This is a genomic window from Sodalis ligni (assembly GCF_016865525.2).
GTDB classification, from domain to species: Bacteria; Pseudomonadota; Gammaproteobacteria; order Enterobacterales; family Enterobacteriaceae; genus Acerihabitans; species Acerihabitans ligni.
The window spans coordinates 1,960,111-2,190,796 of the sequence record NZ_CP075169.1; the positions used below are offsets into that span (position 1 = coordinate 1,960,111).

A 230,686-nucleotide genomic window follows, 5' to 3' on the forward strand; every position below is an offset into this window, starting at 1 on the left:
CCGTGGTGGCGGAAGATATCATCGGCATTGAAAACCCGCGGGTGGCGCTGCTGAATATCGGCGAGGAAGAAACCAAGGGTCTCGATAATATTCACCAGGCGGCTGTCATACTGCGAAGTATTCCGTCAATCAATTATATCGGGTATCTTGAAGCCAATGAATTGCTGACCGGAAAGACCGACGTTTTGATTTGTGACGGGTTTGTCGGCAATGTCACGTTAAAGACCATGGAAGGGGTGATAAGACTTTTTCTGTCTTTGCTTAAATCCTCAGGGGACGGCGGCAGGCAGAGTTGGTTTATGAAGTTCGCGAAACGTTGGGTGAAAAAACGTCTCGCCCGCCAATTCGGTCATCTCAATCCCGACCAATACAATGGCGCATGTCTGTTAGGTTTACGTGGTACGGTTATCAAAAGTCACGGCGCGGCGAATCAGCGCGCGTTCGCCGTCGCGATCGAACAGGCAATGCAAGCGGTGGAGCGGCAGATTCCCGAAAAGATCGCCGCGCGCCTGGATGCGGTATTACCCAAGAGTGATTAAGCGTACATGTATACAAAGATTCTCGGTACCGGGAGTTATCTGCCGGTGCAAATAAGGTCGAATGCGGACCTGGAAAAAATGGTGGATACCTCCGACGAATGGATTGTGACGCGTACCGGTATTCGTGAACGGCGCATCGCCGGAGTGCACGAAACGGTGTCCACCATGGGTTTTACCGCCGCGCAACAGGCTCTCGACATGGCCGGCATCCGGCCGGATCAGGTGGGGCTCATTCTTGTCGCCACCACGTCATCGAGCCATGCCTTTCCCAGTTCGGCATGCGAAATCCAGCTTAAATTGGGCATTCGCGATACCGTTTCTTTTGATATCGCGGCGGCTTGCGCGGGTTTCGCCTATGCGCTGAGCGTGGCGGATCAATATATCAAAAGCGGCGCGGTGGAGTATGCGCTGGTGGTGGGTTCGGATATGCTGAGCCGCACCCTGGATCCCACCGACCGCGGCACGCTGATTCTTTTCGGCGACGGGGCGGGCGCCGTAGTGCTGGGCCGCAGTGAACAGCCGGGCATTTTGTCCACCCATCTGCATGCGGACGGACGTTATGGCGAGCTGCTGACCTTGCCGTACCATAACCGTCTCGATCCCACGGCGCCGGCGTTCCTGACCATGTCGGGCAACGAAGTGTTTAAAGTGGCGGTCACCGAGCTGGCGCACATCGTGGATGAAACCCTGACCGCCAACCGGCTGGATCGGTCCGAGCTTGACTGGCTGGTGCCCCATCAGGCGAACCTGCGCATCATCGCCGCCACGGCGAAGAGGCTCAATATGAGCATGGATAAAGTGATAGTCACACTGGATCGTCAGGGCAACACCTCCGCCGCCTCCGTGCCGTTGGCGCTGGACGAAGCGGTGCGTGACGGCCGGATTCAACGGGGACAGCTGATTTTGCTTGAAGCTTTCGGCGGCGGCTTTACCTGGGGTTCGGCTCTGATTAGATTTTAATCTATACCCAAAAGCTTTCGAGTTGCAGCAAGGCGGCAAGCTCGTGCATCCCCAGGAGCTTAGCTAACTAAGTGACTGGGGTAAGCGGGCGCAGCCAACGCCGCTGCAGTTTGAAAGATGAAGGGTATAATGGGAATAAAAATATGACAGAACTGGCAATGGTTTTCCCGGGGCAGGGTTCTCAATCCGTGGGTATGCTGGCTGAACTGGCCGCGCTTTATCCGCTGGTTGAGACCACTTTTGGCGAAGCCTCCGCCGCACTGGGATATGATTTATGGGCATTAACGCAGCAAGGTCCGGTGGAAGAACTGAATAAAACCTGGCAGACCCAGCCGGCATTGCTGGCGGCTTCGGTGTCCATTTGGCGGGTTTGGCGGCAGCAGGGCGGGAAAATTCCCGCCTGGCTGGCGGGACATAGCCTGGGCGAATATTCCGCGCTGGTGTGCGCCGGCGTGCTGGAATTCACCGCGGCGGTTAAGCTGGTGGAACTGCGCGGCAAGCTGATGCAGGAAGCGGTTCCCGCCGGCGTCGGTGGAATGTCGGCCATTATCGGCCTGGATAATGCCGCCATCGCCAGAGCCTGCGAAGAATCGGCGCAGGGACAGGTGGTCGCGCCGGTGAACTTCAATTCGCCGGGCCAGGTGGTGATCGCCGGCCATAAAGAAGCGGTTGAGCGTGCCGGCGCGGCCTGTAAAGCGGCCGGCGCGAAACGCGCGCTTCCTTTGCCGGTGAGCGTGCCTTCCCACTGCGCGCTGATGGAGCCGGCGGCGGAAAAACTCGCGCTGGCCCTGCGGGACGTTCGTTTCTCCATTCCTGAGGTGCCGGTGGTGAATAACGTCGACGTAAAAGCGGAAACCGACCCCGACGCCATCCGCAGCGCGCTGGTGCGCCAGCTTTACAACCCGGTACGGTGGACGGAAACGGTTCAGTATCTTGCCGCCCAAGGCGCCGAGGTATTGATTGAGGCGGGTCCCGGCAAAGTCCTTACCGGTTTGACCAAACGCATCGTTGACACCCTGTCCGGCCAGGGGGGGAACGATCCCGCTTCGCTGGCTGCGGCGATTGAGCAAAAATAATGGGGAATTTAATGGGTTTTGAAGGTAAAATCGCCCTGGTCACGGGCGCCAGCCGAGGTATTGGCCGCGCTATCGCCGAGAAACTGGCGGCATGCGGTGCGACGGTTATCGGTACCGCCACCAGCGAACCGGGCGCCGACGCCATCAGCGCTTATCTCGCCGGCAAAGGCAAAGGGCTGCGTCTGGACGTCTCTGACAGCGCCTCCATTGAGTCGCTTTTGGAGAAAATACGTGCGGAATTTGGCGAAGTCGACATTTTAGTGAATAATGCCGGCATCACGCGTGATAATCTACTGATGCGCATGAAAGAAGAGGAATGGCAGTCTATCCTAGATACTAACCTGACCTCCGTGTTCCGCATGTCCAAGGCGGTAATGCGCGCGATGATGAAAAAGCGCTACGGCAGAATCATTACCATCGGTTCTGTCGTCGGCTCAATGGGTAATGCCGGGCAAGCGAATTATGCCGCGGCGAAAGCCGGCCTGGTGGGTTTTAGCAAATCCCTGGCGCGGGAAGTCGCTTCGCGGGGCATCACGGTAAACGTGGTGGCGCCCGGATTTATAGCTACAGATATGACCGAAGCGTTGACAGATGAACACCGAGCGGAAATTTTGACCAGAATTCCGGCCAACCGTCTCGGCGATCCACAGGAAATTGCCAGTGTTGTTGCTTTTTTCGCTTCTGACGAGGCGGCATACATTACCGGTGAAACGATACATGTCAATGGCGGCATGTATATGCTGTGAAAAGCACGAAAATCATTTGCGTTATTTGTGGTAAAAACCGCAAAATAGCATAAAATCGTGGTTTGACCAGCCGGGATTTAGTTGCATCTTTTTCAACATTTTATACACTACGAAAACCATCGCGAAAGCGAGTTTTGATAGGAAATTTAAGAGTATGAGCACTACCGAAGAAAAAGTTAAGGCAATCATCGCTGAGCAACTGGGTGTTAAGAAAGAAGAAGTCGTGAACAATGCTTCTTTCGTTGATGACCTCGGCGCAGATTCCCTTGACACTGTTGAGCTGGTAATGGCGCTGGAAGAAGAATTTGATACCGAAATTCCGGACGAGGAAGCTGAGAAAATCCCTACTGTTCAGGCAGCGATTGATTTCATTCAGGCAAGCCAGCAGTAAGCGAACATCCCTAGGCGGTCCTTCGACCGCCTAAGTTTTTTTTCGGCCCATAGTATCATATTTTCCCTCCCTGGAGGACAAGCGTGTCTAAGCGTCGAGGTGTTGTGACCGGTCTCGGCATGTTGTCTCCTGTCGGGCATACCGTAGAATCTACGTGGAGCGCGCTCCTTGCCGGACAGAGTGGCATCGGCCTGATCGACCATTTTGATACCTCAGCCTATGCAACGCGTTTTGCGGGCTTGGTGAAAAATTTTAATTGTGAAGATTATCTATCGCGTAAAGAAGCACGCAAGATGGATATTTTCATCCAATACGGCATTGCCGCCGGCATACAGGCAATGCAGGACTCGGGACTGATAGTTACCGAAGAAAACGCCACCCGCATCGGCGCGGCGATTGGTTCGGGTATCGGCGGTCTGGGTCTGATTGAAGACAACCATACCGCGCTTATTAACGGCGGGCCGCGTAAAATCAGCCCGTTTTTTGTGCCCTCCACCATCGTTAATATGATAGCCGGCCATCTGACCATCATGTGCGGACTGCGTGGCCCCAGCATTTGCATTGCTACCGCCTGTACTACCGGAGTGCATAATATCGGCCAGGCCGCGCGTATCATCGCTTATAACGATGCGGATGTGATGCTGGCCGGCGGCGCCGAAAAAGGCAGCACTCCTTTGGGCGTCGGTGGTTTTGGCGCCGCGCGCGCATTGTCCACGCGCAATGATGATCCCCAGGCGGCGAGCCGTCCCTGGGACCGCGATCGGGACGGATTCGTACTGGGGGATGGTGCCGGCGTCATGGTGCTGGAAGAGTACGAACACGCAAAAAAACGCGGCGCGAAAATATACGCCGAACTAGTGGGTTTCGGCATGAGCAGCGACGCCTACCATATGACGTCGCCGCCGGAAAATGGCGCCGGAGCGGCGCTGGCCATGGAAAACGCCTTGCGCGACGCGGACATTACCCCGTCTCAGGTGCTTTATATCAACGCTCACGGCACGTCAACGCCGGTGGGTGATAAAGCGGAAACCTATGCCGTGAAGTCAGTCTTCCGGGAAGATGCGCATAAGGTCATGATAAGCTCCACCAAATCCATGACCGGCCATCTGCTGGGGGCCGCCGGGGCGATTGAGGCAATATTCAGCGTGCTGGCGCTGCGCGATCAGGCGATACCGCCCACCATCAACCTGGATAATCCCGGCGAAGAATGCGATCTGGATTTTGTGCCCCATGAAGCCCGCCGGGTGACCGACATGCAATATACGCTGTGTAACTCTTTCGGTTTCGGCGGTACCAACGGCTCGCTGGTATTCCGCAGGATCTGACTCAGCGTTGTACTTTATGGCCCGTTAATCGGGCCATTTTTTTATCCCGTCCCATCACAGCCCCGGCACAGGTGAGATATGTATTGGATCAACGGAGAACCTCGGCAGCAGCTGCCTTTGACCGATCGTGCCATTCAGTTCGGCGACGGCTTTTTTACCACCGCCCGCATCCGAACGGGACGCATAGATCTCTTATCCTACCATTTGGAAAGATTGGCGCAGTCAGCCGCTCGCCTGCTGTTTGACCCCCTGGACCTGGCGGTGCTGGAACGGGAAATGCGACAGGCGGCTGAACAATGGCGGGACGGAGTGCTCAAAGTCATTATCAGCCGCGGCAGCGGCGGCAGGGGCTACAGCGCCGCCGGCTGCGGGATGCCGCTGCGGATTCTCAGCCATGGCGAGGCCCCGCCCCATTACCCGTTGTGGCGCCGCCAGGGTGTGAATTTGACTCTTAGTCCCGTCGCCCTGGCATGCAATCCCCTGTTGGCCGGGATAAAGCATCTCAACCGCCTGGAGCAGGTATTGATTCGCACCCGGCTGGAGCAGACCGCCGGCGCGCAGGAGGCCGTGGTGCTGGATACCCGGGGTTACGTCACCGAATGCTGCGCCGCGAATATTTTTTGGCGGCGCGGCAGCGAGGTTTACACGCCGACGCTGGAACAGTCGGGAGTAGCGGGTGTGATGCGGCGGCATATCATGACGCTGTCCACGGAATCGCCCTTTACCCTGCATCTGGTGGATGCCCTGCCGGCGGCATTGCTTGCGGCCGACGAAGTGATCATTTGCAATGCCTTGATGCCCGTTTTGCCGGTGAATCGTTTTGATGAACGCATCTATCAGGACAGAACATTGTTTGAATATCTTAGACCGAGCTGTTAACAGAGTTCTTGCATGAAGAAAAACATACTTATTTTCGCCGTCATCCTGGCGCTATTGGCCGGCGGGGCGGCTTATTGCCTGTTGCAAATCAGGCATTTTGCCGCATCGCCCCTTACCATCACGCAGGAGAAAATCTTCACCTTGCCGGCCGGTACAGGGCGTGAAGGGCTAAAGACCGCGCTGCGCCAGGAGCATATTATCAAGCATGCCCGCTGGCTGCCCTGGCTGTGGCAATGGGAACCGAGTTTGGCCGCATTCAAGGCCGGGACCTATCGGTTTACCCCTGGCATGACCGTTCGGGAAATGCTTGAATTATTGGCCAGCGGCAAAGAAGCCCAATTTTCTATTCGCTTTATCGAAGGCTCGACCCTGAAAGAATGGCTGGTTATCCTGGATAAAGCGCCTTATGTTAAACACACTGCGGCCAATCTGCCGCTGGATCAATTGGCCGAACGCCTGGGCGTGGATCCGACGCAGCCCCTGGAAGGGCATTTCTATCCGGATACCTATCTCTATACCGCCCAGACCACCGATATCGCGCTGTTGAAACGGGCCTGGCAGCGCATGGATAAAACTCTCGGTACCGTCTGGCAGGGCAGAGCGGACGGATTGCCTTACAAAAAGCCCGCGGACCTGCTGACCATGGCGTCCATCGTTGAAAAAGAAACCGGCCTGCCGGAAGAACGGGCCAAAGTGGCGTCGGTATTTATTAACCGCCTGCGGCTGGGCATGCGTTTGCAAACCGATCCCACGGTCATTTACGGCATGGGGGATGGGTATAAAGGCACCCTCAGCCGACAGGATCTCGGCGAAGCAACGCCGTATAATACCTATGTGATTACCGGGCTGCCGCCGGCGCCGATCGCCATGCCGGGCCACGCATCGCTCCTGGCCGCCGCACATCCGGAAAAGACCTCGTATCTCTATTTTGTCGCCGATGGCAAAGGCCGGCATGTGTTCAGCAATAACCTGGCGAGCCATAATAAAGCCGTGCAGCAATATCGTGAAAGCCTCAAGGAAATCCATGGACAGTAAATTCATCGTTATCGAGGGACTGGAAGGCGCCGGCAAAACCAGCGCGATTCAGGTTATCGTCGAGACGCTACGCCGCCACGGCATTGAAGATGTGGTCTTTACCCGAGAGCCGGGGGGAACGCCGCTGGCGGAAGCATTGCGTCGGTTGATCAAAGACGGCGCCGACAATGAGGCGGTCACTGATAAAGCCGAACTGCTGATGCTGTACGCGGCCCGGGCCCAATTGGTGGAGACGGTGATTAAACCGGCGCTGGCGCGCGGCGCATGGGTGGTGGGGGATCGTCACGATCTCTCGTCCCAGGCTTATCAGGGCGGGGGCCGCGGCGTGGATCCGCAACTGCTGGAGACGCTGCGCGACCTGGTGCTGGGGGACTTTCGTCCGGATTTAACCCTATACCTGGATTTGCCGCCGGTGTTGGGTTTGCAGCGGGCCCGGGCGCGGGGCGAACTCGATCGCATTGAACAGGAGTCGCTGGCCTTTTTTGAACGTACCCGGCAGCGCTACCTGGAACTGGCGGCGAAGGATCCTTCCATCGTTACCTTGGATGCTGGCCGTTCGCTGGAACAGGTGGCCGAGGACGTGCGCGCCTTGCTGGAAAACTGGTTTACCGCCCGGGAGCGGCGCCCATGAACTGGTATCCCTGGCTGAACGCGCCTTATCGGCAAATTATTGCCCGCTATCAGGACGGCCGGGGGCACCATGCCTTATTGATTCATGCCCTCAAGGGCTCCGGCGTTGACTCGCTGTGCTACGCCATCAGCCGCTGGCTGATGTGCCGCCAGCCGGAAGGAATGAAGAGCTGCGGCCATTGCCACAGTTGCCAACTGATGATGGCGGGTAATCATCCTGACTTTTACCGGCCGGAGCCGGAAAAGGGGCGAAGCAGCCTGGGCGTGGACAGCATACGGCAGGTGATAGATCCGCTGTATAACCATGCGCAGCAGGGGGGAGCGAAGGTGGTGTGGCTGTCGGATGCCGAAGCACTCACCGAACAGGCGGCGAATGCCCTGCTGAAAACACTGGAAGAACCGCCGGACCGGACCTATTTTCTGCTGGCCTGCCGCGAGCCGTCGCACCTGTTGCCCACCCTGCGCAGCCGCTGCCTTTACCGGCATCTGCCGGCGCCTGATGAACCCACCGGTTCCGGCTGGCTGTTGCAGCAGGGCATCCGCGACGCGGAACAGGCCCGCACGGCGCTACGGCTGTATAACGGCGCGCCTCTGGCGGCGCTGGACATACTGCAGCCCGCTAGATGGGCGGAACGGCAGGGGCTATGCGACGGTATTCGGCAGGCCCTCGCCCGGCGGGATCTGCTCTCGCTGCTGCCCTTTCTGAATAAAGACAAGGATGACGAACCGCTCTACTGGCTGCTCACGCTGCTTACCGATGCGTTGAAATGGCAGGCGGGGGCGGTCGCCTTTGCCGTTAATCAGGATCAGCGGTTGCTGGTGGAGCAGCTCGGCACCCGCTATCCGTCCGGTATCCTGCATCACCAGCTGCATCAATGGCTGGAATGCCGCCGGCAATGGCAGACTATCAGCGGCATCAATCGCGAGCTGTTGCTCACTAATCAGTTGCTTAACTGGGATGAGGCGGCGGATGTCGGCGCCCACCCCTGGAGCCTTTAGAGGATAAGAAGATGTTTTTGGTCGATTCTCACTGTCATCTTGACGGATTGAATTATGAAACCGTGCACCGTGACGTGAATGACGTCGTGGCGAAGGCCGGGGCAAGGGATGTGCGCCTGATGCTGGCAGTGGCCACGTCGCTGCCGGGTTTCCATAAAATGACCGAACTTATCGGTCGCCGCGACGAGGTGCTGCTCTCCTGCGGCATACATCCGCTGAATCTGGACGAACCCTATGATTTTGCCGAACTCAGGCGCCTTGCGGCCGGCGAAGCGGTGGTGGCGCTGGGTGAAACCGGCCTGGATTATTATTACCAGCAGGATAATAAACCGGAGCAGCAGACGTCGCTGCGGGAGCATATCCGTATCGGCCGTGAGCTTGATAAACCGGTGATTATTCATACCCGTTCCGCCCGCGAGGATACGCTGGCCATTCTGCGGGAGGAGCGGGCCGGGGAGTGCGGCGGCGTGCTGCACTGCTTTACCGAGGACACCGAGACGGCAAAAACGCTGTTGGATTTGGGGTTTTATATTTCCTTTTCCGGCATGATCACCTTCAAAAAAGCCGACGCCCTGCGTGAGGCGGCGCGATATGTGCCGCTGGACCGGCTGCTGGTGGAAACCGATTCCCCCTATCTTGCGCCGGTACCTTACCGCGGCAAGGAAAACCAGCCGGCTTACGTCCGGGATGTGGCGGAGTATATGGCGGCGCTGAAAGGGGTGACGGTGGAACAGCTGGCGGACGCCACCACCGACAATTTCGGCCGTCTGTTCCATGTGGATCCCCGCCGATTGGGTAAATGATTTATATTGCGGCGATAAATGTGATTTTTCGACTCGTATTCGGCCGCTTTTAGCGCTACTCTTCCGCCGCGCAAATGTCCGGAGATGTGCAACCTCCGCGGCGGCTTATTAAAGTGCATAAACAGGGGGCGGCGACAGGGACGAAATCGCTGAAATCCCGGAAACGTGATTGCTATCAAACACATTTTCGCGGATTTATTTTACCCTTCGTAATAAATAAAGGAACCCGGTTTCCATACGATCAAAAGTCCTATGAGGCTTTTGCGCCCGCTTGTGCGGGAAAAGATCAGCAGCATTGACTCAGGAGCATACAATTTATGTTTAACAACGCATTTGCAGACCTGCAAAAAGTAGGTAAATCGCTAATGCTGCCGGTATCGGTGTTGCCCATTGCCGGCATTTTGCTGGGCGTCGGGTCGGCCGAGTTCAGCTGGATTCCCGCGGTTATTTCCCACGTCATGGCGGAAGCGGGCGGTTCGGTCTTCGCCAATATGCCGCTGATTTTCGCCATCGGCGTGGCCCTGGGTTTCACCAATAACGACGGCGTCTCGGCGCTGGCGGCGGTGGTGGCCTACGGTATCATGGTCAAAACCATGGCGGTGGTTGCTCCTTTGGTACTGCATCTGCCCGCGGACGAGATCGCCGCCAAACATCTGGCGGACACCGGGGTGCTGGGAGGCATTATTTCCGGCGCCATTGCCGCTTATATGTTCAATCGTTTTTACCGCATCAGGCTGCCCGAATACCTGGGATTTTTTTCCGGGAAACGATTTGTACCCATTATTTCCGGTTTATTCGCCATTCTGCTGGGCGTGGTGCTGTCCTTTATCTGGCCGCCCATCGGGGCGGCGATTCAGATCTTTTCTAAGTGGGCGGCGTACCAGAATCCGGTGGTGGCTTTCGGTATCTACGGTGTCGTGGAGCGCGCGCTGGTGCCGTTCGGCCTGCACCACATCTGGAATGTGCCTTTCCAGATGCAGGTGGGTGATTATACCAACGCCGCCGGCCAGGTCTTCCATGGCGATATTCCCCGCTATATGGCGGGCGACCCGGAGGCGGGTAAATTGTCCGGCGGTTTCCTGTTCAAGATGTACGGTCTGCCGGCCGCCGCTATTGCCATCTGGCACTCCGCCAAACCGGAAAACCGCGCCAAGGTGGGGGGAATCATGCTGTCGGGGGCATTAACCGCCTTTCTGACCGGCATCACCGAACCCATTGAGTTTTCCTTTATCTTTGTCGCACCCATCCTATACGTGATCCATGCGATCCTGGCCGGCCTGGCGTTTCCCATTTGCATCCTGCTGGGCATGCGCGACGGCACCAGCTTTTCCCACGGCCTGATTGATTTCATCGTGCTCAGCGGCAACAGCAGCCGTATCTGGCTATTCCCGGTGGTGGGCATTATTTACGGGATAATCTATTACACCCTGTTCCGGGTGCTGATTGTAAAATTGGACCTGAAAACCCCGGGCCGCGAGGTCACCGGCACGCAGCAGCTGGCACAGGCCGGTACGGAAATGGCCGGCGCGCTGGTGAAAGCCTTCGGCGGCAGGGAAAATATTACCAACCTGGATGCCTGTATTACCCGTTTGCGCATCAGCGTGGCGGATATTACCAAGGTGGACCAGGCCGGGCTCAAACGCCTGGGCGCCGCCGGCGTCGTGGTGGCGGGCTCAGGGGTGCAGGCCATCTTCGGCACCCGTTCGGATAATCTGAAAACCGACATGGATGAATATATACGTCAATTTGCCTGATTCGGTATAAACCCGCTATACCCAAAATCATTCGAATTGCAGGAAGGCGGCAGCGCAGCGACAAATCTGTCAGGAACAGATTTGAACAGCGCTTGCGCTGACCCGAAGGGTGGGCCTCAGGGATGATGCTCATCCATCCCCAGGCGCTTACTCAGATAGGTGACCGGGGTGAGCGAGGGAAGCCAACGCGCCTGCAACTCGGGGATGGTAGCCGTTATCGCGCGGATCGAGCCTCCAATCAAGTTTCCCTTCAGGTTACGCGTAATAAATTGCGTTCAAGGTTGAAAAAAGAGGGGTAAGTCGCTCATACTCCTTGCACTATCCTTTTTGCTACAAGGAACGATGCCATGGCAGAAGAAACCATTTTCAGCAAGATTATCCGCCGGGAAATCCCTTCGGAAATCGTTTATCAGGATGAGCTGGTTACCGCTTTTCGCGATATCTCCCCCAAAGCCCCAAGCCACATCGTTATAGTGCCGAACGTGCTGATCCCCACGGTAAATGATGTCACCGCCGAACATGAAGCGGCGCTGGGACGCATGTTTACCGCCGCGGCGAAAATCGCCGAGCAGGAAGGGATCGCCGAGGACGGTTTCCGGTTGATAATCAACTGTAATCGCCACGGCGGCCAAGAGGTCTATCATCTGCATATGCATCTTTTGGGCGGTAAAGCCCTCGGACCGCTGGTGTCATACTGATCGGGGAAATATATGCGTTTTGCGCGTTTTGCTCCGTCATTGTTAGCGGGCCTGCTGCTGGCCGCGGGTTGCAGTAGCGGCGGCCATAAGACGCTGATGATTAACAATCAGCAATCCCTGGTGATGGATCCGTCGGTGATGATGGCGGGCATAAACGCCCAGCCGCCCTCCATCGGCGACGTTCAGGGACAAAAGCGGGCTGCGGCCGTGATACACAATGACCAGTCCCATCCGGTCACTGTTCATTACTGTTTCTATTGGTATGACCGGCAGGGTCTGGATATCCTGCCTTATGCCAGCGTGCAGACCCTGGTAATCCCGCCGGGCGCCACGGTGACGGTGGATGCCACCAGCGGTAATCTTGAGGCGCGACAAGTCCGCCTTTATCTTTATATCTGATTTTCGCCTGAGTGAGCAAAGATGAAAAAGTTTACCTTCGTCGTGCTGGCCGCCATGGTCCTGACCGGATGTCTGACACGTCCGCCAGAGCAGCAACAGCCGGCTCCCATAGAACCGGCGCAGCCTGTGCCTAGTCAACCCCCGGTGTCCGTGCCGCCGCCGGCGACGGTACCGGCGCCGCCGACCATCAGGACGCTTGACTGGCAGGGCAGCGTCGCACCGCTGGTGCAACAGATGCTCACCGTTAAGGATATCGCTCCGGGAAGCATGCTAGTGGTCAATACGGTCAAAAACAATACCAACGGCACTATACAGACCGCCAAGGCCACCGACGCCATCTACAATGCCCTGGCGTCCAATGGTAAGTTTACCGTCGTCGCCCAGCCGCAGATCACCGCGGCCAAGCAAACCCTCGGCCTATCGACGGATGACAGCCTGGAGTCGCGGAGCAAAGCGGTGGGACTGGCGCGTTACGTTAATGCGCAATACGTCCTGTACACCGATGCCGGCGGTGACGCCAAGGCGCCGGACCTGGAGATGCAGCTGATGCTGGTGCAGACCGGGGAGATTATCTGGTCGGGAAAAGGAAGTGTACAACCCTGATTTTGATCTCACCTTGTGGTTAAGACGGCTATTGCCCCCATCGGCATCAGCCGGCTGCCAGGTAGAGAAGGTGAGCGGGCTGAGCGGCGAAAGCCGGCGCGTGCGCGCCGGGGAACGGGACTGGCTGGCGCGGCAGGTCACGCCGCATAAACGCATGCTAGGGGCCGACAATGTGCGCGAATATCGCATTTTGCGGCAGCTTTCCGCCAGCGGATTAGCGCCTAGGCCCGTCGCGCTGATCCCCCGCGGGTTAGTGGTGGACTGGACCCCGGGTGAGAGCCTGTCCGCGGTACAGTGGCAGGAGTGCCTAAACAATGGCTCGCTCGCCCGGCGGATCGGGCAATTACACCGGCTGCCGCGCTACGGTTATCCGCTGGCGCTCCAAGGCCGCTATGAAACCTATTGGCAATTGACCGATCCCGCCCGGCGCTGTCCGGCCTGGCTGCGGCTGCATCAGCGGTTTATGGCGCAAAAACCCCCTACGCCCTTGAAAGTGGTACCGATGCATATGGATGTGCATGCCGACAATCTTATTCGTGACCGGCAGGGGGCTATCTCTCTTATTGATTGGGAATATGCCGCCGACGGTGACTTTGCCCTGGAGCTGGCGGCGCTGTTTCGCGGCAATGGCCTGAACATCCGGCAGCAGACCGCGTTTTTGGCCGCCTACCCGGCCTGTTCCGGCGGATTTACCCCGGCCGCCGTAACACGGCAGATTTCCGCCTGGCTACCCTGGGTGGATTACCTGATGCTGATGTGGTACGAAGTGCGCTGGCACCAAACCCGGCAGCGTCAATTTTTGCAGTTTGCCCGGCCGCCGCGGCTCCGTTTGGGGCTACCGGTCTGAAGGCCGCCGCGGCCACGGGCGGGATGACGTCCGATTAGGGATTATAAACAAGAATATATACCCTAAATAATTCGAATCGCAGGAAGGCCAATGCACCTGCAGTTTGAAGCATGCTGGGAATATCAAAATGTTGAGGTTGCTGTGGGTCCACTGATGTTAGATGTCGCCGGCTACGAGCTGGATAACGAAGAACGCGAAATATTACAGCACCCGCTGGTGGGCGGTGTGATTATCTTTACCCGGAATTATCACGATCCCGAACAGCTGGCGGCATTGATTAGACAAATACGTAAAGCCTCCCGCGAGCGCCTGGTGGTGGCGGTGGATCAGGAGGGCGGACGGGTACAGCGCTTTCGCGAGGGATTTACCCTGATACCGGCGGCTCAGTCCTATGCCGCGTTGCTGGATATGCCGGAAGCCTTGCGTATGGCCCGTGAAGCCGGCTGGTTAATGGCCTCTGAAATGATCAGCATGGATATCGATATCAGCTTTGCGCCGGTATTAGACATCGGCCACGGCAGCGCGGCAATCGGCGAGCGGGCTTTTCATGACCAGCCGGAAACGGCGGTTGAATTGGCGGCCAGCTTTATCGACGGCATGCATGAAGCCGGCATGAAGGCCACCGGCAAGCATTTTCCCGGCCATGGGGCGGTAATAGCGGATTCCCATAAGGAAACGCCGGTGGACTCCCGGACGCTTACGGAAATCCGCAGGCGGGACATGAGCGTTTTTGCCGCCCTGATCCAGCGCGGCGCGCTGGATGCCATCATGCCCGCCCATGTTATCTATCCTGACGCCGATCCCCTTCCCGCCAGCGGCTCTCCTTTCTGGTTAAAACAGGTGTTGCGGCAAGAACTGTCGTTCAACGGCATTATTTTCTCCGATGATTTATCCATGGAAGGCGCGGCGGTGATGGGAAGCTATACCGAGCGGGCGCAGGCCTCCATGGCGGCCGGCTGCGATATGATATTGGTTTGCAACAATCGCGCCGGCGCGGTATCGGTATTGGATAATCTGTCGGCGATCAATGTCGAGGCGCCGGCCGCGTTATACCATCGGGGAAGCTGCCCTCGAAAAACCCTAATGAGTTCCGCCAGATGGCGGCAAACCCATCGGCAGCTGACTCTGCTATCGAAGCAATGGGCGGATGAGAAACAGCGGCGGGAGGAGGACCCCCAACGCTGAGGCATCGGCAACCGACCCTATGCAAGAGGAGGGATAACGATGATCATCTATTTGCACGGTTTTGATTCCAATAGTCCCGGTAATCACGAAAAGGTGCTGCAACTGCAGTTTATTGATCCCGATGTCCGGCTGATAAGTTACAGCACGCTCCACCCGCGTCACGATATGCAGCATCTCCTTAAAGAAGTGGACAAGATGCAGCAGTTGACCGATGACGAGCGTCCGCTGATTTGCGGCGTGGGGCTGGGCGGCTTTTGGGCGGAACGGATCGGTTTCCTGTGCGACATGCGCCAGGTTATCGTCAATCCCAACCTTTTCCCCGCGGAGAATATGCCCGGCAAAATAGACAGGCCGGAAGAGTATGTGGATATCGCCACTAAATGCGTGGAAAACTTCCGCGATAAAAATCGCGACCGCTGTCTGGTTTTGCTGTCCCGACACGACGAAGCCCTCGACAACCAGCGTAGCGCCGATCTGCTTAAGCCCTACTACGAGATAATCTGGGACGAAAAGCAAAGCCACAAATTCAAAAACATTTCGCCCCATTTGTTGAGGATCCAAGCTTTCAAGGCGCTGGGTTAGGGCGTCCGTCTCAAAATGCCGTCCCCTGAAAATTGATTTATATCAATTTTGGTATGACCAAATGACCTGACATGATAATCTTACTTCAGTAAGAAATTATTTCAGCGTAACCACGTGTTATATAAGGATATTCATAAGCCTTTATTAACGGTTGGTTTACAATTGGAGGTCATTTTGCCATCAACCCTAAAGAAAATTGTCATCATCGGCGGCGGCGCCGGCGGGCTGGAGCTGGCCACCCGCCTGGGTAATACCCTTGGCCGCAAGCGTCGGGCACAGATTACCCTGGTGGATCGCAATCACAGCCATTTATGGAAACCCCTGTTGCATGAGGTGGCCACCGGTTCGCTGGATGAAGGCGTCGACGCCATCAGCTATCTAGCCCATGCCCATAACCATCATTTTCATTTTCAGATGGGCAGCCTGAGCGACATCGACCGCGGCGAAAGAAAGGTTCAGCTGGATGCTATCCGCGACAGCGCCGGCGAACTACTGGTGCCGGCGCGGCATCTCTCCTATGACATTCTGGTCATGGCGCTGGGCAGCGTATCCAATGATTTCGGCACCGAAGGCGTGAAGGAACATTGCATTTTCCTGGATAATCCGGTGGAGGCTCAGCGTTTCCATCACCGGATGCTGAATTTGTTTTTACGGCACTCAACCCGATCCAACGACGATGAACGGGTCAATATCGCTATTGTCGGCGGCGGCGCCACCGGCGTGGAACTGTCGGCGGAGTTGCACAATGCCGTACAGGAATTGCACAGCTACGGTTTTGAGGGCGTCGATAACCAGGCGCTGAATGTCACCCTTGTCGAAGCCGGGGAACGTATATTGCCGGCTCTGCCGGTACGTATCTCTTCATCCGCCCATCAGGAGCTGACGAAAATGGGCGTACGGGTGCTCACCGGCACGCTGGTGACCCGTGCCGCAGCGGACGGACTGACCACCAAAGAGGGCGAATTTATCCCGGCGGAGCTGATGGTATGGGCGGCCGGCATCAAGGCGCCGGATTTTATGAAGGATATCGCCGGACTGGAAACCAATCGCGCCAACCAGCTGGTGGTGCAGCCGACGCTGCAAACTACCCGGGATCCGATGATTTTCGCCATCGGCGATTGCGCCTCCTGTCCGCAGGATTCCGGCCGGCTTGTACCGCCGCGAGCCCAGGCGGCCCACCAGATGGCGACGCGGGCCTATGGCAATATTCTGGCGTTATTGAACGAAAAACCCCTAACGGCCTACGTTTACAAAGATCACGGCTCGCTGGTATCGCTTTCCCGGTTCAGCACCGTCGGCAGCCTGATGGGTAATTTAATGCGCGGCTCCATGATGATCGAAGGGCGCATCGCCCGGGCGGTCTATATCTCGCTTTACCGCATGCATCAGATTGCACTGCACGGCCTGCTTAAAACCGGCCTGATGATGCTGGTGGGGCGTATCAACCGGGTCATCCGGCCGCATTTGAAACTGCATTAATGTCCCGGCCCTGCCGCAGGCAGGGCCAACACCACCTCGCAACGTCCCGATACCTACGGCGATGGCTACCCGCTGTCCGTCAAGCAATCTATGACGCCTTTGTCTTATTCTTCAGTATAAAGTGTTAATAAATCGATCGGAAGTGTTAAGAATTCTCTCAAAATTGGATTTATGACGGAGAAATGCACCATTTTCAGCCATCTGTCTTATTGCCACTCTTGACTCGCTTGGGCAGACTTCGCACTAACCGGGGTAATAATCGCGCATGTCGTCTCGGTCGGGTTGGGGTTGCCGTCAAAACATTATCCTCTGGCGCAGGCGCCCCGCTGTGTGAAGCTGCTCTCTCGCAGTGATGCGCGAATGTTGATTTAAGGAGAATTTTCCATGAATAAATCGATGTTAGCCGGCGTCGGCATAGGCGTAATAGCGGCTTCCGGCATTGCAGCGGTGGCCGGGTTGGACGTATTCTCCTCCGGCCCAAAATATGCGCAGGTGGTTACGGCGACGCCTATCAATGAAACCGTCAGGACTCCTCGTCAGCAGTGCCGTACCGTTGCCGTTACCCACCGGCGCCCGGTGCAGGATGAAAATAAAATTGCCGGGTCGCTCATCGGCGCGGTAGCGGGCGGGGTGCTCGGGCATCAGTTCGGCGGCGGTCACGGCAGAAGCGTGACCACGGTTGCCGGCGCGCTGGCGGGCGGCTATGCCGGAAACCAGGTACAGGGCAGCCTGCAGAATAACGACACCTACACCACCAACCAGGAGCGGTGCCAGACGGTGTATGACAAATCGCAGAAACTGCTCGGTTACGATGTGACTTACAAAATTGGCGATCAAGAGGGCAAAATCCGCATGGATCGCGATCCCGGCACCAAGATACCCTTGGACAGACAAGGACGCCTGGATCTTAGCGGCAGCAACAGCGATAACAAGGCCTAAGCCGCCGGATCCATATGGCACGCCAGGCCCGCAATCACCGGAGGTGCAACGGCGTGTTAAAGGGAGACCGGGCCGATGGGGTCGAAACGGCTCAGGCCGGAAGCCGATGCTGATCCAAGCCTTCCAGCAGTTGATGCACATACTCCAGCCGGGCCGGACGACCCGGCAGCTCCTTAATAAACTTCAGCCGGGTCGGGCCGTCCAGCCGAAAGGTCTTCGGGTCGCGTTGCAATAAGCCAATCAAATATCCCGGATCGACGCAATTCTTCCCGCTGAACTCAATAAAGCCGCCCTTGTCATTGCCCTCGATACGCTTAATCCCGAGCTTGCGGGCACGCTGGCGCAGCACGGCAATATCCAGCAAATGACGGGCCGGATCGGGCAGCAGCCCGAACCTGTCTATAAGTTCAACCTTGAGCTCTTCAATCTCCTGCTTGTCCGGCGCGCTGGCGATGCGCTTATAAAAGGACAGCCGCGTATTCACGTCGGGAATATACTCCTCCGGCAACAGAGCCGGCATACGCAACTCCACGTCGGTCAATTCGCTGGTAAGATCCTCCAGCGACGGCTCCCGCCCGGCTTTCAGGGCCTCCACCGCGCTTTCCAGCAATTCCATATACAGCGAAAAGCCGATGGTTTCCAGTTGGCCGCTCTGATCTTCCCCCAACAGTTCCCCGGCGCCGCGGATCTCCAGATCATGGGTTGCCAAAGCGAATCCGGCGCCCAAATCTTCCAGTGAAGCGATGGCTTCCAGCCGTTTCAGCGCGTCCTGGCTCATGGCTTTCGGCGGCGGCGTAAGCAGGTAGGCATAAGCCTGATGATGGGAACGCCCGACCCGGCCGCGCAGCTGGTGAAGCTGCGCCAGGCCGAAATTGTCCGCCCGCTCGATAATAATGGTATTGGCATTGGCAATATCGATGCCGGTCTCAATGATGGTGGTACACACCAGCACATTAAAGCGCTGATGATGAAAATCGTTCATCACCCGCTCCAGATCGCGCTCCCGCATCTGCCCGTGGCCGATGGCTATCCGTGCTTCCGGCACCAGCTCCTGCAGGCGCCGGGTGGCTTTCTCGATATTTTCCACATCATTATAGAGATAGTACACCTGGCCGCCGCGCAGCACTTCGCGCAGGATGGCCTCACGCACCACCAGGCTGTCATACTCCCGGACAAACGTTTTTACCGCCAGGCGGCGCGCCGGCGGCGTGGCGATAATGGACAAATCGCGCATGCCGCTCATGGCCATATTCAGCGTGCGGGGAATGGGGGTGGCGGTCAGGGTCAAAATGTCCACATCGGCCCGCATCGCTTTGATGCGCTCCTTATGCCGCACCCCGAAGCGGTGCTCCTCATCCACAATCAGCAGGCCCAAATCCCGCCATTTGATATCGCTTTGCAGCAGCTTATGGGTGCCGATAAGAATATCCACCTTGCCGTCGGCGGTCAGCTCCAGCACCTGGGCCTGATCCTTGGCGCTGCGAAAGCGGGAGATCATCTCGATGCGTACCGGCCAGTTGGCGAAGCGATCGCGGAAATTATCGAAGTGTTGCTGCGCCAGCAGGGTAGTGGGCACCAGGACGGCTACCTGTTTGTGATTCTCGATGGCCAGGAAGGCGGCGCGCATGGCCACTTCGGTTTTGCCGAAGCCGACATCGCCGCACACCAGGCGATCCATGGCCAGCGGGCGGCACATGTCGCTAAGCACCGCATTAATGGCCTGCGCCTGGTCGGGGGTGGGTTCAAAGGGGAAACCTTCGCAGAACAGCTGGTAATTTTCACGGTTGTGGCGAAAGGCAAAGCCGGTTTTCGCCGCGCGCTGAGCGTAAATATCCAGCAGTTCGGCCGCCACGTCCCGTACTCGCTCCGCCGCTTTTTGCCGGGCGCGCGACCAGGCATCGCCTCCCAGTTTGTGCAATGGGGCGTTTTCTTCCGAACCGCCTGCGTAGCGGCTGATCAAATGCAGCGACGAAACCGGCACGTAGAGCTTGTCATGGCCGGCATAAGTCAGAATCAGGTATTCCGCCTTGATGCCGCCGGCTTCAAGGGTAGTCATACCGGCGTAGCGGCCGACGCCGTGTTCAAGATGAACCACCGGCTGGCCGGGGCGCAGTTCCGCCAGATTGCGTATCAGCGTATCGGCATTGATGGTGCGGCGATTGTCCTGGCGCCGCCGGCTGACCCGTTCCCCCAGCAGATCCCCTTCGCAAATCAGGGCGCGGCGATGGTAATTATCGATAAAACCGCGCTCGCTGGCGCCGATGATCAGGTAATTCCCCGGCGTCTCGGCATTATCCAGCCGCTGGATTAAGCGGGGATTGAGTTTGATGCGGGCCAGCAGTTCCTGCAGGGTTTCTCGCCGCCCTTCGCTTTCCACCGAAAAAATCACCCGGCCGTCGAACTGCTCGCAAAACCGGCGCAGTTTATCCAGCGGGGCTTTGTTCTGCGCCTCAACCGCCAGGTCGGGCAGGGGGTGATAATCCAGATTGATATTGGCGGATTTCTCCGGCAGCTTGTCGCTGATAAGCTGTATCCGCGGCCAGTTTTTCAGTTCGCTGAACAAACTGTCCACCCGCAGCCATAATAACTCCGGCGCCACCAGCGGACGCATGGGATCCACGCCGCGGTTTTCGTAGCGCAACTGCACATCCTGCCAGAAACGGTTCGCGCCGGTATCCAAATCGCCGGTGTTGATAAGCAGCGTATTGGCCGGCAAATAACTGAACAGCGGCGGCAGCGGCTCGCTGAAAAACAGAGGCTGCCAGTATTCGATACCGGTGGGCAGCATACCTTTGCTCACCTGCTGGTAAATATGTTCGGCGTCCCGCCGTACCTCGAATTGTTCACGCCACTGGCTGCGAAACAGCTCAATGGCGGTTTTGTCGGTGGGAAATTCATGGGCCGGCAGCAGATTGATACTCTCCACCTCATGCAGGGTCCGCTGGCTATCCACGTCGAAAATGCGCAGGCTGTCGATTTCATCATCGAAAAAGTCAATACGATAGGGCTCTTCGCTGCCCATGGGATAGAGGTCGAGCAGGGCGCCCCGGGTGGCGAACTCTCCGTGCTCCATCACCTGGTCCACTCCCCGGTAGCCGGCCTGCTCCAACTGGGCGCGCAGCCTGTCGCGGGACAGCCGCTGGCCCTTTTTCATCACCAGCGCATGCCCGTGCAGGAAGGAGTGCGGACATACCCGTTGCATCAGGGTATTGATCGGCAGGATAATAATTCCCCGCTCCATCGACGGCAGTTGGTATAATGTCGATAGCCGGTCGGAAATAATTTCCTGATGCGGTGAAAAATTGTCGTAAGGCAGCGTTTCCCAATCGGGCAGGGTAATCACCCTCTGGGCGGTAAACTGGCTGATTTCATCACGCAGCCGCAGGGCGTTTTGCACATCCGGCGCTATCAGCATGACCGGGCCGGGATAGCGATCGACAATGGCGGCGCATTCCACTGCGCAGGCCGCACCGGTGAGCTGACCCAATAAACGCTGTTCACCGGGGCGTACAGGTAAGGTATAACGATATTGTTCGGACATAAACAGTGGCTAAATCTCTTCTTTTACGTTTGGGGTGCGTTACGGGGCCTTTTCAGCACGGCCTGTGGCGAATCGGTTATGCAGTAAGCATGATGGCGTATGTTGAGTTGCCTAACAAGAATAAAAGCCGGTTATGGCGGCGGTTAATGGTTCCATAAAACGGTACGACCCTTTATTATCCTTGATCACTTTGCTTTGGCAACCGCATCCAAACGGAATTCAATGTATCAACCTGTCGCATTATATATCGGCCTGCGCTACATGCGCGGGCGGGCATCGGACCGATTCGGGCGCTTTGTCTCCTGGCTATCCACCATCGGCATCACCCTCGGCGTTATGGCGCTGGTCACCGTATTATCGGTGATGAACGGCTTTGAGCGCGAGCTCGAAGGCAATATTCTCGGCGTGATGCCCCATGCGCTTATTACCACGGCCGAAGGCTCGTTGGATCCTAAACGTATTCCGCCTTCAGCGCTAGAAAGACTTGCGGGTATAAGCCATATCGCTCCCCTCGTGACCGGCGACGTCGTGCTGCAAAGCGCGCGCAGCGTGGCGGTGGGGGTGATGCTGGGAGTCAATCCCGCGGACCCGGAACCTCTGGCCCGCTTTCTGGTGAACGTGCGGATGGATGCGCTTGCCCCCGGCGGTTACCAGGTGATCCTGGGAGAACAACTGGCCGGCCAGCTCGGGGTGAAACGCGGCGATCGGCTGCGGCTGATGGTGCCGGGCGCCAGCCAGTTCACGCCGATGGGCCGCATTCCCAGCCAGCGTCTATTCACCGTTGCCGGCACCTTTAACGCCAATAGCGAAGTGGACGGTTACCAGCTCTTGACCAATCAGCAGGACGCCTCGCGCCTGATGCGCTATCCGGCCGGCAATATCACCGGCTGGCGCCTGTGGCTGAACAAGCCGCTGGACGTGGACGCCGTCAGCCGCCAGGCGATGCCGCCGGGCACGGTCTGGAAGGATTGGCGCGAACGCAAGGGAGAACTGTTCCAGGCGGTGCGCATGGAAAAAAACATGATGGGTTTGCTGCTCAGCCTGATTGTGGCGGTGGCGGCGTTTAATATCATCACCTCCCTGGGCTTGCTGGTGATGGAGAAACAGGGCGAAGTGGCGATATTGCAAACCCTCGGCCTAACCCGTCGCCAGGTGATGCTGGTGTTTATGGTCCAGGGCGCCGGCGCCGGTATCATCGGTGCGCTGCTGGGGACCGGGCTCGGGCTGTTGCTGGCCAGCCAGCTTAACAATCTGATGCCGATGATCGGCACCTTCCTCGACGGCGCGCAGTTGCCGGTGGATATCGATTCCCTGCAGGTAGCCGTCATCGCCGTGCTGGCGATGGCGGTGGCGTTGCTGTCCACGCTTTATCCCTCCTGGCGCGCCGCCGCCGCTCATCCCGCCGAGGCTTTACGTTATGAATAGTGCTCCTTTGTTGCAGTGTAACAAGTTGAGTAAGCGTTATCAGGAAGGCAAGCTGTTTACCGATGTGCTGCGCGACGTGACCTTTTCCCTGCAGCCGGGAGAAATGATGGCCATCGTGGGCAGTTCCGGTTCCGGCAAAAGCACCTTGCTGCATATGCTGGGGGGATTGGACGAACCCACCTCCGGCGAGGTGATTTTCGAAGGGCGGCAGTTGAACAGCCTGTCGTCCCAGGCGCGGGCGGAGATCCGTAACCGCCGGCTGGGATTTATCTATCAGTTTCATCATTTGCTGCCGGATTTCACCGCTATGGAGAACATCGCCATGCCGCTGCTGATTGGCGGCACCTCTGCCCAAGAGGCGCGAGCAACGGCGCGTGAAATGCTGGCGTCGGTGGGGCTGGAGAAGCGAGGCCGGCACCGGCCGTCCGAGCTGTCCGGCGGCGAGCGCCAGCGGGTGGCCATTGCCCGCGCGCTGGTGAACCATCCGGCGCTGGTGCTGGCGGACGAGCCTACCGGGAATCTGGATCAGCGCACCGCCGACAGTATTTTTGAACTGCTGGGTGAACTGAATATGCGCCAGGGCACGGCGTTCCTGGTGGTTACCCATGACCTGCATCTGGCCCGGCGGTTGAATCGCCAGCTTGAAATGCGCGACGGGCAGCTGTGGCAGGACGGCGAATTGCTGGGAGTGCGGGAATGATAGGTATCCCGCTTTCATTGACGATTGCGCTGCGTTTTAGCCGGGGAAGGCGGCGCGGGGGCATGGTCTCGCTGATTTCCATCATCTCCACCCTGGGCATTGCGCTGGGCGTGGCGGTGCTGATTATCGGCCTGAGCGCCATGAATGGTTTCGAACGGGAGCTGAACAACCGCATTCTGGCGGTAGTGCCCCATGGTGAAATCGAGCCGGTAAATCCGCCCTTCACCGATTGGCCGGCGATATTGACCCGTATCGAAAAGGTGCCTGGCATCGCCGCCGCGGCGCCCTATGTGAACTTTACCGGCCTGATTGAACGGGAGGACAAGCTGAAAGCCGTTCAGGTCAGGGGCGTCGATACCGCGCAGGAGGCCCGGTTAAGCGCGCTGCCGCAGTATGTACAGGGCGATGCCTGGCGGAATTTCAGCGCCGGTAAACAGCAGATCATTATCGGACAGGGGGTGGCGCAGGCTCTTAACGTCAAGCAGGGCGACTGGCTGACCATCATGATCCCCAACAGCGATCCGCAAATGAAGCTGCTGGAGCCCAAGCGCATCCGCCTGCAGGTGGAAGGTATCCTGGCTCTGAGCGGCCAGCTGGATCACAGCTTCGCCATGGTGCCGCTGGCGGATGCCCAGCAGTATCTGGACATGGCGCAGGATGTCAGCGGCATCGCCATCAAGGTCAATAATCCCTTTATCGCCAATAAGCTGGTACGGGATGCCGGCGAAGTGACCCGCTCCTATGTCTACATCCGCAGCTGGATGGGTACTTACGGCTATATGTACCGGGATATCCAGATGATTCGCGCCATTATGTATCTGGCCATGGTGCTGGTTATCGGCGTAGCCTGTTTTAATATTGTCTCCACGCTGGTGATGGCGGTTAAGGATAAAAGCGAAGATATTGCCATATTGCGAACGCTGGGGGCCAAAGACAGGCTCACCCGTGCTATTTTTATCTGGTACGGTCTGTTGGCAGGACTGACGGGAAGCGTGAGCGGCGTGGTGGTAGGGGTATTGGTGGCGTTGAATCTGACGGGACTGGTCAAGGGCATTGAATCGCTGCTGGGCCATAATCTGCTTTCCGGCGATATTTATTATATCGATTTTTTGCCCACCGAGCTGCATTGGCTGGATGTGGCCAGCGTGCTGGGCACGGCATTGCTGCTCAGCCTGGTGGCAAGCTGGTATCCGGCCCGTCGCGCCAGCCGCATCGATCCGGCGCGGGTACTTAGCGGTCAGTAGTCATGCATTAAGGAACCACCAGCATGCGTATACATCGCCGGTTAATCCGGTTTCGTAAAAGTAAACGCCTCAGGCAGCAGCGATTGCGTTCGCGTATTTTCCATCGGGATACCATGGCGGTGACTAAAATGAAAAAACCTTTTGTGGTGGTTTTGACCGGGGCGGGAATCTCCGCGGAGTCCGGCATCCGGACGTTCCGCGCCGCCGACGGGTTATGGGAAGAGCACCACGTCGAGGATGTGGCTACCCCCGAAGGATTCCAGCGCAACCCCCAATTGGTGCAGGCGTTTTATAATGCCCGCCGCCGTCAGCTGCGGCAGCCTGATATCGCCCCCAATGCCGCGCACCGGGCGCTGGCGGAGCTGGAACAGATCCTGGGGGATAATTTTCTGCTGGTAACGCAAAATATCGATAATTTACATGAACGGGCCGGCAGCCGGCGTATTATCCATATGCATGGCGAACTGCTTAAGGTGCGCTGTGTGCAAAGCGGGCAGATTGTGGAGTGGACCGACGACATCACCGAACAGGATCGCTGCCACTGCTGCCAGTTTCCCGCGGTATTACGTCCCCACGTGGTCTGGTTCGGCGAGATGCCGCTGGGTATGGAAGATATTTACGACGCGCTGGGTCGGGCGGATTATTTCCTGGCCATCGGCACGTCCGGCCATGTTTATCCGGCGGCGGGTTTTGTCCATGAGGCCCGCCTGAACGGTGCCCGAACCGTAGAGCTCAATCTGGAACCGAGCCAGGTGGAAAGCCAGTTTGAAGAACATGTGTACGGTCCGGCCAGCCAGTGCGTTCCGGCCTTTGTCAGTAAATTCATCAGCGGCTTCGTTGAACAGCGGGGCTAACTTGCGTCCGTCCGCCCGGGACGGACCGGTCTGCTTTGCCAGCCATTTCCCATTCGCTCTCCAGCATTCCCCTTCGCGCAAACAGCGGTTATTTCACCAAAATGTCATTACATAGTCGGTATCTTGCTAAGAAAAACGCAGCTTTAGGTTAAGTGGAAATACGCTATGCTAAAGCTATGCGCTTTTTTGCGACCAAAACAGTGAAAAATGACCTGACACAATATTTGAAGAATCATCGCTACCCATAATGGGTGTCGTAGATGCGACAGGCGGATAAAATGGATAAATTACTCGATCGTTTTTTAAATTATGTTTCCTTTGATACCCAATCCAAGCCAGGGGTTAAGCAGGTACCCAGTACCGACGGACAGTGGAAGCTGGCGCATGCCCTTGAAGAGGAACTGAACGTCCTGGGTTTCTCCCATGTGTCGCTAAGCGAGCACGGCTGCGTGATGGCTACGCTGCCGTCTAATGTCGCCTGGACGGTGCCCGTCATCGGTTTTATTTCCCACATGGATACCTCACCGGATTTTACCGCCAAGCATGTCAATCCGCAGATCGTTGAAAACTATCGCGGCGGGGATATTGCCCTGGGGAACGGCGACGAAATTCTTTCGCCGGTGATGTTCCCGGTGCTGCACCATTTATTGGGGCACAGCCTGGTTACCACCGACGGAAAAACACTGCTGGGGGCCGATGACAAAGCCGGTATTGCTGAAATCATCACCGCCATGGTCCGCCTCAAAACCAAACAGATTCCCCACGGCGATATCCGTATTGCCTTTACGCCCGACGAGGAAGTGGGCAAAGGCGCGCAGTTTTTCGATGTTGAGCGGTTCGGCGCCGAATGGGCATACACCATGGATGGCGGGGGCATCGGCGAACTGGAGTACGAGAATTTCAATGCCGCGTCGGTAGTGGTTAAAATCGTCGGTAATAACGTCCACCCCGGAACCGCCAAAGGCGTTATGGTAAACGCCTTATCCCTGGCAACCCGTTTCCATCAAAAAATGCCGGTGAATGAAACCCCTGAAACCACCGAGGGCTACCAAGGTTTTTATCATCTTCACAGCCTGAAGGGCTCGGTGGATCGGGCGGAAATGCACTATATCCTGCGTGATTTCGACAGGCAGAGTTTTGCCGCTCGCAAGCAGTTTATGATCGATACCGCCGAGGAAGTGGGGAAGGGACTGCATCCGGACTGCTACATTGAGCTTACCATCGAAGACAGTTACTACAATATGCATGAGCAGGTGGCGAAATATCCGCATATTATCGAGCTGGCCCAGCAGGCGATACGCGACAGCGGACTCGAACCGGTAATGAAGCCGATTCGCGGCGGTACCGATGGCGCGCAGCTGTCGTTTCGCGGATTGCCCTGCCCGAATGTGTTTACCGGCGGTTACAACTACCACGGCAAACATGAATTCGCTTCCCAGGACGGCATGGAAAAAGCGGTGCAGGTGATCATGCGCATAGCGGAACTGAGCGCGCTGCGCTCCAAAAGCACCGGGCAAAAAAAGTAAGATCGAGTTGCAGCAAGCCGCGGCCTACACTGCCGCGGCTCGAAAGATGAAGGCATTGATAACCAATAGATTTCGAGTTGCAGCAAGCGCAGCCAACACAGCTGCGGCTCGGAAGATGAAGGTTAGTTTTTGAAATACCAGTAGCCGCTATTGATAAGCGCCGTAAGCAGCGCCAGGAAAGAAGGATCTTCCAGCGCGTCGCCCAATTGACTTGCCGCCACCTGATAATCGCGGGCCAGGGCGGCCACCGCCGCTTGATGCGTGGTGACAATCTGTTCGCCGTTAACAAAAAATTCCGTGCCGACTTTTAATAACCGCAGGCCTCCCAGCCGTTGCAGGCTGTCCCCCTGTTGCAGCAGATCGTAAATTTCCCCTGCCTGATAAGGGGGTTCGGGCGGCGCCAGATCCAGTTCATGGCGGGATTGGGAAATAAACTCGCCGAACCAGTGGTTGAATTGCTCAGGCTGCTGTACCAGATCCGTCATCATGGCCCGCAGCGCGTCGATCTCTTCCGGCAATACCGCCGCCGGGTCTTCGCGCAAAGAGATGCCGGGATCGCTATAACGCTCACTGCCTAATTCCTGGGCCAGGACGTAATCCGCAAAGCCGCTCACCAGCTCGCGCCCGCTCGGCGCGCGGAAACCCACCGAATAATTCAGCGCATTTTCCAGCGAATAACCCTCATGGGGAAATCCCGGCGGAATATACAGTACGTCTCCAGGCTCCATTTCTTCATCGATAATGGCGTCAAAAGGTTCAATCTGAAGCAGATCGGGGTGCGGGCAGTGCTGCTTGAAGACCCCTTTATCACCCACGCGCCAATGACGGCGACCGGTGCCCTGAATGATAAAAACATCGTATTGATCAAGATGGGGGCCCACGCCGCCGCCGGGAACGGCAAACGAGATCATCAGATCGTCGATACGCCAGTCGGGAAGCTGCCTGAAAGGGCGCAACAATGCGGCGGAAGGCTCATGCCAGTGGTCAACTGCCTGCACCAGCAGGGACCAGTTGGTCTCGCCAAGGTGATCGAAGCTTTCAAACGGACCATGGCTCACCTGCCAGCGGCCTTCATCATGGCTGACCAGGCGGCTATCGATCTCGGTTTCCATCGCCAGCCCGGCCAATTCATCCGGTGAAAGGGGATCGTGAAAATTTTTAAAGGCACGCTTAATAATGACGGGCCGTTTTTGCCAGTAGCGCTGTAAAAAGTCTTTCCAGTCAATATCGAGTTGATAATCCATAGCCTATTCCACCATAAGGGACCCTGAATGGATTATAACGGAAGCAGGCGGGATAAGGTTGGTAATTTATCTGATGGAGTGCATAAATCCGCTATAAAATAATCCGTTAGCTAATAAAAGCCTTAAAAGATTTTTATTTCGAATGCTCAATGGACGGGACTTTTCACAATAAAACCCCTTATCGGCGGGGAGAGGACTTAATCATCCTGATACCCCTGCTGGCGTTTGAATATCACTTCCACCAGGGCTCCGCCCAAGGCGCTTTCACCGACGATAATATCCCCCTCATACTGCTCCAGGATCTCCGCCGCCACGGATAATCCAAGGCCTTGCCCGGGCCGCAGGGTATCGGCGCGCTGGCCCCGCTGAAAAATCAGGGTACGTTTGGACGCGGGAATGCCGGGGCCATCGTCTTCGATGACCAGATGCAGCTGGTTTTCATTGGCGCGGGCGGTCACTTCGACGAATTCCAGACAATATTTGCAGGCATTGTCGAGGATATTGCCCATCACTTCCATGAAATCGTTTTTCTCGCCGATAAAGGTCAACTCGGGGGTAATATCCAGGGAAATCGAGACCCCTTTGCGCTGATAAACCTTGTTCAGCGCCGAACACAAGCTGTCAAGCAGAGCGGGAACCGAGTGCAGCTCGCGGCTCAGCACGTTGTGATCCGAATGCACGCTGGCACGATGCAGGTAATAGCCTATCTGTTGCGAAATCCGGCTGATTTGTTCGAGCATAATCGGCTCAACCAGCTCGATATTGGTCTCCCGTCCGGTGCGCAGCGATCGCAGGGTGGTTTGCAGCACTGCCAGCGGGGTCTTCAGGCTGTGGGTGAGATCGGAAAGGGTGGAGCGGTATTTCTGATAACGCTGACGCTCGTTATTCAATAGAATGTTCAGGTTGCGCACCAGGATGCCCAGCTCGCGGGGAGGGTTTTCATCCAGCCGATCCCGTTCTCCCGCCTCCAGCTCCCGCACCTGCTGCACCAGATCCTTGATGGGCCGTAAACTCCAGTGCGCGGCCAGCCACAGCAGCGGCACCACCAGCAGCAGGTTGGCCAGCAGCACATAGCTGAACCATTCCCACACCAGGTCGGTACGCTGCAGTTCATGGGGTATGGTATCCACAACCACGATGGTCAGCGGCGGCAGCCGTTCGGTAGCCGGATAGCGGTTGACCGCAACGGAGTGGGTCAGCGCATTGCTGTCGCTGCTGTCAAAGTCTTTCAGGCGATTCTGCGCGCTCGGATTATCTCCCAGAACGGCGCTGCTGGTGCGGGTATCGGTATCCAGCTCGAAATAGCCGGTTTTCTGCAGCCAATCGGGTTTCAGCCTGGATTCCAGCGCCGGCACGTAGCGTTGACGCCAGAGGATATGCCCCTTCTCATCGTAGATCAGTACCAGAGCGGCGAAATTAATATCGATATTCGGCGGCACGGCAATGGTGAGGCGACTGTCTTTCCACTGGGCCAGGCTGAAAAAGAGATTGCTTTCCCCGCGCAATAAACGAAAAGATGTTTTATCAAAGCTCACGCTATAGCCGATGACCGCCACCATGCCATAACAGAGCGAAAGCGCCAGCACCACGCACGCTGTGGCTAATAGAAATCGGACACGAAGCGAAAAAGGCTTTTTATGATAATACGGGAAATGGGTCATAAAACTTAGTTAACATCAAAACGATAGCCTTGCCCGCGAACCGTCGTAATAACCTCATAAGGATAATCGGCCTGCATTTTTTTCCGCAAACGCCCCATGAGTACATCGATGGTATGGCTCTCGCGCAGTTCGGCGTCGGGATATAGCTGCAGCATCAGCGAATCCTTGCTGACGACTTTACCGGCATTTCGAATCAACGTTTCTATAATGGTGTATTCGAAAGCCGTCAGCTTGATATGCTCGCTGTTAATCATCAGCTCGCGCCGGGAAAGATCAATCTGGAACGGCGGCAACGTAATGACCTGCGATGCCAGGCCGCTATTGCGGCGCATCAGGGCCTGCATTCTGGCGACCACTTCCTCCAGGTGAAATGGCTTCGTCACGTAGTCATCCGCGCCGGCTTCCAGCACCGTTACCTTATCCTGCCAGCCTTCCCGGGCGGTAAGAACCAGTATGGGGATTTTGACCTGATGCGAGCGCCAGCGGCGAATCAAGCTCAGACCGTCTTCATCGGGCAGGCCGAGATCGACAATGGCGATATCGGGCGGATGTTCATGTAAAAAATAGTCCGCCTCTCTGGCATCGGCGGCGGCATCGACCTGATGTCCCATTTCACGCATTTGTACCGTCAGGTGATGACGAAGAAGAGAATTGTCTTCTATACCAAGACCTCGCATCCCACCTCCAAAGTAAAGGCGCCAGAAACGGGACACTAAAGACCCGCCTCTGTAAACTTGTAAAAACAATCCCCTGAGCAATCCGGACGTCTTTAACGAGAGTATCCCAGAGCATGGCTAAACTGTCCTTAAACGGAGCTTTAACCGGAGTGGGTAAAAGGTGAAGTCCCAGCCGCATTTGGCTGATTATTTCAACTCGTCCACCAAGCCAACGGCGCGGCCGATATAATTGGCCGGGGTCAGGGCCTTGAGCCGGTTTTTTTCCTCTTCGGGCAAAGGCAGGCTGTCGATAAATACCTGGAAACCCGCGGCATCCACACGTTTACCCCGGGTCAGCTCCTTGAGTTTCTCATAGGGTTTTTCTATACCGTAACGGCGCATAACCGTTTGAATCGGCTCGGCCAGGACTTCCCAGTTTTGATCCAGCTCCGCCAGCAGGCGATCGCGGTTCACTTCCAGTTTGCTGACGCCCTTTAGAGTGGATTGGTAAGCGATAAGGGCATAGCCGATACCGACCCCTAAATTGCGCAGGACGGTGGAATCGGTGAGATCCCGCTGCCAGCGGGACACCGGCAGCTTCCCGGCCAGATGCCCCATAATGGCGTTGGCCATGCCCAGGTTGCCCTCCGAATTTTCAAAATCGATGGGATTGACCTTATGGGGCATGGTGGAGGAGCCGATTTCACCTGCGATGGTGCGCTGTTTGAAATGATTCAGGGCGATATAACCCCAGATATCGCGATCGAAATCGATAAGGATGGTATTGAAACGCGCCATGCAGTCGAACAGTTCGGCGATATAGTCATGAGGTTCGATTTGTGTGGTGTAGGGATTCCAATCTATGCCCAGCGAGTTGACGAAGGATTCGCTGAAACGGTGCCAATCCACCTCGGGATAGGCCACCATGTGGGCGTTATAGTTGCCTACGGCGCCGTTGATTTTCCCCAGGATCTCCACCTGCGACAGCTGCCTGTACTGGCGCTCCATGCGGTAGGCCACGTTGGCCATCTCTTTACCGACGGTGGAAGGCGTGGCCGGCTGGCCGTGGGTGCGTGACAACAGCGGGATATCGCGATACTGGGCCGCCAGCGTCTTGATGCCGTCGATAATCTTGCGCCAGTAAGGCAGGATGACATCCTGGCGCGCGCTTTGCAGCATCAGCGCATGGGACAGGTTATTGATGTCTTCCGACGTGCAGGCGAAATGAATGAACTCGGTAACGGCATGAAGGGCCGGCACCGATGCCACGCGCTCTTTCAGAAAATATTCCACCGCCTTGACGTCATGATTGGTGGTGCGCTCGATGGTTTTAATCCGCGCGGCGTCCTCTTCGCTGAAATTGGCCGCCAGAGCGTCAAGGAAAGCGTTTGCTTCCGGGTCAAACGGTGGAACCTCTTTGATTTCAGCGCAAGCGGCCAGTTTTTGCAACCAGCGCACTTCCACCCGCACGCGGAATTTCAGCAGGCCATATTCACTGAAAATCCCGCGCAAGGCGCTGACTTTATCGCCGTAGCGTCCGTCTATGGGGGAAACGGCGGTCAGTGAGGATAATTCCATCGTTTGCGACTCCTGGAGAAGGTTAACATTGTGCAAGAATTTGCCGGGCCTGTTTAAACAGCCGGTTACGGCCGAACATCAATTGTAAACGGCCGCCTCCCACCTGTTGCCAGAGCACGGCGGAACGTATACCGGCCAATAACGCGGCGCGTATCTTAGCCTGTATCTGAGTGTTTTGCAGCATGGCCGGCGTGCCGGTCACCTGGATTCTGGGGCCAAGCGGGCTGATGATATCCACGTAGATCGCCGCCATGGCGCTGATTAATGTCTCTGATAATAATTCAAAATGAGTTAGCTGACGATCTAACTGGGTGATGCGCTTCGCCAGTTCATCAAGGGATTTTTTATTACCGTTCAGCTTGCGTTCGAGGACCATCAGACTGAGGGTATAGCGCGTCAATTCCGCGCCGGGCCCGGTGCGCGACGCATTCAGCATACCCAGCATCGATTCCAGCCCGAGCTTGAGATTCGCCGGCTGGCTGCCGTAAACGGCCAGGGTCGAGGCCGGATTGAGATCCAGCGTACTGCGCAGCGATACCTCGAGCATCCCATCGTCGCACTGTCCTTTATGGGCCAACTGCTGCACCAGCATGGCGCTTTGGCAGATGCCCGCCAATGCCAGCGTAATGTCAAAAAAATTCTTAGCCAAAGTTGCTCCTATACACGTCCCTGAGTAGGCAGCGGCAGCCTGGATTCAATGACTCCGCCGCCAAGACAATGCTCGCCGAGATAAAAAACCGCGGACTGCCCGGGCGTCACCGCCGCCACCGGCCGATCGAAGGTGACCTTGACCCGGCCGTCGGTTTGGGATTGCACCAGGCAGGGTATATCCTGCTGGCGGTAACGGGTTTTCACCACGCAACGCAGCGTGCCGGTGAACGGGACCCTGTCGACCCAGTTCAGCTGGCCGGCCAGCAAACCCACCGACATCAGGCGGGGATGCTCATGGCCCTGGGCCACCACCAGGATATTATCGTCCATCAGCTTGTCCACCACGTACCAGGGCTCTTCATTGCCGTCTTTGGTGCCGCCGATGCCCAGTCCCTTGCGCTGTCCGAGGGTATGATACATCAAACCCTGGTGTTCGCCGACCGGTTGTCCGTCGGTGGTGATGATTTTACCCGGCTGCGCCGGCAAGTAGCGGGACAGAAACTCGCGAAATTTTCGTTCGCCGATAAAACAGATGCCGGTGGAATCCTTTTTCCCGGCGGTGACCAGCCCCAGTTCGCCGGCAATCCGCCGTACTTCGGGTTTTTCCAGCTCTCCCACCGGGAACAGGCATTGCGCCAGCTGTCCGTGGCTCAGGGTGTACAAGAAGTAGCTTTGATCTTTATTGTCATCCAGACCGCGCAGCAGGCGGCTTTTGCCGTCAACGTCCTGCCGGCGGACGTAATGGCCGGTGGCGATGAAATCCGCCCCCAGATCCTCGGCGGCGAATTCAAGAAACGCCTTGAATTTTATCTCCTTATTGCACAGCACATCGGGATTTGGCGTACGGCCCGCCTTGTATTCCGCCAAAAACAGCTCAAATACATTATCCCAATATTCCGCAGCGAAATTCACCGTGTGCAGCGGGATGCCCAATTTGTCGCAAACCGCCTGCGCATCCGCCAGGTCGCTGGCGGCGGTGCAATACTCCTCATTGTCGTCCTCCTCCCAATTTTTCATAAACAGCCCCTCCACCTGATAGCCCTGCTGTTGCAGCAGGTATGCGGATACAGATGAATCGACGCCGCCGGACATACCGACGATCACTTTGAGCTGGCTGTTTTCTGACATGGATTTCTCACGACCGGGAATCGCGCCGCCAAGGGCGCATTATTGCTGATAAACGCTGGATTTTATCACGACCGGGCATGGCCCCGCCACCTTAGTGTCGGTTGTTGCCGGTGGCGGAGCGGAGATTATAACGGTAGCGGCCATTGGAACGCGTTAAGAACATCCAGGGGGTAACGCACGCCCTGCTGATAGCAAAGGATACTTTCCGCCACCAGGGGGGAACGTAATAGGTGCGAGTTCAGGATTTCATCCGCTTCAAGCCACAAACAGCGGTCAATATCATCGTCCTGGGGAATGACGGTGAGCCGTTTTGGCAGCTCTATGGCGAACAGAAAGCGTATGAAGGGGGTTTTGTCGGGAGCCATCCATTGATGAATACGCAATAATGATTGCGGTGGGGCATGGATACCCGCCTCTTCCCATAACTCCCTGGCCGCCGCCTGTATTACGGTTTCATCCGCTTCAAGATGGCCTGCCGGCTGATTCCAGCGGGGATTGCCGTGTATGGTTTCTTCCACAATCAGAAAATGATTTTCCGCCTGTACCACGCAAGCGACGGTGACATGAGGTTTAAACACTCGCACTCCTTAACAACAGGGGACTGCCTTATATCAGGTTAACCTGATAGCGCGGTTCATGGGGACGAATCTATGGCGCTAAGGCTGAAACAGCCAAGGTAATGGTGTTATATCAGGCATGAATGTTAAAAACGAATCGCGTCATCAGTCTATGCAACCACCGTCCTGTTTATCATTATACTGCAAATCGGCCCAGGATGGGGGGAGGGATTTTACTCGCTATAATGGTAACGACCAATGCCCCGTAAGCGAAGTGATAGATAAAAGCGTCAACACCAGTGAACAATCGCTTTTGAATTTAGCGCCGCTGATAACGTCGATTCAGATAGCAAGCGAAAGATATTCCGTTTCAACGTAGTAAAATAACGATGTCTCCCTATGCTGCAAATATTTATATTCAAGGTTTATCATCCAAGTTATACTGGCTTTAGGACTTTAAAAAGAAATAGATTATGCTTAAGCAAAAATAATATTGACATACATTTATTTTAATGAAATTAATTTAATAATTTCGATTCCAGCAGGAAAAATGGACTGACGTGTTAAACTGAATCCAAAGGAAGGAAAAATGAAATTTATCCAATTAACAGACTTTCATCTTTTTCAAACCAAGAAAAGACAATGCATGGTTATTGCACCTATGAATGTTTAAAAATGTCATAGATGCAATTCTGCAGAATGTAAATCTAAAGGCAGATGCGGTTTTATCACGGGTGACATATCGGAAGACAGATCTATTGAGTCTTATGTGCTTGCCTTGAGTCAGGTACAAAGGTTAAACCTGCCGATCTATTTTTGGCGGGTAACCATGATAATAAAGAATGTATGGCATCGGTTTTCAATAAATCCAAACTTGTTTTGAAACCAATGAATTTTCTTATGAGGATTGGATTTTTATTAAGGTAGATACCGTTCAGCAGGGTAATGATAGCGGCTTTCTTTCCATTGAACAGAAAAATGCAATCGCGGACAGAATCGCGGCAGTGAAAAGCCAGAAAGTCGGATTATTTATGCACCATCATCCTATCCCGGTCGGCATACCCTTGGTAGATAGCAGTAAGTTATTGAATAGCGAGAGCCTCCTAGATCTCCTTGTTAGCAGGAGTGAAATCAAGAGTGTCATCTGTGGCCACGCGCATACTCTGTTCACTAGAAAATATAATAAATGTACAATTGATGTATGTCCGGCAACGTGCTTTCAATGGAAATCAGGCGCCCAAACTTTGCTAACTGACAATAAAAGGGGTTATAAAGTACTGGATTTTTCATACGATTATCATTCTGAGACCTTTTTTGTATAGCTAATTTAAGATGTTGATAGCAATACTAGAAATAAGGTTCGTATTAAGAGAAAATGATTTTTTAACGAAAATCTATTTCTCTTTCATTTTTTAATCAAATCAAAATGAAAGAGATATTTAACATCAGCGATACAACTTCTCCGAGGGGGCCATCGCGGCTTATGGACAAAGGAAGCACACATGGTCATCCAGCCTGTTAACTGCCCGGCGGGATGAGCTTGCCAGCGACAATATTATATTTTTTTAACGCCGCGGCAAGCGGCCCCATCCGTGCTACAATAAGGTCTATGCACCGAATAGGCTGAATACGATGTCATTCTTCTCTGATGTGCTTCAAAAAATTCAAAAGATGCCGACAAATATTGAATGTCCTATTTGCCATCAATCCTCCAAACAAGATTTCAATAAAATTTCGAAAGACAAGGTCATGATATGCCCGCATTGTCATTCCTATTTTCTTAAAAACCAAAAATCACCGCAAAAATCAGATGATTAAGCTTTATCCGCTGCGTTAATAAACGTGGCCGTGGGCCGCACAGCCAACTGGCGGCTGGACTGTGCCCCTGATTACGGCGCCCTGGCCCGCTTAGCGGATCTCGATTTTGTGAACGCCGTCTATGGACATGAGCTGGCTGTAGATATCCGCGGGTTTGTATTTGGCACGCAGCATGATTTCCATGGATAATTTACAGTCCTTGTTTTCGTTTTCATTGCGGGTCACGCTTGAACGCATGACCCGAATGCGAAGCTTACGCAGGGTTTGCATGGCCATATCCATGCTGGCGGGGGTTAACGACAGCATCAGCATATAGCGCTGCCCCATCAGGCGGGTGCTTAGCTGGCGAATGCCTTCCAGCACCAGCAGCGTCATAATGGTGCCGAATATGCCGATGACATAAAGGCCGCTGCCCACAATCAGTCCGATGGCCGCGGTGACCCACAGGCCCGCCGCCGTGGTCAGGCCCCGGACAAATTGCTTGTTCAGCATGATGGTGCCGGCGCCGAGAAAACCGATGCCGCTCACTACCTGGGCGGCAATCCGGCTGGGGTCGAGAGCTATGTTATGTTGCCCCAGGATATCGCCGAAACCGTATTTGGAGACGATCATAAACATCGTACTGCCGATACAGACCAATATATGGGTACGTAACCCCGCCTCTTTGGCCCGAAGCTGTCGCTCCACGCCGATCAACGCTCCCAATGCGCCGGCCAGGGCAATACGCAGCAGTAATTCAGTGTTCATTTCTCCATCCCCTCACGTTTGTTCATACCTCCGGGCCATATCCTGGCCGGTGGGGGTCAGTATCGATTGTTTTGACTCTATCTTCAATCATGGATGTTGATGAGAAAATGTTACAGCGAATGTTTTAATAATAGTTTAAATATGCAAAATAACTGTACGTTGGATAATCATTGTACGATTTATCGGCGGATCATCAGGCCGAAAAAATAATGTGTCATTTTAGTTTTTGGTATTATTAAAGGCTAAAGAATGTAAATAAAAAACCACTTTTTGCATATTCTCTTTCATCCTGTCATCCACCATGTCAGGAAAAAAAGGCATATGGATTTTATTGTTAAAAAAAAGGTAATTTTTTGCTAAAAATCACTCTATTTAAAATTAACAATGTCGATATTAATTTCCTTGGTTTGGTGCGGCTTGAGATCCGTTGCATGGATTGGGGAGAAAAGAAGACCTATCAGTTTTATTTATCTATTTCTCTTGAGAAAGCCGCTTACAAAGACGGGCTATTATACTACGTATTTTGAGCTAATTATTTACCCAACCGCTACGTTTTCTTCGCCCTGACGACACTGGCTTATTAAATTGGGGCCGTTGAGCAAGAACATAGCTATTATATGTAGTAGATAAGTTGGAGAATAATCATGAAATTGTTACCCTTCCTTTTCACAGCAATATTGGGCGGAATGTCTTTTGCCGCGCTGGCGTCCCAGCAAATAGACCAGGCAGAAGCTGCCGCGCATCAGCAGATAGGCAGCGTCTCCGTCTCAGGCGTGCGGGGTTCTACCGACGACGCCGTGAGGGCGTTGGCCCGTAAAGCCGATGAACAGAACGCGCCTTATTATCGGGTGATTGAGGTAGCGAACCCCGGCAATTCCAGTGCCTGGTTAGGCAATGCTGATATTTATCGGTAAATATTACCGATAAGAATACTCGTAAATACTTTTCATTACCGTCTGTAGAGTTAAAGATGAAATTCCTTGGCAATCGCCGGCGCTCTGCAAAAGCGCCGGCGATTGGTCAATAAGAGGGTGGTATAATAAGTTATATTAAAAAAGTGGTGCCAGATATATTTAAAAGCGGCAGCGGCCTTTAAGTGTATTGGTGATCTAATTTCATTATAAAAAACCGGTAATGCCATTATTCAGCTATGGATCGCGTACCGCAAAATCTTTACGTCATCCGTGTCCATTCCACTGGCTTGACCGGGGCACAGGTCCGGTATCTGCTTTCCCGTTATAGCTCCTGTCCGCTATGGAATGCCGCACCGGTATGCGTCCGTGTACCGGGCAGGGCTAAACTGTAGCAAAGTGTATGGAAGTATAATTAAATAGCATCACCTTATTTCAAAAAGTCATCTTTTCGGGTTATGTTTGCTTCACCTTTTACGGAAAATACTGGTAAAAATGCCTATCGCCTTGTTACTGCATGTGGACATTCCCATGTCTTTTCGCGCCGGTTTTGAGCAAGCCGGTTTTCTCCTGCGTCCGGCCCTGCGGGAAAACGATCGCAGCCCGATTTTACCTGACGGAGATGCCGATGAGATTCAGGGACTGCTGACCATCGGTTCCATTGGTCTGCAGGCCGAGGATATGGATGCGTTTCCCAATTTGCGGATAATCTGCTGCCAGGGCGCGGGATTCGAGAAAATCGATCTTGATGCCGCCCGCGCCAGAGGCATTATGGTGACCAATGGCACCGGCACCAACGATACCTCGGTGGCGGATCATGGGGTGGCGCTCATTGCCGCCGTGGCCAGGAATATCGTGAGTCTCGATAAGGCGGTGCGCCGCGGGGAATGGCAGCAACTAAGGCAGATCCGACCGCAGCTTACCGGCAAGCGCCTGGGCGTATTGGGCTTGGGAAATATCGGTTTGAAAATCGCTGAACGCTGCTCCGCGGGATTCGGCATGCAGGTGGCTTACCATAACCGGCGGCCACGGGCCGGCAGCGACCTGCGTTATTGCGGCTCGTTGGAGGAATTGGCGCAGTGGGCGGATTTCCTGGTGGTTGCCACCCCCGGCGGTGGACAGACGCGGCATCTCATTAACAAGCAGGTGCTGGCATCGCTGGGGCCGGAGGGCTTTTTGGTCAACATTTCCCGCGGCAGCGTGGTGGATACCGATGCGCTGATTGAGAGCCTCCAGCAGCGAGCCATCGCCGGCGCCGCGCTGGATGTGCTGGAGGATGAGCCGAAGGTGCCGCAGGCTCTGCTGCAGCTGGATAACGTTATTCTGACGCCCCATGTGGCGGGGCGTTCGCCGGAAGCCAGGGCGGCCGTGTTCCAGCGGGTATTGGAGAATCTGACCCGTTATTTTGCCGGGCAGCCGGTTCTGACTCCGGTACCGGGCATGGATAACGCTTGAGCCACGGGTGTCTGCCGATGAATGGCGGCAAAGATGTGCATCGATGCCGGGCAATGGGCTCGTTGCGTGCGGATGGCCGGTTCATACATCTGCGGTACCGTTAGCGCCCGGCTAGTCTGGGCAGCTCGCGGCGAAATCCCAGGCCGATGATGCGGCCGGCGATATGCGGCAGCCAGGACCGACGGCGCAGCCACCGCTCCATAATCGAGGGCGTTCGGGGCGGCTGCCGCGGTTTATCGGCGCCGGCGGTCATCATCAGCTGCAGCCTCTGCGTAAGCCGGGTGGGCAGAGACCGGCGCCGCTGCACCCGCTTGAGCTGCCGCAGGCTGACATTTCCTTTCAGGAGCGGCGCGGTGAGAATATTTGCCGCCGCCACCGCGTCCTGTATGGCCAGGTTGACGCCGACTCCGCCGATGGGCGACATGGCGTGGGCGGCGTCGCCGATGCATAATACCCCCGGCGCCGCCCAGCGCTCCAGCCGGTCGATACGGATTTCCAGCAGTTTTAATTGGGACCAATGCCCTGTCGCCTGCGACAGGCGATGAAGATCAAAAGGGGAAACCGCCGCGACCCGTTGCAGAAAAGGTTCCAGTCCTTCCTGTCGCAGGCTCTCGAAGCTGCCTTTGGCGATGCTGTAACCGCACTGCCAGTACTCCCCCCGGTCGAGCATGATAAAATTCTTTTTCGGCCCGCCGTGGCCGCTGTCCCACTCTGCATCGCCGGATTCCTTCGGCACCCGAATCCAGACCACGTCACGGGGGGAGCCGAATTCTCGACGCGGCAGGAGGGCGGCCTGCCGGACCATGGACTGCCGGCCATCGGTACCCACCACCAAGCCGGCGCGGATAGGCAGCGTTTCACCACCGGGACCTTGGGCCATGACGCCGCATATAAGCCCGTCCTCCCGCCACAATTCATCGGCGCAGGTGGATCGCAGCAGGGTAAATCCCGGCAGTTTTTCCGCCCGCTGCGCCAGAAAGTTCAGAAAATCCCACTGCGGCATAAACGCCATGAATTTGCAGCGGGTGGGCAGGCGGGAAAAGTCCGCCAGCGTGACGGACTCGCCGAGGAATTCACCCTTCAACTTCACCACCTGCTGATGGGGCAGTTGAAGAAACTCTTCCAGCAGACCGAGGTTATCCAGTATATCCAGGGTTGAAGGATGGATGGTGTCACCGCGGAAATCCCGCAGGAAATCGGCGTGTTTTTCCAACACCATAACGTTGACGCCGGCCCTGGCCAGTAAATAGCCCAGCATTAACCCGGCCGGACCGCCGCCGACGATACAGCAATCTGTGGTGAGCGGCGGGGTAACGTCCGATGGGTTCATCCGCGGTGTCCTTAATAAAATAGACTGGAAATGATAATACTTATCATTTCCAGTCTTGCAAGGTTATTTATTATTCCCCAGACTTTAACGCCTGACTTTCACCACGGTTGCCCATGACCGGATCATGAGTTCGGGTCGGGTTTTTCCCAGCCGACATTGTAAAGCTGCAGGGAACCGTCCGCCAAATCCACGGCGCCGACAAAGCGGGTAAGTTCAGGCCTAATATCCGCCGCCAGCTTGGCTCTCAACACATCCGCCCGTTCGTTTGACAGCTCATCATCTCTGCTTATATTGCACAGAGTGTATTTTTTTTTCTGCGCATCCACTAAATATAGAGTATCGCCGGTTTTGATGATGTTGCAGGCATGTCCGTCAACCCAATGGAATATCCTGCGCCAGAGAGATGGAGGACGTTTGATAGTCAGCACGATGTTAAGATCGCCGGAGACTGTCAAGTGGGACGCCAACTGCTCCACCGAGTCCAACCGCGTGATATTGACGGCGTTTTGCAATGTGGCAAATTCACTGGGGCGGCCGCCGCGCTGGGTAGGGAAGGCTTGATACATTTTTCCTTGCTTTAGGGTGTCCGCGACAGAAGCGGCGCATGACAGGCAATTGGATTGTCCGAAGCCGTGATAACCAAACCAGGAGGCGATGGCGGCCAGCGGCCGTAGCAACAGGGGCGCTTTGCCCTGCTGGTTGACTTTGGCTATCAGCGTCCGGGAGATATACTCGCCCAGTTTGTCAGCATAATCGCAAGCACCATAGCGGGGCGGGGCAAGGGTGTCGGCCAAGGCTATGAGCCCGGAGGGGCCGGCTGAGTTATTGTTATCTTCAGGAAAACGATCTGCCTGGTTTGAAACAATATCAAAATCAATTAATGTGAAATTTTCGTCATCTTCAGGGAAACGCGCTGTATCACCAGGAATATTGGACCTTTGGTCATTAATACCGAAGGGGTCTGCCGGGGAAATTTTTCGGACAAGACAGGCGTTACCGGTTATAGCCGAAAAGCGGGTGTGGGCATCGGCGCCCTTGGTCTTATTAAATGCCTGGTCATCATCAGAAGAGGTGGAATGACTGGCTGTGATGTGAGGGCAGGAATTACTTTGCGGCAAGCCAGCAGTATTCGTTGAATTATGCACCATCAGCAGCTTTTTAACAGGGTTATTTACCGGCCTAAAATTATCGTTATCCCGGTTTGAAGGTTTTTTAAAAGCGTAAAGTGTGGTTATATTATTTCCCATAACTCAATTCCCATTGTGCACAAGAATCAAGTCTTGCAGAGAGTTGTTATATTGGTAAATGATGAAATCGCTTATTATGACAAAATGAGCGAATTTTGCTGATTGCAGCGCGTTGACAGTGGGCGAATGTCCACAACCGGCTGGGCCCGCGGCGGTTGCGGGTTAGACGGCCTATTTGCCTTTTTTTATCATCCAGCCGACATTATAAGGCACCAGGCTGCGTTTCTCCGGGGAAACCGCGCCGATAAATTCTTGCAATACGGTTATCAAGTCCACGGATAAACGGTTGGCGGATGTCATGTTTACCAGCTTATAACGCCGTTTCTGCGCATCCACCAAATGCAGATCACTGCCCGTTCTAATGATATTACAGGCGTGACCGTCCACCGCGCTGAACAGGCGCCGCCAGAAAGATGAGGGCCGTTTGATGGTCAGCACGATATTAAGATTGACGGGGCTATTATTCAAGTAAGAGGCCAAATCTTCAATGGAGTCAATCAATTCTTCATGGGTTTTTAGCGGGTTTTGTAAGGTGCTGAACTTAGAGGGACTGATGTCGCTTAACGTCGAAAAGGCTTGATGCAAAACCCCTTCCTTAAGAGTATCCGCTACCGACGCGGCGCAGGACAGGCAATTGGTTTGACCGACGCCGTGATAACCAAGCCATGCCGCAACGGCGGCCAGCGGTCGCAGCCAAAAGGGGGCTTCACCATGCTGGTTGACCTTGGGTATGAGCGTGTTGAGAATGTAAAACTCCAAGCGCTTGGAATAATTTTTGTCGCGATGGTCCGGCACCGGCAGCCCTTCCGTGTCTATTTTAATCCCCGAGGGCCGGTAATTTTCATCTTTAATAAGCTGATTGGTTTCGGTATATTCTGTTGACTTGCCGGGTAAAACAAAATCGGATTTGATTCCTTTAATGCTGAATTTTTTATCGGCTATGCCTGGCACGGTGCCCCCCTCGCCGTATGAATAGCGTGCGTTCTGTTGCGGGATATAGTTATTGTCAGTTTTGTCGACTCTTTGCAGGTTTTTCGCTACCGGGCCCATTGTTGATTTTGCCTTCCACTGTGCTAATGACCCTTGGGAAGGTTTCCATGGATCACTGGGCCTGGATCTCTTCACTGATGGATTGATAGGCAAATTCACGACATTATAAAAGCTTTTATAAAAGCGAGACGATTTGCTGATAAGGTGATTCATTGTCGTTAAATAATTTTTTCTACATTAATAGATCCTTTATGATCATAAAATTATTCTGGATAATGATTTTCCCATGATTCATCCATTTTTAGCCATTTAAGTTAATTTTGAAAAGATATTCACCTACGTCAAATGTTTTCCTGGTAAAAGAAAATATAAGCGAAATTTGAAAATAACGGCGAATTTACAGGGGATAAAGAGAGTGGATTCCAGCCGGCGGCTGATAACCGCCGCTGATAATGCCGCGCCGGTTATCAGTAAAAATCATGGCCTATTTGCCGTTTTTATCGTCCAGCCGGGGCAGGCCGGAGTCGTCGGCGGCTGAAAGCAGGCCGGTGCTCATGTAGTTGATGAGTTTTTCCCGCGTATCGGCGATATCCAGATTACGCATGGTCAGCTGGCCGATGCGGTCTTCCGGCGAGAATACCGAATCCCCTTTTTCCATGGTCAGGCGTTGCGGCATGTAGGTCAAATTGTCCGATACGGTATTGAGAATGGAATAATCGTTGCCGCGGCGCAGCTCCAGCGTCACTTCACCGGTGATTTCACTGGCAATCCAGCGCTGCGAAGAGTCGCGCAGCATCAGGGCCTGGGGATCGAACCAGCGGCCTTGATATAACAGACGGCCCAGCTGGCGGCCGTTGGCGTGGTACTGCGCAATGGTATCTTCGTTGTGGATGCCGGTGACCAGGCGTTCATAAGCGATATGCAGCAATGCCATGCCCGGGGCTTCATAGATGCCACGGCTTTTGGCTTCGATAATGCGGTTTTCAATCTGATCGCTCATGCCCAGCCCGTGGCGTCCGCCGACCCGGTTCGCTTCCAGCATCAGTTCCACCTGGCTTGCGAAGCTGGCGCCGTTGATGGACACCGGCAGGCCGCGTTCGAAACGCAGCGTTACTTCCTCGGCGGGCACCCGTACCGCGTCATCCCAAAATTTCACGCCCATGATCGGGTTGACGATTTTAACGCTGGAGTTCAGGAACTCGAGCTCCTTCGCTTCGTGGGTAGCGCCCAGGATATTGGAATCGGTGGAGTAGGCTTTTTCCGCCGACATTTTATAATCAAAACCGGCCTGGGCCATGAATTCCGACATTTCCTGCCGTCCGCCCAGTTCATCGATAAAATCGGTGTCGAGCCAGGGTTTGTAGATTTTCAGCTCGGCATTGGTGAGCAGGCCGTAGCGGTAAAAACGCTCGATATCATTACCTTTATAGGTGCTGCCGTCGCCCCAGATGTTGACGCCGTCTTCCTTCATGGCGGCCACCAGCATGGTGCCGGTCACGGCGCGGCCCAGCGGCGTGGTATTGAAATAGGTCACCCCGGCGGTGGAGTTGTGGAAAGCGCCGCACTGCAGGGCGGCGATACCCTCCGCCACCAGCTGCGCGCGGCAATCGATAAGCCTGGCCTTTTCCGCGCCATACGCCAGCGCCTTGCGCGGTATGGCGTCGTAGTCATCTTCATCCGGTTGCCCTAGATTGGCGGTATAGGCATAAGGCACCGCCCCTTTTTTACGCATCCAGAGCAGCGCGGCGCTGGTATCGAGACCGCCGGAGAAGGCAATACCTACGCGTTGGTTGACGGGGAGGTGCCTGAGAATCGTTTCCATTAATGTGAGCCCTATAAGAAATTTTTACAGCAAAATGTTCAATCGTCCGGTATTGCGCAGCCACTGAAGCCACGCGAGCCAAACTTTTTTGCAGAAGGATGTTGCCGTTATCCGGCCGCCAGCTTCATCTTAAGGAAACTGGCGCGAGAACGCTACCCTGCCGAGTAAAGCATTTCCTGTAGGTGTGCGGCGTTGAGACCGGTAATGGAGGGGAGAACGGGGCGCCGCCGATATCCGGCTGTTCGGAACACGACAAAAAGGCCGCCCGAGGGCCGGCCTGTGTCCGAAAAAAATGTGAGCGGCCAACGGCTGTGGCGGTAATTACCCTGGGCTGCATTTGGGGAATTAATGAAACAGCCGCATCCTTTTCTTATTTCTCAGATCGGTGTATCTATTAGGCAATCTTGTTTTATTTTTATTTCTGTTATGCATTAATAATGAAAACACCATTAATGCAACCAGCAAAACTAATCCAATAACCGGTAAAATGATTTGCATTTTATCACCTAATTAAATAAAGAGCGGTTGTTACTATGCTGTATGTCGTTTTTGGGTGGTATCTTCAGTCCTATCCTGCCGGACCGGCATTGCCAAAATCCCGGTGGGGGATACAAGTACTTCAATGATGCGAAGCATACGCATTTCACTTAAGTCACGCATACCCTGTTCAAGGTATTCGTATTCTCATTTTTGCGGCTGCAGGCCCTTGTGCTGAAAAAGGCAGGGATAATATTACCTCGGTGCCCCGCGGACCGCCCTGGATCAACAGCCGGACTCCGAGCTTGTCGGCTCGCGTCTGCATGCCGTTAAGACCACGGGATCCCGGCCGCCGCTCGCCCGGTATGACGCCGTGGCCGTTGTCCGCCACGCGGATGACGACGGCGCCTTCGCGGGGCTGCACGGAAATGGTAATCAGGGTCGGCTGGGCATGCTGTAAGGCGTTATTTACCGCTTCTTGTACGATGCGCAGTACGGACAATGCGGATTCCGGCGTCAGGTAGGCGAGGGGCGGTATGGGTGAGACATCCCACGCCAGGCGAATGCCCAGCGCCTGCAGGCGCGGTTCCAGACGAAAGCGCAAGTTACCCAGCAGCGGCAGCAGGTCGTGTTCGGTCATATCCAGCGAGTCGATAATCAATCTCAGATCCTGCAGGGATTCTTCAATATGGCGGGCCAGTTCCTCGCGGTCGGTGTCTTCCCGCCGCGCCAGGCGCAGCGCGGTGATTAATTGCGCGCCCATGCCGTCGTGCATGTCCTGCAGGATGCGCATGCGCTCGGCGATAATCGCCGCTCGCTGCTCGCGGCGGCTCCCCTCGCGGCTGGCGATGAAGCGTTCGGCGAAATAAAAGATCATGACCAGACAGAACGGCAGCGCGCCGGCGATACTTAAACGGAAGCTGTCCCAGGGCAACCAATCCATGATGATAAAATAGGATTGCGCGACGGTGGCGTTCCAGAACAGCGCCGTCAGCCCCAGGGCGATGAACTTAAGCTCGCGGGTTTGCCAGCCGCGATAGATAAGCAGGCCGATGGGCACCAGGCGAATCAGCACATGAGGCCAGGTCACCAGCCAAATCCGGTCCGTTGCTTTGCCGAGCAGCAGAATGACCAGGATAACCGCCAGGGTGGCGACCGTCAGGCTATGCAGCAAAGGGAGAAAACCGCGCAGCCGGATGTCGGCCAGCCGGTAGCCCGCCACGCATAAAGCCCAATACATGAAGGTGGTGATTATCGTCCGCAGGGCTTGCTGCGCCCCTAGGGAGATCCTAACGTCCAGTATATAGCTCAGCAGGCTGGCCACTGACAGTATCAGGGCAAACTGGATGATGAAAATGCGCCGCTGCTGCCAGGTATAAGCCAGCAAAAAACAGAGGGAGCCGGCAACCAGGATGAGCAGCACATAGGGGGTAACCACCTGGAGCAGGTAGCGTTGGAAATAAATGCGATGCAGGTGCATGGCGGGGCCTATGGTGATGGCGGACAGCCCGCTGCGCACCGAGCTGTCCCCCAGCAGCCTGACGGCCAAAATGTTATCGCCGGGCCGGAATAAACCGGCGGGCAGTACGATAAAAACGGGCCGGTCGCTCATCGCCTCCACCTGTTTCCCTCCTGGGGCGCCAAAACGTACGCCGGGATTAAGCAGCGAACCGTTGAGCCAGATTTCCCCGGCGACGGAAAGATGCGGCAGATAGAGGCCCAAAGGCCATTTCGGCATCTCGGCCAGATTAAAAGGCAGACGATACCAGGCGATGCCGCTGAAGCGCGGGGCGCGCATGCGCCAGTTATCCGGCAACGAGACCAGGGCTCCCGGCTGCGCGGGCGGCTGCGGCATATCGCCGACGATAAATTCGGCCTGATCAAACCGGACGATTTCATGGGGCCGCAGCTGCACCGCGCCGAATGCCGGCGGCAATAGGAGGAACAGCATAAGCAGAATGCCGGTGATATAAAGGCGCGCCTGTTTTTCCGGTGCGGCGGCCCTCATTATATCAAGCCTTTGTTCCTGGCCTGGATGATGGCTTCTACCCGGTTGTGGACGGCTAATTTGCTGTAGATATTCTTGATATGGGTCGCCACGGTATGGCTGGACAGACTCAGCATGCGCGCTGATTCCGCCACGGTAAATCCCTGGGAAATATGCTTGAGAATATCCATTTCCCGCAGGGTAAGGCTATCCGGTCCCGCCTGGACGGCGGATTTTTCGGCGGGCTCGAAGCGTTTAAGCAGATGGCGGGCAATCTGCGGCGACAGGGGCGCGCCGCCGGCGTGCACCAATTCCACCGCACGGGCAAAATCCACGATGGACGTGTCCTTGAGGAGATAGCCCCGTGCGCCGGCCTCGATGGCCCGTATCACATGGGCCTCATCGCCGAAAACGGTGGCTACCAGCACCGCGGTGGGGAAGGTCTGCTGCTGCAGGGTTTTGATCAATTCGATACCGTCCCCGTCGTGCAGTCCGAGGTCAATAATAGCGACATCGGGGACGGTGTGGTGTAACAACACTTTGGCTTCGGCCAGTGTGGCCACACTGCCGGCCAAACTGAGCTTGGGATGGGTTGTCACCATCGACTCGAATTCCAAACGCATAGATTCATCGTCTTCAACCAGTAAAACCTGAATGCTGGATGTTTTCATGGTGGCGCCATTGAGAAAAGAATTTTGCAACTCATTCGCTAAGTCTTGCCATTAGCTCCACTCAAGGCTCGGCGCGATTGATCACAGGGTTTGCGCCGGTCTGTTTGGTTATGCTTGAGAGAAAAAAAAAGGAAAGCCGGCATAATTAGTTAGCATGATCAGTTACTAAAACCAGTTTTGCATGGAATGACGGCATTGGGAAGATGAGATATTGCCCGGTTCAGCCCGCTTCTTGTCGGCCTTGCCAAAACAGGGGGTTCCCGGGCTCAATTTTCAGACTATTATCACCTTTTTTTTGTAGGGCTTTATGCCGGCAGGGACTTGCCCATGACTTTCAGGGTCCCGGCCAGGGCGGCGAACATCACCAGCATGCACAGCGCAACGAACAGTTCACTGCCGATTTGCAGTCCCCAGGTATTCGCCGCAAAGCCCATGACGCCGACGGTTATGCCGGCGGTGATATAGCCGCCGAAAAAAAACGTGCCGGTGACCCCCGCCAGCTCGTCCGGCGGCGCGTACTGCTTGATAAGCGTAATACCGGCGAACTGCGACAGGCTTTGGGCGAAACCGGCGCTCAGGGCCGCGGCCAGCAGCAAGCCGATGGAGGCCTGATATTCGGCGCTCACCACCAGTGCCACCGCCAGCAGACCGAGCAGCTGGCTCACCAGCAGGGTAGTGAACAGGCGCCAGCGGCGCAGGGTGAGCTGAGCCATGGCGCCGGCGCCGAATACCACAAAGGCGCAGGCGCCCGCCAGCAGACGGCTGTCATTGTGCAACAGGCTCGCCAGCAGGCTCGGTCCGAGGGAGATAAACAGGGCCGACAGGGCAAAGGGCCCGGAGAATATCATGATTGCCAGCAGGATAATTCCCCGGTTGTGCTCGGGCAGCCGCGGTAGTTGAAACCAGGATTGTTTCCTGGTCCCGGCTACCGGCGCCGGCGGCGGGATGCGCAATACCGAAAACGACACCGCCGCCAGACAGGGGATAAGCAGCAGGAAAATCAGGCTGGTGGGCAGCGGGGCGAACTGGGCGAAAGCGCCGGACAGCAAGGGACCGACGCCGAAAGCCATGACCGTGGTAAAGCTGGCCACCAACGGGGCGAACCGGTAGCCGCGCCGAACCCCCGCTTCAATCACCGCCGCGGTGCCGGCGCTGGCGAAAGCCCCGCTGGCAAATCCGATCAATAACCGCCCGGCCGCCAGCCACAGCATATTCTGCGCAAAGGCGAAGCAGACGCAGGCGGCGATGGCCACGAACAGCGCCGGCACCAGCACCGCGCGCCGGCCATGGATATCCGACAGCCGGCCGGCAATCAGCAGCGATAACAGCACGCCAAGGTTATAGCAGATAAAAATGTAACTGATGCCGGAGGTGGGAAAACCCATTTGCCGTTGCCAGAGGATATAAAGCGGTACCGTCGCGTTGGCGGCGACAAAAACCAGTAACAGGCCCAGTGTTACCCCTACCAGCGGGGGATGCGGCCGGCGGGGGGCGACGTGATGGTCAGATATCATACATTATCCGTACGGCTTGTGACCCCTGGCGCAGGCGGCAGGGTCAACACCCGATCCTTTCCAATATTGAAGCGGCGGCAACCGCCTTGGCCATTGATGGCCGGACGAATCAGTACGCTATGACGTTTGGCCGGGGTTGTCCAGCCCGCGGGGAGGAATAGCCACAAACGGATGTCAGTACCTAAAGCGAAACTAAAAATTTCATTTGAAAATAAATTTCCATATATATCTTTCATAATAAAAGTTTACTCTTTCAAATTGTGATGTATATCTGATAAATAAAAGGTAACTTGGCTACCTTAAGCATCGCATTAACAACACAGCCACTGGCGACCCTGTTGTTTTCCGCTTAAGCGAACCAAGGAGAAAAAATGTTTGATGTCATAGCCCACGGAGCCGAGTGGTTTATCGGCCTGTTTCAAAAAGGAGGATCGGTGTTTGTCGGAATGGTCACCGGCATACTCCCGCTGCTGATAAGCCTGCTGGTCATCATGAATGCCCTGATCGTATTCGTCGGCCAGAGCAGAATAGAGCGCCTGGCCCAGCGTTGCGCCGGCAATCCCGTATCCCGCTACCTTTTTTTGCCCGTTATCGGCACCTTTGTGTTCTGTAATCCCATGACCCTCAGCCTGGGCCGCTTTATGCCCGAGAAATACAAACCCAGTTATTATGCCGCCGCCTCTTATAGCTGCCACTCCATGAACGGTCTCTTTCCCCATATCAATCCCGGCGAGCTCTTTGTCTACCTGGGTATCGCCAACGGCCTGACCACCCTTAATCTCCCCCTGGGTCCGCTGGCGGTGAGCTATCTGCTGGTGGGCATGTTCACCAACTTTTTCCGCGGCTGGATTACCGATCTGACCACGTCAATCTTTGAACGCAAAATGCATATCCAACTCGATCAGCACGTCCGGCTTTGAAGCAAGGAGAATGAGATGAACAGGTTTATTCGTATTGAAAAAGGCGAAAGCGGCTGGGGCGGTCCTTTGATTATCGAAGCGGTCCCGGGCAAAAAAGTGGTTTATATCACCGCCGGCACCCGGCCGGCGATCGTGGACAGGCTGAGCGAGCTCACCGGCTGGCCGGCCGTAGACGGTTTCAAAGAGGGCGAGCCGCCGGCGGACGAGATTGGCGTGGCGGTCATCGACTGCGGCGGCACCTTGCGCTGCGGTATTTACCCTAAGCGCCTTATCCCGACGGTGAATATCCATTCCACCGGACGCTCAGGTCCGCTGGCGCAATTTATCCATGAAGAAATCTATGTCTCGGGGGTGCGGGAGAACAATATCCAACTCTTGCCCGACGACCCGATGACGGATGCCGCTGTGCCATTGCCGGCTAAAGCGGACGTTATTCCCGCCGCGGCGGAGCTGCGTGCGGCGCCGGCCGACGGCCGTCACTTCGGCGACGGCAAGGAGTACGACACCCGTAAAAAAATCACCGAACAGAGCGACGGCCTGCTGGCGAAAATCGGTATGGGCATGGGATCGGTGGTGGCGGTATTTTTCCAGGCCGGCCGGGAGACCATCGACACGGTATTGAAAACCATCCTGCCGTTTATGGCCTTTGTGTCTGCGCTGATCGGCATCATTATCGCCTCGGGACTGGGGGATTTCATTGCCCACGGGCTGACGCCGCTGGCCAACAGCCCCATCGGGCTGGTAACGCTGGCATTGATTTGTTCCTTCCCGCTGCTGTCGCCGTTCCTTGGCCCGGGGGCGGTTATCGCCCAGGTTATCGGTGTGCTGGTGGGGGTGCAAATCGCCCAGGGACATATTCCCCCTCACCTGGCGCTGCCGGCTTTGTTTGCCATTAATGCCCAGGCGGCCTGCGACTTTATCCCGGTAGGACTGTCACTGGCCGAGGCCAAGCAGGATACGGTGCGGGTCGGCGTGCCGTCGGTGCTCGTCGGCCGTTTTCTCACCGGTGCGCCCACGGTATTGCTGGCCTGGGCGGTATCGGGTTTTATCTATCAGTGATTGAGTCGTTTAGGAGCCGTCATGAATATCATTTACCAAACCACCTTTACACGCATCGGCGATTACGCACGTGACTCTCTGGCGGAGAATATGGTGATTACCTTCCGCGAGGGAGCGCCGGAGGATATAGAGTCTTTTTGTTTTATCCACCGCCCCGGCGAGAGCAAGGGCGATTTACAGTCCGGCGCAACGCTGCAGCTTGCCGGAACCCGATTTCCCATTACCGCGGTAGGGTCGGTGGCGGCCCAAAATCTGCGGGAGCTGGGGCATATCACTATTCGTTTTGACGGCGCGGGGCAGGCGGAATACCCGGGAACGGTGCATGTATCCGGCGCTGCGCCGGCGGATATTCCCGTCGGCAGTACGTTGATGATTCTGGCTTAAATTAATTGTGCAGGAGAAGTTTATGAAGCAGGTTGCGGTAGTCATTGGTGGTGGTCAGACCCTGGGGGCGTTTTTATCCGCGGGTTTGGCGGAGGCCGGTTATCGGGTGGCGGTGGCCGATTTAAATGTGCAGCATGCCCGGCAGGTGGCGGCGGATATCAATACCCATTTCGGGTCAGGGACGGCGGAGGGTTTTGAAACCGACGCCACTAGCGAAAACAGCGTGCGCCAGCTGGCGCGGGAAGTGGATGACGCGTTCGGGCAGGTGAACCTGCTGGTCTATAGCGCCGGAGTGGCCAAAGCGGCGCCCATCACGGCGTTTAATCTGGATGATTTTGATTTGTCCCTGCAGGTGAATCTGGTGGGATACTTTCTCTGCGCACGGGAATTTACCAAATTAATGATCCGTGACGGCATCGCCGGCCGCATCATCCAGATAAACTCCAAATCCGGCAAGGTGGGCAGCAAGCATAATGCGGGCTACAGCGCCGCCAAGTTCGGCGGTGTGGGATTGACCCAGTCCCTGGCGCTGGATTTGGCGGAATACGGCATTACCGTGCATTCGCTGATGCTGGGTAATTTGCTGAAGTCGCCGATGTTCCAGTCCTTATTGCCGCAGTATGCCGAAAAACTCGGCATCCGCCCTGACCAGGTGGAGAAGTATTATATTGATAAGGTGCCGCTGAAGAGGGGCTGCGAATATCAGGATGTGCTGAATATGCTGCTGTTTTACGCCAGCGACAAAGCATCTTACTGCACCGGTCAATCCATTAATATCACCGGCGGGCAGGTGATGTTCTGAGTCGTGGGTTCCCGGCGCTCTGCGGCCGGGAATTTTCTGCAAAGACAAATGGAGAAGGGATCATGGCCAGCATGCTGATGACCCCGGACGGGAACCTTTTGCCAAGACAAACGGAGGGCCGACGATGAATATGACCACCACGCTGATTACCCTGGCCGCGCTGGCCTGGCTCTGCCAGATTGTCCTGGGGGGGTGGCAGATTCACCGCTTCAACCGGGCTTATGATGTCTTGTGCCGCCAGGGGGAGGCGGTGGGGGTGGGCCGCTGCGCCGGGCGTTTCAAGGCGCGGGTGGTGCTGGCGCTGGCGTTCGATGGGCAGGAACGGGTTTGCGCTGCCTTTGTGCTGCGGGGTCTGACGGTCTTTGCCCGCCCCCGGCCGGTGCCGGCGTTAATCGGTCTGCACAAATCCCAATTAAACCCGGATGTGATCTTCCCGAAAGATCGGGCATGTCAAACTGCACTTTTATTAGCGATTAAACCACAAACATGATATTTTCATTTTAAAAGATACTTCCTTTCATTTGAAATGTTCAAAACCGTTTTCACGGGCAGTGGGGGTATTCACTCATGTACGCGGGAAAATCGTTATGAAACCAAAGCAGCGCCATGCGGCGATTCTGGAACATTTGCAAAGCCACGGTAAAACCTCCGTTGATGAACTTGCCAGCCGCTTCGCCACCACCGGCACTACCATTCGCAAGGATTTAACCTTGCTGGAAGACGAGGGCTCGGTTATACGCACCTATGGGGGTAGTGTTAAGCAGGGAAGAGGGCGATCAGCCCATCGATCGCAAAACCCATATCAATACCGCTAAAAAGCAGCAAATCGCCCGCCGGGCCGCCGGCCTGATTAACGACGGCGATTCGCTGATTTTTGATGCCGGCAGTACCGTACTGCAAATGGTGCCCTATCTGGCGCAATTCAATAATATCACCGTGATGACCAATAGCCTGACCATTGTGAACGAGCTGGTGGAGCTGGATAACGATCAAACCATCCTGATGCCGGGGGGAACCTACCGCAAAAATTCTGCTTCTTTCCACGGCAGCCTGGCGGAAGCGGCGTTTTCCCATTTCAGTTTTGACAAGCTGTTTATCGGTGCCGACGGGGTCGACCTGAACGCCGGCGTCACCACTTTCAACGAAGTGCATACGGTGAGCCAGGCGATGTGCCGGGCGGCCAAGCAGCTGATCTTGCTGGTTGATTCGTCAAAATTCGGTCGTAAAAGCCCCAATGTGGTGTGCGAATTGAGCGCGGTGAATCTGCTGATAACCGATCGCGGTATCAATGAGGAATATTTATCGGCACTGCTTGAGAAGGGCATTAACGTTCTGCTGGTGGGAGAGAGTGATGAGTGAAGAAACAGGAATAGGCGGTCTGCTGCAGGGGGCGCGGGCGGCAGGAGCCGATGGCGATGACCGGCAGACCGGGGCGCAAGGGGCGGGCAGCGATGAAGAGTTGCTGTCCTATGCGCTGGAGACCCTGGATATCGAGCTGGCGGAAGCGCGGCGCATGCGGGATCGCCTGGACGGCAGTATCGTGCGCGCCTGCCGGCTGCTGCTGGATTGCCGGGGCAAGGTGGTGGTTTCCGGCATGGGTAAATCGGGGCATATCGGCAAGAAGATTGCCGCATCCCTCGCCAGTACCGGGACGCCGGCATTTTTTGTCCATCCGGCCGAAGCGCTGCACGGCGACTTGGGTATGATCGGCGCGCAGGATGCGGTGATCTTTATTTCCTACTCCGGCCGGGCACGGGAACTGGATCTGATTTTGCCGCTGCTGGCGGAAAGCGCGATTCCCCTTATTGCCATCACCGGCTCCGGCGATTCACCCCTGGCCCGGGCCGCCGCCTGCGTGCTGGATGTGGGCGTGGAACGGGAAGCCTGTCCCATGGGTCTGGCGCCGACGTCAAGCGCGGTAAATACGTTGATGATGGGGGATGCTCTGGCCATGTCGCTGATGCGCTTTCGCGGATTCAATGCTGAACAGTTTGCCCGCTCACATCCCGGCGGCAGCCTTGGGGCGCGTTTGCTCAACCGGGTGTACCATCTTATGCGCAGCGGCGAGCGCCTGCCGCTGATTGCCTGCCGGGGCTCGGTGATGGACGCCATGCTGGAGCTTAGCCGCACCGGTCTGGGGCTGGTGGCGGTTTGCGATGAACGGCAGCGGGTGGCCGGCGTATTTACCGACGGCGATTTGCGGCGCTGGCTGTTGAAAGGCCGCACGCTGGAAGATCCCATCATCGATGCCATGAGCCGGCCGGGGTATGTATTACCGGCGCAATGGCGCGCCGGCGCCGCGCTGGAAGCGCTGCATCAGCGGCATATTTCCGCCGCGCCGGTGGTGGACGAGGAGGGGCGCCTGGTGGGGGCGATAAATCTGCATGACCTACACCAGGCTGGCATTGGCTGAAGCCGGCTTTTTACGGGTCAGAGTGAGAGCACCAGCGCCAGCGAAGCCAGGGTGACCAACAGCACCGGTACCGTCATGATGACGCCGACCCGGAAATAATAGCCCCAGGTGACGGACAGATTTTTCTGCGCCAGGACATGCAGCCATAGCAGGGTGGCCAGGCTGCCGATGGGGGTGATTTTCGGCCCAAGATCGCAGCCCACCACATTGGCGTAAATCATCCCCTGCTTTATAACGCCGGCGGCGCTGCTGCCGTCAATGGATAATGCCCCCACCAGCACCGAGGGCAGATTATTCATCACCGACGATAAAAACGCCGTCAGCAAACCGGTGCCGAGAGTGGCGACCCATAATCCCTGTCCGGCGAGATCATTCAACCAGCCGGATAATAAATGCGTTAGCCCCTCGTTGCGCAGGCCGTAAACCACCAGATACATGCCCAGTGAGAAAAAGACGATCTGCCAGGGAGCCCCGCGCAATACCTTGCCGGTATTGATGGTCGACCCCTTGCGCGCCGCCAGGTAGAGCAGCAAGGCGCCGAGGGAGGATATCAGGCTGACCGGCACGCCCAGCGGTTCCAGGCCAAAAAAACCGCATAACAGCAGTGCCAATACCCACCAGCCGGTTTTAAAGGTACGCAGATCGCGAATGGCTTTTCTCGGCGCCGGCAGGCGCGATCTCTCATAGGACGCCGGGATATCCCGGCGGAAGAACAGGTGCAGGGTGATGAGGGTGGCTATCACCGAGATAATATCCACCGGCACCATCACCGATGCGTAGCGATTGAAGCCCAGTTTGAAAAAATCCGCCGAGACGATGTTCACCAGATTGGATACCACCAGCGGCAGGCTGGCGGTATCGGCGATAAAGCCCGCCGCCATGACAAAGGCCAGCGTGGCCCCGCGGCTAAAACCCAGCTCCAGCAAAATGGCCATGACAATCGGCGTCAGTATCAGCGCCGCGCCGTCATTGGCGAACAGCGCGGCGACAACGGCCCCCAGCAAAATGATATAACTGAACAGGCGCCGGCCGCGGCCCCGGCCCCAGCGGGCCACATGCAGCGCCGACCAGGTAAAAAAGCCGGATTCATCCAGGAACAGGCTGATGATGATCAGCGCGATAAAGGTTATCGTCGCGTTCCAGACAATCTGCCAGACCACCGGAATATCTGCAATATGCACCACGCCGGCCAGCAGGGCCAGCAGCGCCCCCAGGCAGGCGCTCCAGCCGATGCCCAGGCCGCGGGGCTGCCAGATAACCAGTACAATGGTCAGGATAAATATTGCCACCGCCAACGCCAACCCCATAACACCCTCGTTTTTTTATGATTTATCCTGCGCATGAGGATAATACTAGCAATAGTCAGGGGGTGTCGGTTATGAAAAGAGTCATCTTCGGTAATCATGGATATAAATGACAGGCGACCCGGTGTTGCCGGCTGATATAGCGTTCCGGCGGGGTTTGCTCATGGCATCGGGGCGTGGCATAAGCACAGCGGCCGCTGAAAACGCAGCCTCCCTGTCGCGGTTCGCCGCCGGTATCGCCGGCAACCGGCAGGGGCCCGGTTTTTTTCAGCCGGGGATGAGCGGGGGGAATCGACGCCATCAGGAAGCGGGTATAGGGATGCCGGGGATCGGAAAACAGCGTTTGTGTCGGCGCCTCCTCGACAATGCGTCCCCGGTACATAACGCCGATACGGTCGGCGATATGATGCACCACGCTCAGATCGTGGGCGATAAACAGATAGGAGAGCGCCTGCTCCCGCTGCAACGCCAGCAGCAGGTTGAGGATTTGCGACCGGATCGACACATCCAGCGCCGATACCGGCTCGTCGCACACGATCAGACGGGGATTGAGGATCAGGGCTTTGGCAATACCGATGCGCTGGCGCTGGCCGCCGGAAAATTCGTGCGGGTAGCGCCTCTCGTCCGCCGCGGTCAACCCGACCCGGACCAATGATTGCCGCACCCGCTCCCGCCGCTGGGGCCTGCTGCCCATACCGTGGATAATCAGCGGCTCTTCGATGCTGTAGCCGATGCTGCGTTTGGGATCGAGGGAGGACAGCGGATCCTGGAAAATCATCTGGATCTCTTTGCGCCATTCACGCAGCGCCCTGTTCCGCAGGCTGAAAATCTCTTTCCCGTCGAAACGGACGTGCCCGGCGTCGGCGTCCACCAGCCTTAATACCGCCCTGCCGGTAGTGCTTTTACCGCTGCCGGATTCCCCCACCAGAGCATAGGTTTCCCGCGTGTTGACATGAAAACTCACGTCATCCACCGCGGTGAGCCAACGGGAGCGAAACCCCTGCCGGACGGGGAATTGTTTGGTCAGATGCTCCACCACCAACAGCGGATGGGCGCCGTTGTCCGAAGCGCCGGGGCTTTCCGGCAAAGAGCGGGCGCCGTTGTCCAAAGCGCCCGGGCTTTCCGGCAAAAGGCCGGGGTTATTACCCGGCGGGTTTTGGCTCATACCGGCGCTCCGCTTGGCATGTCGGCGGTTCGCCAGCAGCGGACCCTGTGCGCGCTGATGGCGGATGCGCCGCCGGCGGCGTCATCAACCGATAACAGCGGCGGCCGCCGCTGCCGGCAAAGCGTGTCGACATAGGGACAGCGCGGGGCAAAACCGCAGCCGGCGACCGTCTCGGCGAGGGGCGGAACGCTGCCTTTGATTTCCGTCAGCGGGATTTTACGCGGCCCGTCCAGTGACGGCATCGAGGCCATCAAGCCGCGGGTATAGGGATGCAGAGGGCTGTCAAACAGCGTCATGACGTCCGCCTCCTCGACAATTTCACCAAGATACATCACCAGCACCCTCTGGCACATGAGCGCCACCACCGAGAGATCGTGGGTAATCAGGATGATACCCATGCCATGGTCCGCTTTAAGCTTATCCAGCAACGCCAGGATTTGCGCCTGGATCGTCACGTCCAGCGCGGTGGTCGGTTCGTCGGCGATAAGCAGGGCGGGATGGCAGGCAATGGCCATGGCAATCATCACCCGCTGGCGCATGCCGCCGGAAATTTCATGGGGATAGGCCGCGGCGCACGCCGCCGGATCGACAATGCCCACCTGGCGCAATAGGGTGATAACCCGTTCCCGCAGCGCTTTGCCCCGCAGCGGCCTGTGTACCCGCAGGCTTTCCCGGATTTGGCCGCTCACGGTCATCAACGGGTTGAGACTCGATAGCGGATCCTGAAAAATCATGGCCAGATCGGCGCCCCGTACGGCCTGTCGTCCCCTGGGCGTTAACGACAGCAAATCCTGTCCCCGGAATAGAACCTCGCCCTGAACATTGGATAACGCCGGCGTCAATAGCCCCATGATCGACTCAGCGGTCACACTTTTGCCGCAGCCCGATTCGCCGATGATGCCCAGGGTTTCGTGTTCCTCCACCCGAAACGTCACGCCGCGCACCGGCGCGACGATTCCCTCGCCGGTGGCGAAATTCACCGTCAGATTGTTCACCGCCAGCAGGGGCCGTTGGGTCATAACACACCTTTGGTTAGCGTTTTGCCCTGAGCCGCCGGAGCATACTCCGGGACAGGGGTTTGATATTCGGATCCAGCAAATCCCGCAAGCCGTCCCCCGCCAGATTCAGCGCCAGGATGAGTAAAATAATGGAGATACCCGGAAAAAAGGTCATCCACCAGGCGGTGAAGATCACTTTTTTGCCTTCCAGCAATAGGTTGCCCAGGCTGGGCATCGGCGCGGGAACGCCGGAACCCAGAAAGCTTAATGCCGCTTCGGTGAGTATCGCCACGGAAAAAATGAAGGTCATCTGTACGATAAAAGGCGGCAGGACATTAGGCATGATATGGAGCCAGATGATTCGCCGGTCGCTTGCTCCCTGCGCCCGCAGTCCTTCAATGTAGTTTTTCTCTTTTACCGACAGGGCCGCCGAGCGCACCACCCTGGCGACGGAGGGGATATACACCAGCGATAGCGCCAGCACGACGTTGGCGATATCCGGCCCAAGAATGCCCACGATGGCAATGGCCAGCAACAGCGACGGGAAAGCGAACAGGCCGTCGCAAATCCGCATGGCGATGAGGTCAACAACGCGGTAGCCGGCGGATAACAGGCCGATGACCATGCCCAGCACACCGGCTGAGACCGTCACCGAAAGCCCCACCGCCAGGGAAATCCGGATGGCGAAAGCCACCCGGATAAACAGATCCCGGCCGAAGTTATCCGTACCGAACCAGTGGTGGCTGTCAGGCGCTTTCAGGCGGCTTAACGGGTCGAGAGCGTAAAGATCGTACGGGCTCACCGCCAGGGTCGCCAGGGATACCGTCAGCATTGCCACCACTACCAGGCCGCCGGTGAAAAGCAGGGTATTGCCGCGTAATCTCGCCATCGGTTTGTTCCTTATGACCGGCTGACGTTGATGCGCGGGTCGATAAAACCAAAGGTCAAATCGACAATCAGATTAATCAGAACATAGCTGACGGTAATCAGTAATACCGATCCCTGAATCACGGTTAAGTCCCGGCGCTCAATGGAATCCACGATCAATAATCCTATTCCCGGGATGCCGAAGACGCTTTCAATGACGATTGCTCCGGTCACCAGCGAGCCAAAGGACTCGCCGCAGATATTCAGCACCGGGATCAGCGCGTTTTTGAAGCCGTGGCGCCATAATACCGACCACTCGGACAGCCCTTTGGCCCGGGCGGTTTTGATGTAGTGCTCGCTGAGGACCTCCAGCATTACCGTGCGCGTCATGCGCGCCAGCAGGGCTGCGATCCTGATGGCCAAGGCCAGGGCCGGTAAAAAAAGATAATAAAGATTCTGCCACAGGCCGATGCCGTCGGATTTGTAGCCCACCACCGGGAACCAGCGCAGATGCACGGCAAAAAAGAAAATCAGAAACAGCCCCAGCAGAAAACCCGGGATCGACAGGCCGAAGGTCGCCAGGGCCATGATGATTCGGTCGGCCCAGCGGCCGCGGCGGTAGGCGGCGAGGATGCCGCCGCCGATGCCCAGCGCCATGGCAATGCTTTGCGCCAGCACGGCCAGAGCGAGGGTAGGTTTGAGATGCTGCGCGAACAAAGACGCGACGCTGTCGCCCAAAAACAGCGAATGCCCCAGGTTGCCCCGCAGCACCTGGGCAAACCAGCGCCAGAACTGTTCCGGTAAAGGTTTATCCAGTCCCAATTGTTGATGCAGGGCCAGCACGTCCCCTGGGGAGGCGTTATCGCCCAGAATCACCAGCGCCGGATCTCCCGGCGTCAAATGCACCAGGCAGAACACCACCACCGCCACCACCAGTAATACCGGGATCAGCGCCAGAATGCGGTGCAGCGTGTACCAAATCATTGAGCATCCTCTAAAACCCGCCACCCTGAGGACCGGACCGGGGTTATTGCTTGTTGACCCTGACGTTCCACAAGATAGGACCAATCAGGTCGTCATACCCCTGCACGGTGTTTTTGACGGCGATAATGTCGGGCTGGGTATGTCCCAGCACAATCACCGGCAAATATTGCCAGGTCAGCACATGCAGCTTGTCAACCAGCGGCCTGGCGGCTTTCAGCGACGGGGCCTGTTTGATCTGATCCAACACCCCGTCGATATCCGGACTGTTGGACCAGCCCGGAAAATGCGCACGGGAATCAAGAAACGGGTATTGATGCAATACCTGGCGCATGGAGAACTCCAGGGCGCACAGATCGAAATTCTTCGGATCCTGGCGCCGCTGCAACACGGTGGGCCAATCGTAAACGTCCAGCCGGGAGTTGATGCCGATCTGCTTGAGCACCTGCTGGGCGACTATCGCCAGATTATAAAGCTCCGCATACTCCTTGGTGGCGATAATGACCACCTCCTGGCCGTGGTAGCCGGACTCCTTGACCAGTGCTCTGGCTTCATCCAGCTTATGCTGATTGTAAAAGGGTTTTCCCGCCTCGCTGTACCAATCCACCTGCTGCGGGAACCCCAAGGAGGAGTCGGCGCTGAAGAACTGCGGGTCGCTGTAGCCGGCCACCAGTACGCTGTTGACATCCAATGCCAGATTAAAGGCCCGGCGCAATTTGATATCGGCGAACGGACCGGTTTGCTTGTTGAACAGGTAGGTGATTAACGAGCCGCCGGACGCCGGGGCATACAGATGAATACCCGGCGCGTGTATCAACTGATCGATATTGTCTTTCGGCAGATTGAATACCAGATCGTATTCGCCGGTCAGCGCGCCGGCCAGCCGGGTGGATTCATCGGTGATGTAACGGAAATAAATATCTTTTACATAGGCGTTTTTCTTACCGGACAATCCGCTGGCCGGCTCTTGCCGCGGGATATAGCCGTCGAACCGGGTAAGATGGAGATATTCCCCCTGCTTAAACTCCGCCAGGCGGTAAGGGCCGGTACCGATAAGCTCCGTGACGGGCTGTTTGTCGCCCTGGGCCCGATCGATAATGCTTTTCGGCATGATGGCCGCTATATTTTTCACGTCCGCCAGGATATTCAGCGTAATCAGCGACGGCGTTTTCAAGGTCAGGCTAACGGTATAGGCATCAAGCTTATCGAACCGCGCCCCCGGTAAGTTGGCCTTGCCTTGGGTGGATACTGCCAGCCAGCGATTCATCGACGCCACCACATCATCGGCGGTAAGGGACTGGCCGTTATGGAAAACCAGGCCTTTGCGCAGGTTGAACGTGTAGGTAAGGTTATCCGGGCTGACGCGGTAACTCTCCACCAACTCCGGCACCGGCTGGAACTTGTCGTTGATCACGAACAGCTCTTCGAAAATATTCCGATCCACATCCGAAGTGGCATTATTGGTGGTGAGATAGGGATCAAGGGTTCCCGGCCGGTTGCCGTAGGCGATGTTCAGAACGGCGTCACGGTCGGTCTGCGCCGCCGCCCCGGCCGCGCCGCCGGCCAGCGGTAGCAACAGACCGAGCAGCAGGGCGGCGGCGAACGGCGCTTTATTCATTAAACGACTCCTGGGGAGTAAAGGAACGGACCGAATCCGTGTCCGTCCGCCCTCCGGCGAATTCCCGCCGGACCTGCTGCAGCAGCGCGGCGTCGGTTAATAATCTATAGCCGGCTTTCGCCAGTACCCGGGCGCCGGTGACCAGCGCCCGGTAACCCTGCTCGGAATCGGCGGCCTCGCGAAATTCAACCGTGTGGCCTATGAGGGAGTCCGGGCCGATTTTGATATAGGGATGTGCGGTGGGGACCGCGTGGCTGATATCGCCGGCATCGGTGGATCCTTTGCCCTCTTTGGGGGACAAATCCACCTGTTCCCCATGGGCGGTCAACAGATCCAGCAGCAGACCGTTCAGGGCGTGGTTGATATTGAAGTCCCGCGGACCCACCTGGTGTTCGATTTCCAGCCGGGCGCCGGTGGCCAGCGCGGCGCCTTCCGCGATAGCCCGGATCCGGGGTTCCAGGGCGATGACTTCGTCGCGGGTATTGGCGCGGATGTAATAATGTGCCGATGCGTATTCCGGAATCACATTCGGCGCCTGGCCGCCGTTGGTAATAATGCCGTGGACCCGGACCCCGTCGGGCAGCTGTTGGCGCAGCGCGCTGATGCCGTTATACAGCAATACCACGGCATCCAGGGCATTGATGCCCAGATGGGGAGCGCTGCCGGCATGAGACGGTTTGCCGTAGAAATGGAAATACAGATGATTATTGGCAAGGGATGGGCCGGACAGCCTGGTGCGACCGGCGGGATGGATCATCAGCGCCGCGTCGACATTGCGTAAAAAACCGTGCTCCACAAAGCGGGCCTTGACGTTGCCATTCAGCCCGCCCGGGCCTTTCAAACCGCCTTCTTCCGCCGGCGTGCCCAGAACGACGATTTTGCCGCCGGTGTGTGGCAGGGTTTGTGCCACGGCGATGGCGGCGGCCACGCTGCTGACGCCGATGATGTTGTGCCCGCAGGCATGGCCGATATCAATCAGGGCATCATATTCCGCCAGATAGGCGATGGTGGGCCCGGGTCGCCCGCTGTCTTTTACCGCGTAAAAAGCGGTTTCATGGCCGGCTACATTGGATGTCACCTCAAAGTCCGCCTGTTCCAGCAGCTCGGTCAGCACTTTATTGGCATAATATTCATTATTGCCGGTTTCCGGATGTCCGTGAATATCCTTGCTGACGGCGATATAGTGCTGCCGATGGCGTTCAATGGCGTCGTCTATTAATTGAAGGTTGTTGTCCGTGCTCATCTTTACCCTCGCTACCGCAAAAGTCTATGGAAATGAATAAGCCAAACGGCTCGCAAACAGATAAAAAAATCAATCCCATCGGCGATTAAAATTTTCATTCTGCCGGCAGAATAAACAGGATCTTTCGCTGTCTGAGAGCATGGTCAGAACCATACACTAAAAGGGTTACCGGTTTAAAATGCAAAAACGCATAATATAAGCTGTTTATCAACCTATCGCGTTCGCCAGGAAAATCCTGATTTTTCGGTTTTCAGTCGGCTGGATAATATGCGGCGTTGTGGCTTTGACGTTTATAATGATTATTTTGCTATAATTAAGATTAAAATATAAAATGATAAATATCATAATGTTATAACATATTTGGTTATTTAATAGCCCATTTGTAGAACAAGGAAAAGCCTTTGCAAGCACAGGTCCGTCATTAATTTAGGCAATTTATGGCTGTTTTATAATCAAAATAACGTAAGGGTAGAATTCAACTTAATATATCCATATTTTGGCTAAGGGCGAATTATTTCCATCCCTATACTGGTCGCTCTAACTTATATTAATACGGCTATACCCGTCATACTTCAAGTTGCAAATGTGTTGGCTTCCTACAACTCGAATTATTTAGGGTATAAATTTCGCCAGAATAAAGGGTCATTATGCGTAAAATAGTCAGCCTGTTGCTGGGCGCGGGAAGCGTGCTGATGTCTTTATCCGCTTCCTATGGGGCGGCGGTGCCGGATGAGGTGAGAATTGCCTATAGCGGCGGCTCCCAGGTGCTGCTATTAGCCAAGGTGGATGGTTCGCTGGAAAAAACGCTGGGCACCAAGGTGAAATGGGTTCAATTCGCCACCGGCGCCGATGCGCTGAATTATTTCGCCAGCGATGCCATTGATATCGCCAATTTTGGTTCCAGCCCGGCGGTGGCCGGTATCGTTCGCAAGCTGCCCATCGAGATCGTCGGCGTGTCGGGGGTGATTTCCACCTATGAACGTTTGATCGGCAAGAACGGCATCAACCAATTGAACGATATCGAAGGCAAGCGGGTGGCTTATCCCCCTAACTCCACCTCCCAGTATGCGCTGGAGGCGGCCATTGCCGTCCATAAACTGGATCGGTCCAAGATTACCCTGATCCCGCTGCGGCCGGCGGACATGGTGGCGGCCTGGCAACGCGGCGATATCGACGCCGGTTATGTCTGGGCGCCGTTTGCCCAACAGCTGGAAGCCGACGGCGGCCATCAGGTTTTCGCCACCCGGGATCTGCAAAAAGACGGCTATCTGATTTACAACAACTATGTGGTCCGTAAAGCGTTCGCCCAGCAATATCCGCAAGTAGTGGCCGATTTCCTCAAGGTTCATCAGCAAAAAGTGGATGAGTTCCGCCGCGATCCGGAGCGGGCGGCGGCCATCGTAGCGAAAGAGGTCGGCGCGCCGGTCTCCACCGCCACCAATACCCTGGCCGGTCTGGAATACCCTTCCCTGGCGGAGCAGGGCACCGCCGCCTGGCTGGGCAACGGCCAGGATACCGATAACAGCGGCATCGGCCAGGCAGTGAGCAAAACCGCGCACTTTCTGGAAGGTACCGGTGATGTAAGGCAGCGGGATATCCCGGCCACGTGGAAAGATGCCATCGATTCCCGTTTTGTCCGGCAGGCGGCGGGAAAGTGATGGGTTTATGAAATCTGTACATCATGTCGCCATCAGCGTGACCTCGGTGGCGGCGTTTTTCCTGCTCTGGCAAGTGGCCGGGCAGCGCCACTGGATCGATCCTTTATTACTGCCGCCCTTGTCCGATATCGCGGAAACGACGGTTGAGCTGCTTCATGACGGCTATCGCCAGGTGCCGCTCTGGCAGCATGTGGCGGTGAGCCTGGCCAGGGCGCTCAGCGCGTTTATCACCGCCGTCGCGGTGGGCGTGCCGCTGGGTTTGCTGATGGGGCTTTCGGAACCGGTGGCCGCCATACTGAATCCGTTTGTGCAATTTTTACGCCCGCTGCCGAAAATCGCCCTGATCCCGCTGGCGGTGGTTTGGCTTGGCATCGGCGAGTCGTCCAAATTCTTCCTGATTTTCATCGCCACCTTCCTCAGCGTGGTGGTGGGGGCCACCGCCGCCGTGGCCCGGGTCGGCCGGACGCGCATTCGGGTTGCGCAAACTCTTGGGGCGTCGCGCCGCCAGATCTTCTGGCGGGTGGTGCTGCCCGACACGTTACCGGAGCTGTTTACCGCCGTGCGCCTGTCCATCGGCGTCGGCTGGACATCGCTGATAGCCGCCGAAATGGTGGCGGCCACCTCCGGTCTCGGCTGGATGGTGATTAACGCCAGCGCTTACCTGCGTACCGACATAGTTATGCTGGGTATCCTGCTGCTGGGGATAATCGGCTATTTATTGGATTTATTGCTGGTGGGGCTGCAGAAATGGCTGGTGCCCTGGGCGGGGAGGGACGTATGACGGCTAATCAGTATCCGCTGTTACGGACGGGGAAGCACCCATGACCGACTATATCGACGTCGAGCGCGTCACTCTGCGTTTTACGGAAAAGCAGCGGCAATTGACCGTGCTGGAAGATGTTTCGCTATCTCTGGCGCGCGGGGAGTTTGTGGTACTGCTGGGACCGTCGGGCTGCGGCAAGTCCACCATCCTGAATATGATTGCCGGCTTCACCCGCCCGCAGCAGGGCCGGATTTTGTGCGATGGGCGCGCTTTCAGCGGGCCGCACCCCAGCCGCGGCATGATTTTTCAACAGCCCAATCTCTTTCCCTGGCTGTCGGTGCTGGATAATGTCACCTTCGGCCTGCGGATGCAGGGGCAAAGTAAAACCGAGGCCGATAAGCGCGCTTTGACCTGGCTCAAGCGGGTGGGACTGGAAGGCTTTGAGCGGCATGCCCCCTGGCAGCTTTCGGGGGGCATGAAACAGCGGGTCGCCATGGCCCGTGCCTGGCTGCCGGATCCGGCGGTATTGCTGTTGGATGAACCGTTCGGCGCGCTGGATGCGCAAACCCGCATGATGATGCAGGAGCTGCTGCGCAGCGCCTGGCGGCAGACCGGCACCACGATTTTATTTGTTACCCACGACGTGGAAGAGGCGCTGTTCCTGGCGGATCGGATCCTGATTATGTCAGCGCGGCCGGGTAAAATCGTTGAGGAGGTCAGGCCGCCATTCGGACCTGAACGGGATATTGAGGCCCTGGCCCAGGCACCGGGCTACAGCGAAATCAAGCGACAGGTTCTGCACCGGGTGCGCACCGAAGCACGCCGCCAGCAGTTAGCCAACGGCTGATGTTTATCATAAAAGATAGACCGGGGTTTATTGACAAAACGCCCGGCTGAGACAGGATGCCAGCTTTCGGCTGCTTTCTGATGATTTCGTCCGCTAAAGGGGCTTGGGCGCCCCCAGCCTGGTCGCCAGGGCGGACAGGCCGTAGCAGAGCAGATAATAAATTACGCCGACAAAAACGAAGATTTCGGTGGGATAAATCTGCTCCCGGTTATTCACCTGTCCGGCGACGGTGGTGAGTTCCGGCACATTAACGATAAACGCCAGCGAGGTGTCCTTGATCAGGGCCACCATCAGGCCTATATAGGACGGCATCAGGTTGGGCATGGCCTGGGGCAGCAGGATAAACCGCAGGATTTGCCATTCGCTGAAGCCCGACGAAATGCCCGCTTCCGTTTGCCCCGCCGCCAGAGCGTTAAGTCCGGCCAGGGTGGTATGCATCACCGCCGCCGAGGTGAACCAGCCCAGGGCCAGGATTACCGTCAGCGGGCCGGGTATCGAGCCGCCGAACAGGATAGGCAGCAGGAAAAACATCCAGAAGATGACAAAAATCAGCGGGATGCCGCGGATAAACTCGGCCCAGATAAATAATATCCGCCGGGTCCAGCCCTTGTAACGCCAGGCCACGCAGGCCAGGGCGACGCCCACCCCCCAGGCCAGCACCCCGGCGCCCAGCGCCATGAGAAGCGTCAGCAGTACGCCCCCCGGCTGGCCGTCGGCGAGCCGCCCCCATAGCAGATAGGTCAGGTTGTTGCCGATTACGTCCACATTAAACGTCATGCCGTCAATCCTTTGTCGGGTTATCCATGGCCGCCGCGATTAAGGGCAGCGGCCGCCGTCCGTCCCGGCGTTTCGGGCCGAGCCACAGCAGCAGGGAGCCCATGACGATGCCCAGCAGCAGGTAAAGCCCGGTGCCCACGGCGAAGCCTTCCAGCGCATGGGCGTTATAGCTTTCGACTTGGCTGATTTGGTAGGTGAGTTCGGCAAAACCTATACCGCTGGCCAGGGAGGAGAGTTTCATCAGATTCAGATATTGCCCGATAAGCGGCTGCCAGGCGTTAACCAGACCTTGAGGCAGCAGCACGTAAGTCAATAGCTGCCATTGGCTGAAACCCTGGGATATCGCCGCCTCCGTCTGTCCCGCCGGCACCGAATTCAGCCCGGCCTGCACCTCTTCAATCAGAAACGCCGCGGTGAACAGGCCCAATCCCCAGGTGGCGCAGAGGAATTCCGGCGTGAGCCAGGGGATGTTCATGGGCAGTACCGCCCAGGGATGGGTATCGCCGATGTAGAACCGCCACTCCTGCGGCAGCGCTCCCCAGGCGGCAAAATACCAGAACAGCAGTTGCACCAGCAGCGGGGTATTACGGAATATCGAGACATACGCCGCCACCAGGCCGCGGCCGAGCCGGCCGGGTGTCAGCCGCAGCGCCAGCATCAGCAGGGTAAGGAACGTCGCCAGGATGCAACCCGCCAGGGTGACATAAAGGGTGGTCATAAAGCCGGAAACGATCCAGGTCAGCGGCTGGCCGCTCAGGACGCCGGCCCAATCCGCATGCCAGCTCATCAGACATCCTCCACGCGGGCATGCAGCGGATTCAGAACCTTTTGCAAAAAGCGCTGCGCCCGCGGATGCTGCGGCGCGGTAAAAAAGCGTTCCGGGTCAGCCTGCTCCAGGATGGCGCCGCCGTCCATAAACACCACCCGATCGGCGATTTCCCGGGCAAAGCTCATCTCATGGGTCACCACAATCATGGTGATGCCGCTGTGGGCCAGTTCCTGCATCACCTGCAGCACTTCGCCGATCATTTCCGGGTCCAGCGCCGAGGTGGGTTCGTCAAACAGAATAAGGCTGGGGTCGGTAACCAGCGCGCGGGCGATGGCCACCCGCTGCTGCTGGCCGCCGGACAGTTGGGCGGGATAATGCCCGGCTTTATCGGCCAGGCCCACCCGTTGGAGCAGCAGCGCGGCCTTTTGGCGGGCTTTCTCATTCGGCCAGCCGTGGACCCGGGTTAATGCCAGACTGACGTTTTCCAGCGCGCTGAGGTGGGCATAAAGATTGAATTGCTGAAATACAAAACCGATGTGGGTACGCAGCTGGCGTAACGCTTTTCCTTTCAGGCGGGAGGTGGGTTGTCCGTCAACGAGAATTTCCCCGCCGCTGAGGACTTCCAACTGGTTAATCAGGCGTATCAGGGTGGATTTTCCCGAACCCGAAGGTCCGCAAATAGCCACCACCTCGCCGCTGGCCACGCTGAAATCCACCTTATGGATAACCTGATGGGGACCGAAATATTTATCCACCCGGCGAAATTCCACCGCGGCGGAGGACGGTGCTGAGATATCCGCCGCATCCGCGGCGGATAAAGGTTTATGGTGCGGCAATAGCATGAATCCAGCCTGTTTATTTCGCGGTGATTTTGAACAAACGCGGCTGCGGTGATTTGGTCTGCGGACCGAACCAGGTATTGTAAATCGATACCGCCTGTCCGTTGGCTTCCAGCTTGAGCAATTCGTTATTGACGAAGGTCAGCAGGGTGGTTTCGCCTTTTTTCACGCCGACGCCGATTTCCTCTTTACTGAGCAGTTCCGGCAGCACTTTGTATTTAGCCTTGTCCGGCGCGCCGTCCAGCAAACCGGTCAGGATGGTGCTGTCCTGGGTAATGGCCTGGACGTTGCCGTTGCGCAATGCCGACAGCGCCAGGGGAATATCGTCATAGGAGAGTACGCGGGCGTTCGGGAAACGGTTATGCAACTCCTGTTCGCCGGTGGTGCCTTTCACCGCGCCGATACGGGCGTTGGCATAATCGTCCAGCTTGTCAGAGGAGGCGGCCGGCACCAGGAATTGCTGGCCGGTGACAAAATAAGGAATGGAAAAATCAATGACCTTGGCCCGTTCCGGCGTAATGGTGATGTCCGCCACGATAATATCGGCCTTGCCGGACTGCAATAACGGAATACGGTTGGCGGGATTAGTGGGCACCAATTGCAGTTTCACGCCAAGGGATTTGGCCAGGGCATTGGCGAAATCCACGTCATAACCAACGATATCATGGGTCTTGGCGTCCACGGAGCCGAACGGCGGGTTGGAATCAAAGGTTGCCACCCTGATAACGCCGGCCTTCTTGATATCCGACAGCTGATCGGCGTGGGCGGCAAAAGACGCAACGCCTCCCAAGGCCAACAGGGTAAGTACCGCCAAGGCGGAAGGACGATTAACGGAAGAATGCGCCATAAGTTTTTCCTTGAGATATTTGCTGAATAATTGAGCTGCTTCAGTGGGTTATTGGCTGAGGGCGGCTTTTAGGAATGGAATATTACACAGCGCCCTCTAATACACCACGTATAAAAAAGCATATCTTTATCACCGCCAAGCATAAGTAAAACTTATGACCGGTTTATTTTGGCGCGGTCACAACTTTTTGCTGTAAAAACAAGGGACGGGCAATTTAGATAGCCGTGGGAATTCCTGCGGTACACCTGAAAATAATGCACTGCCGGCCAACGGGGTCAGGAGGAAATATAAATAATGCATTCAATCAATTTAAATTTTAATTATTCAATCGCGATTGATAATTATTTTGGTTGTTTAATTTATGTTTAATTAATATGACTTCCATGACAATTAAACGTTAACGGCTGATTAAGCGTCTTTTGTGCGTATCAATGCTGAAATCGTTCCTTTGGTTTGGCGACCCGCACCGTAAAATTACATCACGATTTTGTTTTAGCGGGGCGGAAAATGAGCGTATTAACGCCGGTAGTGGACCATGTAGTGATCAATGTCGCGGATGATTTGGATAACGCGGCGCAGGTTTACCAAGTCCTTGGATTTCAACTGACGCCGCGTGGATACCATTCCCTGGGCACCAGCAACCATCTGGCGATTTTTGGCGAGAATTACCTGGAATTGCTCGGTTACAAGGGAGGATATACCGGCAGGCAAGGCAACGGCTGGCCGGCGCAGCCCGGCCTAAGCGGACTGGTCTGGAAAACCGGCGGCGCGGACGCCGATGAGATATACCGGCATCTGCAGCGGGTGGGATTGGCCGGCGCCGAGCCGGAATACTTTTATCGTCCGGTGACGTTGCCGGACGATAGCCAAGGGGAAGCACGGTTTCGCACCGTGCGTCTGGCCCCGGAACGCATCAATAACGGCCGCAGCTTCTTTTGCCAGCATTTGACCCCTGAACTGGTGTGGCAGGCGCCCTGGCGAGCGCATCCCAACGGCGTGACGGACATCATCGGCGTAGCCATCGCCGCCCAGGATCCATTTCTCATCGCCGATGTGTATAGCCGGTTATTCGACGGGAACGCCCCGCTTCACTCCGATGGGGCGGGAGGATACTGGCTTTGCGCCGGGAAAACCACGCTGTCGTTCGTCACTCCCCTCAGGGCGCGGGATATATACGGCCCGGCGGCCCGCGGGGATAACGGCGCCGAACGCATGGTGGCGCTGGAACTGGCCGTATCGTCGCTGGCGCATACCGAAAAGTATTTCCGGCGGGCAAGGCTGGCCTACCGGACCGAAGGACAACAGCGGCGGTTGTTCATTCCCGCCGGGGAGGCGTTTAATGTTGCCCTTGCGTTCCGGGAGGAGTGATTTTTGGGCCGGTCTTGTGCAGACCGGCCTGCGAATGCTGGCAAAACGCACGGCGCCACCCTCCGAGACCGCCGGACGGGTGGTGCGGCGCTATCGTCTCTCCCGCGAGGCATCGCTGGTGCCGTTTGACGGCTGCGGCGGATTTATCCCGCTCTCAGATGGAGTAGAGCATACCTATTTTCTTGAGGTAAGCCTGGACGGCCGGCTTTACCTGCTGGAGACCGATGAGCGACGGTACGAACTGGCGGCGGTGGGCGACAGCATATCGCCGCGGGAAGTTTCTGCCCGGCGTTCCCCCAGATAGGCTCGGCGGATGCGTTCGTCGCCGGCCAGGTCGGCGGCGGCGCCGCTCAGAGAAATGCGTCCCCCCTCCACCACATAGGCCCGATGGGAAATCTTCAGCGCGGCGCGGGCGTTTTGCTCCACCAGCAGGATGGCGATGCCTTGGCGGCGTATGTGCTGCAATAACTCAAAAATTTGTTGCACCAGACGAGGGGCCAGGCCCAGGGAGGGCTCATCCAGCAGCAGAATGCGCGGGCGCCCCATCAATGCCCGGCCGATACACAGCATCTGCTGTTCGCCGCCGGAAAGTGAGCCGGCCTTCTGTTTCAATCGCTCTTTTAGCAAGGGGAACAGGGACAGTACCTGCTCCCGTTCGCGGGAATGTTTTCCCTGCTGTATACCGCCGAGGATCAGGTTTTCCTCCACCGTCATGGTGGGGAAAATCTGCCGTCCTTCCGGCGCCTGGGCCAGGCCGAGCCGGACAATGGCGTGAGCCGGCAGGCGGTGAATCGGCTCTCCGTCCAGGATAATCGAGCCTTTTGCCGGATGATAGATCCCCGACAGGGTGCGCATCAGCGTGGTTTTTCCCACCCCGTTGGCCCCTAATACGCAGACAATCTCCCCTTTATCCACCCGCAGCGAGATATCCCGCAGGATGGACAATCCCCCCAGCTTCACTTCGATGTGGTCCAGCGTTAATAAACTCATGCCGCCTCTTCACCCCCCAGATAGACATCCTGCACCGCCCGGTTGTCCAGAATTTCCGCCGGCGTGCCCTGCGCCAGCAGCCGGCCCGCGGCCAGCACCAGCACCCGCTGACACAGATTCATCACCAGGTTGAGATCGTGCTCCACCAGCAGCAACGTCAAGCCCTGGCGGTTTAACCGCGCCAGGAACGCCGACAGTTCACCGGTTTCTGTATCGTTAAGTCCCGCCGCCGGTTCGTCCAGAATCAACAACTGCGGATCAAAGGCCAGTCCACGGGCAATTTCCAGATATTTGCGTTTACCGTAGGAGAGATTTGCGGCCAGCTCGTTGGCATAGGGCAGCAGACCGGTTTGCTCCAGCGCCCGCCAGGTGGCCTCTCCCACCTCTTTGGCCCTGGGGGCGCGGTGTAGCAGGGTATCCAGCAGGCCATAACGGTAGCGGCCGATGGCGCCGACGCTGACGTTGTCAAACACCGTCAGATTAGGGAATACCCGCAGATTCTGAAAGGTACGGGTGATGCCCAGCCGGGCGATGCGGTGCACCGGCGCGCCGGTGATTACCTTCCGGCGCCAGCGGATCTCGCCGCTGCTGGGCGCCGTAAAGCCGGTAATCAGATTAAACAGGGTGGTTTTTCCCGCCCCGTTGGGGCCGATAAGCCCCACCAGCTCGCCTTCGGCAAGGGTGAAACTGACGTCTTCCACCGCCGTCAGTCCGCCGAAACGGCGGGTTACGCCCGCCAGGCTCAGCAGGGACTCTTCCGCCAAAGCCTCCTGGCCGGGGGACGCAATAACGTTTAAACGGGGTCCGTTCATTTCCACCCCTCCCGCAATCCCCACCAGCCGCGCACCAGCTTCAGCGCCGCCGCTTCGGGCCATAATCCTTTCGGCCGGAACAGGATGGTGAGAAACAGGATAAGCCCGACGGTGAACATACGGTAATCGCCGATGGGGCGCAGCACCTCCGGCAGGGCGATTAACAGTATGGCGCCGATGATGGCCCCCGGCAGACTGCCCAGCCCGCCAACCACTACCATGGCCAGAATCAGTACCGACTGATCGAATTTAAACGAATCCGGCGCGATATATCCGGTGGTGTGGGCCCAGAGCGCGCCGGCGATGCCGGCAAAAAAATAGCTCACCAGCAGCACCTGGCTTTTCAGGCGAAACGGCGACAAACCCAGCGCCTGGATGCACTGATCGTCCTCCCGCAGGGCGCGCAGGGCGTTGCCGTAATAAGAGTGCATGACCCGGTGAATGAGATAGAGACACGCCAGGGTGATGGCCAGGGTTTCCCAGAAGATGGCGCCCTGGCCGCCGCCGCCGAGGGTAGGAATATCGGTAATACCCATGGGGCCGCGGGTCAAATCCACCCAGTTCAGCAGCGTGACATAAATGATTTCGCCGATGCCGAGCGTGGCGACGGCAAAGTAGATACTTACCAGCCGCAGGGTGGGCAGAGTCACCAGAAAGCCGATCAGCGAAGCCGCGGCGCCGGCCAGCGGCAGCGCAAGCCATGCCCCGAGACCGCACTGCGTGCTCAGCAGGGCGCTGGCATAGGCCCCCAGGCCGTAGATCGCGCCGTGCCCCAGGGACATCAGCCCGCTGACGCCGGTCAAAAGATTGGCGCTGGCGGCCAGCAGGATAAAAATCAGCGCGGTGGTGGCGACCCGCCAGGCGTAGCCGGAATCGGCATAGGCCAACGCGGGCAAAGGCAGCAACAGCATCAGGTAGCTGTATTTATTAAAAGCGTTCATGTTCGCCTCCGTATCGTCTCAGACCCGTTCACGCCGGCCTCCGAAGATGCCGTTGGGGAAGAACAGCAGCGTTAACAGCAGCAGGCCATAGCTGATGAGATCCGCCCAGCCCTGAGGGATATATTCGGTAGCGATGGATTCGCTCAGCCCGAGGATCAGGGCACAAACGATCGCGCCGGGAATGGAGTTCAGTCCCCCCATCACCATGGCGACAAACGCCTTGATGCCGGCGCCGAAACCCATGGCCGGAAAAATATTGCCGGTATAGAGGCCCACCAGGAAGCCGGATACCGCGCCAAGGGCCGCGCCGAGCATAAAGGTCAGGACAATGGTGCGCTGGATATCGATGCCCACATGCAGCGCCCCGGTGAGATTGCTGGCCACGGCCCGTACCGATAGGCCGCTGCGGGTATAAAACAAAAACCATTGCAGCGCCAGCAGCATGGCCAGGGCGAAGCCGAAGATCACGAACTGCCCGCTGGCGAAGGTCAGCGGACCCAGCGTAATCGGGGTCATCAGCAAATATTGCTGCGGGATGGTTTGCATATTGGAACCGAACAGGTTGGAGACCAGTTCCCGTACCACGATGGAAATCGCCAGGGAAGAGAGCAGGGTAGCCTCGCGGATGGCCTTTGATTTCAGCGAAGCTTCGTCGGCGAACCGCCGCAGCGGCCGAAAGGCGATGCGCTCCAACAGCACGCCGCTCACCAGTCCCACCGCCACCACCAGCAGCAATACCACGAAAAGCGGCGGGGCAAACGCCTGGATAACCAGTAAACCGGCGAAAGCCCCCAGCATGTACAGTTCGCCGTGGGCGAAGTTCACCACGTTCAGCACGCCGAAAATCAGCGTAAACCCGATGGCCATCAGGGCATAGACCAGCCCCTGGGATAAGCCGTTAATCACCTGCTGGAAGAAAAAAGCGTCAAACATACCGCAAACCCTCGAAGCTCTGGCCCGGCGCCGCACCGTTGCGCCGGGTCGGCCGGTTATGCTTTGGTGGAGGCTACCGGGACGAATTGACCGTTCTGCACCACCAGCCGGGTCTGGCTCTTGGTAGGTTCGCGCGTCACCGGATCAAAGGTGGTGATACCTGTCACGCCGGGGAAATCCTTGGTGGCCGCCAGCGCATCGCGCACGCTTTGGCGGGTGGCGCCGGCGCCGCCGCCCTTCACAATGGCGTCCAGCAGGATATTGGTGGCGTCATAGGCCTGCGCCGCGAATTGGTTCGGTTCGGTGTGGTACAGGGCGCGGTACTGTTCCACATAGTGCTTGACGTTCGGCACCTGGCTGTTGAGATCGAAGGAGGTCGGCAGGCGCAGCCCCTCGGCGGCCGGGCCGGCCAGTTGAATCAGCTTCTGCTCGTCCAGTGAACTGGCCCCGAACAGCGGCGCTTTCACGCCCAACTGGCGGATCTGCTGCAAAAACGCCGCGCCGTCCTCATAGAATTGGGCAAGGTAAATCACATCGGGTTTTTGGCGGGCAATCTTGGTGATGATGGCGCGAAAATCCCGGGTGCCGGGGTTGAAAAACTCGGTAGTGACCACTTGGCCGCCATCGGCGGTAAAGCCATGGGCAAACTCCTGCGCGGCGGACTGGCCCCAGTCGTTCTGGATGGCGACGATGGCGGCGCGCTTGGCGCCGGTATCATGCACCCAGTTGGCGGTGTAGGGGCCTTCATAGGCCATGGTGGTGATGTTGCGGAACTGCCAGGGACTGATTTTCACGAAATCGGGATGGGACGCGGTTTGCGACAGCTGCGGCACATGGGTTTCGGCATAGACTTTGCCGGCGGCAATGGACACCGTGGAGCTGAAATCGCCGATCACCCCGACAATGCTCCGATCGTCGGAGAATTTACGGGCGATATTCACCCCTTCCTTGGCATCGCCTTTACTGTCCTCGAACTTTACCTCCACCCGCACGCCGGGCAGGCGGTGCGACTGGTTGAATTCCGCCACCGCCTGATTGGCGGAGTTACGGAATAACGTCCCGTACTGGGCATATTCGCCGGTCAGCGGCGCCTGATAGCCGATGGAGACGACCTTGTCGGCGGCGGCGGCCCAGCCGGCAGCCAGCGCCAGCGACAGCAGTGCGGCCCGGCCGCCCTGAAACCAAATGTTGTTCATTTCTCAGTTCCTAATTGAATGGTACGTTTCACCGACGCCAGTACGCTGCGTTGCAAACCGGCGGCGAAATCGCTGTTGTTAAGCTCATACAGACCGTGCATGCCCACGCCCGCCGGCGAGTTATTGATATCCAGCAGCTGGCGCGGATGCAGGCCGCTTTGTTTCAACATCGCGGCGGCGCCTACCAGATTTTCCAGCACCACTTCCGTGGCCTGCGCCCGCGGCAAGCCCGCCAAAACGCCCGCATCGGTGAGGGATTCCACAAAGTAGTAGATGTAATTGGGACCGGCCACGCCAAAACCGGTAAAGACATCAATGAGGGATTCCGGCAGATAAAGAATCTTGCCGAAACTCTGTAAAAACGGCTCTACTTGGGAGGCGGCCACATGTCCGTTGAGGGTAACGCCGCTATAACCGTAGCCGGTATCGGTAAGGGTATTGGGGATCACGCGCACGATGGGGCGTTCCGGCCCCAGCAACGCAGCGAGACGCTGCAGGGTGACGCCCGCCACGATGGATATGACAATGGCCTGCGGCGAGGCCTGCCGGCGGATATTTTCCGTAACGGCGTTAATGTCGTCCTGCGGCCGGACGGCAATGACGATAAGCTCGGCGTCCGTCGGCGCCGCGGTTTCCTGCACATGGTATTGTCCGATGAGCCGCGTGACGCGCTGTGGATCAATATCCGTTATGGCTATCTCATCGCCGGTAAATGCGCCGCTGCCAATCGCCGCACGAATAATAGCCTCGGCCATTTGTCCCGCGCCGATAAAATGAATCTTGGCCATGTCACCCTCTGATAATAACGCTTGTTGATGCCGGTATTAGCGTATCCATTAAAGATCAAACAGGAGGTTCGGCTAACAGATTATTTTCGCTAAGCATTGCTATTAACGTTATTAGTAGAAAGCTTAAAAAATTGTTTTATATAATCGACTGTTTTAACTCGATAATGATTTCTAAAAGATATCTGCTATAACTATTCCATAACATAACAAACCTGAATACGAATCCTGTTCTCTATTTGTTAATGGTCATAATTTAAATAATAAATAAAAATCGCGCGGTAATTTTTCACCAAATGTTAAATTGATGGGTTATATAATAATTTAATATGACTGTTGTTAAATGTTACGATATTAAATGACGTTTTGCAAAAATCAGGTTAATTTATGATGTGATAAATTAATAATAGCTTATGATGTTGCTGATTAACGGCTTATGCCCGCCGTGCTATACATACAGCGCTTCATTGCAGTGTCATTACCGGACGGCCTTATGGGCGTCGCGCCGGCCAGCGTAACAACAGGAGCCACAATGCAAGATAACGCCTTTGCCTTTATGCCTTACCCCCCGGCGGACGTCCCCCATGCCCCCGCAGGACCGCTGGCCGGATATACCTTTGCCGTCAAGGATCTGTTCGATGTGGCCGGCTACCCCACCGGCGGCGGCAGCCCGCATATCCTGGCCATGTCCGGCATCAAAACCCGCACCGCCCCCGCGGTGCAGCGTCTTTTGGATGCCGGCGCCGAATTGACGGGTAAAACCCATACCAATGAACTGGCCTACTCCATGACCGGTAAAAACATTCATTACGGCACCCCGCGCAACGGCGCCGCGCCAAACCGGATCCCCGGCGGCTCCTCTTCCGGCTCGGCGTCGGCGGTATCCAACGGCCTGTGCGACTTCGCCCTGGGTACCGATACCGGCGGATCGGTCCGGACTCCAGCCAGCTATTGCGGTTTGTTCGGCCTGCGTCCGAGCCACGGCCGCGTCTCCCTGGAAAATTGCCAGGAGCTAAGCCGCAGCATGGACACCGCCGGCTATTTCACCCGCGACGCCCCGCTGTTCGAACGGGTAGGGCATTGCCTGCTGGGTGACGATCCGGCGCCGCTGCCGGCAAAACCGTTGCTGACGGTGAGCGAGGAGCTGTTCTCCCTGCTTTCGGTACCGGTCAGGCAGGCGCTGCAGCCGGCCCTGGAGAAGATTGCCGCCGGCGTCGGGACGCCGGCCCTGCTGGGCGGCGCGCTGCCGGACCTGGCCGAAGCCTACTGGGCTTTCCGCCATATCCAGGGATATGAAGCCTGGCGGGCCCAGGGCGACAATATCAGCCGGCACGGCTTTGCCTTGGGTCCCGACGTGGCGTCGCGCTTTGCCTGGGCCGCCACGGTGACCGAGGATCAGTACCGACACGCCTGCAATGCGCGTGACCTGCTGCGCGGCGCCTGGCAAAAGCTGCTTGGCGATCGGGTACTGGTGCTGCCGACCCTGCCGGATATCGCGCCCCTGGTGACCGCCGGCGAGGAAGAAATCGAGCTGACCCGCCGCCTGTCCCAGCAGTTGCTGGCCATTTCGGTGATTTGCGGCACCCCGCAGGTGACGCTGCCGCTGGCGCACAAGGACGGCGCACCGCTTGGTATTTCACTGCTGGGACCCCGCGGCAGCGATCTCAGCCTGGTGCGGCTGGCGGCGCGCATCGCCACCCATTGAGACGGGCCGGAGCGCCTCATGGCACGCTAGGCCCGCCATCACCGGATCTGAACCGTGCGTGTTGAAGCGATCGCGTGTTAAAGGGAGAGCGCGCCAATGAGGTCGAAGCGGGCGTGGTTTTCCCGCCCGCCGGAGCGCCTCATGGCACGCTAGGCCCGCCATCACCGGATCTGGACCGAGCGCGTTAAAGCGAGCCCATGTTAAAGGAAAAACCTGCCGGATGTCTGTCCGGCGGACTGATATTTTTGTAGCGCGGAAAATAGGTATTATATTCAGCCACTCCCGCCGCAAGAGGTAGAATAGCCGTGTCGGCGAAAATAAACGACTATACTGAAATGCGCTCCTTCATTAAGGGCCGCGTAAAAAAGAATCGTTTTTTTTGTAATCTCCCGTTCAATTCCATGACTGGTCGCGCAAACAATTTCTATGCAGTCGGTATAATAAGGTAACGCTATTTTAGAATGTACTGATTTATATTCCATTATCCTGTATCGTCCATTTGGCGACATATTAGAGGGTAACTTAATTACGCCGGTGATAAAAGTTGATATTGATCAAAATCATTATAGTTAATCCGGGCCCTGGCCAGAATAAAGGAGCAAAACATGCGGTCTAAAATGAGGCTCTCGAGTCAAAATCTGACTGAATTGCTAAAGGGACCGCAATTTGACGGTTTTAGATAACTTTCGCCGCAAGAGCTTTCAGAAAGGGAACATGATAAGCATGCCCGGCGGCGGCGGCAATGACGTGCTGATCGTCTCGTCCGGCCGGCTGCGGGTTTTCCTGTCCTACGAAGGCCGCGAGTTCACCCTCTGTTTCCTTGAGGAAGGAGACATTTTCAGCACCCACACCAGGGCTTTTATCGAAGCGGCAAAAGACTCCGTTATATTATTATCCACTGCCCAGGCTTTTCGCCAACAGCTTGTTGAACACCCTGAAATAACGTTATTAATGACCGGTATATTAGGCGAGGTATTGGGCAGTTCCTGGGATGTTATTGAAGGGTTGATTTTTCATGACGCTAAATCACGTTTGACGGCATTTATCGTTTCACTCGGTCGCGAGCGTGGAGTGGGCACAGCTGACGGCATTGAATTTGAATGTGATTTAACCATGGAAGATATTTCACTGATCATTGGCGCGACCCGCCAAACCACTTCATCTTTATTCAATATGTTAATTAAAGATGGGGATTTATGTCGGACTGTAAAAAATAAATTTATCATCAATGATATTGAGACCCTGGCCTCAAGACTGTCCGTCTACAAGAAATAAGAATGGTACGCCGCACCCTTGAGCGGTGTAAACCGGCATAATGCCAATGCGGGCGCGTGTTAAAGGGAGACCGCGGCAAGGGACCGCAGCGTTCCCGCCCGCCCGGAGGGGATCAGCGCTCGGTGCAGGAAACGCAGGGATCGATGCTGTTAACGATCAGCGCCACATCGGCAATGGTATTGCCCTGCATCATCACATGCAGCGCATCCCAGTTGGGATAGCTGGGCACCCGCCATTTCATCCGTTCGGGCATATCGGTACCGTTGGTGCGCAGGTAATAGATCAATTCGCCGCGCGGGGCTTCGGTTTTGGCAATGGCTTCGCCGGCCGGGATATCCGGCAAACCGCTGATGGCGATGGGGCCGTCCGGCAACTTGGCCAGGCACTGCCGGATAAGGGACAGCGCCATACGCACTTCGTCCAGACGGACCATGGCGCGGGACCAGACATCGCCGTCCGGCTGGGTCTGGATGGCGAAATCCAGCCGATCGTACATGGCGTAGGGCGAGTTCCTGCGCACGTCGTAAGCCACTCCGGATCCGCGCGCCACCGGTCCTATCAGGCCGAATTCCAGCGCATCCTCCCTGGGCAGCACGCCCACGCCCCGGGTGCGGGTCAGGATTGAATGATTGGTGGCGTAAATGCCGCGGATCTCTTCCACCGCCGGCTGCACTTCATCCAGGCGGGTCAGCAGGTAGGCGATGCGTTCGGCATCCAGATTGTACTTTACCCCGCCGATGCAGTTGGCGCCGAGATCCATCCGGTTGCCGTAGAGGGTTTCCTTGATGTCCTGCACTATCTCGCGGGTTTCCAGCACATGCATAAACAGCGATGTAAAACCGATGATATGGGCCATGATGCCGACGTTGAACAGGTTCGATGCCACCCGTTTGATCTCGTCGGCAATCATCCGCAGATACTGGCCCCGCTCCGGCACCTCCACCCCGGCGATATCCTCCAGCGCCATGCAAAACGTGGTGGGATGGCTGTTGGAGCATAACGAGCATATGCGTTCGGTAAGGGTGATGTTCTGATAGAAATTGCGTTTCATCACCAAATACTCCACCCCGCGGTGCACATGTCCAGCGGAGATATGCAGACCTTTGATGGTTTCCCCCTCCAGGTCGAGCTTGAAGTACATCGGCTCTTCGAGCGCCACGTGCAGCGGGCCCACCGGTACCTGATATCGGGTCATTTTTTTTCTCCACGTTGGCTCATGATTTTTTCCCACAGGGACTTGGTGCTGGCGGCATTGACCATTTCGGAAAACGGAATGAATTTCTGCAGCACGGCCGGATCGATATCGTCATCCAGAAATAGCCGGGTTGGATTGGGATGTCCCACCACGTTCAGATCGTAGAGTTCCATAAATTCCCTTTCGTTCCAATTGGCATTGCGAAAGAGCGGGGTGATGGAGGGGATGTCCCGCTCGCCGGCCGGCAGGTGCACCGTCAGGGTCAGGGTGTCGCCGTCAATATCAAAGTGGTAGGCAATCTCATGGACATCCGACGGCTGCGGGCTGGCGTGCTGATAGGCGGTTATGGTACTCAGCCGGCTGCCGGCCTGTTTAATCAGGGCGACGGCGGGCAGCAGCAGCGCCGGCGATGACAGGGTGCACCAGGCGGTGACAACGCCCTTGGCGTTGATATGGATATCATAGGTAAAGGGAGCGTCCAGCGTCTCGGTAAACAGCGACTGGATGCGTTTGATTTTCTCAATCATAGTCCTGCTCCGGGAGTATTCAAACGTGAGGCGGAAAGGCCGCGGCGGCAGTCAGGGCACAGCCGGCTCAGTTCCGTCAGGGCGGCGGAGTTGCCGCCATAGACCTTCTCCAGCAGCGCATCGCTGGGGGGAATAAAGCGTTCGCCGCAGGAGGCGCAGGCCAGGTAGGCCACGGTGCCTTGCTCGATCATGCGGTACTTGTCCTCCTGCTTGTGCGCCAAGTGCCAATCCTCCGTCAGATGGATGGCGCGGGGGATGCAGTAATGTTCACACAGGCCGCAAAACGTGCAGCTGTTGTGCCAGAGGGTGAATTGCAGGCCTTCAGGACTTTCATCAAAACGAATGGCGCCGCCGGCACACACATGCTCACACATCCGGCAGCCGGAACACTTCGATTCATCAAAGGCAATTCGGCCGCGCAGCCCTTTGGGGGTGAAGGTTTCGCCGAAAGGGAACGGGTCCGTGGACGGGCCCTTGAGCAGATTGCGAAACAGGATCCTGATAAAGTTCATCGTGCTTTCCTACAGGCGGTGCTGCCAAATGTCGATGGCCATGGCAATGCCTTCAATGATGGCCTGGGGCCGCGGCGGACAGCCGGGAACGTTCACATCCACCGGCAGGTAATTATCCACCGGCCCGGCAATGGCATAGCTCTCCCGGAATACGCCGCCGGAAATGGGGCAAATGCCGATGGCCACCGTGACCTTGGGTTCGGGGATCTCCTGGAACACCCGCAGCACCCGGTCTTTTACCCGCAGGGTCAGGGGACCGGTAATGAGTACGATATCCGCATGCTTCGGGCTGCCGCAATACTGGCACCCCAGCCGCTCCACGTCATAGCGCGGAATGCAGGCGGTGGTGGCCAACTCCACATCACAGCCGTTGCACGAACCGGCGTTGAGGCGATACAGCCAGGGCGAACGTTTGGCGATACCGGTTAAAAAACCCATAGCTTTTCCCCTATGCCCGCACAATGACGGTGACAAGGCTTATGACACCCAGCAGTTCGGGCCATTTGAGATAAAAAAGAAACGCCTGATCGATACGCATCCTTCCCACGGCGGTGCGCAGCAAGGTTTTCCCCAGGATAAACAGCACCAGGCACTTGAGCATAAACACCGCCACGCCGGCAAAACCCGCCGGCCCGATGGGGAAAAACAGCGTGATGCCGAGACCTATCACCACCACGGCCTTCAGGGCCGACATCATACTGAACAGCGCCAGCGCGGGACCTGAGTACTCCAGTAGGGGGCCCTCCAGCACCTCCGCTTCCGCTTCAGGAATATCGAACGGCGGAATGCCGAGATTGGCGGGGAAAAACAGCAGATAGGTCGCCACCGCCGGCCACATCCAGGGATCCAGCAGAAAGGCGCCGTGCTGCTGCTGATAGCGCACAATCTCCGGCAGGGAAAACGTCACCCAGCCGCCCTGGGCCATGCCGGTTTTCATGGCGACGCTGGCCAGCACCAGCAGCAGCGGGCCTTCATAGGCCAGCACCAGCGCCATTTCCCGTGAGAAGCCGATGGCGCCGTAAACCGATCCCGACGCCGACCCCGCCAGCATCAGTACCACGGCGGGGATGGTCAGCAGGTAGAGCAGCACCAGTAGGTCCCCCAGCATGGCGGCGGGGTGATAGACCCCGGCAATGGGGATAAGCGCAGCGGCCAGCAGCATGCTGCCGGCGCCCGCCGCCGGCAAGGCCAGGAACAAACCGCGGGGCGCCCCTTCGGGCACCATGGTCTGTTTGCGCATCAATTTGATGATGTCGAAAAAAGGCTGGAGCAAAGGCGGACCGACCCGGCGCTGCAGACGGGCGGCAACGATGCGATCTACCCCTTTTAGCAACAGGCCGAACAGCAGCGCCCCCAGTCCCAGGGGGAAGATGGCCAACGGGGCAAACAGCGCGGTGAAATCCAACATGATTAAACCCTATTCCTTATCTTTCGGCCGAAGCGCCAGGCGGATGAACCGTTCCGGCGCCTGGTATAAACCGGATGCCGGGACATGGGCCTGGGACGGGAGGAGGTCGGTGACGCCGCCCTGGTGCAAATGGATAGACACCGATTGCCGATTGCTCAGGCGATAGAACAGCCAGCCCGCCAGGGCGATGCCCGCCATCAGTATGGACAGCGTCAGCGGCTGCCAGCCGTCGATGCCGGGCAGTCCGCCGGTCCAGGTGACCGCCAGTTGCCCCAGTGACAGCTCGCTCATGACCCGGCTCACCGGCACCAGCAGCAGGCCCGGGAACAGGCCGACGGCTACGCAGCCGGCGGTGAGCAGCGACATGGGCAGCAGCATCGAGAGGGGCGCTTCCCGCACGTTGCCCAGCGCCTCGCGGGGCTGGCCCATAAAGGCGGCATGGGCGAATTTAAGCACCGCCGCCAGGGTAAACAGACTGGACATCATGGCCGCCAGTCCCAGCACATAATGGCCCGACTGGAACGCCGCCTGGTAGATAAGCCATTTCGACGAGAAGCCGTTCAGCGGCGGAATCCCGGACAGGGAAAGGCCGGCGAACAGGAACAGGCCGAAGGTTATCGGCATCTTGCGCCCCAGCCCTCCCAATTGATCCAGGCTGTCCACATGAATCTGCGCCATGATGCAGCCGGCCCCCAGGAACAGGGTATCCTTCAGCATCATATGATTCACCAGATGCATCAGGCCGCCGGCCACGCCAAGAGGCGAACCCAGGGCGAAGCCCAGCAGGATGTAACCCAGCTGGCTGACGGTGCTATAGATAAGCAGGCGTTTGATGCCGTTTTGAATGACCGCCATGGCGCCGGCATACAGCAGCGTCACGGCGGCGATGATGGCGATACCGTACATCACATCGCTCATGCCCCCGGAGGTGCCCAGCCGGGCGAACAGCAGTCCGGCCCCGCCGAGGGTGAAGAGCTTTATCACCCCGTACACGCCGCTTTTCAGCAGAACCGCCGAGATATAACCGCTCACCGGCGTCGGTGCGGTGGGGGGGTGCATCTGGTAGTCGATGCGCCACGGCAGCTGCGCCGCCTTCATCAGCAGACCCAGCAGCATAAGCAGCAGTGCGCCGCCGAACCAGGGCAGGGACATGGTGCGCGCCGCCAGGGCCAGGGCGGTAAAATCAAAGGCGCCGGCACGGGCAGTGAGCATGGCGACGCCCAGGAACATGCAGGTGGCGCCGACGAAGTTAAAGATAAAGTACTTGAAGCCCTCGGTTAAGGCTTCGTCGGTTTCATCATGGATAATGACGAAATAGAGCGTCCAGCTGCTCATGATTTCCCAGAAGGCGAAGAAGTTGAACAGGTCCTTGCTGGCGGCCAGGCCCAGCAGGCCGCCGATCATAAACACAAAGAAAAAGAAGAACCGGTGCCGGTGATGGCCATGGGCCATATAGCCGACGGCATAGAGCATATTCAGCAGACCGACGCCGGCAATCAATGCCGCGAACCAGTAAGACAGCAGGTCATAGCGTCCGGCGTTCATCAGCACCGCCCCAAGGGCGACCGCCATCACGGCCACCGCCACCGCGCCGGCATTCACCTTGCCGCTTTTACCGGCGATAAAGGTCAGCAGCGCGCCGCAAACGGCAATCAGCGCCGCCGGCGTCCAGGCCAGATTGAGGTGGGGCAGGGGGATGATGGCCAGGCCTTGCCTGAGGGCGATTTGATCCACCGCCGGGCGCACCAGGTGCTCCAGACCGAAATCGGGAAACAGGCCGCCGAGAATCACCAGTACCGCCAATAAGCCCATGGCGATGCGCATGGACAGCGGCGCATCGGTGGTCACCGTGCCGTTATAGGGCGAAAAAAACAGCACCCGCAAAATGCGCAAATAGTACATGGCGGCCAAAATGCTGCCCGCCAGGAACAGCACCGCGATAGTAAGATGGCCCGATTGCGCAGCCGCGTAAATCATCAGGAATTTGCTGAAAAAGCCGCTGAAGGGCGGCAAGCCCATCACCGCCAGGGCGCCGACGGCGAAGCACAGGGCGGTAAAGGGCATCACGCGGCCAAGGCCGGCCACATCGGACAGCCGCTTGCCGCCGGCTTTGGCGATGATGCCGCCGGCCGCCAGGAACAGCAGGTTTTTGAAGATGGCGTGGTTAAGCACGTGCAGCAGGGCGCCGGCAAAACTCAAATAGGTGGCCAATCCCACCATGGTCAGGATCTCACCCACCTGTGCCAGGGTGGAAAAGGCCAGGATCCGTTTCAGGTTTTGCTCCCTGAAGGCCATGACCTCGCCATAGATCACCGTCAGCGCCCCCAGCACGCTTACCGCCAGGCCGAGAGAGGAGAACGATATCCACGGCAACACCCGTGCGACGATATCGGTGCCCAGGATAACAAACAGAACCTTGATGATGCCGTACACGCCGGTTTTGGTGAGAATGCCCGACATCAGGGCGGAAACGGACGACGGCGCCACCGGGTGCGCGTCCGGCAGCCAGCTGTGCATGGGATAAAGACCGGCTTTCACCCCCAGCCCCGCCAGGAAACACAGGCCGATCACCGCCGCGAACCCCGGCGTCAGCTGCGAGGCATGGGCGGCGACCACCGACATATCAAAACTACCGAAGCGCTGGTGGCACAAGAGGATGCCGAAATGCATGACGTAGGCGCCGGTGGTACACATCAGGAAATATTTTCGGCCGGCTTTGAAGGCCTCTGGGGTCTGTTCATGGGTCACCAGGAAATAGGAACTCCAGGTCATCAATTCCCAGAACATATAGAAATTGCCGAAATCGTCGGCGGTAACCACGCCCAGCAGGGAACCGGCCATCAGGAACAGGAAAAAATAGTAACGGTTGGCGTGCCCGTTATTTCGCATATACCCTTGGGAATAGATCACGGCAACAAAGATCAGCGCGGCGAAAATAAGGGTAAATAAACGGGATATGCTGTCTATCCCCCGCCTGCCAGGCAAAATACAGAGTGGCGGCGGAAATAATCAGGGCGGCGCGGTCCCGGAGCCGAGCATTAATCCGTCCCAGGGCGAAAAGGACAAAACCGCCAATATAGGGGAATAACACCAAAAAACGCCAGGGCGCTTCAAATACCGGTACTTCGCCTTTTACCGACGGCGAGGCGAAGCGTTCGGCCAAATGCAAAAACGGGCCGGGGACCAAACTCATATAAATAGTGATGGCGGTCAATAAATACATTAACAGCCAAATGGGCGTGAACGGAATTGACGAAAACCGTTTTGTTGATGAGCGCCGGCCGCGGGCACGGATTTTGCCGGTTCCAGGCAGATGCGCTGAATAACGATAATGTAATAAACCGCCGCTACCACCGTGGCCAGGGTGGCAATGGCGGCAAGCCACCATTCCCCCTGCTCCATTGCGCCGTACAAAATCAGGAATTTACTGAAGGAGCCTTTAAACGGGGAGAGGCCCATCACGGAAAACAGCCCGAAGCCGAACAGCAGCGATGCCAGCGGCATGCGGCTGCCGCTGCCCGCCAAATCGTCCAGGGAGCTGGAACCGGTGCGTTTGATAAGGTAGCCGGCGCTGACGAAGACCAGCAAGCGCATGGTAACTTGAAATCCCAGGTGCATCAGCGCGCCGGTGATCCCCGATTGATTATCGAGGCCAAAACCCAGCAAGACAAAACCGATTTCCGCTATGGTGGAAAACAAAAGGAGTTTTACCAGATTCCGGATATGCAACAATGCCATTATTTCACCGGCAAGCAGAAGAAATGTTCCTCCCCATGCCAGTAATGGAATGCTGAAGAGTGATACTCCCATGTATTCCTCGCTATAAATCTGAGAGCGGATAAAAAAATCTCTACCCTTGCCATTTCGATTTTCAGCTGGATTGGCTGCGGCTCGGAATATATTGGGTATACGATGAATTTATTAAAATCGGCGGTAATGTCTGTCGGCTAGCTGACAGATATTACGGGACGAAACTGACAATATGACGGCAGGGAACAAGCTCAACGATTAACGCGCTACCGTGAAAGCCATAAAATATGATCGCGCTCACTTTATAATTGAGAATCGTAATTAATACGGCCCGATTAAGAGAAAAAAAATAAAATTATTTTTATTTTGATAATCGGGAAATGAAAACGAATTAAAATTGATCTCAATCAATAAAATATACGAACGAGAATTGTTCCCATATAAAAAATAATCCGGCGTAGGGGGGGATTATTTTCCGCACCGCTCCGCAGAGGGAAACGCATTATGTGTTTGGGTGTCCCGGGAAAAATACTGGCCATAAAGGATGCCGCTAATCTGCTGGCCACCGTGGAAGTGGCCGGAGTGAAGCGGGATATCAATATCGCCTTTATCGTCGATAGATCCCATGTCCCGGCTGATTGTATCGGTGATTGGGTGCTGGTGCACGTGGGGTTCGCCATGGCGCGCATCGATGAGGAGCAGGCGGCGGAAATGCTGGCCATGCTCAGCGAACTGGGGGAACTGCCGGAATGAAAAGCTTCCTTGTCCACGCCCGTCGCAGGCCGGTATGTCCAGCGTCAGGCGACAGCGATGGGATGCCGGACATGCCGGTGTCGTCCATCGCACGCGGGCGAGGAGTAATTATTACGGCCCGGAACGCGTCGGGCCGTCATCGGCCGCGGGAGAACCGGCTATGCATGAAGCGGCGTTAACCCAGGGACTGGTAAACATCCTGTTAAAGGAGGCGGCCCGCCACCAGGTCCGGTCCATTACCCTGGTGCGGCTGAAAGTAGGACGAATGAAGGCGGTGGAGCCACAGGCGCTGGTTTTCTGCTTCGGAGCCTTTACCGAAGGTACGCTGGCGGAAGGGGCCGAGCTGATTATCGAACCGGTGCCGGCGGTGGCGACATGCCGCGGCTGCGGCGGAGATTTTGAGGTTATCAAATTCCATTTTCAATGTCCCCGTTGCCAAAGCCGGGATGTCGTGTTGATTCAGGGCGACGAACTCTACATTGAAAGTTTTGACGCTTGAAGCAGAAGGTAACGCCATGAAAGAACGAGAAAATGTCATTATTTACGCCAATGCGCTGAAGTGTCTTGGCTGCCATAGCTGTGAAATGGCCTGCGCGGTGGCCCACGGCGGCGACGGCAGTCTGGTGGCCGCCGTGACGAGTCAACTTCCCTTGCATCCGCGCATGAAGGTCGTGGCGTCCGGCGACATCACCATGCCGATGCAGTGCCGTCAGTGTGAAAACGCCCCCTGCGCGCTGGTGTGTCCCACCGGCGCCTGCCGCCAGGCGGACGGTCAGGTGCAAATCAATGAGGACAATTGCGTCGGCTGCAAACTGTGCGTGATGGTCTGCCCGTTCGGCGCCATTACCGTTCGGCGCGCAGCGGAGAAAGATCATTTCAGCGCCACCAATCAAGGCGTGGCGCAAAAATGCGATCTGTGCGTGGAGTGGCGTAAAAAACAGGGCAAAACCGAGACCGCCTGCGTCGAGTCCTGTCCCACCAAGGCCATTAGCCTGGTGGATATGAAGACTTATCGTCAGGCGCTGATCAAGGCCCGGGCCGGAGAATTGGCTCAATCTCAAAAGAATATTACCTTGGCATTAAGGGGACTGTAATGGATATCAAAATAAGATCGAGCGATCCCGCCGTTATCGCACTGTGCCCTGTTGCTGAACAAGAAGGGATTGCGACGGTTTTCGATCGGTATGAAATGCAGCAGCCGCAGTGCGGTTTCGGCACGCTGGGCTTGTGCTGCCGTATTTGCTGGAAAGGGCCCTGCCGGGTGGATCCGTTCGGCGACGGCCCGCAGGCCGGTATTTGCGGCGCCGGCAAAGACACCATCGTGGCGCGCAACCTGATTCGCATGATGGCCGCCGGAGCGGCTGCGCATTCGGAACACGGCCGGCATATCGCGCTGGCCATGCAGCGCGTCGGCAAAGGGGAACTGCCCGATTATCATATCCGCGACGAAGAGAAACTGAAAAGTATTGCCGGGCGGCTGGATATCGCCGTCGCCGACCGGACCATAACGGACATTGCCTACGACGTGGCCACCAAGACCCTGGAGGATTATCAGAATCAGGACAGCAAGGTTCCCTGCCACTGGATAAGCGCCTCGCTGCCGGCAAAACGCCTGTCGCTACTGGGAAAACTGGGAGTGTTGCCCCATAACATCGACGCCACGGTGGCGCAGATCATGTCTCGCACCCATATCGGTTGCGACGCCGACCCGGAAAACCTGGTGCTGGGCGGAATGCGCGGCGCCCTGGCGGATTTCAACGGCATGGCGCTGGCGACGGAGCTGTCGGACGCGATGTTCGGCACGCCGAAACCCGTTGTGACCCAGGCCAATATTGGCGTTATCAAGAAACAGGCGGTGAATATCGCCGTTAACGGCCATAACCCGCTGCTCAGCGAAGTGATTTGCGATATCGCCAGCGAAATGAACAGCATTGCCCGGGACGCCGGCGCGTCGGAAGGCATCAATATCGTCGGTATCTGCTGCACCGGCAATGAAGTCATGATGCGCCACGGCATCCCGCTGGCCACCAACTATCTGTCGCAGGAAATGGCCATTTTCACCGGCGCGCTGGACGCAATGGTGGTGGACGTGCAGTGCATCATGCCGTCGCTGCCGCAAATCAGCGAGTGTTATCACACCGAATTCATCACCACCATGGATGAAAACAAGATGCCGGGGGCACGCCATGTCAGTTTCCACGAAGACAAGGCCAGAGAAACCGCCCGCAAAATCGTGCAGTACGCCATTGACGCCTATGGTCGCCGCGACGCCAAGCGCATCAATATCCCGGATATCAAACAGACCGCCATCGTCGGTTTCAGCAGTGAAGCGGTCATGGCGGCCCTGGCGACCCTCAACGCCGCAGACCCCCTGGCGCCGCTGGTGGAAAATATCGTCAACGGCAATATCCTCGGGGTGGCGCTGTTCGCCGGCTGCAACAGCACCCGCGCGATACAGGATGAGAATTTCCAGGTCATCGCCAAGATTCTGGCCCGCAACAATGTCCTGCTGCTGGCCACCGGCTGCGGCGCGGGCGCATTCGCCAAACACGGCCTGATGAACCAGCAGGCCACCGAAGCTTGGGCAGGTGATTCGCTTAAGGCGGTATTAACCGCCATCGGCGTGTCGGCGGGCCTGGAAGGGCCGTTGCCGCTGATACTGCATATGGGCTCCTGCGTGGATAACAGCCGGGCGGTGCAGTTGGCCACGGCGCTGGCTGACAGGCTGAACGTGGACCTCAGCGATTTGCCGCTGGTGGCCTCCGCGCCGGAAGCCATGTCGGAAAAAGCCATCGCCATCGCCAGCTGGAGCGTCGCCATCGGTTTGCCGACCCATCTGGGCATCGTTCCCCAGGTCACCGGCTCAGCGGTGGTGACCGATCTGATTACCGAAGGGGCGAAAGATCTGTTCGGCGGCTACTTCCTGGTGGAATCCGATCCGGCCCTGGCGGCGGAAAAACTGGTGGCGGTGATTCGCGAAAAACGTCACGCCTTGGGGATATAAGCATGAAAATAGCCATAGCGGGAAAAGGCGGCGTGGGCAAAACCACCCTGGCGGGATTACTGGCCCGCTCTTTCGCCGCGGAAGGAAAACACGTATTGGCCATTGATGCGGATCCCGATGCCAACCTGGCGTCGGCGCTGGGGATCCCCGCCGGGCGTTATGCCCACCTGCAGCCGTTTTCCCATATGAAGGACCTGGCGAAAGAGCGCACCGGCGCCGACAGCGGTTATGGCGGGCTGTTTATCCTTAACCCGAAGGTTGACGATCTGCCGGACGCCTTTTGCGTAGAGCATGCCGGGGTCCGCTTACTGCTGATGGGCACCGTCGAACATGGCGGCACCGGCTGCGTCTGTCCGGAACATACCCTGCTGCGCAGCCTGATGAAGCACCTGCTGCTTGAACGCCGGGACCTGGTTATCATGGATATGGAAGCCGGCATCGAACATCTCGGCCGCTCCACCGCCGAGGCGGTTGATCTGCTTATCGTGGTGGTGGAGCCCGGACAGCGCAGCATCCAGACCACCCGGCAGATAGAGAAGCTGGCCGCCGACATCGGCATCAAAAAAATCGCTTATGTCGGCAGTAAAATCAAGAGCCAGGAAGATAAGGCCTTTTTGGCATCGGCGTTGCCGGCGGAAAAAATGCTTGGTTACCTCTCCCTGAACGAGACGATTCGCGATGCGGATCGCACCGGCGCCGCGCCTTATGATATCGGCGGCGATTTTCTGGAAGAACTGCGGGCCATCAAAACCCGGCTGCTGGACTATGCGGGATAAGAACGGCCGGTATGCATGCCGAACAAATAGGCCGGGCAAGAAAAGCCGCATGAAAATGCCTGCTGAGAATGCCGATGTCAATATGGCCGGCGAGGGGGGACGAAAAACCGCCGCGCCGTCGCCAACAAGAGGTGATATATGTGCCAGCTTAAAGTCAGATTGATCCTGGCGGACAACCGGGAAGAACGGGTGGACGACGTTGCCCACATCGAGGTGTCGCCGGACAGGATCACCCTGTCGAGCCTGTTTGAGCCGCCCCGCGAGCTGTACGGCTTCCAGATTAAAGAAATTGACTGTCTGCGCAATTCCGTCTTGCTGGAATGGCGCGCCGCATGATAACCGCCGAGGAACCCACCATGGCCGATAAAACATTAACTGAAAAACTAACCGTTATGTTGCCGCATTGGCTGGAGCACAACGAAGAGCATATCGCCGAAATGCAAAAATACCTCCACGCCCTGGAAACAGAAGGGCAGACAGCGCTGGCCGGGGGATGCAGCGCCACCATCACGCAGATGAACCGCGTAAGCGATGCGTTAACCGCCATGCTGGCGCTGCTTGATACGCCGTCCTCCCGGCATTGATCCGATTCCGGCCGTATGGGAAAGGCCGCCGCCCCGCCGCCCCGCCGGGCCGCGAAGGCGGCTAACTCGCCCGGCGGCGCGCCAAGGCGCGGGAGCAAGAATTGATATCATCACCGTGGCCACACGACGGCCACTAGGGTAAAAGTATGTGCAACAGCTGTGGCTGCAATATCACTACCGGCAGCCGTCTGTTATTGAAAAACGGCGCCATACGCGCCATTCGCCCGCTGAAACCGGCCGCGCCGCGCTCCATCGAAGTCCTGCAGAATCTGCTGCAGGATAACGATCGGCAGGCGGAACGGAACGCCGCGTTGTTTAATGCCCAAGGCACGGTAGTATTCAATCTGATGTCATCCCCCGGCAGCGGCAAGACCGCCCTGCTGGAGGCCACCATTGAACGGTTGACGGCCCGGGGACTGAACATCGGCGTCATCGAAGGGGATTTGGAAACCGAAAACGACGCGGTACGCCTGCGTAAAAAAGGCGTGCCGGTGGTGCAGATTACCACCGGAATGGCCTGCCATCTGGATGCGGCCATGATCCGGTCCGCCTATCAGCAGCTCGCCGGCGCGGCGATGGATATCCTGTTTATCGAAAATGTCGGTAATTTGGTGTGCCCGGCCAGCTTTGCCTTGGGGCAACACTATGACGTGGTGTTGCTATCGGTGCCGGAAGGGGACGACAAGCCGGAAAAATACCCGGTGATGTTCCGGCTGGCGGACAAGGTCCTGGTCACCAAAACCGATCTGCTGCCCTATTTTGACGATTTCAGCGTGGCGCGGGTACGGGACGAAATCAGCCTACTGGCCAATCATACCGACGTGCTGGAAGTGTCGTCCAAAACCGGACGGGGCATGGATGGCTGGCTCGACTGGCTGGCAGGAGCGATCGCCGAGGCTTGAACCGAGCGTGTTAAAGCGATCGCGTGTTAAAGGGAAACCGCCGTCACTGCGGCATGGAGTTGGCGGCATCCTCGGCAAGTTTGTTGACGGTATTCTGATAAATGGAATCAGGATCGTCCCCCTCCCGTGGCTGATTGAATTTCACCTTGCCGCGATAAACATCGCTATCGATTTTCACAATCTTGGGATGAGTATTAAGCGTACCTGTCGCCACGCAGGTATTATTCACCTGATTCAGCTGATCGTCCCAGACATTGGCCATTTTGGTACAATCATCCACCCAGACAAATTTTTCATTGGCATCCAGCTTAGCCAATTGCTGATTCAGCGGAACCGACAAATACACATCAAACATAGGTTCCACCCGGTTCTTTCCACTTTCAAAATTAACGGCGTCTTGAAACTCACGCCATTGAACTTAATGGTTTTGGACGCAACGTCGATTTTATACTTAGTGATTTTGCGCGGGAAATCCCACTGCCGGATAATGGCCGGTATCCAGCCGGTTATTTTTGATTGATATTCATAAAATAGGTTGCCAAAGAGACGTTCGAAAGGCTGCTGCGGCCTAAACCGATGAAATTATCACCCCCAGCACATCCAGCACCGTGGCGCCGTTATCCAGCGTGCTTCTCTTTACATTTATTTCCTGCTTTTTATCCGTATCGCCGCGAATGATAAAAAACAAATCCTTCCGATCATTTTTGGTTAATATGTCATAGGCAGTATTGTTCATGGCCAGATGATCGGAAGAAACCACAATCACTGTATTACTGAAATAGGGTGATTGTTTTATTTTATCAATCAGGTCCGCGATATGTTGCTGGCTGCAGGCAACGGCGCTCAGGGAGCTGTTTTCCACATGATTAAATTCGTAGGTTTTTTTAGTACAGGTTCTGGAAATATAACCATCCGGATGATGGGTATCCACCGTTAAAGCAAACAAAGCGAATCGTTTATTCTCTTTGGACAGCTCGACATATTTATTATAAACGATATCCAATAGGGTATCGTCATACCAGCCCCATTCATTTTTGTAATTCGGGTCCTCCACCTGATCCTGCAACTCCTGGAGCCCGTATAAATGATCGATACCGTGAGACTTCAAAAACAGGCCTTTACCACCGAAGGCCAAATCGGCGCCCTGGTAAAAATAGGTGTCATAGCCTGAAGAGTGAAGAACGTCGCCCAGGCAAACCGCATGGGGATAGAAGGTAGACAGGGAACTGGATGCATTGCCGTCAAAGGGGGCGAATAAAGGGATACCGCACTGGGACGCCACAATGCCGGCAATGGTATAGCCCGTGCCGGGTAACTGGATAGTATTTTCAAAAGAAGTGGAATCGACTTTATCCGAATTGAGCTCGGAGGTTAAACCGGGAAATACATCTTGATCAAAATAGGTCTTTTCCAGGCTTTCGGCATAGATATAAATTAAATTGGGCTTTTTGCCCGACATGGTTTTTTTGGGTGTTTTATAATAGCTATAAAAATCGGATTTATCCTGACCGAATTCAGACTTCATCAAGCCGGCAATTTCCCCGAACGCCGGAGTGACCACCACCGAGGCGCCGGCGAAAATCAAAGCCAGAATACTGTATAAGACATTAGTATTTTTGCCGCTGGTCCTGAGCAAAACCCATGACATCAAGCCGAACACCGCCAGGGAAACCAGTAAAAAACCCGCAAAGGGTAAGATGTATTTCCCCACGCCGGCGCCGGTGAGATTGCTGGTAATGGTATACAAGACTGAATCGTTGATACCGTCGCCGGTAAAATAATTACTGGCTACTCGAATTAAATTAAGAACAATATAAAGCCCTAGTATAAATAATACTAATATAAACCATAGCTTATTTCGATCGGCCCGCAGCGAGTATATTATGATGGATGTCACAAATAACACAGCTGAAAGTATTTCTGCAGACATCTAGATGCCTCCGCAACTGGTTACGGTAAAACCTTGTCCCGACAAACAGTAACGATTCAATGCGGTCATCCGTCCCGTTTCTTCTAATAATAGCTATATATACCAATCAATGTTTGGCGGAGCCAGAGATTTTTAGCCGACAGCCGCCGCAAAGGCGGGGCAGGCTTGTTTCCGCCGGCACCGTTATAGTGCGTCGGCGTGGGGTATTTATGATGGTATTGATTCTAATTCAATGGGTTAACCAGGGGGGGGATCGTTCTGAAACGCACCTCCACCGACGGTCGGCAATATCAGGGGACGCAAAATTTTACACACTTTTTGCTGCAACTATATGACGGTGGATTTTTGCATGCGCTTACTGCCCGCCGTCCGCCACCAGTCGGGTAAAACGGATTTGATGGCTGACGATTATCATGCTCAGCCCGAACGCCTGCGCCAGGCTGCGGATGATTTTCAGCGCTTTATCCACCCGATTGGCATCCTGCGCGGGGAGGGTGCGAGTGGACGGTTTGTGATTTAAATCAGAAGAACAGGAAAAAAATCAGGTGTGCCGGCCATGAAAAAAACCAAACAGTCATGAGCGGTATGCAGCATAAAATAGTAAAAGCGATTGTCTCTGCGTTTTTTATTTTTATTTAGAATAGCTGTTATAAAACAAAGCTCTGTAGGACGCTGTTTTTTTAATCACCAAACGGGCCGGCAATGACCGGCCCTAACCCTGATGTCTTCACTTTAGCTATTATGTGTTCAGCTATACTAAACACAAGTGATGTTAAAGGATGCTAAACAGATAAGCAAGTAAACAATATTAATATATCGAAATGATCCCAAAACGCCTGAAAGATGCCCGTAAAGGGCGAGACTGACGCAAGAAAAATTGGCCGTTATGGCGGGAATAGATGAATCCACGGCCCGATCCCGCATCAGCCAGTATGAAAATGGTATTTACCGGCCCAATTTTGAGACATGCTGCGCTTTCGCCCGGGTACTCGAAGTACCGGAATGCTACTTTTACACTGTAGACGATACCTTTGCGTCCGCGTTGCTAACCCTATACAGCGTGAAATTTCTGGAAAAGAAGAGTTAAGCGCCCCGCGACAGGCCTGGCCTACGGCCCCTCAAAACAAAGGCCAGCCTAGGCTGGCCTCAGACTGCTGACAAATGCACTCGAAGTCAATAAGGCGGGGCAGGTTGCCAGAAGAGTAAACCGTCCGCGCCATGGACCAATACGCCGGGAGCGTATTGGAACAACGCTGTCAGGCGTTGGCCCGTAGGGTGACCCTCAGGGATGAGGGTCATAATCGCGCGGATCGAGCCTACAGGGATGTATTCACGGCGTGTTTACGATCTGGTAGCCTGCCCCGACCGAACACTTTGTCAACAAGCTCAGGCCAGCCTAGGCTGGCCTGGTGTGTTGCCGGGCGGCAACCACAGCTTATTCGGGGACTTTCTTCAGTTCAAGCCGCTGGATTTTACCCACCACCAGCAGATAACAGAGCATGGACATCAGCGCCGAACAGCCGACGAAGATCAGCGCGGCGTTAAACGAATGCAGGCCCTTGACCAGATAGCCGATCAGCAGCGGCGTCACGATGGATGCCACATTGCCGAACATATTAAAAATCGCGCCGCACAGTCCGATGACCTCTTTGGGCGCGGTATCGGCGATAACCGGCCAACCCAGCGCGCCGAAACCTTTGCCGAAGAAGGCCAAGGCCATCAGCGCCACCACCAAAACGGTGTTATTGGTGTAGTTGCACAAAATCATGCTTGACGCCAACAGCATGCCGAAAACAATCGGTGCCTTGCGGGCAAAGGTCAAGGAACAGCCGCGTTTGAGCAGCAGATCGGAAACCATGCCGCCGGAAATGCCGCCCAAAAGCCGCATATCGCCGGAATAGAGGCAATGATACCCACTTTCATAATGGTCATGCCTTTTTCCTGCACCAGATAAATCGGGAACCAGGTCAGGAAAAACCAGGTAATGGTATTTAAAAAATACTGGCCGAAAAATATACCCAGCATCATTCGACTGCTTAATAGCTGTTTGACATAATTCCATTTGGGGCCTTGGCGGGCGCTTTTTTTCTGATCCATATTCACTACGCCGCCGCCCTGTTCAATATAATCGAGTTCTTCACGGGAAGCGTAGGGGGATTCAAACGGGTTATGAACGAATTTGGTCCATATAATGGTTAATACAAATCCGATGACGCCCATAATGACAAAGACGTGTTGCCAGCTCCAGGCATAAACCAGCCAGCCAAGAAACGGCGAGAAAATGGCCAGTGAGAAATATTGCGCCGCATTGAATATGGATGAGGCGGTGGCGCGCTCTTTGGCGGGGGACCAGGCGGGGACTATTCGCGCATTGGCTGGGAAAGCCGGCGCTTCGGCAAAACCAAGCATAAACTGCAGCATAAACAGTGATAACACGGCGGCGGAAATGGATAATCCGCCGACAAATCCCTGCAACAGGGTAAACAGCGACCAGAAAAACAGACTAAAGCTGTACACTTTTATGGAACCGAACTTGTCCAGCAGCCAGCCGCCCGGTATTTGCATTACCAGGTAGGCAATACCGAAGGCGGAAAATATCTGGCCCAAATCCACTACGTCTAACCCCAGCTCTTTCGAGACCTGCGTACCGGCAATGGACAGGGTAACCCGATCGGCATAATTTACCGCTGTAATAATGAAAATAATGAGCAAAACATAAAAACGGACGTGAGTTCGTTTTTTAGTTAATAAACTCGTTTCAACCGCCATGATATTTCTCCACGTGAATTTTGCTTTTGCGTGCGGCATGTGCTGCGGAGCTGTTAAAAAGCCCGTTAGACATAAATATAATTGTGAAAAGGAAAGCATTAATTAAGGCGGGCATTTTCACAATGAAATTCCCTGCAGCGAAAATAACGTCTCATCAACCGCTCCGCTCTTTTGCCGAGAATGGCAGTATAAAAGCGGGGTGGCTAAGTCATTATGCAAATGACCAATCTTATGGCGGTTCAAGGGTCTTTTGTGATATCAGGTTGAATGTGCTTAAGGTCACATTACGACAACATGGCGTGGAAGAATATTCAAAATATGACAATAATCACAATGGGTTGGGCGGATGCCAGACTTTTGCGGTTATATGCCCAACTATTGCGTGCCGAAAAGGGCGGTTCCCATCACCACGAGGTCCCCCGGCAGATTCCTGAGCAGCCCGGCGTGGTGTCTTTGCATTTTACCGTCGTGCACTACCGGCAATCCCGCCGGCAGTCGGCGGGCCTTCGCCAGCATTTCCGGCATAAAATCACCGCCCCCCGGCGGGGCGCTTAATATCAGCGCGCCGTCCGCTTCGTCCAGTAAATGTCGCACCGACGAAACGCTGACATGCGGACTGAGGGCCAGATAGGCGCGGGATTTATAGTCTCTGATGGCGCGCAGCAGCGCCAGCGGATTTTCGCAGGTTTCGGGATGAAAGGCTATCCAGCGCGCGCCCATCTCGGCAAAGCGCAGCGCCCAGGATTGCGGATGCCGGATCATCAAATGGACGTCGATGGGCAAATCAACGCTATCCCGCAATTGGCGGAACAGGGTCTGGTTAAGGCCGTGGAACGGCACGAAAAGCCCGTCCATCACATCAAAATGCAGGGATTCGAGATGCGGCAATAGCGGCAGCAGCTGCGCCATAATACAGCGCTGATCGGCGGCATAGACGCTGGCGGAAATATTCACGCCGCCGCCGTTTCGCTGTCCCAGGCCGCTTTGCGCAACATTGCCGCCGTGATTTCACCGGCGGGAAGGATAACCCCGTCGCACCGCCCGTGCCGGAAAACGGTAATCACATCCGCCACTTCCAGCAGCTCTTCTTCTTCGCTGGAGACCATGATCACGCAGCAGCCGGCATCCGCCAGTTGCCGGATGATCCGATAAATATCCGCCTTGGCGCCGATATCCACTCCCTTGGTGGGCTCATCCAGCAAAATAAGCGTGGCCTGCTGGCCTATTACCCGGGCGAACAATACTTTCTGTTGGTTGCCGCCGGATAAGGATTGGATCGGCCCGTCCAGCGAACCGAGGGTATTCATGCTGTGCAAGATAGTCCGCGCGTTCCGGTCCGCACTGCGGTGGTTTACCATGCCGCCCTGCCGGAAACGGCGCAATATCGGCAGCACGGCATTGGTCAGGCTCGACATTTTCGGGATGAAGCCGTCTTTTTTACGTTCTTCGGTAAGATAGGCGATGCCTCGTTTGATGGCCAACGCCGGGTTGGCGGGATGATAGGGACAGCCGTTCAGTACGATCTGGCCGCCGGTCATGCTCTCCAATCCGTAGAGAGTACGGCAAAAACGTGTCCGGCCGGCGCCGGCCAGACCGTAGACGCCCAATATTTCGCCGCGCCGGGCGCTCAGGCGAATATTTTTCAAGCGCGGGGTGGAGAGCTGATTGACGCTCAGGAACGGCGTCTTGTCTCCGTCGATCCCGCGGTGGCGCTGTTCCGTCCGCCGGTAGGCGGCGGCGTCCCCCACGATGGCATCGACAATGGCCTGTTTGCCGAGACTCTGTTTGTCGGCATGGTAAATCACCCGGCCGGCGCACATGACGGTGGCTTCGTCGCACACCCCCAGTACTTCGTCCAGCTTATGGGATACCAGCACCACGCCGATGTTTTTTTCCACAGCGATATGCCGAACCGCCTTCAGCAATTCTTCGGCCTGACCGCCCTCCAAGGCGGTGGTGGGTTCATCCAGGAATAAAAAACGCGCGTCGCGATCGAGATTGGCAATCACCTCCAGCATCTGTTTATCGGGGTGCGACAGATTTTTCACCAGGTCGCCGGCGTTGAAATGCAGCCCGTATTCAGCGATAACCCGCTGGGTATGGTGCAGCATCGCCGTCTTGTCGAGAAAACCGCGCCGCCGTATTTCCCGGCCGAGGAACAGATTCTGCCAGACATACATATCGGGTATCAGCCGCAGCTCCTGGTAAACGCAGGCGATGCCCTCCTTGAGAGCATCCCTTGGCGAAGCGAGGCGGATGACGCGATCTCCCAGCAGAAGCCGGCCCTCTTCGTGGCTGTTCACGCCGGCCAGAATTTTCAGCAGGGTGGTTTTACCGGCGCCGTTATGACCGAACAGGCCGTGGATTTTTCCGGGTTCGACGCAAAAATCCACTCCGTGCAGGACCTGCACGCCTGAAAACGCGATTTTGATGCCGCGGGCAGCATAATTCATCGTATCTCGCCTCCGCCTTTATGCCTTAATATGCCGCGTCGATGACTTTGGGGGCATTGTCTTTATTCACCAGCAGCGGCGGACTGTTCAGCAGCGGCGGCAGGGTTTCCCCGGCAAAATGTTTTTTCACGCTGTCCACCAGCAGGGAGGCCAGCTTCACCGGTTCCTGGATCGCGCCGGCTTTAAGAATGCTGTTGTCCTCAATGCGTTTGACGCCTTCTTTATCCACAAAGCTGTAAAGCTGCACGTTGCCTTTCTTGCCCAACTGTTCAATGGCCGCCGCGGCGCCCAGCGCCGAAGGTTCGGTATCGGAAAATACCACCGTCATTTCCGGGTTGCCCTGCAGCATTTCCGTGGTGACCTTGAGGGAGGTGGTCTCTTCCACCTTGCCGTTCACCAGCGCCACCACTTTCAGGTTGGGATTGGACGCGATGGCCTGTTTGAATCCGTCGTCGCGGGCGTTGGCGGAGATGGAGGTCGGTTCGCCGACGATACCGATGACCGCTTTGCCATCGGGGCCCAGGTCTTTCACCAACTGCTCGCCGATATAATGGCCGCCTTCCGCCTGATCGGTTTGCACGCCCTGCACGACGCTGACGCCCTGCTGCTTCATACCGTCGATATCGGGCAGCAGATTAATGGTAAAGGCCGGAATCTTGGCGCGGTTTAACTCACCGATGACCGCTACGCAGGGGCCTGAGGAGACACAGTTCACCGCCACGGCGTCAACTTTCTGCTGCACGAGACTCTGCACCTGGGAGAGCTGTTTGGCGTCATCATTGTCGGCGATGGACACTTTCACATTAAAACCCTGCGCTGCGCCGTTATCTTCGAAGCTTTTTTTCATCGCCACATAGTAGGGATTGGTTAAGTTGGGCAGCGTTACGCCGAGGGTTTTTTTCGCCGGCGCGCCGGCGATTTGACTGCTGTCTTCGCGATTGCATCCCGCCAATGCGGCGGTGAGCATCACCATCGTGGTGGCGACAATGAACGTATTACGGATTTGCATGGCCTTCTCCTGGCTGTTGGGTACGTTGATTTTGATTTTTTGTTATGGACTTGCTGATGGGTTTGCGGCGTTTAAGCCAGGGAAGGGTGATCTTCCTGGCGGTTCTCATGGTGTCGAAGGTGACGCCGAACAGAATGATCAGGCCGATGACCAGAGGTTGCCAGTAGGCGCTGACATTCATGACATTCATCAGGTTGGAGATCGCCGCGATAAGCATCGCGCCTATCATGGCGCCGATAATGCTGCCGGTGCCGCCAAACAGGCTGACGCCGCCCACCACCGCGCCGGCGATGGAAAAGAAGAGTTCGTCGCCCCGGCCAGCGGTGGGGTAGCCGGTCATCAGCCGGGAACCGTAAATCAGTCCGCCGCAGGCGGCGCACAGCCCGGAAATGGCATAGACCAGTAGCGTGATGCGCGGGATGCTGATCCCCGCCAGGCGCGCCGCGTCGGCATTGCCCCCACCGCGTAGATATGGGTGCCGGTGACGCTGCGCTTAAGGAAAACGACCGCCATAATCACCGCAATCAACAGCGCCAGTACCGGAAAAGGGACGCCCAGGGGCTTGGACTGGCCGATAAGGCTGTAGCCGATTTGGGTCACCCGGATGGACTCGGCCCCAGTGATGATCTGCGGTATTGAGGCCGCCACCCCCATCATGGCGAAAGTGACGATAAAGGGCGGCACGCCGGTGCGCTCGATGATTAAACCGTTCACCAGCCCGGTCAGGGCGCCGGCCCCGAGGACAATGGGCACCGCTAGTTGCCAGGGCAGACCGAAGTTTTCCATCAGCAGCGCCGCCAGCACGCAGGTCATGGCGACGATGGAGCCGCATGAGAGATCGATGCCGCCGGTGAGCAGCACAAAAGATTGGCCTAGACAGAGAAAACCGATTACCGCGCCGTTAAGCAGCAATACCATCAGGTTCGATACGGTAAGAAAATTGGGGGAGGCGATAAATCCCCCCAGCATAACCAATAGGAACACCGCGGCAATACCCGCTTCCGGAGGAATGCGGATCGGCTGCTTTTGCACCGTCGCTTTATCAGATTGACGCATGGTGACTCTCCAGGAATGAGTGAGCGCTGCGGACATAATTTTCCAGCACCGGGCCGGCATCCGCCCGCGGTTGCGCCGCCGGCTGCAGGGGGACGCTCCAGCGGCCGGCCATGTCGGCGTTGCTGCAGCCTGCGGCCACCGCCGCCGCCTGGACCGCCGCGCCGGCGGCGGCGGTTTCCGCCACCGGGCTGACCCAGACCTCCTGCCCGGTAAGATCCGCCAATATTTGCCGGTATGCCCGTGAGCGCGCGGCGCCGCCGGTAAGCAATAACCGTCCGGACATGTTAAAACCGTAGCCAAGCAGCGTTTCGCGGCCCATCAATAAACCGCATAACACCCCCTCCACGGCGGCGCGCGCCAGGTGTTCCGCGGTGGTGGTGGTGCGCAGGCCATCCAGCCGGCCGTGGGCGTCGGGCAGATTCGGCGTCCGTTCGCCGTCCAGATAGGGCAGCATTACCAGCCCGCCGGCGCCCGGTTCACAGGACAGCGCCAGGGAGTCAAAGTCTTCGGGGGTGACGTTCAGCAGCCGGCGGAAGGTATCGGTGACCTTGGCGGCGTTAAGGGTGGTTATCATCGGCATATAGCGCCCGGCGGCATCGGCGTAGCCGTTCAGGGTGCCGGTGGGGTCGATGATTCCCTGCGGATTGATACCGTACAGGGTGCCGCTGGTGCCGATGGAAATAGCCACATCGCCGGGCTGCACATTCATGCCCAGGGCCGCCGACATATTGTCCCCGGTGCCAACCCCCACCAGGGCGCCGGTGAGTTCGGGCAAACCCGCCGCCGCCGTGACTTCCCCCGCCAGGCCGTGGGAAGGAATGATCTCCGGCCAGCGCGCCGGCCAATCGATATCAGGATTAATCAGTGCGGCCAGCCGCGGCTGCCAGCTGTTGTCAAAGGGGTTGAAATAGCCGGTGCCCGACGCACCGCCGCGTTCCGTCACGCTGTGGCCGCATAGCCGGTATACCAGGTAATCGAAGGGCAGCATAATGCGCCGGCTGCGGGCCAGCAGACCGGGATGATGCCGCTCGGTCCAGGCCAGTTTGGCGATAGTCATGGCCGGCCCGGGCACCGAACCGGTGGCACAGGCCCATTCAAGCGGCGTCAGCTGCTGTAATAACCACCGGGCCTGCGGGGCGGACTCGGTATCGTTCCATAACTTGGCCGGTCGCAGCGGACGGTCGTTTTCGTCCAGTATCACCAGTCCGTGCCCTTGTCCGCCGACGGACAGGGCGGCAATTCGCGGCCAGTATTCCCTCAGTTCCCCCAGCGCGAGGCATAAGGCCTGCCACCAGGCTTCCGGATCCTGCTCGCTGCAGGGAGGCGTGGTGGGAGGATGGGGCGCCCGGGCCTGGGCAATCACCTCCCCGTCGGCGAGGCGGCGCAGTAAAACAGTGCAGGACTGGGTGGACGAATCGATGCCGGCGGCGATATCGCGTATCATGCTGCTACCTCTGTCCGCTTTTTTGCAAACGCTTGAGGCTGTCCACCGCCTGTTGGCCTACCGCGCCGGCGGGGTGGGTGAAAAAAAAGGATTCCCACTCATAGCCGCGCAGGCGCCGGACAATCTCCACCAGGACATCCGTCAGCGCTGAAAACGCCAGCGTACAGCCGGTGGCGATTACCCCTCCCAAATCGCAGTCTTTCGCCAGCGGAATCGACAGCACCATGTCCGCCATTTGGCTCAGGGGCGAGGTGGGGTTTGCCGTGATGACCACCAGATGACTGGCCAGGGTCCGTCCGCGCCGACAAAAATCGTTCAATTCTTCCGAACTGCCGCCTTTGGAGAAGGCCAGAATAATATCCTCCGTCGTCAGCGCGCCCAAACCGCCGTGTAAACCGTCGCCGGGGGAGAGAAAGAACGCCGGCGTGCCGCTGACGGAGAGTAAATGCGCGGCCCGCCGCGCCACCGAACCGCTGGTACCGCTGCCGGTCACTAACACCTTGCCGTTGCAGGCAGCCAACAAAGCGGTGACGCGATCAAATACCGGCTGGTCAAAGAGGCTTTTAATGGCTGCCACCGCCTGGATGTCGGATTCGGTCACCTGCGCCGCCACGCCGGCGGCATCAAAAAAGTCTCGATTGCTCATATGTGCATTCACTCCGCTCGATTGATATATTAGATAAATTACGTTATTCAAATATGCCTGCAATTGCTGACTGTTATTTATCCGATATCAATCACATTTTTCGTCATTCGGGCGTTGCCGGACAGATAAAACAGTGAAACAGGTCTGATTTTTTTTGCCATTGCCTTTTTTGGCATCGCTCAAATGAGCGTGTTAAAAAAGAGCACACCGATGTCCGGTTTTCACCGGCGAAGCTATATAAAACGCCGCTTGCACCGCTAGGCCGGCAGGGAGGTCTTATTTACGCTGGGGGATAAAATTTATTGGGTGGAGTTGCTCAAGGGGGTAGGGGGAAATCATCCCCCGGCACGAAAACGCGCTATGACAAGGTCATCGGGTCCAGGGCCAACAGATAACGTGCCGTCCCGGCATCGGTGATAAGCGTGGTGACCCATTTTCCGATCAGGCTCGCCGCAATGGCGACGTATTTTTCCTGGCCGCCGGCAATGGCCACGACTTCCGGCACATTACGCACCTGTTCATCTCTCATGGACAGGCTGAGCCTATCCAGCGGCGAGGGTACTACCCGGCCGCGCTTGTCCACAATGGTAGTGCAGATATCGGCGCAGACGCCGGCGGCCAATACCTGCCGGCGCCAGTCGTCCGGGAAGGTGGTGAACATGCATGATGCCGGCGGATTCCAGGAGCCGATGCCGGTTATCAGTACATCCAGATGATTATAACGCTCATGCACCGCCGCCACGCTGGGTTCCCGCAGCAGGTTGCGCGCGGTTTCCTCGTTGTCCACCCACATGGGGATATAAATCGGGTGCGCCTTGCCGCCGCTGATAGTGGCGATGCGATGGATAAGTTCGATGGAGTTATGGGAGAATTCCATGCCGGGCTGCGCGCCGGCGGCCTGTACCACATCCAACACCGGCAAATGGGTCAGGGCGTCGGCCACCGCCGACAGGACTCGTCCGGAGGCTACGCCGACGCTCATGCCGGGCATGAGCAATTCCTCCACCGCCGCCGCGCCGAGAATACCCAGCTGCTGGGTAAGGGCGCTGGCGGGCAGATCCGGCCCGGCCAGCACCACCGCTTGATTGAGGCCGAATTTTTTGGTCAATTGCTGGGACAGGGCAATGTCTATCTCTTCCTGCTCGGCGATGACAAATTTCACCAGACCCCGCTCGATGGCGTTATCAAGGATGCGCGCCACGCGAAAGCGCGAGATGGCCATTTCATCGGCAATCTGGCTTTTGGTCTTTCGGTCGATAAAATAGGCGCGCGCAACGGTAATCGCCTGGATTTTCTGTAGGGGAAGAAGGGGCATCAAAAGATCTCCCGGCGCAAAGGACACAGGCCGACCCCGCGGAGGGCCGGCAGTTTATAATTATGTTGATGTTGTCCGTTGAACCGTCTTATTTGCTCATTTGAGCATAATCCTAGCTCTTTTTATCCCCTCTGTCAGCTAACTTTTGTCGGCCCCGGCGTTATATCAAAGGTAGCGGGCGATGAATTTTTCCATATCGCGAAAATCCGCCATCCGTTCCCGCAGGGTCTCGTGATCCCAATGCCACCATTGGCTGCGCTCGATACGTTCGATCAGGGCATCGGAGAACCGGCTGCCGATGTGTTTCGCCGCCACGCCGGCGACAATGGCGTACGGGGCGACATCCTTGGTCACCACCGCCGCGCTGCCCACCACCGCGCCGTTGCCGATGGTGACGCCCGGCATGATCACCGCGTTATGGCCTATCCAGACATCATGGCCGATGGTGACGTGCTGGGCGCGGCGCCAGTCAAAGATGGCCTCGTCGTCCGCTCCCAGGTCATAGTCCGAACCGCGGTAGGTAAAGTGGTGCTGGGCGATACGCTGGTAGGTGGGGTGGTTGCCGGGATTGATCCGGACATAGGTGGCGATGGAAACGAATTTGCCGATGGTGGCATAGTTGATCTGGTTATGGCCGGCGGTGTAGGAGTAATCCCCCATCTCCACCTCCTCCAGTATGGCGTCGTCCCCCAAATGAACGTACTGGCCCAACCGGGCCTGGTTCAACGTCACGTTATTGCCTATCTTGGGTTGCGCTTCGATATTCATAATGATTCCTGTGGCGGTTTTATCAGGGCCAAAAAAGCCGTCACGGTGTCGGCGATGGGACCGTTGTTATCAAGCCAGACGCAGCGGTCCGGCAAAGACTGCTGGTATTCAGCCGCCCGGGCCAGCCGGTCGGTAATCTCCTTGGGGGTTTCCCGTCCCCGCTGGCGCAGCCGCTGCCGCAGGTTGGCCGGCGAGACCCGCAGGCAGACCGGCAGCAGGCGCTCTTTGTAGCGTTGCTGCGCCTGGGCCAGATGGGCGCGGGAACCATTTACCACCACATGGCTGTCCCGCAGTAGCCATAGATCGATTTCGATGCCCAGGCCGTAATAGTAGCGGTGCGCCTGCCAGTGCAGCGCGAACAGCCCCGCGTCCCGGCGCTGCATGAACTCGCTTTCGCTCAGGGCAATGTGGTTCTCGCTGCCGTCGCCGGGGGGACGGGTAATGTAGCGATGGGAGACCAGCAGGGACGGCACCGGCTGGCCGCGCATCGCCGCCAGCAGGCTGTCTTTGCCGGATCCCGACGGGCCCATAAGATAAATAAGGCGGCTCATCAGTACACCTGCCGACCCTGACGCCAGACATTTTTCACATAGATATGGCCGTCGTGGCGATTGACCAAGACCAGATCCCCGCGCTTGCCTTCGGCGATCAGTCCGCGGTCGGTAAGCCCCAGGGCGCGCGCCGGATTTAACGTGACCATTTTCGCCGCCTGCGGCAGGGTGTAGATGTTGCTCTCGTCATGGGCAATGCGAAACACGGCATCCATCAGGCTGGCGGGGTAATAATCGGAGGAGAGGATATCCAGCATGCCGAGCGTCGCCAGGTAGTGGGCCGCCACATTGCCGGAATGGGATCCTCCCCGCACGATATTCGGCGCGCCCATCAGGACCTGCAGACCGTGGCGGCGAGAAGCCGCGGCGGCGGCTTCCGTGGTGGGAAATTCGGCAATGGCCGCGCCCAGGACGGCGGATTCCGCAACGTGTTCTTCGGTGGCGTCATCATGGCTGGCCAGGGCAATGTCGCGCCGGCGGCAGTGTGCGGCAATGGCCGTGCGGTTGGGCGCCGACCAGCGCTGCGCCAGGCCGATTTGCTCCTCTTCGAACGCAGCCATCTGACCCGGAGTGAAGTGATATTTGCCCTGGTAATATTCGCGGTACTTCTCCAGAGAGGCGAACTGGCGCTGACCCGGCGAATGGTCCATCAGCGAGACCATGGACACGCCGGGTTTATCCACCAATTGCTCGAACAGCGGCAGGGTGCTGTGATGGGGCAGCTCGCAGCGCAGATGCAGCCGGTGTTCGGCGCGGTTGCGCCCCGCCTGCTGGCTGTTGATAACCGCATCGATCATTTTTTGCAGGTTGCCCAGCCGGTGGCCGCCTTCGCGGACATCACCCACCGCCACCGCATCCAGCACCGTGGTGATGCCGTTGGCTATCATCAGCGCATCATGGCTGCTCATGGCGGAATGGGACGGCCAGTCCACCTTCGGCCGCGGATTGAAATATTTATCCAGGTTGTCGGTATGCAGCTCGATGAGACCGGGCAGCAGCCAGCCTCCTTCGCCGTCCAGGGCCTGCGGCAGCCGGCTGTGGCTCTCGCCGATGCGGCGGATAATACCGTCTTCCGTCTCGATGGCGCCCTCCACCACCTCGTTTTCCAACACCAGCTTAACGTTATTGATGATCATTTTGACATCTCCAACCCATGGGGAGGCTGCATGGCATATAAACGGTCGGCTACCCGCGCCCGCACCCCGTCGTCGTGAAAGATGCCGACGATGGCGGCGCCGCGCTGTTTGGCACGTTCAATCAGGCCCACCACCGCCGCGCTGTTGCGGTTGTCCAGGGAGGCGGTGGGTTCGTCCAGCAACAGCACCGGGTAGTCGACGATAAAACCGCGGGCGATATTGACCCGTTGCTGTTCCCCACCGGAAAAGGTCGACGGCGCCAGAGGCCAGAGCCGCCGCGGCACGTTGAGAAGGGCCAGCAGCCCCTCGGCCCGCTCGCGGCAGATGCTCTCATCGATACCCAGCTCCAGCAGGGGCTGCATGACTACCTGCAGGGCGCTGATACGCGGAATGACCCGTAAAAACTGGCTTACCCAGCCGAGGGTATGGCGGCGTACCGCCATAATCTGCCGGGCGTCGGCGGGTACCATATCCAGCCACTGGTCCTGATGCCGTAGCCAGATATGGCCGCTGTCGGGCAGATAGTTCGCGTACAGCGATCGCAGCAGGGTGGATTTACCGCTGCCGGAATGGCCGTTCAGCACCAGGCACTCCCCGGCGCTGACCGTCAGATTGGCATCCTCCAGCACCTGCAGGCGTACGCTGTCCTGGTTATGCAGCACAAAGGTTTTGCTCAGGTGTTCCACTTGTAATAGCGCGTTGTCTGGTAAATTTTGCATAAATTCTCTCGTTCAGGACAAAATGGACGACACCAGCAGTTGGGTATAAGGATGATGGGGATCGTCCAGCACCCGATCGGTCAGACCGCTTTCCACCACTTCCCCGTGCTTCATTACCAGCAGCCGGTGGGCCAATAAGCGCGCCACGCCGAGATCGTGGGTCACGATCACCGCCGCCAGCTGCATCTCCACCACCAGGCCGCGCAGCAGATCCAGCAGCCTTGCCTGCACCGATACGTCAAGCCCGCCGGTGGGTTCGTCCATGAACACCAGCTTCGGGTGGGTCACCAGATTGCGGGCGATTTGCAGCCGCTGCTGCATTCCGCCGGAAAAGGTGGTGGGAACATCGTCCAGGCGCGCCAGGGGAATTTCCACGTCGGTGAGCCATTGTCCGGCCTGGCGGCGGATGTCGCCGTAATGACGTTCCCCCACCGCCATGAGCCGTTCGCCGATATTCCCGCCGGCGGATACCCGCGCCCGCAGCCCGTCGAGGGGATTTTGGTGCACTACGCCCCAGTCGGTACGCAGCAGGCGGCGGCGATCGCTCTCGGCCATCCGGTAAAGATCGTGCTCCTCGCCGGCGCCGGGGCGGTAGATAATCCGCCCTTCCTGGGGCGCCAGTCGGGCGGAAATGGCTTTCAGCAGGGTGGTTTTGCCGGAGCCGGATTCGCCGACGATGCCAAGCACTTCACCGGGGTAAATCTCGAAGGAGACATTGCCGAAGCCCTTGCCGGGGGTATAAAAATAGGTCAGGTTTTCCACCGACAGCAGCGGCGTTGAAGAAAGGGTTGCAACATTCATCAGCGGGACGCCTCATGTGGGGGTTGGGATAACGCCAGTTGCTGCCGGCAATAGTCGGTATCCGAGCAAATGAACATCCGGTTGCCCAGGTCGTCCAGTACCACTTCGTCCAGGTAGCTGTGGCGGGAGCCGCAAATAGCGCAGGGCTCGTCCCACTGCTGGACGGTAAAGGGATGGTCGTCAAAATCCAGGCTTTCCACCTGGGTAAACGGCGGCAGGGCATAGATGCGTTTTTCCCGTCCGGCGCCGAACAGCTGCAGCGCCGGCATCATATGCATCTTCGGATTGTCGAATTTCGGGATCGGCGACGGGTCCATGACATAACGGCCGTTGACCTTTACCGGATAGGCGTAGGTAGTGGCGATGTGGCCGTAGCGGGCGATATCCTCGTACAGCTTCACCTGCATCACGCCATACTCTTCCAGGGCGTGCATTTTGCGGGTCTCGGTCTCCCTGGGCTCGATAAAACGCAGGGGTTCGGGATTCGGCACCTGGTAAACCAGGATTTGATCTTCCGCCAGCGGCGTTTCCGGGATGCGGTGGCGGGTCTGGATAATGGTGGCCTCCACGGTGCGTTCGGTGGTGGCCGCGCCGGCTACCCGCTGAAAGAAGCGACGGATGGAGACCGCGTTGGTGGTGTCGTCCGCCCCTTGGTCGATGACCTTAAGCACATCGGTCGTGCCGATGATGCTGGCGGTTACCTGGATACCGCCCGGTGCCCCCGCCATAAGGCATCGGGATTTCGCGGCCGCCGAACGGCACCTGATAACCGGGGATCGCCACGCCCTTTAAAATAGCGCGGCGAATCCTGCGTTTGGTCTGTTCATCCAGATAACCCGGATTGTAGCCGGTCAAAATATCACTCATGGTTTCCCCTTCGGCGGCGTATTCCCGGCGCAGGCGTTTAAGCAGCTCCAGCTCCGCCTGAAAATCCACGTAATGGGGCAATTTCAGGTGGGAGACGAAACCCGATGCTTCGACATTGTCGGCATGGGCCAGTACAAACTCTTCATCCTGGGCCGGGCTGGCGACGGGTTCGTCGTAATCCCCGGCCTGCAGGGCGCGGTCCACCAGCGCCATGGACATGGCCTTGCGTTCGGCGCGGCCGAACACCAGACCGTAGCCCCGGGTGAAGTGGGGCGGTTCATCGCACGGGTCGACAAAACCGTTGACCATTTCGCATTCGGTCAGCAGGATTTCACCCACCTCAACGGCGAAACCCAGCTCTTCCGGCACCCATTGCACGCTGAGATAGCCGCTGCGGATCTCGCCGGCAAACGGATGGCTGCGGCCGTAACCGCGCTGGGACGAATAGCCCAGGGCCAACAGGAATCCCTCATCGCCGCGCACCAGCCGCTGCAGCCGCGCCGAACGGGAGCCGGGATACACGGGCGGATGGCGGGTGATGTCATCCGGTTCGCTGCCGTCGTCCTGCTCGGCCCGCGCCAGTCCTTCCCGGTTCAGCAAATCGAATACGTGGGCGCAGCTTTCCGGCAGCGGATCGTCCGCCTGGGGCGCCGTGGGCGCTTCCCCCTCCGCCAGCAGGGCAAAATCCAGCAGGCGGTGGGTATAATCATAGGTGGGGCCCAGTACCTGACCGCCGGGCAAATCTTTGTAAACCGCCGAGATCCGACGCTCAAGGCGCATGGTTTCGGTGCACAGCGGTTCGCTGACCCCCAGGCGCGGCAGGGTGGTACGGTAGGCGCGCAGCAGAAAAATCGCCTCCACCAGATCGCCGCCGGCCTGCTTTATCGCCAGGGACGCCAACTGCCGGTCGTAAATGCCCCCTTCGGTCATGACCCGATCCACCGCCAGGCCCAGCTGTTGATCGATCTGTTCGCAATCGATGGCCGGCAAAGCGCTATCCCCGCGGCGCAGATGCTCCTGTAATTGATGGGCGGCATCAATGGCCTTCTCGCCCCCTTTCACTGCGACATACATCAGCACACCTCCACGTGGGTGGTTCGCGGGATTGCCAGCAACTGGTCGTCGCACAGCAGGATAAAATCAAGGCCCAAGGGAAAACGCCGGGACGGGGTCAATAAATAGTCCTTTACCGCCGCGGGCAGCGCCGGGGCGATATCGCGCCGTTCCTTGATACCCGGTCCCCTAAGGCGCAGCGGCGTTCCCTCATCCAGGGAGGCCACCTGCACAAGCACCGTGGCTCCCGACTCGGGCGAGGTTTCATCGCCACAGGGCAAGGCCCGCAAATCCGGCCCGGTAATCCGGTCATCGAACAGCGCAAAGCCGGTGCCCGTCAGCGCCTGCACCAGCGGAGCGCCGGTATGAAAACGCAGCGTGGCCTGCACGCTGTCGCTGCACAATGACGGCGTGATATATAAAGGCGTTTCACCGTCAGCCAGGGTCAGCAGCACGCCGGCGGCGGCGGGAACGACGGCGTCCCAGCGGGGACAATCGTCGAGGGTAATACGGTGGCCCGGTTCGCTCAGCGCTTTGAGCAGCAGCCTGAACGACCGCTGCGCCTGGAAAACGGGATGGGTAAAGCCGGCAAGAAGCGTCATTAGCTGTCCCCCCTTACCAGAGTAAAGAAATCCACCCGACTGGCGGCGACGGCGCGGGCGCGCAGCTGTTGCTGTTCCCGTCGCCGTGCGGCCAGCGGCTCGATCAGCTGTGACTGCAAACGCTCCCGATACTCTGTTTGCTGCATCAGGGCGTCAATCAGCGCGCACAGGTCGGCGTGGGCCTTGTCGCGTCCGGCGATATAGCCGTAGCCATAGGTACCGTTATCCAGCTGAACAACCGCCCGGGTGACGGTCATATCCCCCAGCACAAAGCGGCGGCCGGTGGCGCCCATACGGGCCTGTAGCTGGGTGAGCCCGATTTCCGGCGCCCGGACGGCGCGATAGGCGGGATGCAGATCCATTCCCTGCCAATGGTCCCGCAGCAGGGCGGCGGGACTGGACGCCAAAACCGACATCCAGCGTTGTCTGGCCTCTAAGGTATGCATTCAGTGCTCCATGGTCAGTTCAATCATATCGGCGCGCGTCAGGGTGACGGAGTATTCCGCCACCTTGTCGCCGCCGGCGCAGGTGTTGAGGGTGCGAACGCACAACAACGGAGTTTGGTTGGCCGCTTCCAGCAACTGGCTCTCTTTGGCCTGTGCGCGGCGGGCGCTGATGCGCGTCTGGCGGCGCACCAATGGCTGGTGTAATTCCTGCCGGATAAAATCGTGCAGCGAACCGCTGCGAAACCGTTGCAGCGCCGGCCACCAGAGCAGATCCGGCAGATAGTGATCGATGACGCTCAGCGGCACGTTATTCACCCGCCGCAGGGTGCGCAGGTGTATAACGTTTTGCCCCTCTTCGCAGCTCAGCGCGGCGGCGATGGAACCGCTGGCGGGACGCAGCACCGCCAGCAGCAGTTCGCTGGTGGGGTGGCTGCCCTGATCCAGCAGGTTCTGGCTGAAGTGGGCGCGGGCATGCAGGGGATAATCATAAGGCCGCATCAGCACCAGGGTGCCGATGCCCTGCCGGCGCTGCAGCCAGCCGCGATCCACCAACTGATCCACTGCCCGGCGCAGGGTATGGCGATTAACCTCATACCGTTGCGCCAACTGCTGCTCGGACGGCAGATAGTCGCCGCAGCGGTAATGGGAGCGCAACTCCTGCTCAAGCAGCGCGGCGATTTGCTCGTAGCGGGTAGGATAACTGGTCGGATGTCTAGACAAGTGCAGCATAATTAAAATCTCCGCTGACCGGATCATTCAGGTTTATTAAAAGGGGCAAGCCAGATGTTCTCGGGTTCAATGCCGACATAATGCACACCTTGCCGTGGAATGGGATTTATCATGCAGACGCTAAATGACAGCCGGGTTAATGGAATATGACGGAATCATGAACTCTTTAAGCGGGCGAATTTATTTTCTGGTAATAGTATTAAAGATAAAAGAAAATTCGGAGAAACAATCAAAGTCTCTCGGATTTTATTAATGATTAATTGCGTTTGAATGATGTCTCATCGGGGTCTAGGGAAGGGGGTTATTAGCAGGCAAGAATAAAAGACTTTCCTGTTGCATACTTACCGTGATTTTGTTAAATTTTCATCCCGGAAAAACGTAAATTAATACAATAATTTTTATCGCCGGCTGGATCAAGTCATTATTATGTCACCGGCAGGTCATCTTATCATCATTAAGTTGTCATAATTTAATCCGTTAATACCAACCATATCGCTGACCTCCGGAGAAATAATATGGCCCAGCCACTCCTCAAGCTTGCGCAGACACCCATTCCCGGCCAACAGCCGACGCGGCAACAGCAAGTACTGGCGGTAAAGGATTATATAAACATTACAAATCCCAGCAGCCGGTCCTGTCTGATATCAATTTCAATCTCTATGCCGGTGAATTTGTGGCGGTTATCGGCCGATCCGGCGCCGGCAAATCGACGCTGTTGCATGTATTGAACGGCACTATCCCTTCGTCCAGCGGTGAATTGCTGCATTATCGCCAGGAGGGGGATATTCTGGATATCGCACGCCTGACTCCACGGCAAATGCGGCGCTGGCGAGCGCAATGCGGTATGATTTTCCAAGACTTTTGCCTGGTTCCGCGTCTCGATGTTTTAACGAATGTATTATTGGGACGCCTGAGCCACACGTCGACGTTCAAATCCTTTTTCAAGATTTTCACCGACAGCGATCGCGCCAGGGCCATTGAATTACTGCAGTGGCTAAATATTTTACCCCATGCCTTGCAGCGGGCGGAAAATCTTTCCGGCGGACAGATGCAGCGGGTAGCCATTTGCCGGGTGTTAATGCAAAACCCGAAAATTCTGCTGGCGGATGAACCGGTAGCTTCCCTCGATCCGAAAAATACCCGTCGGATTATGGACGCCCTGCAAAGCGTTGCCGAAAGGAATATTGCAGTCGTGGTGAATTTGCATTCCGTGGAATTGGTTAAAGAGTATTGCAGCCGGGTTATCGGCATCGCCCAGGGACAGATTATTTTCGATAATCATCCCTCATTATTAACTGACGGAATATTGCATCGTTTATATGGCGACGAAAAAGAACAGTTACATTGATGGATTTTAAAATACAATCATGGCTTTGGAAGAATGCATTTCGGGTGGTAATCAGGGTTAATTTATTGTATCAGCGAACTATTCTCTCTCTTTAAACATAAAGGCTATTTAATGAAAAAAATATCTTCTCTGGCTGCCCTTGTGGTCGGCTCCACCATCATGTTCAACGTGGCGGCGGCCGATGCGCCGAAAGAGCTTAACCTGGGCATTTTAGGCGGGCAAAACGCCACACAGCAAATTGGCGATAACCTCTGCGTAAAAGAATTTTTTGATAAAAAATTACACGTCGATACCAAATTGCGTAATTCTTCCGACTATGCCGGCGTAATCCAGGGTTTATTGGGAGACAAAGTCGATATGGTATTGAGTATGTCCCCGTCGTCCTATGCGTCGGTTTATCTGAATAAACCTGATGCCGTCGACCTGGTGGGGATAGTGGTGGATGATACCGACCAATCCCGCGGCTATTATTCCGTGGTGGTCGTGAAAGCCGACAGTCCCTATAAAAAACTGGATGACCTGAAAGGCAAATCCTTCGGTTTCGCCGACCCGGATTCCACCTCGGGCTACCTGATCCCGGATTTCGTGTTCAAGAAACAGTTCGGTGGCAATACGGATAATAAATATAACAATACCTTCTCCAGCGTGACCTTTTCCGGCGGCCATGAACAGGATATTCTCGGCGTGCTGAACGGCCAGTTCGAAGGGGCCGTGACCTGGACTTCCATGACCGGGGATTACAATAAAGGCTATAACACCGGCGCTTTCGGCCGTTTGATCAGAATGGACCATCCGGATTTGATGAAACAGATTCGCATTATCTGGCAATCGCCGATGATCCCCAACGGTCCGATCCTGGTGCGTCATTCTTTACCGGCGGATTTCAAAGCCAAGGTGGTTGACACCATCAAACAGCTGGACAAAGAAGATCACGCCTGTTTCGTCAAGGCCGTGGGCGGTACTCAGCATATCGAGCCCACCTCTATCGCCGAATTCCAGAACATTATCGACCTGAAAAAAGCACTGACGCAGAATCGCTAATCCATGTTCGGGTCCGGCTCTTTGCCAACAGCCCAGCCGGTCCCTTTGTCTGGGACCGGCATTTTACCGGTGACGCATATTGAATACCGATTTCAACCACTATTACCATCAGGTGCGGCGCAAGCAAAAACGCGACACCCTGCTATGGTCATTGACCCTGGTGGCGCTGTATCTGGCCGCCGGCAACATCGCCGAATTCAATTTGCATACGGTATGGACCGCCATGCCGCACTTTTTCGATTATCTGGTACAGACCGTACCGATACTGCACTGGCAACAGCTGTTCGGCAATGTGCATACCGCCGGCTCGCTGGCGTATTGGGGCTATCGGCTGCCCATCCAGCTGCCCTTGATCTGGGACACGCTGCATATGGCGCTGGCCTCCACCATTCTATCCGTGCTGGCGGCCACCGTGCTGGCGTTTTTGGCGGCGAATAATACCCGAAGCCCGTTTTATCTGCGCTGGTCCATACGTACGCTGGTGGCGTTCCTGCGCACCATGCCCGAACTGGCCTGGGCGGTAATGTTTGTCATGGCGTTCGGTATCGGCACGTTCCCCGGCTTCCTCACGCTGGCGCTGCATACCGTCGGCAGCTTGACCAAGCTGTTTTACGAAGCGGTGGAAACCGCTTCGGATAAACCTGTTCGCGGCCTGGCCGCCTGCGGCGCCGGGCGGATATCCTGCATGCGTTTCGGGCTTTGGCCGCAGGTGAAACCGGTCTTTTTATCCTATAGCTTTATGCGGCTAGAAGTGAATTTCCGGCTGTCCACCATCCTGGGACTGGTGGGCGCGGGTGGCATCGGCCAGGAACTGATGATTAATATCAAGCTCGATCATTATGATCAGGTCAGTATGACTCTGCTGTTGATTGTGCTGGTGGTTTCGGCGCTGGATTACCTTTCCGGCAAATTGCGCAAATGGGTCGTCGAGGGGAACAACTGATGTTTACCGATACGCTGTCGCTGCAGGCGATACGGGAAATCAAGCAGCAAAATCGGCACATTTTCGCCCAGCAAAAAAAGGACGTGCTCAAGCTGGCTTTGGTCGGCGCGGCGATAATTATTTATTACGTCTTTTTCTTTTATCAGTACGGCATCCCTTGGCCGCGCCTGATGAACGGCTGCCAGCAGATTGGCCACTATTTTTTACGCATGTTTGTCTGGCACGATTTCGCCCAATGGCCGTTCGGCTACTATCTGCAGCAGATTTTCATTACCCTGGCCATTGTCTGGGTGGGCACACTGACCGCGACCGTTGTCGCCCTGGCGATATCGTTCCTGGCGGCGCGCAATGTCATGGTGTCGCCGCCGCTGCGGCTGGTGGCCATCGTGGTACGGCGTCTGCTGGATATTTTTCGCGGGGTGGATATGGCCATCTGGGGCATGGTATTTGTGCGCGCGCTGGGGATGGGGCCGCTGGCCGGCGTACTGGCGATATTTATGCAAGACGTCGGGCTGCTGGGCAAACTGTTTGCCGAAGGCCACGAAGCGGTGGATAAGTCTCCCGGCCGCGGGTTGACCGCTTTGGGGGCCAATAGTCTGCAAAAACACCGTTATGGCATCTTCACCCAGTCATTTCCGGTTTTTCTGGCGCTGAGCCTGTATCAGATTGAATCCAACACCCGCTCCGCGGCGGTGCTGGGATTTGTCGGCGCGGGCGGGGTCGGCCTGGTATATGCGGAAAATATGCGGTTGTGGAATTGGGACGTGGTGATGTTTATCACCCTGATCCTGGTGGCGATTGTCATGGCCATGGATAAAATTTCGGCCATTCTTCGCAAAAAGTACATCGCCGGGGAAGATATTCCGCTGTTCGGTCAACACTCCCAGACCGGCACCCCACGCAAATAAAACCTTTAATCAACACCACGATGTTTGCCTTGGTGACCATTTGTGATATAAGCCATTCCCCTGGTGCCCCAGGCCGGCCCGAAACGGATTCGGCCATGGTCAAAGCCATGGCCGATCGGGATGAAAAGGGTGGAGTCGTCTTAACGCATTGCCAGATAGGCGTTGTTCACTTTCCAGAGATAGCGTGTCGCCTGGGGCGCCGGATGCCGCGTCTGCACATGCCGGTAGAATTGATCAGGCGTCATGTCGTTGATCATGGCGATGGCCCGCCCGCGATCGCTGGAGAAGGAACGCAGCAAAGCCCCTGCGCCGTTGACATAAGCCACTGTCAGGGCGTAGCGCAGCGTCTGCGGGTTGGATATGCCGGAGAGCTGTCGCTGCAATATGCCAAGGTAAGCGGTGCCCAAATCGATATTAATCGCCGGATCTTTTAATTCATACGCGCTGGGCTGGCCGTAGCGGCCCTTGAACCGGTAGGCATCGCGCCCGGCGGTTTCCGCTTTAAGCTGCATCAGGCCTATGGCGTTGGACCGGCTGACGGCGGAAGGGTTAAAACCGGATTCAACCTGGATAATGGCTTTCACCAGGTTTTCATCCACGCCATAAACGCTGGCGGAATCATGAATATAGTCGCCATAGGTGCCGCTTTTGGGCGCCGGAACGGGCAGCATTGTCATCGGTGTGCTGGTCACCAGGCTTATCGTCCGCGGGGGGGGTTGCTTGGCACAACCCGCTAATATGAGCGCGGCCATAAGAAGTATGATTTTCGGCTTCACTGAGGTCTCTCGCGACGGGAACGTTCGCCAGCATATACAAGATTTCAAGGCAGCAAAATAAATTTATTGATTTCTAGGATTAATCCTCAAAAAAATCAGAGCGCTGTCACAGTTTATTTCTTCACCATTCCCTAACGTCGGCTACCGGCTATTTCATTGGCCTGGGCGTCAGGGCAGCACAATCAGGTCATATGCCGGTAGATAAAATGGGTTGTTATGTTATACTATATCGCTTTAATTTAGGCCGGGCATTAAGGCTGTAAGCCGCTTGCTGCCGTTTCCCCACGGGCAATTGGCACGTCGCTACCGGAGTTTTCAAACGCTGTTGGGAGGGAACTATGACCGATTCAATCCAGATACCTGAAATAGACGAACAGACACTCTTGTCCATGGATGAACGGGAATATATGAACGCAGCCCAGCTCGATTTTTTCAAACGGCGGCTGGCAACTGAACGGCGCGGGCTGTTGGATCATATCGATGGGCTGAAGACGGAAATCAAAAAGAGTAACGACGCCAGCGGCGATGAGGCGGACAAGGCCATGCGCGAAGAGGAGTTACGCTTTCTCTTCCGGCAAATCGACCGGGAAAGCCGTTTACTGCCTAAATATGATGCCGCCCTGCGCCGCATTGAAAACGGCACCTACGGCTATTGCATCGAAACGGACGAACCCATAGGGCTGCCTCGGCTGCTGCTGCGCCCCATCGCGGAGAGAAGCATTGATGCCAAGGTCACGCAGGAAATGCGTGAACCCTTGTACCGTCGGGCAGACTAACGTTGCCGGGATGTGGCCTTGCGCAGCTTGCATCCCGGTTTGCCGGCCTTAGGCAATATGCGACAGCCAGTTCTTGATATGAATGGCATCGGTGTAGTGGGTATAGGAGCCGGTCCCCCCCAGGATGACGATCAGGTAGGTATGCCGGCCGCTGGTGGTCCGGATCAGCAGGCAATGGCCGGCCTCATCGGTAAAACCGGTTTTCTGCAGTTCGATATGCCATGAGGGATTGTTGATTAACCCATTGGAATTGCGGTAAACCAGAGGCCTGTCCCCCGGATAGACGGTATAGGTCTTGTCCACGGAAAATTGCCTGATAAGCGGAAACCGGTAGGCGTAGTTAAACATCCGCGACAGGTCAAAGGCGCTGGCGGTATTGCGGGGCGTCAGGCCAGTGGGATCGTTGAAATGCGTTTGCCGCATGCCCAACTGCCTGGCTTTTTGGTTCATGTGTTTGACAAATGCGGCGCGGCCGCCGGGATAGGCCCGGCTCAGCGCGGACGCCGCCCGGTTTTCCGATGACATCAGGGCGATATGCAGCATATCCCGCCGCGTCAGCACCGAACCGATGGTGAGTCTGGAATGGGTGCGTTTCAGCACATCGCGATCGTCCGGCCTGACCTCTATTTTCTGTTCGAGCTTCGGCTTGCTTTCCATTACCACGACAGCGGTCATCAGCTTGCTCAGCGAGGCGATGGGATAAGCCTGGCGAGCGTTTTTTTCAAAGAGTATCTTGCCGGTATTCTGATCAATGACCAAAGCGGAACGGGATTGCACCGATGGTCGGCTTATCATTTGGGCCTGGGACAGAGAACTTATCACGAAACCCAACAACAACAGGGACAGCCGGATATATCCCCGATAAACTGAGTTGATCCTAAACATCGTAATTCTTAACCTGACTTTGTAGAGAGGAATGTCGTATCTAACGCGTTGGATAAACAACGTAATAGACATCTGCTGGCCGTCGCGGAGTCCGGCGGAATGCAAGGGTACAGATCCCGCAGTCACTTGTATAGTAACGTTATAACATACAAAACAATTTAATATGTAACGTAGTATTAGCTATCGTTTATTCGCCGTTTAATCCCGGCGTCCCCCTGCCGCCTTATTATTCTAGCGGCGGGGCGCATTTCCCCGCCCCAGTCGGTAGCGGAGCAGGGCGCTACCGCAAAAAAGCGCGATCGGCGCGGTGGTCTTGGGCAAAGAACCCTTTGTAGGGTTATGTTATACTGTATCAATAATAATTCGGCTTATTTATGAATCCCATTACTTTTCTTTTACGCCGCCAGGCAAGCCTCAACCTGCTTACCTCTTCCGGCATAACGCGCATGCTGGCCGCCTGTGCGGTGCTGGCAGTTCTGTGGACCGTCATTTATTGGGCGTCGTTACTGCCATGATTACGCTGAATAATCTCGTTCTGGGTTATCAAGGACAGCGTATCAGCTGTCCTCTTAACGGCACCTTTGAAATCGGCAGTTTGACCGCTATCATCGGCGCTAACGGCACCGGTAAATCCACGCTGCTTAAAACGCTTGCCGGCCTGTTGCCGCCGGTGGCGGGCAATCTGGCCTTCGCTACCGCGCGGCCGCCGCGCATCGCCTATTTGCCGCAGCAGTCGGAACTGGATCGACAGTTTCCGGTCAATGTTTTTGACGTGGTGTCCATGGGGTGCTGGCCGGCTACCGGATTGCTACGCCGCATCGGCGGGACGGACAAGGCCCTTATTCATCATGCGCTGCAGCGGGTGGGGCTGGAGGACATGCCCACCCGTCCCATAGATGCGCTCTCGGGCGGACAGTTCCAGCGCATGCTGTTTGCCCGCCTGCTGGTGCAGCAGGCGCCGCTGGTGCTGTTGGATGAGCCATTCACCGGCATAGACCGGCAGACCTGCGATCTCCTGCTGGAGGTTATCGGCCAGCTCCACCGGGCGGGGCAAACCATTATTGTGGTGCTGCACGATCACGGCCAAGTGGCCCGTCATTTTCCGCAAACATTGCTGTTAACCCCCGAACAAAACCGGTGGGGACCTTCCGCCGACATCCTGTCCCATCGGACACCGCAATCGGAATCCTGTTTTTGCTTTCAATCCTTTGATCGGGTCGGCTGATAATGCTGCATTTTTTTATTGATCCGTTTAACGCCTACGGGTTTATGCGCCGGGCGCTGGCGGCCTGTTTCGCCTTATCGTTAAGCACCGCCCCTCTGGGCGTGTTTTTACTGCTGCGGCGCATGAGCCTGGTGGGGGACGCCTTATCCCACGCCATTCTCCCCGGCGTGGCCATCGGCTACCTCATCTCAGGCATGTCGCTGATGGCCATGGGCATCGGCGGTTTCGCCGCCGGATTGCTGGTGGCCTTGCTCTCCGGCTGGGTAAGTTCAATGACCCAATTAAAAGAGGATGCCACCTTTGCCGGCTTTTACCTCGGGTCACTGGCATTGGGCGTCACCCTGGTATCGCTTCGCGGTTCCAGCGTCGATCTGCTGCATCTGCTGTTCGGATCGATCCTGGCCGTGGATATCAATGCCATCAAATTTGTCGGGCTGATTGCCGGTTTTACCTTTCTATGCCTGGCGCTGCTGTATCGCGCGTTGGTAATTGAAGCCTTTGACGTGGCTTTTCTGCGGGTGAACCGCCAGGGCTATCCCCGCGTGATTCACGGCATATTCCTGGCGCTGGTGGTGTTGAACCTGGTGGCCGGATTCCAGATCCTCGGCACCCTGATGTCCGTAGGCCTGATGATGCTGCCCGCCGTGGCCGCCCGCTGCTGGTCAGGACATTTGCCGGTGATTCTGCTGATTGCCGCGGCCATCGGATTGCTGAGCTCCTGGGTGGGGTTGATGTGGTCGTTTTACGCCTCGCTGCCGGCCGGGCCGGCCATTGTCCTGTCCGCTAGCGTGATTTTTTTTCTATCGGTGTTATTGGGCCCGCGCGGCGGCTGTGCGCTGATGCTGCGGCGGCGAAGAGTACTTATCAATGAGGAAAAAGAATGAAACGTTTACCGGTATCCTTGGCGGTGGTGATGATAATGGCAAGCCCTGCGGCGCTGGCCAAAACCGTGGATACGGTGGCCAGCTTCTCAGTGTTGGCTGATATCGTGAAGGAAGTTGGGGGCGATCATGTGAAAGTGACCAGTCTGGTGGGGCCGGACGGAGATCCTCATAGCTTCGAGCCGTCGCCAAAGGACAGCCAGGCGTTGGGCCGGGCCGACGTGGTGTTTGTCAGCGGCCTGGGTTTGGAAGGATGGATGGGGCGTCTGGTGACGGCCTCCGGTTATAAAGGCATCATTGTCACGGCCTCTGACGGCGTGCCCACGCGCCATATGGATGAGGACGGTAAAACCATAACCGACCCCCACGCCTGGAACAGCGCCAAAAACGGGGCTATTTATGCGAGAAACGTAATGAATGCGCTGATTGCGGCCGATCCGGAAGATGCGGACTATTTCCGCCGACAGGGGGGCGCCTATATCCAGCAATTGGAAAAGCTCGACAGCTGGGCCAAGGCGGAATTTGCCGCTATTCCGCAGTCCAGGCGCAAAGTGATCACCAGTCATGACGCCTTCGGCTATTTTGGCGCGGAATATGGCGTTTCATTTTTGGCGCCAGTGGGTTTTTCCACCGAATCGGAAGCCAGCGCCAGCGATGTGGCCGGATTGATTAATCAAATCAAACAGCAGCATATTAAAACGTATTTTTTTGAAAATCAAACCGACCCGCGCCTGGTGAAACAAATTGCCTCCGCCAGCGGTGCGAAACCGGGTGGTGAGTTATATCCCGAAGCGTTATCTAAGGCGGACGGCCCCGCCGCCACTTATATCGCGGCATTTAAACATAATGTAGAGGCCATCGCCGACAGCATGAAATAAAATATCACGCCTACTCTCCGGCAGATTGATATAAATTCATGACCCTGTACGCCCAAGCGGAATAATAAATACGGAACACATGTTGTTTTTTTTCATATAACACTATATGTTGCGTTTTATTAGCCCGTTGGGGCTAATATCTTGTACGTCACCGCATTGTCGGCGGGAACCATTCGGGGGCGTTTGGTATCCCGCCAGCAGCGAGGCTCCCCATGCTCCATAGCGAGGGGACAAACGGCGTCCCAATTTAACCGCCAGCACCAGCCCGGTGATGCCGAAAAATATCAATTCAGGGAATGTTATTTTCCGGCATGGCAATGACATCGTGGCATCTCGCCCGTCAATATTCTACCGGCGAGATGTTGGCCTGGCCTCTGCCCTAGTGGGTGACGGCGGGTTTCAATGTGTCCTCGCACCATTGGCGGAAGCGGGTGGGACTACCGGACTGCGGCGTGCGCTGCACGGTGTTGTCCATGCCCTCGTTCTTGGCCGCCATCATGTCGACCATGCCTTGGGCCATGGCCTCAGACATGCCGAATCCCAGGAGCCTGGCCTTAAAGGCATCGAAGGGGATTTGCTGGAAACGCACAAGTTTCCCCAATACCTCGGTCATGATACCCGCCATATCGTTGAAGGAGAGATCTTCGGGACCAAGTATCGGGACGCTGTCCTGTCCGCTCCAGGAGGCGTCCAGCAGCAAATCGGCGGCAACGGCGGCGATGTCGCGGGTAGCGCAGGTGGGTGATTTACGGTCCCCGTCGATGGGGGAAAAGAACATGCCCTGATTTTTGATGGACTCTATTTGCATTAGCATGTTATCCATAAACGAGGGCATGGTCAGCGCACGGAAGCTCACGCCGGTGCTGGCGATCAGGTCGTCCATTGCCAGCGATGCCGAGACGAATCCGGCGTGGCGGGGCCAACCGCGACCCAGGGCCGATACCGTCACCACCCGTTTGACGCCATGGCGCTTGAGGGCGTCGCACGCCGGCCGGGTGAAGTCCACGTAGGCGGCCTCGAGGCTCGCGGCCTGCATGTTCGGCGGCACCAGCCAGAACACCGAGTCGGCGCCGGCGAACGCCTGATTGACGATGGCGCTGTCCCCATGGGAACCTTGAAAAACCTCCACGCGTTCGCGGAAAGAGGCGGGCAGGCGCGAGGGATCGCGGGCGATAACGCGAATAGGTTCGCCGTTGTCCAGGATCTTTTCAAGAACCTGTGTGCCGATGTTGCCGGTGGGGGTTGTTACGACAATCATAATTAAATTCCTCTGCTGGGTAGCCAAGTAAACTATACCGTACCGTTTACTTTTTTGTTTGTCAAGGCAGGGCGAGGTACGTTACAATCAGGCATGGCAAGAAGAGGCGATGAATTACGTGAACACATTCTGTGGATAGCCAAGGATGTGTTTCTGGCGATGGGGTTCGAGCGGGCGTCGATGGATGTGGTTGCCCGGCGCGGAGAAACATCGAAACGTTCCCTGTATGCTCATTTTGAGAGCAAGGAAAAACTGTTCCTCGCGGTCATAGACCTGGTGCGCGGGCTTTTTCTCGGCAGGCTGAGAATGCCTGGCGACTATTCAAATGAACCGGCGCAAGCGCTGGCGCTGTTTTGTGGCCGCTATCTGGAAACGTTGCTTTACCAGCCCTCGATACAAATGTGCCGCGTCAGTATGTCGGAAACCAACCGCTTCCCGCAGGGGGCGGCGCAGCATTACGACGTGATGTTTACCGAGGTTGAAAGACGTCTGGGCGCTTATCTGCAGACGACGTTCGGTGTGTCGGCCCAGGCCGGCGCCGAGGCGGCGCACCGGCTTATCGGCCAGGTTATCTATCCGCGATACGTGCGGGCTCTTTTCGGTATTGATGAATTGGCGACAAGCTTCGACGGTGACGCCTTGGCGTCGGATTTTGATTTGGCGCCAATAAGACGCGCCGTCGCTGATTTGATTGAATCATTAACGAAGCAGTAGCATTAGACGGCCGCGGCCGGTACAGGGAGTCTGCCCGGCGGCGGGGGATTATTTCTTATTTAGTCAGCAAACAGTCCAAGTCCATATCGGAAAGCCCCGTCCATTTTTTAACCAGCGCACGATCCGTACCATCTGCAAGAGACTGCCGGGCTACCTCCAGCTTGCCTTTCAAAATACCTTCCTGTTTGCCTTCCTGACGGCCTTCTTGCCGGCCTTGCTGCCTGCCTTCCTGCCGGCCTTCCTGCCGGCCTTCCTGTCGGCCTTGCTGCCGGCCTTTTCGCTTGCCTTTTCGCAGTCCTTCCCGTTCAAAATGTTGTGCTATCGTCAGCATTTCTTTTCCCTCCAGATTAAGCGGCGCATGTTGATACAGCACCTGCACAAAACGCTCGATATCATCGGTTTTCCCCGCTCGCGCGATATAGGTTACCAGGCTTCTACGCAGCTTCCTTGAGGGTTGCCACCGGTTTATCAAGGTGCCGATATCCTTCACCAGCAGCGCCATATCCCGCAGCCGGATATGCTTTTGTATCAATTCGAGTAAAGCTACCCGCTTATGAGTCAAGATCTCCTTATCCGGTATGACCGAGAGATCGATCAGCGGGAAGGGACGTGTATAGATATCCCTGGCCAACTCAATATCGTTAAAGCAGTTAAACCAATCATTGTCATAAGGGTAGCCGCCCTTACGACCGCCTTGATAAAAAAGCAACGGCACCACCACCGGCAGATCTTTATGCCCTTGATCAAGATGCTGCTGCATGGCCGCAAGGCAGTAACGCATTAAACGAAACGCCATTAACCTTTGTGGCGTGCTTTGGTGCTCTACTAGACAATAAATATAGCCGGAACCTTTGCGGGTTTGCACCGAATAAAGCATATCCGAGCAGTGATGACGTAAATTCTCTTCCACAAAAGAACCGGAACACAGGGATAGTGTATTAAAATTGCAGCGCTGTCGTAAAGAAGAAGGTAAATGGATTTCAAAAAAATCACGGGCAGTGGCGGCATCGGTTAAAAACGTCTTGAATATTGCATCATGATGTGAATAATTAATTACCATATAAGATATCTATTTCATTATTAAATGTTTTCCTCGATACTGTGAATATTAACAGTGAGAGAATTAAAGTCTAATCAAAAAAGATAAAGAATGATTAAAATATTCGTTCAATAAAATATAAAAGAAGTGTTTTAAAAGTTATTAAACTTAATTAATGGAGAGGGTATTTATCGATTTAAAAATAAAATAATGATAGCCACTAATCGAACAATCCCCACCGCCGCAGGAATACTACAATATCGTGGCCACAGCGTCAGGCTTGCGCCGGCCACAATCTGACAGCTTTAGGCAATCTTGTCATGGGATTGGTCTATCCCCCTCCGCCGATCGCTGCTTAACATTAAAGCCACATCAACTTATATCCCAAGTAATCCGAGTTGCAGGACAGCCAACCTACCTGCAACTTGAAGTATGACGGGTTTAGGGGCGGAGCCCATATGAAAACGGTCAATCAGGTCTATATCAACGGTCGGTTCGTCACGCCTCACGGCGAGGAACTGTTCGATTTATACAATCCCGCCACCAAGACGGTTATCGGGCGGGTGCGGTTGGCGGACGAGGTGGACGCGCAAACGGCGATTGCGGCGGCCAAGGCCGCTTACCCGGAGTTCAGACAGACCACCAAAGCCGAGCGAATGGACTATCTGCAGCGGCTGCATGACGCTGTGGCGGAAAAAACTGCCGAACTGGTGGACAGGATGGTGGAAGAATATGGCGCGCCGCTGTCCATGAGCAGCGGAACGGTGGCCCGTGCCGCCGAGGCCTTCCGGCTCGCTAAAGTCCTGTTGGAGACCTTCGAATTCGAGAAACAGGCGGGCGCCGCCAGGGTAGTGCTGGAGCCGCTGGGGGTGGTGGGCCTGATTACCCCCTGGAACGCCAACTATAGTTTTATCTGCAGTAAGCTGGCGATGGTTATCGCCTCCGGCAGTACGGCGGTAATCAAGCCCAGCGAGATGAGCGCGCTGCAGACGCAATTACTCACCGAATGCCTGCATGAGGCCGGGCTTCCTTCGGGAGTATTCAACATTGTGACCGGGCGCGGCGATACGGTGGGTACGGAAATCGTCCGTCATCAGGATATCGCCAAAATTTCATTTACCGGCTCTACCCGGGTGGGCAAGCGAATTGCCCGAGAGGCGGTGGAGACCATGAAGCGCGTTACGCTGGAGCTGGGGGGAAAATCACCCAACGTGATTTTGGAAGATGCCGATCTGGAAAAGGCTATTCCCCTGGCGCTCAGCGCGGTGTCCATCAACAGCGGACAAGCCTGTATCGCCGGCAGCCGGTTGCTGGTCCCCGAACGGCTGCTGGATGAGGTCATCAGATTGATTAAACGCCACAGCGCCGATTTAACGGTGGGGGATCCCCGTCGAAAGAGCACACGCATCGGACCGCTGGTGAGCCAGATTCAATATGATCGGGTACAGGGCTATATCCGCAGCGGCATAGCGCAGGGCGCTGAATTGATAGTAGGGGGCGAAGGCCATCCCGAAGGCCTGGAGCAGGGCTATTTCGTCAGGCCCACCGTGTTTGCCAGGGTGACGCCCGAAATGACCATCGCCCGGGAGGAGATCTTCGGGCCGGTTCTGTCCGTACTGACCTATAAATCAGAGACCCAGGCTATTGAAATGGCTAACGACACCGTCTATGGTTTACAAGCCTATGTCAGCGGCACCGATCTGCAAAGGGCGCGGCGGGTCGCCGAACAGCTGGTGGCGGGGCGCGTTTTTATCAACGGACTGTACGATTTGCCACAGGCGCCGTTCGGCGGCTTCAAGCAGTCGGGCATCGGCCGCGAGTTCGGCACGTACGGGCTTGAGGAATATCTGGAACCCAAAACCATTGCGGGCCATGAATCATCTTGACGAAAATAATCGGTGAATCAGACGCGGGCGGGCAGGACGGCGTAACGTTGGCCTTGCTATGTGAAGAGGTGCGAGGCTGGTTCGACGGCGTGCCCGTTGAGCAGCGTTTTGTGCACACCGAATTGCCGGGCCTGACCTTTATCCGGTTTTGTCATCCAACGGAGATGGGGCGGGGATTGCTTTCGCCTTCCCTTTGCCTGGTGTTGCAGGGGAGTAAAAAAATCCTGCTGGGTAAAGCCTTTACCGCCTACGGCGGCGGCAGCTATCTGCTTTCCACCCTCGATATGCCCATCTCCGGCCAGGTGGCCGAGGCCACGCCGGCCACACCCTATCTGGGGTTGAGAATCGAGCTGGATGTCAGGGAAATCGCTGCGTTGATTATTGATATGGGCATCGAGGTTGTGCCCCGGGGGGCGGAAACCACCGGGGTCTTCGTGGATAAATCCGACGCCGAACTGCGGGATGCCTTTTTGCGGCTGGTGCGGCTGCTCAAAAAACCCGAGGACAGCGCAGTCTTGTTACCCCTGGTGAAGCGGGAGATTTTTTACCGGCTGCTGAAGGCAAAAAGCGGCTCGGTGCTGTATCAGGCGGTAGTGTCCCACGCCAACGACCGCGGCGTTCATCAGGCTATCCTTTGGATCAAGGATCATTTCAAGGAGCCCATGCGGGTAGATACGCTGGCGAAACTGGCCAATATGAGCGCCTCGGTGCTGCATCGCCGTTTCAAGGAGATGACGGTGATGAGTCCGTTGCAATACCAAAAGCACCTGCGATTGCTGGAGGCCCGCAAGCTGCTGCTTAACGGCAGCCTGGATGCCGCCAGCGCGGCATTCTCGGTGGGATATCAAAGCCCCTCGCAGTTCAGCCGCGAATACCGGCGCTATTTTGGCATTTCTCCCTTACGGGACAGGGAAGGCCTGAAGTCGCGCGAAGCCGATTATGAATAATGCCGCCGGGCGTGAAACCGCCGGATGAGTTTACTTATCTAAGCTTGCTGGGCTTGTTGGCAAAGTGCCCGGACGGTTTACTCTTCTGGCAGCCAGTCCCGCCTTTTTAACTCCGAGGACGGTTGTCAGCAGCCGGGGATCAGTTCACTCACCTTTATGCAATGCGCTGAACTGGATATTGCGCTCGGTAGGCAGCGCATCGAACTTGATCGCATAATAGGCATCCCGTTCATGTACGCTGATAATGACCCCGCCGCCGAACACCGGATGATCCACCCGATCGCTGACATCATAGCGCGCCGCCATGTTCCCGAGCTGTTCATCCCCGGCGGTAATAGCCCGCAGCAGCCCGGTTTTTAAACCCTCTTCGAGGGGAACGACATACTCGATATTCTCCTCGCCGGCGTCAAAGATAAACCTTGAGGGATACTTCACCAGATTATCATTGGCGACTCCTTCCGCATCGCTCAGGTACAGCCGGTCCATGGCCCGGGTCATCGCCACATAGGCCAGGCGGCGCTCCTCCTCCATTTCCTCCAGCGAGCTTATGCGCCGGCTGGGGAAAACCCCCTCGTTCAGGCCGCAGATAAATACATAAGGGTATTCCATGCCTTTGGCGCTGTGGATGGTCATCAGCTTTACCGTATCGGGTTTCTCTTCGCTGTCGAGATTGCTGAATAGCGCGATTTGCGCCAGGAAATCTTCCAAGGTGGCGTCTTCATCCAAGGCGGCGCGCTGCACCGCGCGTTTGAGCTCCGCCACGTTATCCAGCCTATCCTGATCCCCCTGCAGCCGCAGATAGGCTTCATAACCGCTTTGATCCAGCAGGGTTTGCAGGGCGGTATCCATGGCCAGTGTCTGGCGGTGTTGCCCAAGAGCGTCGATGGCCGCAACGTAGCTCTTGGCCCGGGTGCCTTTGAGCATGTCGGTATCGAGGTTTTCCCGCAGGGACTGGTAGAGGGTCAGGCGATGTTGTTCCCCATACAGTGTCAGCGCCTCAAGCTTCTTTTTGCCGATTTTACGCGGCGGCACGTTGACGGTACGCAGAAACGCCAGGTCGTCACCGGCGGTGACCATGCGCAGATAGCAGATGATATCCTTGATTTCCCGGCGCTCATAAAAGGCGATGCCGCTGAAGATTTTATAAGGCAGCTTGTTTTCCACAAACCGCTCTTCCAGCATACGGGTAAGATAATGGGCGCGGTAGAGCACGCCGATGCTGCCGGCGGCAACCCCGGCGGCGCGCAATGCCTGTATTTGCGCCACCACCCAGTCCGCTTCATCTTTATCGCTTTTGGCATGGAAATAACGCGCCCTGGGACCGCTGGCCTTCACCGCATGCAGGGATTTAGGGAAGCGGACCTGATTCTTTTCAATCAGCGTATTGGCGGCGGTGAGGATTTCCGGTGTGGAACGGTAATTTGTGGTCAGCGCCACGGTAACCGCGGCCGGATAGACCTGATTGAAATCCAGAAACAGCCGCAGGTGCGAACCGCGCCAGGAGTAGATGGTCTGATCGGGATCGCCGACGATAAACAGGTTGCCGTGTTTGCCTGACAGCAGCTGCGCCAGTTTATACTGCCGTTTACTGACGTCCTGAAACTCATCCACCATAACGTATTGCATGCGATCCTGCCATTTTTGGCGCACGTCGGGGAAGTGCTCCAAAATCCAGGTGGCGAAGTTAATCAGGTCGTTAAAGTCCACGCCGAAGCATTTTTTCTGTTCATACAGATAACGCAGGAAAATCTCTTCATCACGGTCGCGGGCGTCGGAATAGCGTGCCTTCAGCTGTTCGTTGTCCAACTGGTAAATATCGTCGATATAAGTAGTGGCATGGAGCTTTTTGGCTTCCAGCACCTCGTCCAGGGTTCGCTTGATTGTGGTATCCCGCAGCGTCAGCCCCATATCGGTAAAGATTTTCTGCAGTATTTGCTTGAGGTCCTCCATATCCAGGATCGTGAAATTGCGGGGATAATTCAGAACATGGATGTCTTCTTTCAACAACTGCACGCAAAAAGCGTGGAAAGTGCAGATATAGCCTAGATCGCGATCCCCCAGGACGGCGCGCACCCGGCGCTTCATCTCGTTGGCGGCCCGATTGGTGAAAGTGACGCACAGGATATTCTTCGGCGCGATGCCCAGGGTGGACACCAAATAGCAATAGCGTTCGATAAGAGTGCGGGTTTTCCGGTGCCCGCGCCGGCGATAACCCTAACCGCGCCCTCGGTGGTGGTGATGGCTGCCCGTTGTTCGGTATTGATGTCGTTCGGCAGGTGAGTCAAAAACATTACCCCTTTCTATAATAAAACCCGTTTCCCTGCCGAAGGCTCGCCGCCTCAGGCTTGCAACGGGGTTTTCAGCGGTTTAAACGCCTGCCAGCAGCGCTGGATATTGTGGTCCTCGCCCTTGGCTCCGGCCGCCAGATAGCCACGCAGATAGCTAATGGTCTCCGCCAGCGGCGGATGGCTTTCCTGCAATTGCCGCAATAATCCCCCCGCGGTGGCGGCATCGTTAAGCCGTCCCAGCGTATCCTGCAACCCCGTCAGCGCCGTGACAAACGGCGCCATGGTTTTATCTACATACAGGGATTGAAAAAACTCCGCGCTGTAGCGGGTTTTTTTGGCGGCGATGCGCACTTTATGACGCTCGGTCGGCGCTGCCCCGGCGAGTTTTTTGCCGTGCTTTTTCAGCCGACGGCGATAGTGCTTGAGCATCTCGTCGGCAAACGGCGATATGCGGCTTTTCAGCCGCTTTTGTTGCGATGCGGAAGTTTTGTCGCGCCAGCCGCGCTGGTTGATCCACTGGGTCAGCGATAACACCAGCCGTTCGTAGCGTGGCGAACTGACGGCGGCGGCAGCGCTTTTGTCATTTTTTTTCGCCTGGCGGGAGGCCGCCTGTCGCACATACTCTATGGGCAGCGGTTCATCCAACTCGTCGGTCAGGGCGCTTAACACGGGACCGGCGAGGATATCCCAGTCACGGGCCATGCCCAGTTGCCGGGTCAGCCAATCCAGTTCCTCTTTTAACGACTCGTTGGGTAGCAGCACCGCTTTGAACAGGCCGATGGCCGAGCGCAGCCGGCGTAATCCCACCCGCATCTGATGAACGCTTTCCCCATCCTGCCGCCGCACGCCGGCGGCGTTGGCCAGTATTTGCGCCAGGCAATTGGCGGCAATCAGCTGGAATACGTGTCCCACCGTCATGGCCTTTTTAAGCTGCAAAGGCGCCGCTTTTACCGCCTCGGCAGCGGGTAATGACCGAACAGGATCGGACGTTGACAGATTTTCCATCGTTTTTTTCCGGCAGTTTAACTGATTGGCCGCACCCTATGTCCGGGGCGGATGATAACGACAGATAGGGCAAATTCCTTGCTGTCCGGTCATTATCCCACCGGACAGGCGCGCCTTTACAGCATTTCAGGCCGAAACTGTTGCCGCCGGCTGATGATCTTGCCCGACACCATAAACACCCCGTCGCCGGTATAATGCAGCGTTTCGGGGTGTTTGGGCGATGGGGCCGCATGGGCTTTGACAATCTCGAAGATAAAAAAATTATAGCGCTCAATCAGCACGTCGTCGTAGAGGCGGCACTCAAAATTGGCATGGCATTCGCGGATAAGCGGCGCCTTTACCTGCTGTGCAGGTGCGGCGGTCAGGCCGAAATGGCTGAATTTATCGATATCGGCGCCGCTGGTATTACCGATGCCCACCACGGTATCGGTTATGGCGGTGGTGGGAAGATTGATCACGCATTCTCCGCTGTCGCGTATCATGGCGAAACTGTGATTACCGCTGGAGATCAAGCAGCCGATGAGGGAAGGGGTGAATTCAAGTACCGTATGCCAGCCCAAGGTCATGATATTGGTCTTGCCCTGCCAGAATGAGGATACCAGCACAATGGGGCCGGGTTCCAGGTAGCGGCGCGCCAGGTTCACCGGAAGGTCTTTTTTAGCGGGAAATGCGGTCATAAGCTCTCCTCCTGCGGATGTCATCTGCCTACTATGACCCTAGCAGGTTTACCGCGATTGTGATCCAAAGCGCTAAATAACCTTGGCATCCCAAGGCGCCGCCTTACGCAATCGGCGGGAAAGGGACAAGGGAATAAAAAGAAACCGGTACGGGATTCCCCCACACAGAAAATAAAAAAATAAGCGGGAATTCCATCACGAAAATTAAAATAAGTTATTTTTCTGAATGGTTTTTGCTTTTTAATCGCCATTTAATTAGATCCCGATCCCATTTTAAAAAAGGCTAAGCCCTCTGCGTCGGGGTTCCTCCAGTGACCTTCCCCATGAGACAAATAATGATTGCCCAGCTTTCTTTTTTGGAGGCAAAAACCCCCCCGGAAAAGTTATATTTAAAATACCAGTTTTTTCATTAAATTTTACAGGAATCATAATTAATGAAATAATTTTTCATTTTCATGAATAAAGGTGATTAGTCGCCAAAATATCTTTTACCGGCCGGTACCGATTTCGGTTTATATCGGTAAGGGACACTGCGCGCGCGGAACGTGGACAGGAATGAAATAAAATTTATCATATTCCATCAGGAGTTCAATAATGGCTCAGCTAGAGGCATGGGAAAAACTTGCCAATAAGGAATTGTCCCGGTTAGGGAAAAGCGTTGATGACCTGCATACCCTTACCGCGGAAGAGATCAGCATCAAGCCCCTCTACACGGAGGCTGACCTTGCCGATTTGGAAGTGACCGGTTCATTGCCGGGCATCGCGCCCTTCGTCCGCGGTCCGCGGGCCACCATGTATGCCGCCCAGCCCTGGACCATACGCCAATACGCCGGCTTCTCCACCGCCACCGAGTCCAACGCCTTCTATCGCCGCAACCTGGCGGCCGGGCAGAAGGGGCTGTCGGTGGCGTTTGATTTGCCCACGCACCGGGGTTATGACTCCGATAATGAACGGGTATCGGGGGACGTGGGTAAAGCCGGCGTGGCCATCGACAGCGTGGAGGACATGAAGATACTGTTCGATCAGATCCCGCTGGAAAAAATGTCTGTTTCCATGACCATGAACGGGGCGGTTATTCCCATTATGGCGTTTTATATTGTCGCCGCGGAAGAGCAGGGGGTTAAGCCCGAACTGTTAACCGGCACTATCCAGAATGATATTCTGAAAGAGTATCTGTGCCGTAATACCTATATCTATCCGCCGAAACCGTCGATGCGGATTATTTCCGATATCATCGCCTATTGTTCGGCGAATATGCCGAAGTTCAATACCATCAGTATCAGCGGTTATCATATGGGTGAAGCGGGGGCCAACTGCGTTCAGCAGGTGGCTTTCACCATCGCCGACGGTATTGAATATATCCAGGCGGCGCTGGCCGCCGGTCTGGATATTGATGATTTTGCCCCGCGTCTGTCATTTTTCTTCGGTATCGGCATGGATTTGTTCATGAACGTCGCCATGCTGCGGGCCGCCCGTTATTTATGGAGCGAGGCGGTGAAAAGTTTCGGTTCCACCAACCCGAAATCCCAAGCGCTGCGCACCCATTGCCAGACCTCCGGCTGGAGCCTGACGGAGCAGGATCCCTATAACAACGTGATCCGCACCACCGTCGAGGCAATGGCGGCCGTCCTCGGCGGCACCCAGTCGCTGCATACCAACGCCTTTGACGAAGCCCTGGGCCTGCCCACCGATTTCTCCGCCCGTATTGCCCGTAATACCCAGATTGTCCTGCAGGAGGAATCGGCGATTTGCCGTACCGTCGATCCGCTGGCCGGCTCCTATTATGTGGAAAACCTGACGGATCAGGTGGTAAAAGCGGCGCGGGACATTATCCAGCAGATCAAGGAAGTGGGCGGCATGGCCAAGGCCATTGAGGCGGGTCTGCCCAAACGCATGATCGAAGAGGCCTCGGCGCGCCAGCAGTCGCTGATTGACCAGGGCAAACGCGTCATTGTCGGCGTGAATAAATACAAGCTGGCGAAGGAAGACGCCACCGCTGTACTGGAAATCGATAACGTCAAAGTGCGCCAGGAACAGGTGGAACGCCTGCGGCAAATCCGCGCCGCCCGCGACAACGCCGCGGTGGCCGATGCCTTGGGCCAACTCACCCATGCCGCCATGAAAGGCACCAATTTACTGGAAGCCGCAATCCATGCCGCTCGCCTGCGGGCTACGCTTGGGGAAATCTCTGATGCCATTGAAGAGGCGTTTGGTCGTTACCTGGTTCAGACCAATTGCGTCACCGGCGTTATCTCCAACAGCTATCATCAGAGCGCCGAAGGCACCGCGGAATTTGAAGAGATCAAGACCGCTACCGATCGCTTCCTGGCCGAACACGGCCGGCGTCCGCGCATCCTGGTGGCCAAGATGGGGCAGGACGGCCACGATCGCGGCGCCAAGGTTATTGCCAGCGCCTATTCGGACCTGGGTTTTGATGTGGACCTGAGCCCGATGTTTTCCACGCCGGAGGAAATCGCCAAGCTGGCGGTGGAAAACGACGTGCACGTCATCGGCGCCTCATCCCTGGCCGCCGGTCACAAGACCCTGATCCCAGCGCTGGTTGAAGCCTTGGGCCGCTACGGACGCGAGGATATCAAGGTCGTGGCGGGGGGCGTGATACCGCCGCAGGATTATGACTATCTGTACGAACGCGGCGTGGTGGCGATTTATGGACCGGGTACGCCCATGCTTACCAGCGTGCGCGACGTATTAAGCAAAATAAGTGATTACCATGATTAACGCTGACCGACTCGATGGCGCCGTTGAACGGTTGCTGGCGGGGGATCGGGTAGCGCTGGCCCAGGCGATGACCCTGGTGGAAAGCACCTTCCCCGCGCATCAGGGATTGGCCTCCGACCTGTTGGACCGGATCATGCCCCATACCGGCCGGGCAAAACGGGTGGGGATCACCGGCGTGCCGGGGGCGGGCAAGAGTACGTTTCTGGAAGCCCTGGGCGGCTATCTGCTGACCTGTGATATGAAGGTGGCGGTGATTGCCATCGATCCCAGCAGCCCCTTGAGCGGCGGCAGCATCCTGGGGGATAAAACCCGCATGCTGATGCTGTCCCGGGCGCAAAACGCCTTTATCCGCCCGGTGCCCACCGGCGGCTACTTGGGGGGCACCAGCCGCCGTACCCGGGAGCTGATGCTGCTATGTGAGGCGGCGGGCTATGACGTGGTCATTGTGGAAACGGTAGGGGTGGGCCAATCGGAAGTGGATATCGCCCATCTGGTGGACTGTTTCCTGTCGCTGCAGCTGGCCGGGGCCGGCGACGAACTGCAGGGCATTAAAAAAGGCATTATGGAAATGGCCGATATTATCGTTATCAATAAAGACGACGGCGATAATCACCCCCAGGTCATGATGACCCGACAAATGTATCAGGCGGCGCTGCATATTATGCGACGGAAATATCCGGCATGGTCACCACCGGTATTAACCTGCAGCGCGCTGCAACAGCAGGGTATTGACGATATCTGGCGCTGTATAGAGGATTTTTACCGGCAAATGGCGCTGGATAATCAGCTCGATGCGCTGCGTAAACGGCAATATCTGGAATCGATGCATAAGCAGATTGAAGAAAATACGTTGCAAGCCCTGTTTGCCCGCGGTGATATTCAGGACCGTTATCAGCAGGCTTTGCAACAGGTGGAAAATCACTGCTTATCGCCGCGAGCCGCGGTGAATAGCGTCGTTAATTATATTTGCGAAAAAATTTCTGACTGAGGGTGACAACGATGGCTTACGACTATGTAAAAGTATTGATAGAAAACCGCGTCGGTATAATTGAATTCAATTATGGAAAAAAATTAAATGCCCTGAGCGCGGTTTTTATCAAGGATATTCTTCAGGCATTGGAAGATCTGAATAATATTGATATCCGCTGCGTGATTTTGCGCGCCCAAAAAGGCACCAAGGTCTTTTCCGCCGGCCATGATATCCATGAGCTGCCGAAAACCCGCCGCGATCCGCTGGCGTATGACGACCCGCTGCGCCAGATTACCCGCGCCATCCAGAAATTTCCCAAGCCGATCATTTCCATGGTGGAAGGCAGCGTCTGGGGCGGTGCGTTCGAGCTTATCATGAGCTCCGATATCATTATCGCCAGCAATCAGTCCACCTTCTCCATGACGCCGGTGAATCTCGGCGTGCCTTATAACCTGGTGGGTATCCACAACCTGATCCGCGACGCCGGATTCCATATCGTCAAAGAGATGATATTTACCGCCTCGCCCATTTCCGCCCAGCGCGGCCTGGCGGTGGGCATTCTCAATCACATCGTCGACCCGCAGGATTTGGAAGAGTTCACCATGAAGATGGCGAATACCATTGCCGAAAAAGCGCCGCTGGCGGTGGCGGTGATAAAAGAAGAACTGCGGGTGCTCGGCGAGGCGCACACCCTGAATTCCGATGAGTTCGAACGCATTCAGGGACTGCGGCGCGTGGTATATGACAGCCAGGATTACCAGGAAGGCATGGCGGCGTTTATCGAAAAACGCAAGGCGAACTTCCTCGGCCATTAATCATTTTTTGTTAACTGGATCATGGAGTATTGACGATGGATCAGGACTTCGCAGTGATGACCGCCGATGAAGCGGCGCAGTTGATTTTGCATGGGAATATGGTGGCCTTCAGCGGGTTCACCCCGGCCGGCGCGCCAAAAGCGCTGCCGGAAGCCTTGGCCCGACGGGCGATGGCGCTCCATGAACAGGCGATACCCTTCAAGATAAAACTGCTGACCGGCGCGTCCATCGGCGCGCTGGCGGATAATCAACTGGCGGAGGCCGAGGCCGTTGAATGGCGCGCGCCGTATCAGACCGCGTCGGCGCTGCGGGATAAGATCAATCAAGGTGAAATCAACTTCGTTGACCTGCATCTGAGCGAAGTGGCGCAAATGGTGAATTACGGCTTTTTCGGCCCGATAGATGTGGCGGTTATCGAAGCCTCGGAGGTGACTAAAGAGGGCCGCGTCTATCTTACCAGCGGCATCGGCAATGCGCCGGTCTTTCTGCAAAAGGCGCGGCAGGTGATCATCGAATTGAACAGCTATCATTCGCCGCGCATCAAGGAAATGATTGATATCGTTTCCCTGGGCGCGCCGCCGCTGCGCAGTATGGTGCCGATTTTCCATACCCTCGACCGGGCCGGGGAAAACTATGTGCAAATCGACCCGAAAAAGATCGTCGCGGTGGTGCATACCCATCTGGCGGATCAGATTAAGGAGTTCGGCGACGAGAACCCCCTCTGCCGGCAGATTGCCCGTAACGTCGAGGGTTTTTTGCTCAAGGAACTCCATGCGCAGCGTATTCCCGAGGGTTTTTTACCGCTGCAAAGCGGGGTAGGCAATATCAATAACGCGGTGCTGAAGGCCTTGGGGGAAAATCCGGATATTCCACCTTTTATGATGTATTCCGAAGTGCTGCAATCGTCGGTAATAGACCTGATGGAGCAGGGCCGGATCATCGGCGCCAGCGCCTCCAGCCTGACCGTGCCGCCGGATGTGCTGCAGCATATCTATAAGAACATGGATTTCTTCAACGAACGGATTGTCCTGCGGCCGCAGGAAATTTCCAACAACCCGGAAATCATCCGCCGCCTGGGTGTCATTGCGCTGAACGTGGGCCTGGAGTTCGATATTTACGGCCATGCCAACTCCACCCATGTGGCCGGGGTGAATCTTATGAACGGTATCGGCGGCAGCGGCGATTTTGAGCGCAATGCCTATTTGTCCATCTTTATCGCTCCGTCCATTGCCAAGGGCGGTAAAATTTCCACTATTGTGCCGATGTGTTCCCATGTGGATCACAGCGAGCACAGCGTTAAGGTCATCATCACGGAAAACGGCGTCGCCGATTTACGCGGGCTGTCCCCAATCCAGCGGGCGCAAACCATTATCGCCAATTGCGCGCATCCCATGTACCGCGATTGCCTTAATCATTATCTCAGCCTGGGCAAGACCGGGCATATTCATCATGATTTGGCCCATGCTTTTGATATGCATATGAGCCTGATTGAACACGGGACCATGCTGTCGTAAAGACGTTACCGCATTCACTGCTTGTGATAGCGGGCCTAGCGTGCCGAGTGGCGCTCCGGCGGGCGGAAAAACCACGCCCGCTTCGACCACATCGGCGCGCTCTCCCTATAACAGGTTCGGTTTAAGCTTCAGTGATAGCCGGCCTGGCATACCCTGGAGCGTCCAGTCTCTAGGTCAACATTGTGTGGAACCTGCTGTCATGAAGGCCGCCGCGCCGGCTTAAATACGGACTGTCGTAACGGTGGTTATAACGCCGGGGCCGACGCGGTGAGGTTGGTGCCGTTACGATCGTCCTGCACCGCTTCCACCAGCTTTTCAATCATTTTGCAGCTTTTCAGCGAATAGAGGTACTCCGGCATATACATGGGTTGGTTGGGAGCGTCGAAATATTTCAGGCTGGCGGGATTGACGAACCGATAAGCGAAGTGCGGCACCACCGTAATAAATTGTCCCCGGCTGACGGCGCTGATTTTCGCCAGGAAACTGTAGGGCCGGTAGATAATGGTGGGCGTAATGCCGGCGTGGCGGAAGTGGGAGTCGATAAGCGATTCGAAATTCGCCCGATGCTGAAAACGCATTTGCAGCCAGGGCAGGGTATGCAGCAGCACGCTGGCCTGGACATTGTCATGGATACGCGACGCCAGAAAGCCCAGCCGGATGGGCTCCAGCGGGGTGATAAGCATACTGGCGATCTCCGCAATGCGGGTTGATGCCTGCTGGGGCGAAATGATCATATCCACGTCGTGGTCCAGCAAGCCGGACACCAGATCGCTTTCGTTAAAATCAAAGGGTTTGGTGGTGAAACCGTCAAATTTATCCCCCAGGCTGATGAGCTGATCAAAAATCATGGTGGGATAAGCGGTATCAATGCCGATAACGCAGTTTTTCTGGTGGTGGTTTACCGCCAGCATAATATCCGTATCAATGCTGGCCAGCCGCTGATAAATGGGATAGAGCATTTGATACAGTTCCTGCCCGGCTTTATTCAGGCTGATGCTGTTATCAGTACGTGAAAAAAGTTCATATCCCACCATTTCTTCCAGCGCGGCGATGCTTTTGCCAAACGGCGAGGCGGTCATATGCAATTTTTCGGCGGCTTTGGCGATATTATTGGTTTGAGCCAGCACGATAAAATTAATTAACTTCTTTGATACAAAAATGCCCATTTATTGCTACCCGCTTACAGCCACGCATCCATCGATAACGGCCGGATTGCCAAACAAAACCCATAGGAAGAGAGCGACAGAGCCTGCCGCCAACGTTAGAATTATCAAATTACCTTTCCGTGGAAAGAGAATTTCATCACACTCTGCTAATCCCATAAGCAAACAGTACAGTAAATAAGGGTGACATTAATGAACAATATTCCAGTAGTTGCCGTGCTTGGATTAGGCGCAATGGGCCATGCCTTTGCGGCCAATCTGTTGAAAAAAGGGTTCACCGTGCGGGGCTGGAACCGTTCTCCCCGCAAGGGAGACGATCTCGCGGCGGCGGGGTTGACGTTGTGCAATACGCCCCGGGAAGCGGTACGGGACGCCGATGTGGTTATCTCGATGCTGACCAATGCCGCCGCCACGGAAGAGGTGATTATCGGCGATAAAGGCATTGTTGAGCATCTTAAGCCAGGGGCGGTTGTGGTGCAGATGGGCACGATCGGCATTACCTCCACTGAGAAGCTGGATAAAACCATCGCCAAGGCGCGCGCTGACGTAGTCTTTGTGGATGCGCCGGTGTCCGGCACCAAGGCCCCGGCGGAAAATGCCCAGATTACCGTGCTGGCCAGCGGCGATCGCGCACGGGCCGCCGCCGTAGAGCCGGTATTCGGCGCCATCGCCAAGGGCACAAAATGGCTGGGCGCCGCCGGTGCCGGTTCCCGGATGAAGCTGGTGGTGAATGCCTGGCTTATCTCTATGGTGCAGGGGATGACGGAAAGTCTGTTTTTAGCCAAAACCCTGGGCTTTACGCCGGACGATTTTTGGGCGGCCCTGGAGGGCGGTCCCCTGGCCGCGCCTTATGTGAAGAATAAGCTGGAGATGATCAAGTCCGGCGATTATACACCCCAGATGCAGCTGTCGCTGGCGCTGAAGGATGCGAACCTGGCATTAGACGCGGCGGGTTCCGAGGATCTGCCGGGGCTGAGCGTTATCAAGGAGTTCTGGCAGAACGCAGTGGACGCCGGCTTGGGCGAGCAGGATCTGGCGGTGGTGTATCGGTATCTGAGCACAGTAAGATAGGCCCCCGCCGAGTGGGAAAACCACGCCCGCTTCGACCACATTGTCACGGTCGCCCTTCAACAGGTTCGTTGCACGGCCGGTGATGGCGGGCCTACCATGCCAAGGGGCGCTCTGGCGGGCGGGAAAACCACGCCCGCTTTGACCCCTTCGGCATGCTCTCCCTTTAACACGCTCGCTTTCACCTTTGGCGATGGCGGGCCGACCTAGCCTGCTGGGGTGCTTATGTCGTATAACGCTCCACCCCCTGCGTTACCCTAGGTGAATACTCAAGCTACACTGAGATCAGGTCCTGCAATCTGGTACAGTCTCAAAATTTACGGGTATAATCCCACACATTATTCAACTGGTTTAGAAACGAAGATGACAAAACTCACCTTACAAGAGCAGATGCTGAAAGCTGGATTAGTAACCAGCAAAAAAATAGCCAAAGTCGAAAGAACGGCTAAAAAATCGCGGGTTCAGGCTCGTGAGGCAAGAGCGGCGGTGGAAGAGAATAAAAAAGCACAGCTTGAGCGTGATAAACAGTTAAGCGAACAACAAAAACAAGCTGCTCTATCAAAAGAGTATAAAGCCCAGGTGAAGCAGCTCATTGAAATGAACAGAATCGACATTTCAAAAGGCGATATTGGTTTCAACTTCACTGATAATAATTTAATTAAAAAAATAAATGTGGATAAGCTTACTCAAGCTCAGCTGATCAGTGGCCGTCTCGCCATTGCCCGTTTGGTTGTTGATAACAGCGGGAAGAGTGAATACGCTATTATCCCCGCGAGCGTAGCCGATAAAATTGCACAGCGCGATGCGAGCAGTATTGTATTAAACAGCGCGCTGAGCCAGGAAGAGCAAGATGAAGACGATCCGTATGCCGATTTCAAGGTGCCCGATGATTTGATGTGGTAATGAGCATTTTGCCGATGCTTATGAATGAAAAGTCCCTTGGGGCTTTTCATTAAGATTTTATGTTCAGACAGTTTATGGTAAAACGCAGGGGTATCTTGGTTAGTACATCACTTCCGGACCCGCTGAGCGTTCAGTTTCGCGAGCCCAAAACCACCTACCTATCAACCGCCAGAGTAGGGGATTTTTTTGGCTTCCGGATCCAGGAGCTGGCTGAGCGTGTGCATGTGCATCGCAACCCCCCCTTTTTCACGGCCTCAAGCACAGCAATTGTAGCGGTATCTTGTGGATTTGGGGCGGGTTCTGGCCGTGGCCACCGAGAAGACGGGAGATGCGCAGCAGGCCGTTTTCCTCATCCGCATCGAACCTTAGCCTGCGTTCGTTTATAAAACGGTTGATGGCCTGCTCAGAGAAGGTCGGGCGGAAAAACGAGTAGGGTTAAGTCAACCCTTACTTAATTTGGCACCCTCGCTAATCTGGTGGTTTTGACCCCATATATCCATGCATCTATTCCCGCTTAGGTTGATGGTTTCCCCTGCGCCGGTATTCTCTTGGTGAGCGATATCCTAAAGTGCTATTAGGGTGATATTCTTTGTAATGTTCGAACGCCAACGATAGGTTTAACACCGCCGTCTGGCTGTCCGGTTTTGGCATCATGGCGATTAATTAATCAGATCGCCGCTATCGAGCGTAATGCCAAGGCCCAGCCATTCATGCGCGCAATTGAGCACGAAGAAAAGTGCTTGGCGAGCTAATGAAATAGTGTGTAACGCCGACGAAAACTGATACTAATAATTTTAACTCGAGGAGATAACCTCGCATTTTTTCGTAGACAAATAGGCATGTATGGGGTTAATCTTTATATGAATATTTTTATTTTATAAAGGCGAACTATGAGCGCTGTAAACGATATCCAAGAAGCAACACGTGTTGCAATAGATTCCTTAAACAACTTAGTGAAAACGCAAAAGATATAACAGTTGAAGAAGCCATTATTGAGGACGGAAACATAGAAGTAACACTAAGTTACTCAGATAGTGAAGTTCCCGATGATGTGACGCCTTCCTGCAACTTTTGTCTTTACTTGGAGAAAGGCGGAAGTGGCGTGTTTTATAATTGATAAAATATTTAAAACCTTCAAAGGCTTTAAAACTTATAATAGAAACAGGAAGTGATTTGTGAAAGCAATTCCACTCTTCGATACAAACCTATTACTTCTATTCGTAATAGGCTCTGTGGATCATGGTGATTACATAACTAGCTCAAAAGATTGAGGGATTTTACGTTTGAAGATTATGAAATTTTAACTTCATACATATCGAGCTTTTCAAATTTTGCAACCACACCTTATATATTAACTGAAGTTTCAAACCTCATTGATCTCCATGATTCTGCTGCTGATGAGGCATATAAAACTCTTCGATTAATTTCTGAAATAGCCGAAATAATTGATGTCATTCCTAAAAATGATACGAAACATGCTTATTTTCTACAATACGGAATAACGGATGTAAATATATTACATATAGCTTTAACACGACCCATTGTGACCAACGATAGAAGATTATCTCGCTTTGCCTACAATCTCTGTCCTATGGAAAATATTGTTCCTTGGTATCTTATAAAGACTAGGAGTAATTAATTATTAGTCAAAGTATACATTAATAAATCAATAGGCTTCAATAGTTTAATATTATCTTTTTGTTATCCCGTTTATAAAGTAATGAATAGCAATAACCTTTTTTCACAGTGCGGATAAACAGTATCATGTTGCGGGCTGAATGTGCTACATCGATGTAAAGCCATGCAGTGTCATCTTGGGGTCGCTTATGATTTTAGAATCACTGCCAGTGTGTGGTATATTCTTGATGTTCTCTCAGTGACGAGAACAATGCTGCTCCTCCACCGCCGGTCATAACATCTTGTCCGCTTCAGACTATTAGAGGCCTGTCGATTAGACATATATTGCCCCCTAGATCATGAGACACTTTGCTCTATGAAAATACGAAATAGTATTAAAAGCATGATTAACATCGGTCAAAAGCGAGCGTTATTTCCCAGAATAAATCTGGCTGTCAAATTATCAAGATGCTGACCTACCATCCAGCGCTAAAGAAGCCATAAATTTTATTCATCCACACAGGGGCTATTTGCTGGTCATTGCTTTTCAGGGTGAGATCAGTTTGTATCTTCATTCACTAACTAACTGATAAATAATATTAAAGTTAATACCTTTACGAGCATTTTCCTGCCGAAATTTCTTGCGGTTCATTGCCGTTAACGGTATCTTTTAGCCGCGCCTGCAAAATCAGGCGTCGGGATTAGCCTCCTGCATAACTTCACTGACGACATAAGGCGCGTCTGCGCTTTTTTTGTGTCGTGCGTTCGGCTACCTTTCAATGGTGGGCCGGACGGGGGCGTCGAAAGACGCGCCGGTGTCAGTGAGGCCGGTAAGGCTAACCCCGTTCGGTTCCACCACCCGCGAGATTAGCCTCTCCGGTGGTGGGAAGAATTTATTACTCACTGAGGCTGCCTTATGTCTATGGCAACGATCCCTACACAAACTCACGCGTTACTTTCCATTCCTGTCGATTCAACCACCGATTTCACCGTTCTGGCAGGCCATTGTGAAAACCTGGCCGACGCTTTGTTGCATAGAGACGAACCGGCGTCACGTCAGGCGCTCTGCAGGCGGCTTGCTTATTGTTTGGGGCAGTTGCGTCCTACGTTGGATGATGCGATCCCGCCTCATTTGATTGAAAGCCTGACCGTGGATGAGCTGCCGACGAACTTGCCTCGCTTTGAGCCGGATGCCGATTTGCTCTGCGGGTATACCCATGTGTCGGCATCGCTGATATAAGGTCGTAATTCATCGGAAAAGTTGTCCACTCCACCCAACATGGTCTTTCTTTAAGGTTCCTACACCGAAAAAGGAAGAGCAATGTTAAGCAGAGAGGACCATCTAATGATAAAACAAATGCGCATTCATGGCGCTTATATTATCGACATTGCCCGTCAGATTGGCTGCTCCGAACGCACAGTCAGGCGTCACCTGTCCGAGCCTGAATGTCCTCGCCAAGTGCCTTCACGGCGGCGTATGCGCAAACTTGAACCTTATATGGCTTTTATCGATATGCGCCTGAGCGAACATGTCTGGAACGCGCAAGTGATTTTCCAGGAAATCAAGGCGCAAGGCTATGATGGCGGTACCACCGTGCTGCGGGAATATATCCAGCCCAAACGCCAACTCCGGCATGGTCGTGAAACCGTCCGCTTCGAAACGCAGCCCGGTTATCAGTTGCAGCACGACTGGGGTGAAGTGGAAGCCGAAGTGGCGGGCCTGCCGTGTAAAATCAACTTTGCGGTCAATACGCTGGGCTACTCGCGCCGCTTCCATGTCTTCGCCGCGCCCTGCCAGGATGCGGAGCACACTTACGAATCGCTGGTGCAGGCGTTCGGTTACTTCGGCGGCAGCGTGAAAACCGTGCTGGTTGATAACCAGAAGGCCGCGGTACTCAAACACGATAATACCGGCGAGGTTATCTTCAACGCCGGCTTCCAGTCGTTGGCGAAGCACTACGGCTTTATCCCCGTGCCTGCCGGCCTCACCGGCCCAGGACCAAAGGAAAGTGGAGCGCATGGTGGGTTATGTGAAACACAACTTCTTCGTTCACTATCGCCGGTTCGACAGTTTTGCGCACGTCAATCAGCTCCTGACCCAGTGGCTGGCGCAAGAGGCCGATCAACGCGACCTGCGCCAGTTCCATCAGACACCGACAGAACGGTTCGAGGCGGAAAACCGCCCTGCAACCGTTGCCCGCCGGTCCGTTCGATACGAGTTATCACGATATCCGCCAAGCGGCCTGGGATGGCTACATCGACGTGCGGGGCAACCGCTACAGCCTGCCCGAAGCCTGGTGCGGGCGCCAGGTTACGGTACGCATTACCCTGGACGACGAGTTACGCGTCTACGGCAATGACGAGCTTATCGCCCGCCATCCGTTGTCACCGGCCACCGCCGGATGGCAGACGGTGCCGGAACATCACCAGGCGCTGTGGCAGCGGACCTGCCAGGTAGAGCAACGACCGCTGGATGCCTATGAGGGACTACAGTGATGAACGAACTGGAAAACCTACTGACCCGGCTGAAAATGGACCATCTGAGCGGCGCGGTGGAAAACCTGCTGGAGCAGGCCACGAAAGAAGAACTGAACTACCGGGAGTTCTTGATCCGCGCCTTGTCACAGGAATGGAACGGGCGCCGTAGCCGGGGCCTGGAATCACGGCTCAAACAGGCCCGGTTACCCTGGATAAAAACGCTGGAGCAGTTCGACTTCACCTTCCAGCCGGGAATAGATCGCAAAGTGATCCGCGAGTTGGCGGGACTGGCGTTCGTGGAGCGCAATGAAAATGTTATCTTGCTGGGTCCGCCGGGGGTGGGGAAAACCCATCTGGCGGTGGCCCTGGGCGTCAAAGCAGCGGATGGTGGACACAGGGTGCTGTTCACGCCGCTGGATAAACTGATGGCAACACTGCTTAAGGCAAAACAAGAAAACCGCCTGGAGAGGCAGATCCAACTGTTAAGCTATAGCCGGGTGCTGATCCTCGATGAAATCGGCTATCTGCCGATGACGCGGGAAGAGGCGAGCCTGTTCTTCCGGCTGCTGAATCGGCGTTATGAAAAAGCGAGCATCATACTGACCTCGAATAAAAGCTTCGTGGACTGGGGAGAAGTGTTCGGCGATAACGTGCTGGCATCGGCGATCCTGGACCGCTTACTGCACCACTCAACCACGGTTAATATAAAGGGGCAAAGCTACCGGCTGAAAGATAAACGCAAGGCAGGAATGTTATCGGCAAAGAGTGCGTCAGATGACGCGATAATGAGCGGACGTTAAAACGATAAACAGTGGACAACGGAAACGTTGAAAAGGGGCCACCGCTTCACGATGTTGACACATGCGCTGGCGCGACTGTTGACGGAACGGACGTTATCGGCGGAAATGGAGCCCATACTGACCGGATTGCTGTTCGATTTGGTGAGTTATTTCGCTGACGAACTGCGGGCGCCGCGCTGGATACGTACCGCTGATGGGGTAAAATTTATAGAGGAATTAGATATGGTTAAGGAAAACTGAATGCCTTGAACGCAAAGAACCCGCCTGCCTAATGGCGGGTTCTCTCCCATGGCTGCCCGGACAAGGAAACATTCAATTATCTATCAAATGGGTGAGTGGCGGCTGCCCCGGTTGCTGGATGACCCGAACACCGGGCATGCGGAAGGGCAGTTACCGCAAACTTCTGCAGCAGCCGGCGAATAAAACTGTGCTCATCCTGGATGACTGGGGGCTGGAAAAGCTGTCACTAAGGAGGTTTTGTTCCGCGGGCGGTCATTTAGCTCACTCATTGCCCCTTTTGATTCCATTCATGAATACTCCAACCAAATGAGCAATATGTGATTGAGGTGAACTGTGTTGCTCAGTAGCGAGTGAAATTGCAGTGGCTATGCATACCAAATCGTCAAAACTGATATCAGACCGAATTGATCCCGCCTTTTGCCCGCGCAGTAAAAGCCGGGAGCCCTCCTCGCTGGTAGCAAGACATCCTGGAGTTCCAATCTGTAACACCGTTCCGAGCGACACCGCAATGCCACGATATAAATTTGTATATTGGACGAGTTCTTCGAGATAAAGACGCAAAGCGCTCAGCGGATCAAGCGCAGAAGCTCTTGCGCGGCTGGCCTCTGCAAACTCAAGAAATCGATCACTGTATGTGGCTGCTAATAATACTTCGCGTGTGGGGAAACGTCGGTAGAGTGTTCCAATTCCGACACCGGCGCGTTTTGCGACGTCTTCTAATGAAACTCCAGCTCCTCTCTCAAGAAAGACTTCCTCAGCGGCGGCAAGAATCCGTTCCCTGTTTCGCTGCGCATCGGCCCGCAATGGGGTTTCATTAGCCAAAATTATTTCCTCGCTAAACTTGTTAAATGGAGGATACCTCCGCATAGTATGTGGAGCAACCCTCCACTTCATAGTTAAGCGAGTATAGATATGACGATGAGATTTGAGAATAAGGTCGTGGTGATTACTGGCGGTACAGACGGTATCGGTTTGACGACAGCCCAGATGTTCGCAGCAGAAGGCGCCTACGTGTATATCACAGGCCGCCGTCAGGAACGCCTTGATGAGGCGCTAAAAGAAATCGGCAACCGGGCAATCGGTGTACAAGGGGATGTCAGCCGCATTTCCGATCTTGATAAGCTTTATTCAAAAATACGTAGCGATCACGGCCGCGTAGACGTGGTATTCGCTAATGCGGGAGTGTCCGAGTCCGCCCCAATCGGCGGTATTGAGGAAGATCACTTTGATCGGGTCTTTGGCATTAACGTCAAAGGGTTGGTTTTTACTGTGCAAAAGGCGCTGCCACTGATGTCTGCCGGCAGCGCAATTGTGCTGACCGGCTCAGGCGCGGGTAGCAAAGGCTTTGCTAATCTGTCTATTTACAGCGTAACAAAGGCTGCGATCCGCTCATTTGCACGAACCTGGACGACCGATCTGAAAAGCCAGGGCATTCGCGTGAATGTGGTTTCTCCCGGCATGGTACTGACTCCGGCTATGCAGACGTATTTGCAGAACAATGCCGGATCTGAGGAGTGGATGCATCAAGCCATCCCTTTTGGCAGGCTTGCCCAGACTGGGGAAGTTGCCAGGGCAGTACTGTTTCTGGCATCAGATGAAAGTAGCTTCATTGGTGGAGAAGAGCTATTTGTTGATGGTGGCTTCGTGGCTGTCTGAAGGGCGTCCAATAGCTTCGCCGCAAAGTTCTTTCAAGGATAATAAAGCTGTGCAGCGGAGTTTTTATCAACTAATGGCGCTGACTTTGTCCGTTACTTGTTCGATATAAGGTATCGATTCAACAACCGATTTCACCGTTTTGGCAGGCCATTGTGAAAACGTGGCCGACGCCTCGTTGCATATGTCGACAACACTGACTAATAAACGCTTTTAAGATGCCGCTTTTTTTGCTTTGCCATAAGAATAAGGAAGTTGACTTCTCCTTAAAACTCTATAGTTTTAATGATAGTGTTAAAACAAGGTTTATTTTGGCGGAGCAAAAAGCATGGCGGAAGAATTACTGCAGCTCGGGAGTGCGGAACAGGCCGAGTTAATCCGGCAAAGGAAGATCTCGCCGGTTGATTTGGTTGAATCCAGTTTTCGCTGTATTGAACGCTGGGATCCGGTGCTGCATGCCTGGATAACCACCGATCGCGAGCGGGCGCTGGAGAAGGCGCGCCAGGCGGAGAAAGAGATTGCCGGCGGGCTGTATCGCGGACCGCTGCACGGTTTGCCTTTTGGCGTTAAAGATCAGATGCACGCGCTGGGGTTCCCCACGACCCTCGGCACCAGAGTGCTTAATGAAGATGAGACGGTGGCTCCCTGCAACGCGGCGGTGATTGAAAAACTCACCGAGGCCGGTGCGATTTTGATCGGCAAGCAGAACCTGCATGAGTTCGGCAAAGGGGGAACCATCAACTTTGCTTATGGTGAGCCGCGCAACCCTTGGAATCCCGATTACTCGGCGTCCAGTTCATCCACCGGTTCAGGCATAGCCGCGGCGGCGGGCATGTGTTCGTTTTCCATCGGCGAGGATACCGGCGGGTCCATTCGCGGTCCCGCCGCATTCAACGGCGTGGTGGGCCTGCGGCCGACCTTTGGCCGCGTGAGCCGTTTCGGTGCGGTGATGGAAGGCTATACCACCGACGTGCTGGGGCCTATCTGCCGGCGGGTGGCGGATGCCGCGCAAATCATGACGGCGATTTCCGGCTACGACGCGCGGGATAATCTATCGAGCCGCCATTCGGATCTGGATTTCATGCCGGAACCCGGTAAATCCCTGAAAGGACTCAAGCTGGGCATCGTGCGGGAAATCGCCTATAACGACAGTACCAGCGATGAAGTCAGCGCCGCCTTTGAGACCTCTATCGAGCTGCTCCGGCAGTTGGGCGCAGACGTGACGGTTATTTCGCTGCCCCTGACGCTGTTCGCCGTTCCGCTGATTCTGCTTAGCCTGGACGCCGATGTGGCCGCCTGGTTTGTCAGCAAGTATCTGCGCGATCGCTATGACCGGTTTGATACCGGCACCCGTACCCGGCTGGCCGCCGCATCGCTGATTCCGGCCACGGTGTATAACCGGGCGATGCGCGGCCGATTCCTGGCGCGGCGGCAACTGCTTGACGCCTTTAACCAGGTTGATATTCTGGTTTGTCCCACCGTGCCCACGGCGCCCAAGCCCATCGATCAGATGCAGGAACGCCTGGATACGGGGGATGATGCCGTAAGGCGGCTGATGGAACGGCGAATCGGGCTCTATCCGTTCAGCCTGGCCAATGTTCCCGCAATTTCTCTGCCGATGGGATTCTCCCGTCAGGGCCTGCCGCTGGCATTGCAGTTCGCCGGCCGGCCTTTTGATGAAAAAACCGTGCTGCAGGTGGCCGACAGCTATGAGCGCGCGGCGGGATGGCACGCCGTCAAACCCGATCTTGCCAAGACAGTGGCGGGATTCATGGCACAGGAGAACCAATAATGCATCTGACTCTTGACTACGTTCGTTCGGCGCTGGCTCTGCAGGGCATTCCGGTGCACGAGGATGAAATCGACAATATTCACCGCCGGCTGATCATTTGGTTCGATGCGCTGGCGGCCATTGAAGCGTATATGGGCAAAGAGATGGATTTGGCCGAACCCATTCCGCCCATCGACGCCGATCGGTACTGATTTACCCGTTTTTGACGTGCAACCGCACTTTAGGGGCGACACCGGGCACATTATGATTGAACAAACCAAGGCATCGGATCCGAAGCAACCCAAACCCCGCAAGCCGATTTATCTGACGGTAAAGGAGGATTTAATCCGCCGGGTGCTGAGCGGCGAGTGGCGGCCGGGGGATCTGGTGCCCAGTGAAATAGCCCTGGCCGAAGAGTATTCCGTCAGCGTCGGCACCGCGCGCAAAGCGGTGGAAAAGCTGGTGCAGGATAACGTGGTGGTGCGCCAGCGCGGCCGGGGCACCACCATCGCCACCTACCGAGGGGGCAAGGCGGCCAAGCCCTATAAGTTTCTGAATTTCTATTCCGAGCAGGGCGAACGTACGGAGCGGGCGACCTATCTGGATTTTGCGGAAGGGACGGCGACGGAGTTTGACGCGCAGCAGTTGGATATTGCGGTGGGATCTCCGGTAAGCCGGGTGACCCGTCTGCGTTCGGCGGGGGGGCGTCCGGCGATTATCGAGCATATCGTCGTGCGGGGGGATTTTTGTCCTAATGCCGCCGAGCGTTTTGCCCGGCTGCGTCCTTCCAGCATCGCCAGTTTTTTTGACCGCCAGTATAATCTTCTGATAGTGAGGGTGGATGAGAAGGTTTACGCTGCCCTGGCGGATCAAGAGGATCGTGAGCATCTCGGATCCGCTGAGGGGGAGCCGGTGCTGGAGGTGATTCGCTCGGCTTATGACCTCGGCGGCTTTGTTATTGAGTATCGCTTGATTCATGCCCGGCAGGGGGTGTATTACACCAATACCACGCGCTAACGATGTTATCCTGGTCCTGAACGGGCACGGTTCAGGCCCGGTGATAGCGGGCCTAGCGTGCCATGTGGCGCTCCGGCGGGCGGGAAAACCACGCCCGCTTCGACCACATTGGCGCGCTCTCCCTTCAACACGCTCGCTTTAACCCCTGGTAATCGCGGCTTTACCGCGCCATGTGGCGCTTTCCCTTTAACACGCTCGGTTCAAACTTCGGTGATAGCGGGCCTGGCGGGCCTGCCCTCACTCCGATCAGATCTCTTTATCCACCGCCCCTTTGCGCAGTACGCTCTCCATCCGATCGGACAGTACTACCCACAGCGGCACCAGGGCGTTGACCATGATCTGCCGGACAACCTGCGCGGTGACGACGATTTCCAGGTGGGTGTTGAGGGTTTTGGCCAGCACAATCATTTCCGCCGCGCCGCCGGGAGCGGTGCTGAGGATGGCGGTTTGCCAATCCACATCAGCCACCAGGCGAAACAGGGCGGCGATAATCACCGCAAACAGCAGCAGCAGGACTATGGAAAACAGGCCGATAATCAGATCCCGCAGCTTGATGAAGAATAAGCGTGAAATGATGCCATGGCCGATGGTGACACCCAGTAATATTTGAGCAATATGGGACAGTAAGGACGGCATCGTGATGCTTAACTGGCCGGGCATAAGATTATTGACGATGATGGCCAAAAGCATCGGGCCAATTAACGACGGCGACGCGATATGTAATTTTTTTCCCATATAATAGCCGGCCATGGCAAACAATAATATCAATACGGTGCTGAAAATATCATGTCCGCTATGGCTTTCGCCATGAATCGCCGGAATGGCGTCAATATCGATATGCAGAAGATTGCGCAGCAGAAAAGGAATAAACACCACCACGGATAATATCCGTACCGACTGTAATATCGCCACCAGTTCAGCATTGGCGCCATACTCTTTGGCCAGGTTGGCCATGATGCCGATCCTCCCGGCAGGGTGGAAAGAATGTCGTTTTGACGGTTTGCCGGGTGGATATGAGAGAATAGAGTACCGCCAGGACAAAAGAGGAAATGAGGGAAATGACCATCATGAAAAGATATCGAAAAAACCAGCCCAGTCGGCCGATATCGCTGAAATGCAGCAAGCAGCCGATTCCTCCGCCAAGAATGGCCTGTCCCGCCTGGCGCATATTGCCTATATACAATTTTCCGCTTAAGGTCATTGCCGGCATTAAAAAATAGGATGTCAACGCCGCGCCGCACACCCCGCCGAACATCCAGCCCAATTTGAAATCAACGGCTTCCAGCGCGGCGCCTATTAATGCGGATAACAGCAGCATCATGCTTAAATAAGCAAAACGATGCGATGTCTGGGGGATCGTCATATTAACCATTTATAGGGAATTCTCTCTAATAATATAAATACAGCATGTGTTGCCGAAACCATTTCACTAAAATATCTTGCCGGCTCAATAGGCCTAGCATCAGGCCTGTTCGATAATAAAACTGTATAAAAAAGATAATCCGCTGAAAAAAATCAATGCCTCAATAATATAGGTATGGATTTTGACGTGCAGATGGCCCAGCAGCCACCGGGCCAGGTAGGTTCCGGGTATCATGCAGAAACCGATTAACAGGCCATATAATAAATAGCGCGTGCTGAGCAATGAAAAAAGCAGGAAAAATACCACTTTGAAAATATTGGTGGCCATGCCGATGCAGGCATCGGTGCCGATGACGCCGCCCCCTACCAGGCCGATACCCAGCAGGATGGGCAGTAATACCACGCCGCCGCCGGGCAGCGCGCCGGAAATAAAGCCGAATAAAACCGACATCATGATGATCATGGCGGGGTGGGGACGATTTGTTTATGGGCCATATAGCGCCGTAGCGGCAAGATTACCAGCAGAAACAGGCCTATAATCAGTTCGAGCATGTGCTGGGAGAGTATCTTGTAAAGATAGGTTCCCAGCAGCAGGCTCGGCAGGGCGGGAATCATGATCTGCAGGAGGGTATGGGTCTGGATATCCTTTCGGTAGACCCACATCCTGGAGAGATTGCCGAACGTCATGGCCACGGCCATCACCGGCACCACCGCTTTGATGCCGATCACCGGCGTCATGGCGGGCGTCATGATAAGGCTGGCGCCAAAACTGCTGATGCCGCCCAGAATCGCGGAAAAGAACGCTACCCCACCCAGGAAAAAATACTGCAACGGTCCGTTGGACGACAGGTCCATGGAAGACATCAGCATTGAACAATGCCCCTTATTATCTATCGGCAATGTGTTCTTCCACCAAAAGCGCCGCGGCAAACAGCGCTTCGTCTTCGAAACGCCGTCCCACCAGTTGAATAGCGAACGGCATGCCTGACGGGCCGAATCCGGCAGGCAGGGTGATGCAGGGCGTATATAACAGCGTCCAGAGGGAGTTGAAAACGGCTGTACCGGTATCATCCAGCCCTATGGGGGCTTCATTGGCGGTTGATAACGTTAATATAACATCAATATTTTCCATATATTGGTGGATAAATGTGCGTAATGTCTCGGCCTCGCGCTGGGCGGCGATATATTGCTCAAGGGTGATGTTTTCACCATCCCTGATGCGGCCCTGGTATAGCTTGGCGCTGAGCTGGTGGCGATGCACGGTTTTTTCAAACGCCAGGTTGCGCGCCGATTCGAAATTGGCGATGGTGCTGTGAATCCTGAGCCAGCCGTTAAAATCGACGGGCAGCGCCGGTTCACTGAGGTGATGGCCTTGCTTCGCCAGCAGGGCGGCGCACTCCTCTGCCCGCCGGCGGACGGCGGGGTCGGCCTGCTCCCATTCCGGCGGACGGCAAAAGGCGATGCGCAGGGGACGTTCCGGTAGGGGGGCAGGCCGGTAGTCCGTGCCGATAAGCACGGTGCGCAGCAGTTCGGCGTCACGTACGTTTCTGGCGCACAGTCCCAGGGTATCCAGCGATCCGGACTGCTGTTTTACCCCCACCCGGGTGAATTCGCCGAACGTGGGTTTGTAGCCGACAATGCCGCAGTAGCCGGCGGGACGAATGACCGATCCGCTGGTTTGCGTGCCCAGGGCCAGCGGTACCTGATAATCCGCTACCGCCGCGGCGGAGCCGGAGGATGAGCCTCCCGGCGTGCGCCGGCGGTCATGGGGATTCATGGTTGGCCCCGGTTCACGGTTGGCGAATTCGGTGGTGACGGTTTTGCCCAGGAGTATGCCGCCGGCGTTGCGGATCATCGCGACGCTGCCGGCATCCATGGAAGGGAAGTAGTGGGGATAAACCGGCGAGTTGAACGCGGTCCGCATGCCCCGCACGTCGATAATGTCTTTTACGCCCACCGGGATGCCGTGCAATAGCCCTTTGGATGCGGATCTGTCCGCCTGGCGGGCCTGTGCCAGCGCCTGTTCACGATCCAGATAGGCCCAGGCGCGGACATCGCTGTCCCGCTGTTCTACCCGCTCAAGGCAGGCGGCCACCAGGGTTTCGCTGGTCAGGCTGCCCCGAGACATGGCGGCAAGGGCTTCCGTTACGGACATGCCGGCGGCTGACTGCGCCGGAGGAATGGATGAAGCGGGGTTGTTTTTCATAATGTCCCTTGAATTACGACCATAAGCCGGCGACGGAAGAGGCGACGTTTAACAGATGCTGGTCGGTGTATTTTCGGCCCACCAACTGGACGCCTACGGGCAAGCCCAGCGGTCCGGTGAAATGAGGCAGCGTGATGGCGGGGGTGTATAGGAACGTCCAAAGGAAATTGAACACCACGTTGCCGGTAAACGCGATGCCGCGAGGGGCTTCCCCTTGGGCGCTGGGGGTGAGGAGGGCGTCAACGCGCCGCTCGGCGAACCACCGGTCCAGCCAGCTCCGGCAGCGCTCCCCCAGCATAATGGCCTCACGGAACATCTCAAGGGTGGTCTGTTCGCCGAGAACCACCCTTTGTGTGATGAAATCATCGCTCACCAGTTCCCGGAACCGGCGCAGCTCATCGGCATAGTTACGCAGGATTTCAAAGGCGCAGATCTGCCGGTGGGCTTCCTCAAGCCCGGCGAACTCCCCGGGCAGCACCAATTCGGTAACCGTTGCCCCGGCGGACGCCAGCAGTTCGGCGGTCTGCTCCAGGGCGCGGCGGGACTCGTCGGCGGCCCGGTCCCAGTACGGGGTGCGGCACAGGGCAATGGAGAGCGCCGACAGGGGCGGGGTATCAATGGCGATATAGGGCGTTTCGGTGAGAGCCGCCTTGAACAGCGCCAGATCGTCCACGGATCGGGCCATTAGGCCGACGGTATCCAGCGCTTCGGTATTGGTGCGCACCCCAGCGTTGCCGATGAGTTGAAAACTCGGTTTATAGCCATAGACGCCGCAGTAGGACGCCGGGCGAATCACCGAGCCGCCGGTCTGGGTGCCCAGGGCCAGCGGAACGTGAAAATCCGCCACCGCGGCGGCGGAGCCGGAAGAGGACCCTCCCGGCGTATGTTCGAGAGCAAGGGGATTGCGGGTGGGTCCGGCGTGGCGGTTGGCAAACTCGGTGGTCACGGTTTTGCCCAGCACAACACCGCCGGCGGCCCGGGAAAGGGCTACCGAAGCCCCGTCCCACTGCGGGTGGTGGTGCTGGTAGATGGGGGAGCCGTAGCGGGACGGCATATCATGGGTGTCGATGATATCTTTGACCCCCAGCGGAATGCCGTGCAGCAGGCCGCGGGACGGGCCTGCATCCAGCTGCGCCGCCTGTTTGCGCGCTCCAGCCCGATCGAGAAAGGTCCACGCCCGGACATCGTCTTCCCGCGCGTCGATGCGCTCCAGGCAGGCTTCCAGCAGCCGGCCGGCGGTGAGCGTGCCGGCATCTATCGCTTGCCTGGCCGTGACTGCCGTTAACCGTTCAAAATTGATTTTATCAGCCATGGGTCTGTCTCTTTATGTTAAACCGGCTGCTGCCGGCCCAGGGTATTTTGCCGGTAATGCCCGTATACCGAGCAGCCGGTGAGCAGTTTGGTGTACTCATGTTCGGGACGGAGCAGCACTTTTTCCGCGCTGCCGGTTTCGATAATCTCGCCGTGGTACATTACCGCCACGTCGTCGGCGATTTCCGCCGCCACTCCCAGGTCGTGGGTGACGAACAGGATTGACATGCCGAACTGTTGCTGGATTTGCCGCAACAGCAGCAGAACCTGCACCTGCACCGTGGCGTCAAGGGCCGTGGTGGGCTCGTCCGCCAGCAGCAGCTTCGGCTCACAGGAAACCGCCATGGCTATCATGACCCGCTGGCGCAGGCCGCCGGACAGCTCCGAGGGATAAGACCGCAGCCGTCGTTCGGCGGAAGGGATCTGCACCAGATCGAATAAATCCTTTACCTTGGCCAGGGCATCCTTACGGTTGATGCCTTTGTGTTTCATCAGCATTTCAGCGATTTGATCGCCGACCCGAAACACCGGATCGAGAGCGGTCATCGGCTCCTGGAAGATAAACCCGACGTCGCGGCCGCGTATTTGCGCCTGCTGCGCGGGGTTCATAGCCACCACATCCCGTCCGTTGAGCATGATACGGCCGCTGACCCGAGTGGTTTTCTGCGGCAACAGCCCCAGAATGGATCGTAACGTTACGCTTTTGCCCGATCCGGATTCCCCCAGCAGGGTCAGGACCCGGCCGTGGCCGATGTGCAGATTGATATTGCGCACGATGGACCGCCACTGGCCGCCGGTATGGAAAGCGATATTGAGCTGCTCCAGCGCCAGCAGGTCCGCCCCATTGCCGGTCGCGCTGTTTGCCGCCGTGCCCATAGGTTTGGCCGCGCTATCAGTGGCAGCGTCCGCGCCCGTTTTGGCGGTGATATCGGTCATGATGTGGTCTCCTTGCCGCCGGCGGCCAGGCTGTGGCCGGAATCCGGCACGTGAATCCAGCATGCCACCCGATGGTCCGGGTGGGATCCCGGTTTGGCCTGCAGATGGGGAGTTTTGGCCGAACAGACCCCTTCGGCAAAAGCGCAGCGGGTATGGAACCGGCAGTGCCTGGGAGGATTGATGGGGTCGGGGGGATCGCCGGTGAGGGGTGGCGCGGCGATTTTTTCCCGCGGGTCCGGCGAGGGCTTGGAGGCCAGCAGGGCACGGGTATAAGGATGGGCGGCGGAGGAGAACAGCGTATCCGACGGGGCGGACTCCACGATTTGCCCCAGGTACATTACTACCACCCGATCCGAGATATAGCGCACCACATTGAGATCGTGGGAAATGAAGATATAGGTCAGGCCGAGGCTTTCCCGCAGCTCCACCAGCAGGTTCAGCACCTGCGCCTCGACGGACTTGTCCAGTGCGGACACCGGTTCGTCCAGCAGCAGCAGACGGGGACGCAGGGCGATGGCCCGGGCGATATTGATGCGCTGGCGCTGGCCGCCCGACAGCTCGATGGGATAGCGATCGGCAAACTCGGCCGCCGGCATGCCCACCGCATCCATCAGCCGGCCGGCGTAATCCACGGCGACGGCCCGATCAATGCCATGGGCCAGCAGCCCGAAGGCCAGGGTATCCACTACCGACATGCGCGGGTTCAGGGAGGAGTGGCTGTCCTGGAACACCATCTGTACCGCGCGTCTGGCTTCGGCGCTGATTTTCTTGCCCGGTTGCCAGAAGGTTTCGCCGTCCAGGCTTATCTCCCCGGCGTCCGCCTGCATCATGCCGGTGATAAGCCGGGCCGTGGTGGATTTACCGCAGCCCGACTCCCCGACAATCCCTAAGGTTTCACCCTTGAGCACCTCGAACGACAGGCCGTCCACCGCGCGCACCTGCTGGCGGCTGCCCAGCCAGCCGTCCTTGAAACGGAAATGCTTGCGCAGCCCGGACACCCTCAGCAGCGGCTGCGCCGGTCCGCCTTTATCAGTAATGGGCGGCAGCGGCGAGTCGTTATAAATCACCTTGTTCATCGACGGATCTCCATGGCTTTGCGCACGCCATCGCTGATGACGTTGAAACAAATCGAGCAGAGAAAGATCATGACGCCGGGCATGGCCGCCACGGCCGGATTGACATAAATCGACTGCCGCAGCGACGAGAGCATCAGTCCCCAGTCGGCGGTGGGCGGGCTGACCCCGAGGCCGAGGAAGCTCAATCCCGAGGCGGTGATGATGGAGATACTGATCTGGCTGGAGGCGAACACGATAATCGGCCCGGCGACATTGCTCAGCACATGCTGCCGGATGATGCGCCAGGTGGAGGCGCCGGACAGCATGGCCGCCATGACGAATTCATAGCCCCGCACCTGGGTGGTGACGCTTTCGGAAATACGGGTGATGGGGGGAATGAAAATCAGCGACAGGGATAAAATCGCGTTCAGCAGCCCCGGCCCCAGTGCGCCGGAAATGGCCACCGCCAGCAGGACGGAGGGGAAAGCATAGAAGATATCCATGCTGCGCATGATGGCGGTATTGACCCGGCCGCCGGCGTAACCGGCCAGGATACCGAGAAAGCCGCCGGCCAGCAGGCCGATCATCACCGGCATAAAAGCCATCAGCAGCGATACCCGTCCGCCGTAAATCAGGCGCGACAGCAGGTCGCGGCCCAGTTCGTCGCCCCCCAGCAGCCGGTGAGAAGTGCCCATATCCGCCATCCTCATCAGGATACTGGTGGCATAGGGATCCTCGGGGGCTATCCAGTTGGCGCCGATACAGGAGACCAGGATAATCAGCAGCACCAGGGATGCCGCCAGGGAAACCGGCTGATGAAGGAAGCGGCGCAAGACCCGGGCGCTGTAGCTTCCCGCCTTGGGTCGCCGAACGGCCGGCGCGGTCAGGGTCACTGAAACCTGCTTTATCATCCGATCCTCCTCAGGCGCGGATCGGCCCAGCTTTGCAGCAGGTCGACCAGCAAATTCAGCAGTACAAAGGAAATGGACAGTACCAGCATGGTGCCTTGCAGCAGAGGCAGGTCGCGCTGGAAAATGGCGGTGGCCATCAAAAAGCCGGTGCCGGGCCAGGCGAAAACCGTTTCCACCAGTACCGATCCCCCCAGCATATGGCCGATTTGCAAGCCCATTACCGCCATGGAACCGGGCAATACGTTGCGGATCACATGCCAGAAGATACGGGAGCGGGTGAGTCCTTTCGACCACAGGGTGGTGATGAATTCCTGATCCATCACTTCGGCGACGTTGGCCCGTACCGTGCGGGCAATCACCGAAATGGGAATGGCGGCCATGGTCACCGTGGGCAGGATCATATGCTGAACATGCACCCAGTCCAGCCGCCACTCATTCGGCCCCATGCCCAACGGCGGCAGCCACATATGGTTTACCGAGAAAATGATCACCAGCACGATGGCCAGCCAGTAGTGGGGCACGCTGACCCCCGCCAGGGGTAAAAAAGCTAATGGCGTGATCGGGCAGGCGATCCCGCCACACGCCGGCGGCGATCCCTAAGGTAAACCCCAGGACGCAGCTCAGCAAACCGGCGCTTACCGCCAGCACCAGGGTGTTTTTCACCGCGGTCATGGTCTCCGTCGCCACCGGCCTGCCGGAGCCCAGCGACATGCCCAGGTTGCCCCGCAGGGCGTTGCCCAGCCAATAGAAGTATTGCACCGGCAACGGTTTATCCAGCCCGTACTCATGACGGATCTGATCCACCAGTTCCTGCGACGCCTCATCCGGCACCAGGGCGTTTATGGCATCCCCCGGCGCCAGGTGCACCAGGGAAAACACCACTATCGTGACCGCCAGCGAAATGGGGATGGCGTACAGGAGACGACGAATAACATACGACAACATGGCTGCGCCTCGTTACTGCTTCATTGATACCGGTGAATAATCGGAATACCAGCTCTGCGCATGGACATAACCCTGTACATTGGGCGACATGGCGCGGGAACCCACATCATGTACCACCCAGATGAAGTAGGCCTGATCCACGAAGCGGGTATGGATTTGCGCCAGCAGCTTGTCCTGTTTCGCCGGATCGAATTCACCCTGCACCTGCCGGATGAGCGGCGTAATCACCGGATCGTTGATGCCGCCCCAGTTGGTGCCTTCCGGCGGGACTTCTTTCGGATCCAGGTAGCGAATCAGGGCATAATAAGGGTCGGTGGTGGACCAACTGTTATTGATGCCGTCGATGCCTTTGTTTTCAGGCGCCGCGGCCCCGCCTCTTCTGCGGCCGCGCAGGGCTTCCCACTCAAAGACATCAAACTGCAGATCGACGCCGATCTTGCGCATGTCTTCCTGAATGAATTCATTCATCATCAGCGGATACATTTGGCCGGAACCGGAGGTGGAAATGGCGATTTTCAGCTTCAGCGGATGGTCCGGGCCGTAACCGGCTTCTTTCAACAGGCGCTTGGCTTCTTCCGGGTCATACTTGATCTTGAAGCTGGGATTGCCGTACCAGGGATTGCCTTCGGCCATTTGGGCGGTGGCGGGAGTGGCGAGACCATGCAGCAACTGCACCATGCCGTCGCGATCGATGCCGAGGTTAACGGCTTTACGTACCCGGATATCGGCGAACGGGGAACCGGGCAGCACGCTGACCGTATAAGGCCAGACATGGGGAATGGTATTGGTGGAGATCACCATGCCGGATTTTTTCAGGCGGTCCACGGTATCCGGCGCCGGGCTTTCGATCCAGTCTACGGTACCGGACAGCAGGGCGGCGGTGCGGGCGGACGGCTCGGGAATCGGCAACAGGACCAGCCGGTCAAGCTTGGGTTCGCGGGCCTTATCCCAGTAATCCTTGTTCGGCACCAGATCGGCTTCCTGGTGCGGTATCAGCTTATCCAGCTTCCAGGGGCCGGTGCCCGACGGGTGCTGGCGGAACTGCGGCCAGCTTTTGCCCATTTTTTCCCACTGCGCCGGTGAGGCAATCAACAGCCGGGTCATCTGGTAAGGGAAAAACGCATCGACCTTTTTGGTTTCGATTTCAATCTTGTAGTCATCCAGCTTTTTCCAGCTTTTAACGTCATTGATATAAGGCACCATCTGCTTTTGTATCGACACGTCATAGGCGGGAAAATCTTTATTGAACACCCGTTCCAGGTTAAAAATTACCGCATCGGCGTTAAAATCCGACCCGTCATGAAATTTCACGCCCTTTCTTAATTCAAAAATCCAGTGTGAATTATCCTCCGGCGAGATATACCATTTGGTGGCCAAACCCGGCCGCAGCACCGAGGCGGCGTCGCTTTTGGACAGATCCCATTCAATTAGCGGATCGAATACGGTGTATCCCCCGAAGGACACGCCTTCGGTGCCCTGATCCGGCGCGCCGTCCATTACCGGGATATCCGCCAGCGTCATGGCGATCCTGAGCGTCCCGCCGGCCTGGGCCCATTGCGAACATATCAACATCGCGCCCATCAATGAAAAAGGCAGCAATTTTTTCAATGACATAATCAATCCTCATGGTAAGGGAGTGTGAGTTTGTGGGTATCCGCCGTAAGGGACAGCGACTTATAGTTTTAATACTATATAGTTTATACTGTACTTTTTTAGACGGTACAAGATGCTGGGTACGGATAAAATAGCGGCAAATATTGGATGTTTATATCGTGGACGCCCGGTTGAAGACGGGGAAAAAGAGAGGCTAAAATCGTATTAATATATTGAAATTAAATAGTTTTTTGTTGCGTGGTGGTGTTTTGAGCAAAAGGACGGTCATTTAGCGAACCGTAATTTCCTCCGGCGGAGGGGGATGGGTGATAGCAAAAACGTATGGTTGGCGGATTCGGCGGCAAAGAAGCCGCCGTTTATGCCGTGCCGGATCCGTCTTAGAACGGACCCAGGCTTATGGCGTTATTTAACTATCGTTATCTCAAATTGTGCGTTAACAGTCATGACCCCAACTGTTAGTCTATTTTTGCCGGGCATTTAAATTAAGCGTTAACGGCTGAAAATAATCCCGAAATATTTTGTCCGCCTAAAAGAAAATGCTGAAAAGGCGCGATAAATAATGACGCCTTTCACCTTACGGATCAGGAGAATAATATGGCCGCTTCGCGCATCGTTCATCTCGCACTTAAAGTTGATGATCTTGATTATGCCACCAAATTTTATGAACAGGTGTTCGGTTTTAAACAAATCAAAACGGAACATAAACGTCAGCATTCCTCCCGGCATATGACCGACGGACATATTGATTTTACGCTGGTGCAGTACGATAACGAGGATCACGAAGAGGCATTGCTCTCCGGGCCGGGGCCGCGTCTGCATCATTACGGCGTATCGGTGGATGATCAGGACGAAATAGCGGAAAAGATCAGGGCGCTGGGGGGCGAAATCCTTTCACCGCCGGGTTCCGGGGCGCTGAAGTTCCGGGCGCCGGACGGCACCATAGCCGAAATAGTAAAAGAAGGGCGTTATTCCATCGAATGAGTTCCGATCAAATATAAATCTGTGTATCAGATGTTTAGCAAAGGCATTCTTATTATGGCGTTTACAGTCGTGAAAAATATCCTGCTGGGGACCGCACTATTGTTTTCATTATCATCCGCGGCGTTGGCGGCGGATAATCTGAAATTAACCGGCGGCGTGTATGAACAGTTATATACCTCTGCCATTGCCAATAATGAAAAGAAGTTATTTTTATTCTCCGGCCAGCCGCGAGGAATCAAAGCTGCTCAGCGAGTTATGGAAAACCAATTTTCCCAAGATTCATCTGACCATCGTCGGCAAAAAGGCGCCGGACCTGATTACCCAGATAGAAGCGGAACGCGCGGCGAAACAATACCGTGCCGACGTGACCGCCATGAGCCAGCCTTATGTCGCTGTTTTATGGAAACAAAAGGGGTATTACCTGCCCTATAAAGTCTCCACCTTCGATAAGCTGAGTCCGGATTATGCTGATACCGACGGCGCCTATTATTCCATCGGCGTGTTTTTGCTGCCCGCCGCCTATAACAGCCGCGCTGTGCCGGATAAAGCCAATCTGCCCCATTCGCTGGCGGATTTTCTCGATCCAAAATGGAAAGGAAAAATCGTCCTGGCGGATCCTTCTACCGCAGGCAATAGCCTGACCTTCTTTTTAGCCCTGCTGCAAACCGGCAAAATCGACTGGTCTTATATGGAAAAGCTGGCCAAACAGGACGTGCTTTTCGTGCGCGGCAACCCCGAAGCGGCGCGGATACTGGCTTCCGGCGAGCGCAGCGTGTCCCCAATGGTATCTTCCTTTAATGTCATGACCTCTAAAGAGCAGGGTCAGGCCATCGATCTTTACAACCTGGACGAAGGGACGCTGGTGACACAGCAGCCAAGCGGCATCATGTCTAATCCGCCCCATCCGACGGCGGCCAAGCTGCTGATGGAAGTTCTCACCAGCGCCCAGGGCCAGGAACTGCGTGCCGAAGCCGGTAAATTCTGGCCTACCAATGCCGATGCCGGCTCGGTGGACGGCCTGCCCAAGCTGGCGGACTTCAAGCCTTATAACGTTGATCTTTCCAAACTGTCCGATGAGAAGACCACGCAGGATTTCCTGGCCCGCTTTAATAAAATTTTCGGTCGCGAGTAATATGATGGCTATTGATAATTCCGTTCCACGTCCGGCCCGTCTGGAGCTTATCGGCCTGAGAAAACAGCTGGGGGATACCCCTGTGGTTGACGGGGTCGACCTGAGGGTAAACGAGGGGGAGAGCCTGGTATTGCTGGGGCCGAGCGGCTGCGGCAAGACAACCACCCTGCGGATGGTGGCCGGTTTTATCGAGCCCGACGGCGGGGAGATCCATCTTTCCGGCCTGCTTGCTTCCGGGCGCGGCGCCTTTGTGCCGGTGGAGCGCCGCCAACTGGGCATGGTGTTCCAGAACTATGCCGTCTGGCCGCACAAAACCGTTTATGACAACGTGGCGTTCAGCCTCTCCATCGCCGGCGACAACCGGGCCGCCATCCGGCGCAAAGTTGACGACGTGCTGAAACTCGTTCATCTGGACGGCCTGGCCCAGCGTTATCCCGGCGATCTGAGCGGCGGCCAGCAGCAGCGGGTGGCGCTGGCACGGGCCATTATCGCTGAGCCGAGCCTGCTGTTATTCGATGAGCCGCTGTCCAACCTGGATGCCGGTTTACGGGAAGAGATGCGTTTTGAGCTTAAGCGTCTGCATAGCCAAAACGGCATCACCATGTTTTATGTCACCCACGATCAGGAAGAAGCCTTGGTGATAGCGGATCGGATTGCGGTCATGAACAAGGGACGTATCGAACAGTGCGACGTGCCGGAAGCCATTTATCGACGGCCCCGCTCGCGCTTTGTCGCCTCCTTTGTCGGCACCACCAATCTTATTGAGGGCACTGTGGCGGGACTGGATGCCAATACCCGCCGCCTGCTGGTTCAGTCCGCCCTCGGGGAGCCTTTCTGGGCCGCCGCGTCGGATCAGGTCATTGCCACCTGCCGCACCGGCGACGGGGTGGCGGTATCGGTACGGCCGGAGAATGTCTCTTTCGATGCGGACGCCGCGGGCGGTATGCGCGGCCGGATTATCGATTCCTCGTTTCTGGGCAGCCGCTACGACCTGGTGATTGACGTGGCGGGCCATCCGTTGCGGGTGCAAACGCCGCGGCAATGGTCCGGCTCGGTTGCCAACGGCGTGACCGTTTCCTTCCATCCCGATGAGGCCTGGGTAATACCATGATGAAATCGAGCACCGCGCCGGCGCCGAAACAGATGCGCCCCTATGCCGGATCCGCGACCCTGGCGCAAAAAGTCACCGGCCGGTGGCGCCGGGTGGCGGCGGAGCCGGGAAAAATCATCATTCTCACCGCCGCGCTGCTGGTGCTGGGCGCGCTGATACTTTATCCCATGGCGAGGCTGGTGCTGCTGGGCCTTGCCGGCGATAGCGGCGCGGGCGCCCTGCGGCCGTTGATAAACGCGTTTTCCGACCCGGGCATGGTGAAGGCGGTGGGGAATTCAGCCTTGCTGGCGGTAAGCGTTACCGGCGGATCGCTGGCCCTGGGGCTGCCCATGGCCTGGCTGGTGTCGCGCACCGATATGCCGGGCAAAGCCTTGATCCGCATCAGCGCCGCCATTGCTTTTGTGGTGCCCTCGTTTATCACCGTTATCGCCTGGATTTTCCTGGCGGCGCCGAATTCCGGCTACCTGAACAAGCTGCTTAACGGGCTGTTGGGCACCACCACGCCGTTTTTCAATGTCATCAGCTTTAGCGGACTGGTGTTTATCGAGATAGCCCATTTGTATCCCCTGGTGTTTTTCACCGTCTGCGCCGCGCTGGTGAACATCGATCCCGGCTATGAACAGGCCGCCCGCGTGCTGGGGGCCGGACGGGTGCGTACCGCCCTGCATGTGACCCTGCCGCTGGTGAGGCCGGCGGTATTATCCAGCGCCATCCTGGTGATACTGGACGCCCTGTCATCCTTCGGCGCGCCGGCGGCTATCGGCACCATGGCGAATTTCTCGGTTATCACCACCAAAATCTACAAGCTGCTGACGTTCCCGCCCCATTTCGAACAGGCGGCGGCGCTGGCGTTTCCCATTGTGGTCTTCACCCTGGCGAGCCTGCTGCTGCAACGCCTGCTGATTCGGGATATCCGCTACCGCACCCTCTCCGGCAAGGCCGGGGCAAAGGCCCTGCCGGTGCGCCTCGGCCGGGGACGCTGGGCGGCGGCGGCCTTTTGCGGCACGGTATTTTTTGTTACCGCGTTTTTACCGCTGGCGGCCCTGGTGCTGCTGTCATTATTAACGGCGTTTGGCGACGATGTGACCTTTGCCAACCTGACGCTGGATCATTTCGCGATGATCGTGGATTCCACCTTCGGCGTGTTCGATACCGTTAAACACAGCCTGTTCCTGTCCGCCGGGGCGGCGTTTATCTGCGTTATCCTCGGCGTGCTGTTCGCCTGGTTTGTGGAGCGGACGACCATTATCGGCCGGGGTCTGGTGAGCGCGACGATTTTCATCGCGTACGGCTTTCCAGCCATTACCTTCGCGGTGGCCATCATGCTCGGCTATCTCAACTGGTTCTACGGCACCTTCACCATCCTGTTGATTGCCTATGTCGCCAAGCAATTGCCCATTTCCTTCGTGCTGTCCCGGTCGGTGCTTAAGCAGATTGCCCCGGAACTGGAGGAGGCCGCCCGGGTGGCCGGCGCCGGCTGGCTGCGCACGCTTACCGCCGTGACCCTGCCGCTGCTGAAGCCGAGCATGTGGGCCGGGGCGCTGCTGGTGTTTGCATTTGGCCTGCGGGAATTGACCATGTCGGCCATTTTGGCGCAGCCGGCCACCCAGGTGATGTCCACCAAAGTGATTGAATATCTGGAAACCGGCGAGGTGGAGCAGGCGGCGGCGATGGCGCTGATTATCGTGGTGCTGAGCCTCGCCTCCCTGGTTCTGTATCGCCTGGTGTCCGGCGGAAATTTGATCGATATGAAAAAAGTAACCTCGTGGAGCAAAAAGCATGGGCACGATTGACAACGGGCAGGGCAAGACCCTGGCGGAAAAAATCTGGGATCGCCACCGTATAGTGGATATCGACGGCGAGCAATTGCTCTATTTGGACAATCTGCTGGTGCATGAAGGGTCCAGTCACGCCTTTGAAGCGCTTAACGCCCTCGGCAAGCACGTTTACCGGCCGGATCAGATTATTGCCTGTTCAGATCACTATCTGCCTACCGCCGGTCGGGAGCGGGGAGTGGAGGGTATCGCCGATCCGGCCATCCGCAACATGATTCTCAGGCTCGGCGAGAATGTCCGCCGCCACGGCATCCGTTATTTCGGACCCGAGGATCCCAACCAGGGCATTTTGCATGTGGTGGCGCCGGAGCAGGGTATAACCCAGCCCGGCCTGCTTATCGGCGGGGCGGATTCACACACCACCACTCACGGCGCCTTCGGTTGCCTGGCCTTCGGTATCGGCGCCTCGGACGCCCGCCACGTGCTGGCGACCCAGACCCTCTGGCTGCGCCGTCCGAAAACCATGCGGGTTCGGCTGGTGGGGGAAGCGGCCCCTTATGTATCCGCCAAGGATATCAATCTGGCGCTTATCGCGCTCCTTGGCGCCGGGGGCGCCCTCGGACATATTATCGAGTATGCCGGACCGGCGGGGCGCCGCACGACGCGGCACAAGAGGGCGGGAGGGGCGGGAGGACGGGCGGGTATCGTCGCGCCGGATGAACCCACGTATGCCTATCGGAGGGGCCGGCCCTTTGCCCCCGCCGCAGAGGAGTGGCGGCAGGCCGTGGCCTACTGGCGGACCTTGCCTTCCGACGATAACGCGGTATTCGATAGGGAGGTCACCCTTGATTTACATGAGGTCTCCCCTACCGTCACCTGGGGCACCAGCCCCGAGCATGCGCTGGGCATCGGCGGCCATCTGCCCGACCCGGCCGCTATTGAAGACGACGACCAGCGTCAGGAGGTTGCGGCGGCTTTGGATTACATGGGCTTGACCGCCGGCGCCCCGCTGACCTCGATAAAAATCGACCGGGTCTTTATCGGTTCCTGCACCAACGGGCGTATCGAGGATCTGCGGGCGGCGGCCGGTATCGCTTTTCGGGGCCGGGTTAAAGTGCCGTCCTGGGTTGTGCCTGGTTCGACGTCGGTGAAGCGGCAGGCTGAGCGGGAAGGGCTGGACAAGATTTTTATCAATGCGGGATTCGAATGGCGCGACGCCGGCTGTTCCCTTTGTACCGCCATCAACGGCGACGTATTGGCGGAGGGGGAACGCTGCGCCTCTACCAGCAACCGTAACTTTCGCGGCCGGCAGGGGGTTAACGGACGTACCCACCTGGTGAGTCCGGTTATGGCGGCCGCCGCGGCCCTCACCGGCTATTTGACCGATGTTCGCTCCTTTGAGGAGACAACCTTATGACCTCATTACTGGCTATCGACAGCATCGGCATTCCCTTTGATGAACCCAATGTGGATACCAATCAGATCTGTCCCACCCGCTTTAACAAGGTACCGCGCGGTCCGGCCTTTGCCCGCATCGCTTTTCACGATCGGCGTTTTGACGGGCAGGATAACGAGAAGGATTTTATCCTTAACCGGCCGCCTTATCGGGACGGCGGCATTATCGTGGCGGATCGCAATTTCGGCTGCGGTTCCTCCCGGGAAACGGCGGTGTATGCGCTGGTGGAATTCGGTATCCGCGCGGTTATTGCGTCCAGCTACGGGGATATCTTTGCCAATAACTGCTATAAAAACCGTTTGCTGCCGGTGGTACTGCCGAACGAAACCTGTATTGCGCTGCGCCATCAGCTGCATGACGATATTGGAGCGCGACTGCGTATCGATCTTGAACATCAGGTGGTTTGGGATCTGAACGGTGAGGGGTATGCCTTCGAGATCCATCCCCTGCGGAAAAAGAGTTTGATTGAGGGTATTGATGATATCGCTCTGACCCAGGGGTATGCCGAGACCATTGTGGCGTTCGAACAAGAGTATCGCGCCGCCTATCCATGGATTAAGTAGCTCTTAGCGCCCCATCAGCGCGGTCTCCCTTTAACTCGGCTCGCTTCACCCTGGGTGATAGCGGGCCTACCGTGCTGTGGGGCGCTCCGGCAGGCGGTAAAACCACGCCTGCTTCGGCCCCATCAGCGCGGTCTCCCTTTAACAGGCTCGCTTCACCCTGGGTGATAGCGGGCTTACCGCGCTGTGGGGCGCTCCGGCAGGCGGTAAAACCACGCCTGCTTCGACCCCATCAGCGCGGTCTCCCTTTAACTCGGCTCGCTTCACCCTGGGTGATAGCGGGCCTACCGTGCTGTGGGGCGCTCCGGCAGGCGGTAAAACCACGCCTGCTTCGGCCCCATCAGCGCGGTCTCCCTTTAACACGGCTCGCTTTGCCCTGGGTGATAGCGGGCTTACCGCGCTGTGGGGCGCTCCGGCAGGCGGTAAAACCACGCCTGCTTCGACCCCATCAGCGCGGTCTCCCTTTAACAGGCTCGCTTCACCCTGGGTGATAGCGGGCTTACCGCGCTGTGGGGCGCTCCGGCAGGCGGTAAAACCACGCCTGCTTCGGCCCCATCAGCGCGGTCTCCCTTTAACAGGCTCGCTTCACCCTGGGTGATAGCGGGCTTACCGCGCTGTGGGGCGCTCCGGCAGGCGGTAAAACCACGCCTGCTTCGGCCCCATCAGCGCGGTCTCCCTTTAACAGGCTCGCTTTACCCTGGGTGATAGCGGGCTTACCGTGCTGTGGGGCGCTTGACCCGGTATGTCTGTTAACGTTTCGCGGGATCTGGATTTGGCTCGTTCAGCAGCAGTTTCTCCCTGAGGAGAGGCTCTGCCCAGGTTATAAACGTCTGTAGCGGGCGGGAAAGGTGTTTGCGGTGTGGATAGAGTAGCTGGACCGGAAGAGGGCGGGGGCGGTAGGCGGGCATGACCTCAATCAGGTCTCCTGATTCCAGGTGGGTTTGTACGTCATATTGGGGTATCTGAATCATTCCCATACCGGCCAGGCAGCAGGCGATGTAGGCTTCGGCGTTATTGACCGTTATCCGGCCGCGCAGGACGGCGGACTGGTAGCTGCCGTTTTCCGGCCATTCCCAGCTCTCGACCCGGCCCGTGGTAGGGGAGGCATAGTTTACCGCCAGATGGCGGGGTAGATCTGAAGGCGTATCGGGTCTGCCATGCAGGGCGATATAGGCCGGCGCCGCCACATTGATGAATTTCAGGAACCCGAGTTTGCGGGCCACCAGACTTGAGTCGGTCAGTTTTCCCACACGCAAGGCACAGTCTATTCCCTCTTCCGCCAGACTGACATTGCGGTCAGATGCTCCCATTTCCAGCATCATGTGCGGATAGCGGGTAAAGAATTCAGGCAGTGAGGGCGCGATGATCAGCCTGCCAATGCGTCCCGGCACATCAAATCTGATTTTCCCCACAGGCTGGCTATCGTTTTGTCTGAACAGATTTTCCGTTTCTTCCACGTCCGGTATCACTCTCAGGCAGCGTTCATAAAAAGCCCGGCCATCGGAGGTGAGGGAGACGCTGCGGGTGGTGCGGTGAAGCAGGCGCGTTCCTACCCGGGATTCAAGCACCGCAACCGCAGCGGAAACGGTGGATCTGGGCATGTTCATTACGTCGGCCGCGCGGGTGAAACTGCCGCAGTCCACCACCCGTATAAAAATGCGAAAGAGGTCAATTCTGTCCATAAAAATTACATTGTTCGTGTTTTATGGACAGTATAATCAGAATTGCGGTCTTTATACAGAAAATGCAGGAGCTATTCTCAGGGGGCACCATCTTTGGCTGTTATACCCATAGAGAAGAGGACTGACGTCATGACAGAGCACAGTATCAAAGGCAAATCCGTCATTATTGCCGGCGGCGCGAAAAATCTGGGCGGGCTGATTGCGCGTGATTTTGCCGAGCACGGCGCGAAAGCCATCGCCATACATTACAACAGCGCGGGAAGTAAAGATGACGCCCAAGCCACCATTGCGGCGATCATGGCCGCCGGAGCGCAGGCTGTGGCCTTTCAGGCCGACCTGACCACGGCCGGCTCCGTGGAAAAGCTCTTCGCGGACGTGACGGCGGCCATCGGCAGGCCGGACATTGCCGTCAATACCGTGGGCAAGGTGCTGAAAAAGCCCCTGTTCGATATCTCGGAAGCGGAGTATGACGAGATGAGCGCGGTGAACGCCAAGTCGGCCTTTTTCTTTCTTAAAGAGGCCGGGAAGCACCTCAATGACAATGGGAAAATCTGTACCCTGGTGACTTCCCTGCTTGGAGCGTTTACGCCTTTTTATGCCGCTTACGCCGGCACCAAGGCGCCGGTGGAGCATTTTACCCGCGCGGCGGCGAAGGAGTTTGGCGAGCGGGGGATTTCCGTCACCGCCATCGGTCCGGGTCCTATGGATACGCCGTTCTTTTATCCGGCTGAAAGCGCCGAGGCGCGGGATTACCATAAGACGGCGGCAGCGCTCTCACCTTTCAGCAAAACCGGCCTGACGGATATCGCCGATATCGTTCCCTGGATACGTTTTCTGGTGACGGAGGGATGGTGGATGACCGGCCAGACCATTCTGGTGAATGGCGGCTATACCACCAAATAACCTCGGCTGGCGATTAACAAGTTATGTAGCACCGCTTCGCTGCGTTCGACTAATATTGCATCACCTCCCGGGACGGGGTGAGGATCAGAGTCAATGCCACTGTAAAAGTTCTGTGTGTTCCTGATGTTTTAACTCATCCCTGATGAGGTATGGATATGAAATACATCATTTTACTGCTGTTGATTGCTTGTGCGGTCTATGTGCATTATCGCGGTCGGGTGCGTTTTGGTTTTTGGCGCCAGTTGGCGGATCACTCTTCCTTTGTATCGCCGATGAATGTCTTTATGTATCTGTTTTCCGCCATTCCCCTTACGCCTTATCTCAAGCTGGAAACGCTGCCGGAGCTGGAAATCCTCAGGAACAACTGGCGGATGATCCGTGACGAGGGGCTGGCGCTGATGGCAATGCGCGAAATCAAGGTGTCCGATAAATATAACGACGCCGGATTTAATTCTTTTTTCAAAACCGGCTGGAAGCGGTTTTACCTGAAATGGTACGAGGACAGCCATCCTTCCGCCAAGGCGTTATGCCCCCGCACCACCGAGCTGCTGCGGACGTTGCCTTCGGTGAAAGCCGCCATGTTCGCTGAACTGCCCGACGGCAGCCGGCTGCCGCGCCATCGCGATCCCTATGCCGGCTCCCTGCGTTATCATCTCGGTCTGATGACGCCCCAGGACGACCGCTGCTTTATCGAGGTGGACGGTAAGCGTTACAGCTGGCGCGACGGGGAGGATGTGCTGTTTGACGAAACCTATATCCACTATGCGGAAAATTCCAGCGGTAAGCAGCGCCTGATCCTGTTTTGTGATATTGAACGGCCCATGCGCTACCGCTGGGCGCAGGCGGTGAATCACTGGCTGGGCCGTCATGTGTTAAGCGCCGGGGCGGCGCCTAACTGGGACAGCGACCGCACCGGCGGCGTCAACAAGGCGTTCAAGTATATCTATGCGGTGCGCAAGGTCGGCAAGTACCTGAAGAAGAAAAACCGCGCCGGCTATTACCTGATCAAATGGCTGCTGTTCGGCGGTATCGCAGTGCTGGTTTTCACAAATTTATAATGGTTACAGCGCTGCCGTGATTCTCATGCATCGGTAGCAATTACAGCGCTGCCGTGATTCTCACGCATCAATAGCGGTTACAGCGCTGCCGTGATTCTCACGCCTCGGTAGCAGTAACAGCGCTGCCCCGATCTTCACGCGCCGCTGCCGTTACAGCGCCACCGTGGACAGCCAGGCGGGGTACTCCAGCATGTCCGCCACGTTTTTCAGCATTGCCTCGCACTGCTCGCGGCTGTTGGGGCCTCCCAGGCACAGGCGCAGCGCGTCGGGGGGATTATTGTCGGTACAGAAGGCGGCGCTGGAGACCGCGCTGACCCCCTGATGGCGCAGTTTCACCGCCACATCCGACGGATTCCAGCCCTGGCGGTGCGGCAGCCGCAGCCAGAGATGGAAACCTTCGGCATCCGCCTGCAGGCTGTAATTGCGCAGCAGCCGGGCGGCCATCCGCTGGCGCAGGACCGCTTCTTCCCGCACCGCCAGCAGCATTTTTTCCGCCGTACCGTCGTTAATCCACTGGGTCGCCAGCGCATTGGTAAACGGGCTGGACATCACCGTCAGCGCCCGCATGGCGCCGGCCAGGTGCTGCCCCTGGCGCACCGTGGGGGCGTGCACCCAGGCAATGCGCAAACCGGCGCCGAAACATTTCGACAGGCCGGTAATATACCAGGTCAGTTCCGGCACCAGCTCCGCCATGGCGGGCAGGGAGGCGGAGGGCAGCATGCCATAGGCGTCGTCTTCGATAATCGGTATGCTGTAGCGCAGGGCCACATCCGCCAGCTTTTCCCGCCGGCGCAGCGGCAGCGTCAGGGTGGTGGGATTATTGATGGTGGGATTGAGATACAGGGCGCGGATTTGCCCGGTCTGGCAGGCGTTTTCAAACGAGCGCGGCATCGGGCCGTCCCCGTCGCACTCCAGGGCGTGCAGGGTGATATCCAATTGGGCGGCGATGGCTTTGAGCCCCGGATACACCAGGCTGCCGACGCAGATTTCTCCGCCCCGGCGCGCCAGCAGGGTCAGCAATCCCACTAGCACGCTGTGAATGCCGGGACATACCAGCAGCCGCTCGGGGGCCACCGCCGGTAAACGGCGCCCCAGCCAGCGGCATCCCGCCTCTTTGTCGTCATGGTTGCCGCCGAAATCGTGATAGCGCAGCAGGGGAAACAGATCTTTGTGGGCAAACAGATTCAGGGCGCCCTGGCGGATTTGCGCCACGAGATCCGGCGAATCCGGTTCCACCGGCAGATTCATGGTCATCTCATAGCTGCTGCCGTTGCGGGGCGGGATCGACGGCACTTTGCCGCGGATAAAGCTGCCGGTGCCCGGACGGGAATCAATGAGTCCGCGCTTGCGCGCTTCGGCGTAGCCGCGGGTCACCGTGGTGTAATTCAAAGAAAGTTTCACCGCCAGGTCCCGCAGGGGCGGCAGGCGATCCCGCGGCTGGAAATCACCGCTTTCAATGGCGTCATGGATCAAATCGGCAATCAGCAGATAAGCCGGACGCTCCGGTCGTTCATGCATATAGTGCGTCCAACGATCGAATCGTTTCATTGTTTCTCTCCTGGTGGCGGACTTCCACTCTAGCGGATTCATCCGTGCCCATGCAATCATTGATGTAATGATTGTGTTTAATGATTGCATCAGATTGTTTGCAGTGCGTTAGATTGGTGCAATCATAGGTTATACATGCGTTGTCATTGTGCAGCGGATTGGTTAATAGTTGCGCTTCTATTTGCCTGTAATCTGAAATGCGGGTCGGTGAAAATTTTTTGCTCAGAAGTTGAGCGATTGATTGGCCGATGATTGCATGGTCCCTTTCCGCCCCTGGCATAACCCTTGCTCCATGAATGATGACGCGTCCGTTAGCCGGCGCGATACATCATCCGCCGCGGCTGTCGGCGATGCCAGTAAACCTGCGAAGAGACTAAGACTATGCCAACGGTAACCCTGCCCGCACATCAATCCGGCGATTTCCTGGTGGATTACGAAGAAAAGGTGTTTGAAGACGTGAAGGCCGAACCGGGCCAGAAAGCGCTGGTGACCTTCCATACCGTCGCGTTCGAAGGCTCCATCGGCTTCGTGAATATGCTGCAGGCCACCCGGCTGCAGCGCAAAGGCTTTGAAACCTCGATTCTGTTATACGGACCGGGGGTGACCCTCGGGGTGCAGCGCGGCTTTCCCAAGCTGGGAGACGAAGCCTTCCCCGGCCATATGAACTTCAATAACCAGCTGCAAAAATTCATGGCTGAAGGCGGCAAGGTCTTTGCCTGCCGTTTCGCCCTGCAGGCGTTGTACGGCCACGGCGAGCCCTCGCTCATTGAGGGCATCCGCGCCATCAATCCGCTGGATGTGCTGGATCTGAAGCTGCTGCACATCCGCGACAACGCGGTGATTCTTGATACCTGGACCGTGTAAGGAGCCGACGTTATGGCACAGGACCGTATCATCCGTGCCGCCGCCGTGCAGATTGCGCCTGACCTCGGCCAGGCGCAAAAAACGCTGTCGCGCGTGCTGGATGCCATTGATGAAGCCGCGGGCAAGGGGGCCGAGATTGTGGTATTTCCCGAAACCCTGGTGCCCTGGTATCCCTATTTTTCCTTTATCGCGCCGCCCATGACCGCCGGCGCCGAGCACCTGCGGCTTTACCAGCAGGCGGTGGAGGTGCCCGGGCCCATTACCCGCGCGGTGGCCGACAGCGCCCGTCGCCACGGCATGGTGGTGGTGCTGGGGGTGAACGAACGGGACCATGGCAGTCTGTTCAACACCCAACTGGTATTCGACGCCGACGGCGAGCTGGTGCTGAAGCGGCGCAAGATCACCCCCACCTATCACGAACGCATGATCTGGGGGCAGGGGGACGCCTCGGGGCTGAAGGCGGTGGATACCGCCGTCGGCCGGGTAGCGGCCCTGGCCTGCTGGGAACACTACAACCCCCTGGCCCGCTATGCGCTGATGGCGCAGCACGAGGAGATCCATTGCAGCCAGTTTCCCGGCTCGCTGGTGGGCCAGATCTTCGCCGATCAGATGGAGGTCACCATTCGCCATCACGCCCTGGAGTCCGGCTGTTTTGTCATTAACGCCACCGGCTGGCTGCGGGAAGATCAGATTGAATCCATTACCGCGGATCCCGATTTGCAGCGCGGACTGCGCGGCGGCTGCCATACCGCCATTATTTCGCCGGAAGGGCGGCATTTGGCGCCTCCCATCACCGAGGGAGAAGGCATTCTTATCGCCGATCTGGATATGAAGCTTATCGCCAAGCGCAAACGCATGATGGATTCCGTGGGGCATTATGCCCGGCCGGAACTGTTAAGCCTGCTGATCAATGACCGGCCCGCGGAGTACTGCCGCCAGCAAGCGCCTTATGAGCAAACAGGCCAACGGCAAACTGCGGCGCCTCAGCAAGCGCTGCCACAGCAAATTACCGCGCCTTGGCAAGCCAGCGGGCAGTCCTTTACTTCCGACACCACAGGAGGGCGCCATGAGCCTGAGCAACCAGCGACTGATTACTGAACTGCAAACCCACGGCCTGAAGGTGGTCAATCCCCAGACCACCCATGTCAATCGCCAGGGCGGAGCCGGTCCGTCGGATCACCAGGCGGTGACCATCGACGGCATGACGGTCATGGTGCCGGTGTATACCCAGCAGGCGCACCAATCCCCCTGGAGCGTGACCCACGACGGGGCCGGCGGCAGCCATTTGTTGAGAGACGCCATTCCGGTGCGGGATATCAGCTTTGTCTCCCAGCCGAACTTCTACCGGCTGAGCACCGCCGACGGCGTCCCGTACTCTCATATCGCCACCCTGCATGGCGCCGATGTGCTGGCCACTACCGTATTGCAAACCTGCATCCGTTATGAAAACCGGCGCAAGGCCTGCCAATTTTGCGCTATCGGCCAGTCCCTGGCGGCGGGCAAAACCATCGCCCGTAAAACGCCGCAGCAGCTGGCGGAAGTGGCCAAAGCCGCGGTGGAACTGGACGGCGTGCGGCATATGGTGATGACCACCGGCACCCCGTCCGGCAGCGATCGCGGGGCGCGGGTTCTGTGCGAAAGCGCCGAGGCCATTCGGGCTGCGGTGGATCTGCCGTTACAGGGGCAATGTGAGCCGCCGGGGGATGCGCTGTGGTTTACCCGCATGAAGGAGGCGGGCATCGACGCGCTGGGCATGCATCTCGAAGCAGTTACCCCGGCGGTGCGGGCGCGCATTATGCCGGGCAAGGCCGCCGTTACCGTGGAGCAATACATGGCGGCGTTCAAGGACGCGGTGCGGGTGTTCGGCCACGGCCAGGTGAGCACCTATATCCTGGCGGGACTGGGGGATACCCGTGAGGCGATATTGTCTACGGCGCGGGAGCTGATTGATATCGGCGTGTATCCCTTTGTGGTGCCGTTCGTGCCCATCCGCGGCACGCCGCTTGAGGATCATGCGCCGCCGGCAGCGGATTTCATGGAGTCCATTTTGCAGCCCCTGGGCAGCATGCTCCGCGGCGGCGGCCTGCGTTCCGCCGATATCAAGGCCGGCTGCGGCCGTTGCGGCGCCTGTTCGCCGTTGTCCAGCTACGAGCGGGCTTCGGCCTGAGGGGAGTGACAGCATGTTCTATCCCGAATACCGCATCAAATGGGTGACCTTGCCCTGGGAACGCGAACAGGCCTATCTACTGCGCCAGCGGGTGTTTTGCCAGGAGCAGGGGCTGTTCGAAGAGCATGACCGGGATGCTATCGACGAACGCGCCCGGCTGCTGGTGGCTATCGGCAGCACGGCGGGCTGGCCGGAGCAAATCGTCGGCACGGTGCGCATCCACCGGGAAGAGGGGGATATCTGGTACGGTTCGCGGTTGGCGGTAGACCGGCACTTTCGCCGCCAGGGCCAACTGGGGCCGACCCTTATCCGCCTGGCGGTGTCCAGCGCCTGTGCCCTGGGCTGCAAGGCGTTTTACGCCCGGGTGCAGCAGCAAAACGTGCCGCTGTTCCGGCGCATGCACTGGTCATCCCTGTCCACCGAACGGCTGCGGGGTATCGATCATGAGGTTATGCAGGCGGATCTGGCGTTTTATCCGCCCTGTTTCGACCCCCACAGCGGCATGGTGCTGAGCGGGCGTCCGCTGCGGCCGGCGCGGGAGCTGGCGCCGCTGCTGATGAGCCTGGAGGGCGGCTGATGGATGATTTGCACCTGATGCTGGCGGAGGTGCGCCGGTACGGCGGCATCGACCAAAAGCGGGACATCCGGGAGATTGCCGGAGAGCTGCGCGGGGCCTGGCCTCTCGCCGGCTGCGACAACGGCGATGACTGCGCCGCCATTCCGCAGGAAGGAGGCTATAGCCTGCTGGCCATGGAGGGGTTTATCAACCGGTTTGTGGCGGACGATCCCTGGTTCGCCGGCTGGTGCGGACTGATGGTTAATCTGAGCGATATCGCCGCCATGGGCGGCACGGCGGTAGCGGTGGTAAATGCCCTGTGGAGCGCCGGTCCGGAACAGGCGCGCCGGTTAATGCAGGGCATGGCCGCCGCGTCACGCGCCTATCGGGTGCCCATCGTCGGCGGCCATACCAATTTACGCAGCGAGTCGCCGCAGCTGGCGGTGGCGGTGCTGGGAAAAGCGAAACGGGTGCTGCGGGCCTCCGGGGCCAAGCCGGGACATACCTTAATCGCCGCCATAGATTTACGCGGCGCCCGACGCGGGCCCTGGCTGAACTGGGACGCCGCGACCCGCGCCGACCCGGCGGCGCTGCGCGACGCCATGGCGCTGCTGCCGATGCTGGCGGAGCAGGGGCTGGTCCAGGCGGCCAAGGATATCAGCCAGGCCGGCCTGCTCGGCACCCTGGTCATGCTGCTGGAGAGCGCCCGGGCCGGCGCGGACATTGATTTAACGGCCATACCGCGTCCGGCGGAGATCCGCTGGCAAGAGTGGCTGTGCATGTTTCCCAGCTACGGGTACCTGTTGACGGTCCATCCCCATCAGGCAGACGAGGTGCTGGCGCATTTTCACCGGATCGGTATCGGCGCGGCGGCCATCGGCGGCATTACCGCCGACCCGAGGCTTTGGGTAGGCCACGGTTCACACCGCCACTGTTTCTGGGATCTCGATACGACGCCGCTTACCGGCATCAACCCCTGACTTTTTATTCTGGAGGCGCTTATGCCCGCAATGCATTTTACCGTCCGCTGGCCGGACAGCTCCGTGGACGTGTGCTATTCACCATCCACCGTGATTGAACAGCATCTGGAGGTGGGCAAAGAGTATAGCGTGGAGGAGTTTACCGGACTGGCGCGCCGGGCGCTGCAGGAAGCCAGCGACCGGGTAGCGCTGAAGTTCGGCTATGCCTGTTCAAGCGCGCAGGATCAGTCCGGCGCCATCGCACTCAAGGCCGAGGGTTTTTTGCCCGATGCCCGCCCGGTGCGCGTCGAGAAAATCGAAGCGCTGCCCGTCAATCACTAATTCAGGAACGGCACCATGGAACAAACACACTATCCGGTGATTATCATCGGCGGCGGGCAGGCGGGACTGTCTATGAGCTACTGCCTGACTCAGCGGGGCATCGGGCATGTGATATTTGAGCGCCACCAGCTTGGCTGGGCCTGGCGAGCGCAGCGCTGGGACAGTTTTTGCCTGGTGACGCCAAACTGGCAATGCAAATTGCCCGGTTTCCCCTATGACGGCGATGACCCGGACGGTTTTATGGTCAATGACCAGATCATCCATTACCTGGAGCGCTACGCCGAGCGTTTCGGGCCGCCGCTGCTCACCGGCATCAACGTGGAACGGGTCAGCCGCCACGGCGGCGGGGGCTTTGTTCTGCGTACCAGCCGGGGAATTTTCACTGCCGATAACGTGGTCGCAGCGGTGGGCAATTATCACCGGCGGCGTTTCCCCGCCCTGGCGGCCCGTTTGCCGGGGGCGATCCACCAGCTGCATTCGGCGGATTACCGTTGCCCCGCCGCCTTGCCCGAGGGCGAGGTACTGGTGGTGGGATCGGCCCAGTCCGGGGCGCAAATCGCCGAAGATCTCCATCTCGCCGGACGCCGGGTGCATCTGTGCGTCGGTAGCGCGCCGCGGGTGAAACCGTTTTTACCGCGGCGGCGTCGTGGGGGCGGGGCTCGTGGACGGGGGTCTTCACCGGCTGGGGGGGGACCACCACCCCCGGGGAGAAGGTGCCCGCCGTAAAACCAACCATTACGTCACCGGCCGCGACGGCGGTAGGGATATCGATTTGCGGCTGTTCGCCGGGCAGGGCATGCAGTTGTACGGGCGGTTGCTGGACAACGATGAGGCGCGGAGGGTGCTGGTCACCGCCGACGATCTGGCGGCCAATCTCGGTAATGCCGACGATACCGCCCGGCGCATCAGGGAGAGTATCGATGAGTGGATTGCCGCGCAGGGCATCGACGCCCCCCGGGAACCCCCTTATCAGCCGATGTGGTTCCCGCCGCCGGGCCAGGGCGCTATCCCTTTGGACAATCTCGCGGCCATTATATGGGCGGTGGGTTTCCATACCGATTTCAGCTGGATTGACCTGCCGGCGTTTGATGACAAGGGATACCCCCGCCACCGGCGCGGCGTGTCAGCGGAAGAGGGACTCCATTTTCTCGGTCTGCCCTGGTTGTGGACCTGGGGCTCGGGACGGTTCGAGGGGGTGGGGGAAGATGCGGAATACCTGGCGGAACACATCGCCGCCCGCCTGACGGCGCCGGCGCCGCAGGAGGCCCGTTATGCCGTTCGCTAACCGGACTGACTGTTTCCCGCTGGATTGGTCGGCAGACTTCCCAGCGGATTCGCCAGTGTCTTCCCCGTTGGATTTATCGCTGGATCCACCGGCCTCTTCCCCGGTGGATGAGGCTTTCTGGCGGCGTGAGGCGCAGCGCATCCACTGGCAGCGGCCGTTTCGCCAGGTGATGGCTTTAGAGCAGGGCGGACCGCACTGCCGATGGTTTGAGGGCGGCGCCACCAACCTGTGTTATAACGCCGTGGACCGGCATCTGCCCTTGCGCGGCGGTCAAGCGGCACTCATTTGCTGTGACCGGCAGGGCGCGGAACGGCGATTCAGCTATGCCGAACTGCACCGGGAAGTGGTGGCCATGGCCTGGATCCTGCAACGGCAGGGGGTGCTGGCGGGAGATCGCGTGCTGCTCTGCCTGCCGGTAATGCCGCCGGCCCTGTTCGCCATGCTGGCCTGCGCCCGGCTGGGGGCTATCCATGTGGTGGTCTCGGCGCAGCTGAGCGCGGCGGCGCTGGCGGAACGCATTGACCTAAGCCAACCCCGTTTGCTGATCCTGGAGGATAAAATCACCCGCGTATTGCTGCAGGAGGGACTTGCGCCGCCCGCCGTTTGCCGGATCATTGTCGGCGACGGCGGATTGGAAGCCATGCGCTATGCTGACGGCGCCGGCGATAGGGAGGCGGGTGAACTCCCCGGCGACGGTGAACTCAGTTACCGGCGGCTGCGGGCGGCTTATAACAATGAGCCGATACCTTGTCGCTGGCTGCCCGCCGAGGCGCCGTCACAGCTGCTGTTCACCTCCGGCACCACCGGCACGCCCAAAGGCGTCGTGCGGGATACCGGCGGTTACGCCGTGGCGCTGTGCGCTTCGCTACCGCATATTTTCCATACCGGCGAGAATGAGGTTTTTCACCACCGCCGATATCGGCTGGGTGACCGGACACAGCTATCTGGTGTGGGCGCCCCTGCTGGCCGGTTTCACCACCCTGGTGGTCACCGGCGGCGGCACGAATACCCCGGGGCGGCGCTGGTGGCAGCTGATTGCCCGCCACGGCGTCACACGCCTGCTTACCGTACCCGGCGCCATGCGTCTGGCCCGCATGCAATGTGAAACCCTTGATCCGCCGCTGCCCTCCCTGCGCGCCGTCTACCTGGCTGGCGAGCCGCTGGACGCCAAAACCCGTCAATGGCTGGAGCAGGGCGCCGGAGTACCGGTGTATGATCACTATTGGCAAACCGAAAGCGGCTGGCCGATCCTGGCCGGGCAGGGCGGCGCCCTGCGTCCGGTGATGGATCGCCGGGTAAGCATTGTGGATGAGCAAACCGGCCGCCCGGCGGCAACGGGCATGCTGGTGCTGCATGACCATCTGGGGCCGGGGGGCATGCAAACCCTGTGGGGCCATGACGATGAGTTCGTGGCGCGCTATTGGCATCATGACGGCGAGGGCTGGCGCTATCTGACGCAGGATCGCGCCCGCCGTGATGAACACGGCGGCATAACCATTCAGGGACGCATGGACGACACCATGAATATCGGCGGCAAGCGGCTGTCCACGGCGGAAGTAGAGCATGCGGCGCTGACGGTGCCCGGCGTCGCCGAAGCGGCGGCGGTGGGCATAGCGCATCCGCTGTTGGGCCAGATGGTGCAGCTGTTCATCGTCACGACGCCGGAGGTGCCGGCAGCGCGGCATGCCGACATGCGCCGGTGCCTGGCGGCGGTTATCGTGGCCCGCTGCGGTCGCCATGGCCGGCCCCGTAGCGTGATTTTCCTGGACAGCCTGCCCAAAACCTTCTCCGGAAAAATCATCCGGCGCTTCCTGCGGCGCCCGTAACCCTTTCGGTTTTAGTGAATTTTCCGGCAAAGCATAGCGGAAAAAAATCGTTGCCCCGCTTTGAGATAACTCCTTAGAGTAAACAAATACCGGCTGCCCCCTGGATGTTCGGCTCCCCCTTGCCGATACCTATCCGGCGCGGGCCGCCGGTTAATTTAAAGAGCGGCTTTCCGGCGTATTGGTTTCTCTCTGCCGGCAGGCGGGGTGTTGACGAAAAAAAAAGGATATTTATGAACGTTTCGCTATTTTCCCGGCGCTTCTCCGCGGCGGTGATGTTAAGTATACTCGCCTGCACGGCCCATGCCGCAGATGTGACCATCGGCTACCAAACCGTCCCCAATCCGTCCCAGGCCGCGCAGGCCGGCGGCGAATACGAACGGGCCACCCATGCCAAGATCGACTGGCGCAAATTCGACGCCGGCGCTGAAGTCATCACCGCGGTGGCCTCCGGCGATGTCCAAATCGCCTATCTGGGGTCCAGCCCCTTTACCGTCGCCGCCAGCCGCAATCTGCCCATCGAGACCATACTGATTGCGTCCAATCTGGGCACCAGCGAGGCGCTGGTGGTGCGCAATGGATCGGGCATCAACGGCCCGGCGGATCTTATCGGTAAAAAAATCGCCACGCCGTTCTCCTCCACCAGCCATTACAGCCTGCTGGCCGCCCTGAAGCATTGGCATATCGATCCCCATCAGGTGACCATCGTCAATCTTACGCCTCCCGCCATCAGCGCCGCCTGGCAGCGGGGTGATATCGACGCCGCCTATACGTGGGATCCTGCACTGGGCGTCGCCAAAGCCACCGGCAAGGTGCTGATTACCTCCGGCGAGCTGGCCAAACTGGGGGCGCCGACCTTTGATCTCTGGCTGGTGAGAAAGGATTACGCCAAGGCCCATCCGGATGTGGTCAAGGCCTTTGCCAAAGTTACTCTCGACAGCTATCAGACGTTTCACCAGGATCCCAAAGCCTGGCTGGGGGATAAGCAGCACATCGACCAACTGGTGAAGATAACCGGCGCGAAGCCGGAGGACATTCCCGGTTTGCTGGAGGGCAATACCTATCCCCTGGCGGCTGAACAGAAAACCGCCCTGGGCGCGCCCATCGTCAAGGGTATCTCCGATACCGCGCTGTTCCTCAAAGAGCAGGGGCGTATCGATTCGGTGCTGCCGGATTATTCGCCTTTCGTCACGGCGGCTTTTATTCCCCAATAAACCGTTTTCGCGATAAACTGCCGGTAGATAAGGCACTTTCCACAGGACCGCTATGACTCAATTAATCCTGGAACACGTCGCCGCCCATTATCCGGAATCGCCGCAGCCGGTTTTGCAGGATATTTCGTTCAGCCTGGGCCCCCGTGAGCTTTGCGTGGCGGTGGGGCCCTCCGGCAGCGGCAAAACCACCTTGCTTAATCTTATCGCCGGCTTTATCGCCCCCAGCGGCGGTTCCATCACTTTAGACGGCAAGCCGGTCACCGGACCAGGGGCCGAGCGCGGAGTGGTATTCCAGGACGATGTCCTGCTGCCCTGGCAAAATGTTCTGGAGAATGTCGCCTTCGGCCTGAAGCTGGCGGGCGTAGCCCGCCGGCAGCGGGAAGAACGCGCTCGGGAACTGCTGGCCCTGGTGGATTTGGAGGGTTTCGCCCCGCGCAGCATCTGGCAATTGTCCGGCGGACAAAAACAGCGGGTAGGCATTGCCCGCGCCCTGGCCGCCGAGCCCAGGGTCTTGCTGCTGGATGAGCCCTTCGGCGCCCTGGACGCCTTTACCCGCGAACAGATGCAGGAATTGCTGCTCCAGGTTTGGCGGCGCACGGATACACCGGTGTTTTTGATCACCCATGATATCGAAGAGGCCATCTTTTTAGCCACCGAGCTGGTGTTGCTGTCGCCGAATCCGGGGCGCATCATCGAACGCCTGCCGCTGGACTTCAGCCGCCGCTATGCCCAGGGCGAAAGCGCCCGGTCGCTAAAATCCGATCCGCTGTTTATCGAGACCCGCGAACATATCCTGGCGCGGGTGTTCGCCACCCGCGATGCCGATCGTCGCGATAAACAGGCCGCCGGGCCGCTGACGCCCGTCCCTTCCGCCGGCGATGAACGTCAGGCTTATGGCGCCGGCAGATTATCCCTGTCCGCAGCGTAGACCAAAAGCATCCGCGCCGCCCTCATACGAAATTCCTTATCCATGGTGTTAAGCGATGACCGATACCCGCCACGTCCATAATGAAGCATCCGGCAATCCCCTGCCGTCGCCACGGGCCAAGGCCGTAAAAAAAGGCTTGCCTCTCAGCGTGCTGGGAATCATCAGCATCGGCAGCCTTTTGGCGATTTGGTGGCTGGTGACCTGGCTGAAATTCATCGATCCGCTGTTTCTGCCATCCCCCTGGGCGGTCATGGGCAAATTCTGGCAGGTAGCGGTGAACGGCTATCTGGATGCCACCCTGTGGCAACATGCATGGGCCAGCCTGCAGCGAATCGGCATCGCTCTGATCGCCGCTCTGTTCACCGCCATTCCCCTCGGGATCGCCATCGGCCGCTACCGGCTGGTGCAGGGACTCTTCGACCCGCTGATTGAATTCTACCGGCCGATCCCCCCGTTAGCCTATCTGCCGCTGATCGTCATCTGGTGCGGCATCGGCGAGCTGTCGAAAATTTTGCTGATTTACCTGGCGATCTTCGCGCCGGTGGTGATTGCCACCGCCAACGGCGTGCGCAGCGTTGATCCGGCCAAGATCAGGGCGGCCCAATCCCTCGGGGCCACCACCGGACAACTCACCCGCTATGTCATCATCCCCGCCGCCCTGCCGGATATCCTGACCGGTATTCGCATCGGGCTGGGGGTGGGCTGGTCAACGCTGGTGGCGGCGGAGCTGATTGCCGCCACCCGGGGCCTGGGTTTCATGGTGCAGTCGGCGGCGCAGTTCCTGGTGACGGACGTGGTTATCATGGGCATCTTGGTCATTGCCGTGGTGGCCTGCATCATGGAAACCGGCCTGCGCTATATCCAGCGCAAATGGGTACCCTGGCACGGACGCTTCCACTAAACCGGCGCCGACAAGCCCGCGATCGCCGAACGCGCAACGAACGTGTTAAAGGGAGACCGTGCTGACTGGGGCCGAATCGGGCGTGGTTTTCCCGCCCGCCGGAGCACCCCACAGCGCGGTAGGCCCGTGATCGCCGAACGCGCAACGACCGTGTTAAAGGGAGACCGTGCTGATGGGGTCGAATCGGGCGTGGTTTTCCCGCCCGACAGCGCGCCCCACAGCGCGGTAGGCCCGCGATCGCCGAGCGCGCAACGAACGTGTTAAAGGGAGACCGTGCTGACTGGGGCCGAATCGGGCGTGGTTTTCCCGCCCGACAGAGCACCCCACAGCGCGGTAGGCCCGCGATCGCCGAACGCGCAACGAACGTGTTAAAGGGAGACCGTGCTGATGGGGTCGAATCGGGCGTGGTTTTCCCGCCCGACAGAGCGCCCCACAGCGCGGTGGGCCCGCGATCGCCGAGCGCGCAACGAACGTGTTAAAGGGAGACCATGCTGACTGGGGCCGACGCCATCTAAACGCTAGGGCTTAATAGTCGATAAGACCCTGGTCAGAATCTCGAACAGCCGGTCGATGCGTTCGGGACCGGTCACCAGAATCGGCGCGATAATCAGCGCGTCGCCGGTGGATTTCAAATGCAGCCCGGCATCGAACAGCTTTTTTTGCACCTCATAACCCCGCTGGCCCGCATTCGCCGCCGGCGCCAGATCGATACCTCCCAGCAAACCGTAACCGCGGATATCCGTCACCAGCGGCTGCCCCTGCAATGCAAACAACCGTTGCAGAAAATGGCCGCTCAGCGCGCCGGCGGCGGCAAACACGTTTTCCTCCTGATAAATCGCCAGCGTGGCCAACGCCGCAGCGCAGGCCACCGGATGCGCGCTCCAGGTATAACCATGGAAGAACTCGATCTCCCGCTCGCCGCCGGCGTTGATAATGCTGTCATGAATATCCCGGCTCACCGCCACCGCGCCCATAGGCAATGCGCCGTTGGTGATGGCCTTGGCCAGGGTGATGATATCCGGCCGGATATTAAAGGACTGGCTGGCGAAAGCCCGGCCGGTCCGGCCGAAGCCGCAGATCACCTCGTCCATGATCAGCAGAATGTCATGCCGGTCGCAGATCTGGCGCAGCCGCTCCAGATAGCCCACCGGCGGCACCAGCACGCCGGTGGACCCGGCGATGGGTTCCACCACGCAGGCGGCAATATTTTCCGCCCCGTGCAGCGTTATCAGGCGTAAAAGATCGTCCGCCAGGAAGTCGCCGTGCCCGGGCTGACCGCGGCTGTAGCGGTTCTCCGCCAGCCAGGTATGGCGCATATGCACCACCCGCGGCCCGACGCCGTCGAAATTCCGCCGGTTGTTGGGCAGCCCCGACAGGGAGACGCCGCCGAAATTGACGCCATGATAAGCACGCTCCCGCGACACGAAAATATTCCGGCCACCCCGGCCCTTGGCGCGGTGATATGCCAAGGCGATTTTCAGCGCGGTATCCACCGCCTCCGAGCCGGAACCGACAAAAAAAATCCTGTCAAGTCCGGGGGGCAGCAGCGCCGATAAGGCCTTGGCGGCGGCGAAGGCTCCCGGATGGCCGCGATAAAAGCTGGCGGTAAAATCCAGGGTCAGCATTTGCCGGTGAACCGCCTCGGCAAGCTCCTTACGCCCGTGGCCCAAGGCCGAGGCGAATAAACCCGACACCCCGTCCAATATCGCCCGTCCGTCCGGATCGTAATAATAATCCCCTTCCGCCCGGACGAATAACTTGGGATCGTTGCGGAAATCTTTATTTGGCGTAAACGGCAGCCAAAAATTATCGTTGAGAATATCCTGGTAATGGGCCGTCATCATTGTCACCAAAGTCATCTGCAGACTCGCCCCATGTCGGACTGAAAATAGGCCCGACCGGAACTTTGGTCAGCATTTAATGGATTTTATCCGGCGTGAAATCGTTGGCGATCACTTCCCCCTGCGGCCGGATGGCGTCGCTTGCGGCGGCGGGACTGTTCGTCGCCACGTCCAGATGGGGGAAGACCAGTTCCGACACCCGATAGGCTTCCTCCAGATGCGGGTAGCCGGACAGGATAAAGGTATCGATGCCTAAATCCGCATACTCGGCGATGCGCCGGGCGACGGTGGGACCGTCCCCCACCAGGGCGGTGCCGGCGCCGGCCCGCACCAGCCCGACCCCGGCCCACAGATTGGGGCTTATTTCCAAATGGTCCCGGCTACCGTCGTGCAGTGCCGCCATGCGCTGTTGCCCCACCGAATCAAACCGGGCGAACGACGCCCGGGCGCGGGCAATGGTTTCATCGTCCACATGGGCAATCAGCCTCCGGGCATCCTGCCAGGCCTCTTCCGTGGTTTCCCGCACAATCACGTGCAGGCGGATGCCGAAGCGGACTTGCCGTCCCAGCGCGGCGGCCCTTTCCCGTACCTGGGCGATTTTTTCCGCCACCTGCGCCGGCGGTTCGCCCCAGGTCAGATAAAGCTCCACCTGTTCCGCCGCCAGATCCTGCGCCGCATCGGACGAACCGCCGAAATAGAGCGGCGGCCGGGGCTGTTGCACCGGCGGAAACATCAGGCGCGCCCCCTCCACCTGCACATGCTTGCCCTGGAAATTCACCGTCTCGCCTTCCAGCACCCGCCGCCATACGCGGGTAAACTCCGCCGCGGCTTCATAACGTTCGGCGTGATCGAGAAATACCCCTTCCGCCGCCAGTTCGTCGGGATCGCCGCCGGTCACCAGGTTGAACAGCGCCCGGCCTTGGGACAGCCGATCCAGCGTCGCCGCCTGACGGGCCGCCAGGGTAGGTGAGATCACCCCCGGCCGCAGCGCCACCAAGAACTTTAGCCGCTGGGTGACGGGAATCAGCGACGCCGCCACCAGCCAGGAGTCTTCACAGGAGCGGCCGGTGGGGATCAGTACGCCGCCGAAACCCACCCGTTCCGCCGCCTGGGCAATCTGCTGCAGATAAGCGTGATCCACCGTGCGCGCGCCGCGCGGCGTGCCGAGATAGCGTCCGTCGCCATGGGTGGGGAGAAACCAGAATAGATTGAGGCTCATGGACGGCTCCTGCTGAATAAAACTACGTGTAAACGTTATGATGGACAGCCGGAGCCGGTGCTCCAACTGATATATATGGCATTCCAAATGCGTAAAACATCTATACCCGTCATAATTCACGCTGCAGGTGTGTTGGCTTCCTCGCTCATCCCAGTCACTTACTAGAGTAAGCTCCTGGGAGTTCTCGGCTCATCCATGGGCCTTGTCCCTTCGGGGCCGTATCGGCGGCCGAGACGCCGGCGGGTGCGGGTAATGATTTCCTCGACGGTTTCCACCGGCAGTCGGATGTCCCCGGCAGGTATGGCCGTCCCAGCAGCCGGTATTTGTCGCTGCCCAGCCGGTGATAGGGCAGGATTTCATAGCTGACGTGCGCCAGGGGCAGAATAAAATCAATGATGCGGGCGATATCGTCCCAGCTATCGTTAAACGCCGGAATCAGCGGCGTGCGGACATGTATCGGCAAATGGGGGAAATGCCTGCGCAAAGCCAGCAGATTGGCCAGAATCCGGTGGTTGGAACGCCCGGTAAACCGGCGGTGTGCGGTGTCGTTCAGGTTTTTGATATCAAAATAGACGCCGTCGCAATAGCCCGCCAGCGCCTGCAACGCCGGCCAGGGGCCGTAACCGCAGGTTTCCAGCAGGGTATCGATATGCCGTTTTTTGGCTTCCCGCAGCAGGGCCAGGGCAAAATCCGCCTGCATCAGGGGTTCGCCGCCGCTGAGGGTAACCCCGCCCCGGGAGCGCGCATAAAACAAGCTGTCCGCCTCGGCAATATCCATCACCCGCGCCGCCGTTATCCGCTGGCCGAACGCATGCAGGGCATGGCTGGAACAGGCGGGCAGGCATTGCAGGCACTGCCGGCAGGTATCCGTGTCCAGCCGGACAATTCCGTCGGCCCCATACGCCAGGCTGTGGGCAGGGCATTGGCCAATGCACAGGCCGCAGTCCCGGCCGAGGCATTTTTTTTCATCCAGCGTGATTTCCGGCAATAGACCCTGGGATTCCGGATTGCTGCACCAGGTGCAGCGCAGCGGACAGCCTTTCAGAAAAACCAGCGTGCGGATGCCGTCGCCGTCATGCAGCGAATAGCGCTGTATATTGAAAATCCAGCCCGCATCAGCCCCGTCGGTCCGGCTCGCCGGAGCCGGCAAAGCCGTGGCGGGGATCCGCAGCGGCAATGCCTGCGGATCAGAAGATTTCATGTCCGGTCCTGGCAATCAAATCATCCTGCAGGTCCGGGGAGAGGTCAGTGAAATAGGCGCTATAGCCGGCAATCCTGACAATCAAGCCGCGAAAGCGTTCCGGGTCGGCCTTGGCCGCCAGCAGGGTTTCCCGGTTGATGACGTTAAACTGGATATGCCACAGCTTCAGGTCGCACCAGACCTTGATGAAATCGCACAGCTTGCGGGTGCCCGCCTCGCCGGCCAGTACCGAGGGGGTGAACTTGACGTTGAGCAAGCGGGCGGCGCGCTCGCGAAACCGGTAATTCTTGGTGTGGTAATTGGACAGCAAAACCGCGGTGGGGCCTTGGCTGTCGCAGCCCTGTGAGGCCGACGAACCGTCCGATAGCGGACTGTAGGCCCTGCGGCCGTTGGGGGTGGCGTGCACCACCTTGCCGAACGGCACATGTGAGGTAAACGGCACCAGCCGCAGATCCATATGCACGCCCAGAGAGCGGGAGTAGCGCTGGGTGTATTCCAGACAGATTTTATCCAGGGCCTTGCCGATATCATCGGCGTAGGGATCGTTGTTGCCGTATTTGGGCGCGTCCCGCAGCAGGGCGCGGACCACGGGATGGCCGTTGAAATCGTCCGCCAGCGCCGCCAGCAATTGCCCCATGGAAAGACGTTTTTCGTCATAGACCCATTTTTTTATTGCCGCCAGGGAATCAATGACCGTGCCGTAGCCCATAAACTCGAAATAACCCAAATCGATACCGCCGTCGATGTCCGGCTGGTGGATATCCTTACCGGCGTCCATCGCCAGATCGTGCAGGGCGGAACCCAGCGGCCAGGCAAAATGCCGGGCGCGCAAATCAATGATGATTTTTTGCTGGATAAACGCGTGGCGAAGGAAATTCAGATGCTGTTTTACATAGGCCTGCCAGAATGCCTCCCAGTCCGCAAATTCCCCCGGATCGCCGGTTTCGATACCCAGCAATTCCCCGCCGTAACGTTTCATCCGGCCGTTGTACAACGTCATCTCCAGCGCCGCCGGGAAGTTGATATAGGCGCAGGGGCTGGTATAGGTATCGCGGTTCGGCATCCGGGACTCGGCGCAGCCGGACACCGCGAAATCATAGGCCTCGCTGAACGCGGCTCCCTTCGCCAGCAGCAGCGGCACTACCTCTTCATCGTTGATGAGTTTCGGAAATCCGGCGCCGTCTTTAATGGTTTGCGCCACTTCATAGAGAAAACGCGGCGGGGTGCGGCTATGGATGCGGGCCGCCAGGTCCGGATAGTGCAACGGGAATTCCCGCTTCGAACGCAGGAACAGATAGGATAAGGCATTGACCGCATCCAGGCCTTCCGGCGTCTGGCCGCCGATAGTGTCCGCTTCCCAATGGGCGTAGCCTTCGTTAAAGGCGCCGCCGGTGGGGGAGATGTACAAATCCACGAACTGCGCCATGGCGACCCACATGCAGGCCAGCCATTCAAGGGCCTGCTCTTCGGTGAGCAGGCCGCGCTCCAGATCCCGCCGGTAATAGGGGTAAAGATACTGATCCATGCGGCCGTTGGAGATAATGGTGCCGGTTTTCTGCTCCAGGCGGGAAAACATTTGAGTGAACCACTGCGCCTGCAGCGCATCGCGAAAATCCCGCGCCGGATGTTCCGGCACCCAGGCGCAGCGCTCGGCGATGGCCTCCAGCTCCTGGCGCCGAACGGGTTCGGGCTCCCGAGCCGCCAGATCCCGCGCCAGCGCGGCATGGCGTCCGGCCCATAGGATCACCGCCTCGGCGCTGAGGATAATGGCCTGAAGGAACGGTGCCTTTTCAACATTGTCCGACGGATCGAAGGGATCCAGCGCCGCCAACCGGCGCTGTGCATCCTCCTTTATCCCCTTAAATCCCAGCCGCAGCACTTTATCGTAATCATGTACCCACTGAATGGAGGACCGGAACGACGAGGTTTCGTTGACGATAAAACGGGAGGTCAGGGCGTCGGCGGGATCGTAGGTGAGGCGCAGCGTCTCATCGGGCAGGGCGCGGGCCAGGTCTTCATGGTAGGTTTTGCCCTGCCAGTAGGGGGATACCACCCGTTTGATGATATCCACCTCCGCCGGTTCGACGGTAAACGGCGATTCCACCCGCCGGGGCAACTGCTCCAGCGCCCGCTCCAGAAAATCGCCGTCCAATTCAGGATAAAGAATGCCGTAGCGGCCGGGTTTGCCGGCCCGGCCGACTATCAGCTGATCTTCATCGATATACACCTGGATATGCCCGGCGATGTGATACATCGCCTTCGCCCAGCGCAGGATCAGTAATTCCCCTTCCGTTTGCGCCATGGACTCGGTGAAATAGCGCGCCCGTTCCACATCGATAGCCGGTTTGGCATGCTGGATACGGGCCAGCAGGCGATGGGTCCTGTCCGTGGCGACGGGCTTGCTGTCGGGATGCAGCAGCCGCGCTTCCTGCGGCGAAAGTACCAGGGCTTCCTGAGTCACGTTATTGCCTGCCTTCATTGATGATTAAAAAAAGCGTATACCCTATAGATTCCAAGTTGCAGGAGGGCCAATACGCCTGCAGCCTGGGAGATGACGGGTATATTGATTAGTTTGCCCCGGAGCGCAGCGTGCCGTCGCCTTGCGCGCCCTGGACGCCGCTGGAAAAGATGCGTTCCAGGATTTCACTTTCCAATGCCGCCTGCCGGGCCTGCCCGTGGCTGCGGGGACGCGGCAAATCGATGGCGATATCCAGGCCGATATGCCCCTGCTCCAGCAGGATGACCCGATCCGCCAGGGTCACCGCTTCATGCACATCGTGGGTCACCAGCAACAGGGTAAAACCCTGTTCTTGCCACAGGGTCTCAATCAGGCGCTGCATCTCGATACGGGTTAACGCATCAAGCGCCCCCAGGGGTTCATCCAGCAGCAGCAGGCGCGGACGGTGAATCAATGCCCGCGCCAGCGCCACCCGCTGCTTCTGTCCGCCGGACAGGGTGGAAGGCCAGTCGCCGGCCCGCCCGGCCAATCCGACGGTGTCAAGAGCGGCCAGGGCGCGCTCGCGTGCGTCCTTGCCCAGGCCGAGGCCCACGTTATCCACCACCTTTTTCCAGGGTAGTAGCCTGTCGTCCTGGAACATCAGCCGTATATCGTTTTGTCTGGCGCGCAGCGGGGCATTGCCGGACGAGAGAGAGCCGCGGTCCGGCCTGTCAAGACCGGCCAGCAGGCGCAACAGAGTGCTTTTGCCGCAGCCGCTGCGCCCGACGATGGCCACGCACTGTCCGGCGGGGATGGCGAGATCCACATTCCCCAGCACCCGGTGGCCATGGAAAGACTTCTCCAATTGGCGCAATGCCAAGGGGATGCCACGGTTAACCGGGTAGACATTGACGCTCATGCCGTTGCCCTCGTCTTCTGGTAAGCCGGATGCCAGCGCAGCCAGACGTGCTCCAGCGCCCGGGCGGCGCTGTCCGCCGCCTTGCCGAGGATGGCGTATAAAATAATGGCCACCACCACCACGTCGGTTTGCAGAAATTCACGAGCATTCATGGCCAGATAGCCGATGCCCGAATTGGCGGAGATGGTTTCCGCCACAATCAGCGTCAGCCACATGAATCCCAGCGCGAAACGGACTCCCACCAGTATGGAAGGGAGGGCCCCGGGCAAAATAACCTGATAAAACAGCGAAAATCCCGACAGCCCGTAATTTCGGGCCATTTCCACCAGGCCGGCGTCCACGTTGCGCACGCCGTGGTAGGTATTGAGGTAAATGGGGAACAGCGTGCCGAGGGCCACCAGGAAAACCTTTGCCGATTCATCAATGCCGAACCACAAAATCACCAGCGGGATCAGCGCCAGATGCGGTACGTTGCGGATCATCTGCACCGTGCTGTCCAGCAGCAGCGCCCCCCAGCGGGACAGGCCGGTGATAAAGCCCAGCAGCAGTCCGATGGAGCCGCCGATGGCGAATCCCACCGCGGCGCGCCAGCTGCTGATGGCCAGATGCTGCCATAGCTCGCCGCTGTAGATTAACCGCCAGGCCGCGGTGATAACCGCGCTCGGCGCCGGCAGGATCCGGCTGGACAGCCAGCCGGCGCTCACCGCCAACTGCCAGGATGCCATCAACAGCACCGGCAACAGCCAGGGCGCCAGACGTTCGGAAAGCTCGAGGGAAATGCGTTTCATCCCGTGCTCCTGTAAAGTGCGTATCGGACGGTCCGCCGCTACTGTGCCGGCGGCGTCCAGACGGCCTGTGAGACATTCAGGCTTTGCGGAATCAATTTCAACTGGGTGAACGTATCCGCAATACGCTGCTGGCCGGCGGTCACCTCCGGGGTGATAAATGCCGCCTGATAATGCTGCCGCTCCACCGCGATGCGGGTGATGTCCTCCGGCAGCCCCAGCAGGGGCGCCACCTGGCGGGTCACCGCCGCGGGGTCTTCGACGGCCTTTTTATCCACCAGCCGGATTTGCCCGACAAGCTCGGTAATCACCCGGGGATGGGCCGTGGCGAAATCCCGGGTGGCAAGGTAGAACTGATAGTTATTCACGATGCCCTGGCCGTTTCGCAGGGTACGCGCCTGCAGCTGTTGCTCGGCGGCGGCGGCGAACGGATCCCAAATCACCCAGGCATCCACGCTGCCCTGGATAAAGGCCGCGCGCGCATCGGCGGGGGGAGATAGACCGGGGGGATATCGCCGTAGCTCAGGCCGGCTTCCTGCAGCGCCCGCACCAGCAGGTAATGCACGTTCGAGCCTTTATTCAGCGCGACTTTTTTACCTTTCAAATCCCCCACCTTGCGCAGGGCGGACTCTTTCGGCACCAAAATGGCTTCCGCGGTCGGCGAGGCCGGTTCATTGGCGATATATACCAGATTGGCCCCGGCGGCCTGCGCGAATACCGGCGGCGTTTCGCCGGTGAAACCAAAATCGATGGAGCCGACGTTCAATCCTTCCAGCAATTGCGGGCCGCCGGGAAACTCCGTCCATTTCACCTTCACGCCCTGCGAGGCCAGGCTTTTTTCCAGCGTTCCTTCCCCCTTCAGCAATACCAGGGTGGTGCCGGATTTCTGATAGCCGATACGCAGGGTATCGGCGGCGCAGGCACCGGCCGAAACGGCCAATGAAAGCAATAATGCAATACCGCCGCGCAGATTCATCATTTCTTTCCATCTTCAATTACTGAAAAGAAAATCCTAACAGCGCGGGAAATTGTTCGGTAAATGTTATTTTCAGCTTTGAATAGATATTATTTTGCTAAAAGAAAAATCACATTAATAAATGCCGAGCCGCTGTTAATAACCGGTATGAAAATATTCCAATAAAGAAATGTTGTTATATGGATGTTTATCTTAAAGGACTTTTGTGTTGATGAAAGGCCGGATTTGCGGCGGCGGGGAGCGTTTTTCCCCATGGCGAAAGCCTGCCGGCAAGGCCGGCGACCAGACCTGGGATTAAGGGATAAAATAGACTATCTAAAGCTGATTATATACTTTGACAGTGTCGGGCAAGTCTTGGAGCTTACTATTACCTATTCTTGTCGGATACCGTTATGTCTCGCTTTACGTTTACCATGCGCCGTCTTATTTTTATCGCCGTTCCTTTATTGGCTTTATTAATTCAATTTAATGCACGGGCGGAAACCGCTCTGCGTATCGGTTATCAAAAATCCTCCACCTTGCTGACCCTGGTAAAATTGCAGGGCACGCTGGAAAAAGAGCTGGCTCCCCGGGGAATAAAGGTCAGCTGGTATGAGTTTTCCAGTGGACTGCCGCTGCTGGAGGCCCTGAATATCGGTAATGTGGATGTCTCCGCCGATGTGGCGGATACCGTGCCGGTCTTTGCCCAGGCGGCCGGCGCCGATTTGACCTATTTTGCCCGCGAAGAGCCCTCGCCGGATGCCCAGGCAATCCTGGTGCCGCGAAATTCACCGCTGAAAACCCTGGAGGATTTGAAAGGCAAACGCATCGCGGTAACCAAAGCGGCGGGTAGTCATTACTTGCTCATCGTTGCCCTGGCGAAAGCCCACCTGACGTTCCATGATATCACCCCGGCTTACCTGACCCCGGCGGACGGCCTGGCGGCGTTTGAAACCGGCCAGGTGGACGCCTGGGTAACCTGGGAACCCTTTGTCGCCGCCGCCGAGCGCCGGCAGCATGCCCGCGTTCTGGCGCCGGGGCAGGGACTGGCCAGCTATCAGCGCTATTATCTGGCGTCCGCTTCCTTTGCGCGGCAGCATCCCGAAATCCTGGATCTGATTTACCGGCAGTTGGAACAAACCGGCGCCTGGGTCAAGTCCCATCCCGCCGACGCGGCGAAATTGCTGGGACCATTGTGGGGCAATCTGGATGTAGCCACCGTGGAACAGGCCAATGCCCATCGCACCTATCAGGTCAAGCCGGTGACCCTTGAGAGCCTCGGCGAGCAGCAGCGCATCGCCGACGCATTTTTTGCCGCGGGATTATTGCCTAAACATATTAATGCCCAGGCGGTGCCGGTCTGGCAGCCGGCCGCCGCGAAATGAGTCCGGCGACGCCTTCGCCGGCCCCGCTCGCACCGGACGGGGAGGAAACGGCGCCGGCCCGGCTTGTTCACGCCCTGGTGGCGCGGGCGCGGGAGGCGCAGCGGCAGATAGACGGCTACAGCCAGGAGCAAATCGATTTGGTGGTGAGCGCCCTGGGCTGGGCGGTGATCAATCCCGCGAATAATCGGGCCTTGGCGACCCTGGCGGTAGAGGATACCGGCCTGGGCAATGTCGAGGATAAGGTCAGCAAAAATCATCGCAAGACGCTGGGCCTGCTGCGGGATCTGCATGGTAAAAAAACCGTCGGCGTGATAGGCGGGGATCCGCGGCGCGGGATCGTCGACATTGCGCGGCCGGTGGGGGTGGTGGCCGCCGTGACGCCCTCCACCAACCCGGTGGCCACGGTCATCAATAACATCATCAACGCCGTCAAATGCCGCAACGCCGTTATCGTGGCGCCATCGCCGAAAGGGGCGGCCAGCTGCGCCCGGTTGCTGGAGTTGATCTATCCCGAGCTGGATATCCTGCGGGTTCCCCGTGACCTGGTGCAAATGCTGCCTGCCCCTGTCCGCCGCGAGCAAACGCAGTTGTTGATGGGCGCGGCGGATCTGGTTATCGTTACCGGTTCCCAGGCCAATGTCCGGGCCGCGACGCAGAGCGGTACGCCCACCTTCGGCGTCGGCGTCGGCAACGTAGCCGCCATTATCAGCGAATCGGCGGATTTAACCGCGGCCGCCCGCAAGATAGCGGATTCGAAAACCTTTGATAACGCCACCAGCTGTTCCGCGGAAAACAGCGTTATCATCCCGTCCGGCCGCTACCGGCCGATGCTGGACGCTCTGGTGGAGCAGGGCGGCGTGGTATTGACGGCGGAGGAAAAAGCCCGGCTGCAGCGCGTCCTTTGGCCAGACGGCGGCGGCAAGCTGGCGCGGGATCGGGTGGGCCATTCCGCGCAGTTCCTGGCTGAAGCGGCCGGATTATCGCGAGCGGCCTGCCAAAGCGCCCGTTTTTTCATCGTCGAGGAAGAGGGGGTGGGCGAACGCTTTCCCTTTTCCGGTGAAAAGCTCTCGCCGGTTTTAACCGCCTATCGGGCGGATGATTTTCATCAGGCATGCGACCGGGTCAGGGCGCTTTATGCCTGGCAAGGGGCCGGGCACTCCGTCGGCCTGCACGGCACCGATCCGGCGGAGGCGCTGACGGCGGGACTCACCCTGCCGGTGAGCCGCGTTATCGTCAATCAAGCCCACAGTTTTGCCGCCGGCGGCAATTTTGATAACGGATTGCCCTTTACCCTGACCCTGGGCTGCGGCACCTGGGGTAAAAATCATTTCTCCGACAATCTGAATTACCGGCATTTTTATAATAAGGTCCGTATCTCGCGCCCTATAGAGGAAGATATTCCCTCGCTGGATATGCTGTTCGGCGATTATCTGCGCAGGAAGGGATCGTGAAGGGCAGCGGCGAAACAACGCTGAACGGCACCCAGGCGGAGTACGCAGCGCCGGACGACACTGGCGCCCAAGCAAAGGGAGCAACGCGGGACGATACAGGCGCCCAAGCAGAGTACGCAGCGCCGGACGATACAGGCGCCCAAGCAGCGGTAGACGCCGCCGACTCGCTGCCGGCGGTGCTGGCCCGGCATCTGCGCGAGGGCGCCGATCGGGTTTTCCTGATTTGTCCGGAGACCGGGCGCACCCTCACCTTCGCACAGCTGGCCCTGGCCGCCCGGCGCCAAGGCCAGTGGTTACTGGCCGCCGGCCATAGGCCCGGTGATCATATCGCTCTGCTGCTGCCCGGCGGCTTTGACACCGTGGCGCTTTGCCTGTCATGCATGCTGACGGGCTACGTGCCGGTGCCCCTGAGCTTGCTGGCTGCCGACACGGCCCTGGCGTGGATTATCACCCATTGCGGCACTAAAACCGTCATCACCAGCCGGGAGTACGCTCCCCGCCTGCGGGGGGTGCTGGACAGCCTGCCGCCGGCGGGACGTCCCTTGATGGCGATCCGCGAACGGGATTTTCCGACGGGCGGCGCGGATAGTCCTAAGCCGGAGGATTTTCCGTCCCGGACGGGGGATAACCCGTTCATACCTATACCGTCCGCGACGGACGAAGCGGCCATCTACACACCGCACCCCGCCGACGATCCGGCCGCCTGCGGGCAGCCGCTGTCCGCCCGAAGTCCGGCACTGCTGATTTATACCTCGGGCACCACCGGCCTGCCCAAAGGGGTCGTCATGACCCACGGCAATATGCTGGCCGCGGCGGAACGCATCGCTCGCTGGCATCGGCTTACGCCGCAGGATCGCCTGCTGTGCGCGTTGCCCCTTTATCACATCAACGGCCAGGTCATCGGGACGCTGGTTCCCTTTGTCAGCGGCGGCAGTCTGGTGGCGCCGCGGCGTTTTTCCGTCTCCCGCTGGTGGGGCATGGTGGAACGTTATCGCTGCACCTGGCTCAACCTGGTGCCCACCATGATAGCCTTTCTTTTGCACGACGCTTCCGACGGCGATGCCCGCTATCCCTGGGTCAAATTCGCCCGATCCGCCTCCGCGCCGCTGCCGCCCGCCCGGCACCGGCAATTCGAGCAGCGCTTCGGCATAGCGGTCATCGAAGGCATGGGTATGACGGAGTCGGGGTCGCTGGCGTTCTGCAATCCCCATCCCGGCCGGGTCTATGGCAGCGTCGGCTTGCCCTGCGGCATCGAGACCGCCATTGCCGGTCCCGGCGGAGAGCGGCTGGCGGATAATTGCGGTGGCGAAATTATCCTGCGGGGCCCCAACATCATGGCCGGCTATCATCTGGACAGCGCACAAACCGCGGCGGCCATTGACGCCGGCGGCTGGCTGCATACCGGCGATCTGGGCTATCGCGACGAGCGCGGATTCTATTTTATTACCGGGCGGATGAAAGAGATCATCATCAAGGGCGGAGAAAATATCGCTCCGCGGGAAATCGACGAGGCGCTGGCGTATTTCCCTGGTCTGCGTGAAGCGGCTGCTTTTGCGATACCCGATGCCGATTACGGCCAAAATATCGCCGCGGCGCTGGTATTGCAGACCGGCATGGCTTTGGATGAGGCCGCGTTGCGGGCATGGTGCCTGGAGCGGCTGGGGAGTTTCAAAGCGCCGGTGCGTTTTTATCTCGTTACGGCACTGCCCCGGGGCGGTTCGGGTAAAGTGCAGCGATTAGCGCTCTGCGCCAGGTTCGCCGAGGGCTGACGGAGCCCGGTCGCTACTAGTATTGATCTGATTTGGGACTGATTTGGGAGTATAGCCATATGACCGACTCGTTTTTCCCCCGCCGGCAGGCGGACGATATCCGCCTGGCCTTGCTGAACCGGCATGAAGTGGCGCTGGTGGACGTACGCGAGGAAGCGTCTTACGCCGAAGGGCATCCCTTGTTTGCCGCCAATATCCCCTTGTCACGGCTGGAGGATGAGGTCCTGGCGCGGATTCCCCGGCGCACTGTCCCCGTGACCCTGTATGATAACGGCGAGGGGCTGGCGGCTATCGCTGCGCGCCGGCTGCTGGCGCTGGGTTACCGGGATGTGGCTTTGCTGGCGGACGGACTGGCCGGCTGGACGGCGGCGGGCGGCGAACTGTTTATCGACGTCAATTCGCCCAGCAAAGCGTTTGGCGAACTGGTGGCCCACTGCCGCCAGACGCCGTTTTTGGCAGCGGAAGAGCTGAAGCGGCTGCTGGACGCCGCCGGGGATATAGCGGTGCTGGACGTCCGGCGTTTTGATGAATACCAGACCATGAACATCCCCGGCGGCATCAGCGTACCGGGGCGGAGCTGGTATTGCGGGTCCGGGATCTGGTGCCGTCGCCCGCCACCCGCATTATCGTCAACTGCGCCGGACGTACCCGCGGTATTATCGGCGCCCAGTCGCTGATTAACGCCGGTATTCCCAACCCGGTGGCGGCATTGCACAACGGCACCATCGGCTGGATGCTTGCGGGCTGCCGCTGGAGCGCTCGCAGCGGCGCCGCTACCCCGCCGCGAGCGAAACGGCGCGCCGGGCGGCGGCCGTCGCCGCAAGGGAGGTGGCGGATCGGGCCGGCGTGAAACGCCTGGACGCCGGCGAACTGCAGCGCTGGCTGACAGAGCCGGATCGCACCACCTATGTCTTTGACGTCAGACAGCCGGAAGAGTATGCCGCCGGTCATTTCCCGGCGGCTCGTCCGGTCCCCGGCGGACAGCTGGTGCAGGAGACCGATCACTACGCCAGCGTACGCGGGGCGCGTGTTGTCCTGACGGACGGCGAGGGCGGGACGCGTGCCGATATGACCGCCTCCTGGCTGGCGCAAATGGGTTGGCAGGTTTGGGTGCTTGACAAAGAGCACGCCGGTGTTGCCGTGTCCGGCTCCTGGGCCGCGCCGGTGGCGGAACCGTCGCCGGACGACGCGGCATTCCAATCGCAGCGTCCTTTGCCCCGGCGCTATCGCCGTCCCTATGAAGGCACCGGTAATTCCCCCCGGGCCATGCAGGACTATATCACCTGGGAACTGGGACTGGTGGCGCAGCTGGAGCGGGACGGTAGCCATGGATTTTTTGTGCTGAAATAATAAGAATAAAATTTTGCTTATTTCTTTTAGTAGGCGATATTATCTTTCCGGATAAATAAGGATATTCATCTGGAAAGAAAAACTGCTGCCAAATGGTTAAATCATTTAATCCATACTCTATTGGAATGATGTTATTTTAGCTAAAACAGATCGGCGGTCTCGTATTTCTGCTGAATAAAGGAAACCAGCAATGAAAATTCTCTGACCCTCCTCTCGAATTATCGCTATTTCCCTCATCGGCTATAAATATTTTCACAAAAATTGACCCATTTTATTGTCCGATTTATTTGTGATAAATACGCATTTAATGCTATTTAGGGACAAAATGGCTGACAAAACCGGTTAAAAGCCGCCCATTGTCTTTTATGATCGTTTAGAACAATAGTTTAGTTAAAACTGATAGATTTTATCTATCAGTTGGGCTTTATAAGTGAAATAAACGATTAGCTTAATCAATATCTGTAGTGTTTACTTCATAAAATATATATCACTTTTCCTCTACCTCCAGCATGTGCTTAATGAGAATCAACCTTATTAAAATGTTATTCATGGCAGGTGAGTATTAAATAATAACCGATCAAAATCGATAATAGAATATTGCTGAATTGTTATTATTTAATTAAGGTGCGCAGGAATGGGAATTTTGACACTGGGTGTTTCTGTCTATGTTACCGCCTGTATTATTTATGCCACGTTATCTTTAGCCTATTTTTTCTCAGCCAGCATAAAGCTTTTCTTGTGATTCCTCTTGTCAAAAACGCGTTTTTTTCGGTTTGGCGGGGGGCGGCATTTCCCTTTGCTTTTTGCTTGGGAACGCTATCTTGCCCCAGACGGCGCTGGGGGGATTCGCCGCGCTGCCCGTTATTCTCACCACGATTCTCGGCGGCTGGCTCAGCGGGCTCATCGCCTTGATCATTACCTTGGCAAGCCACGGCGTCGCGTTATCCGATAAGTTTGCCATCGGGCTGGTGTTCCTGATCCTTTTGCCGGCAAAATATGGCGTAAAGGCCCATCATCATCGCCTTGGCTATTGCATTTGTTATTCTTGCCTGCCGGTTAGGTTCAATGCTCCTGCTTGATCCCACGCGATTTTACACCAATATCCGCCTGGTCTATCCGCAGATGGTCTATCCGTTAATGGAGTGCCTGTGCTTTTTCATCACCTATTTCGCCCTGGTGGTAAAAAAAGAGTATGTCGAAGCCAGTATTTCCATGAAAGACTTTGCCATGATAGACAGCGTCACCAGCCTTAATAACCGTAAGAGAATCGACCAGGAAATTATCAAGCTGTCGTCTGAAACCCAGTCATTCGGCGTCGGGCTTATCGATCTGGACGATTTTAAACAGGTGAACGATCGCTACGGCCACCTGATTGGCGATCGGTTGCTGTTTGAAACAGCCGAAATTTTCCGCAGTACCACCCGTAGCAGGGATTTTATCGGCCGCTACGGCGGCGAGGAATTCCTCATATTTGTCCGCAATGCGGATCCGTTGACGGTGTATCAGGTTTGCCAGCGAATTCGTGCGGCCGTCGCCAATACGCTGTTTCTGGCCAATTCGCCGCAGCCGTTCAAGCTCACCGTCTCCATCGGGGTCGGTATGTATCACGCCGGCGATGACCTGATGACCTGTATCCATCAGGCCGATATCGCCCTATATCAGGCCAAGCGGCGGGGTAAAAATACCGTGGTGATGGCCAATGGCGCCCATCGTTTTAACACTGTCCAGTTCTGGGAGGATTAACGAAGCCGGTTCAGTCGGAAAATCCTTTTATCCTGGCATTCAGCTGCCAGCGGAGCAGCGCGGGATAGGCGGTAAAACGCTGCATTCGCGATGTATCCACCGGCCCGGCGGCGGGCTGTAACGTCAGGCCGCCGTCCGGGGTCCAGGGATAAAGCGCCGGCCGTCCGGTGAGGGGATAGACGCCCCGATCGTCAACCCACAGGTCAACGTTATAACCGAAGGCCCGGCTGCCGTCATCCACCGGCGCCAGCATATTCCTGCCCCCCAGCGCCTGGTAAGGGGTGTCCGACAGGGAATAGGCATAGAGGGTCGGCATAATGTCTTTGTGGGAACCGATGCGGGACGGGTCGTAGCGCCAGGGGCTGTTGTCCAGGATGATTTTGGGTATGTAGAGATAAAACGGCACGGCGCGATCCAGGAACTGTTCCCGCGGATTAAACGCTTTCAGCCGCCGCATTTGATGATCGCCGGCGGCGGCGATCAGGGTATTATCCCCGAGGGGGGAGTCTTTTATCGTCGCGATAAACTCGCCCAGTGAGTCGGTGCCGTACTGATAGGTCCGCAGAATATTTTCCTGCGCCTGCCGGGGAACTTCGGCATGGGCCATCATTTGGGCCGATGCGTACGCCGGCTTGGGATGATAGTGCGGGGGAACGATATACGGCGGATGATTGGTCACGGTCAATATAGCGATAAATGTCGGCTGTGTGGCCTGGGCCAATAATTTGGCCGCCAGCCGGAAGGCATAATCATCCGGTACGCCCCAGTCCGTGACCTCTTGCCTGGATTCGGGATACAGCGATTCCAGCGTTTCCTGTCCAAAAACCCGATCCACTCCCTGGAAAGGCAGATAATTGCCCAGATTGCGCCACATCAAACTGCCCGAGGTAATAAAAATCACGTTATAGCCGGCTTTTTTGTAAACGGCGAACGGCGTATCTGCCAACGGTACCCGCTGGGCCGAAGAGTGGCTGATATTCTGTACCGGACTGTGAAAAAACAGCGCCGCTAAAGAGGGGGCGGTGCCGTTGCCTTCCGAAACAAAACGGCGAAAGACGAAATCGTCGGCAAAAGGCTTGCGCAGCGCGCCGAGTAAATCATTGTCCGGCATATGGTCAAAAACGAGCATATTACTGCCCATGCTCTCCATCAGAGCCATTACCACATTGGGTCTGTGATCCCTCAGCCAGGGATTGGCTGGGGTACGGGCATCCAGGGAATTCAAGCCGGACTGCCGTAATAAAACCGCGCCGGCCCGGCGGGAAACCGGCGTGAACTTCACATCCAGGTTATGATCCCCCACGGCCCAGGACAGGGCGATTAAACCGTTGGGTGTCATCTTATTCAGGGCGGTAATGGTGGAGATCTGGGAGTCATTGCGGCGCAGCGGGAACGTCGCCAGACTGCCGCGCGCCATGGCGGCGAACAGCAGCAAGGTCAGGAACAGATAAAGGGCAAACAGGCCCACCGGCCAGCGGGAGGCGTCCCGCCGGCGGCGCGGCGTTAAAAAATGCCGGGTCAGGACGGTATCAAAAGCGGTGATCGCCGCGGCCGCAAACAGCGCCGAGAGGATGGGGTAGTCCTGCCAAATACTTTTCAATACGGCGCTGGATTCGTCTTCCACCAGGCCGAAGGCAAAAATATCAATAAAGTCATGATAGGTCTGGTAATAGTAATAATTAATGATGGATACCATGATGACCACGAACGCCACCAGGCCTAAATAGATTCGCGCGCAGCGCGCCAGCCACCGCCAGCCCTTTTCCCGGGCGGCAATCAGCAGACCCAGCACCAGGCACGGAGAGAGCAGAATGGCCGTCACCCGCAGATCAAAACGTATGCCTGTCAGCCACATATGTTCAATGGCCGCGGCATGTCCGCTGATTTGCCGCGGATCGATAAAAATGTGGAACATAAAATAACGCGCACCCGCCAGCAATAAGGTGAGTACGCCAATCTGGCACCACAGGGCGCTTAACAGGGCGCGGATTCTCAGTTGATACATTTACTTCTCTATTATTAATAATTATTGATTAATGAATATTTGTAATTATTTGCTTGCTACATTTTTTCAAATGGAACTTCCACCGAACGTCAACGGGGTGGGGATAGAGACGGGGTTTTTTGCCAAAATGTGCCATAGGCACATCCGGTCCATAGCCCGCGGCGGGATGTGACAACGGCGCCGGGCTGCTTTTGGGCGCCGCCGGGTTCGGCGCAAAAACCTTTCCATGGCTATAGACTCTTTGCCGACGGGGAATTTGACTTCCCCTGCGGCGGGAAAGAGCGGACGGCCGGCACCGGTTTGTTTCTTGTGTTGAAACAGGGGATTATCAACAAGGCAGTGACCGCAATTCGGCCCGGGCCGGGCGAGTGCCGATAGCGGCGCGGGCCCCAGGGCGTTCTTGACAGAAAAAAGGCAGTACGCCAGCTTTAGGTTATTCGCCGGGGCAGCGCCTGACGCCTTCCCGCAACTCGACATTTATCGGGCGTGGCAGTAATCACTTTCATCACGCTGCTGATTGAGGAGACCGCAAATGGCTACATTCATAAAAAATGTTGTTCTGGTTCATGGCGCCTTTGCCGACGGATCGAGCTGGGCCAAGGTCATTCCCCGGCTGACCGCCCGGGGAATCAAGGCCGTCGCGGTGCAAAACCCCCTGAGTTCGCTGGTGGATGACGTGGAAGCCACGGTGCGGGTGATAGAAATGCAGGAGGGTCCGGTTCTGCTCGCCGGCCATTCCTGGGGCGGCGGGGTGATTACCGAAGCGGGCAATCACCCCCAGGTGGCGGGACTGGTGTATATTGCCGCCGGCACTCCTGATAGCGGCAAAAGCTTCAATGACTGGTGGGATGACTATCCGCCGATGCCCGGCGCCGCCGAAATCGAGCCTTATGGCGAGGACTATGTTGCGATGACGCGGGAAGGAGTGCGGAAATATTTTGCCGGCGATCTTCCCGAGCAGGAAGCCGACGTCGTTTACGCCACCCAGGGACCCCTTGCCGTCCGGTGCTTTGACGATCTCATCACTACCGCCGCCTGGCGTGCCAAACCCTCCTGGTATGTCATCGGCGAGAACGATCAAACCATTCCCCCCAAGGTTCAGCGCGACTCGGCGCAAAAGCTGGGGGCAAAGACGCTCAGCCTGCCCACCAGCCACGTGCCGATGCTGTCCCGGCCCGACGCCGTCGCCGATTTTATCGCCGAGGCGGCAAGCTCGATAGTGTTTTGACCTCATACCTCCGGCGGGCTTGAAAACGGCTATTCTCCGCCGCCCTCAATGCTCCCCGAACCGAGCCGGGAATACCGACGATCCTGAAGCGGTATTGCCCGGCAATGACGCTTAACCCATCAGGCCGGGCCCGATATGACCACTTTGCCCAAATGTTTGCCGCTTAACAGATAATCATAGGCGGCACGGGCCTCTTCAAACGGAAATACCGTATCAATGATCGGATGCAGGGCCCATTGCTCCAGGGCTCGGTTCATTTGTTCGAACATATCCCGGCTGCCGGTTGAAATCCCCGTCAGCGTCAGGCGCTTTTGCAGGATCGGGGCGGGATTGATGGTACCCGGTCCCGCCAGCACCCCGATAACCACCACCCGGCCGTGCATGGCGGTGGCCTGGAGGGAGCGTTCCAGCGTACCGGGGCCGCCGGTCTCGATAACCCGGTCAACCCCGATTCCCCCGGTGGCGGCCAGCACCTCATGCTGCCATTCGGCATGGGCGGCATAGTTAATCACCGTATCGGCCCCCAGGGCGCGCAATTTGGCGGCTTTTTCTTCGCTTGAGGTGGTGGCGATAACGTTGGCCCCCAGGCGTTTGGCCATTTGCAACGCAAAAACGGACACCCCGCCCGACCCCAGGATCAGTATCGTCTGGCCCGGCAGCAGAGGGGTTCCGTCATGCAATGCGCGCCAGGCGGTGACGGCGGCGCAGGGCAGGGTAGCACCCTCCTCGTAGGAGAGGTGTGCCGGCAGTTTTACGATGCCCTCTTCATACAGCACCACCTGCTGCGCCAGCACCCCGTCCCGGTTGCCGCCGAGATCGGCGGGCACGGCGCGCAGCGGCATCGGTCCGCCCTGCCAATTCTGGCGGAAAATGCCGGCTACCCGATCGCCGACGGCAAAGCCCCGCACCTGGTGGCCGACGGCGATGATATCGCCGGCGCCGTCGGAGAGGGGAATGATGCCGGGCTGGATCTGCCCGACGCCATATTGATTGCGGGCAATGGCGATATCCCGGTAGTTGAGCGATGTGGCGCGGATACGAATCGATACCTCATGGGCGCCGGCGGTCGGCGCTTCTTCTTCACACATTTCCAGCCCGTCGAAGCTGGTCAATGTTTTCAAACGGTACAGTTTCATGTTCATCCTCTCCCTTGATGGTGGTGGATGGTGCCTTTTGGCTGAAGGCGCTGGGCCATCAAACAAGATAGACATGATGGAAAATTATTATCTTGGCAAAAGGTGTTTTGTATCATATTGAAAAGATTCATGGCTTGTGATGACACGGCCGTCAAGGCTGGACTGAAGGATTATATGAGTAAATTTATTTGCACAGTATTTTATGCTGAATTTTTTCTATAAAAAGCAAATATAGAGAGATAATTCCAGTGAAGAGCCATTATTATGAAACATTATTTTTTATGTTGTGGCAGGGTTAATAATGAGTGACGCGCACGCCCCCCATGCCGGGATAGCGGCCCCATTAACGATATATGAAGAGGATTTATCGGTCCGCATCGATGCGTTGCCCGCGTCGGCCGGTCTGTGGCGCTTTATCATACTGCTGGCCCTGGGCGGCTTTTTTGAGCTCTACGATCTGTTTCAAACCGGCTATATCAGCGGCGGGCTGGTGGCCGAAGGCATTTTTCACGTCGGCGGGCAGGGGGTATTCGGCGTATCCGATCAGGCGGCCTTTGCCTCAGCCACCTTTCTCGGTCTGTTTATCGGCGCCAGCCTGCTCAGCCCCTATGCCGACAGATTCGGCCGCCGGCTGACCTTTATGTTCGCCCTGGCCTGGTACGGCCTGTTCTCATTATGCCTGGCCTTTCAGCATCAGGCTGAGTGGATCATTTTCCTGCGCTTTCTGGTGGGGGTGGGCCTGGGCATCGAGCTGGTGACCATCGATACCTACCTGGCTGAATGGACGCCCGCCGGTCTTCGCACCAAGGCGTTCGCCTTCTCGTTTTTCATTCAGTTTCTCTCGGTACCGGCGGTGGCGTTAATGTCCTGGTGGCTGGTGCCGCAAACCATTCTCGGCCTTACCGGCTGGCGTTATGTGGTTATCGCCGGCGCCGTGGCGTCGCTGATTATCTGGCTGGTGCGCAAGAAGCTGCCGGAATCGCCGCGCTGGCTTATTCAACAGCGGCGCTACCGGGAAGCGCGCCAGGTGATGCTGGACATGGAAAGGCGCTGCGGCATTACCGCTGCCGCTGATTTTCCGTTGCGGGATCGGGAACCGGCAACGGCGAAGGTCGGCACCTTCAGGGATATCTGGGCGGCTCCCTATCGCAGCCGCACCCTGATGCTGTCGGTGATGAATTTTTTCCAGGCCATCGGCTTTTTTGGTTTCGGCAACTGGCTGCCGGCCTTGCTGGCCGGCCGGGGAACCACCATTACCCACAGTTTGCTGTATGCCTTTTTCATTACCCTGGCGTATCCCCTGGGTTCCCTGCTGTGCAGCCGGTATGCCGACAAAATGGAGAACAAATGGCAAATCGTTTTATCCTGCCTGGTGACGGTGATTTTCGGTTCGCTGTTCGCGGTGCAGAATAATCCGCTGCTGCTTATTCTGTGCGGCTTTCTGGTTACCTGGTCCAACGCCTGGCTGACCTACAGCTACCACTCCTACCAGTCGGAGGTTTTTCCCACCTTTATCCGCGCCCGCGCCGTGGGGTTCTGCTACTCCTTCAGCCGGCTGTCGACGGTGTTCAGCAGTATTATCATCGGACTGCTGCTGCAGCATACCGGGGTAACGGGGGTTATCATCTTTATCGTTATCAGCATGCTGATTGTCATGGGGGTTATCGCCATCTTCGGCCCGAAAACCCGCGGCCTGGATTTGGAAGATATCTGAGGCGCATCGGGCCTGCCGGGATGTGTTTTTCGCGTTTGCAGACTGACATCCCGTCCCCGCCATGCGCTTTGTCAACAGGCTCGCTGCCCGCTAATAGGTGGGCAGCCTTTTCCCGTCGATAACCTCCCGCTGGATTTTCTCCACCTGGCCGATGTTGATTTCATCCAGCACCGCGCGGGTCGCCGTATTGCCCTTATCAATCACCAGCGAGGCGGAAAACATCTCGTTGGTCAATAGCGCCATGGCCGAAGGGGACAGCGGCCAGGTCACCAGTTCCTGGTGATGAAGGGAGAGGCCGAACGCCGAGTGATGCCAAACGGCCACATCGCATGCACCGCTTATCAGGGCGGAGGGGATATGGGCGTAGGTGACATCCACGTATTCGCTGTCCGGAAATTCCAGCTGCGTCAGCATGGCATGATCGATGGACAGGCGATCGATGCCGACCCGCAAGGCTTTGGGCAATTGACTGCGGGGGGCGCGCGCCACGACGATGACCGAGCCGGCGGCGTAATAGCTGCCGGCGGAGTAGGTGGTATGGATGAAAAACGAGGGTTTGGCGGCGATAATCTTTTTGGCCGCATGGGTGGACATTACCGCTACGTTGGATAACGAGTCGCTCAGGGCTTTTGATCGCTGGGTGGAACCATGGCCGAAAATAAAGGAAGAGGGAATATTGTAATGGTCCAGGGCCACGCGCAAGCCGGTGGCCAAGCCCTGGAACTCCCAGCTCAGGGGCAGCGGCATGATAACCGACAGCGGATGGAATCCCGCCCTGGACCACAAGCCGCCCAGGTTTTTCTCCACGATAAATGTGCCCTGCCGCTGTTTGGATGTCAGGACCACCAGATTGTCGCTTTGCAATTCCTGCAGCGCTTTCTGGATGGTGCCGGCTCCCACGCCGATGGACACGCGCAGTTCTCCTACATTGGGCAAACGCTCGCCGATTTTTCTTTCCAGAATGGTCCGGGCGACCATTTCAGTCGCCCGTTGTTGCGGGGATTCCACATCGCCTTTAATCCGGGGCGATGTCAGAGGTTCAGCTTTTAGATTCATTTCTTTTTAGATACACCTCTATTTTTCGTTCTCGACCGAAAAACGACACCAGGATACAGCCCAACAGGCAGATCCCGGCTGCGGTAAAGAAAACCAGCGTCCAGTTTCCCGTGCGATCGATGATTTCACCCGCCACCACCGGTGAAATGATCCCCGACAGGTTGGCGATGGCGTGGACATATCCCATGACCCCTCCCAGACGCCGGCTGGGCACAATGTCGCCTATGATAGCAAAATATTGTGCCCCGGTAATGTAAAGGGAGAAGACCACCCCCGACATCAACAGTACCGCGCTCAGCGTGCTGGCGACGTAGGTGATGAATGCGAACTGTATGGCGGTTGCCACCAGGCCTATGACGATGACCGCCGATCTGGCCCCGATGGGCTTGCCGGTACGGCGCGCCAGTATGTCGGAGACAAATCCGCCGCTGGCGAAACCAATCACGCCGAATACCCAGGGCAGAGAGCCGGCGAACGCCAGGCCCTTCAGATCGACGCCGCGCACCTCGGACAAATAGACGGGAAACCAGGTTAAAAAGGTGAACAGCACCCAGCCGTAACCGAAAAACGCGACGGAGGTGGCAAGCAGCACCGGCATGCGGCAATAAAATCCGAGGGAAGGTTCTCCCTTGTCGTCCGGAGATAGGATGGGCTGGGTCAGCTTTTCCCGCTGCAGATCGATATCCCTCTGCGTGGCCCAGGGATGCAGTTCGGGACGATCCCGCACCACGGCAAACCAGGCGATGGCGATAAAAATACCGATAATCCCCAGGACGACAAATGACCAGCGCCAGTCGGCGATACCGATCAGCGCCACCACCAGCGGTGTGCCGATAGCGCCGCCAAGGGGCGTTGCGCCCTGGGCCAGACCCATGGCGGTAGACATTTGCCGCTGGGGAAACCAGTTGTGCATGGTTTTGGTGGAAACCGCCCCCTGGGGCCCTTCGCCGAAACCAAACAGGAAACGAATGATAAACATGAGGACAAAGCTGCTGCCCAGAGCGGTCAGACCGGTGAACAGCGACCACCAGGCCACCGCGATGCCCATGACCGTGCGGGGGCCGTATTTATCCGACAGCCAGCCGCCGATAAAGCAGAACGGGGAGTAGCTGAAAAAGAAGGCGCTGCCAATCAAGCCGAACTGGGTACCGCTGAGGCCCAGATCCTTGATGATATGGGGACCGGCCACGCCGAGAGCGGCGCGATCGGCATAGTTAAGCACCAGCACCAGCGCGGTCATACCTAAAATGATCCAGCGTAGCGTGGCTTTGTTTTGCGATGGCGGCTTGACTTTATTATCTGCGGTCTCGATTGACATAGCATTGTCACCTTGGTTGATTTCACGTTTGACGATCTGATATAAACAATATACAGTAATCTGTAAATACAAAACACGCTCCGCCTAACTTATGTCAATAGTTTGAAGCCACCCACAAATTAAGGACTCTTATGAACAGTCAAGCCGCCGTCAAAACCGACACGGACTCCCTTATTAACGCGCTGCGCAAGCATGCCCCCCGGTGCGTTATCGATAGCAGCCTTGAAACCCGAAAAGCCCGGGCGCATGACCGCTGGCCCATCGCGGCAAAGTGGTCCGAAGAAGAAATGAACAACCATACTCCGCTGGCGGTGGTGCGGGTCGGCTCTGCCCGGGATGTCTCGCAGGTACTGACGTTCGCCGGCGCGCATCATATCCCGGTGGTGCCTTTCGGCGCCGGTTCCGGGGTAGTGGGGGGCGTGGTAAATCAGCGCGGTTATCTCTGTATCGATCTGTCCGGCCTCAACGGCAAGCCCGAACTGGACGCGGAAAACGGCGAAGTCACCGTGCCTTCGGGAGTCTTGGGCGGTGACCTGGAAAAGATACTCAACGAGGCGGGCCGGCGTCTGCCCCATTATCCGCAGTCCCTGGCGCTGGCAAGCATCGGCGGCCTGGTGGCCACTCGTTCATCAGGCACTTTCAGCAGTAAATACGGCAACATCGAGAATTTTGTCACGTCGCTGGAAGTGGTGCTGCCCGACGGCGCCATTATTCATACCCAGCGCTCGCCGCGCTCCTCCACCGGTCCTTCCGTCGCCCAGATGTTCGTCGGCAGTGAAGGAACGCTGGGCATTATTACCGCCGTCACCCTGCGTACCCTGCCGCTGGCAACGTCCCAACTGTTCCGCGGCGTGGCTTTCGAGGGCGTCGGCCCCGGGCTGAACGCGGTGCGTCAAGTGCTGGACAGCGGTTTGATGCCGGCGGTTATCCGGCTTTATGATGAAAAGGAAGCGGTGCATATATTTGAAAAAAGCGGTATCGAGCCCGCTCACCGGACATTATTGGTGTTGGCCTTCGACGGTAATCCGGCGGTGGCCGCCGCCGAGCAGGCTGAGTCGTTGAAAATCACCGCCGCCCTCGGCGGTGAAGATCTGGGATCGACGCCAGGAGAAATCTGGGAAAAAACCCGCTATGACGCCGGCTGGCTGGATCGCGGCAACGCCGGGGAATTTGATTTTGCCGACGCCATCGAAATCGCCGCCGGCTGGCATACGCTGGAAGCCCTGCACGATAAGGTGCTGAATGCCATATCCCCTTACGCCGACAACGCGTTTGCCCATTATTCCCATTTCTACAGCAACGGCGGCGCCATCTACTTTATCTTTTTCATTGTCGGTAAAAACAAACAGGACGCGGAGAGCCGCTTCAACCAGGTCTGGGACATCACCATGCGCACGGTGCTGGAGCATGGCGGCTCCATCAGCCATCACCATGGCGTGGGGGAAGCGCGCAAGCATTGGATGGTGCGCGAACATGGCGACAGCCTGCGGGTACTGGCTAAGCTTAAACAGGCACTGGATCCCCGGGCAATACTTTCCCCGGGCAAAATGGGATTCGATGAACAACCGGAGGCGGGAAAATGAAGACCATCAAGCCCATTGCCATTACCGTCGGCGATCCGGCGGGCACCGGTCCCGAGTTAAGCCTCAAGGTGGCCTCTACCGAACTGCTGATGCCCCGGACTCCCGTCGTGCTTATCGGTTCAGCAGGACTGCTGCGGCGGGTGGCGGATCATATCGGACTGGAGGTGGAAATCCGTACCGTCGAACGGGCTGAGGAGGCCAAACGCCAGCCCGGCGTGGTCTGGGTAATGGATGTCCCCTCGACTACCAGGACGTGGTCCCCTGCCGCATCAGCAAAATCTGCGGCCAGGCATCGGTGGATGCCATCCGGCTGAGCACCGGGCTGGCGCTGGCGGGGGAGGTGAGCGCCCTCTGTTCCGCGCCGGCCAATAAAGAGGCCTTTCCTCTGGCGGGGCACAAATTTGAGGGGCAAACCGAAATTTTCGCCCACCTCACCAACACGACCGCCTTTCATACCATTATGATCGGCGGTCCGCTGCGCGTCAGCCTGGTAAGCGCCCATTGCTCGCTGCTGGAAGCGGTGGCGCGGGTCAAGCAGCCGCGTATCGAACGTATCATGGGGGAACTGCACACCTCATTGCGGCAGGAGTTCGGCTTGCCCAATCCGCGCATCGGCGTGGCGGGCCTTAATCCCCCTGCCGGGGAAAACGGCGTGCTGGGTATGGGAGAAATCGAGCACATCAAACCCGCCCTGGAAACCTGCCGACGCAAAGGCATGAACGTCAGCGATCCGCTGGCGGCCGACAGCCTGTTTTACGCGGCGGAGCAGGGCGCTTACGACGCCATCCTGGCCATGTATCACGATCAGGGCACTATCCCCCTGAAGCGGTTCGGCTATGTGACCTATGCCGTCGGGCTGCCGATTATCCGCACCACCGCCGGCCACGGCACGGCCTTTGATATCGCCTGGCAGGGCATCGCCAAACCGGAACTGCTGTCCCGGGCGGTGAGACAGGCCGAAGAACTGGCCATGACCAAAGCCCGGCTTCAGCACGGATGAGCCGGTAAGGGAGAGAATATGCTAGGTATCGTGGCCGACGATCTCACCGGCGGCGCCGCTATCGCGGGGGAAATCGCCCGCCCCGGCAAACCGGTGCCCGTACTGCGCCTGCAAACTGACGGACGCGTCGAATCACGGACGCTGGTGCTGGAAACCGGCAGCCGCTATATGCCGGTGGCGCAGGCGGAGCAGCGCGTCGTGTCGGCGGTTCAGCAACTGAGGCAGGCGGGTTTTACCTTGCTGATGAAAAAGATCGACAGCACCCTGAAGGGCAACGTCGCCGCTGAGCTGGCGGCATTCGCCAAAGCCGTCGGCGAACGGCTGGTGATCGTACCGGCCTGTCCGGCCATGCATATCCACGTTCGGGCCGGCTATCAGTGGAAATCCGGCCGACAGGGTATCGATATCGTCGCCTTGGTGGGGCAAGCGCTGGGCTGGGCCCCTTTATCCTTGCCGCTGGATGTGGTGCGCGGCGGCGCGGCGGCCGTCAGCGCCTGGCTGCGCGCTAATGACTGTCCGGTGATTATCGCCGATACCGAGACGCAAAATGATATCCGGCAGATAGTCAGCGGCGCCGGGGGCGCCGGTATCAACGCCTATGCCGGCGTCTACGGCTTGGGCCGGGCGCTGGCCGGGCTGGCGGGCAAGCCGGATATGCAGCCTCCCGGCGAGGCGTCCCGGCTGGTGGTCTTGGTGGGGTCCACCGCCTCCGCCACGGTGGCGCAGGTGGATTACCTTATTGAACAAGGGGCCGTCAATATCGCGGTACGGGTATCTTCTCTCATCGGCGACGACGGCGAACGGGAACTCAGCCGGATACGCAGGGAAATCGCCAGCGCCACCGCGCCTATCGTATTGGTGCATACCGACGCAAAAAGCACTGCGGATAGTGTGAGCCGGTATTGCCAGGATCGGGGCTGGAGCGATCGGGATCTGGCGCAAGCCCTGGCGGCGCCCTTTGCCGAAGCGGTGCGTGGCTTGCCGGGGGCGGGCATCATGATAGTCGGCGGTGAAACCACCGGGGCGTTATTCGACATGCTGGCATGGCGCGGTTTGCTGGTGACCGGCGAATTTGCCGATTCGGTGCCTATCGCCGCGCCGCCGGACGCTGCGTATCCTTTTATTTTAACCAAACCCGGCGCGTTCGGTACCGTCTCGGTGCTGCAGGACGCGGCGCAAAAGATGCTGGGAGCCCGCTGTGGCTGGCAATGAGTCTCGGCAAAATCATATTTAGGAGGACCGATGCGGTATTTTCCGGGGTTTCGTCTTGATAATAAAATCGCCGTCGTCACCGGCGCCAGCAAAGGGCTGGGGGAGACCATCGCCCATTCGCTGGCGGAATCCGGCGCGACGGTGGCCATTGTCGCCCGCGACAAAGCGCTGCTGGCGCAGGTTGCCCGCACCGCCAAAGAGGAGTATGGCGGCAGCATGTTCCCGTTTCAGGCCGATCTTATCGATACGCACGGCTTTGACCGGTTGGTTTCCCGCATCGAAGACGAGGTGGGCGCCATCGATATCCTGGTGAACAACGCCGGGACCAATATCCAGCAATCCGCCACCGACGTTGACGAGCAGACCTGGGATTACCTGCTCGACCTGAATTTGAAATCGGTGTTCTTTTTAAGCCAGGCGGTGGGCCGGCGGATGCTGGACGCCAGGCGTCCCGGCCGGATCATCAATATCGCCTCGCAAATCGGCGAGGTGGGTTTTTACAAGCGCTCCGCCTACGCCGCCAGTAAAGGCGGGCTGGTGCATATGTCCAAGGTCATGGCCATTGAGTGGGCGGAGCAGGGCATCAGGGTCAACTGCGTCGGACCGACCTTTGTGGATACGCCTTTGCTGAAGATAGCCTTTCAGGACCGGGAGATAGCGGATGAAGTGATGCGGCGTATCCCTATAAAGCGCCTGGGCTGCGCATCGGAAGTCGCGACGGCGGTGGTGTATCTGGCCTCGGAAGGCGCCGATCTGGTTACCGGCCATCATTTATTGGTGGACGGCGGCTGGACGGCGCAATAGTGACGGCATGACGGAGAAAATACGATGAATATCGGCATGATTGGTTTGGGGCAGATGGGCTGGAACCTGGCGAAAAATTTGTCCGTCGCCGGCTACTCCGTGGCGGGCTTTGATCCGCGGCCGGATAGCCGGCAGCGAATGGCGCAGATTAATGTCCAGGCGGCGGACTCGCCGGCGAGCCTGGCCGCCGGCACCGACGCCGCGGTGCTGATGGTGCTCAATAGCGAACAGGCCGAGTCGGCGGTCTGGGGGGAGAATGGTTTTGCCGCCGGGGCGGCCATAGACAAGACGCTGATTATCATGAGCAGCCTTTCACCGGTATTTGTCAGAGCGCTGGCCGCGCGTGCCGAGGGCAGGTTTCGGGTGCTGGACGCGCCGGTGAGCGGCGGAGTGGAAGGCGCGCGGGCCGCCACGCTGACCATTATGGCATCCGGTCCGGCGGATTTGCAGCAGGCCATGATGCCGGTGCTGCGGGCGATGGGTAAAAACGTGATTAACGTCGGCCACGAGGCGGGACTGGGGGCGACGATGAAGACCATCAATCAGGCCATGCTGTTCGCCGCCCTCGCGTCCGCCTCGGAAATGGTGGTGGCCGGCGTCAAGGCGGGGCTGGATCCGGATACCATTATCAAGGTGATCAGTATCAGCAGCGGCGGTAGCTGGGCGCTGGAACACCGGGTGCCTCTGGCGTGGCAAACCGACTATGTCAGCGGGGCTACCCTTGCCATCGCGGCTAAGGATATGCGTTCAGCGACGGAGCTGGCGGATTCCCTGGGCACATCGGCAACTATTGCCCGCGAGGTGCGAAGGCTGGTGGATATCGGCATGGCGCGGCATCAGGGGGAGGGGGACGATCCGCTGATGGTGGAGATTATCGAACAGTTAAGCGATTTTTATATCAAGTCCCGTACTGGAGCGGTCTCCCTGTAACACGGCCGTTGCACGGTCGGTGATAGCGGGCCTGCCGAGTCATGGGGCGCTCGGGCAGGCGGTAAAACCTGTTCTTTCATGCACCAGCACCGCAAGCAGCCGGTGAGTAGTGCTTTTAGACATCCCCAGCACGCCGCTGCTGGAATCCCAAATCCAGCGCACCAAGGTCGTAAGGCGTTTGCGTTACGTTGAGGTTGTACAGGTTAATATATTATTAACTTGGCAATTAATGCTCTGTTTTTATTGTATTTTTTCAGGAAAAAGGCATTAATGAAAGAATATAATTAACACGAAAATCATAACCATAAAAAGGAAACCTGGGGAATATGTCGTCTAACATGAACGCCTCTCGTCTTAACTTCTCAATAAAGTCAATAGATGACATGTCATATGCCGAGCTTTGGAAGTTAGCTACGTCCGGCACTAACTCTACATTCACAAAATTCAGGCATTCCTTCATCGCGGCGGGCAATCCGACTGATCGGAATAATGGGAAAATAGTGTCCTTCAACAGCACGGTGTCTGAACAGGCAATAAATGATCCTTGCGCTTTCCATAAAAATATTGAGGCGAGAATTAAAGAAAAAGAAGCGATTCTTGAAAGCAACAAGATGGAAAATATTGAGCATTGCGTCAGGAAATTGATGTTATCCGAATACAAAAACAGAGATGATGCAACGATAAATGTTGTGAAACTGCATCTCGATGAATATTACCAATTGAAAAATAAAAAAACGGTCTGAAGATTAATGGCTCCATGAGAGCCATTGCTATGACCAACGGCAAGCTTTCCTGTCTGAGTGACCGAAACCTCATTTGGCGAAGGCCGTGCGTGCCGGCGATACGGAATCGGTTTCACTCTTTTACGCAAAGCGCCCGGGCGTCTCCCAGTGGGGAAAACACGCCGGGTATCCGCCGCCCTTGATGCGTCGTTGACATGTCAAGGAGCACCTTCCGCCGGCCGCCGCCGTGGCGTGCCGGCGGCAAACCGATAACCCGGCGTGGCGGGGGGCAGGGCACGCCGTATTCTTCAGGCCAATTGTTACCGTTGTAATACAAAGTCATTAGCCTTTCTGCCAGCGTAATGTTATATAGTCGTGCTTAATCGGAGCATGCCGTTTCTCCTCCCGCCATAGTGCGTTTCCGTTCTCGGAATGAGAATATTTTATGTGCCGGGCCGTGGAGCATAAAAGGACCCTCTTTCCCATGCAGCCAATGTTTGAGTAATCATGCGCGTTGATCTGGATGATGACGCCGATATCAAGGCGCTTCCACGCTTCCAGCGGGCCGCTTTCCAGGCGCGCGGCTTATATCGTTTCGCCCAGGCGCTGGCCGTGCTGTGCGCCATTTTATTGCTGGCGGCGCTCCTTATTCATTGGATTGCGCCGGGGTCGATTTGGCTGCCGCTGGTTTGCAATAATATCGCGGCGCTGCTGGTATTTACCGCCGCGCTGCTCTCCGTCCGTCAGGTGGCGGCCTGGCGCGCCGCGGCCCTGGCGCAAATTAACGCTTCCCCCGCTGCGCCGCTCCCGGCTGAGACGACGGCTCCAATCAACGCTACCGCGCCGCCGCCGGCTGAAATTTCGGCTTCACACAGCGCTGCCGGGGCGCCGTCGGCTGTAACGTCGGCCTCAACCAACGCTGCCGGGATGCTTTCGGCCGAATCTCCGTCCCCAACCCCAATAGCCGCGCCCGGCCCGCATCCGGCTGATACGGCGGGCTCAGCGGAAGCGCCGCCGCCGGGCCGTATCGCGCTTTTTCTCTCCGCCCGGCTCCGTCGGATCGGTAGCGACCCCCTGTGGTTGATAGGTTTGTCGCTACTGGCGATGCTGCTGATACGCGGCGGCTGGAACGTCGGCGCCCGTATCGGGCTGGTGGATCAAACCGCCTATGTGGTGGTGGGCCTGTTGATTCTGGCCGCCTTCGGACTGCTGGTGCTGGAACGGCACCTGGCGGCCAGTCCGCCGGAACAATGGCCGGAAGCAGCGGGACTGATGCCCGTGGTGCGGATGGTTATCGCAGTGCAACTGCTCGCCGTGCCCTGTCTGCTTTTTGCCAATGCAACCTCTTCCTGGCCGGGATATCTGGCGAGCATGACGGGCTTACTGCCGGCGCTGGTGGCGCTGGAGCTGATGGCGCGGGCGGTGCTCTCGTTATTCACTCCCCGCCGCGAGCGTCAGGAGCCGCGCCTGATTGGCGAAAGCATGCTGGCGGCGCAGCTGCGCTGGCCGCCCCGCCCGCTGCAATTTTTTCAGCATGAGCTCCAGCAGCGCTTCGGTATCGATTTACGGCAGATTTGGGCCTTCACCTTTATGCGCAGAGCCTCCCTGCCGATTTTGGCGTTTCTGCTGCTGGCGGGCTGGCTGCTGACCGGCGTCACCGAGGTCCCCTTTAACGGCCGCGGCATTTATGAGCGCTTCGGCAAGCCGGTCAAGGTGATTGCCCCCGGTCTGAATATCGGGCTGCCCTGGCCGTTCGGCCGCGTACTGTCGGTGGAGAATGGCGTGGTCCATGAACTTACCACCGGTTCGGCGGATACCCCGGCCGGCGGCGTGCCGGCGCCGGCGGAAGGTCCGGCCCCGGACAGCGCCAATCGCCTGTGGGATGCCTATCACCCCAGCGAACGGTCCCAGGTGATCGCCAGCGCGGCGGGGGACAAGCAGAGCTTCCAGATTGTGAACATGGACGTGCGCTTTATCTATCGCATCGGGTTAAGCGATAAGGCGGCCCTGGCGGCCACCTATAACACCGCCGATATCCCGGCGTTGATTCAGAGCACCGCCAACCGGGTATTGGTGGATGATTTCGCCTCCCGCACCCTGGACGATGTGCTCGGCCACCAGCGGGCGGATTTGGCCGCCGACATCGGCAAAGTGGTGCAGGGGCGGCTAGACCAGATGAACAGCGGAGTGGAAATCCTGGCTATCGTGATAGAGGCCATTCATCCGCCGGCCGGCGCCGCCAATGCCTACCATGGCGTGCAGGCCGCGCAAATCGCCGCCCAGGCGCTGATTGCCCGCGAGCGCGGCCAGGCGGCGGCACGCCTTGACGCCGCCCGGCTGGATGCCAGCCTGGTGACCGATGGAGCCGCCGGAGCCGCTCATGAGAGCCTGTCCCGGGCGCAGGCCGCCGATCTGCGTTTCGCCGCCGAGCGCCAGGCGTGGCAGAACGCGGGGCAAGCCTTCCTCACCGAAACCTATTTCAGCCAGCTCGCCCTGGCGTTGGGCAATACGCCGGCATTGATCCTCGATCATCGCATCGGCGCCGGCGAGCCGCCCACACTTGATCTCAGAAGCTTTGTCGCCCCTATCGACCCGGGCGCCGGCAAAGCCAAGCCGCAATAGATGCCGGAGAATCTTTTTTGAGTATGTCACCGCCACCCGATCATGACGTCCGTGCTTCCCGCGCCAGGCTTTGGCGCCGTCTCGGCCTGTCCGCCCTGCTGCTGATATTCGTTATCGCCGCCGCCTGCCTGGTGCAGGTGCGCTCCGGCGAAGCGACGGTGATTACCCGCTTTGGCAATCCGGTGAGGGTGTTGCTAAAGCCCGGCCTGGCCTGGCGGCTGCCGCTGCCGTTTGAATCGGCGATCCCGGTGGATTTGCGGCTGCGCACCACCTCCAGCGGATTGCAGGATGTGGGCACCCGGGACGGCCTGCGGATCATCGTGCAGGCGTATGCCGTTTGGCAGGTGCAGTCCGATCCTGACCATGTGCAGCGGTTTATGCGGGCGGTGCAGAATCAGCCGGACGAAGCCGCGCGTCAAATACGCACCTTCGTCGGTTCCGCGCTGGAAACCACCGCCAGCGGTTATCCGTTGGCGGACCTGGTGAACACCGATGGATCCAAGGTGCAGTTGGCGGACTTTGAACAGCGGCTGCGCGGACAGATTGAACAATCCCTGGGACAGACCTACGGCGTGCGCCTGGTGCAGGTGGGCATTGAACGCTTGACGCTGCCGTCGGTGACCCTGGGCGCAACGGTGGACCGCATGCGCGCCGAGCGGGAAACCATCGCCACCGAGCGTACCGCGGAAGGTAAACGGCGGGCGGCGGAAATCCGCTCCGCCGCCGAGCGCGATGCCCGCATTATCCAGGCGGACGCCTCGGTGAAAGCCGCGGCCATCGAGGCCCAGTCCCAGGTGGCGTCGGCGGAGATCTACGGCAAGGCCTATGCCAGCTCGCCGGCCCTGTATGACCTGCTGCGCTCGCTGGATACCTTAAGCAGTATCGTCAACAGCGGTACCCGTTTGGTGCTGCGCACCGATGCCGCGCCGTTCCGGGTGCTGGTGGAAGGGCCGCCGCGTTTGACGCCCGTTCCTACGGTCAAACCACCGTTGTCTCCCGTGGTGCCGCCTGCGCCGGCGGCGCCCGCTACCGGGTCGCGGCAGCCATGAGACGGCCGATGATAGGCGATATCGGCCGGGGCGGCCCCTGGCTTCAGGCCGGACGGGTGGCTTTCCTGGTCCTCTATGGGGTAACTCTGCTCACCGCCGGCGCCTGGCTGCTGAGCAATGTGCGGCAAATCGGTCCGGACAGCCAGGCGGTAGTGCTGCGTTTTGAAGCCCTGCAGCGTATCGAGCACGCCGGCCTATTGCTGGCCTGGCCGCAACCCTTTGAACGGGTGGTGGTGCTGCCCGCCGCCGACCGGGTGATCGAACGCCGGGTCACGGCCTTGTTGCGTTCGTCGCAGGCGCAGCAGGCGGATTACGGCGACGCCCTCACCAGCGATACGCTGGCGGGCTCCGGCTATCTGCTCACCGGCGATGCGGGCGTGGTGCAGCTGGATGTGCGGGTGTTTTACAAAATCAGCGATCCTTATGATTATGTCCTGCAGGGAGTGCATATCGCACCGGCCCTCGATCGGCTGGTGGAACGCGCCGCCGTGGTGGTATGCGCCTCGCGGGATCTGGATACCATCCTGGTGGCCCGTCCCGAGCTGGTAAGCAACGACAGCGATGTGGTGGCGCGGCGGGAGCGGATGCGCGGCGATTTGCAGCAGAGCATCAACCGGAGCCTGATCGCGCTGAAGGCTGCCGGCAGCGGACTGGGAATCGAGATAGAGCGGGTGGATGTGCAATCGTCGCTGCCGGACAAGGCGGTGAGCGCCTTTAATGCCGTGCTCACCTCCAGCCAGCTGGCGGAGCAGGTGATTGCCGGCGCGCAAAACGATGCGGCGCGGGTAACCCAGTCCGCCAATCAGTCCGCCGACCGGACCCTCCAAATCGCCCAGGCCAGCGCCAGCGAGCGGCTGGCCAAAGCGCGGGCGGATACCGCCGCCATCACCAGCCTGGCCACCACCCTGGACAGCGGCACGGACCCTGATATCCTCTGGCGCCTGTATCGCGATCGCATTGCGACGATCTTTGCCAAGGCGGGTTCGGTAACCGGCATCGATCCCCACGAGGATGCGCACTTGATCCTGCAAGGGGTCGACAACGCAACAACGGTGAAAAAATGAGCGATCCGGCCATGACTCCACATTCCCGTGAACATCACGATGTTCACGATCGCAACGATGCTCACGAGCACGATGACGACCATGGGCATCATGATAGTCCCGTGCACGAACATCATGATGGCCGTGAGCAGCACGGTAATCATGCACATCACGGGCATCATGGACACCATCATGCCCCCATTACCGGCACCATGCTGACCCGCGATGAACAGCGCGCCATAGCCCGTCAATTAACCCTGGCCATGATAGCCTTCGGCCTGCTGGCGCTGGGATTGATCTGGCGCTGGCTTGCCCCGGATCAAGAAGGGGTCGGCCAGCTGCTGCTGGGCGTCTCCTCGCTGCTGGTGGCCATACCGGTATTCCGCTCCGGCTGGTACAGCCTGCTGCATCCCACCCTGCACGGTATTACCGACCAATTGATAGCCCTGGCCATGCTCGGCGCCTGGGCGACCGGCGATTTGCTCACCGCCGCGCTGCTGCCGATCATCATGATTTTCGGCCACGTGCTGGAGGAACGCAGCGTTATCGGCTCCCAGGAAGCCATCGACGCCCTGGGCCGGCTGACTCGCAGCCAGGCAAGAAAAATCGCGGCCGACGGCAGCGTGCTTGAGATCGACAACGATCGGCTGCGTCCCGGCGATCGGGTGGAAGTGCGGGCCGGGGATCGCGTGCCGGCGGACGGACGGGTACTGGAAGGACAGGCCAGCCTGGATACCGCGCCCATCACCGGCGAGTCGGTGCCATTGGAGGTCCGGCCCGGTATGACGGTGTTCGGCGGCTCCATCAATCTGGACGGACTGCTGCGTATTGAGGTGACCCGCATCGGCGAAGAATCCACCCTGGGCAAAGTCATTGCCCTGATGCAGCAGGCCGAGGGGTCCAAACCCCCCATCACCCGTCTGCTGGAACGACACGCCGGACAATATCTGCTGCTGGTGCTGCTTATCGCTGCGTCCACCTGGTTCGTCACCAATAACGCCCAGGCGGTGCTGGCGGTGCTGGTGGCCGCCTGTCCCTGCGCGCTGGTGCTTTCGGCCCCGGCCACGGCCATCGCCGGCCTGGCGGTGGCGGCGCGCCACGGCATCCTGATTCGCAGCTCCGCTTTTCTGGAAGAACTGGCGGATCTCACCTCGCTGATTATCGATAAAACCGGTACTTTGACCCACGGCGCCCTGCGTTTGCAGGAAATTCGCACGGCATCGGCAGAACAGACGGAGCCTGTCCGGCGACTGGCCGCCAGCCTTGGCGCCACCAGCAATCATCCCGTCAGCCGCGCGCTGGCCGCCCTGGTCCCGCAGGAGGATTATTATCCGTTAACGGATAGCGCCGAGCGGCAGGGCCTGGGAGTGGGCGCCATCACCGCCCAGGGCGAGGCGGTGCTCGGCCGTCCTGAACTTTTTGCCCAACAGGGCATCGTCACGTTGCCGGTGCCGGAGCATGACGGTCCCATCGTCGGGCTGGCTCTGGATGGACGCTTTCTCGCCTGGCTGCTGCTGGCGGATACGGTTCGCCGGGAGGCCGCCGAGGCGCTGGACGAACTGCGACAGCTCGGCCTCGGCCGGCAGATGCTGCTCACCGGCGATCGCCGGAGCGTGGCGCAGAGCATCGCCGGGGCGGTGGGCATCGGCGAGGTTATATCCCAAGCGTTGCCGGAAGATAAGCTCACCCGCGTCACCGCCGAAATCCGCAGCGGTTTCCGGCCGATGGTGGTGGGGGACGGCATTAATGATTCGCTGGCGTTAAAGGCCGGAGTGGTAGGGGTCGCCATGGGGGCGGGCGGGGCCGATATCGCCCTGGCCTCGGCGGACGTGGTGCTGATTGGCAGCGACCTGCGCCGTCTGGGCACCTGCGTGCGGCTTAGCCGCCGTTGCCGGCGCACGTTGCATATCAACGTGCTGATCGGCCTGGGCTGGACGGTGCTAATCGTCGCGGCGGCGGCGTTCGGCCTGCTGGGGGCCGCCGGCGCGATGATCGCGGCGGTGCTGCATAACCTCAGCACGCTGGTGGTGCTGGGCAACGCCGGCCGCCTGCTGCGTTTCGATGAGCCGCTGGGACAGATTGAGAGGCGGGATCCGCGGCAGAAATAATTAACCGGCGCGCCGTTCCAATCCGCGCTATACGGCTCGCTCCTTTTGCACGGCGTCGCCGGCAAGATTCAATCCGCCCGTTTCAATCGATGACCCCTGATTCGTCGCGATTGTCACAGGTCTTCCAGCGGAATCTGCTTCATTATCTCCACCCGCATCAGGAGATGGTAAAGCGGCTCCAACTGCTGGAAAGCGCGCTGCAGGCGCGGCGCCAGCTCCGGTGAGAACAGCGACTCCACCGCCGTATCCGTCGCCATGACCGCGAAGGATTTAAGGTTGTACCAGGCGGCAAGGCGAGGGTCCTGATCTTTAATCAGCGGACGTTTGTAGCGATCTCCCTCCAATACCAGGGGCGCGCGGCAGCAGGCCGCCGCTTTGGCGAACTCTTCCGGCTGGCGCAGCATCAGATGGCGGAAGCGATCCATGGTGGCCTTGCTGGCGGAATAATAGCCCAGTCCGTAGCGAAAACAGTCCGGCGAGAGCTCAAAGAAATAGACCGGGGCATCGGTCCACTCTTTGGACGGACGTTTGAAACTGAGCCATATGCGGCTGCGAAACAGGGATTTGTCGTTGGAAAAGCGGGTATCGCGGTATATGCGCGACAGGGTTTTACCGATGGCCGGGCGCGTCTCGAACCGATCGTCGATTTTCAGCATGGCCGGCGCCAGGCTTTCCACCAAGGCCCGAAATGGCATCAGCAGATTTTCATTGTAGATGCCGCGGTGGGACTCGAACCACTCTTTGCTGTTTTCGGTAACGATCTGCTGTAAAAACCCCAGCCCTGCCGGGGTGAACCCGTGAAATGAAGACAATTGCACAATGTATACCCTGCTATAAATAGCAAAGAATCTACTAGATCTCCGTCCCGGAAGTCTATCGGATCGTGGCAATGGGATCCAAAAGATAGGTTAATACTTGAGGGAGGGCAGGCAAACAATCTCGGGGCCATTATGGCGGGACAGGATGATAGAGGAGTAAAATACTACGATCTAGCATCCTGTCCCGACCAGGCACATTGTTATCAAGCCCATCGGGTAAGGCTAACCATTATGCTTTCAGCAATGCGCCGGCTTTCGCCACTACGTTTTCCACGGTGAAACCGAACTCCTCGAACAGCTGCTCCGCGGGGGCGGACTCGCCGAACCGGGTCATACCGATAATGGCGCCCTGCAGGCCGACATATTTATACCAGTAATCCGCTATGCCGGCTTCAATGGACAGCCGGGCAGGGACCCCGGACGGCAGCACCGACTCCCGGTACGCCTCGTCCTGCCGGTCGAAGACATCGGTGGACGGCATCGACACCAACCGCACGCGATGCCCCTGTGCCGTCAAGCGATCCCAGGCCCGCGCCGCCAGGTCCACTTCCGAACCGGTGGCGATCATCAGCAACTCCGGTATACCGCCGCAGTCCTTAAGCACATAGGCGCCGCGGCGAATATCCGCCAACTGCCGGGGGGTACGCGGCTGCTGCGCCAGGTTCTGGCGGGAAAGCACCAGCGCGGTGGGGCCGTCATCGCGCTCCACGGCATGCTGCCAGGCAATGGCCGTTTCCACCTGGTCGCAGGGCCGCCAGGTACTGACATTCGGCGTCAGTCGCAGGCTGGCCAACTGTTCCACCGGCTGATGGGTCGGTCCGTCTTCTCCCAGTCCGATGGAATCATGGGTATAGACCAATACATTGCGCAGTTTCATCAGCGCCGCCATGCGCACCGCGTTGCGCGCATACTCCATAAACATCAGAAAGGTGGCGGAATAGGGCAGAAACCCTCCGTGCAGTGCGATACCGTTGGTGATGGCCGTCATGCCGAACTCGCGTACGCCGTAATGGAGATAGTTGCCAGCCGGGTCTTCGGCGATGTCCTTGGAACCGGACCATATGGTCAGATTGCTCGGCGCCAGATCGGCGGATCCCCCCAAAAGTTCCGGCAGCATCTTGCCGAAGGTTTCCAGCGCATTTTGCGACGCCTTGCGGCTGGCGATATTCGCCGGATGGGCCTGCAGCGTTTCGACGTAATGCTGGGCCGCCGCGAACCAGCCGGAGGGCAATCCACCCGCCATGCGGCGTTTGTATTCAGCGGCCGGTTCCGGGAAGGCCCGGGCATAGGCGGCGAATTTTTCATCCCAGGCGGACTCAAGCTCCCGGCCCCTGGCCTTGGCATCCCATAATGCGTAAATTTCCGCCGGAATCTGGAATGCCGGCCACGGCCAGTTTAATGTCTCGCGGGTAGCCAGAATTTCCTCTTCCCCCAGCGGAGCGCCGTGGGCCTCACTGGTGCCGCCCTTGTGGGGCGAGCCGAAGCCGATGATGGTTTTGCAGATAATCAGCGACGGTTTATCGGCCACTGCGCGGGCTTCCTCGATAGCCGCTTTAATCGCCGCGCTGTCGTGGCCGTCCACGCCGTCCACCACATGCCAGCCATAGGCGGCAAAACGTGCGGCGGTATCGTCCTTGAACCAGCCTGCCACCTTGCCGTCGATGGATATGCCGTTATCGTCATAGAAGGCGGTCAGCTTGTCCAGGCGCAGTGTGCCCGCCAGCGAGCAGGCTTCGTGGGAAATGCCTTCCATCATGCAACCGTCGCCCATAAAGACGTAGGTGCGATGGTCGACGATATCATGTCCCGGACGATTGAACTGCGCCGCCAGGGTACGTTCGGAGATGGCGAAACCCACGGCATTGGCTATGCCCTGTCCCAGCGGTCCGGTGGTGGTTTCAACGCCGGGGGTATAACCGAACTCCGGATGACCCGGCGTACGGGAATGCAGCTGGCGAAAGCCGGCCAGTTCCTTCAGGGGCAGGTCATAGCCGGTAAGATGCAACAGACTATAGAGCAGCATCGAACCGTGGCCGTTTGACAGCACAAAGCGATCCCGATCGGCCCAGCCGGGATTTTGCGGGTTGTGTATCAGATAGTCGCGCCACAGGACCTCGGCGATATCCGCCATGCCCATCGGGGCGCCGGGATGTCCGGATTTGGCTTTTTGTACCGCATCCATGCTCAGTGCGCGTATGGCGTTAGCCAACTCTTTACGGGGTAGCATAATCTTGCTCCTGGGTGGTTATAGTTCAGCGGCCAGCATATCTTCCAGCTTTTGCTGGTCCACGGCGAACAGGCGGATGCCTTCAGCCAGTTTTTCCACCGCCATGGCGTCCTGATTGTGCTGCCAGCGGAATTCCGCTTCGGTAAGCAGTTCCGGATGAGGCAGGCAGCGGGCGGGCGGCGTCAGTTTTCGTTCAAGGGAAGCGTCGGATTTTTTCATCTGATCCAGCAAGGCGGGGGAGATGGTCAGACGATCGCAGCCCGCCAGGGCCAGTACCTGCTCCACGAGGCGGAAGCTGGCGCCCATGATGACCGTAGGGTAGCGATGCTCTTTATAATATTCATAGATGGCCCGTACCGATTTAACGCCGGGGTCCTGCTCGGCGTCGTACGCGGCGGCGGGCTGCCTGGCCTGATACCAGTCATAGATGCGGCCGACGAAGGGCGATATGAGGAATACGCCGGCTTCGGCGCAGGCCCGCGCCTGGGCAAAGGAAAACAGCAGCGTCAGGTTGGTGTTGATGTGCTCTTTTTCGAGCTCTTCGGCGGCCCGGATCCCTTCCCAGGTGGCGGCGAGCTTGATCAGGATACGGGAACGGTCGATGCCCTGCTCTTTATAAAGGGCGATAAGCTTGCGCGCCTTGGCGATACACATGCCGCGATCGAACGACAGCCGGGCATCCACTTCGGTGGAAACGCGGCCGGGGACGATGTTGAGTATCTCCCCGCCGATGTTCACCGCCAGTTTATCGCAGGCGTTAATCAGCCGGGTTTCCCTGTTTCCCCCCTGCTTGCGGGCATAATCAAGGGCGTCGTCAATCAGGGCATGGTATTGGGGCAGCGCCGCTGCCTTCAGGATCAAGGAGGGGTTGGTGGTGGCGTCCTGCGGCTCGAATTGCCGGATGGATTCAATGTCGCCGCTGTCGGCGACCACCACGGTCAGTTGCTTGAGTGCCTCTAACTGGTTCATTTTTATGCTCCTTAATCAGACTTCCCGGTCTGATTATTTCAGGAGGAGGAAGAGTGAGAACGCTTATTTTTCCGCCCCCTGCTGTTCGTAATAGTCAATCTTAGCCACCTTCGGTGCCGATCGACCCCCTTCAAACTCGGATCCCAGCCAGGATTCGATAATGCTTTTCGCCAGCTCCGGCCCGATGACCCGTGCGCCAAGAGTGATGATTTGCGCATCGTTGCTCTTGCGGGCCCGTTGCGCGGAGTAAGTGTCGTGACACAGCGCGGCGCGGACGCCCGGAACCTTATTGGCGACGATACTCATGCCGATGCCGGTACCGCAGAGCAAGATGCCGCGCTGGTGTTTTTCATCCCTGATGGCGCTGGCGACCTGGAAAGCGACGTCGGGATAGGTTTCCCCTTCGCTTTTGCCGGTGAAATCCGTGACGGGTATCTGGCGGTCTTGAAGAAATTTAACCAGCACATTTTTCAGCTCAATGGCGGCATCATCTGCTCCAATTGCTATTGGCAGCATAAAATACTCCTTATTTGTAATAAAAGGGTTTAAACCAGTAATGGAAGATCATTTTTCTACCATAACCATAATCAATCATATGTTCAATACATGTTCATTTATTTTTACGATTTGACCAGTGGTTTAACTCATTGGGTGATAATGATCGCAAAATAATCCTTTAATAAGCCATTAACCTCTTTTAAAATGCTTTTGAACAGAGTCACACTTTCAAACGTCCCAACTAGGTAATTTTCAGTAAGAGGTTTATTGTTCATTTGTTCCGTAAGTATTCTTATGCTCATCGAGCGCAAGCTATTACAGCCGGAATCATAAGCGGGGGATATAAAGGAGCCGCCGCGCGGGCGTAACGGACGTGAGTGATAAAAGAGGGACGCCAATAACGTAACGATTCAGAAAAGAGTGCGATGATATGCCGGTATCCTGACGCTGGGCCAGCAAGGATACCGGCTTGTATTAATGGATTTCACTCGATTAACGAAAGAACGGATAGCGACGGGAAAAAAGCGTTATACCGGTCGGGAAAAAACATCCGGATAATGAATATATCCAAGCGATTTCACGTTGCTGAAAGATGACGGGTATAGGCCTGGTTTCTAGGAGGAACATATGACGAACGGTCAAAAAGAAAGACAAGGTGAATTATCACTGCGGGGCAAAGTGGCCCTTATTACCGGCGGAGCGGCGGGCATCGGACACGCCATCGCCGAACGCTTTTTGCAAAACGGCGCCCGGGTGGCCCTGCTGGACTTCGCGGCGGACGTAGCCGGTATAGCACAGCAGCTCAGCGAACATCATGCCATGGGCATTCATACCGATGTTACCAGCAAGGCTTCGGTGCAACAGGCAGTGGCCCAGGCCAAGGAACATTTCGGCCACCTCGATATTCTGGTGAACAGCGCGGGGATTGTCGCGCTGCAACCGGCGGAAGAACTGTCGGAAGAGTTCTGGGACCGCACGATGGCGGTAAATCTCAAAGGGGTATTTCTCGCCAGCCAGACGGTGGGCGCCCATTTTATCGCTCAGGGCAGCGGCAGCATCATCAACATGGCGTCTCAGGCCGGCGTAGTGGCATTGCCTAATCATCTGGCCTATTGCGCCAGTAAAGGCGGCGTCATCAGCCTGACCCAGGTGCTGGCATTGGAATGGGGACCGCATAACGTGCGCGTCAACGCCATTTCTCCCACCGTGGTGCTCACCGAACTGGGGCGTAAAGCCTGGTCGGGAGAGGTGGCGGAGGAAATGAAGCGGAAAATCCCGCTGCGGCGTTTCGCCGAACCGCAGGATATTGCCGCCAGCGCGCTGTTTCTCGCCAGCGATGCCGCCAGTATGATCACGGGCGCCAATCTGGTGGTGGACGGCGGCTATACCATTCAATGAGTTAACCTTCAGGCGAAGATGAGGTCAAGATGAACAGGATTATTAACGATCCGGATCAGGTGGTGGAAGATGCCCTGCAGGGATTCCTGAAAGCCTACCCGGAATATTACACCGCCACCGAAAATCCCCGAGTGCTGAAAACGCCGGCCGCGCCTATTGCCGGCAAAGTGGGTATAGTAACCGGCGGCGGCAGCGGCCATGAGCCCGCTTTCCTGGGCTATGTGGGCAAAAATCTCCTTGATGCGGTGGCAATAGGCGAGATTTTTTCCTCTCCCACCGCCGGCGCTTTTCTGGATGCGTTCAAATCCGCCGATGGCGGCGCGGGGGTCGCCTGCCTGTACGGCAACTATGCCGGCGATAACATGAACGTCAAAATGGCCATTAAAAAAGCCACCGCGGCGGGCATCGCGGTCAAGACCGTGGTAGCCAACGACGACGTGGCGTCCGCGCCCGCCAGTGAAAAGGAAAAACGGCGCGGCGTGGCGGGGGAAATCCTGATGTGGAAAGTCGGCGCTGCGGCGGCGGCGAAAGGCTATGACCTGGATGGGGTAATAGCGGCGGCGCAGAAAGCCATTGACCAGTGCCGCTCCATCGGTATCGGCTTAAGTTCCTGCACCATTCCGGCGGTGGGTAAGCCCGATTTCTTTATCGAAGACGGCACGATGGAGATCGGCATCGGCCATCACGGGGAGCCGGGGTGGAAATTTCTCCCATCCAATCCGCGTCCGCCATGGCGGAGACCATGCTCAATCTGGTGCTCAACGACCGGCCCCTGGGCAAAGGGGATGAGGTGGCGCTGCTGATTTCCGGCCTCGG

At 57.5% G+C, this 230,686-nt stretch carries 205 protein-coding genes and 16 pseudogenes (2 of these 221 running past the window's edge); 118 read left to right on the top strand and 103 right to left on the bottom strand.

Annotated elements, in window-relative coordinates:
- The 20 genes from plsX to GTU79_RS09305 form a co-directional block, all read left to right on the top strand.
- A protein-coding gene (plsX, locus tag GTU79_RS09210) for a phosphate acyltransferase PlsX (protein ID WP_132922491.1) crosses the window boundary here: on the top strand, positions 1–539 show its 3' portion. 496 nt of this gene lie to the left of the window's left edge; 539 of the gene's 1,035 nt are visible here — the last part of the coding sequence; its start codon lies beyond the left edge, outside the window; the stop codon is at positions 537–539.
- Positions 540–545: 6 nt separating this feature from the next.
- Positions 546–1,499 (top strand): beta-ketoacyl-ACP synthase III, encoded by a 954-nt coding sequence (locus tag GTU79_RS09215; protein WP_132922490.1) that lies wholly within the window; start codon positions 546–548, stop codon positions 1,497–1,499.
- A gap of 143 nt (positions 1,500–1,642) precedes the next feature.
- Positions 1,643–2,575 (top strand): ACP S-malonyltransferase, encoded by a 933-nt coding sequence (gene fabD / locus GTU79_RS09220; RefSeq protein ID WP_214513861.1) that lies wholly within the window; start codon positions 1,643–1,645, stop codon positions 2,573–2,575.
- An 11-nt stretch (positions 2,576–2,586) separates the two neighbouring features.
- Complete coding sequence (gene fabG, locus GTU79_RS09225) at positions 2,587–3,321, top strand: 3-oxoacyl-ACP reductase FabG (protein ID WP_132922488.1); 735 nt, start codon at positions 2,587–2,589, stop codon at positions 3,319–3,321.
- A gap of 154 nt (positions 3,322–3,475) precedes the next feature.
- The gene (acpP, locus tag GTU79_RS09230; protein ID WP_214513862.1) at positions 3,476–3,712 is read left to right on the top strand and encodes an acyl carrier protein; all 237 of its coding nucleotides are present in this window, start codon (positions 3,476–3,478) and stop codon (positions 3,710–3,712) included.
- Between the two features lie 83 nt (positions 3,713–3,795).
- Positions 3,796–5,037, top strand: coding sequence for a beta-ketoacyl-ACP synthase II (gene fabF / locus GTU79_RS09235; RefSeq protein WP_214513863.1), 1,242 nt, complete (start codon positions 3,796–3,798; stop codon positions 5,035–5,037).
- Positions 5,038–5,115: 78 nt separating this feature from the next.
- Positions 5,116–5,916, top strand: coding sequence for an aminodeoxychorismate lyase (gene pabC, locus GTU79_RS09240; RefSeq protein WP_203522133.1), 801 nt, complete (start codon positions 5,116–5,118; stop codon positions 5,914–5,916).
- A 12-nt stretch (positions 5,917–5,928) separates the two neighbouring features.
- Positions 5,929–6,951 carry an endolytic transglycosylase MltG gene (mltG, locus tag GTU79_RS09245; protein ID WP_203522132.1) on the top strand — a complete coding sequence of 341 codons (1,023 nt, stop codon included), beginning with the start codon at positions 5,929–5,931 and terminating at the stop codon, positions 6,949–6,951.
- Positions 6,941–7,582 (top strand): dTMP kinase, encoded by a 642-nt coding sequence (tmk, locus tag GTU79_RS09250; protein ID WP_132922484.1) that lies wholly within the window; start codon positions 6,941–6,943, stop codon positions 7,580–7,582. The genes mltG and tmk overlap by 11 nt, the downstream gene beginning before the upstream one ends.
- Positions 7,579–8,580 carry a DNA polymerase III subunit delta' gene (holB, locus tag GTU79_RS09255; protein ID WP_203522131.1) on the top strand — a complete coding sequence of 334 codons (1,002 nt, stop codon included), beginning with the start codon at positions 7,579–7,581 and terminating at the stop codon, positions 8,578–8,580. The genes tmk and holB overlap by 4 nt, the downstream gene beginning before the upstream one ends.
- An 11-nt stretch (positions 8,581–8,591) precedes the next feature.
- Positions 8,592–9,383: a metal-dependent hydrolase gene (locus tag GTU79_RS09260; RefSeq protein WP_132922482.1), complete on the top strand. Its 792-nt coding sequence runs from the start codon at positions 8,592–8,594 to the stop codon at positions 9,381–9,383.
- Between the two features lie 317 nt (positions 9,384–9,700).
- The gene (gene ptsG / locus GTU79_RS09265; RefSeq protein ID WP_132922481.1) at positions 9,701–11,137 is read left to right on the top strand and encodes a PTS glucose transporter subunit IIBC; all 1,437 of its coding nucleotides are present in this window, start codon (positions 9,701–9,703) and stop codon (positions 11,135–11,137) included.
- Positions 11,138–11,484: 347 nt separating this feature from the next.
- Positions 11,485–11,835, top strand: coding sequence for a purine nucleoside phosphoramidase (hinT, locus tag GTU79_RS09270; RefSeq protein WP_132922480.1), 351 nt, complete (start codon positions 11,485–11,487; stop codon positions 11,833–11,835).
- A 12-nt stretch (positions 11,836–11,847) separates the two neighbouring features.
- Positions 11,848–12,234 carry a YcfL family putative periplasmic lipoprotein gene (locus GTU79_RS09275; protein ID WP_203522130.1) on the top strand — a complete coding sequence of 129 codons (387 nt, stop codon included), beginning with the start codon at positions 11,848–11,850 and terminating at the stop codon, positions 12,232–12,234.
- A 21-nt stretch (positions 12,235–12,255) separates the two neighbouring features.
- Positions 12,256–12,837 (top strand): penicillin-binding protein activator LpoB, encoded by a 582-nt coding sequence (lpoB, locus tag GTU79_RS09280; RefSeq protein WP_132922478.1) that lies wholly within the window; start codon positions 12,256–12,258, stop codon positions 12,835–12,837.
- Entirely contained in the window at positions 12,824–13,684 is an 861-nt protein-coding gene (locus GTU79_RS09285) for a phosphotransferase (protein ID WP_203522129.1), read from the top strand. The genes lpoB and GTU79_RS09285 overlap by 14 nt, the downstream gene beginning before the upstream one ends.
- Positions 13,685–13,825: 141 nt before the next feature.
- Positions 13,826–14,869: a beta-N-acetylhexosaminidase gene (gene nagZ / locus GTU79_RS09290; RefSeq protein WP_214513864.1), complete on the top strand. Its 1,044-nt coding sequence runs from the start codon at positions 13,826–13,828 to the stop codon at positions 14,867–14,869.
- A 39-nt stretch (positions 14,870–14,908) separates the two neighbouring features.
- On the top strand, positions 14,909–15,451 hold the full coding sequence (ycfP, locus tag GTU79_RS09295) for an alpha/beta hydrolase YcfP (RefSeq protein ID WP_132922475.1): 543 nt from the start codon (positions 14,909–14,911) through the stop codon (positions 15,449–15,451).
- Positions 15,452–15,625: 174 nt separating this feature from the next.
- Entirely contained in the window at positions 15,626–16,930 is a 1,305-nt protein-coding gene (locus GTU79_RS09300) for an NAD(P)/FAD-dependent oxidoreductase (RefSeq protein WP_203522127.1), read from the top strand.
- A gap of 384 nt (positions 16,931–17,314) precedes the next feature.
- A complete protein-coding gene (locus GTU79_RS09305; protein ID WP_132922473.1) occupies positions 17,315–17,869 on the top strand; it encodes a glycine zipper 2TM domain-containing protein in 555 nt (184 codons plus the stop codon).
- Positions 17,870–17,960: 91 nt separating this feature from the next.
- On the opposite strand, the gene mfd is transcribed toward GTU79_RS09305, so the two are convergent.
- Positions 17,961–21,410 carry a transcription-repair coupling factor gene (mfd, locus tag GTU79_RS09310; protein ID WP_203522126.1) on the bottom strand — a complete coding sequence of 1,150 codons (3,450 nt, stop codon included), beginning with the start codon at positions 21,408–21,410 and terminating at the stop codon, positions 17,961–17,963.
- 222 nt (positions 21,411–21,632) lie between these two features.
- Here mfd and lolC point away from each other — a divergent pair, with 222 nt between their 5' ends.
- The 5 genes from lolC (at position 21,633) to pepT (ending at position 27,159) form a co-directional block, all read left to right on the top strand.
- Positions 21,633–22,835 (top strand): lipoprotein-releasing ABC transporter permease subunit LolC, encoded by a 1,203-nt coding sequence (gene lolC, locus GTU79_RS09315; protein WP_203522125.1) that lies wholly within the window; start codon positions 21,633–21,635, stop codon positions 22,833–22,835.
- A complete protein-coding gene (gene lolD / locus GTU79_RS09320) occupies positions 22,828–23,535 on the top strand; it encodes a lipoprotein-releasing ABC transporter ATP-binding protein LolD (RefSeq protein ID WP_132922470.1) in 708 nt (235 codons plus the stop codon). Before lolC ends, lolD begins: the two co-directional genes overlap by 8 nt.
- A complete protein-coding gene (lolE, locus tag GTU79_RS09325) occupies positions 23,535–24,779 on the top strand; it encodes a lipoprotein-releasing ABC transporter permease subunit LolE (protein WP_165934280.1) in 1,245 nt (414 codons plus the stop codon). Before lolD ends, lolE begins: the two co-directional genes overlap by 1 nt.
- 23 nt (positions 24,780–24,802) lie before the next feature.
- Positions 24,803–25,633: a Sir2 family NAD+-dependent deacetylase gene (gene cobB / locus GTU79_RS09330; protein ID WP_203522124.1), complete on the top strand. Its 831-nt coding sequence runs from the start codon at positions 24,803–24,805 to the stop codon at positions 25,631–25,633.
- Positions 25,634–25,911: 278 nt separating this feature from the next.
- Positions 25,912–27,159, top strand: coding sequence for a peptidase T (gene pepT / locus GTU79_RS09335; RefSeq protein ID WP_203522123.1), 1,248 nt, complete (start codon positions 25,912–25,914; stop codon positions 27,157–27,159).
- A 122-nt stretch (positions 27,160–27,281) separates the two neighbouring features.
- Here pepT and GTU79_RS09340 read toward each other — a convergent pair whose 3' ends face one another.
- From GTU79_RS09340 to GTU79_RS09370, 7 genes are all read right to left on the bottom strand, one after another.
- Entirely contained in the window at positions 27,282–28,403 is a 1,122-nt protein-coding gene (locus tag GTU79_RS09340; protein WP_203522122.1) for a ribosomal protein uL16 3-hydroxylase, read from the bottom strand.
- A gap of 197 nt (positions 28,404–28,600) precedes the next feature.
- On the bottom strand, positions 28,601–30,064 hold the full coding sequence (gene phoQ, locus GTU79_RS09345) for a two-component system sensor histidine kinase PhoQ (RefSeq protein ID WP_132922465.1): 1,464 nt from the start codon (positions 30,062–30,064) through the stop codon (positions 28,601–28,603).
- 5 nt (positions 30,065–30,069) lie between these two features.
- Positions 30,070–30,741, bottom strand: coding sequence for a two-component system response regulator PhoP (phoP, locus tag GTU79_RS09350; protein ID WP_214513865.1), 672 nt, complete (start codon positions 30,739–30,741; stop codon positions 30,070–30,072).
- Between the two features lie 186 nt (positions 30,742–30,927).
- A complete protein-coding gene (gene purB, locus GTU79_RS09355; RefSeq protein ID WP_132922463.1) occupies positions 30,928–32,298 on the bottom strand; it encodes an adenylosuccinate lyase in 1,371 nt (456 codons plus the stop codon).
- Between the two features lie 22 nt (positions 32,299–32,320).
- Positions 32,321–32,947, bottom strand: coding sequence for a high frequency lysogenization protein HflD (gene hflD / locus GTU79_RS09360; protein ID WP_132922462.1), 627 nt, complete (start codon positions 32,945–32,947; stop codon positions 32,321–32,323).
- 8 nt (positions 32,948–32,955) lie between these two features.
- Positions 32,956–34,077, bottom strand: a complete 1,122-nt coding sequence (gene mnmA / locus GTU79_RS09365; protein WP_132922461.1) for a tRNA 2-thiouridine(34) synthase MnmA — start codon at positions 34,075–34,077, stop codon at positions 32,956–32,958.
- A gap of 125 nt (positions 34,078–34,202) precedes the next feature.
- Positions 34,203–34,655, bottom strand: a complete 453-nt coding sequence (locus GTU79_RS09370; protein WP_214513866.1) for an NUDIX domain-containing protein — start codon at positions 34,653–34,655, stop codon at positions 34,203–34,205.
- Positions 34,656–36,305: 1,650 nt separating this feature from the next.
- Here GTU79_RS09370 and GTU79_RS31330 point away from each other — a divergent pair.
- A complete protein-coding gene (locus tag GTU79_RS31330; protein ID WP_420854173.1) occupies positions 36,306–36,452 on the top strand; it encodes a YnfU family zinc-binding protein in 147 nt (48 codons plus the stop codon).
- A gap of 90 nt (positions 36,453–36,542) precedes the next feature.
- Here GTU79_RS31330 and GTU79_RS09380 read toward each other — a convergent pair whose 3' ends face one another.
- Positions 36,543–37,199: an MgtC/SapB family protein gene (locus tag GTU79_RS09380; RefSeq protein WP_203522121.1), complete on the bottom strand. Its 657-nt coding sequence runs from the start codon at positions 37,197–37,199 to the stop codon at positions 36,543–36,545.
- A 644-nt stretch (positions 37,200–37,843) separates the two neighbouring features.
- Between GTU79_RS09380 and GTU79_RS09385 the strand changes: the two genes are divergently transcribed.
- Positions 37,844–38,113, top strand: a complete 270-nt coding sequence (locus GTU79_RS09385; RefSeq protein ID WP_132922457.1) for a YdgH/BhsA/McbA family protein — start codon at positions 37,844–37,846, stop codon at positions 38,111–38,113.
- A 492-nt stretch (positions 38,114–38,605) separates the two neighbouring features.
- Positions 38,606–39,565, top strand: a complete 960-nt coding sequence (locus GTU79_RS09390; RefSeq protein ID WP_203522120.1) for a 2-hydroxyacid dehydrogenase — start codon at positions 38,606–38,608, stop codon at positions 39,563–39,565.
- Between the two features lie 100 nt (positions 39,566–39,665).
- On the opposite strand, the gene GTU79_RS09395 is transcribed toward GTU79_RS09390, so the two are convergent.
- From GTU79_RS09395 to GTU79_RS09430, 8 genes are all read right to left on the bottom strand, one after another.
- A complete protein-coding gene (locus tag GTU79_RS09395; RefSeq protein ID WP_203522119.1) occupies positions 39,666–40,895 on the bottom strand; it encodes an FAD-dependent oxidoreductase in 1,230 nt (409 codons plus the stop codon).
- Positions 40,896–41,017: 122 nt separating this feature from the next.
- Positions 41,018–42,142: a toxin glutamine deamidase domain-containing protein gene (locus tag GTU79_RS09400; RefSeq protein ID WP_203522118.1), complete on the bottom strand. Its 1,125-nt coding sequence runs from the start codon at positions 42,140–42,142 to the stop codon at positions 41,018–41,020.
- Between the two features lie 171 nt (positions 42,143–42,313).
- Complete coding sequence (locus tag GTU79_RS09405; protein ID WP_214513867.1) at positions 42,314–43,192, bottom strand: toxin glutamine deamidase domain-containing protein; 879 nt, start codon at positions 43,190–43,192, stop codon at positions 42,314–42,316.
- A gap of 424 nt (positions 43,193–43,616) precedes the next feature.
- Complete coding sequence (gene argG / locus GTU79_RS09410) at positions 43,617–44,954, bottom strand: argininosuccinate synthase (RefSeq protein WP_203522116.1); 1,338 nt, start codon at positions 44,952–44,954, stop codon at positions 43,617–43,619.
- Between the two features lie 667 nt (positions 44,955–45,621).
- A complete protein-coding gene (locus GTU79_RS09415) occupies positions 45,622–47,439 on the bottom strand; it encodes a sensor histidine kinase (protein ID WP_203522115.1) in 1,818 nt (605 codons plus the stop codon).
- Complete coding sequence (locus GTU79_RS09420; protein ID WP_203522114.1) at positions 47,439–48,089, bottom strand: response regulator; 651 nt, start codon at positions 48,087–48,089, stop codon at positions 47,439–47,441. The genes GTU79_RS09415 and GTU79_RS09420 overlap by 1 nt, the downstream gene beginning before the upstream one ends.
- Before the next feature lie 305 nt (positions 48,090–48,394).
- Complete coding sequence (locus tag GTU79_RS09425) at positions 48,395–49,603, bottom strand: MFS transporter (RefSeq protein WP_203522113.1); 1,209 nt, start codon at positions 49,601–49,603, stop codon at positions 48,395–48,397.
- Complete coding sequence (locus tag GTU79_RS09430; protein WP_214513868.1) at positions 49,600–49,839, bottom strand: hypothetical protein; 240 nt, start codon at positions 49,837–49,839, stop codon at positions 49,600–49,602. Before GTU79_RS09430 ends, GTU79_RS09425 begins: the two co-directional genes overlap by 4 nt.
- A 135-nt stretch (positions 49,840–49,974) precedes the next feature.
- Between GTU79_RS09430 and srlA the strand changes: the two genes are divergently transcribed.
- The 7 genes and pseudogenes from srlA (at position 49,975) to gutQ (ending at position 55,181) form a co-directional block, all read left to right on the top strand.
- Positions 49,975–50,523 carry a PTS glucitol/sorbitol transporter subunit IIC gene (srlA, locus tag GTU79_RS09435; protein ID WP_132922448.1) on the top strand — a complete coding sequence of 183 codons (549 nt, stop codon included), beginning with the start codon at positions 49,975–49,977 and terminating at the stop codon, positions 50,521–50,523.
- Between the two features lie 15 nt (positions 50,524–50,538).
- Positions 50,539–51,582, top strand: a complete 1,044-nt coding sequence (srlE, locus tag GTU79_RS09440; RefSeq protein WP_203522112.1) for a PTS glucitol/sorbitol transporter subunit IIB — start codon at positions 50,539–50,541, stop codon at positions 51,580–51,582.
- 21 nt (positions 51,583–51,603) lie between these two features.
- Positions 51,604–51,966 (top strand): PTS glucitol/sorbitol transporter subunit IIA, encoded by a 363-nt coding sequence (gene srlB / locus GTU79_RS09445; RefSeq protein WP_132922446.1) that lies wholly within the window; start codon positions 51,604–51,606, stop codon positions 51,964–51,966.
- Positions 51,967–51,988: 22 nt separating this feature from the next.
- Positions 51,989–52,768, top strand: a complete 780-nt coding sequence (srlD, locus tag GTU79_RS09450; protein WP_203522111.1) for a sorbitol-6-phosphate dehydrogenase — start codon at positions 51,989–51,991, stop codon at positions 52,766–52,768.
- Positions 52,769–52,892: 124 nt separating this feature from the next.
- Positions 52,893–53,258, top strand: coding sequence for a transcriptional regulator GutM (gene gutM / locus GTU79_RS09455; RefSeq protein ID WP_165934141.1), 366 nt, complete (start codon positions 52,893–52,895; stop codon positions 53,256–53,258).
- Between the two features lie 97 nt (positions 53,259–53,355).
- Positions 53,356–54,127, top strand: a pseudogene (srlR, locus tag GTU79_RS09460) (glucitol operon DNA-binding transcriptional repressor SrlR).
- A 100-nt stretch (positions 54,128–54,227) separates the two neighbouring features.
- Entirely contained in the window at positions 54,228–55,181 is a 954-nt protein-coding gene (gene gutQ / locus GTU79_RS09465) for an arabinose-5-phosphate isomerase GutQ (RefSeq protein WP_253073638.1), read from the top strand.
- 17 nt (positions 55,182–55,198) lie between these two features.
- Here gutQ and GTU79_RS09470 read toward each other — a convergent pair whose 3' ends face one another.
- From GTU79_RS09470 to GTU79_RS09500, 7 genes are all read right to left on the bottom strand, one after another.
- On the bottom strand, positions 55,199–56,482 hold the full coding sequence (locus GTU79_RS09470) for an arsenic transporter (RefSeq protein WP_203523115.1): 1,284 nt from the start codon (positions 56,480–56,482) through the stop codon (positions 55,199–55,201).
- A 100-nt stretch (positions 56,483–56,582) separates the two neighbouring features.
- A complete protein-coding gene (locus tag GTU79_RS09475) occupies positions 56,583–57,650 on the bottom strand; it encodes an ABC transporter ATP-binding protein (protein ID WP_203522108.1) in 1,068 nt (355 codons plus the stop codon).
- Positions 57,647–58,669, bottom strand: coding sequence for an ABC transporter ATP-binding protein (locus tag GTU79_RS09480; RefSeq protein ID WP_203522107.1), 1,023 nt, complete (start codon positions 58,667–58,669; stop codon positions 57,647–57,649). Before GTU79_RS09480 ends, GTU79_RS09475 begins: the two co-directional genes overlap by 4 nt.
- A gap of 13 nt (positions 58,670–58,682) precedes the next feature.
- Complete coding sequence (locus GTU79_RS09485; protein ID WP_203522106.1) at positions 58,683–59,537, bottom strand: ABC transporter permease; 855 nt, start codon at positions 59,535–59,537, stop codon at positions 58,683–58,685.
- A gap of 11 nt (positions 59,538–59,548) precedes the next feature.
- The gene (locus GTU79_RS09490) at positions 59,549–60,499 is read right to left on the bottom strand and encodes an ABC transporter permease (RefSeq protein ID WP_132922440.1); all 951 of its coding nucleotides are present in this window, start codon (positions 60,497–60,499) and stop codon (positions 59,549–59,551) included.
- A gap of 43 nt (positions 60,500–60,542) precedes the next feature.
- A complete protein-coding gene (locus GTU79_RS09495) occupies positions 60,543–62,114 on the bottom strand; it encodes an ABC transporter substrate-binding protein (protein WP_203522105.1) in 1,572 nt (523 codons plus the stop codon).
- Positions 62,107–63,357, bottom strand: coding sequence for a M20 family metallopeptidase (locus GTU79_RS09500; protein ID WP_203522104.1), 1,251 nt, complete (start codon positions 63,355–63,357; stop codon positions 62,107–62,109). The genes GTU79_RS09495 and GTU79_RS09500 overlap by 8 nt, the downstream gene beginning before the upstream one ends.
- A 647-nt stretch (positions 63,358–64,004) precedes the next feature.
- Between GTU79_RS09500 and GTU79_RS09505 the strand changes: the two genes are divergently transcribed.
- The 3 genes from GTU79_RS09505 to GTU79_RS09515 are packed head-to-tail and all read left to right on the top strand — an operon-like array spanning position 64,005 to position 66,625.
- Positions 64,005–65,015, top strand: coding sequence for a taurine ABC transporter substrate-binding protein (locus GTU79_RS09505; RefSeq protein WP_203522103.1), 1,011 nt, complete (start codon positions 64,005–64,007; stop codon positions 65,013–65,015).
- A 7-nt stretch (positions 65,016–65,022) separates the two neighbouring features.
- A complete protein-coding gene (locus tag GTU79_RS09510) occupies positions 65,023–65,796 on the top strand; it encodes an ABC transporter permease (RefSeq protein ID WP_203522102.1) in 774 nt (257 codons plus the stop codon).
- Positions 65,797–65,836: 40 nt separating this feature from the next.
- On the top strand, positions 65,837–66,625 hold the full coding sequence (locus GTU79_RS09515) for an ABC transporter ATP-binding protein (RefSeq protein WP_203522101.1): 789 nt from the start codon (positions 65,837–65,839) through the stop codon (positions 66,623–66,625).
- Between the two features lie 93 nt (positions 66,626–66,718).
- On the opposite strand, the gene GTU79_RS09520 is transcribed toward GTU79_RS09515, so the two are convergent.
- From GTU79_RS09520 to GTU79_RS09535, 4 genes are read right to left on the bottom strand one after another with little or no spacing between them, the layout of a single operon-like run.
- On the bottom strand, positions 66,719–67,402 hold the full coding sequence (locus tag GTU79_RS09520) for an amino acid ABC transporter permease (protein ID WP_132922434.1): 684 nt from the start codon (positions 67,400–67,402) through the stop codon (positions 66,719–66,721).
- Positions 67,403–67,406: 4 nt separating this feature from the next.
- Complete coding sequence (locus GTU79_RS09525; RefSeq protein ID WP_203522100.1) at positions 67,407–68,189, bottom strand: amino acid ABC transporter permease; 783 nt, start codon at positions 68,187–68,189, stop codon at positions 67,407–67,409.
- Positions 68,189–69,013 (bottom strand): amino acid ABC transporter ATP-binding protein, encoded by an 825-nt coding sequence (locus tag GTU79_RS09530; RefSeq protein WP_203522099.1) that lies wholly within the window; start codon positions 69,011–69,013, stop codon positions 68,189–68,191. The genes GTU79_RS09525 and GTU79_RS09530 overlap by 1 nt, the downstream gene beginning before the upstream one ends.
- 13 nt (positions 69,014–69,026) lie before the next feature.
- A complete protein-coding gene (locus GTU79_RS09535; protein WP_132922431.1) occupies positions 69,027–69,857 on the bottom strand; it encodes an ABC transporter substrate-binding protein in 831 nt (276 codons plus the stop codon).
- A gap of 507 nt (positions 69,858–70,364) precedes the next feature.
- Between GTU79_RS09535 and GTU79_RS09540 the strand changes: the two genes are divergently transcribed.
- A complete protein-coding gene (locus GTU79_RS09540; RefSeq protein WP_203522098.1) occupies positions 70,365–71,225 on the top strand; it encodes a VOC family protein in 861 nt (286 codons plus the stop codon).
- Positions 71,197–71,529 carry a hypothetical protein gene (locus tag GTU79_RS09545; protein WP_203522097.1) on the top strand — a complete coding sequence of 111 codons (333 nt, stop codon included), beginning with the start codon at positions 71,197–71,199 and terminating at the stop codon, positions 71,527–71,529. The genes GTU79_RS09540 and GTU79_RS09545 overlap by 29 nt, the downstream gene beginning before the upstream one ends.
- Here the strand turns inward: GTU79_RS09545 and GTU79_RS09550 are convergent.
- From GTU79_RS09550 to GTU79_RS09575, 6 genes are read right to left on the bottom strand one after another with little or no spacing between them, the layout of a single operon-like run.
- Positions 71,433–72,215, bottom strand: a complete 783-nt coding sequence (locus GTU79_RS09550) for an ABC transporter ATP-binding protein (RefSeq protein ID WP_203522096.1) — start codon at positions 72,213–72,215, stop codon at positions 71,433–71,435. The genes GTU79_RS09545 and GTU79_RS09550 overlap by 97 nt on opposite strands.
- Entirely contained in the window at positions 72,212–73,027 is an 816-nt protein-coding gene (locus tag GTU79_RS09555; protein ID WP_203522095.1) for an ABC transporter ATP-binding protein, read from the bottom strand. Before GTU79_RS09555 ends, GTU79_RS09550 begins: the two co-directional genes overlap by 4 nt.
- A complete protein-coding gene (locus tag GTU79_RS09560; protein ID WP_203522094.1) occupies positions 73,024–73,968 on the bottom strand; it encodes a branched-chain amino acid ABC transporter permease in 945 nt (314 codons plus the stop codon). The genes GTU79_RS09555 and GTU79_RS09560 overlap by 4 nt, the downstream gene beginning before the upstream one ends.
- A gap of 18 nt (positions 73,969–73,986) precedes the next feature.
- A complete protein-coding gene (locus tag GTU79_RS09565) occupies positions 73,987–74,901 on the bottom strand; it encodes a branched-chain amino acid ABC transporter permease (protein ID WP_203522093.1) in 915 nt (304 codons plus the stop codon).
- A gap of 56 nt (positions 74,902–74,957) precedes the next feature.
- Positions 74,958–76,097 carry an ABC transporter substrate-binding protein gene (locus tag GTU79_RS09570; RefSeq protein ID WP_203522092.1) on the bottom strand — a complete coding sequence of 380 codons (1,140 nt, stop codon included), beginning with the start codon at positions 76,095–76,097 and terminating at the stop codon, positions 74,958–74,960.
- On the bottom strand, positions 76,094–76,885 hold the full coding sequence (locus tag GTU79_RS09575; protein ID WP_203522091.1) for a pyrroline-5-carboxylate reductase family protein: 792 nt from the start codon (positions 76,883–76,885) through the stop codon (positions 76,094–76,096). The genes GTU79_RS09570 and GTU79_RS09575 overlap by 4 nt, the downstream gene beginning before the upstream one ends.
- A gap of 529 nt (positions 76,886–77,414) precedes the next feature.
- Here GTU79_RS09575 and GTU79_RS09580 point away from each other — a divergent pair.
- Together GTU79_RS09580 and GTU79_RS09585 are read left to right on the top strand one after the other, a co-directional pair.
- On the top strand, positions 77,415–78,587 hold the full coding sequence (locus GTU79_RS09580) for an amidase (RefSeq protein WP_203522090.1): 1,173 nt from the start codon (positions 77,415–77,417) through the stop codon (positions 78,585–78,587).
- Positions 78,588–79,310: 723 nt separating this feature from the next.
- Positions 79,311–79,862 (top strand): Crp/Fnr family transcriptional regulator, encoded by a 552-nt coding sequence (locus GTU79_RS09585; protein ID WP_214513869.1) that lies wholly within the window; start codon positions 79,311–79,313, stop codon positions 79,860–79,862.
- 112 nt (positions 79,863–79,974) lie between these two features.
- Here GTU79_RS09585 and GTU79_RS09590 read toward each other — a convergent pair whose 3' ends face one another.
- From GTU79_RS09590 to GTU79_RS09625, 8 genes are read right to left on the bottom strand one after another with little or no spacing between them, the layout of a single operon-like run.
- On the bottom strand, positions 79,975–81,057 hold the full coding sequence (locus tag GTU79_RS09590) for a hydrogenase large subunit (RefSeq protein ID WP_203522088.1): 1,083 nt from the start codon (positions 81,055–81,057) through the stop codon (positions 79,975–79,977).
- Entirely contained in the window at positions 81,054–81,584 is a 531-nt protein-coding gene (locus GTU79_RS09595; RefSeq protein ID WP_132922420.1) for an NADH-quinone oxidoreductase subunit C, read from the bottom strand. The genes GTU79_RS09590 and GTU79_RS09595 overlap by 4 nt, the downstream gene beginning before the upstream one ends.
- On the bottom strand, positions 81,581–82,096 hold the full coding sequence (locus tag GTU79_RS09600) for a 4Fe-4S dicluster domain-containing protein (protein WP_203522087.1): 516 nt from the start codon (positions 82,094–82,096) through the stop codon (positions 81,581–81,583). Before GTU79_RS09600 ends, GTU79_RS09595 begins: the two co-directional genes overlap by 4 nt.
- Positions 82,097–82,105: 9 nt before the next feature.
- Positions 82,106–82,534 (bottom strand): NADH-quinone oxidoreductase subunit B family protein, encoded by a 429-nt coding sequence (locus GTU79_RS09605; RefSeq protein WP_132922418.1) that lies wholly within the window; start codon positions 82,532–82,534, stop codon positions 82,106–82,108.
- Positions 82,535–82,544: 10 nt separating this feature from the next.
- Positions 82,545–83,504: a respiratory chain complex I subunit 1 family protein gene (locus tag GTU79_RS09610; protein WP_132922417.1), complete on the bottom strand. Its 960-nt coding sequence runs from the start codon at positions 83,502–83,504 to the stop codon at positions 82,545–82,547.
- Between the two features lie 9 nt (positions 83,505–83,513).
- The gene (locus GTU79_RS09615; RefSeq protein ID WP_214513870.1) at positions 83,514–86,393 is read right to left on the bottom strand and encodes a complex I subunit 5 family protein; all 2,880 of its coding nucleotides are present in this window, start codon (positions 86,391–86,393) and stop codon (positions 83,514–83,516) included.
- Entirely contained in the window at positions 86,383–86,727 is a 345-nt protein-coding gene (locus tag GTU79_RS09620) for a hypothetical protein (protein ID WP_214513871.1), read from the bottom strand. Before GTU79_RS09620 ends, GTU79_RS09615 begins: the two co-directional genes overlap by 11 nt.
- Positions 86,727–87,314 carry a proton-conducting transporter transmembrane domain-containing protein gene (locus GTU79_RS09625; protein ID WP_214513872.1) on the bottom strand — a complete coding sequence of 196 codons (588 nt, stop codon included), beginning with the start codon at positions 87,312–87,314 and terminating at the stop codon, positions 86,727–86,729. The genes GTU79_RS09620 and GTU79_RS09625 overlap by 1 nt, the downstream gene beginning before the upstream one ends.
- A gap of 444 nt (positions 87,315–87,758) precedes the next feature.
- Between GTU79_RS09625 and hypC the strand changes: the two genes are divergently transcribed.
- The 8 genes from hypC to hypB all read left to right on the top strand — a co-directional run bounded on the left by hypC (position 87,759) and on the right by hypB (position 93,273).
- Positions 87,759–88,007 carry a HypC/HybG/HupF family hydrogenase formation chaperone gene (hypC, locus tag GTU79_RS09630; RefSeq protein WP_132922415.1) on the top strand — a complete coding sequence of 83 codons (249 nt, stop codon included), beginning with the start codon at positions 87,759–87,761 and terminating at the stop codon, positions 88,005–88,007.
- A gap of 34 nt (positions 88,008–88,041) precedes the next feature.
- Positions 88,042–88,506 (top strand): hydrogenase maturation nickel metallochaperone HypA, encoded by a 465-nt coding sequence (gene hypA / locus GTU79_RS09635; protein WP_253073518.1) that lies wholly within the window; start codon positions 88,042–88,044, stop codon positions 88,504–88,506.
- 16 nt (positions 88,507–88,522) lie between these two features.
- Positions 88,523–89,101, top strand: a complete 579-nt coding sequence (locus tag GTU79_RS09640; protein WP_132922413.1) for a 4Fe-4S dicluster domain-containing protein — start codon at positions 88,523–88,525, stop codon at positions 89,099–89,101.
- Complete coding sequence (cooS, locus tag GTU79_RS09645; RefSeq protein WP_132922412.1) at positions 89,101–91,011, top strand: anaerobic carbon-monoxide dehydrogenase catalytic subunit; 1,911 nt, start codon at positions 89,101–89,103, stop codon at positions 91,009–91,011. The genes GTU79_RS09640 and cooS overlap by 1 nt, the downstream gene beginning before the upstream one ends.
- A 2-nt stretch (positions 91,012–91,013) precedes the next feature.
- Positions 91,014–91,787, top strand: coding sequence for an ATP-binding protein (locus tag GTU79_RS09650; RefSeq protein WP_203522085.1), 774 nt, complete (start codon positions 91,014–91,016; stop codon positions 91,785–91,787).
- 138 nt (positions 91,788–91,925) lie between these two features.
- Positions 91,926–92,123: a CooT family nickel-binding protein gene (locus GTU79_RS09655; RefSeq protein ID WP_132922410.1), complete on the top strand. Its 198-nt coding sequence runs from the start codon at positions 91,926–91,928 to the stop codon at positions 92,121–92,123.
- Complete coding sequence (locus tag GTU79_RS09660; RefSeq protein WP_214513873.1) at positions 92,120–92,371, top strand: DUF8180 domain-containing protein; 252 nt, start codon at positions 92,120–92,122, stop codon at positions 92,369–92,371. The genes GTU79_RS09655 and GTU79_RS09660 overlap by 4 nt, the downstream gene beginning before the upstream one ends.
- Before the next feature lie 146 nt (positions 92,372–92,517).
- The gene (gene hypB / locus GTU79_RS09665; RefSeq protein ID WP_203522084.1) at positions 92,518–93,273 is read left to right on the top strand and encodes a hydrogenase nickel incorporation protein HypB; all 756 of its coding nucleotides are present in this window, start codon (positions 92,518–92,520) and stop codon (positions 93,271–93,273) included.
- Between the two features lie 43 nt (positions 93,274–93,316).
- Here hypB and GTU79_RS31105 read toward each other — a convergent pair whose 3' ends face one another.
- Positions 93,317–93,628 (bottom strand): hypothetical protein, encoded by a 312-nt coding sequence (locus GTU79_RS31105; protein WP_338091468.1) that lies wholly within the window; start codon positions 93,626–93,628, stop codon positions 93,317–93,319.
- A gap of 213 nt (positions 93,629–93,841) precedes the next feature.
- Positions 93,842–95,203, bottom strand: a complete 1,362-nt coding sequence (opgB, locus tag GTU79_RS09670) for a phosphatidylglycerol--membrane-oligosaccharide glycerophosphotransferase (RefSeq protein WP_338091469.1) — start codon at positions 95,201–95,203, stop codon at positions 93,842–93,844.
- 821 nt (positions 95,204–96,024) lie between these two features.
- On the opposite strand from opgB, the pseudogene GTU79_RS09675 reads away from it, so the two are divergent.
- Positions 96,025–96,290, top strand: a pseudogene (locus GTU79_RS09675) (helix-turn-helix transcriptional regulator).
- A gap of 348 nt (positions 96,291–96,638) precedes the next feature.
- Here GTU79_RS09675 and GTU79_RS09680 read toward each other — a convergent pair.
- From GTU79_RS09680 to phnF, 18 genes and pseudogenes are all read right to left on the bottom strand, one after another.
- Positions 96,639–97,972, bottom strand: a pseudogene (locus GTU79_RS09680) (MFS transporter).
- A gap of 375 nt (positions 97,973–98,347) precedes the next feature.
- Positions 98,348–98,926: a beta/alpha barrel domain-containing protein gene (locus GTU79_RS09685; RefSeq protein WP_203522081.1), complete on the bottom strand. Its 579-nt coding sequence runs from the start codon at positions 98,924–98,926 to the stop codon at positions 98,348–98,350.
- The gene (locus GTU79_RS09690; RefSeq protein ID WP_203522080.1) at positions 98,923–100,425 is read right to left on the bottom strand and encodes a sugar ABC transporter ATP-binding protein; all 1,503 of its coding nucleotides are present in this window, start codon (positions 100,423–100,425) and stop codon (positions 98,923–98,925) included. The genes GTU79_RS09685 and GTU79_RS09690 overlap by 4 nt, the downstream gene beginning before the upstream one ends.
- A gap of 25 nt (positions 100,426–100,450) precedes the next feature.
- Positions 100,451–101,434 (bottom strand): substrate-binding domain-containing protein, encoded by a 984-nt coding sequence (locus tag GTU79_RS09695; protein WP_203522079.1) that lies wholly within the window; start codon positions 101,432–101,434, stop codon positions 100,451–100,453.
- Positions 101,421–102,550, bottom strand: a pseudogene (locus GTU79_RS31335) (ABC transporter permease). The gene GTU79_RS09695 and the pseudogene GTU79_RS31335 overlap by 14 nt, the downstream one beginning before the upstream one ends.
- Positions 102,477–103,934, bottom strand: coding sequence for a xylulokinase (xylB, locus tag GTU79_RS09705; protein ID WP_203522077.1), 1,458 nt, complete (start codon positions 103,932–103,934; stop codon positions 102,477–102,479). Before xylB ends, GTU79_RS31335 begins: the two are co-directional and overlap by 74 nt.
- Positions 103,935–103,938: 4 nt before the next feature.
- A complete protein-coding gene (locus GTU79_RS09710; protein ID WP_203522076.1) occupies positions 103,939–104,580 on the bottom strand; it encodes an SIS domain-containing protein in 642 nt (213 codons plus the stop codon).
- A 358-nt stretch (positions 104,581–104,938) separates the two neighbouring features.
- Complete coding sequence (locus GTU79_RS09715) at positions 104,939–105,895, bottom strand: sugar-binding transcriptional regulator (protein ID WP_203522075.1); 957 nt, start codon at positions 105,893–105,895, stop codon at positions 104,939–104,941.
- 165 nt (positions 105,896–106,060) lie between these two features.
- On the bottom strand, positions 106,061–106,663 hold the full coding sequence (locus tag GTU79_RS09720; protein WP_203522074.1) for a DapH/DapD/GlmU-related protein: 603 nt from the start codon (positions 106,661–106,663) through the stop codon (positions 106,061–106,063).
- Positions 106,660–107,214 (bottom strand): ribose 1,5-bisphosphokinase, encoded by a 555-nt coding sequence (phnN, locus tag GTU79_RS09725; protein ID WP_203522073.1) that lies wholly within the window; start codon positions 107,212–107,214, stop codon positions 106,660–106,662. Before phnN ends, GTU79_RS09720 begins: the two co-directional genes overlap by 4 nt.
- On the bottom strand, positions 107,214–108,350 hold the full coding sequence (gene phnM / locus GTU79_RS09730; RefSeq protein WP_203522072.1) for an alpha-D-ribose 1-methylphosphonate 5-triphosphate diphosphatase: 1,137 nt from the start codon (positions 108,348–108,350) through the stop codon (positions 107,214–107,216). Before phnM ends, phnN begins: the two co-directional genes overlap by 1 nt.
- Positions 108,347–109,069, bottom strand: coding sequence for a phosphonate C-P lyase system protein PhnL (phnL, locus tag GTU79_RS09735; protein WP_203522071.1), 723 nt, complete (start codon positions 109,067–109,069; stop codon positions 108,347–108,349). Before phnL ends, phnM begins: the two co-directional genes overlap by 4 nt.
- 12 nt (positions 109,070–109,081) lie before the next feature.
- Positions 109,082–109,870: a phosphonate C-P lyase system protein PhnK gene (phnK, locus tag GTU79_RS09740; RefSeq protein ID WP_132922395.1), complete on the bottom strand. Its 789-nt coding sequence runs from the start codon at positions 109,868–109,870 to the stop codon at positions 109,082–109,084.
- Positions 109,870–110,737: pseudogene (locus GTU79_RS09745) on the bottom strand (alpha-D-ribose 1-methylphosphonate 5-phosphate C-P-lyase PhnJ). Before GTU79_RS09745 ends, phnK begins: the two are co-directional and overlap by 1 nt.
- Positions 110,735–111,811, bottom strand: a pseudogene (locus GTU79_RS09750) (carbon-phosphorus lyase complex subunit); the annotation flags it as partial. The pseudogenes GTU79_RS09750 and GTU79_RS09745, both read right to left, overlap by 3 nt.
- Positions 111,811–112,392 (bottom strand): phosphonate C-P lyase system protein PhnH, encoded by a 582-nt coding sequence (gene phnH, locus GTU79_RS09755; RefSeq protein ID WP_203522069.1) that lies wholly within the window; start codon positions 112,390–112,392, stop codon positions 111,811–111,813. The pseudogene GTU79_RS09750 and the gene phnH, both read right to left, overlap by 1 nt.
- On the bottom strand, positions 112,392–112,838 hold the full coding sequence (gene phnG, locus GTU79_RS09760) for a phosphonate C-P lyase system protein PhnG (RefSeq protein WP_203522068.1): 447 nt from the start codon (positions 112,836–112,838) through the stop codon (positions 112,392–112,394). The genes phnH and phnG overlap by 1 nt, the downstream gene beginning before the upstream one ends.
- Positions 112,839–113,567 (bottom strand): phosphonate metabolism transcriptional regulator PhnF, encoded by a 729-nt coding sequence (phnF, locus tag GTU79_RS09765; protein WP_203522067.1) that lies wholly within the window; start codon positions 113,565–113,567, stop codon positions 112,839–112,841.
- 515 nt (positions 113,568–114,082) lie between these two features.
- On the opposite strand from phnF, the pseudogene phnC reads away from it, so the two are divergent.
- The 4 genes and pseudogenes from phnC (at position 114,083) to phnE (GTU79_RS09785) (ending at position 117,807) form a co-directional block, all read left to right on the top strand.
- Positions 114,083–114,915: pseudogene (phnC, locus tag GTU79_RS09770) on the top strand (phosphonate ABC transporter ATP-binding protein).
- A gap of 111 nt (positions 114,916–115,026) precedes the next feature.
- Entirely contained in the window at positions 115,027–115,956 is a 930-nt protein-coding gene (gene phnD / locus GTU79_RS09775; RefSeq protein ID WP_132922389.1) for a phosphonate ABC transporter substrate-binding protein, read from the top strand.
- Positions 115,957–116,035: 79 nt separating this feature from the next.
- Entirely contained in the window at positions 116,036–116,899 is an 864-nt protein-coding gene (gene phnE, locus GTU79_RS09780; protein ID WP_132922388.1) for a phosphonate ABC transporter, permease protein PhnE, read from the top strand.
- Positions 116,899–117,807 (top strand): phosphonate ABC transporter, permease protein PhnE, encoded by a 909-nt coding sequence (phnE, locus tag GTU79_RS09785; protein ID WP_203522066.1) that lies wholly within the window; start codon positions 116,899–116,901, stop codon positions 117,805–117,807. The genes phnE (GTU79_RS09780) and phnE (GTU79_RS09785) overlap by 1 nt, the downstream gene beginning before the upstream one ends.
- A 140-nt stretch (positions 117,808–117,947) precedes the next feature.
- Here the strand turns inward: phnE (GTU79_RS09785) and GTU79_RS09790 are convergent, their stop codons facing one another.
- On the bottom strand, positions 117,948–118,559 hold the full coding sequence (locus GTU79_RS09790; protein WP_203523113.1) for a transglycosylase SLT domain-containing protein: 612 nt from the start codon (positions 118,557–118,559) through the stop codon (positions 117,948–117,950).
- A gap of 362 nt (positions 118,560–118,921) precedes the next feature.
- Here GTU79_RS09790 and dksA point away from each other — a divergent pair, with 362 nt between their 5' ends.
- Positions 118,922–119,359, top strand: coding sequence for an RNA polymerase-binding protein DksA (gene dksA, locus GTU79_RS09795; protein WP_132922385.1), 438 nt, complete (start codon positions 118,922–118,924; stop codon positions 119,357–119,359).
- Between the two features lie 48 nt (positions 119,360–119,407).
- On the opposite strand, the gene GTU79_RS09800 is transcribed toward dksA, so the two are convergent.
- Positions 119,408–120,244, bottom strand: a complete 837-nt coding sequence (locus GTU79_RS09800; protein WP_203522065.1) for a serine hydrolase — start codon at positions 120,242–120,244, stop codon at positions 119,408–119,410.
- A gap of 478 nt (positions 120,245–120,722) precedes the next feature.
- On the opposite strand from GTU79_RS09800, the gene GTU79_RS09805 reads away from it, so the two are divergent.
- The 3 genes from GTU79_RS09805 to GTU79_RS09815 are packed head-to-tail and all read left to right on the top strand — an operon-like array spanning position 120,723 to position 123,228.
- The gene (locus GTU79_RS09805; RefSeq protein ID WP_420854161.1) at positions 120,723–121,469 is read left to right on the top strand and encodes a metal ABC transporter ATP-binding protein; all 747 of its coding nucleotides are present in this window, start codon (positions 120,723–120,725) and stop codon (positions 121,467–121,469) included.
- A complete protein-coding gene (locus tag GTU79_RS09810; RefSeq protein ID WP_132922383.1) occupies positions 121,466–122,353 on the top strand; it encodes a metal ABC transporter permease in 888 nt (295 codons plus the stop codon). Before GTU79_RS09805 ends, GTU79_RS09810 begins: the two co-directional genes overlap by 4 nt.
- Positions 122,350–123,228 (top strand): metal ABC transporter substrate-binding protein, encoded by an 879-nt coding sequence (locus tag GTU79_RS09815; RefSeq protein WP_203522064.1) that lies wholly within the window; start codon positions 122,350–122,352, stop codon positions 123,226–123,228. Before GTU79_RS09810 ends, GTU79_RS09815 begins: the two co-directional genes overlap by 4 nt.
- Positions 123,229–123,607: 379 nt before the next feature.
- On the opposite strand, the gene GTU79_RS09820 is transcribed toward GTU79_RS09815, so the two are convergent.
- Entirely contained in the window at positions 123,608–124,486 is an 879-nt protein-coding gene (locus GTU79_RS09820) for an NmrA family NAD(P)-binding protein (RefSeq protein WP_203522063.1), read from the bottom strand.
- A gap of 93 nt (positions 124,487–124,579) precedes the next feature.
- Between GTU79_RS09820 and GTU79_RS09825 the strand changes: the two genes are divergently transcribed.
- Positions 124,580–125,200, top strand: a complete 621-nt coding sequence (locus tag GTU79_RS09825) for a TetR/AcrR family transcriptional regulator (protein WP_203522062.1) — start codon at positions 124,580–124,582, stop codon at positions 125,198–125,200.
- 55 nt (positions 125,201–125,255) lie between these two features.
- On the opposite strand, the gene GTU79_RS09830 is transcribed toward GTU79_RS09825, so the two are convergent.
- Positions 125,256–126,260, bottom strand: coding sequence for an Rpn family recombination-promoting nuclease/putative transposase (locus GTU79_RS09830; RefSeq protein ID WP_203522061.1), 1,005 nt, complete (start codon positions 126,258–126,260; stop codon positions 125,256–125,258).
- A gap of 437 nt (positions 126,261–126,697) precedes the next feature.
- On the opposite strand from GTU79_RS09830, the gene GTU79_RS09835 reads away from it, so the two are divergent.
- Entirely contained in the window at positions 126,698–128,125 is a 1,428-nt protein-coding gene (locus GTU79_RS09835; protein WP_203522060.1) for an aldehyde dehydrogenase family protein, read from the top strand.
- Entirely contained in the window at positions 128,122–129,072 is a 951-nt protein-coding gene (locus tag GTU79_RS09840) for an AraC family transcriptional regulator (RefSeq protein WP_203522059.1), read from the top strand. Before GTU79_RS09835 ends, GTU79_RS09840 begins: the two co-directional genes overlap by 4 nt.
- A gap of 144 nt (positions 129,073–129,216) precedes the next feature.
- On the opposite strand, the gene GTU79_RS31340 is transcribed toward GTU79_RS09840, so the two are convergent.
- From GTU79_RS31340 to GTU79_RS09860, 4 genes and pseudogenes are all read right to left on the bottom strand, one after another.
- Complete coding sequence (locus GTU79_RS31340) at positions 129,217–130,509, bottom strand: ATP-dependent helicase (RefSeq protein ID WP_420854174.1); 1,293 nt, start codon at positions 130,507–130,509, stop codon at positions 129,217–129,219.
- A 75-nt stretch (positions 130,510–130,584) separates the two neighbouring features.
- Positions 130,585–131,363, bottom strand: a pseudogene (locus GTU79_RS31345) (ATP-dependent helicase); the annotation flags it as partial.
- Between the two features lie 48 nt (positions 131,364–131,411).
- Positions 131,412–132,365: a CHAD domain-containing protein gene (locus GTU79_RS09855; protein ID WP_203522057.1), complete on the bottom strand. Its 954-nt coding sequence runs from the start codon at positions 132,363–132,365 to the stop codon at positions 131,412–131,414.
- A 116-nt stretch (positions 132,366–132,481) separates the two neighbouring features.
- Complete coding sequence (locus GTU79_RS09860; protein WP_203522056.1) at positions 132,482–133,042, bottom strand: flavin reductase family protein; 561 nt, start codon at positions 133,040–133,042, stop codon at positions 132,482–132,484.
- Positions 133,043–133,636: 594 nt separating this feature from the next.
- On the opposite strand from GTU79_RS09860, the gene scpA reads away from it, so the two are divergent.
- From scpA to GTU79_RS09880, 4 genes are read left to right on the top strand one after another with little or no spacing between them, the layout of a single operon-like run.
- The gene (gene scpA, locus GTU79_RS09865; RefSeq protein WP_132922373.1) at positions 133,637–135,781 is read left to right on the top strand and encodes a methylmalonyl-CoA mutase; all 2,145 of its coding nucleotides are present in this window, start codon (positions 133,637–133,639) and stop codon (positions 135,779–135,781) included.
- Positions 135,774–136,769, top strand: a complete 996-nt coding sequence (gene meaB / locus GTU79_RS09870; protein WP_132922372.1) for a methylmalonyl Co-A mutase-associated GTPase MeaB — start codon at positions 135,774–135,776, stop codon at positions 136,767–136,769. The genes scpA and meaB overlap by 8 nt, the downstream gene beginning before the upstream one ends.
- Before the next feature lie 11 nt (positions 136,770–136,780).
- The gene (scpB, locus tag GTU79_RS09875; protein ID WP_132922371.1) at positions 136,781–137,566 is read left to right on the top strand and encodes a methylmalonyl-CoA decarboxylase; all 786 of its coding nucleotides are present in this window, start codon (positions 136,781–136,783) and stop codon (positions 137,564–137,566) included.
- Between the two features lie 56 nt (positions 137,567–137,622).
- Entirely contained in the window at positions 137,623–139,080 is a 1,458-nt protein-coding gene (locus tag GTU79_RS09880) for a succinate CoA transferase (RefSeq protein ID WP_413726912.1), read from the top strand.
- A gap of 245 nt (positions 139,081–139,325) precedes the next feature.
- Here the strand turns inward: GTU79_RS09880 and srsR are convergent, their stop codons facing one another.
- Positions 139,326–140,246: a LysR family transcriptional regulator SrsR gene (gene srsR / locus GTU79_RS09885; protein ID WP_203522055.1), complete on the bottom strand. Its 921-nt coding sequence runs from the start codon at positions 140,244–140,246 to the stop codon at positions 139,326–139,328.
- Positions 140,247–140,435: 189 nt separating this feature from the next.
- Here srsR and GTU79_RS09890 point away from each other — a divergent pair, with 189 nt between their 5' ends.
- Both GTU79_RS09890 and GTU79_RS09895 read left to right on the top strand, forming a co-directional pair.
- Positions 140,436–141,314: an NAD(P)-dependent oxidoreductase gene (locus GTU79_RS09890; RefSeq protein ID WP_203522054.1), complete on the top strand. Its 879-nt coding sequence runs from the start codon at positions 140,436–140,438 to the stop codon at positions 141,312–141,314.
- 360 nt (positions 141,315–141,674) lie between these two features.
- Positions 141,675–142,214 carry a DUF2058 domain-containing protein gene (locus GTU79_RS09895; protein ID WP_203522053.1) on the top strand — a complete coding sequence of 180 codons (540 nt, stop codon included), beginning with the start codon at positions 141,675–141,677 and terminating at the stop codon, positions 142,212–142,214.
- Between the two features lie 440 nt (positions 142,215–142,654).
- Here the strand turns inward: GTU79_RS09895 and GTU79_RS09900 are convergent.
- A pseudogene (locus tag GTU79_RS09900) lies at positions 142,655–142,874 on the bottom strand (hypothetical protein); the annotation flags it as partial.
- Between the two features lie 1,736 nt (positions 142,875–144,610).
- Here GTU79_RS09900 and GTU79_RS31350 point away from each other — a divergent pair.
- The 5 genes and pseudogenes from GTU79_RS31350 to GTU79_RS09920 all read left to right on the top strand — a co-directional run.
- A pseudogene (locus GTU79_RS31350) lies at positions 144,611–144,700 on the top strand (hypothetical protein); the annotation flags it as partial.
- A gap of 47 nt (positions 144,701–144,747) precedes the next feature.
- Positions 144,748–145,071, top strand: coding sequence for a hypothetical protein (locus GTU79_RS30170; protein WP_253073521.1), 324 nt, complete (start codon positions 144,748–144,750; stop codon positions 145,069–145,071).
- A gap of 81 nt (positions 145,072–145,152) precedes the next feature.
- A pseudogene (gene istA / locus GTU79_RS09910) lies at positions 145,153–146,327 on the top strand (IS21 family transposase).
- The gene (gene istB / locus GTU79_RS09915; RefSeq protein ID WP_162368808.1) at positions 146,327–147,109 is read left to right on the top strand and encodes an IS21-like element helper ATPase IstB; all 783 of its coding nucleotides are present in this window, start codon (positions 146,327–146,329) and stop codon (positions 147,107–147,109) included. Before istA ends, istB begins: the two are co-directional and overlap by 1 nt.
- A 51-nt stretch (positions 147,110–147,160) precedes the next feature.
- Entirely contained in the window at positions 147,161–147,349 is a 189-nt protein-coding gene (locus GTU79_RS09920; protein WP_203523183.1) for a hypothetical protein, read from the top strand.
- A gap of 261 nt (positions 147,350–147,610) precedes the next feature.
- Here GTU79_RS09920 and GTU79_RS09925 read toward each other — a convergent pair whose 3' ends face one another.
- Positions 147,611–148,171 carry a TetR/AcrR family transcriptional regulator gene (locus GTU79_RS09925; protein ID WP_203522049.1) on the bottom strand — a complete coding sequence of 187 codons (561 nt, stop codon included), beginning with the start codon at positions 148,169–148,171 and terminating at the stop codon, positions 147,611–147,613.
- Between the two features lie 90 nt (positions 148,172–148,261).
- On the opposite strand from GTU79_RS09925, the gene GTU79_RS09930 reads away from it, so the two are divergent.
- From GTU79_RS09930 to GTU79_RS09945, 4 genes are all read left to right on the top strand, one after another.
- Positions 148,262–149,005 (top strand): SDR family NAD(P)-dependent oxidoreductase, encoded by a 744-nt coding sequence (locus tag GTU79_RS09930; protein WP_203522048.1) that lies wholly within the window; start codon positions 148,262–148,264, stop codon positions 149,003–149,005.
- 325 nt (positions 149,006–149,330) lie between these two features.
- Positions 149,331–150,794 carry an amidase gene (locus GTU79_RS09935; RefSeq protein ID WP_203522047.1) on the top strand — a complete coding sequence of 488 codons (1,464 nt, stop codon included), beginning with the start codon at positions 149,331–149,333 and terminating at the stop codon, positions 150,792–150,794.
- Positions 150,794–150,985, top strand: a complete 192-nt coding sequence (locus GTU79_RS09940; RefSeq protein WP_203522046.1) for a hypothetical protein — start codon at positions 150,794–150,796, stop codon at positions 150,983–150,985. The genes GTU79_RS09935 and GTU79_RS09940 overlap by 1 nt, the downstream gene beginning before the upstream one ends.
- A 52-nt stretch (positions 150,986–151,037) precedes the next feature.
- The gene (locus tag GTU79_RS09945; RefSeq protein WP_203522045.1) at positions 151,038–151,790 is read left to right on the top strand and encodes a GntR family transcriptional regulator; all 753 of its coding nucleotides are present in this window, start codon (positions 151,038–151,040) and stop codon (positions 151,788–151,790) included.
- A gap of 246 nt (positions 151,791–152,036) precedes the next feature.
- On the opposite strand, the gene GTU79_RS09950 is transcribed toward GTU79_RS09945, so the two are convergent.
- From GTU79_RS09950 to GTU79_RS10000, 12 genes are all read right to left on the bottom strand, one after another.
- Positions 152,037–152,744 carry an AbrB family transcriptional regulator gene (locus GTU79_RS09950; protein WP_214513876.1) on the bottom strand — a complete coding sequence of 236 codons (708 nt, stop codon included), beginning with the start codon at positions 152,742–152,744 and terminating at the stop codon, positions 152,037–152,039.
- Positions 152,707–153,162 carry a hypothetical protein gene (locus tag GTU79_RS09955; RefSeq protein WP_214513877.1) on the bottom strand — a complete coding sequence of 152 codons (456 nt, stop codon included), beginning with the start codon at positions 153,160–153,162 and terminating at the stop codon, positions 152,707–152,709. Before GTU79_RS09955 ends, GTU79_RS09950 begins: the two co-directional genes overlap by 38 nt.
- Positions 153,163–153,252: 90 nt before the next feature.
- A complete protein-coding gene (locus GTU79_RS09960; RefSeq protein WP_214513878.1) occupies positions 153,253–153,606 on the bottom strand; it encodes a hypothetical protein in 354 nt (117 codons plus the stop codon).
- Between the two features lie 5 nt (positions 153,607–153,611).
- Positions 153,612–154,022 carry a sulfite exporter TauE/SafE family protein gene (locus GTU79_RS09965; RefSeq protein WP_214513879.1) on the bottom strand — a complete coding sequence of 137 codons (411 nt, stop codon included), beginning with the start codon at positions 154,020–154,022 and terminating at the stop codon, positions 153,612–153,614.
- A gap of 16 nt (positions 154,023–154,038) precedes the next feature.
- The gene (locus GTU79_RS09970) at positions 154,039–155,358 is read right to left on the bottom strand and encodes an amidase (RefSeq protein WP_203522042.1); all 1,320 of its coding nucleotides are present in this window, start codon (positions 155,356–155,358) and stop codon (positions 154,039–154,041) included.
- Between the two features lie 13 nt (positions 155,359–155,371).
- Positions 155,372–156,670, bottom strand: a complete 1,299-nt coding sequence (locus GTU79_RS09975) for an amidase (RefSeq protein ID WP_203522041.1) — start codon at positions 156,668–156,670, stop codon at positions 155,372–155,374.
- Between the two features lie 17 nt (positions 156,671–156,687).
- A complete protein-coding gene (locus GTU79_RS09980) occupies positions 156,688–157,605 on the bottom strand; it encodes an ATP-binding cassette domain-containing protein (RefSeq protein ID WP_203522040.1) in 918 nt (305 codons plus the stop codon).
- Positions 157,602–158,681 carry an ABC transporter ATP-binding protein gene (locus GTU79_RS09985; RefSeq protein WP_203522039.1) on the bottom strand — a complete coding sequence of 360 codons (1,080 nt, stop codon included), beginning with the start codon at positions 158,679–158,681 and terminating at the stop codon, positions 157,602–157,604. The genes GTU79_RS09980 and GTU79_RS09985 overlap by 4 nt, the downstream gene beginning before the upstream one ends.
- Positions 158,678–159,571 carry an ABC transporter permease gene (locus GTU79_RS09990; RefSeq protein ID WP_203522038.1) on the bottom strand — a complete coding sequence of 298 codons (894 nt, stop codon included), beginning with the start codon at positions 159,569–159,571 and terminating at the stop codon, positions 158,678–158,680. The genes GTU79_RS09985 and GTU79_RS09990 overlap by 4 nt, the downstream gene beginning before the upstream one ends.
- The gene (locus GTU79_RS30180; protein ID WP_253073522.1) at positions 159,568–160,092 is read right to left on the bottom strand and encodes an ABC transporter permease; all 525 of its coding nucleotides are present in this window, start codon (positions 160,090–160,092) and stop codon (positions 159,568–159,570) included. The genes GTU79_RS09990 and GTU79_RS30180 overlap by 4 nt, the downstream gene beginning before the upstream one ends.
- The gene (locus GTU79_RS30185) at positions 160,004–160,516 is read right to left on the bottom strand and encodes an ABC transporter permease (RefSeq protein ID WP_253073523.1); all 513 of its coding nucleotides are present in this window, start codon (positions 160,514–160,516) and stop codon (positions 160,004–160,006) included. The genes GTU79_RS30180 and GTU79_RS30185 overlap by 89 nt, the downstream gene beginning before the upstream one ends.
- A 12-nt stretch (positions 160,517–160,528) precedes the next feature.
- Entirely contained in the window at positions 160,529–162,130 is a 1,602-nt protein-coding gene (locus tag GTU79_RS10000; RefSeq protein ID WP_203522037.1) for an ABC transporter substrate-binding protein, read from the bottom strand.
- Positions 162,131–162,724: 594 nt separating this feature from the next.
- Here GTU79_RS10000 and GTU79_RS10005 point away from each other — a divergent pair.
- The 6 genes from GTU79_RS10005 (at position 162,725) to leuD (ending at position 169,148) form a co-directional block, all read left to right on the top strand.
- Entirely contained in the window at positions 162,725–163,111 is a 387-nt protein-coding gene (locus tag GTU79_RS10005; RefSeq protein WP_203522036.1) for a VOC family protein, read from the top strand.
- Between the two features lie 160 nt (positions 163,112–163,271).
- Positions 163,272–164,243: an ABC transporter substrate-binding protein gene (locus tag GTU79_RS10010; protein ID WP_214513880.1), complete on the top strand. Its 972-nt coding sequence runs from the start codon at positions 163,272–163,274 to the stop codon at positions 164,241–164,243.
- A gap of 1 nt (position 164,244) precedes the next feature.
- Complete coding sequence (locus tag GTU79_RS10015) at positions 164,245–165,354, top strand: ABC transporter ATP-binding protein (protein WP_203522035.1); 1,110 nt, start codon at positions 164,245–164,247, stop codon at positions 165,352–165,354.
- On the top strand, positions 165,351–167,147 hold the full coding sequence (locus GTU79_RS10020; protein ID WP_203522034.1) for an ABC transporter permease: 1,797 nt from the start codon (positions 165,351–165,353) through the stop codon (positions 167,145–167,147). Before GTU79_RS10015 ends, GTU79_RS10020 begins: the two co-directional genes overlap by 4 nt.
- Positions 167,134–168,546: a 3-isopropylmalate dehydratase large subunit gene (locus GTU79_RS10025; protein ID WP_214513881.1), complete on the top strand. Its 1,413-nt coding sequence runs from the start codon at positions 167,134–167,136 to the stop codon at positions 168,544–168,546. The genes GTU79_RS10020 and GTU79_RS10025 overlap by 14 nt, the downstream gene beginning before the upstream one ends.
- On the top strand, positions 168,543–169,148 hold the full coding sequence (gene leuD, locus GTU79_RS10030) for a 3-isopropylmalate dehydratase small subunit (RefSeq protein ID WP_203522032.1): 606 nt from the start codon (positions 168,543–168,545) through the stop codon (positions 169,146–169,148). Before GTU79_RS10025 ends, leuD begins: the two co-directional genes overlap by 4 nt.
- Positions 169,149–169,894: 746 nt before the next feature.
- Here leuD and GTU79_RS10035 read toward each other — a convergent pair.
- A complete protein-coding gene (locus tag GTU79_RS10035) occupies positions 169,895–170,827 on the bottom strand; it encodes a LysR family transcriptional regulator (protein ID WP_203522031.1) in 933 nt (310 codons plus the stop codon).
- Positions 170,828–170,956: 129 nt separating this feature from the next.
- On the opposite strand from GTU79_RS10035, the gene GTU79_RS10040 reads away from it, so the two are divergent.
- Complete coding sequence (locus GTU79_RS10040) at positions 170,957–171,730, top strand: SDR family oxidoreductase (protein ID WP_203522030.1); 774 nt, start codon at positions 170,957–170,959, stop codon at positions 171,728–171,730.
- A gap of 155 nt (positions 171,731–171,885) precedes the next feature.
- Entirely contained in the window at positions 171,886–172,788 is a 903-nt protein-coding gene (lpxO, locus tag GTU79_RS10045) for a lipid A hydroxylase LpxO (protein WP_203522029.1), read from the top strand.
- A gap of 150 nt (positions 172,789–172,938) precedes the next feature.
- Here the strand turns inward: lpxO and GTU79_RS10050 are convergent, their stop codons facing one another.
- Entirely contained in the window at positions 172,939–174,336 is a 1,398-nt protein-coding gene (locus tag GTU79_RS10050) for an aminotransferase-like domain-containing protein (RefSeq protein WP_203522028.1), read from the bottom strand.
- Between the two features lie 381 nt (positions 174,337–174,717).
- Between GTU79_RS10050 and GTU79_RS10055 the strand changes: the two genes are divergently transcribed.
- From GTU79_RS10055 to tauC, 12 genes and pseudogenes are all read left to right on the top strand, one after another.
- A complete protein-coding gene (locus GTU79_RS10055; protein WP_132922344.1) occupies positions 174,718–175,200 on the top strand; it encodes an MSMEG_0572/Sll0783 family nitrogen starvation response protein in 483 nt (160 codons plus the stop codon).
- Between the two features lie 12 nt (positions 175,201–175,212).
- Entirely contained in the window at positions 175,213–176,298 is a 1,086-nt protein-coding gene (locus GTU79_RS10060) for a Nit6803 family nitrilase (RefSeq protein WP_203522027.1), read from the top strand.
- On the top strand, positions 176,273–177,367 hold the full coding sequence (locus tag GTU79_RS10065) for an MSMEG_0568 family radical SAM protein (protein ID WP_203523111.1): 1,095 nt from the start codon (positions 176,273–176,275) through the stop codon (positions 177,365–177,367). Before GTU79_RS10060 ends, GTU79_RS10065 begins: the two co-directional genes overlap by 26 nt.
- Positions 177,368–177,380: 13 nt before the next feature.
- Positions 177,381–177,944: an MSMEG_0567/Sll0786 family nitrogen starvation N-acetyltransferase gene (locus GTU79_RS10070; protein ID WP_203522026.1), complete on the top strand. Its 564-nt coding sequence runs from the start codon at positions 177,381–177,383 to the stop codon at positions 177,942–177,944.
- Positions 177,944–178,903 (top strand): sll0787 family AIR synthase-like protein, encoded by a 960-nt coding sequence (locus tag GTU79_RS10075; RefSeq protein WP_203522025.1) that lies wholly within the window; start codon positions 177,944–177,946, stop codon positions 178,901–178,903. The genes GTU79_RS10070 and GTU79_RS10075 overlap by 1 nt, the downstream gene beginning before the upstream one ends.
- Before the next feature lie 21 nt (positions 178,904–178,924).
- On the top strand, positions 178,925–179,224 hold the full coding sequence (locus GTU79_RS10080; RefSeq protein ID WP_203522024.1) for an MSMEG_0570 family nitrogen starvation response protein: 300 nt from the start codon (positions 178,925–178,927) through the stop codon (positions 179,222–179,224).
- A gap of 15 nt (positions 179,225–179,239) precedes the next feature.
- The gene (locus GTU79_RS30190; RefSeq protein ID WP_253073524.1) at positions 179,240–179,950 is read left to right on the top strand and encodes an NAD(P)-binding domain-containing protein; all 711 of its coding nucleotides are present in this window, start codon (positions 179,240–179,242) and stop codon (positions 179,948–179,950) included.
- Positions 179,886–180,509, top strand: coding sequence for a hypothetical protein (locus tag GTU79_RS30195; RefSeq protein WP_253073525.1), 624 nt, complete (start codon positions 179,886–179,888; stop codon positions 180,507–180,509). The genes GTU79_RS30190 and GTU79_RS30195 overlap by 65 nt, the downstream gene beginning before the upstream one ends.
- A 169-nt stretch (positions 180,510–180,678) precedes the next feature.
- A pseudogene (locus GTU79_RS10090) lies at positions 180,679–182,332 on the top strand (AMP-binding protein); the annotation flags it as partial.
- Between the two features lie 233 nt (positions 182,333–182,565).
- A complete protein-coding gene (tauA, locus tag GTU79_RS10095) occupies positions 182,566–183,546 on the top strand; it encodes a taurine ABC transporter substrate-binding protein (protein ID WP_203522021.1) in 981 nt (326 codons plus the stop codon).
- 52 nt (positions 183,547–183,598) lie between these two features.
- Positions 183,599–184,369: pseudogene (gene tauB, locus GTU79_RS10100) on the top strand (taurine ABC transporter ATP-binding subunit); the annotation flags it as partial.
- A 160-nt stretch (positions 184,370–184,529) separates the two neighbouring features.
- On the top strand, positions 184,530–185,375 hold the full coding sequence (gene tauC, locus GTU79_RS10105) for a taurine ABC transporter permease TauC (RefSeq protein ID WP_203522019.1): 846 nt from the start codon (positions 184,530–184,532) through the stop codon (positions 185,373–185,375).
- A 518-nt stretch (positions 185,376–185,893) separates the two neighbouring features.
- Here tauC and aptA read toward each other — a convergent pair.
- From aptA to GTU79_RS10140, 7 genes and pseudogenes are all read right to left on the bottom strand, one after another.
- Positions 185,894–187,234, bottom strand: coding sequence for an omega-aminotransferase AptA (aptA, locus tag GTU79_RS10110; protein WP_253073526.1), 1,341 nt, complete (start codon positions 187,232–187,234; stop codon positions 185,894–185,896).
- 58 nt (positions 187,235–187,292) lie between these two features.
- Positions 187,293–188,435, bottom strand: a complete 1,143-nt coding sequence (gene ssuD / locus GTU79_RS10115) for an FMNH2-dependent alkanesulfonate monooxygenase (RefSeq protein WP_203522018.1) — start codon at positions 188,433–188,435, stop codon at positions 187,293–187,295.
- Positions 188,436–188,589: 154 nt separating this feature from the next.
- On the bottom strand, positions 188,590–189,636 hold the full coding sequence (locus GTU79_RS10120; protein ID WP_214513883.1) for a glycyl-radical enzyme activating protein: 1,047 nt from the start codon (positions 189,634–189,636) through the stop codon (positions 188,590–188,592).
- Positions 189,623–192,097: a (2S)-3-sulfopropanediol dehydratase gene (gene hpsG, locus GTU79_RS10125; protein ID WP_214513884.1), complete on the bottom strand. Its 2,475-nt coding sequence runs from the start codon at positions 192,095–192,097 to the stop codon at positions 189,623–189,625. Before hpsG ends, GTU79_RS10120 begins: the two co-directional genes overlap by 14 nt.
- A gap of 106 nt (positions 192,098–192,203) precedes the next feature.
- A complete protein-coding gene (gene ssuB, locus GTU79_RS10130) occupies positions 192,204–192,992 on the bottom strand; it encodes an aliphatic sulfonates ABC transporter ATP-binding protein (RefSeq protein WP_203522015.1) in 789 nt (262 codons plus the stop codon).
- The gene (gene ssuC / locus GTU79_RS10135) at positions 192,989–193,780 is read right to left on the bottom strand and encodes an aliphatic sulfonate ABC transporter permease SsuC (protein ID WP_203522014.1); all 792 of its coding nucleotides are present in this window, start codon (positions 193,778–193,780) and stop codon (positions 192,989–192,991) included. The genes ssuB and ssuC overlap by 4 nt, the downstream gene beginning before the upstream one ends.
- A gap of 38 nt (positions 193,781–193,818) precedes the next feature.
- A pseudogene (locus tag GTU79_RS10140) lies at positions 193,819–194,756 on the bottom strand (sulfonate ABC transporter substrate-binding protein).
- A 389-nt stretch (positions 194,757–195,145) separates the two neighbouring features.
- Between GTU79_RS10140 and GTU79_RS10145 the strand changes: the two are divergent.
- The 6 genes and pseudogenes from GTU79_RS10145 to GTU79_RS10170 all read left to right on the top strand — a co-directional run bounded on the left by GTU79_RS10145 (position 195,146) and on the right by GTU79_RS10170 (position 202,430).
- Complete coding sequence (locus GTU79_RS10145) at positions 195,146–196,117, top strand: aliphatic sulfonate ABC transporter substrate-binding protein (RefSeq protein WP_253073527.1); 972 nt, start codon at positions 195,146–195,148, stop codon at positions 196,115–196,117.
- Entirely contained in the window at positions 196,114–197,568 is a 1,455-nt protein-coding gene (gene sauS / locus GTU79_RS10150) for an acylating sulfoacetaldehyde dehydrogenase (protein ID WP_203522012.1), read from the top strand. Before GTU79_RS10145 ends, sauS begins: the two co-directional genes overlap by 4 nt.
- A complete protein-coding gene (locus GTU79_RS10155; protein ID WP_253073528.1) occupies positions 197,565–199,337 on the top strand; it encodes an AMP-binding protein in 1,773 nt (590 codons plus the stop codon). The genes sauS and GTU79_RS10155 overlap by 4 nt, the downstream gene beginning before the upstream one ends.
- Positions 199,338–199,396: 59 nt before the next feature.
- A pseudogene (locus tag GTU79_RS10160) lies at positions 199,397–200,687 on the top strand (rhodanese-like domain-containing protein).
- Positions 200,688–201,508: 821 nt separating this feature from the next.
- Complete coding sequence (locus GTU79_RS10165; RefSeq protein ID WP_214513885.1) at positions 201,509–201,766, top strand: hypothetical protein; 258 nt, start codon at positions 201,509–201,511, stop codon at positions 201,764–201,766.
- Positions 201,753–202,430, top strand: coding sequence for a GGDEF domain-containing protein (locus GTU79_RS10170; protein ID WP_214513886.1), 678 nt, complete (start codon positions 201,753–201,755; stop codon positions 202,428–202,430). The genes GTU79_RS10165 and GTU79_RS10170 overlap by 14 nt, the downstream gene beginning before the upstream one ends.
- Positions 202,431–202,440: 10 nt before the next feature.
- On the opposite strand, the gene GTU79_RS10175 is transcribed toward GTU79_RS10170, so the two are convergent.
- Entirely contained in the window at positions 202,441–204,435 is a 1,995-nt protein-coding gene (locus GTU79_RS10175) for an LTA synthase family protein (protein WP_203522009.1), read from the bottom strand.
- A 532-nt stretch (positions 204,436–204,967) separates the two neighbouring features.
- Between GTU79_RS10175 and GTU79_RS10180 the strand changes: the two genes are divergently transcribed.
- A complete protein-coding gene (locus GTU79_RS10180; RefSeq protein WP_203522008.1) occupies positions 204,968–205,663 on the top strand; it encodes an alpha/beta fold hydrolase in 696 nt (231 codons plus the stop codon).
- Positions 205,664–205,782: 119 nt separating this feature from the next.
- Here the strand turns inward: GTU79_RS10180 and GTU79_RS10185 are convergent, their stop codons facing one another.
- A complete protein-coding gene (locus tag GTU79_RS10185; protein WP_203522007.1) occupies positions 205,783–206,799 on the bottom strand; it encodes a zinc-dependent alcohol dehydrogenase family protein in 1,017 nt (338 codons plus the stop codon).
- 301 nt (positions 206,800–207,100) lie between these two features.
- On the opposite strand from GTU79_RS10185, the gene GTU79_RS10190 reads away from it, so the two are divergent.
- Positions 207,101–208,513 carry an MFS transporter gene (locus tag GTU79_RS10190; protein ID WP_203522006.1) on the top strand — a complete coding sequence of 471 codons (1,413 nt, stop codon included), beginning with the start codon at positions 207,101–207,103 and terminating at the stop codon, positions 208,511–208,513.
- Between the two features lie 90 nt (positions 208,514–208,603).
- Here the strand turns inward: GTU79_RS10190 and GTU79_RS10195 are convergent, their stop codons facing one another.
- Together GTU79_RS10195 and GTU79_RS10200 are read right to left on the bottom strand one after the other, a co-directional pair.
- Complete coding sequence (locus GTU79_RS10195) at positions 208,604–209,569, bottom strand: YhfZ family protein (RefSeq protein ID WP_132922319.1); 966 nt, start codon at positions 209,567–209,569, stop codon at positions 208,604–208,606.
- Positions 209,553–210,887, bottom strand: a complete 1,335-nt coding sequence (locus GTU79_RS10200) for an MFS transporter (RefSeq protein ID WP_203522005.1) — start codon at positions 210,885–210,887, stop codon at positions 209,553–209,555. Before GTU79_RS10200 ends, GTU79_RS10195 begins: the two co-directional genes overlap by 17 nt.
- 131 nt (positions 210,888–211,018) lie before the next feature.
- Here GTU79_RS10200 and GTU79_RS10205 point away from each other — a divergent pair, with 131 nt between their 5' ends.
- The 6 genes from GTU79_RS10205 to GTU79_RS10230 are packed head-to-tail and all read left to right on the top strand — an operon-like array spanning position 211,019 to position 216,416.
- Positions 211,019–212,470, top strand: a complete 1,452-nt coding sequence (locus tag GTU79_RS10205; RefSeq protein ID WP_203522004.1) for an FAD-binding oxidoreductase — start codon at positions 211,019–211,021, stop codon at positions 212,468–212,470.
- On the top strand, positions 212,467–212,784 hold the full coding sequence (locus GTU79_RS10210) for a hypothetical protein (RefSeq protein ID WP_214513887.1): 318 nt from the start codon (positions 212,467–212,469) through the stop codon (positions 212,782–212,784). Before GTU79_RS10205 ends, GTU79_RS10210 begins: the two co-directional genes overlap by 4 nt.
- Positions 212,724–213,470: a PdxA family dehydrogenase gene (locus GTU79_RS10215; protein WP_214513888.1), complete on the top strand. Its 747-nt coding sequence runs from the start codon at positions 212,724–212,726 to the stop codon at positions 213,468–213,470. Before GTU79_RS10210 ends, GTU79_RS10215 begins: the two co-directional genes overlap by 61 nt.
- An 18-nt stretch (positions 213,471–213,488) precedes the next feature.
- On the top strand, positions 213,489–214,682 hold the full coding sequence (locus GTU79_RS10220) for a four-carbon acid sugar kinase family protein (protein ID WP_203522002.1): 1,194 nt from the start codon (positions 213,489–213,491) through the stop codon (positions 214,680–214,682).
- A 30-nt stretch (positions 214,683–214,712) separates the two neighbouring features.
- Positions 214,713–215,486 carry an SDR family NAD(P)-dependent oxidoreductase gene (locus GTU79_RS10225; RefSeq protein WP_203522001.1) on the top strand — a complete coding sequence of 258 codons (774 nt, stop codon included), beginning with the start codon at positions 214,713–214,715 and terminating at the stop codon, positions 215,484–215,486.
- 24 nt (positions 215,487–215,510) lie between these two features.
- Positions 215,511–216,416, top strand: coding sequence for an NAD(P)-dependent oxidoreductase (locus GTU79_RS10230; protein WP_132922313.1), 906 nt, complete (start codon positions 215,511–215,513; stop codon positions 216,414–216,416).
- Positions 216,417–216,455: 39 nt separating this feature from the next.
- On the opposite strand, the gene GTU79_RS31355 is transcribed toward GTU79_RS10230, so the two are convergent.
- On the bottom strand, positions 216,456–216,539 hold the full coding sequence (locus tag GTU79_RS31355) for a hypothetical protein (RefSeq protein WP_420854175.1): 84 nt from the start codon (positions 216,537–216,539) through the stop codon (positions 216,456–216,458).
- 203 nt (positions 216,540–216,742) lie between these two features.
- Here GTU79_RS31355 and GTU79_RS10240 point away from each other — a divergent pair, with 203 nt between their 5' ends.
- From GTU79_RS10240 to GTU79_RS10260, 5 genes are all read left to right on the top strand, one after another.
- Positions 216,743–217,159 carry a hypothetical protein gene (locus tag GTU79_RS10240; RefSeq protein ID WP_203521999.1) on the top strand — a complete coding sequence of 139 codons (417 nt, stop codon included), beginning with the start codon at positions 216,743–216,745 and terminating at the stop codon, positions 217,157–217,159.
- A 486-nt stretch (positions 217,160–217,645) separates the two neighbouring features.
- Positions 217,646–219,760 carry an SPFH domain-containing protein gene (locus GTU79_RS10245; RefSeq protein WP_253073529.1) on the top strand — a complete coding sequence of 705 codons (2,115 nt, stop codon included), beginning with the start codon at positions 217,646–217,648 and terminating at the stop codon, positions 219,758–219,760.
- A gap of 23 nt (positions 219,761–219,783) precedes the next feature.
- The gene (hflC, locus tag GTU79_RS10250) at positions 219,784–220,809 is read left to right on the top strand and encodes a protease modulator HflC (protein WP_203521998.1); all 1,026 of its coding nucleotides are present in this window, start codon (positions 219,784–219,786) and stop codon (positions 220,807–220,809) included.
- 8 nt (positions 220,810–220,817) lie between these two features.
- Positions 220,818–221,873: a protease modulator HflK gene (gene hflK / locus GTU79_RS10255; RefSeq protein ID WP_203521997.1), complete on the top strand. Its 1,056-nt coding sequence runs from the start codon at positions 220,818–220,820 to the stop codon at positions 221,871–221,873.
- Positions 221,870–223,960: a cation-translocating P-type ATPase gene (locus GTU79_RS10260; RefSeq protein ID WP_275956925.1), complete on the top strand. Its 2,091-nt coding sequence runs from the start codon at positions 221,870–221,872 to the stop codon at positions 223,958–223,960. Before hflK ends, GTU79_RS10260 begins: the two co-directional genes overlap by 4 nt.
- 113 nt (positions 223,961–224,073) lie before the next feature.
- On the opposite strand, the gene GTU79_RS10265 is transcribed toward GTU79_RS10260, so the two are convergent.
- The 4 genes from GTU79_RS10265 to rpiB all read right to left on the bottom strand — a co-directional run bounded on the left by GTU79_RS10265 (position 224,074) and on the right by rpiB (position 228,490).
- A complete protein-coding gene (locus tag GTU79_RS10265; protein WP_203521996.1) occupies positions 224,074–224,778 on the bottom strand; it encodes a DUF2461 domain-containing protein in 705 nt (234 codons plus the stop codon).
- A 229-nt stretch (positions 224,779–225,007) separates the two neighbouring features.
- A complete protein-coding gene (gene tkt / locus GTU79_RS10270; protein WP_203521995.1) occupies positions 225,008–227,005 on the bottom strand; it encodes a transketolase in 1,998 nt (665 codons plus the stop codon).
- Between the two features lie 18 nt (positions 227,006–227,023).
- On the bottom strand, positions 227,024–227,974 hold the full coding sequence (gene tal / locus GTU79_RS10275) for a transaldolase (RefSeq protein ID WP_132922306.1): 951 nt from the start codon (positions 227,972–227,974) through the stop codon (positions 227,024–227,026).
- A 63-nt stretch (positions 227,975–228,037) separates the two neighbouring features.
- Entirely contained in the window at positions 228,038–228,490 is a 453-nt protein-coding gene (gene rpiB / locus GTU79_RS10280) for a ribose 5-phosphate isomerase B (RefSeq protein ID WP_132922305.1), read from the bottom strand.
- A gap of 609 nt (positions 228,491–229,099) precedes the next feature.
- On the opposite strand from rpiB, the gene GTU79_RS10285 reads away from it, so the two are divergent.
- Together GTU79_RS10285 and GTU79_RS10290 are read left to right on the top strand one after the other, a co-directional pair.
- On the top strand, positions 229,100–229,870 hold the full coding sequence (locus GTU79_RS10285) for an SDR family oxidoreductase (RefSeq protein WP_203521994.1): 771 nt from the start codon (positions 229,100–229,102) through the stop codon (positions 229,868–229,870).
- Positions 229,871–229,899: 29 nt separating this feature from the next.
- Positions 229,900–230,686 (top strand): annotated as a pseudogene (locus GTU79_RS10290) (dihydroxyacetone kinase subunit DhaK) (it continues 214 nt past the right edge of the window).

Coding starts and splice junctions, on each gene's coding strand:
- GTU79_RS10220 (WP_203522002.1), top strand. CDS start 213,489: ATGCTAGGTATCGTGGCCGACGATCTCACCGGCGGCGCCGCTATCGCG.
- GTU79_RS09405 (WP_214513867.1), bottom strand. CDS start 43,192: ATGGGCCCGGTAGCGAAAAACCTGCAAAGAGTCGACAAAACTGACAAT.
- ptsG (WP_132922481.1), top strand. CDS start 9,701: ATGTTTAACAACGCATTTGCAGACCTGCAAAAAGTAGGTAAATCGCTA.
- GTU79_RS09640 (WP_132922413.1), top strand. CDS start 88,523: ATGAAAGAACGAGAAAATGTCATTATTTACGCCAATGCGCTGAAGTGT.
- phnN (WP_203522073.1), bottom strand. CDS start 107,214: ATGAGCCGCCTTATTTATCTTATGGGCCCGTCGGGATCCGGCAAAGAC.
- phnD (WP_132922389.1), top strand. CDS start 115,027: ATGAAAAAAATATCTTCTCTGGCTGCCCTTGTGGTCGGCTCCACCATC.
- GTU79_RS09535 (WP_132922431.1), bottom strand. CDS start 69,857: ATGGCGCATTCTTCCGTTAATCGTCCTTCCGCCTTGGCGGTACTTACC.
- GTU79_RS09480 (WP_203522107.1), bottom strand. CDS start 58,669: ATGACCCAACGGCCCCTGCTGGCGGTGAACAATCTGACGGTGAATTTC.
- tkt (WP_203521995.1), bottom strand. CDS start 227,005: ATGCTACCCCGTAAAGAGTTGGCTAACGCCATACGCGCACTGAGCATG.
- lpxO (WP_203522029.1), top strand. CDS start 171,886: ATGAAATACATCATTTTACTGCTGTTGATTGCTTGTGCGGTCTATGTG.
- phnM (WP_203522072.1), bottom strand. CDS start 108,350: ATGATCATCAATAACGTTAAGCTGGTGTTGGAAAACGAGGTGGTGGAG.
- GTU79_RS09390 (WP_203522120.1), top strand. CDS start 38,606: ATGCCTATCGCCTTGTTACTGCATGTGGACATTCCCATGTCTTTTCGC.
- GTU79_RS10180 (WP_203522008.1), top strand. CDS start 204,968: ATGGCTACATTCATAAAAAATGTTGTTCTGGTTCATGGCGCCTTTGCC.
- GTU79_RS09650 (WP_203522085.1), top strand. CDS start 91,014: ATGAAAATAGCCATAGCGGGAAAAGGCGGCGTGGGCAAAACCACCCTG.
- GTU79_RS10050 (WP_203522028.1), bottom strand. CDS start 174,336: ATGAAACGATTCGATCGTTGGACGCACTATATGCATGAACGACCGGAG.
- purB (WP_132922463.1), bottom strand. CDS start 32,298: ATGGAATTATCCTCACTGACCGCCGTTTCCCCCATAGACGGACGCTAC.
- GTU79_RS09395 (WP_203522119.1), bottom strand. CDS start 40,895: ATGAACCCATCGGACGTTACCCCGCCGCTCACCACAGATTGCTGTATC.
- GTU79_RS10025 (WP_214513881.1), top strand. CDS start 167,134: ATGGGCACGATTGACAACGGGCAGGGCAAGACCCTGGCGGAAAAAATC.
- hypB (WP_203522084.1), top strand. CDS start 92,518: ATGTGCAACAGCTGTGGCTGCAATATCACTACCGGCAGCCGTCTGTTA.
- GTU79_RS10020 (WP_203522034.1), top strand. CDS start 165,351: ATGATGAAATCGAGCACCGCGCCGGCGCCGAAACAGATGCGCCCCTAT.
- GTU79_RS09415 (WP_203522115.1), bottom strand. CDS start 47,439: ATGAGGGCCGCCGCACCGGAAAAACAGGCGCGCCTTTATATCACCGGC.
- GTU79_RS09990 (WP_203522038.1), bottom strand. CDS start 159,571: ATGATAAAGCAGGTTTCAGTGACCCTGACCGCGCCGGCCGTTCGGCGA.
- phoQ (WP_132922465.1), bottom strand. CDS start 30,064: ATGACCCATTTCCCGTATTATCATAAAAAGCCTTTTTCGCTTCGTGTC.
- GTU79_RS10060 (WP_203522027.1), top strand. CDS start 175,213: ATGGCACAGGACCGTATCATCCGTGCCGCCGCCGTGCAGATTGCGCCT.
- GTU79_RS10000 (WP_203522037.1), bottom strand. CDS start 162,130: ATGTCATTGAAAAAATTGCTGCCTTTTTCATTGATGGGCGCGATGTTG.
- GTU79_RS09720 (WP_203522074.1), bottom strand. CDS start 106,663: ATGAATATCGAAGCGCAACCCAAGATAGGCAATAACGTGACGTTGAAC.
- GTU79_RS10285 (WP_203521994.1), top strand. CDS start 229,100: ATGACGAACGGTCAAAAAGAAAGACAAGGTGAATTATCACTGCGGGGC.
- GTU79_RS09800 (WP_203522065.1), bottom strand. CDS start 120,244: ATGTTTAGGATCAACTCAGTTTATCGGGGATATATCCGGCTGTCCCTG.
- xylB (WP_203522077.1), bottom strand. CDS start 103,934: ATGATACGCGATATCGCCGCCGGCATCGATTCGTCCACCCAGTCCTGC.
- GTU79_RS10230 (WP_132922313.1), top strand. CDS start 215,511: ATGAATATCGGCATGATTGGTTTGGGGCAGATGGGCTGGAACCTGGCG.
- GTU79_RS09555 (WP_203522095.1), bottom strand. CDS start 73,027: ATGAACGGACCCCGTTTAAACGTTATTGCGTCCCCCGGCCAGGAGGCT.
- GTU79_RS09495 (WP_203522105.1), bottom strand. CDS start 62,114: ATGAATAAAGCGCCGTTCGCCGCCGCCCTGCTGCTCGGTCTGTTGCTA.
- GTU79_RS31105 (WP_338091468.1), bottom strand. CDS start 93,628: ATGTTTGATGTGTATTTGTCGGTTCCGCTGAATCAGCAATTGGCTAAG.
- GTU79_RS09385 (WP_132922457.1), top strand. CDS start 37,844: ATGAAATTGTTACCCTTCCTTTTCACAGCAATATTGGGCGGAATGTCT.
- GTU79_RS09855 (WP_203522057.1), bottom strand. CDS start 132,365: ATGGAAAATCTGTCAACGTCCGATCCTGTTCGGTCATTACCCGCTGCC.
- GTU79_RS10175 (WP_203522009.1), bottom strand. CDS start 204,435: ATGTATCAACTGAGAATCCGCGCCCTGTTAAGCGCCCTGTGGTGCCAG.
- GTU79_RS09595 (WP_132922420.1), bottom strand. CDS start 81,584: ATGATTGAGAAAATCAAACGCATCCAGTCGCTGTTTACCGAGACGCTG.
- GTU79_RS09585 (WP_214513869.1), top strand. CDS start 79,311: ATGCCCGGCGGCGGCGGCAATGACGTGCTGATCGTCTCGTCCGGCCGG.
- GTU79_RS10015 (WP_203522035.1), top strand. CDS start 164,245: ATGATGGCTATTGATAATTCCGTTCCACGTCCGGCCCGTCTGGAGCTT.
- pepT (WP_203522123.1), top strand. CDS start 25,912: ATGGATAAATTACTCGATCGTTTTTTAAATTATGTTTCCTTTGATACC.
- GTU79_RS10005 (WP_203522036.1), top strand. CDS start 162,725: ATGGCCGCTTCGCGCATCGTTCATCTCGCACTTAAAGTTGATGATCTT.
- GTU79_RS09935 (WP_203522047.1), top strand. CDS start 149,331: ATGGCGGAAGAATTACTGCAGCTCGGGAGTGCGGAACAGGCCGAGTTA.
- cobB (WP_203522124.1), top strand. CDS start 24,803: ATGCGTATACATCGCCGGTTAATCCGGTTTCGTAAAAGTAAACGCCTC.
- holB (WP_203522131.1), top strand. CDS start 7,579: ATGAACTGGTATCCCTGGCTGAACGCGCCTTATCGGCAAATTATTGCC.
- tmk (WP_132922484.1), top strand. CDS start 6,941: ATGGACAGTAAATTCATCGTTATCGAGGGACTGGAAGGCGCCGGCAAA.
- GTU79_RS09275 (WP_203522130.1), top strand. CDS start 11,848: ATGCGTTTTGCGCGTTTTGCTCCGTCATTGTTAGCGGGCCTGCTGCTG.
- tauA (WP_203522021.1), top strand. CDS start 182,566: ATGAACGTTTCGCTATTTTCCCGGCGCTTCTCCGCGGCGGTGATGTTA.
- GTU79_RS09965 (WP_214513879.1), bottom strand. CDS start 154,022: ATGCTGATGTCTTCCATGGACCTGTCGTCCAACGGACCGTTGCAGTAT.
- GTU79_RS09890 (WP_203522054.1), top strand. CDS start 140,436: ATGAACAATATTCCAGTAGTTGCCGTGCTTGGATTAGGCGCAATGGGC.
- GTU79_RS09880 (WP_413726912.1), top strand. CDS start 137,623: ATGACCGCCGATGAAGCGGCGCAGTTGATTTTGCATGGGAATATGGTG.
- GTU79_RS09520 (WP_132922434.1), bottom strand. CDS start 67,402: ATGACGTTTAATGTGGACGTAATCGGCAACAACCTGACCTATCTGCTA.
- GTU79_RS09985 (WP_203522039.1), bottom strand. CDS start 158,681: ATGAACAAGGTGATTTATAACGACTCGCCGCTGCCGCCCATTACTGAT.
- GTU79_RS09615 (WP_214513870.1), bottom strand. CDS start 86,393: ATGCGAAATAACGGGCACGCCAACCGTTACTATTTTTTCCTGTTCCTG.
- GTU79_RS10195 (WP_132922319.1), bottom strand. CDS start 209,569: ATGAATCTAAAAGCTGAACCTCTGACATCGCCCCGGATTAAAGGCGAT.
- hinT (WP_132922480.1), top strand. CDS start 11,485: ATGGCAGAAGAAACCATTTTCAGCAAGATTATCCGCCGGGAAATCCCT.
- GTU79_RS10010 (WP_214513880.1), top strand. CDS start 163,272: ATGAACAGTTATATACCTCTGCCATTGCCAATAATGAAAAGAAGTTAT.
- GTU79_RS09950 (WP_214513876.1), bottom strand. CDS start 152,744: ATGGCCAACCTGGCCAAAGAGTATGGCGCCAATGCTGAACTGGTGGCG.
- phnK (WP_132922395.1), bottom strand. CDS start 109,870: ATGAATGTTGCAACCCTTTCTTCAACGCCGCTGCTGTCGGTGGAAAAC.
- srlD (WP_203522111.1), top strand. CDS start 51,989: ATGAAGCAGGTTGCGGTAGTCATTGGTGGTGGTCAGACCCTGGGGGCG.
- GTU79_RS10075 (WP_203522025.1), top strand. CDS start 177,944: ATGGATGATTTGCACCTGATGCTGGCGGAGGTGCGCCGGTACGGCGGC.
- GTU79_RS09545 (WP_203522097.1), top strand. CDS start 71,197: ATGTTGCCCTTGCGTTCCGGGAGGAGTGATTTTTGGGCCGGTCTTGTG.
- GTU79_RS09305 (WP_132922473.1), top strand. CDS start 17,315: ATGAATAAATCGATGTTAGCCGGCGTCGGCATAGGCGTAATAGCGGCT.
- GTU79_RS09550 (WP_203522096.1), bottom strand. CDS start 72,215: ATGAGTTTATTAACGCTGGACCACATCGAAGTGAAGCTGGGGGGATTG.
- GTU79_RS09690 (WP_203522080.1), bottom strand. CDS start 100,425: ATGAATTATGCTGCCCGCGGCATCAAAATCGCGTTTTCAGGCGTGCAG.
- GTU79_RS09715 (WP_203522075.1), bottom strand. CDS start 105,895: ATGCCCCTTCTTCCCCTACAGAAAATCCAGGCGATTACCGTTGCGCGC.
- cooS (WP_132922412.1), top strand. CDS start 89,101: ATGGATATCAAAATAAGATCGAGCGATCCCGCCGTTATCGCACTGTGC.
- GTU79_RS09565 (WP_203522093.1), bottom strand. CDS start 74,901: ATGTTTGACGCTTTTTTCTTCCAGCAGGTGATTAACGGCTTATCCCAG.
- phnG (WP_203522068.1), bottom strand. CDS start 112,838: ATGCATACCTTAGAGGCCAGACAACGCTGGATGTCGGTTTTGGCGTCC.
- phnL (WP_203522071.1), bottom strand. CDS start 109,069: ATGCAAAATTTACCAGACAACGCGCTATTACAAGTGGAACACCTGAGC.
- GTU79_RS09430 (WP_214513868.1), bottom strand. CDS start 49,839: ATGAAAGATATATATGGAAATTTATTTTCAAATGAAATTTTTAGTTTC.
- rpiB (WP_132922305.1), bottom strand. CDS start 228,490: ATGCTGCCAATAGCAATTGGAGCAGATGATGCCGCCATTGAGCTGAAA.
- phnH (WP_203522069.1), bottom strand. CDS start 112,392: ATGACGCTTCTTGCCGGCTTTACCCATCCCGTTTTCCAGGCGCAGCGG.
- GTU79_RS09625 (WP_214513872.1), bottom strand. CDS start 87,314: ATGGGAGTATCACTCTTCAGCATTCCATTACTGGCATGGGGAGGAACA.
- GTU79_RS10185 (WP_203522007.1), bottom strand. CDS start 206,799: ATGAAACTGTACCGTTTGAAAACATTGACCAGCTTCGACGGGCTGGAA.
- GTU79_RS10055 (WP_132922344.1), top strand. CDS start 174,718: ATGCCAACGGTAACCCTGCCCGCACATCAATCCGGCGATTTCCTGGTG.
- GTU79_RS10210 (WP_214513887.1), top strand. CDS start 212,467: ATGAAGACCATCAAGCCCATTGCCATTACCGTCGGCGATCCGGCGGGC.
- GTU79_RS09605 (WP_132922418.1), bottom strand. CDS start 82,534: ATGGGTTTTTTAACCGGTATCGCCAAACGTTCGCCCTGGCTGTATCGC.
- GTU79_RS10260 (WP_275956925.1), top strand. CDS start 221,870: ATGAGCGATCCGGCCATGACTCCACATTCCCGTGAACATCACGATGTT.
- GTU79_RS09830 (WP_203522061.1), bottom strand. CDS start 126,260: ATGGTAATTAATTATTCACATCATGATGCAATATTCAAGACGTTTTTA.
- lolD (WP_132922470.1), top strand. CDS start 22,828: ATGAATAGTGCTCCTTTGTTGCAGTGTAACAAGTTGAGTAAGCGTTAT.
- dksA (WP_132922385.1), top strand. CDS start 118,922: ATGACCGATTCAATCCAGATACCTGAAATAGACGAACAGACACTCTTG.
- GTU79_RS09620 (WP_214513871.1), bottom strand. CDS start 86,727: ATGTATTTATTGACCGCCATCACTATTTATATGAGTTTGGTCCCCGGC.
- hypC (WP_132922415.1), top strand. CDS start 87,759: ATGTGTTTGGGTGTCCCGGGAAAAATACTGGCCATAAAGGATGCCGCT.
- srlA (WP_132922448.1), top strand. CDS start 49,975: ATGTTTGATGTCATAGCCCACGGAGCCGAGTGGTTTATCGGCCTGTTT.
- GTU79_RS09710 (WP_203522076.1), bottom strand. CDS start 104,580: ATGAGCAATCGAGACTTTTTTGATGCCGCCGGCGTGGCGGCGCAGGTG.
- GTU79_RS09500 (WP_203522104.1), bottom strand. CDS start 63,357: ATGAGCACGGACAACAACCTTCAATTAATAGACGACGCCATTGAACGC.
- GTU79_RS09215 (WP_132922490.1), top strand. CDS start 546: ATGTATACAAAGATTCTCGGTACCGGGAGTTATCTGCCGGTGCAAATA.
- ssuB (WP_203522015.1), bottom strand. CDS start 192,992: ATGAGCGTCAATGTCTACCCGGTTAACCGTGGCATCCCCTTGGCATTG.
- GTU79_RS09420 (WP_203522114.1), bottom strand. CDS start 48,089: ATGAAAACATCCAGCATTCAGGTTTTACTGGTTGAAGACGATGAATCT.
- phnF (WP_203522067.1), bottom strand. CDS start 113,567: ATGCTGCACTTGTCTAGACATCCGACCAGTTATCCTACCCGCTACGAG.
- GTU79_RS09920 (WP_203523183.1), top strand. CDS start 147,161: ATGTTGACACATGCGCTGGCGCGACTGTTGACGGAACGGACGTTATCG.
- opgB (WP_338091469.1), bottom strand. CDS start 95,203: ATGTCTGCAGAAATACTTTCAGCTGTGTTATTTGTGACATCCATCATA.
- GTU79_RS09815 (WP_203522064.1), top strand. CDS start 122,350: ATGAAACGTTTACCGGTATCCTTGGCGGTGGTGATGATAATGGCAAGC.
- GTU79_RS09525 (WP_203522100.1), bottom strand. CDS start 68,189: ATGAGCTGGCATGCGGATTGGGCCGGCGTCCTGAGCGGCCAGCCGCTG.
- GTU79_RS10170 (WP_214513886.1), top strand. CDS start 201,753: ATGCTCCTGCTTGATCCCACGCGATTTTACACCAATATCCGCCTGGTC.
- GTU79_RS09485 (WP_203522106.1), bottom strand. CDS start 59,537: ATGGCGAGATTACGCGGCAATACCCTGCTTTTCACCGGCGGCCTGGTA.
- GTU79_RS09400 (WP_203522118.1), bottom strand. CDS start 42,142: ATGGGAAATAATATAACCACACTTTACGCTTTTAAAAAACCTTCAAAC.
- scpB (WP_132922371.1), top strand. CDS start 136,781: ATGGCTTACGACTATGTAAAAGTATTGATAGAAAACCGCGTCGGTATA.
- hflC (WP_203521998.1), top strand. CDS start 219,784: ATGTCACCGCCACCCGATCATGACGTCCGTGCTTCCCGCGCCAGGCTT.
- leuD (WP_203522032.1), top strand. CDS start 168,543: ATGACCTCATTACTGGCTATCGACAGCATCGGCATTCCCTTTGATGAA.
- phoP (WP_214513865.1), bottom strand. CDS start 30,741: ATGCGAGGTCTTGGTATAGAAGACAATTCTCTTCTTCGTCATCACCTG.
- GTU79_RS09425 (WP_203522113.1), bottom strand. CDS start 49,603: ATGATATCTGACCATCACGTCGCCCCCCGCCGGCCGCATCCCCCGCTG.
- GTU79_RS09340 (WP_203522122.1), bottom strand. CDS start 28,403: ATGGATTATCAACTCGATATTGACTGGAAAGACTTTTTACAGCGCTAC.
- GTU79_RS09580 (WP_203522090.1), top strand. CDS start 77,415: ATGCAAGATAACGCCTTTGCCTTTATGCCTTACCCCCCGGCGGACGTC.
- mltG (WP_203522132.1), top strand. CDS start 5,929: ATGAAGAAAAACATACTTATTTTCGCCGTCATCCTGGCGCTATTGGCC.
- GTU79_RS09820 (WP_203522063.1), bottom strand. CDS start 124,486: ATGATTGTCGTAACAACCCCCACCGGCAACATCGGCACACAGGTTCTT.
- mfd (WP_203522126.1), bottom strand. CDS start 21,410: ATGTCCGAACAATATCGTTATACCTTACCTGTACGCCCCGGTGAACAG.
- GTU79_RS09515 (WP_203522101.1), top strand. CDS start 65,837: ATGACCGACTATATCGACGTCGAGCGCGTCACTCTGCGTTTTACGGAA.
- GTU79_RS09510 (WP_203522102.1), top strand. CDS start 65,023: ATGAAATCTGTACATCATGTCGCCATCAGCGTGACCTCGGTGGCGGCG.
- scpA (WP_132922373.1), top strand. CDS start 133,637: ATGGCTCAGCTAGAGGCATGGGAAAAACTTGCCAATAAGGAATTGTCC.
- aptA (WP_253073526.1), bottom strand. CDS start 187,234: ATGACTTTGGTGACAATGATGACGGCCCATTACCAGGATATTCTCAAC.
- GTU79_RS30190 (WP_253073524.1), top strand. CDS start 179,240: ATGGAACAAACACACTATCCGGTGATTATCATCGGCGGCGGGCAGGCG.
- fabD (WP_214513861.1), top strand. CDS start 1,643: ATGACAGAACTGGCAATGGTTTTCCCGGGGCAGGGTTCTCAATCCGTG.
- acpP (WP_214513862.1), top strand. CDS start 3,476: ATGAGCACTACCGAAGAAAAAGTTAAGGCAATCATCGCTGAGCAACTG.
- tal (WP_132922306.1), bottom strand. CDS start 227,974: ATGAACCAGTTAGAGGCACTCAAGCAACTGACCGTGGTGGTCGCCGAC.
- GTU79_RS10245 (WP_253073529.1), top strand. CDS start 217,646: ATGCGCGTTGATCTGGATGATGACGCCGATATCAAGGCGCTTCCACGC.
- GTU79_RS09660 (WP_214513873.1), top strand. CDS start 92,120: ATGATAACCGCCGAGGAACCCACCATGGCCGATAAAACATTAACTGAA.
- ssuC (WP_203522014.1), bottom strand. CDS start 193,780: ATGAAACGCATTTCCCTCGAGCTTTCCGAACGTCTGGCGCCCTGGCTG.
- meaB (WP_132922372.1), top strand. CDS start 135,774: ATGATTAACGCTGACCGACTCGATGGCGCCGTTGAACGGTTGCTGGCG.
- GTU79_RS09980 (WP_203522040.1), bottom strand. CDS start 157,605: ATGACCGATATCACCGCCAAAACGGGCGCGGACGCTGCCACTGATAGC.
- GTU79_RS10145 (WP_253073527.1), top strand. CDS start 195,146: ATGTCTCGCTTTACGTTTACCATGCGCCGTCTTATTTTTATCGCCGTT.
- GTU79_RS09610 (WP_132922417.1), bottom strand. CDS start 83,504: ATGTTGGATTTCACCGCGCTGTTTGCCCCGTTGGCCATCTTCCCCCTG.
- srsR (WP_203522055.1), bottom strand. CDS start 140,246: ATGGGCATTTTTGTATCAAAGAAGTTAATTAATTTTATCGTGCTGGCT.
- GTU79_RS09955 (WP_214513877.1), bottom strand. CDS start 153,162: ATGGTTAATATGACGATCCCCCAGACATCGCATCGTTTTGCTTATTTA.
- phnE (WP_203522066.1), top strand. CDS start 116,899: ATGTTTACCGATACGCTGTCGCTGCAGGCGATACGGGAAATCAAGCAG.
- GTU79_RS31355 (WP_420854175.1), bottom strand. CDS start 216,539: ATGTCTAAAAGCACTACTCACCGGCTGCTTGCGGTGCTGGTGCATGAA.
- GTU79_RS31330 (WP_420854173.1), top strand. CDS start 36,306: ATGCCGACAAATATTGAATGTCCTATTTGCCATCAATCCTCCAAACAA.
- GTU79_RS10040 (WP_203522030.1), top strand. CDS start 170,957: ATGACAGAGCACAGTATCAAAGGCAAATCCGTCATTATTGCCGGCGGC.
- istB (WP_162368808.1), top strand. CDS start 146,327: ATGAACGAACTGGAAAACCTACTGACCCGGCTGAAAATGGACCATCTG.
- hflK (WP_203521997.1), top strand. CDS start 220,818: ATGATAGGCGATATCGGCCGGGGCGGCCCCTGGCTTCAGGCCGGACGG.
- GTU79_RS09380 (WP_203522121.1), bottom strand. CDS start 37,199: ATGAACACTGAATTACTGCTGCGTATTGCCCTGGCCGGCGCATTGGGA.
- GTU79_RS10225 (WP_203522001.1), top strand. CDS start 214,713: ATGCGGTATTTTCCGGGGTTTCGTCTTGATAATAAAATCGCCGTCGTC.
- sauS (WP_203522012.1), top strand. CDS start 196,114: ATGAGTCCGGCGACGCCTTCGCCGGCCCCGCTCGCACCGGACGGGGAG.
- lpoB (WP_132922478.1), top strand. CDS start 12,256: ATGAAAAAGTTTACCTTCGTCGTGCTGGCCGCCATGGTCCTGACCGGA.
- gutM (WP_165934141.1), top strand. CDS start 52,893: ATGAATATGACCACCACGCTGATTACCCTGGCCGCGCTGGCCTGGCTC.
- GTU79_RS10240 (WP_203521999.1), top strand. CDS start 216,743: ATGTCGTCTAACATGAACGCCTCTCGTCTTAACTTCTCAATAAAGTCA.
- lolC (WP_203522125.1), top strand. CDS start 21,633: ATGTATCAACCTGTCGCATTATATATCGGCCTGCGCTACATGCGCGGG.
- GTU79_RS09490 (WP_132922440.1), bottom strand. CDS start 60,499: ATGATTTGGTACACGCTGCACCGCATTCTGGCGCTGATCCCGGTATTA.
- GTU79_RS09475 (WP_203522108.1), bottom strand. CDS start 57,650: ATGAGCCAAAACCCGCCGGGTAATAACCCCGGCCTTTTGCCGGAAAGC.
- srlB (WP_132922446.1), top strand. CDS start 51,604: ATGAATATCATTTACCAAACCACCTTTACACGCATCGGCGATTACGCA.
- GTU79_RS09860 (WP_203522056.1), bottom strand. CDS start 133,042: ATGACCGCATTTCCCGCTAAAAAAGACCTTCCGGTGAACCTGGCGCGC.
- GTU79_RS09940 (WP_203522046.1), top strand. CDS start 150,794: ATGCATCTGACTCTTGACTACGTTCGTTCGGCGCTGGCTCTGCAGGGC.
- GTU79_RS09975 (WP_203522041.1), bottom strand. CDS start 156,670: ATGGCTGATAAAATCAATTTTGAACGGTTAACGGCAGTCACGGCCAGG.
- GTU79_RS09575 (WP_203522091.1), bottom strand. CDS start 76,885: ATGGCCAAGATTCATTTTATCGGCGCGGGACAAATGGCCGAGGCTATT.
- ssuD (WP_203522018.1), bottom strand. CDS start 188,435: ATGAGCCTCAATCTATTCTGGTTTCTCCCCACCCATGGCGACGGACGC.
- GTU79_RS09560 (WP_203522094.1), bottom strand. CDS start 73,968: ATGAACGCTTTTAATAAATACAGCTACCTGATGCTGTTGCTGCCTTTG.
- GTU79_RS09260 (WP_132922482.1), top strand. CDS start 8,592: ATGTTTTTGGTCGATTCTCACTGTCATCTTGACGGATTGAATTATGAA.
- GTU79_RS10200 (WP_203522005.1), bottom strand. CDS start 210,887: ATGTCAATCGAGACCGCAGATAATAAAGTCAAGCCGCCATCGCAAAAC.
- GTU79_RS09930 (WP_203522048.1), top strand. CDS start 148,262: ATGACGATGAGATTTGAGAATAAGGTCGTGGTGATTACTGGCGGTACA.
- GTU79_RS10080 (WP_203522024.1), top strand. CDS start 178,925: ATGCCCGCAATGCATTTTACCGTCCGCTGGCCGGACAGCTCCGTGGAC.
- pabC (WP_203522133.1), top strand. CDS start 5,116: ATGTATTGGATCAACGGAGAACCTCGGCAGCAGCTGCCTTTGACCGAT.
- tauC (WP_203522019.1), top strand. CDS start 184,530: ATGACCGATACCCGCCACGTCCATAATGAAGCATCCGGCAATCCCCTG.
- GTU79_RS09825 (WP_203522062.1), top strand. CDS start 124,580: ATGGCAAGAAGAGGCGATGAATTACGTGAACACATTCTGTGGATAGCC.
- GTU79_RS09530 (WP_203522099.1), bottom strand. CDS start 69,013: ATGCTATTGCCGCACCATAAACCTTTATCCGCCGCGGATGCGGCGGAT.
- GTU79_RS09945 (WP_203522045.1), top strand. CDS start 151,038: ATGATTGAACAAACCAAGGCATCGGATCCGAAGCAACCCAAACCCCGC.
- GTU79_RS09590 (WP_203522088.1), bottom strand. CDS start 81,057: ATGACCCGATATCAGGTACCGGTGGGCCCGCTGCACGTGGCGCTCGAA.
- GTU79_RS09600 (WP_203522087.1), bottom strand. CDS start 82,096: ATGAACTTTATCAGGATCCTGTTTCGCAATCTGCTCAAGGGCCCGTCC.
- GTU79_RS09695 (WP_203522079.1), bottom strand. CDS start 101,434: ATGCAAATCCGTAATACGTTCATTGTCGCCACCACGATGGTGATGCTC.
- srlE (WP_203522112.1), top strand. CDS start 50,539: ATGAACAGGTTTATTCGTATTGAAAAAGGCGAAAGCGGCTGGGGCGGT.
- GTU79_RS30185 (WP_253073523.1), bottom strand. CDS start 160,516: ATGTTGTCGTATGTTATTCGTCGTCTCCTGTACGCCATCCCCATTTCG.
- mnmA (WP_132922461.1), bottom strand. CDS start 34,077: ATGTCAGAAAACAGCCAGCTCAAAGTGATCGTCGGTATGTCCGGCGGC.
- GTU79_RS09570 (WP_203522092.1), bottom strand. CDS start 76,097: ATGAACAACATTTGGTTTCAGGGCGGCCGGGCCGCACTGCTGTCGCTG.
- GTU79_RS09960 (WP_214513878.1), bottom strand. CDS start 153,606: ATGATGTCGGTTTTATTCGGCTTTATTTCCGGCGCGCTGCCCGGCGGC.
- fabG (WP_132922488.1), top strand. CDS start 2,587: ATGGGTTTTGAAGGTAAAATCGCCCTGGTCACGGGCGCCAGCCGAGGT.
- GTU79_RS09895 (WP_203522053.1), top strand. CDS start 141,675: ATGACAAAACTCACCTTACAAGAGCAGATGCTGAAAGCTGGATTAGTA.
- GTU79_RS09970 (WP_203522042.1), bottom strand. CDS start 155,358: ATGAAAAACAACCCCGCTTCATCCATTCCTCCGGCGCAGTCAGCCGCC.
- GTU79_RS10190 (WP_203522006.1), top strand. CDS start 207,101: ATGAGTGACGCGCACGCCCCCCATGCCGGGATAGCGGCCCCATTAACG.
- GTU79_RS09505 (WP_203522103.1), top strand. CDS start 64,005: ATGCGTAAAATAGTCAGCCTGTTGCTGGGCGCGGGAAGCGTGCTGATG.
- GTU79_RS30170 (WP_253073521.1), top strand. CDS start 144,748: ATGTCTATGGCAACGATCCCTACACAAACTCACGCGTTACTTTCCATT.
- GTU79_RS09655 (WP_132922410.1), top strand. CDS start 91,926: ATGTGCCAGCTTAAAGTCAGATTGATCCTGGCGGACAACCGGGAAGAA.
- GTU79_RS09540 (WP_203522098.1), top strand. CDS start 70,365: ATGAGCGTATTAACGCCGGTAGTGGACCATGTAGTGATCAATGTCGCG.
- ycfP (WP_132922475.1), top strand. CDS start 14,909: ATGATCATCTATTTGCACGGTTTTGATTCCAATAGTCCCGGTAATCAC.
- GTU79_RS10070 (WP_203522026.1), top strand. CDS start 177,381: ATGTTCTATCCCGAATACCGCATCAAATGGGTGACCTTGCCCTGGGAA.
- GTU79_RS09835 (WP_203522060.1), top strand. CDS start 126,698: ATGAAAACGGTCAATCAGGTCTATATCAACGGTCGGTTCGTCACGCCT.
- GTU79_RS10205 (WP_203522004.1), top strand. CDS start 211,019: ATGAACAGTCAAGCCGCCGTCAAAACCGACACGGACTCCCTTATTAAC.
- GTU79_RS09790 (WP_203523113.1), bottom strand. CDS start 118,559: ATGGCCGCGCTCATATTAGCGGGTTGTGCCAAGCAACCCCCCCCGCGG.
- hypA (WP_253073518.1), top strand. CDS start 88,042: ATGTCCAGCGTCAGGCGACAGCGATGGGATGCCGGACATGCCGGTGTC.
- argG (WP_203522116.1), bottom strand. CDS start 44,954: ATGGAAACGATTCTCAGGCACCTCCCCGTCAACCAACGCGTAGGTATT.
- GTU79_RS10120 (WP_214513883.1), bottom strand. CDS start 189,636: ATGAAATCTTCTGATCCGCAGGCATTGCCGCTGCGGATCCCCGCCACG.
- GTU79_RS10035 (WP_203522031.1), bottom strand. CDS start 170,827: ATGGACAGAATTGACCTCTTTCGCATTTTTATACGGGTGGTGGACTGC.